Raw genomic sequence first — 229073 nt, 5'->3', positions numbered from 1 at the left:
CTTTGCCTCGCCGACGCCGCTCGCCGACGATGCTGCGGGTCTCGGTCAGATCGTGGAGCAGGTCGAGATCGGCGTGAAATACCAGGGCTATATCGATCGCCAGGCAGCCGAGGTCGAGCGTCTGGAGGCCAATGAGAACTTGCGGTTGCCCGAGGCATTCGACTACGAAGCCGTGCGCGGCCTGTCATTCGAAGTGCGCCAGCGCCTGATGCAGCATCGGCCAGAAACGTTGGGCCAGGCTTCGCGCCTGTCGGGGGTGACGCCGGCAGCGATTTCGCTCTTGCTGGTCCATCTCAAGAAAGGGGCGGGGCGTCGTCGCGGCACCGGCCAGGAAGCGGCCTGAATGCCAGCTATTCTTGAACCGACAGAGCGCCTGCAGGCGGGCGCCGCAGCACTCGGCCTGTCCCTTGATGACTCGCAGCTCGCCAGCCTGCTCGCCTACCAGGCATTGTTGGCCAAGTGGAATCGTGTCTACAACCTGACGGCGATCCGCAAGGCCGACGATATGCTGACGCACCATCTGCTTGACTCGCTGGCCGCAGTCCCGCATCTGGTGCGCTGGGCAACGCTTGCCGACACCCCGCCACGCGTGCTGGATGTAGGCTCGGGCGGCGGGTTGCCAGGCATACCGTTGGCCATCGCCGCTCCCGCGCTCGACGTGACGATGGTCGACATCGTGCAGAAAAAGACGGCCTTCCTGACGCAATGCAAGGCTGAGCTCGCGCTGCGCAACGTCCATGTGCACTGGGGTCGGGTCGAGCAATTGCAGGATGCGCAGGGCTTTGGGGTGATCACCTCGCGAGCCTTCGCCGACCTGGCCGATTTCGTGACCTGGGCGGGCCACCTGCTTGCGCCAGGCGGGCATTTTGTGGCCATGAAGGGGGTGCACCCCGGAGCCGAAGCGGCCGCGCTGCCGGCCGGCTGGGTGGTGACAGCGATCGAACGGCTGGAAGTGCCGGAGCTGGATGCCGAACGGCACCTGATCGTGATCGGCCGGGCGGGCTGAAATGGCGGTGGGCGGCTGCGGCCGCGGACCGGGATGGGGCAGGGGCTTGTGCGCCTGTTCGTTTGTCGAACAAATCGGGATGATATGACCAAGATTTTCGTAGTGGCAAACCAGAAGGGCGGCGTCGGCAAAACCACCACCACGGTGAACCTCGCAGCCAGCCTCGCGGCGCAGGGGCAGCGCGTGCTGCTGGTTGATCTGGATCCCCAGGGCAATGCCTCGATGGGCTCTGGCATCGACAAGCAGCACCTCGAGCGCAGCGTGTATCAGGTGCTGGTTGGCCTCGCAACGATTCCCGAGGCCCGTCAGCACTCCGAATCCGGCAAGTACGATGTCCTGCCGGCCAACCGCGAGCTGGCGGGCGCGGAAGTCGAGCTGGTCGACCTCGAACGGCGCGAGATGCGCCTCCGGGAGGCGCTCGCCGAGGTGCGTGACAGCTACGATCTCGTGTTGATCGACTGCCCGCCGTCGCTGTCGTTGCTGACGCTGAACGGCTTGTGTGCCGCCCATGGCGTGATCGTGCCGATGCAGTGTGAGTACTTTGCGCTGGAGGGGCTCTCTGACTTGGTCAACACCATCAAACAGGTGCATGCCAACCTGAACCGCGAGCTCAAGGTCATCGGCCTGCTGCGCGTCATGTTCGACCCGCGCGTGACACTGCAGCAGCAGGTGTCCGCACAGCTCGAGGCGCATTTTGGCGACAAGGTGTTCCAGACGGTGATCCCGCGTAATGTGCGGCTCGCCGAAGCGCCGTCCTACGGCATGCCGGGATTGGCTTTCGATGGCGCATCCAAGGGTGCCAAGGCGTATCTCGCCTTCGGCGCCGAGCTGATCGCGCGTGTCCAGAATATGAATTGAAGCAGGTGAAGAAATGAGTGCAGCCAAGAAAAAAGGATTGGGACGCGGACTGGAGGCGCTGCTCGGCGGTTCGGCCGAGATCGTCGAGGCCGTGAAGCAGGAGGGGGCGCCGACCGTGCTGCAGCTGGACCAGATGCAGCCGGGCAAATACCAGCCCCGCACTCGCATGGATGAGGGCGCATTGCAGGAACTGGCGGCCAGCATCCGCGCGCAGGGACTGATGCAGCCGATCCTGGTGCGTCCGGTGGACGGGCATCAGCGCTTCGAGATCATCGCCGGTGAGCGTCGCTTCCGCGCCGCGCGGCTGGCTGGCCTGCAGGCCGTGCCGGTGCTGATCAAGGACGTCGCGGACGAAGCCGCCGCAGCCATGGCGCTGATCGAGAACATCCAGCGCGAAGACCTGAACCCGCTGGAAGAGGCGCAGGGCATCGCCCGCCTGATCCGCGAGTTCCATTTCACACACGAGCAGGCGGCTGAGTCCGTCGGCCGCTCGCGCAGCGCGGTCTCGAATCTGTTGCGCCTGCTCAACCTCGCCCCGCCGGTGCAGACCATGCTGATGGCCGGCGATCTCGACATGGGCCATGCACGTGCACTGCTGGCTGTCGATGGCGCCAACCAGATCACACTGGCCAACCAGATCGTCAACAAGCGCCTCTCCGTACGCGAGACCGAGAAGCTTGTGGCATCCACGCTCAAGCCGTTCGATCTCAAGGCGGTGCGCCAGTCAGGCAAGGGCGGCCGCGATATCGCGCGGCTCGAAGAAGAACTGTCCGATATCCTGGGTCTCAATGTGCAGATCAAGGTCGGGGTGAAGGGCAAAGGCCAGCTGACCGTGCAGTTCAGTGGCAACGACGAGCTGGATGGCGTGCTGCTGCGCCTGCGCGCGCCGCTGGACGGCGCGGATGCTGCCAGTGCCTGAGCGGCCTGCCGGGGGTCCGGGGGCGGGATCCAGCCCCCGCCCCGTTCCACATTGACTCCCCACCCCTTGTCCCGTAAAATCGTGCGGTTTCAATTCCGGTGCGGCCTGGTGGCCCGGCGATGAAACCAGCAGATGCCCACGCTCACGCCGCTTCCGGCAAGCAGCCGGATACAGTCCGGCGAAGCGATGATCCGGAGCAGGATGAACGTCCGCCCCTGACGCATCAGGAAGCCGTCGCCCTGTTTGGCGAGACGGCCCTGCGGCCGGCGCGCATGACGCCGTTCCGTGTCGTTGCGTTGCAGCTCGGCGTGACGGTGCTGGCCATGCTGGTCTGGTATGCCGTGCGTCATATGACCGGGGGCGCGGCGGAAGCCGCGGCGGTGTCGGCCCTGATCGGTGGTGCCTGTGTGGTGATCCCGAATGCAGTGTTCGCGCTGCGGCTGGCGCTGACGCAGCACAGGCCGACGGTGGGTGGGCTGATTCTGGGCGAGATGCTCAAGATCGTCATCACGCTGGGCATGCTGATCGCGGCGAGCATGTTGTATGGCTCGATGGATTGGCCGGCGATGCTGGTGACCTTCCTGCTGGCATTGAAAATGCTGTGGATCGCCCTGGTGTTGCGCTGAGCACGCCCGTAATGGCCCGCAGCGGCCGCCGGCAGGCCTGTTTGCCGGGGCCTGCAGTTGAAACACATGCCGCACAGGTGTGTCATGGACATGACACTCCGTTGCGCTAGATTACCGCACGCCTTGTTCCGTCCACGTAACGTGGCCGCCAAAGTGGCCCGTTCGCAGCCTGAGGCTGCGCCGAACGAACGCCGGAACGCGGAGTGCACAGGGTCGAACCAAGGTTCGACTTGCAGATTTCGTCATTTTTGGGTTGTTTGATATGGCAAACGCAGCGCACGGAGCGGTTCACGCGCCGACACCGTCCGAATACATTTCGGAGCACTTGCAGAACCTGAATTCCGTCGGCGGCAAGCAGCTGTCCGTGGTGGATTTCTCGGTACTCAACTACGACACCATTGTCTGGTCCATCATCTGCGGCGTAATCACGCTGCTGTTCCTCGGCATGGCCGCCCGCCGCGCCACTTCCGGCGTTCCGGGCCGCTTCCAGGCGTTCGTCGAGATGATCGTCGAGATGGTCGACGACCAAGCCAAGGCCATCGTGCATGGCGACCGTTCCTACATTGCTCCGCTTGCCCTGATGGTCTTTATCTGGATCATCCTGATGAACACCATGGACCTCGTGCCGGTGGACTGGGTATATGGCGCCAACCTGCTGCTCGAGCTGTTCGGCGTGCACCTCCCGCACCACAAGGCGGTGGCGACTACCGACCTGAACGCCACATTCGGCATGTCGTTCGCCGTGCTGGTCCTGATGATCTACTACAGCTTCAAGGCCAAGGGCGCCGGCGGTTTTGCGCATGAACTGCTGTCCGCCCCGTTCGGCGCGAAGTGGTACCTGGCGCCGTTCAACCTGATCCTGAACATCATTGAATTCCTGGCCAAGGCCGTCTCGCTCGGTATGCGGCTGTTCGGCAACATGTACGCCGGCGAACTGGTGTTCCTGCTGATCGCACTGCTGGGCGGCATCTGGACCATGGGCCTCGACCTGAGCGTGCTGGGCTTCGTTGGCCACGTCATCGCCGGCGCTGCCTGGGCCATTTTCCACATCCTGGTGATTCTGCTGCAAGCCTTCATTTTCATGATGCTGACGCTGGTGTACCTGGGTCAGGCACACGATCATCACTGATCCGGTTTCGTTGAATTCGCAAGTTTGATTTTTGGTTTTTCTGGTTCTTAGTCTTTTAAATTAAGGAGTTATCATGCAAGAGTTTCTCGCCGCCATCCAAGGTTCGACCGCCATCGCCATCGGTATCATCATCGGTCTGGGTGCTATCGGTGCCTGTCTGGGTATCGCACTGATGGGCGGCAAGTACATCGAAGCGTGCGCACGTCAGCCTGAACTGATGAACCCGCTGCAAACCAAGATGTTCCTGCTGGCCGGCCTGATCGACGCTGCGTTCCTGATCGGTGTTGGTGTGGCCATGCTGTTCGCCTTCGCCAACCCGCTGCTGTCGGTCATCAAGTAAATCTTTTCGGTCTGTCCGGTGCGTCCAGGCGGCCAGGCAAAATGCCTCGCCGCCTTGCGCATTGATCTGTCATACATTACCGAAAGGAACACACCATGAATCTGAACGCAACGCTATTTGCGCAGATGGTCGTGTTCTTCATCCTGTGGTGGGTTGTTGCCAAGTTCATCTGGCCGCCGCTGGTGAAGGCGCTCGACGAACGCGCGAAAAAGATCGCTGATGGTCTGGCTGCTGCCGAAAAGGGCAAGGCCGATCTGGAAAGCGCCAACAAACGTGCTGAACAGGCACTGACCGAAGCCCGCACCGAAGGCGCCCAGCGTATCGCTGATGCCGAAAAGCGCGCGCAGCTGTCGGCCGATGAGATCAAGCACAACGCCCAGGCCGAAGCCGCCCGCATCATCGCGCAGGCCAAGGCAGAAGCCGAGCAGCAAGTCACCCGCGCGCGCGAAACCCTGCGCGACGAAGTGGCGGCGCTGGCTGTCAAGGGTGCAGAGCAGATCCTCAAGCGTGAAGTCAACGCACAGGCGCATGCCGACCTGTTGAATCAACTCAAGGCTGAGCTCTAATCATGGCAGAACTCGCAACCATTGCCCGTCCATATGCAGAGGCGCTGTTCCGCGTCGCCAAGGCAGGGAATCTCGGGGCATGGGCCGAGCTGGTGTCCGAGATGTCGCAGCTTGCTGCGCATCCGGACATGAAGGCAATTGCCGACAATCCGAACGTGCCGGGTGCCGAGGTGGCCGCGCTGTTCCTGTCGGCGCTCAAGTCTCCGGTGACGGACGAAGCGAAGAACTTCGTCAACATGCTGGTCGAAAACGACCGCCTGACGGTTCTGCCGGAAATTGCCGAACAGTTCCATGACCTGAAGAATGCCAGCGAGGGCGCGGACGACGCCGAGATCACGAGCGCATTCCCGCTCGAAGGACAGCAGCTGGCCGAACTCGTGGCCGCGCTCGAACGCAAATTCGGCAAGAAGCTGCAGCCATCCGTGGCGGTTGATCCGTCGCTGATCGGCGGCGTGCGTGTCCGGGTCGGCGACGAGGTCCTCGATAGCTCGGTGCGGGCGCGTCTTGCCCAGATGCAGGTTTCGCTCACGGCGTGACCTGACCATACAGAATTAGGAGCATCCAGATGCAACTGAACCCCTCTGAAATCAGCGAACTGCTCAAGAGCCGCATCTCCGGCCTTGGCGCAGACGCTGAAGTGCGTAACCAGGGCACGGTGATTTCCGTGACCGACGGTATTTGCCGCGTGCACGGCCTGTCTGGCGTGATGCAGGGCGAAATGCTGGAATTCCCGGGCAACACGTTCGGCCTCGCGCTGAACCTTGAGCGCGACTCTGTCGGCGCCGTGGTGCTGGGTGACTACGAACACATCTCCGAAGGCGACGCCGTGAAGTGCACGGGCCGCATTCTCGAAGTGCCCGTGGGCAAGGAACTGCTGGGCCGCGTGGTGAACGCGCTGGGTCAGCCGATCGACGGCAAGGGCCCGATCAACGCCAAGGAAAGCGACGTGATCGAAAAGGTCGCGCCGGGCGTGATCGCACGTCAGTCCGTGAGCCAGCCGGTGCAGACCGGCCTGAAGTCGGTCGACTCGATGGTGCCGATCGGCCGTGGCCAGCGTGAGCTGATCATTGGCGACCGCCAGACCGGCAAGACCGCCGTGGCTGTCGACGCGATCATCAACCAGAAAGGCAAGGGCATGTATTGCGTGTATGTCGCAATCGGCCAGAAAGCCTCGACGATCGCCAACGTGGTGCGCAAGCTCGAAGAGAACGGCGCGCTCGAATACACCATCGTGGTGGCTGCCTCGGCATCGGACTCCGCCGCCATGCAGTACCTGTCGGCCTACGCCGGCTGCACGATGGGTGAATACTTCCGCGATCGCGGCGAAGACGCCCTGATCGTGTACGACGACCTGACCAAGCAAGCGTGGGCCTATCGTCAGGTCTCGCTGCTGCTGCGCCGCCCGCCGGGCCGCGAAGCCTACCCGGGTGACGTGTTCTACCTGCACTCGCGCCTGCTCGAACGCGCGGCTCGCGTGAACGCTGATTACGTCGAGAAGTTCACCAACGGCGCCGTGAAGGGCAAGACCGGTTCGCTGACGGCACTGCCGATCATCGAAACCCAGGCTGGTGACGTGTCCGCCTTCGTGCCGACCAACGTGATCTCGATTACCGACGGCCAGATCTTCCTGGAAACCGACCTGTTCAACGCCGGTATCCGTCCCGCTATCAACGCCGGTATCTCGGTGTCGCGCGTCGGTGGTGCCGCCCAGACCAAGGTCATCAAGAAGCTGTCGGGCGGTATCCGTACCGACCTCGCGCAGTATCGTGAACTGGCTGCGTTCGCGCAGTTTGCTTCCGACCTCGACGATGCCACCCGCAAGCAGCTCGAACGCGGCCGCCGCGTGACCGAACTGCTCAAGCAGCCGCAGTACCAGCCGCTGCAGGTGTGGCAGCTGGCCGCGACGCTGTACGCCGCCAACAACGGCTACCTGGACGATCTGGATGTCAAGAACGTCCTGGCTTTCGAAAAGGGCCTGCACGACGAGCTGAAGACCCGCCACGCCGACCTCATCAACCGCATCGAGGACACCAAGGACCTCAGCAAGGAAGATGAAGCCGCCCTGCGTGCCGCGATCGAGGCATACAAGAAGTCTGCATCGTTCTAACCGGAGGAATTCCAAGGGCCGCATGATGCATTGATGCGGCCCCCACGGAGAGAAAGAGATGGCCGGAACGAAAGAAATTCGAACCAAGATCAAGAGCGTGCAAAACACGCGCAAGATCACCAAGGCGATGGAGATGGTCGCCGCATCCAAGATGCGCAAGGCGCAGGAACGGATGCGTCACGCCCGTCCCTATGCGGAAAAGGTGCGCAATATTGCTGCGCACATGGCGCAGGCCAACCCCGAGTACCGTCATCCGTTCATGGAGTCGCGCGAAGTCAAGCGCGCCGGCCTGATCGTCGTGACGACCGACAAGGGGCTATGCGGCGGCATGAACACCAACGTGCTGCGTACGGTGACCAACACCCTGCGCGAACTTCAGGCCAAAGGCGTCGATGCACAGTCGACGGCCATCGGCACGAAGGGCATGCAGTTCCTGGGCCGCATCAACGCCAAGGTGGTTTCGCACGCGGTGCACCTCGGTGACACGCCGCATCTGGAAAAACTGATCGGTGCGATCAAGGTGCAGCTCGACGCGTTCGCCGCTGGCGAGATCGACGTCGTCTACCTCGCTTACACCCGCTTCATCAACACGATGAAGCAGGAACCGATGGTCGAACAGCTGCTGCCGCTGACCGCCGACAAGTTCAACCAGACCGAAGCCGAAAAGCAGGCCTACTCGTGGGATTACATCTACGAGCCGGATGCCCAGACGGTGGTCGATGAATTGCTGGTGCGCTACGTCGAAGCGCTGGTGTACCAGGCCGTGGCCGAGAACATGGCTTCGGAACAGTCGGCCCGGATGGTTGCAATGAAGGCGGCTTCGGACAACGCGAAGAACGTGATTGGCGAACTGCAACTGGTCTACAACAAGACCCGTCAGGCAGCGATTACGAAGGAACTGTCCGAAATCGTCAGCGGCGCAGCCGCGGTCTGACGGCGCGGTGTCAAGAATTTAAGCTATTGGAGATACAAATGAGTATCGGAAATATTGTTCAGTGCATCGGCGCCGTCGTGGACATCCAGTTCCCGCGCGACGCGATGCCCAACGTGTACGACGCACTCGTGCTGGAAGACAGCAACGAGCAGTCGTTCGCGGAAAAAGGCCTGACCTTCGAAGTCCAGCAGCAGCTGGGTGACGGTATCGTGCGCACCATTGCGCTCGGTTCTTCCGACGGCCTGCGCCGCGGCATGGCCGTCAAGGGTACCGGCGCACCGATCTCGGTGCCGGTCGGTGAAGGCACCCTGGGCCGCATCATGGACGTGCTCGGCCGCCCGATCGACGAAGCCGGTCCGATCGCCAGCGACGAGCGTCGCGGCATCCACCAGAAGGCGCCGAAGTTCGACGAACTGTCGCCTTCCGTCGACCTGCTCGAAACCGGCATCAAGGTGATCGACCTGGTCTGCCCGTTCGCCAAGGGCGGTAAGGTGGGCCTGTTCGGTGGCGCCGGCGTCGGCAAGACCGTGAACATGATGGAGCTGATCAACAACATCGCCAAGCAGCACTCGGGCCTGTCGGTGTTTGCAGGCGTGGGCGAGCGTACCCGTGAGGGCAACGACTTCTACCACGAAATGAAGGACTCGAACGTGCTCGACAAGGTGGCCATGGTATTCGGCCAGATGAACGAGCCGCCGGGCAACCGTCTGCGCGTGGCGCTGACCGGCCTGACCATGGCCGAGCGCTTCCGTGACGATGGCCGCGACATCCTGTTCTTCGTCGACAACATCTACCGTTACACCCTGGCCGGTACCGAAGTGTCGGCACTGCTGGGTCGTATGCCTTCTGCCGTGGGCTACCAGCCGACGCTGGCGGAAGAAATGGGTAAGCTGCAAGAGCGTATTACGTCGACCAAGACCGGCTCGATCACCTCGATCCAGGCCGTGTACGTCCCTGCGGACGACTTGACCGACCCGTCGCCTGCCACCACCTTCCTGCACCTCGACTCGACCGTCGTGCTGTCGCGTGACATCGCTGCGCTGGGTATCTACCCCGCCGTCGACCCGCTCGACTCCACCTCGCGCCAGCTCGACCCGCAGATCGTCGGCCAGGAGCACTACGAAGTGGCTCGCGGTGTGCAGCAGACCCTGCAGCGCTACAAGGAACTGCGCGACATTATCGCGATTCTGGGCATGGACGAACTGTCGCCGGAAGACAAGCTCGCCGTGTCCCGCGCGCGTAAGATCCAGCGTTTCCTGTCGCAGCCGTTCCACGTGGCCGAAGTGTTCACGGGTTCGCCGGGCAAGTACGTGCCGCTGAAGGAAACCATCCGCGGCTTCAAGATGCTGGTCGATGGCGAGTGCGATCACCTGCCCGAGCAGGCGTTCTACATGGTCGGCTCGATCGACGAAGCCTTCGAGAAGGCCAAGAAGCTGTAATCAGTCTGTCGTGTGCCATGCCCGTGCTCCGTGCGCGGGCGTGGTGGCGGTCCGCGTCGCGGGCTGCCGCGAACAGGGTGAATACAGAGAGGAACCGAAATGGCAACCATTCACGTAGATGTCGTCAGCGCCGAAGCGTCGATCTTCTCCGGCGAGGCCAAGTTTGTGGCCCTGCCTGGCGAGGCCGGCGAGCTGGGTATCCTGCCCGGCCACACGCCGCTGATCACTCGCATCAAGCCGGGTGCGGTGCGCATCGAAAGTGCTGAAGGCAGCGAAGAGTTCGTCTTTGTCGCCGGTGGCATTCTGGAAGTGCAACCCAACCTCGTGACCGTGCTGGCCGACACCGCCATCCGCGGCAAGGACCTGGACGAGGCGAAGGCCAGCGAAGCCAAGCGCGCTGCTGAAGAGGCGCTGCAGAACCAGAGCAGCGAACTCGACCTGGCACGCGCCCAGTCGGAGCTGGCAGTGGCTGCCGCGCAACTGGCGGCGATTGCCCGCCTGCGCCGCAAGCGCTGAGCACGTCGCATCCGCTTCAAGAAGAAGGCAGCCTGCGGGCTGCTTTTTTCATGGCGCAGCACGAAACCCTGCGAATTCCTGGATGGCATCATGCCGTCATCGGCCCGCGCACATGTTGCCGGGCAGTCGTCTGGAGAACCCCATGCCCCGTTTTGCCGCCAATCTCTCGTTGATGTACACCGAGGCACCGTTCCTCGAACGCTTCGCGCTCGCCGCAGCGGATGGCTTCGAAGGTGTCGAGTACCTGTTCCCGTACGAATACGATCCCGGCGTGCTGGCGCGCCACCTCGAAGAGCATGCGCTGGAGCAGGTACTGTTCAATGCGCCGCCGGGCGACTGGGCTGCTGGCGAGCGTGGACTCGCGGCATTGCCGGGGCGCGCCGAGGAATTTCGGGCGGGGATCCGCTTGGCGCTCGACTATGCCGCCGTCCTCCAGGCGCCACGGATCCACGTGATGGCCGGTATTCCGCAGGACAGCGACGACCTCGATCATTGCCGCGATGTCTATCTCGACAATCTGGCGTGGGCGGCCAGCGAGGCGGCCCAGCAGGATGTCGACATCATGATCGAGCCGATCAACCAGCACGACATGCCAGGCTATTTTCTGAGCCTCCAGGACGAGGCGCTGTCGGTCTGCGAGGCGCTCAATCTGCCGAACCTCAAGGTTCAGTTCGACGCCTATCATTGCCAGATGAGCGAGGGCAACGTCGCCACGCGCCTGCAGGCCGGCCTGCCGCGCATCGGCCATATCCAGATCGCGGGCGTACCCGGTCGGCATGAACCGGACATTGGCGAACTGAACTATCCGTTCTTGTTCGCGGCGATGGATGCACTGGGCTACATCGGCTGGGTCGGGTGCGAATATCGGCCGCGCGCCGAAACGCGTGCTGGCTTGGGCTGGCTGCGCCAGGAAGAGGCTCGCGCCAGCCGCACGTCAGGCAGTGCGGCATAAGCTTGAGCGGACCGCTGCGGGCTGGCGCAGACGTGCCATCACAGCAGCAGAAGGATTCGAGGCGTGGTGGAGGGGCCGAGAGGGCAGGGGAGTTTGAAACGTTGCCGGGCCGCGCAGCCGGGGGCGGGCGGTCCAAGCACTCACGAGCGCGGCCACGAACCCAGCCAGCCGCGCGATCCACGGACGATGCACAAAAAAAAGCGCGCGGGCCTGACGGCACCGCGCGGACGGGAATTCCCTTCGAGGGGTCAAGTTCGGAGGGAGGGGGTAAATCACGAAGCGTGCGCCGAAGATGCCGTTTTCCGACAAAGCCAGCACGATCGCTTGCATTGAAAGCATTGTGCGGGAAGAAAGCAGCGGATAAAGTAACAAAGTGTGACTTTATGCAAGTCTTTGCAAGGTGAGCAGTCCTGTCCACACGAGGGGCAAGTCGAGCCTGCTGCAAGCCATTCCGCTGCACGGTTCGCATTGCACCGTGTGCTCGGTAGAATAGGGGCATGTTCTCCTCGTCCGCCGCACGTTCCGCGCGCATTTCCCCGATTTTTTCCGCTTCGTTTGATGCCTGGCCACAGCGCCTGCGTGCTGCCTGGCTGCTGCCGCTGTTTCTGGTCAGTGGTGTCGACGCCGTGGCACAACCAGTGGCCAGCGCCCCCGCCGTGCCACCGAATCGCCCCGCCAGCGCGCCTTCGCAACCGGTCGGCGCACTGTGGCAGGGCATGCTCGACGAAAAAACCAGCATCGCCCTGACCATCTTTCGCGAGCCCGCCGAGGGCGCGCCCCTGCCGGCAGAAGCCGTGGGGGAGCGTACCAGCGACCGACGCGAACGCGTCGCTGGCACAGTGCGCTATGGACCGGTGCCTGCTGCGGGGCGTCTGCTGCTGGAAGGCGCTGCGCCGCAACAGGGGCGGATCGACTGGCGCGTCTGGGAAGTCGGTCTCGACGAGCAGGGCCATGCGTTCCGGCGCGAGGCCGGGCGCCTAGTCGGCCGGCTGGAGCGCGATGGCCGGTCCATTGCTGGCGAATGGACGGGGGCGGGTGGCGCGCAACCGCTGCCAGTGAGCCTGCGTCAGGCGGCGCAATACCGCGAACAGGTATTCCAGCGCGACAACGTAACACTGACCGAGCGTTATCCGGTCACCGGAGACGCAGCGATCGACAAGCTAATCCAGACGATGCGCATGACAGCCTGCCGGGCCGGCATGGTGGAGTGCCGCAATGGCATCGAGATCGCCTGGCTGGACCGCGAGCGTGTCAGCCTACTGCGCACGTTCTGGTTCTTCAGCGGCGGCGCGCACGGCAACTCCACCTACGCCGCCGGCAACTGGCGTAAGACGTCCCAGGGCTATGAGTCGGTTACGCTCGGTGACATTCTCGACACGACGCCGGCTTGCCGCGACACCTTGAACCGGCGGCTGGTCGATGTCCTGCGCCGGCAGGGGGCAAGCCAGGCGCCGGCCGGGGCGCTTGACGACAAGGCATGGCGCAACGCGGGTCTGCCGTTCGTCTGGTATGGCAAAGGGGTGGTGATGTATTACGCGCCATATGCGGTGGGTCCGTACGTGCAGGGCAGCTTTCGTGCACCGGTCGGATTCGCGCAGCTTGGCGCATGCGTGCGGGGTGAGCCGGCACGCCAGGACGAGGAGAAAGGATGAACGAACGCATGCATCTCGAACAACAGGCGGTGCGCACCATGCTGGGTTGGCGTACGGTGGCGGTGGTGGGGCTGTCCGGCAAGCCCGGACGTCCCAGCCTGGATGTCGCCGCTTATCTGCAGCGCCATGGCTATCGCATCGTGCCGGTGAATCCGGCCTTCGCCGGCCAGGCGATTCTCGGCGAACCCTGCCACGCCACCCTGGCTGAGGCCGCGCAGGCGCTGGCCGCCGAGGGCGGCCGCATCGACTGGGTGGATATTTTCCGCAAGGCCGAGGATGTGCCGCCGGTCGTGGCCGAGGCCATCGCCAGCGGCGCGCGCGGCGTCTGGCTGCAACTCGGCATTGTCAACGACGATGCGGTCGAGGCGGCGCGGGCTGCGGGGCTTCTGGCCGTGCAGGATCACTGCAGCAAGATCGAGCATATGCGACTGAGCGCGGTTGGCGCACTGGCATGAGGCCTGTGATGACCATGACGCCGCCTACCGCGCGGTTTTGTGCGAGCGCCTGACCATGGCAGTCGATCCCCAACTGCTGGCCTATTACGCTGCGGTGGCACAGCGTTTTGCAGCGCTGCCCGAGCCCGCCGACATGGCGGCGCAGCGCCAACGCATGCGCGACGTGGTGGCCATGAGCCCGGCCGACTGGACTAGTCTTGCCGATGTCAGCGAGCTCTTACTTCCGCTGTCAGATGCGAAGCTTGGTGCGTTGATGTTCCGGTCACGGCAGCCGTGCACCGCTCCACCGCCACTTCTCGTGTATTTCCATGGCGGAGGCTGGGCCGTCGGATCGCCGCAGACCCATGCCGCGATCTGCGCCATGCTTGCCCACGATACCGGTTGCACGGTGGTCAGCGTGGACTACCGGCTGGCGCCCGAGCATCCGTTCCCCGTACCGTGCGAGGATGCGCTGGCAGCCCTCGAATACCTCGCCGGCCAGCGTGCGGCGCTGGGCTGCCGCACCGACCGGCTGGCTGTCGGCGGCGACAGCGCGGGCGCGCATCTGGCCGCACAGGCCGGGCTGCGCGCCAACCTGCGGGCAAGCCAGAGTACCGGCCGGCTGGTCGATGCACAGTTGCTGATCTATCCAGCCGTCACCCCTGCGTTCGGCAGTGACAGCTATGCAGCCTTTGCCGATGGACCCGGCCTGACGCGCGAGGAGATGCGTGCGTACTGGGCGCTATTCATCGGTGCCGAGGCGCTCGCACAGGGCGGCGCTCATCCCGATTCCCGCCTGAACCTGCTGGCCGCTGCCCCGCAAGGTATTCCGCCGGATACCGTGATGGTGGTCGCCGGCCATGATGTGCTGCGCGACGACGGCCTGCAGTATGCCGATTTTCTCGTCGAGCATGGCGCACAGGTCGTGTGCCTCGAGGCCAGCGGCATGACGCACAGCTTTGCCCGCCTGCAGGTTCACAGCGCCCGCGCGCGGCAATGGATGGAGCGGACCGCCGCGGCATTCCGGACGCTGCTGCCGGATACCTGAGCGCAGGGGGGCCGGATCGTGCCGTCCGGGCCCCGCATACCGTAGAATGGCGGGCAACTGAAGGATGCCCATGACTGTTTTGCGTAACGATACGTTCCTGCGCGCCCTGCGCCGCGAACCCACCGAATATACCCCCGTCTGGCTGATGCGCCAGGCCGGCCGTTATCTCCCGGAGTACAACGCCACGCGCGCGCGCGCCGGCAGCTTCCTGGGCCTGGCCAAGAATCCGGCCTACGCCACGGAAGTGACGCTCCAGCCGCTCGATCGTTTTCCGCTCGACGCCGCCATTCTGTTTTCCGACATCCTGACCGTGCCGGACGCCATGGGTCTTGGCCTATCGTTCGAGCAAGGCGAGGGACCGCGTTTCGCGCATCCACTGCGGACCGAGGACGATGTGGCCCGCCTGGCCGTGCCCGACATGCACGAACTGCAGTATGTATTCGATGCCGTCTCCGAAATCCGCCGCGCCCTCGTGCAGGATGGCCAGCAGCGTGTGCCGCTGATCGGCTTTTCCGGTAGTCCGTGGACGCTGGCCTGCTACATGGTCGAAGGCCGTGGCTCGGACGACTACCGCACCGTCAAGTCGATGCTCTACAGCCGGCCCGATTTGATGCACCGCATCCTGGAGATCAACGCCACCGCCGTGGCGCAATACCTGAACGCGCAGATCGAAGCCGGGGCGCAGGCCGTCATGGTGTTCGACTCCTGGGGGGGCGCGCTGGCCGACGGCATCTACCAGACCTTCTCGCTGGCCTACATGCAGCGCGTGGTCGACCAGCTCAAGCGCAGCCACAACGGCCAGCAGATCCCGGTGATCCTGTTTACCAAGGGCGGCGGGCTGTGGCTCGAGGACCTGGCTGCCACCGGCGCGGACGCGCTGGGCGTGGACTGGACCGTCAACCTGGCCCGCGCGCACGCACGCACGGGCGGCCGCTGCGCCCTGCAGGGCAATCTCGACCCGATCGTGCTGTTCGCACCGCCCGAGGCCGTACGCGCCGAAGCGCGCCGCGTACTGGACGATTACGCCGCCAGCGGCAGCTCTGACGGACACGTGTTCAACCTGGGGCATGGCATTTCGCAATTCACCTCGCCGGATCATGTGACGCACCTGATCGATGAGGTGCACGGGTATAGCCGGCAACTGCGCCAGCGCGCCTGATCCGGAATGGTGCAACGCGTGGTGAGCGTGCGCTAACCGGCACACGTAACCACGCTGGTGTCATGCTCATCCATGCACTGTCAAGCGGAAAATTTTGCACATCCGGGTGCATATCAGGGATGTCAAGACTTGACTTATGCACACAAATGAATTGCTGCGCTCGCACGTGAACGGCGCTTTCGACATTCGCGCGCGAATCGCATAAGTCTATGATTTTATTGGTAATGTCGACCCTGCGCAGAAACGCGGCAGGTTAAAGGAAGCCTTGATTTATCGGCCTTCGCGGGTGGTTCCGCAAAGTTTTCAACAAAGTTATCCACAGAAGATGTGGACAGTTGAAAAACTTGCCGCCAATCATCGACTTAGCGCGCTACTTGAAGTGTTACATTAAGTTTGCAATGCATCGCAGAACCTTTTGCTCCGCTTCGGTCACTCACGCCTTCTTCAACGGAAGATACGATGACTGATCGCGCCACCCGATCCACTCCGCGTCGCGTGCTCGTCGTCTGCACGCGCCTGATCGGCGACGTGCTGCTCTCCACGCCACTCGTGCGCTCCCTCAAGCAGGCGTGGCCCAATGCGGAAGTCGACGTGCTGGTGTTCGAGGGGACCGACGGCGTACTGGCCGGCAATCCCGACATCCACCGCATCCTGACCACGCCGCGCCGGGAACCGCTGCGCAGCAAAATCGCTTACCTGCGGCCGCTGTGGCGCACCTATGATCTCGCCGTGGCGGTCACGCCTTCGGACCGCGCCCGGCTGTATGGCTGGGCGGCGGCGCGCCGCCGCGTCGGACTTGTCACGCCGGGCGCCAAGGACTGGGCCAAGCGCTGGCTGCTGCATGTGCGCGAACCGTTCGACAACGTCCATACCCATACCGTCACCATGGGCCTGCAACTGGCGCGCGCGCTCGATCTTGCGCCGGCGCATGCCGTGGTGCCGCCCACCGCCGGCGGAGCTGGCTGGGCGCGCCTGACCGCACGGCTCGCGGCAGAAGGGCGGCCGCTGCCCGAGGGCCGTTTCGCCGTGGTGCACGTGGCGCCGCGCTTTACCTACAAGCGCTGGCATGTGGCCGGCTGGCGTACGCTGATCGCCTGGCTGCGGCAGCAGGGTCTTGCCATCGTGCTGACCGGCGGGCCGGACGCCGAGGAACGCGCCTATGTCGACGAGATCATGGCGGGCGTCGAAGGTCCGGTCACCGATCTGGTGGGCACCCTGAAGATTCCCGAAACCGCCGATGTGATCAGCCACGCGGCGCTGTTTGTCGGACCCGACACCATGGCCACGCATATGGCCGCTGCTACTGGCGTGCCGGTCGTGGCCCTGTTCGGGCCATCCAATCCTGTCAAGTGGGCGCCATGGCCGGCCGCGTGGACGCAGCTCGACAGTCCGTGGCGCATGCAGGGCAGCCAGCGCCAGGGCAACGTCTTCCTGGTGCAGGGCGCCGGCCCGTGCGTGCCGTGCGCGCAGGAAGGCTGCGACCGCCACCGCCGCTCCGCCAGCCGGTGCCTCGACGAACTGCCGGCTGCCACGGTGATCGATGCCGCTGCCCGCATGCTCGGGCAGGTCCCGGCCGCACCGCTGCGCATGGTCACCAGCGCTGCCAGCGCCACATGAACGCCGCCGGTGCCGTGATCGCGCGCGTGGCGCTCGACACGCCGGCGGGCGAACTGTTTGACTATTCTATTCCCGCTTCTCTTGCTGGTACGGTGCAGCCTGGCCAGCTGGTGACCGTGCCATTCGGTCGCCGGCTGGTGCCGGGTCTCGTCACCGCGCTGGCGGAGAGCACCGACGTGCCGGCGGACAAGTTGCGCGATCTGGCGGCCGTGTGCGACAGCATCCCGCCGCTCGACCGCGCCTGGCTCGCGCTCGGACGCTTTGCCGCCCGCTATTACCACCGACCGCTGGGCGAGGTGCTGCTGCCGGCACTGCCGCCGATGCTGCGCGATCCGGCCAGCTGGCCGCGTCTGGCCCAGCGCAGCCACGTTCTTGCCTATCGCCTGCAAGAAGGGGCAGCCGCCGACCTGCTGGCCGCACTGCCGCCGCGCGCGCCGGGGGTGCGTCGTCTTGCTGAAGCGCTGATTGCGCATGGCAGCCTGGACGAGCGCGCTGCGGTCGCGCTCTATGCGCAGGCCCGGACTCGCCTGGAGGCCTGGTGTACCGCAGGCTGGCTCGTGCGCGAACAGCGCGCCGCCGCCTTGCTCGACGTGCGTGCGGCATCCGCCACGCCGCCGCCGGCGCTGCATGCGGAGCAATGCGCCGCCGTGGAGGCCATCACGTCTGCCACCGGTTTTGCGCCGATGCTGCTGCATGGCGTCACCGGCAGCGGCAAGACCGAGGTCTACCTGCATGCCATGGCCGAGGCGCTCGCGCGCGATCCGGCCGCGCAGGTGCTCATGCTGGTCCCGGAAATCAATCTCACGCCCCAGCTCGAGGCGCGCATCGCCGCGCGCTTTCCGCACATGCCGCTGGCCACGCTCCACAGCGGGCTGGCCGAGCAGGTACGCGCCATGCAATGGCTGGCCGCGCATCGCGGCGAAGCGCGTATCGTCCTCGGCACGCGGCTGGCGATCCTCGCCTCCTTGCCGAACCTGGCCCTGATCCTCGTCGACGAGGAACACGATACCTCCTACAAGCAGCAGGAAGGTCTGCGCTATTCTGCCCGCGACCTGGCGGTGTGGCGCGCCAAGCAACGCGGCATTCCGGTCGTGCTCGGTTCCGCCACACCCTCGCTTGAAACCTGGTGGCGCGCACGCCAGGGCGCTTATCGCACGCTCACGCTGCGCGAGCGCGCCCAGGCCGACGCCGTGCTGCCGCGCATCGGCCTGATCGATCTCAATCTTGAACGGCAGCGCCAGCGGCCGTTGCAGGATGGGCTGTCGGTGCCGCTGATCGAGGCCATGCGGCAGCGCCTCGCGCGCGGCGAGCAGACGCTGCTCTTCCTCAACCGGCGCGGCTACGCTCCGGTGCTGTCGTGCGCGTCGTGCGGCTGGCTGTCGGGCTGCCCACGCTGCTCCGCCTACCTCGTGCTGCACAAGCCCGAACGCCGCCTGCGCTGCCATCACTGCGGCTGGGAAGAGCGCATTCCGCATCATTGCCCGGACTGCGGCAATGTCGATATCGCCGCGCTCGGACATGGCACCCAGCGGCTCGAGGAACGTCTGGTCGCGCTGTTCCCCGAGGCGCGCATCGCCCGTATCGATGCCGACTCCACGCGCCGCAAGGGCACGGCTGAGGCCTTGTTCGAAGAAGTGCACGCGGGGCAGGTCGATATCCTCATCGGCACGCAGATGATCGCCAAGGGGCATGACTTCCAGCGCGTCACCCTGGTTGGCGTGGTCAATCCGGACCAGGCGATGTTCAGCCACGACTTTCGCGCTGCCGAACACCTGTTTGCCGCGCTCATGCAGGTGGCCGGCCGTGCCGGCCGCGCCGGCCTGCCCGGCGAAGTGCTGATCCAGACGCGCTATGGCGAGGCCTCGGCGCTGCAGGCCCTGCTGCGTCACGACTATGACGGGTTTGCCGATGCGCAACTGACCGAGCGCCAGCAGGCCGGCCTGCCGCCGTTCAGCTACCAGGCACTGCTCACGGCCGAGCATCGCGAGCTCACCGGCGCACAGGCCTTCCTGCGCGCGGCGCGCGAGGAGGCGCTGGCGCTCGCCGGCGATACCGTGCACATACTCGACCCCGTGCCCATGTCGATGGTGCGCATCGCCAACCGCGAGCGTGCCCAGATGCTGGTCGAAAGCGATTCGCGCATGGCGCTGCAGCACCTGCTGGCGGCGTGGATGCCGGCGTGCGACAGACTGCCCCAACGGCAGGGCGTGCGCTGGCAGCTCGAGATCGATCCGCTGCGGATCTGAGCGCACCTCGGCGCATGTGAACAGAGTGCGCTGGCAGAAAGCGCGAGCGTCATGCACCGCTAGTTTTTCCGCCGCCGCTCAGACCCGCTTCTCTGATAGTCCTTGACTCCCAGGCCCATCTGCACACCGGGTAGCAGCCCGATGCGTGCGGGAGTACGATACCAACACTAGAGTATGTGAGGCCACTTGCGTACCCGCGAGTACCGGGGATAGATCCGGTCATCAGGCACAGGATGCGCCACAGTTGGACACTACAAGCGCGTTGCTCTAGGCACGGCGGGTGACACGACGCATCCGCCTTCCACTCGACCCGGATCCGGGAGAACGTAGATGGCGACCACCCACTTGGGCACGGCACACGACGACGCGCCCGATCCCGTGTTCGACCCCATGCCGGGCAGCCTGTCCGGGGGCGCATCCAGCGAGGAATCCCATCTCGCCCCCGAGCCGCCTTTCCTCGCCTTTGCCCAAGGCATCCAGCCGCAAGGCGCATTACGTGCCGCCATTACTGACGCCACCCGCCGTCCCGAGCCGGAGTGCCTGCCGTGGCTGCTCGAACAGGCGCGTCTGCCGCCACCGCTCGCCACTCGGGCGATCACCCTCGCTACACAACTCGCCGCCCGCCTGCGCGAGGCACCCGCCGGCTCCGGGCGCGAAACCCTGGTGCAGGGCCTGATCCAGGAGTTCTCGCTGTCGAGCCAGGAAGGCATCGCGTTGATGTGCCTTGCCGAGGCACTGCTGCGCATTCCCGATGCCGCCACGCGAGACGCCCTGATCCGCGACAAGATCAGCCATGGCAACTGGCAGTCGCATCTCGGGCACAGCCGCTCGCTGTTCGTCAACGCCGCGGCCTGGGGCCTTCTGCTGACCGGCAAGCTGGTAGCGACACATACCGAGACCGGCCTGTCGAATGCGCTGGCGCGTTTGATCGGCAAGAGCGGCGAGCCGGTGATCCGCAAGGGCGTCGACATGGCCATGCGGCTGATGGGCGAACAGTTCGTCACTGGCGAAACCATCGACGAAGCCCTGGCGCATGCACAGACGCGCGAGGCGCAGGGCTTCCGCTACTCCTTCGACATGCTGGGCGAAGCCGCCATGACGGCGGCCGATGCCCAACGCTACTGCGACGCCTATGCGCAAGCCATTCATGCCATCGGCCGCGCCTCCGCCGGGCGTGGTGTGTTGGCCGGGCCGGGCATCTCGATCAAGCTCTCGGCCCTGCATCCGCGTTACAGCAGGGCACAGGCTACGCGGGTGATGGCGGAGCTCTATCCGCGCTTGCGCGACCTGGCCGAACTCGCGTGCCGCTATGACATCGGCCTGAACATCGATGCCGAAGAGGCCGAGCGCCTGGAGCTGTCGCTCGATCTGCTCGAGCGCCTGTGCTTCGAACCGGCGTTGGCCCGCTGGCAAGGGATCGGCTTTGTCGTGCAGGCCTACCAGAAGCGCTGCCCCTTCGTGATCGATTACCTGATCGACCTTGCCCGCCGCAGCGGCCATCGCCTGATGGTGCGCCTCGTCAAGGGTGCCTACTGGGACAGCGAGATCAAGCGCGCCCAGGTCGATGGGCTGGAAGGCTATCCCGTCTATACGCGCAAGGTCTACACCGATATCTCGTACCTCGCATGCGCCCGCAAGCTGCTTGCCGCGCCCGATGCGGTTTATCCGCAGTTCGCCACGCACAATGCGCATACGGTCGCCGCAGTGTGCCAGATGGCTGGTCCCGACTACACGCCGGGGCAGTATGAATTCCAGTGCCTCCACGGCATGGGCGAGCCGCTGTACGAGCAGATCGTTTCGTCCGCCGCCGATGACGCCGGGGGACGAGCATCGATCATGCCGCGCCGGCCATGCCGCATCTATGCACCGGTCGGCACGCACGAGACCCTGCTCGCCTACCTGGTACGCCGCTTGCTCGAGAATGGCGCTAACACGTCCTTCGTCAACCGCGTCGCCGATACCCGCGTGCCGCTGGCCGAACTGGTGGCCGATCCGGTCGCCAGTGTCGAACGACTCCAACAGGAAGAAGGACAGCCGGGATTGCCGCATCCGCGCATTCCCTTGCCGCGCGATCTGTTTGGCTGTGCGCGCCGCAACTCGGCCGGTCTCGATCTCGCCAGCGAACAGCGTCTTGCTTCTCTCGCATCGTCCCTGTTTGCCAGCGTCGCCACACCATGGCTCGCCATGCCCCTGCTGGCCGATGACGAACCGCCCGCCGGCATGCCAGTGGACGTACGCAATCCTGCCGATCATCGCGACCGTGTTGGCACCGTGATCGACGCCACACCGCAGGAAACGGCGCGCGCCCTCGCGCATGCCGAGGCAGCGGGTACTGTCTGGCAAACCACGCTGCCTGCCGCGCGCGCTGCGGTTCTCGAACACGCCGCCGATCTGTTCGAAAGCCAGATGCCGGTGCTGATGGGGCTGATCGTGCGCGAGGCCGGCAAGAGCTTGGCCAACGCCATCGCCGAAGTGCGCGAGGCGGTCGACTTCCTGCGCTATTACGCCGCACAGGTACGCGCCACCTTCAGTAACGACACGCATCGTCCGCTCGGCCCAGTGGTGTGCATCAGCCCATGGAATTTTCCGTTGGCGATCTTCACGGGCCAGATCAGCGCGGCGCTGGCGGCCGGCAACACCGTGCTTGCCAAGCCTGCTGAACAGACGCCGCTGATCGCCGCGCAGGCCGTGCGCATCCTGCATGCCGCCGGGGTGCCACGTGGCGCCTTGCAACTGGTGCCGGGGCCTGGCGAAACCATCGGTGCGGCGCTCGTCGCGGATGCGCGCATCCGTGGCGTGATGTTCACCGGTTCGACAACCGTGGCGCGGCTGCTGCAGCGCAGCCTTGCCGGACGGCTCGATGCGCATGGCCGGCCGCTGCCGCTGATCGCGGAAACGGGTGGGCAGAATGCCCTGATCGTCGATTCCTCGGCGCTCGCGGAGCAGGTCGTGGCCGACGTACTGGCCTCGGCGTTCGACAGCGCCGGCCAGCGCTGCTCGGCCTTGCGCGTGCTGTGCCTGCAGCAGGACATCGCCGCGCCATTGCTTGCCATGCTCAAGGGCGCGATGGCGGAGCTGCGCGTGGGTAATCCCGACCGGCTCGAGGTGGATGTCGGCCCGGTGATCGATGCCGAGGCGCGCGATGCCATCCAGCAGCATATCGACACCATGCGCGTCAACGGCCGGGCCGTGTATCAGGCAGCGACGCCGGATACCACCGTGCATGGCACCTTCATTCCGCCGACCTTGATCGAAATCGACCGCATCGACGAACTGCAGCGCGAAGTGTTCGGGCCGGTGCTGCATGTCCTGCGGTATCCGCGCACCGGCCTCGATCTGCTCATCGGCCAGATCAACGCCACGGGCTACGGCCTCACATTGGGACTGCATACCCGCATCGACGAAACCATCACCCAGGTCACCACACGGGCCAGCGTTGGCAACCAGTACGTCAACCGCAACATCATCGGCGCGGTGGTCGGCGTGCAGCCGTTCGGCGGCGAGGGACTATCGGGTACCGGCCCGAAGGCCGGCGGCCCGCTGTATCTACTGCGCCTGCTCTCCGCCTGCCCGCTGGACGCCGCCGTGCAGGCCGTCACCGCAGCCGGCGTATGGCAGCGGGCGACCCAGGCTGCGTCAGGCGCGGGACGCTGGTCGCGGTGGCGCGCGTGGTTGCAACAGGAAATGCCCATGCTCGCCGGCACATGCGAGCGCTTCGCAGACCATGCGCTCGCGAACAGCAGCACCATGCTGACCGGGCCGACGGGTGAACGTAACGTCTACACGCTGTTGCCACGCCAAGCCGTACTTTGCCTGGCAGAAGAAATGAACGACCGCCTGCTGCAGCTGAGCGCCGTCCTCGCCATCGGCAGCCGCGCCGTCTGGCCCGACACACCCGACACCCGCGCGCTGCATGCGCGCCTCCCGCCGGAGATCGGCGCACAGGTGCAACGGGTACCCGACTGGACCACAGCGGCGTACGATGTCGCTTTGTATCATGGCGATGCTGACCGGTTGCGCGCCGTCTGCGAGCAATTGGCACAGCGTTCCGGGCCGATCGTCACGGTGCACGGCTACGCACGGGGCGATACCGGAATTGCGCTTGAGCGCCTGCTGCGCGAGCATGCGCTGAGCATCAACACGGCGGCGGCGGGCGGCAATGCGAGCTTGATGACCATCGGCTAGTCACCAGCCGCCATGCCGTGCCGGATGCACGACGGCGTGCGGCAGACGCTATGACAGAAGTTTTTGCGGGAGACGCATCCTCCCGCACCATCGGACCTGCGCCAGCACGGCGCGGAACACACGCCGGCAGACCGAAGCGGTCCGCCAGCTTGATCACCTACGGGAGACTTGTATGAAAACAGCGTTTCACAAGACCGTGTTGCAACTGGCGCTCTTGAGCACGGCGCTCGCCTTCGGGACGACCGGTGCGCAGGCCGAAGACATCAAGCTCGGGTTTGCCGCGCCCATGACCGGCGCGCAGGCGCAGTACGGCAAGGACATGCAGAACGGCGTCGTGCTGGCCATCGAGGAATTCAATGCAACGCATCCCAAGATCGGCGGCAAGGAAGTGAAGTTCGTGCTGCTCTCAGAAGACGACCAGGCCGATCCCAAGACCGGCTCCGTGGTCGCGCAGAAACTCGTCGACAAGGGCATCCAGGGCATGCTCGGCCATTTCAACTCGGGCACCAGCATTCCCGCCTCGACGGTCTATAACCGCGCCGGCATCCCGCAGATCGCCATGGCGACCGCGCCGGAATATACCAGGCAGGGCTTCAAGAACACCTTCCGCATGATGACCTCCGACACCCAGCAGGGCTCGGTCATCGGCGCCTTCGCCGTCAGGAAACTTGGCGCCAAGACCATCGCCATCGTCGACGACCGCACCGCCTACGGCCAGGGTCTTGCGGACGAATTCGAAAAAGCCGCCAAGGCTGCCGGCGGCAAGATTGTGCGGCGCGAATTCACCAACGACAAGGCCGTCGACTTCAAGGCCGTGCTCACCAACATCAAGCGTAGCAATCCGGACATCATCTTCTTCGGTGGTGCCGAAGCGCAATCCGCGCCGATGGCGAAGCAGATGAAAGAACTCGGCCTGAAGGCCCCGCTCGTCAGCGGTGAAATGTCCAAGACCGACAACTTCATCAAGCTTGCTGGCCCCGCCGCCAACGGCACCGTCGTCTCGCTCGCCGGTCTACCGCTCGATCAGATGCCAGGCGGCCCCGGCTACAAGCAACGCTACGAAAAACGTTTCGGTAGCAAGGTCGAAACCTATTCCCCCTATGCGTACGACGGCGCCATGGCGATGATGAAAGCCATGGTCAAGGCCAACTCCGCCGAACCCGCCAAGTACCTGCCGGTGCTTGCCAAGACCAGCATGATCGGCGTGACCACCCGCAACCTCGCCTACGATGCGCGTGGCGATCTGAAGGATGGGGGCATCACCGTGTACAAGGTGGTGGATGGGCAGTGGACGGTGCTGGAGTCGGTGGGGGGGAAATAAGCGTCACCATGGTGCTGTCATGCGGCGTGTTCTGGCGCCCGCATGACAGCGGAAGAGGGATACATATCAAGGATGGACGGCGTGAGTTGGCTTAGTCCAGCCCCTCTTCGCGTATGGCGTCGATATGGTCGGATAGTGCTGTAATGACTTTTAAGAATTCCTCATCGCGCTTGGCGCCTTTAGGTAGCTTGGGACGCGTGGCCTGCAGTCTTGTCACGTATATCTCCTGGCGCTCCTCTTTAGAAAGCGGCTTCTTGGCCATATCATCACTCAAATGCGTAGCAAGTTGATGCAACGATTGTGTGAGCATACTTAGGTGGGCACAGCTATCCTGACATGCTTTGGAGAGCGCTCCCAGAACCTCGCTTGGGGGAACTTTCCCCATCGGCTTGGCGAGAATCTCCAGTTTTGAACCAATCGATTGATCGACGACTTCCACCAATTGCGCCGCTTCTCGATAGAGCGGGTGCTGTTGTAACGACGCCTGGAGTGCTGCATTTTTTTTGGCAAGGCTGTCCAATGCAGTACGCGCCTCTCCCAGGCGGATCGTCGCATTGGCAACGATCGCGATATTCTTCTCACATATCGAGATATGCTGAAGACGCTTTCGCAACTCCGCATTTTCTTGTAGCTTGCCGCTGTGCCCAGTCGTTGACAGACGGATGTCGCGAGGTGTGATGGAGCGGTGTGTTGTCTTGGCGGCACTGCCGCTTGTGCCACGCAGGGCCTGGTACCCCTGCAGAATCTTCAGGATTTCGGTTCTGTTTTTTCCCTGTGGCCGCTCCATGGCCCAGTCTAGAACCGTCCGACCGAGACGATCCGTTTGGTTGAGCGCAGACTGCGCTGCAGGGTTGTCCCAAAGCATGTGGCGAAGCACGTCCGGATGACGGTAATTGGCGGCAATGTGTAACGGCGTCGATCCTTCCCAGCCGACCCTGGCGGATTTCGTGACCCGCTTGAGGTCTTCTTCGGAAAGTTGTTTGCCGAATTGCCCGCGCAGGTGTCCACAGAAAAACATGAACTCATCTTCACGTCGCTGGAGATATTCAGGGCTTTTGCGGTTGACTCCGTGGGCCAGGTCACCGGGATTGGCCAGAAACGAAACAAAATCCCTCATCGTGACAACAGGCTGCCCAGAGGCGGCCGGCGTGGCTACTGCGGCGCGGTATATGGTGTTGGTGTTGGGTGTTCGCATGACGATCGAATAATGGGCAGTTGGCTTTTTTTGTTGGCAACCCGGTCACGCCAGGTGCTCGGCCGAAAGTGTCCGCCTAAATCCGACTTGAAACTGTGAACAAACGCCACACACGGCGGCCTCGTTCACAGTTTTTTGCGACCTCCGATCAAGCCCGGGACGGGAGATCGTTCCCGGGCCGATACATCACCTGCGTGACCTCACTTCTGCAGCGCCGATTCCGCCTGTGCGTCCGCTGCCTTGCGGGCGGCCTTGCGCTCGGCCTTGGCGGCTTTCTTGGTTTGACGATACTCCTGGCGGGCCTCGCGCCGCTGCTCGCGGCGTTCCACCAGCGGATCCTTGGGCGGCTCGACCTGGGTCGGGGCTGGCGCGACCGCTGGTGTTGCCGGTATCGCCGGTGTTGCGGGCATTGTCGGGGCGGGGACGGTGCGCGGACTGTCTTCGGGTGGCGTGGGTTGCATCTGACTGGAGGAGGGCATTGCGTTCGGGCGCGTGCCAGCGGGGTCGGTTGCCATGCCCGGGGTAGCCTGGGCCCAGACCATCGGGGTGGTGGCCAGTAGCGCTGCCATCAAGCTGAGCCGTCGAGTGTGTGTCATGGGTAACTCCTGCGATGGTTGTAAAAACTTCTGGCGCGGTCGTGGAGCGTCCGTGGAAAGACAGTGCTGCCGGCCGCATACCTGGTAGGGAGGCAAGGAGCGGGCCAGCAGTCGACAGACAAGCGCGACAGTGGATCAAGGAGGCCATGCAGACGAGCGATCTCGTCTACAGGCATGCGGATCAAGACGAAGTGTCTCGCCACACGTGAGCTTTCTCGCGGGCATGCGGTGACGCATGCGTTACCATAGGGCGCATGGAAACCATGTCCGCATTCTTTCCTTCCCTGCCCTTGCAGCCGGGCGGCCTCTTCTGGATGGGGCTTGCGCTGATCGGAGCCGGGCTATGCGGTGAGATCTGCCGCAGCCGCCTCGGCCTGCCACGCATCGTCGGATATGCGCTCGCCGGTTTGCTGGGCGGGCTCTTCGGCCGCGACGTGATCGCGCCGCCCTTGCTTGAGCAGACGCGCTGGCTGATCGAGATGGCGCTGGCGCTGGCGCTGTTCGAGCTGGGGCACCGCGTGACGCTTGGCTGGTTGCGTGCGAACCCTGGGCTGGTGATCACCAGCGCGGTGGAAAGCCTGCTCACCGGTGGCATCGTCGCGTGGTCGCTGCAGCTGATGGGCGTGGCGCCGGCGGTGGCGATGATCGCCGGCGGGATTGCCATCAGTACCTCGCCCACCATCGTGCTGCAACTGAAGAACGAATTGCGGGCCGACGGGCAGGTCACGCAGCGCCTGCTGGCAATGAGCGCGCTCAACAGCATTCTGGCCGCCGCCGTTGTGCAGATTGCCGTGGGCGGATTGCATAGCGTGTACGGCAACGTGTGGGCGGCGTTGCTGCATCCGGTCTACCTGTTGTGCGGTTCGCTGGCGCTGGCCTGGGTCATGGGCGTGGGCGGGCACTGGCTGTATCGCCGCATGTCCGGAGATGATCACTACGCTTTCCTGCTGCTGGTCGGGCTCGTGCTGTTTACCCTGGCGCTCACCAAGCTGTTCCGGCTGTCGATTCCGCTGACCTTGCTGCTGGCGGGCGTGGTGTTCAAGAATCGCGACGTGCAGGCGCGCGTGTGGCCGGCGCACTATGGCAGCGCGGGCAGCCTGCTGATCGTGGTGATGATCGTGTCACTGGGCCTGCCGTTGAAACTCGAGCACTGGCTGCTTGGCGGCTTCGCGGCAGTGATGCTTGTCGCGGTGCGCTTCGCGGTGAAGTTCGGCAGCGTGATGGCCTTCGGGACCTTCAGCGGCCTGAGCCTGCGCCAGTGCATGGCACTCGGCCTGTCGCTCGCGCCGATGTCGGGTCTTGCCTTCCTGTTGATGACTGATGCGGCGCAACTCTATCCGGCCGCGCGCGAACCGTTGCAGGCGATTCTGCTGTGTGCCATCGCCATCCTGCAACTGGTGGGGCCGGTGCTCACGGCATGGGGCCTGCGCCTCGCGGGCGAGGTGCGGATCCAGGACGGGAGAAGCTGATGTCGCTGGAAGCTTTCAGCCAGTCGGAGGCGCTGACCTTCGGCGTGGAACTCGAGATGCAGCTGGTCAACTGCTACGACTACGACCTTGCGCCATTCTCGGCCGACCTCCTGCGCGCGCTCAAGGGCGCGCAGCACGCGGGTGACATCAAGCCCGAGATCACCGATTCGATGATCGAGATCAGCACCGGGATCTGCCATTCGCATGACCAGGCGCTGGCCGAACTCACCGAGATGCGCGACCTGATGGTGCGCGCCGCGCAGACGCTCAACGTTGGCATCAGCGGCGGCGGTACGCATCCGTTCCAGCAGTGGAGCGATCGCAATATCTCCGATTCGCCGCGTTACCAGTACATCTCCGGTCTGTATGGCTACCTTGCCAAGCAGTTCACCGTGTTCGGGCAGCATGTGCATATCGGTTGTCCCAATGCGGACGATGCGCTGTACCTGCTGCATTGCATGTCGCGCTACATTCCGCATTGCATCGCGCTGGCTGCCTCGTCGCCGTTCGTGCAGGGCGTGGACACTGGCTTCTTCTCGGCACGGCTCAATTCCGTGGCGGCGTTTCCGATGAGCGGGCGGGCGCCGTTCCTGTTGCGGTGGGACGATTTCATCGCCTACTTCAACAAGATGCACGGCACCGGCGTGATCGACAGCATGAAGGATTTCTACTGGGATATCCGGCCCAAGCCGGAGTTCGGCACGATTGAAATTCGCGTCATGGATACGCCGCTGACCATCGAGCGTGCAGCCGCCATCGCGGCCTTCCTGCAGGCACTGGCCCGCTACCTGTTGCAGGACCGGCCATTCGTGCCGAAGGAGGACGATTACCTCGTCTATACCTTCAACCGTTTCGAGGCCTGCCGTTTCGGGATGGATGGCGAGTATGTCGATCCGGCCACGGGCATGCGCCTCGCGCTGTCAGAGCACCTGCTGCACACGCTCGACGTGCTCGCGCCGCATGCCGCGGCGCTTGGTTCGGGTGTCGCGCTGGGCGACCTCAGCGCCCTCGTGCGCAACCGTGGCGAAGATGCGGCATGGATCCGCGCCGTGGAGGAGAGCTCGCGCAGCCTGCCAGAAGTCGTGCGCCAGATGTGTGGCCGCTGGGCTGGCACGCCGGACGCATAGGACGTTGCTTTAGCGTCGTGCGGCCGCACGGCGCGGCCTCGAACACGAGACGTGCCGGCATGCACCCTGCGTGTGCCATGATCGGCTGGCACCTGCGACCACGCCTGCACTCAACACTCGACGATATTCACCGCCAGCCCGCCGCGCGCGGTTTCCTTGTACTTGGTCTTCATGTCCGCGCCGGTCTCGCGCATGGTCTTGATGACCGAGTCGAGCGACACATAGTGCGTGCCGTCACCGCGCAGCGCCATGCGCGCCGCGTTCACGGCCTTCACTGCAGCCATGGCGTTGCGCTCGATGCAGGGAATCTGCACTAGCCCGCCGACCGGATCGCAGGTCAGGCCGAGGTTGTGTTCCATGCCGATCTCGGCGGCGTTCTCGACCTGCTCCACGGTGCCGCCCAGCACCGCGCACAGCGCGCCGGCGGCCATCGAGCAGGCCACGCCGACCTCGCCCTGGCAGCCGACCTCGGCCCCCGAGATCGAGGCATTGCGTTTGTACAGCATGCCGATCGCGCCAGCCGTCAGCAGGAAATCGATGATGCCCTGGTCGTTGGCGCCCGGGATGAAGCGGTCGTAGTAATGCATCACGGATGGAATGATGCCGGCCGCCCCGTTGGTCGGCGCGGTCACCACGCGGCCGCCCGCGGCGTTTTCTTCGTTGACGGCAATCGCGTACAGGTTGACCCAGTCCATCACCGAGAGCGGATCGGAAAGCGTGCGCTCGGCCTTCTCGGTGAGATTGCGGTACAGGTCGGGCGCGCGGCGCTTGACGCGGAATGCACCCGGCAATTCTCCTTCGCTCACGCAGCCGCGCTTCACACAGCGCTGCATCACATGCCAAATGTTCAGCAAGCCGTCGCGGATCTCGGCTTCAGTGCGCCACACCTGCTCGTTGGCCAGCATGAGCTGGGCAATGCTCTTGCCGTTGGCGCGGCACATTTCCAACAGCTCGCGCCCGCTGGTGAAGTCAAACGGCAGTTGCGTATGCGCTTCCAGGACCTGCGTGTTCGGTGCGCCGGCGGTCACCACGAAGCCGCCGCCGACCGACAGGTAGCGGCCTTCGCGCAGGCTGTTGCCGGCGGCATCGAAGGCATGGAATTTCATGCCGTTGGGATGCTCGGCCATGGCCTCGCGGCGGTAGAAGGCCACATGTTCCTTTTCGATGAAACGCACGGCGTGGGTGCCCAGCAGCCGCAGCGTCTGCGACTGGCGCAGTTCGGCGAGGCGCGGTTCGATGGTTTCCGGATCAATGGTGTCCGGCGCATCGCCCATCAGGCCGAAGATCACGCCCTTGTCGGTGCCGTGGCCCTTCCCGGTGGCGCCGAGCGAGCCGTACAGCTCGGCACGTACCGCATGGACTTGCGGCAGCAGGCCGTCGCGCTCCAGTCCCTGCACAAACATGAGGGCGGCGCGCATGGGGCCGACGGTGTGCGAACTGGACGGGCCGATGCCGATCTTGAAGAGGTCGAAAACGCTGACTGCCATGGGTGTCTCCGGGTGTCGTGGCGTAGGGCGAGAAGCGCCGGTGGCGGGGCATCTGCCCGGCGCGCCCCATCTGCGCGTCAAGGCGCGGATGGGGCTGCATGGTAAATGTGCTTCTTATTCTAATGATAGTACGACTTGGCCTGTGCACGCAGGTTCCGGCCATAAAAAACCGCCGCGGACGGCTGTCGACGACGGCTAAAGGGAACACCGGCATGCCACAGCGGCCCGTCCAGTTGTCCGGGCCGCTGCCGCCGCGCCTTAGGCGTAGTCAGACATCGGCACGCAGGCGCAGAACAGGTTGCGGTCGCCGTACACGTTATCGGCGCGTCCGACCGGCGCCCAGTACTTGCGTGCCCGTAGGCTGGCCAGCGGATAGGCGGCTTCTTCACGCGAATACTTGTGCGTCCAGTCGTCGGCGCAGATCATCTGTGCCGTGTGCGGCGCGTTCTTCAGCGGGTTGTCCTCGCGGTCGAAGGTCCCGTTCTCGACCTTGGCGATCTCGCCGCGGATGGCGATCATCGCGTCGATGAAACGGTCCAGCTCGGCCAGCGATTCGCTCTCGGTCGGTTCGATCATCAGCGTGCCCGGCACCGGGAAGCTCATGGTCGGGGCGTGGAAGCCGTAGTCGATCAGGCGCTTGGCGACGTCCTCGTTGCTGATGCCGGTAGCATCCTTGAGCGGCCGCAGGTCGAGAATGCACTCGTGCGCCACCAGGCCCTTGTTGCCCGTGTACAGCACCGGGTAGTGCGGTGCGAGACGCTTGGCCACATAGTTGGCAGCGAGGATGGCGGTTTCCGTCGCAGCGGTCAGGCCGTCGGCGCCCATCATGGCGATGTACATCCACGAGATCGGCAAGATGCTGGCCGAACCGTACGGCGCGGCCGACACGCCGCTGATGCCGTCTGCGCTGCGGGCATAGCCGACGCTGCGCTGGTTCGGCAGGAACTTGGCGAGATGCGCGCCGACTGCCACCGGACCCACGCCAGGGCCGCCGCCGCCGTGCGGGATGCAGAAGGTCTTGTGCAGGTTCAGGTGCGACACGTCGCCGCCGAACTGGCCCGGCGCGGCGGTGCCGACCATGGCGTTCATGTTCGCGCCGTCCACGTATACCTGGCCACCGTGCTGGTGCACGATGTCGCAGATCTGCTGGACTTCCGATTCGAACACGCCATGCGTCGACGGGTAGGTGATCATCACTGCGGCCAGGTTGGCGCTGTGCTGCTCGGCCTTCTTGCGCAGGTCGTCGAGATCGACGTTGCCGTTGTCGTCGCAGGCCGTGACCACTACCTGCATGCCGGCCATCTGCGCCGAGGCCGGGTTGGTACCGTGCGCCGACGACGGAATCAGGCAGATGTTGCGATGGCCTTCGCCACGGCTCTGGTGGTACTTGCTGATGATCAGCAGGCCCGCGTACTCGCCCTGCGAGCCGGCGTTCGGCTGCAGGCTTACAGCGGCGTAGCCGGTGGCAGCGCACAGCATGGCTTCGAGCTGGTCGATCATTTCGCGGTAGCCCACGGTCTGGTCTGCTGGCGCGAACGGATGGATGTTGGAGAACTCGGGCCAGGTCACCGGAATCATCTCGCTCGTGGCATTCAGCTTCATGGTGCACGAGCCGAGCGGGATCATGGTGCGGTCAAGCGCCAGGTCCTTGTCGGCGAGTGCGCGCAGGTAGCGCAGCATCTCATGTTCGGCGTGGTAGCGGTTGAACACCGGGTGCGTGAGGTAGGCCGACTGGCGGGCCAGTACGGCCGGGAAGGCGTCCTGGGCAGCCGCTTCCTGCGCATCGAACGCCGGCACGGCTTTGCCTTGCGCGAAGAGGGTCCACAGCGCGACGACATCGTCACGCGAGGTGGTTTCGTCGAGCGATACGCCGATCTGGGTGGCACTGACGCGGCGCAGGTTGATCGACGCCGCGGCTGCGGCAGCATGGATTGCTTCCGTGGCCGCGCCCGTGTCCAGCGTCAGGGTGTCGAAGAACGTTGCGTTCACGCGCTTGATGCCGAGCGCCTCGAGGCCGCCCGCGAGCGTCGCGGTCAGGCGGTGCACGCGCTGCGCAATGCGCTTCAGGCCGGCCGGGCCGTGGTACACGGCGTACATCGAGGCCATCACGGCCAGCAGCACCTGGGCGGTACAGATGTTCGAGGTGGCTTTCTCGCGGCGGATATGCTGCTCGCGCGTCTGCAGGGCGAGGCGCAGCGCGCTGTTGCCTTGCGAGTCGACCGACACGCCGACCAGGCGGCCGGGCATCGAGCGCTTGTAGGCATCCTTCACCGCCATGTAGCCGGCGTGCGGGCCGCCAAAGCCGAGCGGCACGCCGAAGCGCTGCGAATTGCCGATGGCCACGTCCGCACCCCATTCGCCGGGCGGCGTGAGCAGCGTCAGCGCCAGCAGGTCGGCAGCGGCAATCACCAGCCCGCCCTTGGCATGCACGGCTTCGGTGATGGCACGGTAGTCGGCCACCGTGCCGTCCACGCCCGGATATTGGAGCAGCACGCCGAAGGCATCCGCCTCGGCTGCGGCCGCAGCGGGGCCGACGCGCACGTCGATGCCGAGCGGCTCGGCACGCGTACGCACCACTTCGAGCGTCTGCGGCAGCACGTCGTCGGCCACGAAGAAGGTATTTGACTTGCTCTTGCCCACGCGCTGCAGCAGCGTCATGGCTTCGGCCGCGGCCGTGCCTTCGTCGAGCATCGAGGCGTTGGCGATGTCGAGACCGGTCAGGTCCATCAGCATCTGCTGGAAGTTCAGGATGGCTTCCAGGCGGCCTTGCGAGATTTCCGGCTGGTACGGGGTGTAGGCGGTATACCAGGCCGGGTTTTCGAAAATGTTGCGCAGGATTACGCCGGGCGTCAGCGTGCCGTAGTAACCCTGGCCGATGAAGCTCTTGAACACCTTGTTCTTTTGCGCGATGCCTTTCAGGCGTGCCAGCGCGAGATGTTCCGGCAGCGGTTGCGCGAATTCGCCGAGCGGCATCGGGCCACGGCGGATGGCGGGCGGTACCACGTCGTCGATCAGCGCGGTGCGGCTGCTGTAGCCGAGCGTCTCGAGCATGGCCTGCTGCTCGGCGCTATCGGGGCCGATATGGCGTGCCGTGAAGGCATCGCGCGCCTCCAGTTCGGCAAGGGTGGGGCGTGCGGCGTTCGCGCCGGTGGCGGAAGCAGGCAAGGGAGCGTTCATGGCAAAACCTCGGTCAGCAGCAGTGGTGCGGTCGTTCGTGCGGTGGTTCGTTCAGTGGCGCCTTCAGGCGGGGCGCGGGCCCCGCCGGAGGGGTCAGCCGCCGATGGCGGCCTTGTAGGCGTCAGCCGACATCAGGCCGTTCACATCGTCGGCATTGGCCGGCTTGAGCTTGAAGAGCCAGGCGTCGAAAGCGTTGGCGTTGACACTTTCCGGCGAACCGGCGGCGTCTTCGTTGACCGCCACGACTTCTCCGGCCACCGGCGCGTAGATGTCCGAGGCTGCCTTCACCGACTCGACCACAGCGCAGGCGTCGCCGGCATTGAGGGCGCGGCCCACTTCCGGCAGTTCCAGAAACACGATGTCACCGAGCGCTTCCTGCGCGTGGTCCGTAATGCCGATGGTCAGCGTGCCGTCGGCTTCGGTGCGGATCCACTCGTGCGACTCGGTGTACTTGAGGTTGGCGGGGAGGGTCATGATGCGTGCTCCAAAGAGGAATGTTCGTTTAAATGATTCGGTTCGAAAAATCGTTCAGCTGACGAGCGCCTTGCCATTGCGCACAAATGGCAGTTTAACCACTGTGGCCGCCAGTTTTTTGTCGCGGATGACAACCTGCACGTCGCTGCCGACGGCGATGCCGGTCGGGATGCGGGCAAAGGCGATCGACTGCTGCATCGACGGGCTGAACGTGCCGCTGGTGATCTCGCCATCGCCGGCGGGCGTCGCCACTACCTGATGGGCGCGCAGCACGCCGCCTTTCTCGCGCAGGATCAGGCCGACGAACTGCTGCGTCTGGCCCTGGGCCTGCAGGGCGGCTTTGCCGATGAAGTCGCGGTCGCTCTGCAGGTCCACCGTCCAGCTGAGACCGGCGTTGAGCGGCGACACGTGGATATCCATGTCCTGGCCGTACAGATTCATGCCCGCTTCGAGGCGCAGCGTGTCGCGTGCGCCCAGGCCGGCCGGGCGCACGCCCTGGTCCTTGAGCGCGGTCCAGGCCTGTTCGGCCGCATTGGCAGGGAGTACCAGTTCGAAACCGTCTTCGCCGGTATAGCCGGTGCGGGCCACCATGATCTCGCCGATGCCCGGCTCGGTCGCGAAGACTGCGTTGAACGGCTTGAGCGCCTCGCTCGGCGCCCGCGTGGCAGGGAAGGCCGCCCAGACTTTCTCGCGGGCGTTCGGGCCCTGGATCGCGATGATGGCGAACGGCGCGATGCCGTCGGGCACGTTGTCGTCGCGGCGCGGCGTGATGGTCACGCCGGTACCCAGGGCGGCATTCTGCTCGCGCATCCAGGCGAGGTCGCCCTCGGCGGTGCCGGCATTGACCACCACGCGGAACCAGTCTTCGCGGAAGAAATAAATGATCAGGTCGTCGATCACGCCGCCCTGCGGATTCAGCATGCAGGAATAGAGCGCCTTGCCCGGGGTCTGCAGCTTGTCGATATTGTTGGCCACCAGCTGGCGCAGGAAAGCGCGCGTATTCGCGCCTTCAAGATCGACCACGCACATGTGCGAAACGTCGAACATGCCGGCGTCCTGGCGCACGGCGTGGTGCTCTTCGATTTGGGAGCCATAGTTGACCGGCATGTCCCACCCGCCGAAATCGACCATGCGGGCGCCGAGGGCGCGATGGGTGGCGTTGAGCGGTGTGTGCTTGAGCGGGGCGGAAGAAGTCATCTCAGGAGTCCGATAGCCAAAAGGGAATTCCTGCATGCGCCGCGCACTTTGCGGGCGAAGTCATGCAAGGCTACCCCTCTGTCCTCGGTACCTGAGAGATTGCAGGCCGGCGCGTGGTGGACACGCTGCGCGGTCTGGGGCCCCTTCGGTGGGCAGTCGATGCTGCCGCTCTCCAGAGTGCGAACCGGTTAAGGTTCGATCCGATCAGTCCTTGATGCCTGAGAGTTTATGGGTGATCCCCTTCGGCGGCGTCCGTTGTGCGTTGGACGCGCTCTCCTGGCCGGATGGGCGAAATGTACGGGAGTGGCTGGGGTTTGTCAAACGGCGTGCAGTCTGGCTCAGACCGCTGGTACGGCAGGCCCTACGCGACGGCATTCCAGTGTGAGAGACGGTGATGCAGAAGACATCACACGCAGCATGCGCAGACGGGTCAACAGCGACCGCGGAGCGCGCGACGGCTGCGAAAATGACAACGCCGCCGGCAGCGTCCACTGCCAGCGGAGTCAGGTTTGCGGGGACTTACTTCTTGTCAGTCGCCACATTCCCCACAACACCGCCAAGGGCGGCGCCGCCCAGGGTACCGGCTGCGCTACCCGTCACGAGGGCGCCGCCGACTGCACCGATACCGGCGCCAACAGCGGTATTGCGTTGCTTTTCGGTCATGCCGGAACAACCCGCAAAGGTTCCGGCGACCAGGAGGACTGCAGCAGCTTTCGCAAATGTTTTCATGATCGTCTCCATGGGGGGTACCCACATGAGAGCAGCGGAGCTGTCGTGGAGTTCCGACGGTTACCCTCTGTTACCTGCGGCTGGGTTCGCTTGGCACGCATCCTCCAGCCGGCATCGGCTCCATTCGGCTGTTTTTTCGCCAAGCGGCCAGGCCACGCGTGTTAACATCGGCCTCCGCCGACCACGACCGCAGATGTTGCAATGACCGCTGGCCTGAATGCCGCCCAATCCGAAGCTGTTCACTATCTCGATGGCCCGTGCCTCGTTCTGGCCGGGGCCGGTTCCGGCAAGACGCGCGTCATTACGCAGAAGATCGCCCACCTGATCGAGAACAAGGGTTTCGAGCCGCGCCATATTGCCGCCGTCACGTTTACCAACAAGGCGGCCAAGGAGATGCAGGAGCGCATTGCCAAGCTGATGGAGGGCAAGACGCGCGACGGCAAGCGGATTGCGGTCAAGCAGATCACGGTGTGTACCTTCCACTCGCTGGGTGTGCAGATCCTGCGCGCGGAGGCGGAGCACGTGGGCCTCAAGCCGCGCTTCTCGATCATGGATTCGGACGACTGCTTCGGGCTGATCCAGGAGCAGCTGGCGACCACCGACAAGGGGCTGATCCGTGGCGTGCAGACGCGCATCTCGCTGTGGAAGAACGGTCTCGTCACGCCCGATGACGCCATCGCCGAGGCCGTCGCCAACGGCGATGCCGATGCGCACCAGGCGGCGCTCGTCTACCGCAACTATGTGGCCACGCTGCATGCCTACCAGGCTGTCGACTTCGACGACCTCATCCGCTTGCCGGCCGAGCTGTTCGCGCGCGACGAGACTGTGCGCCTGCGCTGGCAGAACCGCCTGCGCTATTTCCTCGTCGACGAGTACCAGGACACCAACGCCTGCCAGTACCAGTTGCTCAAGTTGCTGGCCGGTGGCTCGCACCTGCGCGCGCCTGCCTTTACCGCGGTCGGCGACGACGACCAGGCCATCTACGGCTGGCGCGGTGCCACGCTGGAGAACCTGAGCCTGCTGCAAACCGATTTTCCCAATCTCAAGGTCATCAAGCTGGAGCAGAATTACCGTTCTACGGTGAACATCCTGACGGCTGCCAACCAGGTCATCGCCAACAATCCCAAGCTGTTCGACAAGAAGCTGTGGAGCGAGCACGGCATGGGCGACGCGGTGGCCGTGCACGGCATGAACGACGAAGAGCACGAGGCCGAAGGCGTGGTGTTCCGGCTGTCCGCGCACAAGTTCGAGCGGCGCGCCCAGTTCCGCGACTACGCGATTCTTTATCGCGGCAATTTCCAGGCGCGGCTGTTCGAGCAGATCCTGCGGCGCGAGCGCATTCCCTACGTGCTGTCAGGCGGCCAGAGCTTTTTCGACAAGGCCGAGATCAAGGACCTGTGCGCCTACCTGCGCCTGATCGCCAATGCCGACGACGATCCCGCCTTCATCCGCGCCGTGACCACGCCACGTCGCGGCATCGGCAACAGCACGCTGGAAACGCTCGGCACCTTCGCCGGCCAGGCCAAGGTCTCGCTGTTCGAGGCAGCCATGATGGGCGGCATCGAAGCCCGCCTGCAGCCGCGCCAGCTGGAGCCGCTGCGCGTGTTCTGCGAATCGATCGTGCGGCTGGCCGACCGGGCCGGCAAGGAGCCCGCGACCGTGGTGCTTGACGATCTGATGGAAGGCATCCACTACGAAGCCTACCTGTACGACACTTACGACGAACGCCAGGCCCAGAGCAAGTGGACCAATGTGCTGGAATTCCTCGACTGGCTCAAACGCAAGGGTACCAAGCCCGAGAGCGACGATCCGGACGCCGAGGCAACCGGCTTCGATACCGCCGACGGGCTGGGCGACACGGGCAAGAACCTGCTGGAACTGACGCAGACGGTCGCGCTCATGAGCATGCTCGAAGGCCGCGAGGAAGATCCCGACGCCGTGCGCCTGTCCACCTTGCATGCCTCGAAGGGACTCGAGTATCCGCATGTCTTTCTGGTTGGCGTGGAAGAGGGCATCCTGCCCCACGCCCGCGAAGAGGACGAACTGACGGACGAGAAAATCGAGGAGGAGCGCCGTCTCATGTATGTCGGCATCACGCGCGCGCAGCGCAGCCTGCATGTGAGCTGGTGCAAGAAGCGCAAGCGGGCGCGCGAGACCGTGTCATGCGAACCGTCGCGCTTTATCGCCGAGATGAAACTCGAGCAGGATGTGGCGCCGGTCGATGCTACGCCCGCGATGAGCGCCAAGGACCGGCTGGCCAATCTCAAGGCCCTGCTGGGCGGCGGCGCGCCGCGCGCCAGCGAAGCCTGAGGCTGGAGCCGTCAACAAAAAACCCGCGTGCCTTGCGGTCACGCGGGTTTTTTGTGTGCGACTTGCGCAGGGACTTATTTTGCAGCCTGGATCATGTAGTCCGAAGCCGCCACCACATCGCTGTCCGGGCCGGCGTAGCCACCCTTCGGCGGCATGATGCCCTTGCCCTTCAGCACCGAGGCGTGCAGTGCATCGGCGCCTTGTGCCAGGCGCGGCGCCCAGGCAGCCTTGTCGCCAAACTTCGGTGCGCCTGCAACGCCAGCGGCGTGGCATGCTGCACAGGTCTGCTCGTAGACTTTCTTGCCCAGGTCGGCAGCCGGCGCAGCGGCGGCGGCAGGAGCGGGCGCGGCCGGTGCGGCGGCAGGCGCTGCAGCAGCGGGAGCTGCCGAGCCTTCGGCTGCTGCCTGCGGTGCGGCTTGCGCCGGGGCGGCCGGTTCCGTCAGCTTGCCACCGGCGGAGTTCGCCAGGTGCACCACGGCGCGGGCCAGTTCGTAATCGGAGTAGTCGTCAGGCGACGAACCAGCGCGGGCGGCCATCGCGCCCTTGCCGTGCAGCACCGACTTCAGCAGGCCATCCAGGCCCTGGCCCAGGCGGGCCGACCAGTCGCCGGCGGCGCCAAACTTCGGCGCACCAGCTGCGCCGGTGGCGTGGCAGGCCACGCACAGCTCGGTGTAAACCTGTTCGCCGGTCTTGAACACGCGCGGCGCGCTCGGGTCCTTCAGCGACAGCGTGGCAACCGGGTGGATCCGCTTGGCGACAGCCTCGGCACGCTCCTCATCGGTCGAGCCGCTCGACTGCGTCGGCGTGTTGCCGACATAGTTCACCAACAGGGCGATGATGAAAATCGGCACCAGGAATGCCGCAACCACCGCAACAATCAACTGCTTCGGGGTCTTGATAAGTGACTCGTGCTCGTCGTGGGCGTCGCTCATGCTGAACTCTCAATTTTGGATAAACCGGCGCCGGAGGGGACATTCCGGCCTGACACGCAGGCCCTCCGGGAGCTTGCCAAGCGGCTTTGAATTCTCATGGCCGGCCGGTCTGCGCGCAAATAACTTGCAATTATATCCGCAAAGCCTGCCGATTTGGCGCTCGCGGCAAGGTTTTGCGCCGTGCGGATGGCCCGGGTCGCCGGCCATGCCATCTATCGCCACCCGCCAAAAAGCGAATCCTTGCCGACCAGAATGCCCGAAACGCGCCGCCAAAATGGATGAAGATGGACGAAAACGGCCAAACAGAGTAAGCTGTGCGACTCTTTTCGCGGCGGCATCCGCCCGCCGCACTGCACCTCCCGCGGCGCCCGTAGCTCAATGGATAGAGTACTGCCCTCCGAAGGCAGGGGTTGCTGGTTCGATCCCAGCCGGGCGCGCCAATCATCTGTAGAATCAATGGTTTAGGTACTTCCCCGAAGCGCTGGTAGGCCATCCCCTCGTTCTGCGCTCTCGTTGAGCGGCAACCTCGGGACAAGCGCGCGATCGCCAGACGCAGGTGCCACGGCGTAGCCGTCTCAGCTGTCTATCAGGCCAAGGTCCGGCGGAATGGCCAGCACGACAGGTGCAGCAAAGGTCGCCACGGAGCATTGAGCGCACCGAATCGCGTGCTGCCTTAAAATGAGCGTTTCATCGAAAGAACCGTCATGGCCGTAGCCATGAAGGGCTTTCATCCTTTATTACAACCAAACGTGGTGAAGATGAACAAGCCTTTCATTTCGCTGTGTCCAGAGATTACGCGGGCACACGCACTGACTCTGATGGACTGGTTGAAGGATGAGGAGATCACTTGCTATCTGAGTGATTCGCGTCATGTTTCCAGGTTCATCGAGCAGGTCATCGGCCGGGTGCAGTTGCCGATCCTGACCCATCTGTTCAACCAGGGCGGGCGCTTCTTCATGGCCTACGACCGGCATGACGCGCCGGTAGGTTTCGTCCGTCTCGTCAAGACGGGCCCGGACTGCGAGATTGTTCTGGTGATTGGCGACCGCGACAACTGGGGCCGCAAGCTCGGTGCCAGCACCATCCGCGAAGGCATGAAGCTCGCCTTCCTCGACATGCGGGCCGAGAAGCTCATCGCCAAGATCCATCCGGACAACGTACGCTCGCTGAACACCTTTCGGCGCTGCGGCTTTCTTCCTGAAAGCGACACGCCGACGCTGAAGTCATTTTCCATGACGTCCGGGCGCTATCTCCGGCTCTTGCGCGAAAATGCGATGGGCGACTCGACGGATATCTACATCACTGAAATCGACAAGGCCCGGCTCAAGAGCCTGATCGAGATCGAGCAGGGCCCGGCTGTGGTCGAGCTCGAACACGAGATCGAGCGCGCCATTGTCGTCAAGCCTCAGCAGGTGGTGCGGAATGTCGTCACGATGAACTCCCGGGCCTTGCTGCATCTGGACGACGAAGAAATGGAGGTGGCCCTGGTCTACCCCCAAGACGCGGACGGCAGTGCCGGGAAGCTTTCGGTGTGCTCCGACGTTGGCGCGGCCATCCTGGGCTACCAGGAGGGCGATGCCATCGACTGGCGCATTTCGGGCCGGACGCGCCGGATCGGGATTGAAAAGGTGCTTTACCAGCCGGAAGCCGCAGGGGACTTCCACCTGTAGCCTGCGCTCAGCGCAAGGTCGTGCCGCGGCAGCGGTTCGGGCTCGGTCCGCTGCCGTTTCAATGCAGGGATTGCTGGTTCGATCCCGACCGGACCCGCCGATTCGCGCCAGCATGTCCCGGTGTCGCCCGGATTGAAGGTTCTATTTCGAGCGCCACTTGGCGAGGAGCCTCGCCTTCAGTGCCTTGCGCTCCGGCGGCGATTCGCCGCGGCGGTCGGCAAAGCGTTCCGCTGCGGCGCGCTGGCGGCGCGGGGCGAACCAGGATTTGCCGTCCTTGGCCATATCCCAGGTGTCCGAGACGGCCCGGTGCTGGACCGGGATGGGATCATCGTCGGGGCGCAAGGTCGCCAGCTGATCGCGCTGCCGTGAGCGCCAGCGCTTGTGCCACAGCCGCTTGTCACCGGCTTCCGAGCGGGCGGTGGTAAAGCCGAAAATCGGCAGTTTGCGGCGACTGCGGCTCATGCAATGTTCTCCGTGTCAGGCCTGGCGGCTGCGGAGCAGGATGACACAGATCGGCTCGGTGCGCTGGCATGAAAACCCGCCAATGCACCCCGTCGTGAGCGCAGCGCCTCGTCGCGTCATGGCCCGGCGGCTGCGTGGATCCGCGGGTTGCATGACGCGCCCCTCGACCCGTGGCGCTAGTCGCTCGCCACCAGCACCTCGCTCCGTTTCCTGCGCACGGCCGGCAGCACCACGAGCACCAGGGCGGCCGCCGAGATGGCCAGCATGCTGGCGCTGATCGGGCGCTGGATCAGCACGCTGGGATCACCCTCCGAAATGAACAGCGCGCGGCGCAGGTTCTCTTCCATCATCGGCCCCAGCACGAAGCCGAGCAGCAGCGGCGCGAGTTCGCAGCCGAACTTGATGAACAGGTAGCCCATCAGGCCGAACAGCGCACACAGGTAGATATCGACCGCGCTGTTGTTGGCCGAGTACGAGCCGATGCAGGCAAACAGCAGGATGGCCGGGAACAGCAGGCGGTACGGAATCGTCAGCAGCTTGACCCAGATGCCGACGAGCGGCAGGTTCAGGACGACCAGCATCGCGTTGCCGATCCACATCGACACGATCAGGCCCCAGAACAGTTCCGGCTTCTGGCTCATGACCTGCGGCCCGGGGACGATGCCCTGCATGGTCATGGCGCCGAGCATCAGCGCCATGACCGCACCCGTGGGAATGCCCAGCGTCAGCATCGGAATGAAGTAGGTCTGCGCCGCCGCATTGTTGGCGGCCTCGGGCCCGGCCACGCCTTCGATCATGCCGGTGCCGAATTTCTCGGGATGCTTCGACAGCCGCTTTTCCACCGTGTACGAGGCAAAGGAGGAAATGATGGCGTGCGAGCCGGGCAGGATGCCGAACACCGAGCCGATCGCGGTGCCGCGCAGCACCGGTTTCCAGGAGCGGCGCATGTCTTCCCGGGTGGGCATGAAGTGCGTGATCTTGCGGTCGAGGGCCTCGCGCTGTTCCTTGATATGGAGGTTGTTGATGATCTCCGAGATGCCGAACAGGCCGAGGGCCACGCCGACCATTTCGATGCCGTCGACGAGTTGCGGCACGCCCAGCGTAAAGCGTTCCGCGCCGGAGTTGACGTCGGTGCCCACCAGGCCGAACAGCAGGCCGATCAGCACCATGGCGATGGTCTTGAGCAGGTCGCCATGCGCCAGGACCACGGCCATGACCAGCCCCATCACCATCAGCGAGAAGTTCTCGGGGGCCTGGAACTTCAGGGCGATCTCGGCGAGCGGCGGACCGAACAGGGCGATGATGAGCGTGCCCACGCAGCCGGCAAAAAAGGAGCCCAGCGCGGCGATGGCCAAGGCCGGACCGGCGCGGCCCTGGCGGGCCATCTGGTAGCCGTCCAGGCAGGTCACGACCGACGACGACTCGCCCGGCAGGTTCATCAGGATCGACGTGGTCGAGCCGCCGTACTGCGCGCCGTAGTAGATCCCGGCCAGCATGATCAGGGCCGAGGTCGGATCGAGGTTGAAGGTGATCGGCAGCAGGATCGCGATCGTCGCCAGCGGCCCGAGGCCCGGCAGCACGCCGATCAGGGTGCCCAGCAGGCAACCGGCGAACGCGTAGAACAGGTTCGACAGGCTGACGGCGGTGCTCAGTCCGAGCAGCAGGTTATCGAGAAGCGTGGCATCCATCATGACCAGGGCCCCAGTTTGAACGGCAGTCCCAGCGCGTAATAGAAAATCAGGATGGCCGCGGTGGTCAGCGCGACGATGAAGACGGCCACCTCGCGCCAGCGGAACTCGCCGCTGGCCAGCGAGCCGATGACCAGCAGTGCCGCACAGGAGGCGATCAGCCCGGCGGTGTTGATCAGTGCGCCGAAGACGACAAGCGCGCCGAGGATCAGGACCATCTCGCGTTTGGCCAGTGCGCCGACGCGTTCGCCTGCGATGACGAGGGAGCGCAGCAGCACGGCACAGCCGATCAGGAACAGCAGGCCGGCGAGGGCCGTGGGGAAGTAGGCCGGGCCCATCTGCAGGGCGCTGCCGCGCGGGTAGTCCTGCGCCACGTACAGAAACACGCCGCTGATGAGAATGAAAGACAACCCGGCGCAGAAGTCTTTTGGAGCCTTGATGGTAATCATGGGGATCCCTTTCTAAGAAGGCTGAATGCGCGGCGCACCGCCGGTGCGAGGCCCGCTGCGGGCGGCCTCGCACGGCGGCCTGCCGCGCACGCTCACCCGGTTATGCCGCCAGGACGAGATGCTTCATCAGCCCGCGGATCGACTCCTCCCGTTCCAGGCTGAGCAGGATGTTCTGGGCCTGCAGGATCTGCGCCTTGCCGATGCCGCCCCAGGCGAGGCACTCGCCGAACTTGCGCGTCAGCTCCTCCAGGTTCATCGGATTGTCCGCGGCGCCCTTGGCGGGGTAGTAGGTCTTCTGCAGGCTGCGTCCGTCCTTGAGCTGCACGGAAATATTGACGCGCGCCTTCGAGACATCGATCGACTCGTCCGGATCGACCTGGACCTTCTTGATCAGCGCCTGCACTGCCGGGTTCTGCACAGCCTCGTCGGTGATCTGTTCCAGCCCCAGCTTGCCGTACACCAGCGTGGCTGCCATCCAGTACTCCACGCTGAACTTGGCCTGCAGGCCGGTCTGCGGCTGGTGATGCGCCAGGATGTTGAGCGAACCGGGACGCACGCCGCAGCGGATGCTTTCCACGTCGGCGGCCGAGAAGCCGTGTTCCGCGATCAGCTCCTGCATGCCCTCGATGCCGCCGACGCCCGAGGCGCACACCGGATGGGCCTTCAGGTTGATGCCGCGTGCGAAGGTCGATTCGAGGATGCCCCACGGCTTCCCGAAGTTGCCGATCTTGTCAGCGCTGTAGCGATTGCTGATCAGGCCGAAGTAACCCACCTTGCCGTCGAGCGCGGTCCGCGCGCTGGTGAGCCCGGCCTTGGCGAGCAGCGCGGCGCGCACGCCCACCTCGTTCGACCGGCCTGCGTGGAACGGCTTGGCATGCGTGCCGAACTGCTCCTGGAAGCCGCCGGCTTCCGAGGCGACGAGGCCGAAGGCCATGGTGGTCTGGCGGTGATCGAGCTTGAGCAACCATGCCGCCGCCGCTGCCGCGCCGAATGCGCCGACGGTGCCCGTGGAATGCCAGCCCAGTGCGTAGTGGTCGCCCGCATTCACGAGCGCCTCGCCGAGCTTCCACTGCACTTCGGAGCCGACCATGTAGGCCGCGATGATGTCCTTGCCGGTGGCATGGGTCATCTCGGCAAGCGCAAAGATTGCCGGCACGATGACGGCTGACGCATGCCCGATGAAGATCTGGTTGGTATCGTCGAAATCCAGCAGGTGGCCGACCGTGCCGTTGTAGAGCGCCGCGTTCGTCACCGAGGTCCTGGTGCCGACGCCGAGCAGCGTGGCATCCGGTGCGCCGCCAACGGCGTCGACATAGGCGCGCAGTGGCCGCGTCACGTCGTCCCGACTGGCCGCCATGGCCACGCCGACCCAGTCGAGGATGCAGGTCTTGGCCTTGGCGACGGCGTAATCGGGCAGGTCCGCATAGCGCACGCCTTGGACAAAGGTGGCGAGGCGCTCACTGAGGGTTTGGGAATTCTGGGTCATGGTCATTTGGCGTTCGCATCCAGGACGATGTGCGATTTCTGGGCGATGTCCTTGTAGGCTGCAATCTGCTGGTCGCCAAACTTCTTCACTTCCTCGGGCGTCATCAGCTTGGTCGTGATGTGGTGCTTGCGGAGGTTCTCCTTCACATCCGGCAGTTCCAGCACCGCGTTGATCTCCTTGTTCAGCCGCTGGACGATCTGCGGGCTCAACCCTGCCGGGGCATAGAACGCATACCACGGACCGACATCGAAGCCGCTCATGCCAAGTTCGTTCAGGCTCGGGACGTCCGGCATGGTCGGCAGGCGGTTCAGCGAGGTGACCGCGAGGGCGCGCAAGCGCCCATTCTCGATATGCGGCGCAATCGAGCTGGCGTTGCCGAACACGGTCGACACTTCGTTGCTGATCGTCGCGGTGTAGGCCGGGACGCCCCCCTTGTAGGCCACGTGCTGCATATTGACCTGGGCGGCGTCCTTGAACTTCTCGCCCGCGATATGCGTCGACGTGCCGGTCCCTGCCGTCGCGTACGGCAGGCGGCCGCGCGCCTTGGCGGCGGCGATCAGTTCATCCACCGTCTTGGCCGGAAAGGTCGGGTTGACGGCCAGCACATTGGCGCTGTAACCCACGAAGGCGATGGGCACGAAATCCTTCTGGATATCGTATGGCAGCGACTTGAACACCGCCGCGTGAATCGCATTGGTCGAGCTTCCGCCCACGCACAAGGTATAGCCGTCGTTCTTCGCATCGGCGCAGGCACGCGAGCCGATGCGTCCATCCGCGCCCGGCCGGGAATCGATCAGGAAACGCCAGCCCAGGCGTTCCTGGAGCTTGTTGCCGACCAGGCGGCTCACCATGTCGAAGGTGGCGCCGGGGGCAAAGCCGTTGATGATGGTGATCGACTTGGTCGGGTAGTTCTGCTGCGCATGCAGCGTACCGGCCATGGCCAGACACACTGCACCGGTGACGAGACTCAGCTTTTTCATACCAGCTCCTTGATGTGGAAATGACGTCCCTGCCGGGATCTTTTCTATGTCATGCACGCTGCTGTGAATGACGATTCCGATGTCGTCGGGTTGTGCATGGCGGGGGTGGGTTCGGCAGTGCCTCGAGGCACTCGGGGAGCCTGCCGGGAACGAACGGCAACGTTCGCGTGGATACGGGCAGCGTCTTCATGCGCTTTGAAACACCGTCTCGGCCTGCATCGACACCGTGCCGTCCGGCTGCGCAGTCCACAGCGTCATGCCGTCGCCGCTGGGCGCTGCATTGATGGTCAGCGGCGTGCCGAGGAGATTGGGCTGCACGCCACGGTAACGGAACTGGCGTAGCGGCCGCGTGCCCAGCCGCGTGGCCAGGTCGGCCAGCAGCGTGGCCTGCAGCGGACCGTGCACGACCAGGTTCGAATAGCCTTCGACATTGCGGCAATAATCCACGTCGTAATGGATGCGGTGGCCGTTGAAAGTCAGCGCCGAGTAGCGGAACAGCATTGTCGAGGTGGCCTCGAAGCGCTCGCTGTGGCTCGGTGTCGGCATCTCGGCCACCGTCGCGCGCGCCGTGCCGGGCGGCGCCGGCTGGCGGTAGACGATGTCGTGATCTTCGGTGATGGCCACCGTGTCGCCATCGAGAATGTCGTGGCGCACGGTGACGAAGACCAGATTGCCGCTACGGCCGCGCTTGTGCTCCACGGAGGTCACGGTGGAGCGCTTGCGCACCGTTCTCCCGAGCGCCACCGGGGCATGGAATTCGAGCCGGCCACCGGCCCACATGCGGTTTTCCAGCGGCACCGGCGGCAGGAAGCCGCCGCGCGCAGGATGGCCGTCGCGACCGAGTTCGGCGGGCGGCAGGCCCTCCAGAAAATAGAGCCAGTGCCACAGCGGTGGCAGCGGCGTGCCTACCGTGAATTGCGTCTGCGGCAGGCCGAGCGTGGCCGCCATCAACCGTGCATGGCGGACCGAGAGCGTGTCTTCGCTCACCGATTCGCGGCCGATCCAGGTGCGCAGGTAGTCCAGGTCGATGGCGTGGCCCTCTGCGGGTTGCGCGCGGCTCACGGCGACACCTCGTGGCCTGCGGGCAGGAATTCGGCACGCACGGCCGCGCCATGCTCGTTCAGGGCCGGCGCGGCAGCGAACCGTCCGCTATCCCAAGGCGCACGCACCGGCGGCGCAATCAGGTCGAGCGTCCGGTCGCCCACCGTCATGGGCCATTTGCGCAGCGCCGGATGCTCCCCCAGTTCGGCCACCGAGCGCACCTGCCCGTAGGCCGTGTTCGCGGCCTCCAGGCGCTCCAGCGCCTCGGCCAGATCCAGTTCGCCGAACCGTCCGGCAAGGAGCGCATCCAGTGCAGGCCGATGCTGCACGCGCTGGTAATTGCTGGAGAAGCGTTCGTCGTGTGCCGCCGCTTCCTGTTGCAGAAAGGTCGTGCAGAAATTGCGCCATTCGCGCTCGTTCTGGATGCTGATCACCACGCTGCTGCCGTCGCGCGTGGTGTATGCGCCATAGGGCGCGATCGAGGGATGTTGCAGTCCCTGGCGCGTCGGTGCGCCGCTGCCGTAGCGTTCGTGGACGTAGGGTACCGTCATCCAGTCGGCGGCTCCGTCGAACAGGGAAACGGAAACGCCGCAACCGGCGCCGGTACGCTCGCGTGATGCGAGGGCAGAGAGGATGCCGATGGCCGCGTTGAGGCCCGCGCCGATATCGCAGATCGACACGCCGATGCGTCCGCACGCCTCCGGTGTGCCGGTGATGCCCGCCAGGCCGCTTTCGCACTGCACCAGCAGGTCGTAGGCCTTGAGCGTGCTGGCCGGGCCGCTGGTGCCGTAACCGGTGATGTCGCAGGTGATGAGACGCGGATGACGGGTGCGCAGCGTTTCACTGTCCAGGCCGACGCGCGCCAGCGCGCCGGGCGCAAGGTTCTGCACGAAGACATCGGCTTGCGCCAGCAGGGCCTCGAGCACGGCGCGGTCGGCAGGCTGCTTGAAATCCAGCGTGACCGACTCCTTGCCGCGGTTGGTCCAGACGAAATACGAGGCCTCGCCGTTGGCGGCCCGGTCATAGCCGCGTGCAAAATCGCCTTCGGCGCGCTCGATCTTGATGACCCGTGCGCCCATGTCGGCCAGCCGGCACGTGGCAAGCGGCGCCGCCAGCGCCTGCTCGAGCGTGACGACCAGCACGCCGGCCAGCGGCTTGGGCGTCGGGTCTGCGGGTGAATTGGGGTTTGACAAAGTATCGTGGTCCATGGGGCGAGTGTCTGTCTGATGCCGGTACGGAACAAGCGATATCTGGCAAACTGTGATTTTGTTAAATACAAAATCAGTGGCCCACACGGACTGTGCGATGGTCCGGCCCGGGACGGAGTCCGACCCATGCACTACGACCTGACCGATCTGAAGGTTTTCCTGGCGGTGGCGGAAGCGCGGAGCCTGTCGCGCGGAGCGGCCCGCTGTTATCTGTCGCCGTCCTCGGTGAGCCTGCGCATCAAGGGACTCGAGGAAACGATCGGCGCGCCCTTGCTGCGGCGGCGCGCGCACGGCGTCGAACTGACGCATGCCGGCGCGGTGATGGTCGAGCATGTGCGCCGCTGCCTCGCGCAGCTCGAGCAGATGCACGCTGACCTGCTGCCCTTCGCGCGCGGCATCAAGGGCCACATCACGCTGTTCGCCAACAACAATGCCATCAGCAGCCACCTCCCGGCCGACCTGGCGCGGTTCTTTGCACGCCATGCGGCGGTACGCATCACGCTCGAGGAACGGCCCAGCCTGGATATCGTGGCGGCCGTCGTCGCGGGACGGGCCGATCTCGGCGTGATCGCCGTGGAGCAGCCGCATCCGGAACTGCGCTATCTGCCCTACCGGGAGGACGAGCTGGTGCTGCTGGTGCCACTGTCCAATCCGCTCGCGGCGCTCCGCCACTGCAACTTCAGTGTCTGCCTGAGCGAGCCGTTCGTCAGCCTGCAATCGGGCATGGCGCTGCACACCTTCCTGGCCAATCACGCGGCCGCGCTCGGCGGCAAGCTCGATGTGCGCGTGCAGGTGTCGGGCTACCGCGCCATTGCGCAACTGGTCGCTTCCGGCGCCGGCATCGGCGTGGTGCCGCGTTCCGCGCTCGAGCAGGCCGACCGGCAGCATCTGGCCGTGCTCGATCTCGACGAACCCTGGGCCATGCGCCACCTGCAGATCTGCCTGCGCGAGCAGTCCCTGGGCAGCCCGTTCGTCGCCCAACTGATCGACACGCTGTGCGAGAACGCGCCGGGCGCGTAACGGCCGCCCGGGCAGGGGCGCATTACTTCTGCGCGTCCGGCGCAATCACCGTCATCAGCATTTCCACGAACTCCTGCGCCAGCCGCGACAGCGCCTCCGTCTGCAGGTGAAAGATCTGCACCGAGGCATTGACCTTGGTGCGCACGGGCACCGCCACGCAGCCGTCGCGCGGCTCGCCGAACACCGTCATCGCATCGACCAGCGCGATGCCCGCGCCCACCTGGGCCATGGCACGGGCGATCTGCGCCTGGTCCACTTCCATCTGCATCTCGGGCGGTTCGTCGAGGCTCGCGAAGATCTCGTGGATCAGCAGGCCGAAGGGCACGTTCTGCCGGTAGCCGATCAGCACCTCGCTCGCCAGCTCGGCCGGCCGTACCCACGCCCGCGTGCTGAGCCGGTGGCCTTCCGGAATGAGCGCGACGATCGGATTTTTCACCAGCAGCTGCGAGGTCAGGTTGGGATGCACGATAGGCATATTGGACACGGCCAGATCGACCTGCCCGGACAGCAGTGCTTGCAGCATATTGGTGGGGATCTGCGAGCGCACCACCACGCGTACCGCCGGATGCGCCGCTCGGAACTGGGCGATGGCGCGCGGCAGCGCCGTCTGTCCGAGATTCGGGCTGCACGAGATGCGCAGGCTGCCGGTGCGGTTGGCGGCCAGATCGTCGGCGACCTCGTTCACGCGTTCGACGCCTTCGTACACCACATTCACTTCACTCAGCAGGCGGCGCGCCTCGGGCGTGGGATAGAGGCGGCCCTTGGTGCGCAGGAACAGCTCGAAGCCGAGACGCTGTTCGGTGTGCGCGATCAGGCGGCTGATGGCAGGCTGCGAGACATACAGCAGCTTGGAGGCGCCGACCACCGAACCGGTCAGCATCACCGCGCGGAACACCTCGATCTGGCGGAGATTCAGTTTCACGGGATTAACACCATGTTAAGACATGCATACATATAAGCATATGACAGTTAATCCGACAATATCTACACTGCTTTCATCGATGGCATGACGGATGCCCGTCGCAGCTGCCGCGCCCCGCGGTACATACGCTGCGGCACAGCGGATCCGCCATGCAGGCTGCAGCAACGGGACGGCGCAAGCCGGTCAGGCTGATGCCGCAAGCGCGGCATGCGGCACTTCTCTCAGTGTGGAACGCGACAATGAACGACCTCAACCTCAATCTCACCTACATCAACGGCAAGGACATCGCCAAGCTGGCCATGACCGATGCGGAAATCCTCGACGCCGTGGAGCAGGGCCTGCTGGCGCAAGGCAATGGCCAGACCACCATCGAGCCGCGTGTCCACCTGTGCCCGGATCCGGCGTTCAACGGTCACTTCAACGTGCTGCGCGGCTATGTCGCACCGCTGAATCTCGCTGGCGTGAAGATCGTGGGTGACTTTGTGGACAACTACAAGGTCGGCCTGCCGTCCGAGCTGGCCATGCTGAATCTCTTTAATCCGCGTACCGGCGTACCGATCGCCATGATCGACGCCACCTTCATCACCGACGCCCGTACTGGCGCGGTGACCGCACTCGGCGCCAAGCATCTGGCGCGCCGCAACAGCAAGGTGCTGGGCCACATCGGTGCACGTGGCACGTCGTACTGGAACGTGCGCCTGCTCAACAGCATCTACGACTTCGACGAGATCCGCGTGCACTCGCGCCGTCCGGAAAGCCGCAATGCCTTTGCCGAGCGCCTGGAGCGCGACCTGGGCAAGAAAATCGTGGTGACGGAAGATTGGGAATCGTGCGTGCGCGATGCCGATATCGTGGTCGAAGCTTCGCGTCTCGAGCGCCCGACCCCGCTGCTCAAGACCGAATGGATCAAGCCGGGCGCCTTCGTCGTGCCGTACGGCACCATGAGCGCGGTCGAGCTGTCGCTCACCGACATCATGACCAAGCTGGTGGTCGACGACTGGGGCCAGTGCAAGGGCGGCATCCTCGGTTCGCTGCGAGCGCACGTCGAGGCCGGCAAGCTGTCGGAGCAGACCCTGCACGCCGAACTCGGCGAAATCATCGCTGGCAAGAAGCCGGGCCGTGAAAGCGACGACGAGACCAACCTGTTCTGGCACCGCGGCCTGTCGCTGAGCGATATCGCCCTCGGCCACGCCATCCTGAAGAAGGCCGAGCGCATGGGTCTCGGTCAGCAACTGGTCTACGCATGATCTCCAACGCCCGCATGTACGCCGTCACGCCGCCGCTCGCGGCGGCCTGGCGCGCGTTGTTCGAACGCGTGGCACAGCGCGCCGGCGTTGCGCTCGAGTATGTCGAGCACACCGCGCCGGCGCCGATCAGCGCGCTGTGGGCACGGCCCGACTGCGGCTGCGTGTTCATGTGCGGCTATCCCTACGCCTGCGATCCGGCAGGCCGGCAACTGCTGGCCGCGCCGGTACCCGCCGGGGCGCGCTACGGCAACCGCCCGGTGTACCACTCGGAATTCATCGTGCGTGCCGATGCGTCCGCACAAGCCCTGGCCGACACGTTCGGCGGGCGGCTGGCCTGCATGCTGCCCGAGTCGAACTCGGGCTACAACGCGCCGCGCCACTATCTGATGAGCAGCGCACCGGCGGGTGCGCACGCGGTCTACCGGCCAACCGCGCAGCCGACCCCAACCCCGCGCGAAACCATCGATGCCGTGCTGAATGGCCAGGCAGAAGTCGGCGTGGTCGATAGCTACGTACTGGACCTGTTCCGCCAGCATGCGCCTGAACTGATGACCCAGGTAAAGACGCTGGCCGTGACGCCCGCCGCGCCGATTCCGCCGGTCTTGGCATCGCGGGATGCCGATCCGGCGCAGTGCGAGCGTATCCGTGCCGCACTGTTGACGATCCATGAAGATGCCGAGGGCGCAGCCCTGCTGGCGACGCTCGGCCTCGCGCGTTTCGCCGCCGTGCAATCCGACGATTACGTGTCGCTGGTCCGGCTCGCGCAAGCTGCGGATGCCGCCGGCTTTGCGCTGACCGACGCCACGCTGTCCACGCAGGTGCCGGCATGACGATATCGACGACATCGACGATCGCAGCGGACGCCGCCGATGCCATGCCGCCGCTGCATGGCCTGAAGGTGCTCGATTTCACGCGCGTGCTGGCCGGACCGTTCTGCACGGCCATGCTGGCGGACGCCGGCGCGGAGGTGATCAAGGTCGAACCGTTCGAAGGCGACGACTACCGGCAGATGGGTTTGCAGGTGGAGGGGCACAGTGCCAACTTTGCCTTCGTCAATCGCGGCAAGCGCAGCGTGCGGCTCAACCTCAAGCAGGCCGGCGCGCGCGACGTGATCGCGCGCCTCGCCGGCTGGGCCGACGTGGTCATCGAGAACTTCAAGCCGGGCGTGGCCGACCGGCTCGGCATCGGCTACGGCGCGCTGTCGGCGCTCAATCCCGGCCTCGTGTATTGCAGCATCTCCGGTTTCGGCCAGAGTGGCCCGTGGGCCGAACAGCCGGCCTACGACACGGTGATCCAGGCGCTGTCCGGCCTGATGGACGTGACCGGCGACCCGGAGGGCGCGCCGACCCTCGTCGGCGAATCGGTGGCCGATGTGGCCGCCGGCATGTTCGCCTCGTGGGGCGTGATGGCGGCCCTGTGGCAGCGCGAGCGCACCGGGCGCGGACGCTATCTCGACGTGGCGATGTACGACTGCCTGCTGAGCATGATGCCGACGCTGGTGTCGCGGGTCATGGCCGGTGCCACCGCCGTGCGGCAGGGTAATCGCCATGCCAATTCCGCACCGTTCGGCGCGTTCCGCGCAGCCGATGGATTGTTCGTGCTCGCGGTCGCCAACAACCGGTTGTTCGCCAAGCTCGCCGAGGCGCTCGGCCAGCCGGCGCTGGCAAGCGCCCCGGAATTCGCCACCAACCAGGACCGCAAGCGCCAGGAAGCTGCGCTCGCCCGCCTGATCGAAGACTGGGCAGCGGCCCTGCCGGTTCAGGAAGCCGTGCGACGCCTGACCGAGGCCGGCGTGCCGGCCGCACCCGTGCTGTCGGTGGCGGCCACGGTTGCCAGCGACAACGCGCAGGCACGCGGCCTCGTGGTGCGCCAGCAGCCGGCCAGCGGCCCGGCCATGTGCCATGTGGAGCAGCCCGTCCGCTTCGACGCCATGCCGCGCGGGCAGACAGCTGCCGCCCCGGCGCTCGGCGCCGATACGCTGGCGGTCCTGGAGGCGCTCGGCTTCGATGCCGGGGCCATCAACACAATGCAGCAACAAGGAGTGATCTGATGCACGCAGATTCGCAAGCGAGCGTGTCGCATGTCGATGAAGAAAGCTTCGCGCAGATGATGGACGCCATCGAGCGTTTCGTGCGTGAAGACCTGATCCCGCGCGAACAGGAGGTGGAGGACACCGACCGCGTGCCGGACGAAATCATCGAGGCGATGAAGGCGCAGGGTTTCTTCGGCCTGTCGATCGCGCCGGAATTCGGCGGCAGCGGCTTGAGCGCCGAACAGCAGGCGCGTTTCCAGATGGCCATCAGCCTCAGTTCGCCGGCTTTCCGCTATGTCTACAGCTCGAACCTGGGCATCGGTTCTCGCGCCATCTCGCTGGATGGCACGCCGGAACAGAAGGCCGAGTTCCTGCCGCGCCTCGCCAGCGGCGAGTTGATCGGCGCGTTCGCGCTCACTGAGCCGAGCGCCGGCTCGGATGCCGGCAGCCTGAAGACGCGCGCGGACCGCGATGGCGATCATTACGTGCTGAACGGCACCAAGCGTTTCATCACGAATGCACCGCGGGCGGACGTCTTCACCGTGATGGCGCGTACCGACCAGTCCAAACCTGGTGCATCGGGCGTCAGCGCCTTCATCGTCGACCGCAATACGCCAGGCCTGACGGTGGGCAAGCCGGAAAAGAAGATGGGTCATCGCGGCTCGCAGATCGCCGACGTGATCTTCGAGAACGTGCGTGTGCCGGCCGAGCGCCTGATCGGCGGCGAGGAAGGGCGTGGTTTCCGCACCGCCATGAAGACGCTCGATCACGGCCGCATCAATATCGCGGCGATGGGCGTCGGCATGGCCCAGCGCTTGCTTGATGAAGCCGTGGCGTATGCCGGCGAACGCCAGCAGTTTGGCAAGGCGATCATCGACTTTCAGTTGATCCAGGGGATGCTCGCGGATTCGGAAACCGAGATCCAGGCAGCACGCGCCATGACCCTGGCGGCCGCGCGCCAGCTCGACCTGACGCGCACGGCGGTGAAAGAAGCTGCCGCGGCGAAATACTTCGCCTCAGAAATGCTGTGCCGGGTGGCGGACCGGGTAGTGCAGGTGTTCGGCGGCGCTGGCTACGTCGCGGATTATCCAATCGAACGCATGTACCGCGATGCCCGCCTGCTGCGCCTTTACGAAGGCACCAGCCAGATCCTGCAGATCGTGATCGCGCGTGCGATCGGCAGCGAACGGGGTATCCGCGTCGCGTGAACTTGCTGCGGCACGGACCTCGCCGGTCCGCGTCGTGCACCAACCAGAGGAAATTACAATGAAGCTTGCTGCCCAATCACTTCTTCAGCGCCTCGTTCGAGGCAGTCGCACCAGCTGGCTGGCTGCCGGCCTCGCGTGCATGCTGGCCGCGCCTGCCTTTGCGCAGACCTTCCCGAACAAGCCGATCCGCCTGGTGGTGCCGTTCGCCGCCGGCGGTCCGGCCGACGTGCTCGGCCGCGTGGTCGGCGAAAGCATGGGCCGCTCGCTCGGCCAGAGCATCCTGGTCGACAACAAGGCGGGTGCTGCAGGTACCATCGGTGTCGATTCGGTGGCCAAGTCCGCGCCCGATGGCTACACCATTGCGCTGGTGCCGGTCGGCAACATCGCGGTGAACCCGTCGCTGATGCCCAGCCTGCCGTACAAGCAGTCGGACCTCGCGCCGATCGCCATGCTTGCGACCGCGGAAAACGTGCTGGTGGTCAACGCCAGCGTGCCGGCGAAGAATCTCGCCGACCTGCTCAAGCTCGCCAACCAGAAGGCCGGCCAACTGACGTTTGCCTCGCCGGGTGCCGGCAGCCAGGCGCACCTCGCGGGCGAACTGCTGCAGCTCGAAGCCAACGTCAAGATGATCCACGTGCCGTACCGCGGCGTGAGCCCCGCCATGACCGACCTCGTGGGCGGCCAGGTCACCATGATGATCGCGCAGGTGCAGTCCGCGTTGCCGTACATCAAGTCCGGCAAGCTGCACGCCATCGGCGTCGCCAGCCCGAAGCGCTCGCCGCTGCTGCCGGACGTGCCGACCATCGCCGAACAGGGCTTCCCGAAGTTCGAGGCAATTTCCTGGTATGCCCTGATGGCCCCCGCCAACACGCCGCGCGATGTGGTGCGCAAGCTCAACCAGCATGCCAATACCGCGCTGTCTGAAACCACTGTCAACGAGAAGCTGTCAGGGCTGGGCATGAAAGCCACGGGCGGCACGCCGGAACAGCTGGCCAGCGCCATCCAGAGTGAAAGCGTCCGCTGGAGCGATGTGATCCGCAAGCGCAACATCACTGTCGACTGAGCGCAGCCTTTCGGGGCTGCCTCGCTTGGGCCTGGCAGGGAGGCCGCCGCCATGGACGGTCGGCGTTCGATATTCACATGCTGTACGTGGGCGATTGTCGAATGGACGCAACTGGACTCCCTGCGCGTGCCCGTGGCGGCACTCCCCTGATGCGTCTCAACGACCTGATGTGGGAGGTCCGCAGCGTGACACACGCGGCCGAACAGGCCGCGCGGACCGCCTGCGCACGCGGCGAGGCGCGCTATGACACGGCGCTGGCAGCGACCTTTGATGCGTGGCTCGGCAGCTGGGTGTCGCGCGACCTGCTGGTGTGCTTTTGCGCGGCGCTCGAGCTCGGCATTCATCCCGGTCGGCATCTCGATCGTTGCCTGGAGACTGCCAACGCGCGGCTGACGGCCGACGAGCGCGCGCTTTTCTGGGCCGGCATGCGCCGTCTGCGCGCGCATGGCCTGCACGCCGGTGGTGCGCCCCGACGCGGCCTTGCGCCGGCAGGTGCCGGTTCCGGATATCGTTATTGAAAATCGGCTGTGTGTGCCGGCGTCATGCCGGTGCGCAGGCTTTCAGCGGGTGGCTGGCGCATGTCCTGCGGCCAGCCAATCCCTGTCCCTCTCTATCGTTGCTTTGCTGTCAGGCCTGCCGCGCTGCGCCGACATGTGCCAGCACCGCAGCGAGCATCGCCTTGAGATGCGGCTTGACCTGTGCCGCCAGATCTTCGCGGTAGGCAAACGGATGGGTTTCGTTCATGTACACGCGTTGCGACAGTTCGAGCTGGATGGCATGCACGCCGTCGGATGGCTTGCCGTACTGGCGCGTGATGTAGCCGCCCTTGAAGCGCCCGTTCAGCACTGCCGTGAATGGCGTCGCGGCTTGCGCGATGGCGAGTACCGCATCCGCCAGCGCGGGATCGCAGCTCGTACCGTTGGCTGTGCCGAGGTTGAAGTCCGGCAGCCGGCCCTCGAAGAAGCGTGGCAATTCAGAACGGATTGAGTGCGCATCCCACAGCGCTACGCTCGGGTGCAGCGTGCGCAGGCGCGCCAGTTCCTGCTGCAGCGCGTGGTGATAGGGCGTCCATATGCTGTCGCGTCGCACGGCGATCTCGGCGTCGTCGGGGCCGATGCCGTTCTGGTACAGCGGCGTCTTGTCGAAGGTATCGACGGGGCACAGGCCGGTGGTGTCCTGCCCCGGATACAGGTTGGCGTTGTCGGACGGTCGGTTCAGGTCGATCGCGTAACGCGAGTGCGTCGCCATCAGGATCGATGCGCCCAGCGATTCGGCGAAGTCGTAGAGCAGCGGCAGGTGCCAGTCGGTATCCGGCACGCGCCGCCCTTCGTCGGTCAGCCGCGCTGCCAGGGCATCGGGCACGTGGGTGCCGATGTGCGGCATGGACACCAGCAGCGGTGCGGTGCCCTGTTTCAGGATGAAGGGAGGATGCGCCATGGTTATTGGTCCGTATCGAATGCCGCGGAGACCTCTGCAAAGGGTCGCCACGGCATGGTTTTCATCAGGGCGATGATTCGCTTACCTACGCCTCGTTCAGCAGGGAGGCGCGCGCCGCGATGTAGTCGCGCGCCGCCGTGGCATCGAGCACATGCCGGCCGTGTTGCACCATACGCTTGCCGCCTTGCCAGACCTCGGCGATGGCAGCCGTGCCGCGATGCGAGAACACGTGTGCCGACAGCGCGGCGTCCGGTGCGAGTCCCGCGACATCGGCATTGCTGGCATCGAGGATCATGAAGTCGGCCTGCTGCCCGGTGGCGAGTCCGGCCACGGCCCGCGCGCTGGCCTGCGCGCCGCCGCTCACCGCGGCCTGGTACAGGCGCGTGGCGACCTGCGGAGCACGCTCGCTGGCCAGCACATTGCGTCGCAGGGTCGTGAGCCGTTGTGCATACTCGAGCCAGCGCAACTCTTCACTGACGCTGACGCTGATGTGGCTGTCCGAACCGATGCCCCATGCGCCGCCCGCCGCCAGATAACGCTCGGTCGGGAAGATACCATCGCCCAGATTGGCTTCGGTCGTCGGGCAGATGCCGACGATGGCGCCAGAGGCGGCGGTGCGCGCCAGTTCATCGTCGTCGAGATGCGTGGCATGCACCAGGCACCAGCGCTTGTCGAGCGCGACGTGATCGAGCAGCCACGCAACCGGACGCTGGCCGCTCCATTGCATGCAATCCTGCACTTCCTGCACCTGCTCGGCGATATGGATGTGCACCGGTGCAGCGGCATCGAGCGCGTGGAGCGCCTCGACCGCCAGGCGCAGGCTATCGGGTGGCACGGCGCGCAGCGAATGCGGCGCCAGCCCCAGTTTGCGGCCGGGTACCGTGCATTCCGGTTGCAGGCGTTCCAACAGGGCCACCATGCGGTCCGTCGAATGGATGAAGCGGCGCTGATGCGCGAGCGGCGGCGTGCCGCCGAAGCCGGCGGTCTGGTACAGCACCGGCAGCAGGGTGATGCCGATGCCCGCCGCCTGTGCGGCGGCGAGCAGGCGTAGCGACAGCTCCGCGGCATCGGCATACGGCTTGCCATCGGTGTCGTGATGCACGTAGTGGAATTCGCAGACCGAGGTGTAGCCGGCCTTGAGCATGTCGATATACAACTGCGTGGCGATGGCCTGCAGCGCTTCCGGCGAGATGCGCAGCGCAAAGCGGTACATCTCCGCGCGCCAGCTCCAGAAGCTGTCCTGCGGATTGCCGCGGAATTCCGTCAGGCCGGCAAAGGCACGCTGGAACGCGTGCGAGTGGAGGTTCGGCATGCCTGGCAGCAGCGGACCCGGCGCGCGCGGGACGGCCGCATCAGCCTGCGCGTCGGCCTCGATGCTGCACAAGGTGCCGGCGGCATCCCAGCGCAGCAGCACATCGCGTGCCCAGCCGTCTGGCAGCAGGGCGTCGCTGGCGAACAGTTCACCCGTCGTCATACGTGTGTCTCCCGAGGAAAGATGCACCCCTGCCGCACCACGCAGGCGGCGGGATTGCGGCCGAACCAGTAGGCCAGTTCGGCGGGGCTGGCGACATCCCACAGGACGAAGTCGGCGGCGCGGCCGGCCTCCAGGCGGCCGGCGCGGTCGGCCAGGCCGAGTGCGGTCGCCGCATGGCGTGTCACGCCGGCCAGCACTTCCGGCACGGTCAGGCGGAACAGGGTACAGGCCATGTTCATCATCAACAGCAGCGACGTCGTGGGCGATGTGCCGGGATTGTGGTCGGTCGAGACCGCCATCGGCACCCCGTGGCGGCGCAGCAGGTCGATGGGCGGCACCTTGGTGTCGCGCAGGAAATAGAATGCGCCCGGCAGCAGCACGGCTACGGTGCCCGCAGCCGCCATCGCCACGACGCTGGATTCGTCCAGATGCTCGAGATGGTCGGCGGACAATGCGGTGTAACGCGCGGCCAATGCCGCGCCCTGCAGGTTCGATAGCTGTTCGGCATGCAGCTTCACCGGCAGGCCCAGCGCCTGGGCGGCGCGGAACACGCGTTCGGTCTGCGCGGGCGAAAAGCCGATGGTTTCGCAGAATGCATCCACGGCGTCGACGAGGCCTTCTTCGGCCAGGGCCGGCATCATCGTGTCACACACCAGGTCGATGTATTCATCGGCGCGTCCGGCATACTCGGGCGGCAAGGCATGCGCGCCGAGGAAGGTGGTCGATACGGTCACACCGAATGCCTGGCCCAGCTGCCGCGCCACGCGCAACTGCCGCCGCTCGGCCTCCAGCGACAGGCCATAGCCGGACTTGATCTCGATGGTGGTGACGCCTTCCGCCAGCAGCGGTCGCAGGCGTGCAGCAGCCGTATCGAACAGTTCCTGTTCGCTGGCCGCGCGCGTGAGGCGTACGGTGGAAGCAATGCCGCCGCCGGCGCGCGCGATGTCTTCGTAGTTCGCGCCGGCCAGCCGCATGGCGAATTCATCGGCGCGCTGACCGCCATAGACGAGGTGCGTGTGGCAGTCGATCAGCCCGGGCGTGACCCATGCGCCTGCACCGTCGTGACGTGGCAACGCAGCGTAGTGTGCGGGCAGTGCGGCATGCGCGCCGATCCAGAGGATTCGTCCATCTTCCACCACCAGCGCGGCGTCGCGCACGGCGTGGTCGGGGTCGGCGTCGGGCAGGACATGAAGGTTGTGCCACAGGCCATCGGCACTGGGGGAAGCGGAGCGTCCATGCATATGCAGTCCTCGTTGGTCGTGACTAAGGTGTCGCCATGCGCGACAGGCAGATCGCCACGAGCGCGGCATCCGCCGACGTATCCGGCACCAGTTCGTGCGCGCCGCAGACGTGGGTCCACAGTGCACCTTCACCCGCCTGCAAGCCATGTGGCGCCCAGCGGCCGCGAAGCGCCAGCAGCATCAGAGCATCGCACGCGGGCAGGCGCCCTGCACGCCGGAGTACATGTATGTCGGCGCGCATCCGGCCCCGTCGCGTCATCACGTTCAGGTCATGCGTCACGCCGCCCAGCAGGGTGGCCGCGAGCGCTGCGCCGCCATCGAAGGCGAACGGCGCGAGCGGCACATCGAGGCGATGATCGATTCCCTGTCCATGCAGGTGTACGCCATCGCCTTCGAGCAGCATGATCTGCCGGTCGATACCGGCGAAGCACGAGAAGGGGCCGGACGAGGCAATCTCCGCCACGCTGATGCGCCAGAGGAAATCGTCCATGCCGGCGCCGGCCGGCATCGCGGCAATCTCGCGTGTCACACCGCCGCCGTTTTTCCACGGCTGCGGTGTCAGGCTGGCGAGTGTGAAGCGTCGGTCAGGCAGGGTCACCGGCCCACCATCGGGAGGTTCAGGCCCTTTTCCTTGGCGCATGCGATGGCGATATCGTAGCCTGCGTCGGCATGGCGCATCACGCCCGTGCCCGGATCGTTCCACAGCACGCGCTCGAGGCGCTTGGCGGCTTCATCGGTACCGTCCGCGACGATGACCACGCCCGAGTGCTGCGAGAAGCCCATGCCCACGCCGCCACCGTGGTGCAGGCTGACCCAGGTCGCGCCGCCGGCGGTGTTCAGCATGGCGTTGAGCAGCGGCCAGTCGGACACGGCGTCCGAGCCATCGCGCATGGCTTCGGTCTCGCGGTTCGGCGAGGCCACCGAGCCGCAGTCGAGGTGGTCGCGGCCGATCACCACCGGCGCTTTCAGCTCGCCCTTGCGGACCATTTCGTTGAAGGCCAGGCCGGCGCGGTGGCGCTCATCGAGGCCCACCCAGCAGATGCGCGCCGGCAGGCCCTGGAAGGCGATGCGCTCGCGCGCCATGTCGAGCCAGCGGTGCAGCGGCTTGTCCTCGGGGAACAGCTCCTTCATCTTCTGGTCGGTCTTGTAGATGTCTTCCGGATCGCCCGACAGCGCGACCCAGCGGAACGGACCCTTGCCACGGCAGAACAGCGGGCGGATATAGGCCGGCACGAAACCGGGGAAATCAAAGGCGTTCTGCACGCCTTCCTCGAGCGCGACCTGGCGGATGTTGTTGCCATAGTCGAGCGTCGGGATGCCCATCTGCTGGAAGGCCAGCATGGCGTTCACATGATCGACCACCGACTTGCGTGCAGCCAGTTCGACCGACTTGGGATCGGCCGTGCGCTGCGCTTCCCACTGTTCGACGGTCCAGCCCTTGGGCAGGTAGCCATTGACGAGGTCGTGGGCCGAGGTCTGGTCGGTGACCATGTCCGGACGCATGCCGCCGGCCTGTGCGCGCTTCACCAGTTGCGGTAGCACTTCGGCGGCGTTGCCGAGCAGGCCGACCGAGATGGCTTCGCCCTTGGACGTGGCATCGGCAATCATGGCCAGCGCTTCGTCGATGGTGGTGGCCTTCTTGTCGAGATAGCGCGTGCGGATGCGGAAGTCGATGCGCGATTCCTGGCACTCCACGGCCAGTACGCATGCGCCGGCCAGCACGCCGGCCAGCGGCTGCGCGCCGCCCATGCCGCCGAGGCCGGCGGTCAGGATCCATTTGCCGGTGAGGTCGCCGTTGTAGTGCTGGCGGCCAGCTTCGACAAAGGTTTCGTAGGTGCCCTGCACGATGCCCTGGGTACCGATGTAGATCCACGAGCCGGCCGTCATCTGGCCGTACATCATCAGGCCGGCACGGTCGAGTTCGTTGAACTTGTCCCAGTTGGCCCAGTGCGGCACGAGGTTGGAGTTGGCGATCAGCACGCGCGGGGCGTTCTCGTGCGTCGGGAATACGCCCACCGGCTTGCCCGATTGCACCAGCAGCGATTCGGTCGGCGCGAGGTTGCGCAGTGCGGCGAGGATGGCGTCGAAACATTCCCAGTTACGCGCGGCCTTGCCGATGCCACCGTACACCACCAGGTCTTCCGGGCGCTCGGCCACGTCGGGGTCGAGGTTGTTCTGGATCATACGGTAGGCGGCTTCGATCAGCCAGTTCTTGCAATGCAGCTCGGTGCCTTGCGGGGCGCGGATGACGCGCTTGCCGGTGGCGCTCAGGAATTGTTCATTGGCGTTCATCGGTCAATCTCCTTGGATCGCATGTCGGGCCGGGTGCACGCGCACCCGGCAGAAAAGGTGTCGGAACAAGGGGATGGGCCCGGAAGCCGGAAGGGGAAAACCGGGCGCAAATGATGCTGTATGTTCCTGTATATACAAGTATAGGAGATCAATCCGAAACGCACCAGTGTTTTTGCGCGGAAAGCGTTGTGACCATGCCATAGCCGGCATGGGACGTTCGTCTGCACCGGGCTTGGGGTGAAATGTGCGACCTGTATCCCAGACCGGACGGAAGGCTGCGACGCTGTCGTGCGATCAGGGCGAAGGGGGCTGGCGGAAGGCTAGGCGGTGTTTCGAATAGACGTCATCACGCGTCCAGGGCCGGGGGCGATATGTTGTCGGACCGGAATCCCGCGTGCTCCATCGGCCTGGGCATGTGGCGTGGGTGCGGGCGGGCACCGTTGCCGCGCTGACGGCCACCGGCAGGCCGTTCAGCCAATGGCCGGGTTGCCCTCGACGTGAAAGCGCCCGCCCAGCCGGTAGCGGTTGCCTGGGTGGATGCAGCGCACGAAGGTGACCGGTGTCCCGCTGGTCCAGGTGCGGCGCGTCAGGACGAGGCACGGCTGGGCGGCCGGCATCTCCAGCAGTTGCGCCTGCTCGGGCGTGGCGGCGATGGCATCCACCACGTGCTCCACGAGGTCGTACGGCACGGTGCGCAGCAGGTACTCGCCCGGCTTGGTTTCGTCGAAATGCTGGGCCAGGAAATCGGGCGCGACGCGCGGATTGACGTAGCGGTCCTCGAGCTGCACCGGTAAACCGTTTTCGCGGTGCACGCACACCGAGTGGAAGACCGATTCGCCCGTGCGCAGGTCGAGCGCCGCCGCTACCTCGAGCGGTGCGGCGATGCGTTCGACCGTGACCACGTCGCAGCTGTAGTCGTGGCCGCGCTGGCGGATTTCATCTGGCAGGTTCACCACCGTTAGCAGTGGCGACTGCACTTTTTCCTCGGCCACGAAGGTACCCACGCCCGCCACGCGCACCACGCGGCCCTGCTCGGCAAGCTCGCGCAGCGCGCGGTTGACGGTCATGCGGGAGATGCCGAACAGCGTAACCAGCTCCTGCTCCGAGGGTACCCGGTCGCCGGGTTTCCACTCGCCTTCCTGGATCTTGCGGGCGATATAGTCCTTGACCTGCTGGTACAGGGCGGAGGCGGGTTCCGAGGCAGTCGGGCGCGGCGATACGGGCATGGGCGATGGTCGTGAAGAGTCGGGGCCGGCAGTCCTGCGGCGGGCGCCCGGTCCAGCATGCCAAGGTGCGGAGCGCGCGTCGGGCATACGCGGTGGAGCGGCAATCCGGGCCGGCGGCAGGGCGTCTAGTGCGGGAGTGTACCGCGAAGTGATCGACGTTCAGCAGGCGATCTATACAGCAATGGACAGGGGCGCCAACATCCACGGTGACAGGCCCGTTTGCGAAGTGGCAGGCGTGGCGGCTTCTGGCCGTGGCCACCCAAGCGTGTTGCCATCGCCAGTGGGTGGCTTGCACGCAGCGGCCTAGGCGCTATCGCAGGTACGTGGATGTCGGTCCACACCGACAGTGCGGCCGGCATCGCATCGCAATGCCATGCGGAATTTGAAACACGGGTGCGCTTGTCATTCATCAAATTTAACCTTTACCATTGGGCATCCGAGACGCGCCCGCAGAGGTGCGCCATCACGTCGCCCCAACCAGCCCAGGTCACGGTGCGACGCAGCGGAGACACATCATGGACCCGGTAATCCAACTGCGCATGGCCCAGCCAAGTGACGCAGCCGATATCGCAGCGCTGTTGACGCGTTGCGACCTACCACCCGGCGAAGCATTTTCGCCGGCCAACAGCTTCAAGGTTGCCTTGGTCGATGGCCGGATCGTGGCCTGCGGCGCGGCCGAAACGCTGGGCGAGTCGGTGCTGATTCGCTGCGTGGCGGTCGAGCCGGCCTATCGCAACCGCGGGATCGCCAGCCGCCTGGTGGAATGCTTGCTGATGCGCGCGCGCAGTGCCGGCGCCCGCTCCGTCTATTTGGTGACCGCCACCGCGCCTACCTATTTCTCGCGTTGGGGATTTCTCCTGATTGCCGCCGAACGCGCGCCCGAGGATATTCGGGTGTCTTCGGCTTTCATGCGCGGCGGACAGGCGGCATCCCACTGCATGCGCTGCGAGCTTAACTGAGCCCAGTAGCGTGCGCGTTTAGCTGCGTCGCGGCGACCGGTGTGCGTGGAACCGTCCTGAGGGGCGAGGCACCCATGCAGACGGCGATTTGCCGAGCCGGAATTTTCACACACTGTTTATGAAACTGATCCGTACGGCGGCCTGGACCGCTGCAGGCGTGGCGCTCATGCTCCTGGCGGGCGCGGCGTGGATCGCCGTGACTTTCGATCCGAACGACTACAAAGCCGACCTGGTCGCGCTGGTGGAGGCGCGTACACAGCGTACCCTGCGTATCGACGGCGATCTCAAGCTGTTCTTCTGGCCCAGGCTCGGGGCAGACCTCGGCCGCACTGCGCTGTCCGAGCGGCGGTCCGCTACCCCTTTCCTGTCGGTCGAGCAGGCGCGCGTGTCGCTGGCCATCTGGCCGCTGCTACGGGGGCGCATGGTGGTCGACGAGGTATCACTCGCGGGCGCCAGTGTCACCCTGGCCCGGGACAAGAACGGCCGTTTCAACTTCGACGATCTGCTGTCGCAGTCGTCAGGCGGCGGTAGCGAGTCGGCGCGCGTTGACCTCGATATCGCCGGCATCCGGCTGAAGAATGGCGCGCTGGTATTCAAGGATGCGCTGAGTGGCAACACCGTACAGCTTGGCCAGCTCGATCTCGACACCGGCCGCCTGACCGACGGCGTGCGCACGCCCATCGCCTTGCGCACCCGCGTGAGCAGCGTGCTGCCGGCTGCGGCGCTCGATCTCAACCTCAAGACACAGCTGACATTCGACCGGCAGGCGCAACGCATTGCCCTGCACGGGCTGCATGCGACGGCGGCCGGGAATGCGCTCGATATCCGTGGTGTGGACGCGGCGGTTTCCGGCGACATTGCCCTGTCGTGGGCCGATGGCGCACTGCAGGTGGCCGATCTGGTCGCCAGCGTGAAAGGACAGCAGGGCACGCGGCACTTCGAAGGCAAGCTGTCGGCACCGAAGATCGCGCTCACCGGCGATCTGCTCGAAGGCGATGCGGCGACGTTCACGGCCAAAGTTAACGAAGCCCAGCGCACGCTGGCTGCGGACCTCAAACTGCCGGCCTTTGCACGCGAGGGGCGGCGCTTCCGCTCGGGCGTGGCCGAGCTGGCGCTCGATTTCACTCAGAACAACGGGACCGGCAAGGACACCCTGAAGGCGACCGTGTCAGCGCCGCTCAACGGACAACTGACAGCGGATGGGCGCGGACTGCAGAGTCTTGACATCACCCTGCTGACGCTCAAGGGCAGCGGGACCCTGCAAGGGCAGAACATCGACATGCAGCTGACGTCGCCGCTCGCCGTTGATATGGCGACCCGCGCGCTTTCCATGCCGGCGCTCAAGATGGGCGCGCAGGGCCGTGGCGAGCGCCTGCCTGGCGGCAAGCTGGCTGTCGATCTGGTGGGTGCGCTGCAGGCCGGCCTGCGCACGGAGCAGGTGTCGCTCGACCTGAAAGGGAAGGTCGACACGAGCCAGCTGGCGGCACATGTATCGGTCAAGGACTTCAATGCGCCGCGGTTCAAGTTCGACGCCACAGTGGATACCCTCAACATCGACCAGTACCGTCATGCCAGTACGCCCGCGCTGGGCGACAAGAGCGGGCGGCCGGGCGGCGGCGTGCCGGGGACGCTCGACTTCTCGGCATTGCGAGACCTGCACGGCGAGGGCTCGGTAAAGATTGGCCGCCTGGTGGCCGACGGCTTGACGCTGGCCGCGGTCAGCGCCGATCTGCGCGCAGCGGGCGGCAAGCTCGAGGTTGCGCCATTTTCCGCCGCCGCGTTCGAAGGCAATGTACGCGGGGCGCTGACACTCGACGGGTCGGCCAGCACGCCGGCCATCGCGCTCAAGACGCAGGCCAGCAGCATTGCCATTGCGCCGTTGCTCAAGCATTTTGCGCAATCCGATACGCTGGAAGGGCGCGGCAGCCTCAACCTCGACGTTACGGCGCGCGGTAATACCACGGCGGCGTTGCGCGCCGCTCTCAATGGCGGTGGCGACATCCTGCTGGTGGACGGGGCGATTCGCGGCTTCAACCTGGCAGGCACCCTGCGCGAGGCGCGCGGCATGCTGCAGCAGTTGCGCGGGGAAAAGAGCTATCGCGGCAGCGCGACCGAAAAGACCGACTTCTCGGAGCTGAAGGGGACGTTCACGATCCGCGACGGTGTCCTGCAAAACCGCGATCTCGCGCTCAAGGCGCCCCTGTTGCGCGCCGCCGGTGCCGGCAATGTGGATCTCGCGCACGGCACGCTGGACTACACCACGCGGGCGACGCTGGCGGCGACGTCCAAGGGGCAGGGCGGCAAGGAGGCCAGCGAGCTGCGCGGCTTCACCGTGCCCGTGCGCTTCACCGGGCCACTGTCCGCGCCGCAGTACACCATCGATTTCGCGGGTATGGCCATGGATGCGGCGCGCACCGAGGTTGAAAGCCGCGTGCGCGAGGCGCTGGAGAAGCGGCTCGGCGGGGGTGCGACGGGCGATGCCACGCAGGGCACCCAGCCGAGCAAGCCGGCCGATGTTCTGCGCGAGGGACTGCGTGGCCTGTTCGGTCGTTGAGTTCGGCGCCGGATTCAGGTGCTGAAGTGCGTTGCCGGCGGTTCTGACTTGTGAGCGCCTCAGGGGCGCGGCGCGCTAGTCAGACGCGAGCTCGCGCCACAGCGGCACGATATCGTGCATGCCGATGCGCTCGGGCTCCTCGCATGCCACGATGCGCTCCTGGGCATGCAGCAGGTTCAGGCGGCGGGGCGTCACGCGTTCTTCGGTGGCGGTATCGTAGATGACGCTCACGATGGGCCGGAGCAGGGCATGCTCGTTCTGGTCCAGGACGATCGCCAGATAGCCGGAGTCCAGGCGCACCAGGGTGCCGGCCGGATAGATCCCCACCATGTCGATGAACACGCGCAGCAGCTTGGGATCGAAATGACCGTCCCATTCCGACATGCGGCCCAGCGCCACGGGCGGCGGCCAAGGCTTCTTGTAGGGCCGCTCGGCGGTCAGGGCGTCGTACACGTCGCAGATCGCGGCCATGCGCGCCAGCAAGGGGATCTCGTCACCCTTCAGGCCCAGCGGATAGCCGAGGCCATTCATCTTCTCGTGATGGTGGTGGGCGATGTCCAGGGCGGCCTCCGTCAGCCCGTGCTGCCGCAACATCGTATAACCCCTGTCCGGATGGATTTGCGCCACGGCATATTCTTCGGGCGTCAGCGCGCCGGGCTTGTTCAGGATCTCCAGCGGCACGGCCATCTTGCCGATGTCATGCAGCATGCCGCCCACGCCGGCATCGCGCACCTCCACGGGAGACAGGCCCAGGCGCTGGGCAAAACTGGTCATCAGCGTGCCCACGGCCACGGAGTGCAGATAGGTGTACTCATCTTTCGAACGCAGGCGCACCAGCGTTAGCATTGCCGTGCTGTTGCGCGCCAGCGATTGCGCCACGTTGTCCATGACGGCCGGCAGTTCTTCGTCGAGCTGAAGGTGGCCGACACGCGCGCCGTCGTAGAAGGAACGGACCGCACGCACGGTATGCGTGCGCATGCGGTCGGCGTAGCTGATTTCTTCGCCGAGACTGCGCTGCACTGGCGACGCGGACGGCGGCGGGGATTCTTCCGTGTCCGCGATCCATACCATCCGCACGCCGCTGTTGCGCAGATTGATGGCGTCCTGCGGCGATTCGACAGTGAACCGGGCATGGACGAATGGATGGCGCGACCACGGTACATCCAGTTTTTCCACCCGCATGCCGGGGGCGAGTTGTTCAACGGGGAGACGTCGGAGACCGGGCATGAGGCAGAGCGATCGGACTTGGTATGGGGCAGAGCAGCAATGGTATGCACGGCGGGTGTGTCGCTATCATAGCACCGCACGCGCGCCGGGCTGGCGTGCGTTCCGCTCCTGCTAAGGTGGGGGTAAGCGCGAGCATGGCGTGGCGATGCTGTACATGTCACTTGAAAAGTACGTGCAAACAGTTACGATACGCGGGGTCGGGCCGGACCAATCGTGGGCCCGCTTCTCTGCCATGTATCCTCCTCCCCTGATTTCCAACCGCGAAGCCGCACACCTGCGCGCCACTGCCGACACGCTACGCGGGGAGCGGCGCGGCCGGCTGCTGCGTTTTCTCGACAGTGCGGATATCGTCGATGCGGCAGCAGTACCGCCGGAGGTGATTGCCACGGGGGTGAGTTTTCTGTGCCTCGACACTTCCTGCAATGCACTCGTCCGGCTGATGCTGGTGCCGGAGGGGCAAGCTGATCTGGCTACCGGCCACATTTGCGTGACATCACCGATGGGCCTGCCCTTTCTTGGACGCAGACGAGGCGAAATCGTCACGTGCCCCACGCTGGTCGGCGTAGAAATGGCTTTTGAAATCGTCGAGGTGCCCGCACCGCTCGCCGTCGACAGCGGCAGCTGAGCGCTCGTTCCAGTCCGGCTTGCGTGCATGCGGCCATCACCCTCGCCGGTGCGGTCCAGTTGCGGTCGGGCAGGAGCGGCGCCGGCGCGTATCCTCGAACATCGTCGGGTCACGCGGCAGCCCAGCCCGGTGATGTGCGCAGGCGGCATTGGGTATGGCAGGAGTGAAGCGGTCGGGGAGGGCAGCGCACCACTGGCCAGTTTCACATCGTCGACCGGCAGGTGTGCGGGTGCTGGCGATCCTCCGGGCAGCGTTCAGTGCGCCGTCGCCCCTAGGTCCACCAGCGCATCGGCCCCGTTTTCCCGGCCCACGCTAACGGCGTTGCGTCCCGCGGCCTTGGCGGAATAGAGTGCGGCATCGGCACGCTGCAACAAGGCGGGCAGCGACTCGCCCGGGTGGCGTTCCACCAGGCCGATGCTGACGGTGTACATGATCCAGTGATCGTCGGATGGGCATCCGTGCCGCTCGATGTCGGTGCGCAGCCGATAGGAATGCAGGCGCGCATCTTCCAGCGCCATGTTGTGGTACAGCAGTCCAAACTCCTCACCGCCCAGGCGGCCGAAAGCATGCTCGTTACCAATGCTACGGGTCGTGCTGGCGGCAAAGTGCTCCAGCACACGGTCCCCACCGAAGTGACCATACACATCGTTGATGGTCTTGAAGTGATCGAGATCGATGAATGCCAGGCACACCGGACGGCCAAGACGGTCGGCGCGCTTCAGGATGGCATCGCAAGCGTCCATGAAGCCTGTGCGCGAGAGTGCGCCGGTCAGGGCGTCGTGCGTGATTTGCCGTTCCAGTGAGGCACGCAGGCGGACGTGCGCGAGCATCAAAAACCCAACCGCGAGCGCCGTCATGGCGAAGGCGTTATACAGCCGCACCACGTGCATCAGCAAGACGGGGTCGAATACGGGCGTACCGCCGGCGAACATCCAGCCAGCCTGTGTCGCACGCAGCGCATGCAAGGCAGCTCCCGCCAGCGCCACCGCACCCAGCACCAGTGCGGGAAACCGCATGATGCGCTCGCGTGCGCCCGGCAGGCACAGGCGGGCAACGTCGAGCAGCACGATAGTCGCGAACCCGCCAACCAGCGTGATCCGCATCAGCGACTGGTTGTCCACGAAGGTGAAATACAGCAGGCCGAGCGTGGCCAGCAGGGCCGTCAGGCCGACCAGGCGGGTGTAACGCGGCAGTCCGAAAAATTCGCGGCAGCCAATGACCAGCGCAGCCATGCCGGCGATGAACAGGGTGCTGCTCAGGCCGATCCCGAGCGCCAGGCCGAGCGCACCCTGGCTGACTAGCAGGGCGGACGCTACAGCGAACTGGGCATTCGATAGCCCCCACCAGTACAGCCCGCCTGGCGCCATGCCGGGAATGCGCCGCATGGCGAAAAAAACCATCGCCATCAGGGCGGCACACATGCCGGATGTGAGGATCATGGAGTCGGTATGGAGCATGTGCGGCGGCGGTGTAGAAGCTGCGGACAAGGGAAGCCCGGCTGAACATAAGCGAGGTCGTGCGCGAGCATACGATGACGCCGTGCAATTTGTCACGGCCCCAACCATGATCGGCACCCCCTCTTCGGGAGGGTTATTAGGCGGCTGCCAGATACCGGCCTCAGCGGATCGGAGGCGAGTGGGCACCGGGTTTCTGTCGGAATACATCACATTTCGTAACAAAATCAATGCTTAAGCGTGCATCCTGCCCGTGCTAGACTGCGCCGATGTCAGCCCAGCCACCCTTCACGCCCCCGCGTGCGGTTGCTTCGACCGTGCTCGCCACGCCAAACGCGTCGGCCGGCGGAGCCATGCGCGACGGGGCTGAATACCGGCGGCGCCTGCGTCAGATCCTCACCATGGCGGTTGCCACCGGGCTGCTGGCTGGGTGCCAGACCTTGTCCTCCGGTCCCGAGTCGCCGCAGGCAGGTACCGCCCCGGGCGTGGGCGCCCTCGGTGCCAAGCCGGGCAAATCGGGCGGGCTGGCCCGGCCCGATGCCGCGGCACCCGTGGCCGCTACGCCGCCGATGCCGTTCCAGCGCCCGCTGACGCGCGCCACTGCAACGCGCGGGCTCAATGAGGGCCTGCTGCTTCCCGATGATGAAGACAAGAGCTTCGGCAGCCTGCGCGCCGACATGGGCCTGTTCGTCCAGCGCGGAACGGCGTCCTGGTACGGCCCTGGCTTCCATGGCCGCAAGACGGCGAGCGGAGAGCGTTTCGACATGGACGGCATGACGGCGGCGCACCCCTCGTTGCCGCTTGGCAGCTGGGTCCTGGTGCGCAATCTGCGCAACGACCGCGCTGTGGTCGTACGGGTCACAGATCGTGGTCCGTTCGCCAAGAAGCGCGTGCTCGACCTGTCCAGGGCTGCTGCCAGCAAGCTCGGATTCTTGCGCCAAGGGGCGACTCAGGTCGAGATCCGCAAACTGTCGCGCACCGAAGTCGCCGCGATCCAGCAAGCCGACGGCGAGATGCCCTCCGAGCCGGTGCACACCGTCGACATCCTGGCTGATGGTCATACCGGCGGCTGACAAGCGGTTTCACCACGCGGTCTTGCGGACCTCGCCCGAGTGGACTGGACCTTTTGGCGCATCATCAATCCATCTGCCGGTAGTCGGTGTGTACGCGCGCAGGCGTGTCCTGCGAAGGGGTCGTTGCGGACCGCACATGCCGGTGGCAGCGCCGTGGCGCGCCATCGAAAGCCCGTCGAACCTACCAAGACAAGTTTTAAGGTGTTGCACCCTTGGCGGCCAGTGCCGCCGCGTAGAGGGTGTCGGTGGGTACGCCCGTGATCGCCGAGGTCAGCTTGGCCGCGCGCTTGGCCGGCAGTTCGGCCAGCAGCAGGGCAAGGACATGTTGCGCGTTCACCGCCGCCCCGGCCTCGCCCGCCGTGCTCTCGCCGGCGCCTTCCACCACCAGGACGAACTCGCCCTTGGCATGCGCGGCATCTGCGGCCAGCCAGCCGGACGCCGCATCGGCGCGGACCACCACCAGTTGCTCGAACAGCTTGGTCAGCTCGCGGCCGATCAGGATGCGGCGTTCGCCGGGAAGGACCGCCGCCAGGGCCGCGAGCGTGGCGGCGATACGATGCGGCGCTTCATACAGGATCCACGCTTCCGGCCGGGCCGCCAGCGCACGCAGCTGCGCCTCCCGTGCCTTGGCCTTGGGCGAAAGGAAACCCACGAAGGTAAAGCGGCCGTCGCCTGCCTCCAGCAGGTCGCCAGCCGCGCTCAGCGCAGTGATGGCGGCATTCGCGCCCGGCAACGGCATGACGCGGGCGCCTGCGGCGCGCGCGGCGGCGACGATTTTGGCGCCCGGGTCGGAGATGCCGGGGGTGCCGGCATCGGAGACATAGGCGATGCGTTCGCCAGCAGCCAGCCGTGCGGCGATGTGCTGCGCGGCTTCCATCTCGTTGTGCTGGTGCGCGGCCAGCAGGGGCTTGTGCAGACCCAGGCGATTCAGCAGATGGGCGGTGTTGCGCGTGTCCTCGCAGGCGATCGCGTCGGCCTGTGCCAGCACATGCAGGGCGCGCGCCGACAGGTCGGCCACGTTGCCGATCGGCGTTGCCACGACATAGAGCGTGCCGGGCGGGTAAGACTGGCCTTCGGCCAGCGTGTTCCAGTCATTCATGGGAAGGCGATGACACTGTTCGAACGTTTACGGGCCCGCGCCGCGGGCAGCGATGGCGAAAACCGGGCGCTGGCGCATCTGCGCGCGCAGGGTTTGCGGCTGATTACCCGCAATTATCGCTGCAAAGGCGGCGAGATTGACCTGATCATGGCAACACCGCGCGGCGAGACCGTATTCGTCGAGGTACGTGTGCGCAACCGCACCGATTTCGGCGGTGCGGCGGCCAGTGTGGGCGTCCGCAAGCAGCAGCGCCTGATCCGCGCCGCCCACCACTATCTGGCCCGCCTGCAGAGCCTGCCGCCATGCCGTTTCGATGTGGTGGCAATCGACGCCGGCCAGATCGAATGGTTGCCTGATGCCTTCGGGCTGGCTTGAGCGATAATGGCGCTGCCATCTCTGCATGCAAGACGATCGGAGCGCGATCCGGGCGATGCGCCCACCTCGCACGTTCCGGAGCCGATGGGCAGGAACACTGCCCGCCTGCCGATGTCCATGCGAAAGAGCTGGGCCGATTTCAAGATGATTCACCTGGGCTGATCTGTTTCATGTCGACAACCGCACGTATCGAGCAACATTTCCGCGACAGCGCGGAGACCAAACTGCGCGCCGCAGAAACCCTCGCGCCGGCCATCGCCGAAGCCATCGACCTGCTGGTGGCCGCGCTCACCAGCGGCGGCAAGGCGCTGGCCTGCGGCAATGGCGGTTCGGCCGCCGACGCGCAGCACTTCGCGGCGGAACTGGTGGGACGTTTCGAACGCGAGCGTCCCGGTTTGCCGGCCGTCGCCCTGACGACGGACAGCTCGATCCTCACGGCCATCGGCAACGACTACGATTTCAATGTCGTGTTCGCCAAACAGGTCCATGCACTCGGCCAGCCTGGCGATGTGCTGCTGGCCATCTCCACCTCGGGCAACTCGGCCAACGTGATTGCCGCGATCGAAGCCGCGCATGAGCGCGAGATGCGCGTGATCGCCATGACCGGCCGCGATGGCGGCAAGATCGCCGGCCTGCTGCGCGAAGGCGATATCAACCTGTGCGTGCCGAGCCAGCGCACGGCCCGCATCCAGGAAGTCCACCTGCTGACGCTGCATTGTTTGTGCGACGGCATCGATGTCGCGCTGCTCGGCGAATGACCGGCTGCCCGACACGCCCTAGATCCACTTTTCAGAAGGACGCCATGAAGAAATCCCTGCGCATGTCTCTCGGGCCAGTGATGACGGCCACCGCCATGTTGCTGGCCACCACCCAGCTCACCGCCTGTTTCCCGATCATGGCAGGTGCCGTGGCGGGCGGCGTCCTGTCGGCCACCGACCGGCGCAGCACGGCCACGCAGGCCATCGATCGTGGTTTGCAGATGGAGCTGGAAGCCACGTTCGCGTCGCAGTACAACGGTCAGGCCCGCGTGGCGGCCACCGTTTACAACCGCAAGGTCCTGCTGACGGGCGAGGCACGCAACGAAGCGCTACGCCAGCAGATCGAGACGTATGCGAAGGGCCGCGAGAACGTGCGTGAAGTGATCAATGACATCCGAGTCGCCTCGTCGCCATCGCTGGCGGCGCGCAGCGAGGATGCATTCATTACCACCAAGGTCAAGTCGTCGCTGATCGCCGAGACCGGTGTGCCGTCGAACTCCATCAAGGTCACCACGGAAGGCAATACTGTGTACCTGCTCGGCGTGGTCACCGAACCTGAAGGCGAGCGCGCCACCAATGTGGCCCGCACCGTCAGTGGCGTGAGCAAGGTCGTGAAGGCATTCGACTACGTGAGCGAGGCCGAAAAGGAGCAGCTCGACCGCATGAGCAGCGCCCAGCAATCGGGCCAGCCGGCGGCAGCTCCCGTCGCGCCGGCGACCACCGCACCGTCGTCAGCCACGCCTGCCGCGCCCGCCGATACCGGCGTGCAGGTCACGCCGGTCGCCTTGCCCTGATCCTCCGCACTACTTATGCTTGACCTGTTCGTTCGTGCGTCATAGACGCCGGACGAATAAGGTCATGCGCAGAACGCTCCACAAGATATCGTTCTCCGTGTTACCTTGCGCCTGCGGAAACGCGATCCGTCGCACTAGAAGTGCGCGATCGAAATGATCCTGGCGTCGTTGCATGGCCTGCGCGGTATCTTGGCGCGCCATGTCGTGTCGGCACGGTGCACCGGGCCGGAACCGCTTCGCTTCATTTTGATCGCGCCATAATATGGAGAACGAAGTGACGAAACCTGGTCCCCTCTTGCGCCGCGCCTGTGTGCCGGTCGCCCTGGCGCTGGCCTCTTTCACCGGCCTCGCCCACGCTCAATCCACGTCCGGTACCGTCAGCCCGCAGCAGGTGCGCTCCTGGGCGGCTGCCTGCGCCAGCTGCCATGGTACTGAAGGCCGTGCGCTGCCCGGTTCGCCGGTGCCCGGTCTGGCTGGCCGTCCGGCGGCTGATCTCACGGCACGCATGAAGGCCTTCAAAGTGGCTGGTGCGCAGAACGTGACGATCATGCACCAGATCGCCAAGGGCTATACCGACGAACAGATTGCACACCTGTCCGCGTACTTCGCGGCAGTCAAATAAGGGGGCTGCCATGCAACGACGTGAATTCATCGGCGCGCTGGGCGCCTCCGCCGTGGCCGGCTCGCTGGCCGGATGCGCCACCGCAGGCGGCAGCGCTTCGGGCGCCAAGGTCGTCGTCATCGGCGGCGGCTTCGGGGGCGCGACGGCTGCCAAGTACGTGCGCACCTGGAGCAACAACACCATCGACGTCACGCTGGTCGAGCCGAACGCCAATTTCATTTCCTGCCCGCTGTCCAATCTCGTCCTCGGCGGCAGCCGGCGTATCGAAGACCTGACGGTGCCATACGACAACCTCGTCAAGCGCCACGGCGTGAAGCTGGTGCGCGATATCGCCACCGCCATCGATCCGCAGAAACGCACGGTGACATTGGGCAACGGCACCGTGCTGCCATACGACCGCCTGATCCTGTCGCCGGGCGTCGACTTCCTGCTCGACGAAATCCCGGGACTCAAGCAGCCGGGCGCGGGTGACCGCATCCTGCACGCCTGGAAAGCCGGCCCGCAGACCGTGGCCCTGCGCCGCCAGCTCGAAGCCATGCGCGATGGCGGTACCGTCGCGATCAGCATCCCGGTTGCACCGTATCGCTGCCCGCCCGGACCGTACGAACGCGCTTGCCAGATCGCCTTCTACCTCAAGCAGGCCAAGCCGAAGAGCAAGGTACTGATCCTCGACGGCAATCCGGATGTCACTTCCAAGGGCGCGCTGTTCAAGAAGGTATGGGCCGAACAGTACGGCGGCATGGTCGAATACCGCAACCAGCACAAGGCGGTGGACGTCGATGTCGCCACGCAGACGCTGAAGTTCGAAGTGCAGGACGATGTGAAAGCCGACGTGCTCAACCTCATTCCGCCGCAGAGCGCCGGCAGCATCGCCGTCAAGACCGGCCTGGCCACCGCCAACAAGCGCTGGTGCGAGGTCGACTTCCTGACATTCGAATCGAAGGCCGTGCCGAACATCCATGTGCTGGGCGATGCCATCCAGATCGCACCGGGCATGCCCAAGTCGGGTCACATGGCCAACCAGCACGGCAAGGTGGCGGCAGCGGCGGTCGTCTCGCTGCTGTCCGGCCGTCCGGTCGATGCGCATCCGCTCTACAACAACACCTGCTACAGCTTCACTTCCGACAAGGAGGTGGTGCACGTCGCCAGCGTGCATCGCTACGACGCGGAGAAGAAGACCATGGTGACCGTGGATGGCTCCGGCGGCCTGTCGCCCGCGCCGAACACGCTCGAAGGCACCTACGCGCAGAGCTGGGCCAATACCATCTGGGCCGACGCGCTGGCCTAAGCGACTCGCAACGGCACGGCGTGCAGGACCTGCACCGCGCCCGTTGGCAGTCTTTGCGCCACAGCGGTCCGCCCGCTGTGGCGTTTTTCGTTGGCACCTATTCGTGACGGCAAGCGGTGCACCGGCCCCGGTGCTACCGCCGGTTGCGGAATGGCTTGCACAAGGGTAAACACTATATGCGCATAGACGCATATAGATATAGAGTTATGACCATGGAAGAACTTGATCGGGTATTCGAAAAGGTATCGGGCTATTTCAGCCTGCTGGCCGAGCCTACGCGCCTGAAGATTCTGCACACCCTGTGCGATGGCGAGAAGCCGGTGAATGCCATTGTCGAAACCGTGCAGACCTCGCAGGCCAACGTGTCGCGCCACCTGAACGCCATGTACCGCAATGGCGTGCTGTCGCGCCGCAAGGACGGCAACCTGGTGATCTACGCGATCGCCGATGCCAGCGTGGTGGAACTGTGCCGCACGGTGTGCGTGCAGGTGGCCGGGCAGATGGAAGAGACCACCTTGCCGACTCACGCCGTCGATCATTTCATGCCCCGCAGCAGCCCGTCACAGACATAAGCAGATGTCGCTGACATAACAAGATTCAGGCAGGAGACCAGCGTGTCCGATCGCGATCATTCGAAGCGCGAGGGTTCCGGCCGCATATTGCGCGCCCCGGAGAACTTCGTCGACCTCACCTTGCAGCAGGATATCGAGCGGCACGGCCTCGATGCCAAGCGCCGCAGCTTTCTGCGCCGCAGCTTTGCCGGCGCGGTTGCAACGACAGCCGCTGCCGCTACCGCGCCCCTGGCTTTCGCGCAGTCCGAGGGTGATGAGATGATCCTCAAGCCGCGCCCCTGGGCCACCTCGCTGGGCCAGCCCGTGGCAGCGCGCCCGTACGGCTTGCCGTCCGAGCACGAAAAGAATCTGCAGCGCCGCCAGTCGCCGGGCCTGACCCGCGTCGCTGCGTCGTCGGTCGCCTTCACGCCGTTGCAAGGTCTGTTCGGCATCATCACGCCGAACGGCCTGCACTTCGAACGCCATCACCAGGGCTGGCACGATATCGATCCCGCCCAGCATCGCCTCATGCTCAATGGCCTGATGCGCGCGCCGCGCGTCTACACCATGGACGACCTGATGCGCCTGCCGTCGGTGTCACGCATGCACTTCATCGAGTGCGGCGCCAACACCGGCATGGAATGGGGCAACGTCGCCGTGCCAACGGTGCAGTACACGCACGGCATGCTGTCGTGCTGCGAATTCACGGGTGTGCCGCTGTCGGTGCTGCTCGAAGATTGCGGCGCCGATCTCAAGCGCGGCAAGTACCTGCTCGCCGAGGGTGGCGACGGTTCGTCGATGACGCGCACCATTCCGCTCGAGATGGCCGACGAGATCATCGTCGCCTGGGCCATGAACGGTGAAATGCTGCGTCCCGAGAACGGCTATCCGCTGCGCCTCGTGGTACCCGGCGTGCAGGGCGTGTCGTGGGTCAAGTGGCTGCGCCGCCTCGAAGTCGGCGACCAGCCGTGGAACACCAAGGACGAAACGGTGCACTACGTGGACATGATGCCCGACGGCATGCATCGCCAGTACACCTCGATCCAGGAATGCAAGTCGGTGATCACCACCCCGTCCGGCGGCCAGACGTTGATCGGCAAGGGCTTCTACAACATCAGCGGGCTCGCCTGGTCGGGTCGTGGCAAGGTCAAGCGCGTCGACGTCAGCGTCGACGGTGGCCGCAGCTGGCGCACCGCACGGCTCGAAGGGCCGGTGCTGTCGAAATGCCTGACGCGCTTCAATCTCGACTGGGTCTGGGACGGCAGTCCGGCCATCCTGCAAAGCCGCGCCATCGACGAAACCGGTTATGTGCAGCCGCGTACCAACGAACTGCGTGCGATACGCGGCACGCGTTCGATCTATCACAACAATGCTATCCAATCGTGGCGCGTAGCACCCAGCGGGGAGGTGGACAATGTTCAACTGGGTTAATGCCGTGATGCGCAGCACAACGTCTCTCGCCGCGTGCGGGTTGGCCGCCAGCCTCCTGGCTGTGCCTGCCGCCGCCGAGCCAGCCAAGAACGCGCGCGCCCAGCTGGGCCGCACCGCCACGGCCGCGGAAGTGAAGGCATGGGATATCGACGTGCGTCCCGATTTCAAAGGTCTGCCCAAGGGATCGGGCACGGTCGCGGCCGGCCGCAAGATTTGGGATGCGCAGTGCGCGTCTTGCCACGGCGATTTCGGCGAGTCGAACGAAGTGTTCACGCCGCTGGTCGGCGGCACCACCAAGGCTGACATGCAGAGCGGCCATGTCGCCGCGCTGCGCGGCCACGATCAGCCATACCGCACCACGCTGATGAAGGTCAGCACGATTTCCACGCTATGGGATTACATCCACCGTGCCATGCCGTGGACGGCGCCCAAGTCGCTGTCCGCCGACGACGTCTATGCTGTGACGGCCTATCTGCTGAACCTTGGCGATATCGTTCCGGCCGACTTCACGCTGTCGGATGCCAACATCGCCCAGGTCCAGGCGCAGATGCCCAACCGCAATGGCATGACCACCAAGCACGGCATGTGGCGCGTTGGGGAAAAACCGGACGTGCGCGCCACGGCCTGCATGCGCGACTGCCCGAGCGGCAAGATCACCTCCGAACTGCCGGATCATGCCGATGGCTCGCATGGCGTGCTGGCCGAGCAGATGCGTACCTTCGGGCCGGTACGCGGCGGCGTGCCCGGCGAACTGCAGCGCTTGGCCGCAGCTGCGCCGGCGCCCAAGCAGGACCCGATGCTGACCGTACTCAACAATAACAACTGCATGGCCTGCCACGGCGTGGACAAACCCGGTGTCGGCCCGGCCTTCCGCGAGGTCGGCAAGCGCTACCACGGGCAGGCCGATGCTGCCGCCAAGCTGGCCGATAAAATCCGCAGTGGCGGGCAGGGCACCTGGGGCAGCATCCCCATGCCGCCACAGGCCCAGCTGAGCGCCGCCGAGGCGACGAATATAGCGAAATGGATTATTCAGGCAAAATAACGTTCTGGCCGCATAAAAAACGCATCGCACAAGGCCGACACGTAACCTCACAAATGGAGTGAAAGAATGAAACGCTTGATGATTGCCCTGCTGATGACTGCAGCCAGTGTGTCGGCACACGCCGTGGACGTGGCCAAGGCCCAGCAGATCGCCCAGAAGAACGCCTGCATGGGCTGCCACGCCGTTGACAAGAAGCTCGTGGGTCCGTCGTACCAGGACGTCGCGGCCAAGTACAAGGGCAACAAGGGTGCGGCCGCCACGCTGGTCGCCAAGGTCAAGGCCGGTGGCTCGGGTGTCTGGGGTCCGGTGCCGATGCCCGCCAACCCGGGTCTGAGCGATGCCGATGCCAAGGTCGTGATCGACTGGGTGCTCGCAGGCGCCCCGGCCAAGTAATACGCAGAAGCACGACCGCGCAGCGACGGGCTGCGCGGCGGTATGACCCTTCAGTACAGAGGAATCGACATGAATCAGCATCGACGCGAAGTGTTGCGCGCAACCGCACTGTTCTCGCTGCTGGCCGCTACCGGCCTGGTCAGTGAAGCGCAAGCCGCTGAATGGAACAAGGCAGCTTTCGAAGGCAAGAGCTATAACGATACGCTCAAGGCGCTAGGCGCCGGCTCGCCGGAAAAGAGCGGCAGTGTTTCCTTTACCGCGCCCGACATCGCCGAAAACGGCGCTGTGGTGCCGGTGGCGGTCACCAGCACGCTGCCCAACACCGAGCAGATCGCCATTCTGGTCGACAAGAATCCCAATGCGCTGGCTGCCAGCTTCAATATCCCTGCCGGTACCGAGGCCTTTGTCTCCACGCGCGTGAAGATGGGTCAGACGTCGAACGTGCACGCCGTCGTCAAGGCGGGCGGCAAGTGGTACGTCGCCACCAAGGAAATCAAGGTCACGCTGGGCGGCTGCGGCGGCTAAGTCGTCGCCAAGGGGCAGTCAAGGGGACAGCCGGACGGGCTGTAGCCGTCAGGTAGACGCAGTAGATTCACAGAACACAGGAGTTTGAAATGGCAGATCCGATGCGCGTACGCGCAACCGAAAGCGGTGGCGTGGTGGACGTCAAGATTCTTATGAAGCACGACATGGAAACCGGCCAGCGCAAGGACGCCTCCGGCAAGACCATTCCCGCCTGGCACATCCAGACGGTCACGGCGCAGGTCGGCGGCAAGACTGTGTTCGATGCACAGTTCGGCCCGGCCGTGTCGAAGGATCCGTTCCTGAACTTCAAGTTCAAGGGCGCCGCCAAGGGCGACAAGCTGTCGGTCACGTGGGTCGACAATCGCGGCGACAAGCGTACCGACGAAGCCACCATCTCCTGATGACGGCCTTCGGGTCCTGCCGGTGCCGGCAGGGCCGATTCACGCGAGCTCACTCGCAAAAGGACACCGCATGCGACGCGCATTCTTCAGGCTCGCGGCCGCGCTGACCGCAGCCGGGGTGGCCGGCAAGGCCGCCGCGCAAGGCAGTGGGGCGGCCCGTTCGGGCGGCGCCAAAGTTGTCTACCAGCTCAGCGAAGGCAATGCGCAAGCGATGCGCGCCATCGGCAATCTGCGCAATCACCTCGCGGGCGCGCCCGGCACCAAGCTGGTCGTCGTGGCCCTGGGCGACGGTGCGGAGTTTCTCGTGGAAGGTGCGCGCGACCCGCGCGGCCGGCTGTTTGACGCGCCCGTCGCGGCGCTCGCCGGACTGGGGGTGGAGTTCCGCGTGTGCCACAACACGCTCGCCGCACGCAAGATTCCCGAGGACAAGCTGCTGCTCGAAGCCAAGGTTGTCCCGGCCGGTGTGGTCGAGATCGCGCGGCTGCAGTTCGAAGAAGGATATGCATATATCAAGCCATGAGGGGTAACATGGCAAGCGTTGATGCTTTCGCCGCGTCTTTCTGCGCGTGATGGCGCCAGCGACAATAACACCGAGGAGAAACCTATGTCCCTACTGCAAACCGTCCTGAGCCGGGCGGTGCCGCTGACATTGGCGTTTACGGCGGCCTTCGCCGTCCCGGCCGCGCATGCCCAGGGCAGCACCGCCGATGAAATCGCCAAGTATCGCCAGATGCTGGCCGATGGCAATCCCGCCGACCTGTGGGAAGCCGCCGGCGAAGAAATGTGGAAAAAGCCTGCCGGTCCCAAGAAAGCCTCGCTCGAACAATGCGATCTCGGCAAAGGCCCCGGCGTCGTCAAGGGTGCCTACGTCGAACTGCCGCGCTACTTTGCCGACACCGGCAAGGTCATGGACCTCGAGCAGCGCCTGATCCACTGCCGCATGACCCTGCAGGGCCTGACCCAGGCCGAAGCCACTGCCACGCCGTTCTCCGGCGGCAAGCGTTCCGACATCGAGCGCCTGGTGGCCTATGTGACCGGCGCCTCGCGCGGCCTGCCGGTGAACGTGCAACTCAAGCATCCCGCCGAGAAGGAAAGCTACGCCCTCGGCAAGCAGATGTTCTTCTACCGTGGTGGCGCGTACGACTTCGCTTGCGCCACCTGCCACGCCACCGATGGCCAGCGCATTCGCCTGCAGGATCTGCCGAATCTGCTCGAAGAGAAGGGCGCACGCTTTGCCTACACCACGTGGCCGGCCTATCGCGTTTCGCAGGGCGAGGTGCGCACCATGCAGCACCGTCTCTACGACTGCCTGCGCCAACAGCGTTTCCCTGAAGCCGTCTATGGTTCGGAACTGATCACCGCGCTGACCATGTTCCTCGCCAAGAACGCCAACGGTGGCACGTACGACGCCCCCGCGCTGAAACGATAAGGAGCCGGCGATGCAAATGACTCAACTGATTCGCGCTTTCACGGGCGCAGCGGTGCTGGTCGCCAGCGCCGCGGCAGGCGTGGTCCACGCTGCCGACAAGAAGGATGCCGCGCTGCATTTCGACGGCAAGGCCGATCTCATGCATGCCATGGCTGTGTCGCTCAAGTCCAAGGGACCGGCGACACTTGAAGGCGTGCTCCAGCAGGACAGCGTGCAGGCCCTGTGCAGCAACTATCCCGATGCCGCGCACGTGCCCAAGGCTGCTGCCAAGCAGATCGAAGCCGAGCAGCTCAAGCTGGTGAAGTACCCGTCCGACAACAAGTACCTCGGTGACTGGAAGGAAGGCGAGAAGGTCGCTCAGCTCGGTCGCGGCATGCAGTTCAGCGACAAGGTCGGCAGCACCAACGGCGGCAACTGCTATGCCTGCCACCAGATGACCAAGGAGGAAATCTCCTTCGGCAACATCGGCCCGACCCTGTACAACTACGGCAAGATCCGCGGCAACAGCGAGGCAATCCTCAAGTACACCTGGAGCAAAATCTACAACTCCAACGCGTACAACGCCTGTTCCAACATGCCGCGCTTCGGTCACAAGAACATCCTGACCGAACAGCAGATGCGCGACGTGATGGCGCTGCTGCTGGATCCCGCATCGCCGGTCAACAAGTAACGGAGATACGGAGACGGGCATGGCGCACGCGATGATGCTTTCCCCTGCGACATTCCGCCCATGGCGCGCGCTGCGCCATGGCGGCATCGCGTGCCTCATGGCGGTTCTCATGGCGCTGGCACTTCTGCCCGCGCCGGCCCGCGCCGTCGCGGTGGGCGATACCGTGCAACTGCCGGCGGTCACGCTCATCGACGGCCGCACGCTCGGCCCCGAAACGTGGCGCGGCAAGCCGGTCGTCATCCAGATCTGGGCGACATGGTGCCCGTTCTGCGCCATGCAGAACCCGCGCCTGCAAAAAATGTACGCCGCCACCCGCCACACCCCGCTGCAAGTGCTGACTGTCTCCATCGATCCGAAGCCGGAAACGGTGCGCGAGTATGTCGCCCAGCGCAAATACACCTTCCCCGTGACGATGTCGAACCCCGCCCTCAAGCAGGCCATCGGCGCGCATCGCGGGATTCCCGAAGTGATCGTGCTCGATCGCAACGGCCGCGTCGTCTTGCACGAGATTGGCGAAATGCTCGAAGAAGACGTCGCCGAACTGGCGAAATACGCTACGCAATAACACGCAACAACACACGCAATCACGTGGACACCACGTAACGACCAGTCATCACGCACCACCGGCGGGCAGGCGACCGAGCCACGCCGCATCACAACGACAATGGAGACCCGGGCATGAACCGACGCGAGTTCCTGCAAGTGCTGGCTGTTGCCAGCGCGGGCGGCATGACGCTCTCGCATCATGACGCCATCGCTGCACAATCGGCTGAAGCGATGTATCAACTGCCACGTTTTGGCAACGTGCACCTGCTGCATTTCACCGACTGCCACGCACAGCTCAAGCCGATCTACTTCCGCGAACCGAGCGTCAATATTGGCGTTGGTGCCGCCGCCGGCCAGCCGCCGCACCTCGTCGGCGAAGACCTGCTGAAACGCTTCCGCATCGCCCCGGGCAGCGCCGAAGCGCATGCCTTCACCTACCTCGACTTCACCGAAGCCGCGCGCAAGTACGGCAAGGTTGGCGGCTTCGCCCACCTCGCCACGCTCGTCAAGCGCATGAAGGCCAGCCGCCCCGGCGCACTGCTGCTCGACGGCGGCGATACCTGGCAAGGCTCCGGTACCGCGCTGTGGACCAAGGGGCAGGACATGGTCGATGCCGCCCTCGCGCTGGGCGTCGACGTCATGACCCCGCACTGGGAAATGACCCTGGGCGCCGAACGCGTCAAGCAGATCGTCGATGGCGACTTCAAGGGCAAGGTGGCCTTTCTCGCGCAGAACATCAAGACCAATGATTTTGGCGACCCGGTCTTCGACCCGTACGTCATCAAGCAGATGAACGGCGTCAACGTCGCCATCATCGGCCAGGCCTTCCCCTACACGCCGATTGCCAACCCTCGCTACTTCACGCCCGACTGGACCTTCGGCATCCAGGAAGACAACCTGCAGGCCATGATCGACGAAGCGCGCGGCAAGGGCGCACAGGTCGTCGTGCTGCTCTCGCACAACGGCATGGACGTCGACCTCAAGCTCGCCTCGCGCGTGCGCGGCCTCGATGCTATTCTCGGCGGCCACACGCACGACGGTGTGCCGCAGCCCATCGTCGTCAAGAACGCCGGCGGCACCACGCTCGTTACCAACGCCGGCTCCAACAGCAAGTTCCTCGGCGTGCTCGACTTCGACGTCCGCAACGGCAAGATCGCCGACTTCCGCTACAAGCTGCTGCCGGTGTTCTCCAACTACCTGCCGGCCGATCCCGCCATGGACGCGCTCATCACGCGCATCCGTGCCCCGTACCAAAAACAGCTCGGCGAAACCCTCGCCACCACGCAGGGCCTGCTGTACCGCCGCGGTAACTTCAACGGCACCTTCGACCAGCTCATCCTCGACGGCCTGATGCAGACCCAGGGCGCCGAAATCGCCTTCTCGCCCGGCTTCCGCTGGGGTACCTCGCTGCTCCCCGGCCAGGCCATCCGCATGGAAGAACTGCTCGACCAGACCGCCATCACCTATCCCAAGGTCACCGTCACACCGATGACCGGCGCCACCATCAAGACCGTGCTTGAAGACGTGGCCGACAACCTCTTCAACCCCGACCCCTACTACCAGCAGGGCGGCGACATGGTGCGCGTGGGCGGCCTGCAGTACAGCATCGCCCCCGCCGCCGCCATGGGCCAGCGCATCGGCGACCTCACCCTCAACGGCAAACCGCTCGACGCCGACAAAACCTATAAAGTCGCCGGCTGGGCCGGCGTCTCCGAAGCCGCCCGCGACGCCGCCGGCCCGCCCGTGTGGGAAGTCATGGCCAGCTGGCTGCGCCAGCAGAAGGAAATCGCCCCGCGCAAGCTCAACGAACCCAAGCTGCGCAGCTGATTCGAGGCGTCGATTTGATGTCTCCGACGGGGACCGGCAGACCATCGCCGCCCCCGTTGAAGCGCCCGCCCGAGTCGGATAGAATCGACGACACGGGCCGATAGCTCAGCTGGGAGAGCGCTGCGTTCGCAATGCAGAGGTCGGGAGTTCGATCCTCCTTCGGTCCACCACTATTCAGCGCCCAACCGTTCTCGGTTGGGCGTTTCCATTTCCGGGGTCCGCAGACGACGCGGGGTTCCGGGCCATTCTGCGTGTGCCGACGGTTGGCGGACAAGGGGCCATGACGCGGCCGGTTCGCCCCTGTTCCGCCCTATCTTCTCTCGAAACCTGCGCCAACCTCTTCGTCGTGGCACACGCACGCGGCCTTGTGTGCCCGCAACTTGCGCGCGTGCCATTGCCATTGGTTGTCCAGCGAACTTGGAGCAGCAATCCATCACGCCAACGCACCCGCCGCGCAGGGCATCGAGTACAACCCTGCGCGTTGCTGCGTGACCACGAGGGCAACGTAGGCCGCGTGCTGCGTCGCAGGTTCCGGCTTGCCCTTGTCCTTCGACTTGATCTTGAACAGGTCGCTCGGTTTCGCGCTGTCCAGGCCTGCGCGTTGCATGATCCGTTCCGCCGTCGTGGCTTCGCCTTTGAACGACCACAGCGCCTCGAGCACCTTGGCCTGACCGTCGGTGAATCGGATCGGCGTGCTGCTGATATCAGGCAGCGTCGCCCATTTGAAGTCCGCCGAGAACGGCCCGTTCACCGGCGTGGCCGGATCGGCGGCCGCCGATTGCGCGGACGGTGATGGTGCGCCGATGAGCGCGATCCCGCCGCCGTAGAAGGTGAAGCGCTCCTCCAGCGCCAACCACCCCACACCCGCGCCGAAGGGCGATCCGCGCGTCGTGCGCGGCCTTGGCGTGATCACGCGGATGTCGCCGCCGGCGACGCGCACCCGATCCAGCAACGCTGGTTCTTGCAGCACGCGCGTCAGATCGCGGGCCAGCAGCACGGGCGAGCGGCGGGCCTCGCCCAGCCGCCACACGCCGTCGCCCAGATCATCGATGCCGTCGCGGCTTTCGATGCCGAGCGCGAGGCGCAGCTTCTGGCGCAACCATTCCTCGTCCAAGGCCAACGCCGCACCATCGTTCGCTTCGACGGCCACGGGCCCGCAGTCCGGGCAACGGCACATACGTCCACCTCGACCATCGCCCCAAACCTGCGCCCGATGCTGCTGGCAGTGTGGGCAGAGCACGAACGACCGATCAACGACCGTCGGCTTGACCGCCTTGCCGAGGACGGACAGTGCAGCCACCTCGCGGGGCGACAGCGTGGTTCGCAGCACGGGCGTGCCGTCCGCGAACAGGCGGCAGACCAAGGCCCAGGCATCGTGCGCCGCCATCGATCAGTCCTCGAACGCCGAGGAGGAACTGATCGCGTCCGCTTCCGGCGGAAGCTCCTGCGCGCTCAGGGTCTGGCCCTTCTGCAAGATGCCCACCGAGACCAGATAGCCTTCCAGCTGCGCCTGCATCTTCGCGTCGAACTTGTGCAGGTTCAGACGCCCCTTGCTGGTCACTTCGATGGTGACCACCTTGGCACGCGTGCGGCCCGGCTCGGGCGGATAGTAGAGATTGACCTGCGCCGCCGTCACCGCCCAGTTGCCTTCCAGCGGGCCGGGCAGTTTCTCCTTCAGCAGCTCATGCACCGAGCGTTGCTGGCTGGACTGCATCGCAGTGCATTCGATCTTCAGCGCGGCGTCCGGGCTGAGGAGCGTGAGCGCCTTCAGTTGCACCGTCGAGAAGCCGTCCTCGAACGCTTCTGGCACGTCGAAGCCGGTGCGCAACATCGACAAATTCAGCGTTGGCGACTTGATCCGGTGCGCGTTCGCCTTGACGCCCAACACATGCTCGGCAAAGGCCTCGACCAGCATCTGCTGGTACTTCTGGCCGCCGCGTACCAGCGTGCGCACCACGCCGGTGGACTTGGCGTATTCCAGCACCATGTGGATGTTGGGATTGCCGACGCGACGCTTCAGGGTCGAACCCTCGAACTCCAGCCGCAGCATGGCCATGTCCTTGACGTGGACGGTCAGCAGGAACACGCCGGGGCTGCGCTCGACCAAGTGCGCCACGCTGCTGTCGCCGCACTGCATTTCGCGCTTGTAGAACGCCGAGATGGCGTGGCGCAGTGCGGCCAGGTTGGTGTCCGAACCGTTCGGCTGGCGCTTCAGGCCCAGATCGTATTGCTGGGTTTGCGGCCCGTGATGCTCCCAGAAGCTGAAGTCGTAGGCGCGCTCGAACAGCGCCGGGTGGTTGACGTACAGCCAGAACGAGCGATGGACGTCGCTGCTGCACAGCGTCAGGCCTGCCAGTGCGGCACCGTCCGCCACTGCGGCCTCGAACATCGCCTGCTTGCCCGCCGCATCACCCAGTTGGACGGCGGCCATGAGGTTGGCGATCATCTGGTCACGGGCGGCAGTGTCCGGCCAGACCTTGACCGCCTCCACCAAGAACTGGCTGGTCTCCGGTGCATCGTCCCACGCGAACCCGTCCGGCACCGGCAGGCCATGTGAGGTCAGGAAGTCGCGCAGCGTGGCGTCCACCGGCAGCTCGAGCATCACGTCGACAAAGGTCTTCTTCATCTTGTTTGTCCTTTCTGGATCGGCGTCGGAGGTCTGCGACCGATGTACGGGCTGCACGGGCGAGCGACAGGGTTACTGAACACGCATCTCGCGCAAGTAAAGTAACGAGATACAAGCGCGATTCTGAACCGCGGATTTCCGCTTGTCAATCAACGGGGCACATCTAGACCTTTTGTGTATCTCGCGGCTATACTGACAGTCTTGATTCATTCACCGGCTGTTTAGCCGCGACAGGAGCATCGCCATGGCTTCGGCGTTTGGAGCACGCCTGCGGCGCTTGCGCGAGGCGAAGAAGTTGACCCTGCAACAAGTCGCCGACGCGGTCGGCTGCACCAAGGCCTACATCTGGGAACTGGAAATGAAGGAGGGGCAGCGCCCCACCGCCGAGCGGATTCAGAAGATCGCTCAGGTGCTCGGCGTGACGATGGAGGACGTGATGGGTACGCCCATGCAGCAGGCACCCGAAGCCAGTCCCGAGGACGTGGCTTTCTTCCGCGAGTACGCCGGGATGACGGACGAGGAGAAGGATCGCTACCGGCAGGCCCTCAAGATCATGTTCCCCGACAAGGGCCAAGGCGGGGACTGAGGATTGAGCGCAGCGCAGACCCTCACTGGCTCCATTGCCGCCAACACCGTCCAGAAGTGGTTGCGGGCGTGGTACAGCACGGGCATGCCCGACGCCATCGATTTGGAGATCGTCCGGCAGATGCTGCCGAGCACGCCCTACGGCACGGGCGTGCGGGAGATCAAGGCGCCGATGGTGCTCGATGTCGACAGCTGCGAAGGCATGCTGGTGCGCAACCCGAAGGACGCGGCCGAGTGGGGCATCTTCTACAACGGCAAGGCCAGCTCTGAACGCCGACGCTTCACCATCGCCCATGAGTTGGGCCACTTCATCCTCCATCGCGGTCAGCAGCAGAGCTTCAATTGCGACAAGGAAAGCGTCTACTCTGGCGTCGACACCATCCGCGCCATCGAACGCGAAGCCGACGACTTTGCCAGCAACCTGCTGATGCCCGGCGATCTGCTGCGCGACTGGATTTCGAGCCAGCGCATCGACCTGCACGTCCTCAGCGCCATCGCCAAGCGGTTTCAGGTTTCGTTCGAGGCGCTGTGCATCCGCTTCATCAAGTTCACCACGCAGCGCGCGATCCTCGTCTATTGGGACAACGGCTAATTTCGTTGTTCACCCACTGCGAGTACGACGAGCTGGTATTCAGGTTTTCGATGATCGTAAGAAAATAGTCCTTCTGGTTTGAGAGGAACCAGAAGCTCAGGCCGCAGACCCATTTCTCCATTTCAAAGGATTGGAACGGAAACCCGGCGGTTGCATTCCAGTATTTGAACAGCCGAATGGAGGGCTTGATCAGCGATTTATGCTCTTTGTTCTTGGCTTCGAGCGTGGAGTTGAAGTCATTCGGGTTGGTTGTCATCCAACCGCCGGAGCCATTCGGGATTTGCAGTTCGCCGAGCCATGTCGTCGTTGCAGGCACGAGGTCGAACCTGATGTGGTTCAGTTCGAGCACGATGGTCGGGCTGGACTGCCGGATTTCCGATGAGCTGTAGTACTTCTCGACGAAAGTCTTCAGACGATTCAAGTACGTCTGCGGCGTGGCATTGGTCTCGCTGAATACGATCATGTAATCGATATCCGAGTGCTCATCCATCGAGCGCGGCAAGATCGTGCCCCGCGTTGAGGAGCCGAAGCGGAAGTGCTGCTTGATTACACCGCTGGCGAAATGCAGCCCGATCCGGGTTTGCAGCGTCGAAATCGAGGTTGTGATTGACGACTGCTCAGTCGAAGAAAGCACGGCGTTGCTGGCCGTATCCGTGAGAAAACTCAATACCGACATCCCGTCACTCCTCCCTGTCCACCTTGTGCGTTGATTCGCCTTCCTCGATACCCCTGCGTGCGGCGACGAACGCCCTACGAGGAATGCTTGGACTTTTCTGGTTCAACTCGTTACGCGCGGTCGCCAGAGCCTTCAACTTCTCGGGCATCTCGTCCAGCCGACCCACCTGCAGCAGTTCGATCTCTCGGAAGAAGCGCGCTTCATTTCTGAGGGCCAGGAATTGCCCTGCGGCAGCCCTATGCATTGCCGCACGCTCATTGGGCTTGAGAAACGTCATCAACCCCGTCAGCAACGATGCCAGCAATGCGAATGCGCTTGCTAATTCCGGCTGGCTCTTGACCAGCGTGGCCCCAGCGATCGCCGCGAGAGCCGTCGCGGGAATCCCCAGCCAGTAGTTACGCCGCACCCAAGTATCCTCAGCGTTGAAGTGCCCTTTGCTGGAATACGTCGCATCCTCCTCAAGGCGCTCGGCTTCGCGGCGTAATGCGGCAATCCTGCTCTGATCGGTTTCGGACGATTCGCTCATGGTGTGTCGTGCCTCCTCGCATCGGCTTATTGCGCCTGCTGGATCGCCCGACGCAGCGATGCAGAGACTTCCCAGACGTTGGACTGGCCGCCCATGTATCTAGAAACCTTGATGTGATTGTTGCCTTCGAGCAGGTTCAGCACGAAGTCGACGAAGGCGCGGGGCTTGTCGACGCGCGTCGCCAGTTCCTCGTTGATGCGGACGTTCTCGTTGATCAGCAGCGCGGCGATCCGGGCGACCACGTCCTGATAGCCCTCGACATATGCCTGCGCAAACTGCTGAAAGCCGTAGTCCGTCAGCACGACATGCGACAGCGGCGCGCCGAGAACGCGCCCGATCTTGATGTAGTAGTGCTGCTCGAGAATGTCCAGCGAGTCGAGCAGTTCCTGCTGCGGCACATCTTTGAGCGCCGTTTCCGCGCGCAGCCGATCCCAATCCACAAGACCGGCGTCCTCGTCGATCTGCACTCTCGCAATGACGCGCAAGGCCAAGTCATCAACCCGCGTCAGACCTGAGATCAAGGGCGCTGGCCCAGAGAACCGGGCGGGCGGCTGGCCGATGGTCGGCTTGTCGTCCACGTCGAAGATGGCCGACAGGATGCGCTGCAAGCTCTGGTCGTAGTCGGCGAGGTCATCGACCTTCTGCCATAGGGTGGATCGCAGGCTTTCGGGTACTTCGCAATCGTCGATGACGACGGGGATCAACCGCGTTCCACGACTGATCCTGTTGACCACCGAGGTGTTCAGTTCTTCCCGAACCCAAGGCTTCTGGACGCTGACCTTGGACAGGACGACGATGACAGCCCGCGCCTCTTTCAGCCCTTCCTCGAAGATCTTGTCCACCAGACTGTCGCCCGGTTTCATCTCCCACTGGTCGAGCCACGCATCGACGCCATTCTCGCGCAAGCGCCGCGCGAAATCGATGACGAAACGATCCTTGTCCTCGCTGGCTTGGCTGACGAAGACCTTGGGCGCGCTCATTCGCCCGCCTCGAATTCCGCGCTCTTGAACTTCAGCACGTTGCAGTTCTCCTTCACCGCGCGCTGAAGGCCATCATCGAAGCCGGTCGGCGATTCCGCCTGAATCTCAATGGCGATCCGCACCTTCACGCCGGGGCGCAGGGTGAACTGCTGCACGACCTCGTCCACCACATCGGCGAACTGCCGCTTGGCCTGAATCGGATCGAGGTCGATGCTGGCGTAGAACTGCTTCTTGGCGCTTGCCGCGCCGCCAGTTGCAGCGCCACCCTTGCCGGAATCCTCGACGTGTGGAGGGATGCGACCGTCGCCCGTCACCACGACTGTCGTCGCAGCGCCGCCCGAATCGGCGGCCTTGGCGCGGGACGCTTCCTCGGCTGCGCGCAGGCTTTCCATATAGGCCGCTGCGGTGAGCGGTTCGATCAGCAACAGCGACGAATCCATGATCAGCGACGTGCGCTTGCCGTAGCTGAAGCCCACATAGCGCACCTTGTCGCCATCCGGTTCCTTGCCCTGCGCGAAGCCGAAGAACTCGCGGCTGTCCGCACCTGCGCCCATCGTGGTCTGGAACACCGCGTCGTCCTTCAGACGCGGCAGGTAGAGCTGCTGGCAACTCTGCTGCCACACGTTGAGGGCGCTGGTGTCCTTTGCATCGTCCTTCCAGAACCAGTCTTTCAGCACCTTGGCCAGATGGATCGGTGCCCATTCGCTGATGAGCAGTTCATTCTCCTTGAGCACGCGCTCGATTTCCTGCGACCAATTCTGCGCGCCGGGGTTGAGCGGGAAGTGCTCCCACTTCACTTCGGACAATCCCTTGCCGGGCCGGGCTTCCTGCACCGGCGCGACCAACCATTTGTAGGTTTCGCGGATCATGCGCCGCGCCGTTTCCTCTGCCTGATCCAAGCTGGCTTGCGCCTGCTTGGCCATCAGGTTGTCGAGGACGATGCGGTTGTCCTTGTAGTCACTGACGATGCTGCGCCACGCGAGGTGCGAGCGAACATGATCCTTCAGGCGGCTCACGCTGTCGTAGTCCGCCGCCACGAAGATCAGGCGGTTCTGCTTGAAGCGTGGCTGGTCGCCGCGCTTCTTCAGAATCTCGGTGGCGCGGTCAATCGCAAGGCTCTGGCCGCTCTTGCTGAAGGCCGCATCCGGCGGCAACACCACCAGCCGCAGCGCCCAGTCATCGGGCACATCGCCGCTGCCGGTGAAGATGTGGATGCCGCCGAACACCCCGCTGGCAAAGCTGCGCTGCACGCGCTCGCGGATCGCGGGGAACACATCTTCCTTGTCCTGAAAGCGGCGCTTGCGCTCTTCCATCTCGCGCCGCAGGTTCGGGCGCGTGTCCAGCCAGAAACGATTGTTGGCGGCGTTCAGGTAGTGCAGCCGGTCGCCCAAACGCCGCAGCGCGTCCTTGAACAGGTTGGGCTGCTGGCCGGGCTGGGCCACGCCCAAGATCACGCGCTCCAGTTCCAGACCGCGCACGCCCTGGTTGGATGTGCTGGGCGCGCTGCCTAGAAAGATGGCGCGCGCGGCGCGTCGGCAGGCTTGCACACTGCCGAAGCGGGTGTCCTTGTTCTCGATCTCCCAGGTCTCCGAGCGCTCGCCATCCACGTCGCGCTCGATCACCGGCGTCCAGCCCTGCGGCAGGTAGTAGAGCACCTCGTTCAGTGTGTCGGCATCCATCAGCGGAAAGCTGCCGGGCATGATCAGCGGGTCGTTGTTGCCGTCCTTCCACAGGCGGTGGATCACCTTCGCCATCAACTTCAGCACGCCGCGCGTGCGCTGGAAGTTGTCCAGCGTTGACCAGTCCTCGTACAGACGGTCGAACACCTCGGGGTGGATCGGGTAGGCATGCGTCAGCCGCTCCAGATACTTGCTGTCCTGCGTCTCCTGCGGGAAGTCGTCGCGGTTCTCGATGTAGTAGTCCGCGAACGAGCGGCAGACCGACTCCATCGCCAGTTTGTCGTTGATGTTGCTGAAGAGCCGCCGACGCACGATCTCGAACGCCTCCTCGGTCGCCACCGGCTTCCACAGCGCCTGGATGCGCCCGAAGTAGTGCGAAAGAGAAGCCAGTGCCTTCTCGCCGCGCTGGCTGCCTGCTTCCTTGGCGGATTCCGGCAGCGAGGCCAGCAACACGGCGGTCGGCACGGCCTTCAAGGCTTCCGTCAGCGCCTGCACGAAGCTGAGGTTGGAATCGAAAGTGCCGCCTGTTAGTGCCTTGCCTTCCTCGAACTGGCGTACATAGGCCACCAGCTCGTCGATCAGGATGACGCAGGGCGCGTAGCGGGCCAGCAGATCGGCCAGCACGTCCTTGCCCGGCGACGTGCCCGAGGCGTCGGCCTCAGCCACCAGCGCGTAGCCCTCGGCCCCGCCCAACTGCCATGCCAAGTCGCCCCACAGGGTGCGGATGCTCTGCCCATCCTTCACCACCGGCTGGTTGGGTGAGGACTTGATGCCATCCAGCACGGCGATGCGCGCCTTGGGCAGTTCCGTCACGCCCGCCGCGTCGAGGATAGCGGGCACGCCCTGCAAGTCGCTGGCGGGCGCTTCGCCCTTGGCGAGGTGATAGACCGCCAGCATGGTGTGTGTCTTGCCGCCACCGAACGCGGTTTGAAGCTGGATCACCGGGTCGCCGCCCTGGCCTGCAAGGCGCTTGACCACCGAGTCCAGCAACAGCCGCATACCTTCGGTGATGAAGGTGCGCTGGAAGAACAGCGCCGGGTTCTGGTATTCCGCGTTGGCCGTGCCCGCATGCACGCGCGACAGATCCGCGGCGAATTCAGCCTGCTGGAACTTGCCTTCCCGCACATCGGAGTGCGGTTCCGCGATTTCGCGCCAAGGTTTCAATGCCATGTTCTTCCCCTCAGATGTCCAGTTGAGCTTGCGAGCCGAGCACGCCCGCCTCGCCAGCGGCCTGTTCGATGGCGCTCCACGCGGTGACGAGTTCGTTGTAGGCACGGGCTTCCTCGGCCCAGCCTTTGCGTTCGCACAGGGTGTAGAGGCGGTAAGCCAGAGCACGGATGGGTTCGGCGCGGGCGGGCATACGGGCGAGCAGCGCACCAGCACCGAATTCGCCGTCTTGATTCAGTGCTCGGATCAGTTGGTGCAGCGCCTCCCACACCGGGAGGCGCACGTCCTTCTCCGGCTGCCAGTCACGCGGCATTTCCGCCCACTTGAGCAGGCGAAGTTCGCCCTTGCTCGAATCCACCACGCCGCTGGCTTGCAGGCCACCGACGCTGGTGCCCTTGGCGCGGGCCAGCACATCGGCATCGCCATACTTGCCGGTGGCCCAGCCTTGCTGCTCGAACCAGTGCAGGCAGAACTGCGTGTCGTGGTCGAAGTCGTCCTCGGCAAGGAAGCGGTTGATCAGTTGAAGCGCGGTGCGCACGTTCATAGGCGTGCCGTCGGCTTCCAGCACTGTGGCGTACTGGCTGAAGATCGCCATGCCGGGCCCGATGATGGCTTGCGACAAGTCCACCGGCGCAACGGGCGAATTGACGCCGCCGCGCGTCATTTCGTCCAGCGCCTCGGGCAGCGTGGCATTGAGTTCGCGGATGAACTCGCGGCGCGAAACCGTGGGTGCATCGGTGGGGCGCTGGCGGCAGACGAGGATGATGCTGGAAGCCAGCGCGTTGGTCCCGGAACCGATCATGCGGTTGCCCAGTTCGGTGCGCATGGGCCAAGTGCCAGTCAGCGCGAAACCGGCCTTGAGCACGGCTTCGAGGAAAGTTTCCCACCCCGTACTGGAAGTGCCAGCTAGGTCCTTGGTCTCGGACTGTTTGAAGGCGTAGTAGATGGTGACGGGAAAAGCCGGATGCGCCTGCCGTGCCAAGTTGTGCAGTGCCTCAGTCATACCATCAAGGAAGAAGCTTTCCGCTTGCTCCTTGCTCCCGTGACGATAGGACGCGGCAACCAGTTCTTCGGCCTTGGGCACAGCCAGCGTGGCGAACAGACTCGGGTAAATAGGTTTCAGCGAGCGGCGCAGCCAGACATAAAAGAAGTCCGATAGATCGGCGTAGCCAATGTTGTCGTAGTAGGGGGGATCTGTAGAAACAAGCTTGTTCTTGCTGGTCGTTTGTGTCTGCGCGTCCTGTTGAACAACACTTCCCCCTGCTCTGGCAGGGAACAGTTGAACTGCTTTCACGCCCCACTCAATATTGAACATCCAGTTTCCGCTGGATTCCGAGAAGGGGTTTCCTTCCGCAAAGTCCCACGTCATCGGGATGGCCTGCCGTCCAAACGTGTTGCGTAGCGCCTCCATCTTCGGGCTACTGTCCCACGAGCAAATGGTCGAGCCACGATCTGCGGTTCGGCTAATCGCAAACGCCACATACACCCCAATTGCCTGTGCATACGCCGTCGCGCCAGAACCTCCCTCATCGAGGCTACGGCCGTCGTCAGCCATTCCAGCCGCCAACGCGTCGGCCTTGACCTTGGAAATCGTTTCGCCTACCAGATCGGAGAAGGTGGTCAGCGCCACCAGTTGGCGCGGGGTGAAGAGGTCACCCCATTCGGACAGGCCATAGGGCACGCACGTACCGCCTGTGAGTCGAGCAGGAACATCTCCGGAGGGCTTCCAGCTTGGCTGCGCTTGCAGGGCCGCATCTTCATGCTCTTGGGTCGGAGCCAAATAGATCCGGCCTCGCGCGCCTTCGGCGGCGATGGCCATCAATCTCTCGCCCATGCGTCCCGCCTGCCCCTCGGCCTTGATGTAGTCGCCGCCAATCGGTGTGTCCGAGAGCACGCAGCGGAAGTTCGCGCCACGGCCGGCAGCCTTGGTTCCTTCCTTCGCTTCTTCCGGAGGCTCGCCTACCTTCACCGTGAAGCGGTACTTGCCACCCTCAACCACAGGCTGCACATAGCTTTCCTTGCCCGCCTTGCTGGAGAGGATGAAGGTCGAAGCCAGCGGCACATCCACATGACTGAACGCCGGGTTGGGGCTCTTTACCGTGCGCGCCCACAGCCATGCGATGACGGTAAGTTTCTCGCCCAGCAGCGGCTTGAGGTCGGGCCGCTCCTTCACGATCTCGGCGGTGATTTCCACCTGCGGGTATAGATGGCCGATGCGCTTCTCGGCCTCAGTCCGCATCCATGCGCCGTAGCGGCGCACGTCTTCAGCCAGCCCTTTGGGGCCCGACCAATCTTCTGTCAGCTTGCCCTGCTTGTCGTCCGGCACGCGAGGCCCCACCGGCGCGCGGCCCGCGAAGCGCGGCGGGATTTCGATCATGGCCTTGTTGATGGTGACGGCCACGGGGTTGAGGTCGGAGGCGTAGCTCTCCAAGCCCAGACGCTGCGCCTCAAGCGGCAGCGCGCCGCCGCCCGCGAAGGGGTCGTGAAAGGCAGGAAGCTTGTCGGGGTTGAACAGTTCGGCGGCCTGGGGGTGGCCCTTGTTCAGTTCGCAGACCTCACGCCACGAGCGGCGGATTTCGGCGCGGGCGCGCTCCAGCACTTCCTCGTTGTTGGTGTTCTCCCACTGCACCAGGTCTTCGATGATTTTGAACAACCGCTCGCGCTCGGCCTGCGCCTTTTCCTTGTTGACGCCGTAGCGGAACCCGCCGCCTTGCTGGTAGCCGGGGTCGTTGACCATCTGCGCGAAGATGACTGCCCGCGCCGCCGCCAGCGGACGCCGCGCCCACCACAGGTGCAGCGTGCTGGGGTGGCCGTGGCGGATGCTTTTCTCGCGGGCAGCGGCGACATTGATGGCATCGAGCGGCAGGGCGACTTCGATTAGCTTCTTGGGTGTTTTGATGTTGTTGTTCATTTAGTCGTCCTTCTCCCAGCCGACCTTGCCATCGCATTGGCTACAGCCGACTGAGTAACTGTGTTCCATATCGCCGGTGTTGTATTCGTTGCACCACTGGCACTGCTCGATGTCATCGAAGATGTCGAAGCAGTTCGTGCAGAAGTAGTGGCCGCCACGCTCGACGACGGTGTGGTAGCCCTCGCAATTACCGCAGTTGGCAGGCAACCCGGTCTCGAAGTAGTCCTTCGTGCCGACCACGTCTTTGGTCAAGGCATCCACCAGATGCTCAGGCTCGATGCGTTCCTCGCAGTGCTCGCACGTCGCGTAGCCCTCGGTCGCAATGACGATGGGTTCGCCGCAATGCGGGCATTCGAGTTCGACCTGCGTTTCGGTGTGATCGCACACCAGACAGCGCAGCGACGCGATCTGATCGTCAAGGGCGTCCGGTATGGCGGCCTTGAAGCCGCAGGCGCTGCATGCTTTCGGTTTGCCACCCGCATTGCGAACGGCGTCCAATTCCGGGGCAAGCGCCTTGAACTTAGCGGCCAAGTATTGCCGGTGGCCCTTCATCGCCCGATCCGCGTGAGCGATTTCGCCGCTGAAGTCGTGGAAGTAGCTGTTCCACCGGTTCAACAGGCGGTGCAGATGAAACCACGAGCGGCAATGCTCGGCGACGATCTGCGCCTTGGCCTTTTCGTCGTTTTCCAGCCCGTTGTGGAAGAAGTGAACCATCTTGTTGCGATGGTTCGCCAGCGCGCGGAAGCTGCCGTAGGCTTCGTCGCCGATGTCCTCGCCCGCGACATCACGAATCCGCGCCCTGCAATCCTCCAGCGTGACCGAGATGAAGTCCCCGGCCATGAACTTGGCGAGGTTGGCCTGCTCGGGCTTGGAGACGATCAGCGACCAGTGCTCCTTCATCAGTCGCGCCTTGAGCAGCATCTCCACCGCCGCGCAGAAGTGGATGACGGAATACTTGGGCGTCTTGTCGAACTCCGCGATACCGCGCTCCAGGAAATCGAAGGCGTTGCGGGTCAGCGAGTCGAAGATGTCGTGGTGCTGATCGACCATCACAACGAGGCTCCCGGCGCGACGGCCTTGGCCAGCAACTGGCCCAGATCGAGGTTCTTGCTGGTTTCCGCCCAGTCCGGCTCCTGCGTGAAGGGCTGGCGCACGTAGAACGGACCTTCGTGCTTGTTCCCGTCCACCAGCACGATGGCGAGGATGAACTTGTCCGCTTGGTTCAGGCCGTAGAGGATTTCGTTGCGGGTGACTGTGATCGTGGACTGGCCCTTGGCGCGGCCCTTCACCTCGATGTGGCGCGTGGTCGTCAGGCGGCCATCCACAGGCTTGGGCTGGCTGGTCACGTCCCAGCCGCATTTCTGCGCCGACACGTCGATGACGTCGTGGCCGAGTGCGCGCTCGGCCTCCATGACCGCGCGCATGGCTATCTGTTCGACACGGGCGCGCGCATCGGCGTCCGCCGTCCAGCCGGTCTGCCCCTTGCGCTGCATCAGCAACCCGGCCGGGACTACGAGCGCGCCGCCGAGCACGACCGGCGTGGCCGAGACCACATGGCGCATGGCCAGCAGTTCTTTCTCGCGCGACTGGCGGCGTACCGTCAGGTCGTCGATGGTGCGCCGCACGTTCTCCAGCGTCAGGCGCACGTCCTTGCCTGCGGCCAGATCGTCTTGCAGCTTGATGTAGCGGTCTGACCAGAAGTTGATCTCCTTGACCAGCCGTTCGTGGACGGCGGCCAAGGTCTTGTCCACGGACTTCTCGCGCCGCGACCGCACTTCGTCGAAGTGCTCGGGCACGAGGTGGCTGCCCGCATGGGCGAGCGCCGCGTGCTCCAGATCCTTGGCGATCCACGGTGAGGCCAGGACGTCTTGGATCAGCGCCATGTCGCCAGCGGCGAGCGGCTCCAAGTCCAGGTGCGGTGCCCAGCCGGCATTGACGGTCTGGCCCGAAGCGTCGATCTCGACGAACTGCATGCGCCGCGAGGCGACGCGGCTGGGGTCAGCGCCTTCCTTGACCGAGTGGTCGATGATGAACATCACCTTCGGCGCCAGCCCCAAGTCGCTCGGATCGACCAGCACCGCGCCCTGCTTTAGCTTGTTGCGATGCTGCTCCAGCACGATGTCGGTGACCGACTGCATCAAGGGATGACCCGGATGCAGGAGGCTGGCCATCGGCGCGCCCACGCGGTCGGTGAGGCGCACGTACTGCTTCTCGAAGCAGACGCGCTCGTAGCGGCGCAGCACCGGGTCAGCGTTGCGGCGATCCCGGCCCGTGATCTGGCGGTCGCGCTCGCGGATGATGGCGGGGACGTTGGTGATCTCATAGCGCCCCTGCTCGCGGGGCCGCAGTTCGCCGCCCAAGGCCGCGAAGGCTTGGTTGAAGAAGGCGCGGATGAAGAAGGGCTGGAGCTTGCGGGCCTCGGCCTTCTCCATTTCCTCCTTGACGGCGAACAGGCGCTTCTCGTCCATTACCTCTTCGCACAGGGCATTGCGCTTGATGATGTTTTCGAGGTGATTGGTGTCGAGCGCGCCTTCGACCTTCTTGAGCAGGCGGGCGCGCACCTCGGGGTCGGCACCGTAGCGAATGGCCTCGATCAGCAAGTCCTTGAGGCTCTTCTCCTCGAACACCTCGCCGAGGATGTCGAACACGCGCCCGCCGAGCGCCGCGCGCTCGACTTCGAGCTTCTCGAACAGGCGCTGGAAGACGTCGCCTTCGCGGGTTTCGGAAGCGACCATGTTCCAGAGGTGGCAGACCTCGGTCTGGCCGATGCGGTGGATGCGGCCGAAGCGTTGCTCCAGCCGGTTGGGGTTCCACGGCAGGTCGTAGTTGACCATCAGGTTGGCGTTTTGCAGGTTCACGCCTTCGCCCGCCGCGTCGGTGGCGATCAGCACGCGCGCGGCCGGGTCGTTGCGGAACAGCTCCTGCACCTTGCGCCGTTCCTCGCGCTTGACGCCGCCGTGGATCATCACCACGGCTTCCTCGCTGCCGATCAAGCCGCGAATCTTGACCGCGAGGTAGTTCAGCGTGTCGCGGTGCTCGGTGAAGATGATGAGCTTGCGCTGACGCCCGGCGTCGTCGTGCATCTCCGGGGTGTCTTGCAGCAGGCGGGAGAGTTCGTCCCACTTGCGGTCTTGGCCGGAATGCACGACCTGCCGGGCCTGCTCTTCCAGTCCTTCGAGGATGATGATTTCGGCTTCGAGTTCTTGGATGGTCTGCGCCGCCGTGGCCTGATCGACAATAGCTTCCTCGAAGTCCTCGTAGGCTTCGGGCGAGAGATCGTCGGCGGAATCCCAGATGTCCTCGGGCGAGCCGTTGCCTGCGCTATTCGCGCCGGCGTTCAAAGGGGCAACGGTCTCGGCCAGCGACTGGCCGCGCTGGCGCAGTTTTTCGTCTTCGACACGACGCTTGAGCTTGTTGCGGCGGCGCTTGAGCGATTGGTAGATGGCCTCGGGGCTGGAGGCGAGCCGCCGTTGCAGCGCGGTCAGGGCGAAGCCGACCGTGCCCTTGCGGCCACCGTCGGCCAACTGGTCAGCTTTGGCAAACTCGGTCTTCACGTACTCCGTGACCGCCGCATACAGGGCGGCTTCCGGATCGGAGAGCTTGTAGTTGACGGTGTAGGCGCGGCGCTCAGGGAACAGTGGCGTGCCGTCGAACTTGAGCAGGTCTTCCTTGACCATGCGGCGCATCAGGTCGGCCACATCCACCTTGTGCGCGCCGTCGCGGAACTTGCCGTAGAAGCGGTCGGCGTCCAGCAGCGACATGAAAAGCTGGAAGTCCTCTTCCTTGCCGTTGTGCGGCGTGGCCGTCATCAGCAGGAAGTGGCGGGTGATCGAACCCAGCGTTTCGCCGAGCAGGAACCGCTTGGTCTTGTTGACCTTGTTGCCGAAGTAGCTGGCCGAGAGCTTGTGGGCTTCGTCGACCACGACCAAGTCCCACTGCGTGAGCATGAGCTTTTCTTGCAGGTCTTCAGCGCGGGCCAGCTGGTCGACACGAGCGACCAACAGGTCAATATCGTCGAAGGGGTTGCCGCTGCGGGACTGCTCGACCTGCTCGCGCGAGAACAGCGTGAACGAGAGGCCAAACTTCTCGAACATTTCGTCCTGCCACTGCTCTACCAGCGAACCGGGCGCGACGATAAGCACACGCTTGGCATCGGCGCGCATCAGCAGTTCGCGGATGAACAGGCCCGCCATGATGGTCTTGCCCGCGCCGGGGTCGTCCGCCAGCACGTAGCGCAACGGCTGGCGCGGCAGCATGGATTCATAGACCGCCGTGATCTGGTGCGGCAACGGCTCCACGTTCGACGTGTGCACCGCCATCATCGGATCGAACAGGTGGGCCAGGTTGATCCGGTAGGCTTCAGCGGCGAGCTTGAACTCCTCGCCAGGCGCGTCGAACGCCCAAGGGCGGCCGGCCTCAGCCAAAGACAGGTTGGCTTCATCGGTGCGGAAGAGCATTCGCTCGCGCAGCGTGCCATCGGCAGTCTTGTAGTAAACGGTGAGGGCGTTGTCGCCGACCGGCTCGGTCGTGACGATGCGGACCACCTGCCCGGGCTCCAATCCCGAGATGGCCGCGTTCTTCTGGATCTGTTCGAGCTTCAGCACGGTGCGCCCCTTATTCTTCTTGCTTGCCCGCCCTCAGGGCTTGCGCCGGTTGTAGGGCGACTGGTTCGTGGGCTTGAGGGAGACGTCGTTCTCGCTCGCCTTGTTGCGCACAGCGTCCTCAGTGCGGCCCATCTTGAGGCCGATGACGCGCGTGGGCGTGTTCTGCTTGGCGAGCTGCTTGAGCTGCGAAACGTCGGCAGGCGTCCATTGCTTGCCGTGGTTGGCCGGGGGGTTAGCCATGGTGTGACTCCTTTCGGTCGTTGCGGTCGGCGGGATTGCAGGCGTTGGCGATCATCGTGGTCACCACTCCTTGCTCGGTTCGCCGTAGCCCGGTGCGAGCACCAGGTTGGTGACGCCGTAAAGCGCTTGGCGATTTCGGAGCCACAGGTGGTACTCGCCACCCTTGAGGCTGTGGTCATCGGTGCAGTCCACGTTCCAGCGGCGCAGCAGGTAACCCGCCATCGCCGCACGCGCGCGGAACTTGAGCACGCCGCCCTCCATGCCGTACTCGGCCTCGATGGTGTCGGGGTGCTGCACGTTGGCCGGATGCGGCACAAGCTCGAGCTCAGTGATCCGGTTCCACTGGATGTCCTGATCGGACTTCTCGTGGTCAGCCACCGGCCCGGAAAGGAGTTGCGCGTCATCGAGGCGGCCCAGCACGAAATCCCGGAACTCGCCGCTGCGCCGGTCAAAGGCACGGACGTGCCAACGCAGTCCGCTGTCAGCCAGCGCGAAGGGCACGATTTCGCGGGTGGTCAGTCCGCTCGACAGGGCGCGGTAGGCAATCTCAACGGCTGCGCCTTGATGGATGGCGCGCGTCAGAACGGACAGCAGCTCCAGATCGATCTTGCCCGGCAGGCTGGTGCCTTCCTGCGCCACAACACCCTTCCAGCGGATCGGTTCTCCGTCGCCATAGCCCTGGGACAACCACGTGAGCACGCGCTCGGCCGGGAAGTCGAACAAGGCCCGAAACCAGGATGCGCGGACATAGACCTTGCCCTTGGGGTCGTACTCCATGTTGCCGGGCGCCATCTCCTTGTATTGGGCGATGTCCCGCGTCGCCGCCGCCGCCTGGATGTCGAAGCGCGTGACCAAGTCCTGTCGGCGGATTTCGCCCACGAAGCGCAGACGCAACTCGACGAACGCGAGTCGGTCGCGTTGCGCTTGGGTCATTCCTGAGAGTCGGTCGCTGGACATGGATTGCGGGAGTTTTCCTATCGTTTGGCGTAGCATACGCATATCAAAACAATCCGTCAAGCAGTTGCATAAATAGCTTCAGTGCATCGCAAAATGATGATGATTTTAAAGGGGCAGCTACCAGCCCGCCGCAGAGCGACTGATTGTTCGACTTAATAGGGGCTGGCGAAAAGAGCGAAATCAGCGAAATGAGAAGCCCGACAAGCACTTGCGGGCGGTTCGGCGCAGCGAAACGAGCGAAATGAGCTTCGCGCCACTACGCGAGTCGGTACACCCGCGTTGGCGTACCCGGCGTGTCGGCAGGCCGCTCGACCCACTGCACGCTGATCCTGGGCGGCGTGCTGGCCAACAGGTGCTCCAGGCTGGCGTCGATCCGCGCCTTGGTCACCTTGCCCCGGAAGCACTCCGCGCTGATCTGGCTGCGCGTGGCCTGGCCACGCTCGTGGAGGAAAGCCAGCACGCGGTTCGACATTTCCAGCACCTGCGCCAGCTTCGCCTCCTCGGCGGCGCTGACGAACACGAAGCGCACGGACGCCGTGGCGTGGCGAATCCATGCCGTCGCCGCGTCGATGTGCTGGGCATCGATGCGGGTTTGCAGATCGGTCAGCGCCATCAGCATCGCCAGCCGTAGCAGCATCGGGGCACGGCGCTCCAACAACGCGCCGACGACGCCGTCGCCGAGATCGTCGTTCAGTTCGCCCCGGTAGAGCTGGGCATAGCGCCATTGCGCCTGCGGCGATAGCTCCATCCGCAGGTGGTCGCGACGGTCGTGCCGATTGGCATGAACGAAGGCCAACACCTCGAGCGTCCTGCACGCCAGATGCTCCACCACCGCCTGCGGCGTCTCCTTCGGGAAGGGCAGCATCCGCGTGCGCTCGGCCCAGATCAACAGGAAGCGATTGGCGAAGCCGTTGGTGAGATCGCGGGCGCTCATCAGGCCCGTCAGTTCGCTGGGCGAGATCGCGCCGCTCAGGCAGACGTGTGGTTGGCTGGCGTAAAGCCGGTTCGACTTGGTGGCGGGCTTCAGATCGACGCCATCCCAACAATCGCGCAGCGCCGCCGACAGCGTGTTGCCGTCGCGCCGTCCCTGATGCAGCACGTTGGCGAATTCGGATTCGACCACCCACAGCCGCTTGTCCTCGATGGCGGGCACCTCTAGTCGGCCTTGCCGATAACCATCGTGCATCAGCGCCACCAACCCTTCGCGGCTGGACAGGCCGCCGCGATGAATCTGCGGCGCGAAGCCTTCGTTCATCGCGCGTAGCGCCTGATCGATGCGCAGCACCAGCGACACCGCGTCACCCTTGCGGCCACGGTCCGAGCGCCCGACATGCAAGCAGAACAGCCGCGCGTGGTGGCGGGTGTTGCCGACAGGCAGGTACACGCCGCGCCCGACCGCGCAGGACAGATAGGCCATGAAGTTGGCGGCGATGGCGACTGCATTGGTTTCCGTGCCTTCGCTGCCGGCATGGGCCACGTCGCCGATCAGGCCATACAGGCACGCCGGATCGGCCACGGGCGCATTGCGATGCGCGACCATCGCCGCCTCTCCGCCGTCATCGGCATCGTCCGGCGGTGATGTGGCGTGCGGTCGGTGAATAGCATCGCCGATCCGTCGCATTCACTTTCCGTCCAGCGCCACGGTCTGGATGATGTTCTCGAACTCGGCCAGCACGTCAGGCTGGCGCTGCGACAGAAAACGGAACACCGCCTTGTTGTCGATCAGCTTGCCGAGGTAGCCGCGTGCCAGGACCAGGAGTAGCACGTCCTGACCGTAGGACTTTTCGACCAGCTTCAGTTGCCCTTGGATGTTTCCCATCTCGCGCTCCATCTTCACCATCTGTTCCGCCGTGACGCCGGGCAGCTTCCGAGGCCGCTTCTCGCTGACCAGCAGGTGCGGCGGCGTGGCCGCAAGCAGGGCTTCGGCGTAGGCGACCGTCATGTTGTTGGCAGTGAGCATCAGCTCCACGCACTCGACCTGCCGGGTGGGTTTGAGTTTGCGCAGCACCGAACCGAGGTTGGCAGAGAAGTGCTGATCCTTCAGCATCTCGACCACCTCCGGGCAGATGCCTTCGAGCAGGCTCACCTTCTTGTGGATCTGGCTGATGTCCACGTTCAGCGCCTTGGCCAGCCGCTCGGGCGAAACGCCACGCTCGACTGCTCGCCGAAGCATGTGGTGCTCCTGAATGGACGAGATGCGGTTGATCCGGTTGTTGTAGGTGTAGCTTTCGTCGTCGGTAGCGACCAGGCACGGTGCGTCGACGTAGCCGAGCTGCCGCAGCGCCAGCAGGCGCATGTGCCCGTCGAGCAGGATGTGCTGGCCGGTGGCCTTATCGGCCTTGCCCACGCTCAAGGGTTCGATCAGTCCGACTGCTTCCATCGAGGCCATGATCTGCTTGAACTTTCGCGACGTATTCAAGCCCTCCGGCGTCTTGCGCGACGGCAGAATCCGATCCAGCGCAAGCGTGATCGGTTCTGGGATGAACCCCAGCGGTGGGCGGCTCATGCCGCGTGACCTCCAGCCCAGACGCGCTCGGCCAGTTGCTTGGGCAAGGTGTCCAGTCCTTCGGCGCGCAGCAGGTTGGAGAAATGCTCGTCGGCCAGCAACTGGCGCAGCGCCTCGATCACGAACAGCAGGCGCTGCTGGGTGAATTCGGCCTTCTTGACCATCAGCTTCTGCCGCTCGACCTCGTGCTGGTAGTTGCGCACCAGGCTGGAGGTGGTGACGGACGCTCCCTTGCGCGTGGGCCGGTGGGCCAGCGTTTTGCCCAAGCTGCTGCGCCGCTGAAGCACGCGACGCGCCTGCATCAGTTGCCCGCCGCGCAGTTGGCCGCTTTCGTAGGCGTCCTGCAACGCGGCCTGCACCGCTTCTTCGTCGCTTGCGCCCGCGATGGTGATGGCGACGTTGAGCGGAACCCTTCCGGCCTCGACGGCGGCCAGCAGGCGTTCCTCGCTCTTTTCGAAGAGGAGCAGGATACCTTTGATGTAGTCGAGACTCAGGCCGGTCTTCTGGGCGATGACGCGCTTGTCGTAGCCCTGTTGGCTCAACTGCTCGATGCTCATCAGCAGTTCCAGCGCACTGTATTTCCTGCGGGCGATGTTCTCGGTCAGGCTCATGATGAAGGCGTCTTCGTCATTGACCCGCACCACCAGTGCCGGAATCTCTCTCTCGCCGAGCGACTTGAAAGCCTTGAGCCGTCCCTCACCGCAGATCAGCAGGTAGCGTTTGCCGTCTTCGAGATCGTCGCGCGGCGTGACCGTGACCGGCTTCTTCAGACCGACGTTCTTGATGTTGCCGACGATCTCCTCGAACACGCGGCCGTTGCGGTCGCGTGGGTTGAGCACCGCGATCTGATCGACCGGGATCATCTGCAGCTCGGTGGCGTGGTGCATTTTGCTCATGCGACTCTCCTCAGACGGCTGCGCTCGGCCATGCCGTAGAGGTAGTCCAGGCTGTCGAAGCGGTAGCTCTCGAATTCGAGGCCGTTGTGATCGGCCAGGTGAATGCGCGGCTGGCCGAAGTCCAAACGCGGCAGCAAGTAGTAGTCCAACGCAGCCTGATTGCTGTCATCCAGACGCACGGCGACCGTGATGTCGGGCGTCAGGCTGGTATCGAAGCGCACCTTCCAGCGGCGGCGGTCGTTGTCCAGCAACTGGCAGCGCGAGAGCACCAGCGAGACGGTGAACTCGCGGTTGACCGTGAGCAGGTCGGTCGCCGGATCGCGCGCGACCGCGCCGCCGACATCGGCGATCATCCGCTCGGTTTGGCCAACGATCTCCGGGTGGAGGCGGCGCAGGAACTGGTTGACCTCCAGATACTGGTAGTCCCGATCCGGCGTGAAGCCCACCGTCTGGTAGGCGCGGATCAGGCTGCCGAAGCGGTGCGCGTAGGCCGCCGCCGACGGCATCCCCTCGGACTCGTCGATGATCAGGCCGGACAGGTAGCCGTGCTGCTGGAAGAGCCGCCGCAGCTTCTCGATCAGTTCCTCGTTGCTGAAGCGGTGGGCGCGTTCGCGCAGGATGCCTTGCGCCGTGTAGAACAGCTCGGGCGGCACGATGCCCTCGAACGCGCCTTCCTTCTTGATCCACATCTCCGGGCGGTTCACCACGCGCACCTTCTTGAGCTTGAAGGAGCGCCTGTTGTAGACGTTGTTGCCGATGTATTTCTCGTTGGACAACACCTCGCGCACCGTGGCCCGCGTCCAGTCGCGCCCGAGGTCGGTCCGAATGCCGCGGGTGTTGAGCCGGTCGGAGATCTCGGATTCGAACAGGCCGTCCTCGACGAACCAGCGGTAGATCTGGTTCACGACCGCCACTTCCTCGTCCGGGCCGGGCTGCAGGATCACGCGGTCGGTTTGCAGGCTCTTGTGCTCACCACGCGAAAGCTGCCCCTTCACCGCACCGGACTGGTCGATCAGCACGCGTCGCAGACCGTAGCCCGCTGGCCCGCCTTGGCGGAATCCGAGTTCGATCAGGCGGCACTGTCCGGCGAACACCTTGGCCGAAAGCTCGCGGCTGTATTCGCCCGCCATTGCACGTTTGACGCCTTTGACGATGGTGGACACCGGCGAGCCGTCGTTCTCGAACTGCTCGGCGCAGTAGGCGACCTGAATTCCGGCGCGGCGGCAGATGTATTCGTAGTAGGCGCTTTCGTCGGCGTCCTGGAACCGGCCCCAGCGGCTCACGTCGTAGACGAGGATGATCTGGAAGTCGGCCTTGCCTGCCTGGACGTCGCCGATCAGTTGCTGGAGCGCCTGCCGACCGTCGATGCGCAGACCGCTCTTGCCCTCGTCGGCGTAGGTGCGGACGATCTCGATGTTGCGCCGGGCGGCGTACTCGCGAATTTTGTCGGCCTGGTTCTCCGTCGAGTATTGCTGGTGCTCGGTGGACATGCGCACGTACTGCGCGGCGCGGAACACCGGCCCCGGCGGACTTATAGGCGATTCGTTCGATTGCATAGACCCGGTCACTCCGTGATTGGCGATCTCGGGTCTGCCGCCCCTTCAATGGACACGCCGCCGCCGCACGGCGGCAACGCACACGGTTGGAATCGTTGCCATGCAGGATGTTCGAGAGAACCCGTTTTGGAAGCAAAGTTACGGGCGAATCGACGAGGCGTCGATCACGTCCTCTCTTGACACGTCCATCTTGCACGGACACGTCACGCAGACCGGCGTGATCTCGACGACCCACGAGTCGCCGTTTTCCCTCGGCAATGCCGGATGCAGCGTGATGCGGTACAGGCCGCTCGGCAGGTCGCACGCGTCCATCTTTGCAAGATCCCCGTTTCGGCCCCGGTCCCGCGACCGCTGCTGCTCGCGGTTGCGTTGTGCGTATTCGGGCCGGGAATCGCGGTAGTTGCGCCAGTAGTCCTGATGGCGCTGCGACCACGCCTGCTGCGCGGCGCGCTGGTTGATCCGGTAGTCGGGATCGGACTGGAGCTTGGCCCGCTGCCACCGGCGCTTACGGGCGCGTTGGCAGTCGGGTGCGGAACAGAAGGCTTGGTCGGGAACTTGCGGGCGGGGTTCGAAGGGGTGGCCGCAGTGCGCGCAAAGTCGGGTGGTCATCGTGGTCTCCATGGAAGGTCCGTATGGAGACCGCCACTGACCGTGGCGAAGGGGACGAAGCGGCTGCCTTATGAAGGGGTGGTCAACGCAACGCGTTCAGCATCTTTTCGGCTTCTGGCCAGGGCAATCGACGCTTGCCCAACTTCATTCTGTCGAGCGCCTTGAAGGCGTCGTCGACCGTCAGCAATTGGTTTTCAATCATGGCGCACAGCAGCCCGATGGTGCCCATGACGTTGACCTGCTCCTTGCTGGCGACAACCCGCAAATTGGTGTCGCCCGTCAGCAGGGTGCAGGCCTCCTGCTTCGCAAGCGCCAGTGCCAAGTAGTCGTTGTGACTGGGCTTGGGGCCGTTTTTCGCCGGAAGCAGATGGTTGTGCTGGCCTGGCAATTGCTGGGCATACGCTACGAAGTCGCCGCTGACCTCCATGATCTGCAAGCCCAGGTCTTCAAGGCCCGGGCTGCCTGGCTCAATTTCTTCGTAGTACAGCAGGTCGGGGATGCCGAACTGCATCGGAAGCTGAAAGAGCGTATCCATCAACGCTCCTGCTTCCATGTCGATCAAGATGTTGGCATCACTGATGAGCAACCGCATCCGATGACTCCAACTGGCGTTCTTTGTGGAAGCGCATCATCGGGATGCCCAGCAGTTCCGCCGCCTTGCCCTCCGAAATGTATTGTTCGGCCAAGGCGCGGTACACCAACTGATCAAACAGTCGTGGATGCTCTTGCGGCAGCGGATCGCCCGGCTCGTTCTTGCGCCAGCCCTTTGCCGAAAACCGCTTGACCATCGAAAGGTGGGCGGCCTCGGTGATCACGCCACACTGTTTGGCGCGCTGCAGCCATCCGGACATCGATAGGCCAAATTCATGTTTGAGCACATAGAGCTCTTGCCATTCCAGCGCATGGCGTTGCTCCCCGAGCAACTGAAGTACTGCGACACGCGGGGCCAAGAATGCACCAGCGAAACGGTCGCAGGCTTTCTCTTCGTCGATGCCGTCAGCCAGTCGTCCTTCGAGCAGCAGGTGCCCCAGTTCATGCGCAAGGGTGAACCGTTGGCGATCACCGGGCCAGCGCTTGGAGACAGCCACGACCGGATACTCCCGGCCATCTTCGGTTCGCGCCTTGGCCGTCAAGCCAGAGAACCCAGGATTCCCTTCATCGACCACGATGACCAGCAGGCCAAGCCCTTCGAGGGTGTCGGTGAGGTCAGCAATCGGGTTCATGCCCAACAGCCAAGCGTTGCGAACCGTATCCGAGAACCCGTCGATCTCATCCAACGAAGCGACGTGTTCAGGCAGGTTAGCGGGAGGTGCAAACGCCGGGAACGGTAGTTCGGGAAAGGCACCGAGCAACTCCACGCGTTTTTCCACCAACTCGACGACCTTAATCTTCAGCGCATCCTGCGCCGTCTTGCCAAAGGTCGAGAGCTTGCGGAACTCGGGCTGCAGCAGTTCGACTGTATGCGTGCGGAAGAAGTACTCGGTCCGGATGCCGCAGGCACGGGCCAGCTTGAGCAGCTGAGACGATGAGGGGGTCAGAAGACCCTTCTCGTACTTCTGGATGGCGGTGTGAGAAACACCCACCTGTTCACCCAAGGCACCCAGGGTCAGACCTGCCGCCAATCGTGCTTGACGAATGCGATCTGCAATCATGACGCCTCCTTGGGTTTAGTTTAAAACGACCAATATTCTACCAAATTTTTAAACCAAAGAGAATCCCACGCCTCCAAGGCGGCAGCGACGTCACCCGTGGGCGACCACTTCCATGCTGGGACGCATCACGTTGAGAATCAGGAACATCTGGCACGACGCGCTCGACCGATGCGGCGATTGGCATCTTCATTCTCCGCACTTTGTGCGGTTAATCTCTTGCCTTTGCGGCGAATAAGGTGTTTAATCTCCGCATGGACAGCGGAGAAAAACTCTACATCTGGCAGGCCGAAGACTGGCCCAACTGGCGCTACGACCTGTCGGTGCTCACTGGGCCGTTGACCGAGGTCAGCCGCGCCCAGGGCGTGCTGCTGGGCCGTCTGGCCGACGTGGGCATGACGCTGCGCGATCAGGCCAGCCTCGCCGCGCTGACCGAGGACGTGGTCAAGACCAGCGAAATCGAAGGGGAAGTGCTGAACGTCGAATCGGTGCGTTCCTCGATTGCTCGCCGTCTGGGCGTGGACATTGGCGCGGTCGCCCCGGTGGATCGGCACATCGAAGGCGTCGTGGAGATGGTGCTCGACGCTACTTCGCGCGCCGCCTTCCCACTGACCGCCGAGCGCCTGTTCGGCTGGCACGCGGCCCTGTTCCCAACCGGGTACTCGGGCATGAACAGGCTCACCGTGGGGCATTGGCGCGACGATGCGGCCGGGCCGATGCAGGTGGTTTCCGGTCCGGTGGGGCGGCGCAAGGTTCACTTCCAGGCACCGCCCGCCGACGTGCTGCCCACCGAGACGGCGCGGTTTTTGGCATGGGCCAACGAGGAAACGGGCGAGCCCGCACTCATCAAGGCCGGGCTGGCGCATCTGTGGTTCGTGACGCTGCACCCCTTCGACGACGGCAACGGCCGCATCGCCCGCGCCGTGGGCGACCTGTTCCTGGCGCGCGCCGATGGCAGCCCGCAACGCTTCTACAGCCTGTCGGCCCAGATCCAGCGCGAGCGCCGCGACTACTATGACGTGCTGGAGCGCACGCAGAAGGGCACGCTCGACGCCACCGGCTGGCTGTCGTGGTTTCTCGGCACACTCGGGCGCGCGGTCGCCAGCGCGCAGTCCACGCTGGACGCCGTGCTAGTCAAAGCACGCTTCTGGCAACGCTGGGCGGGCCTGTCGTTGAACGAGCGGCAAGTGAAACTGCTCAACCGCCTGCTCGACGGCTTCGAGGGCAAGCTCACGAGCAGCAAGTGGGCCGCCATCGCCAAGTGCTCGCCAGACACCGCGCTGCGCGACATCACGCAGTTGCTGGACCAAGGCGTGTTGAAAAAATCACCGGGCGGCGGGCGCAGCACCGGCTACGAGCTGGCGGACTGAAGTGCATCGACGGACGTGCCCGCATCGCTGCGGCACGGACGCAGGTGGTGCACCTCCCAGCAGAAGACTTCTTCGATACTGAAACGGATGACGCCACCGCTGGTTAGGATGTAGCAAGGAATGCCACGTCGCTGGCGTTCCTGATCCTGTTGAAACCAGTAGACAGGTAGTCCAGTGATGTCGGCCACGGCCTTGCACGAGTAGAAAATCTGGTCACGCCGAGCGGGCCGCTGCTGCATCATCTGCTCGATGGCGTCTTCACGCGCTGTGGGCGAAGATTCGGACAGGGCGCGTCCCGCACTGGATTTCCATGTCACCCGCGCCTTGCGCTCGAAGGCCTCGACTTCCATCAGGAGGTAGCGGACAGACCTGTTGATGTGCCATGCGGGCGGGCCGATGCCTTCCGAGCGCCAGCGTTGCAGCGTCTTGGGCGAGAGGTTCCACCTCGAGCACAGCTGCGTTTCGTTAAGCACAGGATACTTGATGGGCGGTTCATCAGGGCCGGCGGAGCCGGCGCGACGGGCAGTGGCGTCAGCCTTGGGTTTCATCGTGCGCCTCCGTCAGGGCGGCCTCAGCCGCTGCAAGGCTGCCGTACTGCGCGATGAGCGCGAAGGCCTCGTTCAGGTAGTACCGCTTTGACTCCGATGCAGCGGGCGCGGGAGGTTCGACGACCGGCGGGTCGGCGATCAATGGCGGCAGGGCTGCGTCGGCGGGCATTCCCTGACGGCTCGCCTGTTCATAGGCGACAATTTCATCCACCGGATAGCGGATGGCCTTGGAGAGCTTGATGTATGGTGGGCCGACGCCATCGCTGCGCCAGCGTTGAAGGGTCGCGGCGCTGACGTTCCAGCGTAGTGCCAGCTCGGTTTCGGTGAAAGCGGGTTCGGTCAACATGGGCTCCTTTCGTCGTTCGTGCTGGGCATTACGGCGACGAATGCGAAGGAAGCCAAGTTGCAGGCTCGGAAGTGTCCGGCATTGGCGGCGACTGCGAGTGCCAATCGGCCTCTCGAAACTTCCGGCCGTGGGCATACGCGGGGGCGCGAAATCCTTCCCCGGAATCGCGCGAAGGTCGCGCGGTTTCCGACCGGGGACGAAGCCCGCAGAGACCGCGGGTTTCGTTTCTTGTTGAACTACGCCACCACAATCTGTTCTGACATGTTCCGTTGGAATCCTGGAATCCCTAGACGCCGCGTGCTCGGGGGTCTTGGATTTCCTTAGAGTCCGGCGCATCCATGGCAGTGCGCATCGGTGCGGTTGTCTGCCGACGCGCGGCGCCGAATGCGAGGCAGCTTTGTCGCCTGGCGACCCTCTCTACTACGGCACTGTGCCGTGCGGCTACCTCTAGTGACCTCTTCCGTTTTGCCTGTCCCCGCCCATGCACCCGATCAGCTAGGCTTGCTGGAGGCTGCGGTGACGCAGGCGTTCAATGCTGTGGTCATCACGAGTGCTGTGCTCGAGGGCGATGGTCCTCTCATCGTGTACTGCAATCCGGCGTTCTGTGTCATGACCGGTTATACAGCTGCGGAGTTACTCGGCAAATCTCCACGTATGTTGCAGGGACCGCTGACAGATCGAGACGTACTGGCGACCCTGCGTGACTGTCTGTATAGCGGCCAGTATTTTCAGGGTTCGACATTCAATTACCGAAAGGACGGCAGTACCTACCTGGTGGAGTGGAACATCTCTCCTGTGCTCGATGCGCAGGGGAAGATTCAGGCCTTTGTTTCGGTACAACGGGACATCACCGCAAAGGTGCGGGCGGAGCAGCGCCAAGCGTTGCTGGCCCGGGCACTGGACGCTACCCCGGATGCCGTATTGATTGCAGACCAGCAGGCCAATATCCTCTTCGTCAATCAGGCCTTTGAACATCTGACCGGCTACAGCAGTGCCGAAGTGCTGGGGTGTGCCCCACGCTTTCTGCAGTCTGGACAGCATCCACCGGCCTTCTATCAGCAGCTGCGCGACGCGTTGGGACACGGGGAGAGTTTCCAGGCTACCTTTGCCAGCCGCCACAAGGATGGGCGGCTTTACCATATCGCGCAGACCATCACGCCGCTGAAAGACCAGACGGGCGTCGTCCAGCACTACGTCAGCGTTGGCAGGGATGTGACAGAGCTGATCGCGCGGACTAGAGAGTTGCGTCAACAGGCCCACCACGATGCCTTGACCGGCCTTCTTAATCGCCGCGCGGGGGAAAAGCAGCTACAACTGTGTCAGCAGGCGGCCCAGGCTGAACATCGAGTTTATTCTCTGATCATGGGAGACATCGATGAGTTCAAGCAGATTAATGATCGTTTTGGTCATGAGGTAGGCGACCGGATACTGCAACATTGCGCAAAGTTGCTAAGCGCATCGGTGCGCAGTGACGATGCCATCGCACGCTGGGGTGGAGAAGAGTTCCTGATCGTGCTACCGGGTTGTCCGCGAGATGCCGCGCAGGAGCTGGCCGAACATATTCGCACAGCCTTGGCGGCGCATGAAGACGCCATCGTGGGGCGCGTCACCATGTCGCTTGGCGTCGCTACATGGCGGCAGCCTGAAGACAGCACTGAACTATTGCGCCGCACGGACCAGGCGCTCTACCTGGCAAAGCAGAGCGGTCGTAACCAGGTGGCTGTGGCGCCCTGAGGCCTTTCAGTCTGCTGGCCAGCTCACCGTGGGAAGCTGCTCGAAGGCGGGTCGTGCGAACAAATAACCCTGGAAATAGTGCACCCCTAACGCACGCAGCGAACGGTATTCGGCGTGCGTCTCGACGCCCTCGGCGATTACGTCGATCGACAGCGCCTGGCACACCCCCAGGATGCCTTGTACGATGGCATGGCGTACGGGACTGGTATCAATCTGGCGCACCAATGCCATATCCAGCTTGATGATGTCCGGCTGGAAGTCGGCTAGCAGGTTAAGCCCGGAATAGCCGGCGCCAAAATCGTCGATGGCTGTCTTGAAGCCACGCCGCCGATATTCCTGCATGATGCGTTTGAGGTGGTCCTTGTCGACCACGCGCTCATTCTCCGTGATCTCAAAAATCAGCTGGCTCGTTGGGAACCTGTGCTGCTGCGCAGCTTCGAGCGTCGTTCGGATGCAGGCGGCAGGCTCGTAGACGGCATTCGGCAGAAAATTAATGCTGACGTAGCTGTCAATGCCCAGTTGAGCGGCCAGACTGACAGCCTTGACCCGGCAAGTCTGATCAAACTGGTAACGGTTGTCGTCATTGATCTGGCTGAGAATCTCCGCAGCACCAGAGCCATCGATGCCACGCACCAAGGCCTCGTAGGCAAAAATCTCGCGGTTGCGGACATCCACGATCGGCTGAAAAGCCATGCTAAATGCCAGTTGAAACGGCGGACGATCCTGGCAGCCTTTGCACGGTGCGGACGAGGATGGAGTTTGAGGGAGCATTTCGCATATTACCGTACATCCATTGCTTGGCGCGAAGAGCCCAGAGTGTGGCGCGCCTCGAGCGATCTGCGGGGATGCAGTCATGATTCCCGGATCTCCGCGCTCTGGCGGATTCCGTCGCTTCAAGCGACTTATAGGTGTAATTCCCGCCCCTGCAACGGCACCGACGCTTCCCACCCCAACTCCCGCAAAATCCGCTCGCGCAGCGCCTCCGACGCCTCCGGTTCGCCATGCACGATGAACACGCGTTGCGGTGCTTTGGTAAAGCCGGCGAGCCAGCGCATCAGCTCGTCGCTGTCGGCATGGGCGGAGAGCATGGGGAGCTCTGCGACTTCGGCGTTGACACGAATCCACTGGCCAAACATTTTCACCTCGCGCGCACCGTCCAGCAACTTGCGGCCGCGCGTGCCGGCGGCCTGAAAGCCGGAGAACAGCAGCGTATTGCGGTGATCCGAGGCGTACGCGGCAATGTGGTGCAGGACGCGTCCGCCGGTGGCCATGCCGCTGGCCGAGATGATGACCTTAGGGTAACGGTTGGCCGACAGCGCTTTCGATTCCTCGACGTCCCGCACATAGGTCACGGCATCGCAGGCGGCTTCGTAGTCGTGGGCGGCGAGCTTGTGGTCGTGCTGGTGCGTTTGCAGGAGTTCTGTGGCACTGGTGGCCATCGGGCTGTCGAGGTAGATCGGAACGTTGCGCAGCCTGCCGCGCTGGCGCAGCAGCCACAGGCTATGGATCAGCAACTGGGCACGGCCGACGGCGAAGGCCGGGATGACGATGGTGCCGCCACGTTGTACGGTGCGTTCGATGATGCCGCCCAGTGCCTCGACGGGGTCCGCGCGATCATGTTGGCGATTGCCGTAGGTGGATTCGATAACCACGTAGTCGGCATCGGGCACGGCTTCCGGGTCGTGCATTACCTGATCGTCATAGCGCCCGAGATCGCCGGAAAATACGATACGCTTGCCGCCGATGTCGATCTGCGCGGTAGCGGCTCCCAGAATATGGCCGGCACGCCGCAGCAGGAGGGTCGCGCCGCCCGGCAGTTCGATCTCCTGATGGAACGGGGCGGGCCGGAATTGCTTCAGCGCGCGTTCGGCGTCCGGCACTGTATATAGCGGAAGGGCGGGCTTGTGCTTGGAGAAGCCTTTGCGATTGGCAAATTCGGCGTCCTTTTCCTGCAGCCAGGCGCTGTCGAGCAGAATCAGCTCGGCGACATCGCGCGTGGCCGGGGTGGCAAAGATCTTGCCACGAAAGCCATCGAGCACCAGGCGCGGGAGGTAACCGCAGTGATCGAGGTGGGCGTGGGTCAGCACCACCGCATCGATGTCGCGCGGTGGAATGGCGAGTGGCTGCCAGTTGAGCTCGCGCAGGTTCTTCAATCCCTGGAAGAGGCCGCAGTCGACGAGGATGCGGGTGTCACCGCAGGTCAGGAGATGCTTGGAGCCGGTGACAGTGCCGGCGCCGCCGAGGCAGGTCAAGGAGAGCATGGTGTCGTGATCCCGAGTAGAGGGCAGGACACTGTCCGCGCTGTGCATCCGGGGGGACGTGTACCCGCTGGGAAACATGATACGGCGGTTGTCTCCGATCCGGTAGCATGCCGCGCGTCGCAAGGGCTGTCTGGAAAAAACTCGGGGCGTCAATAAGGGCGAAGATGAAGGAACGGGCGTGCCTGCGTGGCAGTCGGCCCTCGCGTGCGTGCCGCTGGCGGCCGTGCTATGTTGCGCCATCTGTGCGCAAGAGGGGCCGTATCGGGTCTCGTCTTGCGACGCTTTGACATCCAGGTGAAGCATGAGCAATCAACCCTATTCCCGCGCGCCATCCGATTTCCTCGATGCTGGCGGCACCCGTCCGCGGGTCATCGTCGTCGGTGGCGGGGTAAGCGGCGTGTCCTGCGCGGTGCAGCTGAGCCGCCGCAGCGACCTGCCGCTCGACATCGTCATTGTCGAGCCTAGCGCTGCGCTGGGGCGTGGCCTGGCCTATGCGGCCATCGACGACGATCATCGGCTGAACGGCCCGCTGCCGGCGCATGCGGTGGATCCGTGTTGTCCGGATGAACTGCTCGACTGGTGCCGCAGCACGGGTGTGCTGGCGGCCGATCCGGATGCGACGCTGCCGAGCGGCCATGTGTTCCTGAGGCGTCGCGACTTTGGCAAGTATGTCGGCGAGCTGGCGGCGCGCGAGGCGTGCAATGCCGTTACCGGCTCAACCATCGCGCATCGGCGCGACCATGCGCTCGGCGCCACGCCGCGTGACGACGGTTCGGTCGACGTGGCGCTGGCCGACGGGGCGACGCTGCGCGCGGACATGCTGATCATCGCCACCGGCAATGCACCGCCGCGATTGTTGCCGCCGTTTCGCCCCGAACACGCGGCGCATCCCCGCATCATCGCCAATCCGCTCAACACGCCGCGGCTGGCTGAGGTGCCGCGCGATGCGCGCGTGCTGGTGGTGGGCACCGGCCTGACGGCGCTTGATGTGCTGTCGACGCTGGTTCGGCAGGGCCATACGGGCGCGATCATGGCGGTATCGCGGCGCGGGTTGCGGCCCCAGCCGCAACCGCCGGCGATCTGCGGTGAGACACCCGTGGAGTCCGATGGCCTGCGGCCACTCGACCGCGTGATGGCTGAGTTGCCGCCGTTCATCCAGGCGCTCGGGCCGGCTTACCGGTTGGCCGATGTGTCGCGTGCCCTGCGTGCGGAAATCCGCAAGGCCAAGGCGACGGGTGGTGATTGGTATGCGCCGTTCGATCTGGTGCGCGATGCAGTCTGGCGTATCTGGCCGACGATCCCGCTCGCGGACAAGCAGCGCTTCCTGCGCCGCATGCGCGCCTGGTACGACGTGCATCGCTTCCGTTCGCCGCCGCCCAATGACCGGATGGTGCGTCAGGCGGAAGCCACGGGCCTGGTAACGTTTGCCCGGGCGCGCCTCGACCGGGTCGATGCACCGAGCGGTGCGGGGCCGATCATGGTGCAACTGACATCGGATGCGGGTGTGACAACCCGGCCTTTCGACATGGTCATCAACTGCACGGGCCTGGATGCCACGAGCGGTTACCAGCGCAATCCGTTCCTTGCTTCCCTGGTGGCGCAGGAGACGCTGGTGCCCGACGGCTCGGGAATGGGCTTCGCGGTGACGGCGACTTGCCGGGCGGTGACGCCCACCGGCGCGAGCCCGAACATCCGCGTGGTCGGTCCGCCGTCGGCGGGCAGCCATGGCGATCCGCTGGGCGTGATCTACATCGTCGCGCAGATCCACCGCATCGTGCCGGATATCCTGCAGACCCTGAAGACTGGTCATGCTGCTGGCGTCCGTGCTGCGGATGCCATGACGGCATCCTGACTACCTTATCGTCCGGGTAGGACGCCCGGTGCAGCGCACGCACCGGGATAGGCGCGAGACACCAGTCGGCCGAATGTTGCACGCAGCGAGTCGCTTCACCGTCCTGCCAGCCGGGGCTTTGGTACCGGCACACTGCGCCGCCGGCCGCCCATGTCTTCGATCAGGAATTCCGCAAAGGCCCGTACGGCCGGCGATAGCTTGCGTCCGGCCATTGCCTGCAATTGCAGCGCGCGCTGCTGCATGGCCGAGGTGGCGATCGGCACCAGTACGCGGCGTTCGGCGCGCTGGTTGTTGCGTACCGCCAGTGAGCCGGTCAGGTACACCACATCCGCGTAGGCCTGGTATCCCACCAGCGCGCTCAGCGAGTTGCTGGTGAGCAGGATGCGCGGCTGCAGGCCTTCCACGCCACAGGCCAGATCGAACAGCCGGCGCACGAAATTGTCGGGCGTGGGCGCCACCAGCGGATAGGCGGCGACTTCACGCAGCGTGGCGCGCTTGAGTGCGGCGAGCGGATGCTTGCGGTCCACATAGGCGTAGATCGGCGCGATCTCGGAGTAGAGCACCTCGATGCCGTCCTGTGGTGCGACCACGAATGCCAGAGCGATATCGACCGCGCCGTCGCGCACCATCTGCGTGGCATGGTCCGGGGCGCAGACCTCCAGCACGAAATCGACACCCGGATGGCGGCGCTGGAACAGCGCCATGGTGTAGGGCATGTAGTCGCGCGCAAAGCCATCGGTGCAGGCGATGCGCACGGTACTGTGGTCGAGATTGCCCGCGCCCTGCAGCTCGGCCTGCAACGTCTGCGCCTCGAGAAAGGCGCGCCGCCCGTACTGCTGCACTACCCGCCCTGCCTCGGTCAGGCGCATGCCGCGTGACTCGCGTTCGAACAGGGTGACACCGAGATCGGCTTCCAGCCGTGCCACCTGCCGGCTGATGGCGGATACGGCGACATGCAGGTTGGCCGAGGCGGCGCTCAGCGATCCGGATTGGGCCACTTCAAGAAAATAAGCCAGTGGAACGGCGTGGATCGTGGTCAGTTTCATGTCGGTGCAAGCGGGTTGGGTTGCGGCATGGCAAGGGGCGCGACCGTACGGCATTCGCACGACGATCACATGACCGGACCGGAGCAGTCGCCACCAACACACGCGGGATGCGGCGCGGCCGGTGTCGCGGTACGCAGGTTCCCAGTCACGCGCGTTGTCCGGTAGGGGCTCGATCGCAGGACTGCAGGCCTGCTCGGCGGCGCACCTCTGCCTGCAGAATATTAAGACAAAGTCAGAGAATCGTTGCTGATTTTAGAAAGCTGCTTTCTCGTGGTGTTGACCATCCATGGTGCACAAATGCGCTGTCCATGCCATTTACCGCATGCAAATCCCGGTTTTGATGCTGTGGCGAGGAAGATCATGCGCACGGCTGCGCGCGTGCCGTGCACAAACGCACCGCAACATGCACCAGAAACTGTTGGGCTTTGCACACGGCGTCTGGCGCACGGGTGCGGCACGCCTGTCCGGGAGCGATATGGTTACGTCCACGATTCAATTTCTTGCAGGACCCGTGCTGTATGGAAGACCTTTGCTATCTCAGCGCCACGGCGATGGTGCAGGCCGTGCGCGACCGCCGCCTCAGCGTGCGCGAGCTGACGGCCGCACATGTGGCGCGTGCCGAACGGATCAATCCGGCGATCAATGCGATCGTCACCGATACCTACGCGCAAGCCCTGGCCGAGGCCGATGCCATGGATGCGGCACTGGCGCGCGGCGCGACACCTGGCGCGTTGTGCGGCGTGCCGGTGGCGCACAAGGATTCCTTTCTGACCGCAGGCGTGCGGACCACATTCGGCTCGGCGGTCTATCGCGACAACGTGCCGACGCAAGACAGCACGGTGGTGGCGCGCCAGAAGGCCGCAGGCGCCATCACGCTCGGCAAGACGAACCTGCCAGAGTTTGGCGCGGGTTCGCATACCTTCAACGCCGTGTTCGGGGTCACGCGCAATCCGTATCGTCGCGATGTTTCGGCCGGTGGCAGTAGCGGCGGCGGCTCGGCGGCGCTCGCGGCTGGCCTGGTCGCGCTGGCGGACGGGACTGACATGGGCGGTTCGCTGCGCAATCCGGCCAGCTTCTGCAATATCGTGGGGCTGCGTCCCTCGCTGGGGCGCGTGCCGATGACGCCCAGTGGATTCGCATTCAACACCATGACGGTCGGCGGCCCGATGGCGCGGACCGTGGCCGATGTGGCGCTCATGCTGTCGGTGCTGGCCGATGCCGCGCCGGGCGATCCGTTTGCCATTCCAGCCGCGCCGGCGGAGTTCTCGCCGCTCGCGCCGGTCGATTGCAAGGGGCTGCGCATCGCCGTCAGCCCGACGCTGGGCGGCCTGCCGTTCGAGCCGGCGGTTCAGCTGGCGCTCCAGGACGCCGTGCGCCATTGCGAGGCGCTCGGCTGTGTCATCGATGAGGCCGAGCCGGATTTCAGCGGTGCGGACCATGCCTTCGAAGTCATGCGTGCACTGGCTTTCGCCACCAACTATGGCAAGGTGCGCAGCGAGCAGGGCGAGCTGATGAAGGACACGGTGCGCTGGAACATCGACCTCGGCCTGAACCAGAGCGGCCTCGCCATCATCGAAGCCGAACGCGCGCGCAACCAGATGTTCCTGCGCATGCAAGCCTTGCTGCGTGACTACGATTTTCTGATTGCGCCAGTCTCGCAGGTCGTGCCCTTCAATGTAGCAATGGAATACCCGGCCAGCATCGCAGGCGTCGACATGCCGCACTACATCGGCTGGATGCGGTCCTGCTACCGCCTCACCGTCACCGGCCATCCGGCCATTTCCGTGCCCTGTTCATTCACTGACGACGGCCTTCCGGTTGGCGTGCAGATCGTCGGCCGCTATCGCGACGAACGCCGCTTGCTCGAGTTCGCGCAGATGTTCGAACAGGCCAATCCGGCCGGGCAGCGACGACCCGTGCTGTAGAGCCGGGTGATCTGCCGGCTCGTTCTATGACATCTCTCAGGGGGAACAACCATATGACTGAAAAACGTTGTGCTGTGGGTTTCAAGTGGCGGTTGGGCATGGTGGCGGGCGCCTTGGCCTCGCTCGCCTGGACCGGTATGTCGTCTGCGCAGGCCCAGCCGTTTCCGGACAAGCCGGTGCGCCTGGTGGTGCCGTTTACCCCGGGAGGCTCGACCGACGTGCTTGGACGACTGGTGGCCCGCAAGCTCAGCGAAGTGCTGGGACAGTCGGTGGTGGTCGAGAACAAGCCTGGTGCCGGCACCATCGTCGGCGCGGACTTTGTCGCCAAGTCGGCGCCAGATGGCTACACGCTGCTGCTGAGCGGCAACAGCACCTTCTCGGTGAATGCCGTCACCTATTCGCGCCTGCCGTATGACCCGATCAAGAGCTTCGATGCCATCGGCTACGTCGGCTCCACGGCCCTGATCCTGCTGGCCAATCCGGCGGTCAAGGCCAGCACGCTGCCGCAGCTCGTGGAAGAGGTGAAGGCCAAGCCGGGCGGCATGTCCTATGGTTCGTTCGGTGCGGGCACCACCTCGCAGTTCGCCGGCGAGATGATCAAGGCCGCCACCGGCATGGACCTGCTGCACGTGCCGTACAAGGGCAGCTCGCCCGCCATGTCGGACCTGATCGGCAACCAGATCCCGCTGACGGTCGATACCGTGGTGGCCGCCGTGCCCCAGGTCAAGGCCGGCAAGGTTAAGGCACTGGCCGTGACCAGCGCGACCCGCTCGCAGCTGCTACCGCAGGTGCCGACCGTGGCGGAAAGCGGCTACCCGAGCGTGGTGTTCTCCACCACCTTCGTGATCGTCGCACCCAAGGGCGTGCCGGTGCCGGTCCGCCAGACGCTCGAAGCCGCCGTCGCCACGGCCATGAAAGATGCCAAGCTGCAGCAGGGCATGATTGCCAACGGCTTCGAGCCGGAGTATGCGCCGGCCTCGGAGTACCGGCCGCGCGTGATGGCGGATATCGACCGGCTGCGGAAGATTGCCCAGGCCGCGAACATCCGCGCCGACTGATCCCGGTATACCGAACCAGGGGGCGGTCGAGGGGCGGTGACGAAGAGGGGAAGACACACAGGCTCACCCTACGGTTCCGTCCCCAAGGCCGCAGCCCGCGTGGCTGCTTGATCTCCGTCAAATCGCCGCCACCCGGCGCTTGATCCCGGTCAATATGCGCGGCAGGTGCGCCCGTTAATATCCCTACAACAATAAGGGAATTAACGGGAGTGCCCAATGCTGATGAAAAACACGATTGCTGTTGCCCTGGCCGCGCTTGGCCTGTTGTCTGCTGCCGGTGCAGCGCATGCGGACGAAAGTCCATGGATGGTGCGGGCCCGCGCCGTCTACCTCGATTTCCATAACGGCCAGGCCGACGGCCTGCCGCTGGGCGGCACCACGCGCGTGGATGCCAAGAGCCGCTGGATTCCGGAAGTCGACATCAGCTACTTCTTTACGCCGAACATTGCCGCGGAACTGGTACTGACCACGCCGCAAAGCATCGATATCCATGTCGGCGGCGCCAAGGAGGGCAAGATCCGCGCGCTGCCGCCGTCGCTGCTGGTGCAGTATCACTTCACGCAGTTCGGGTCCTTCAAGCCGTATCTCGGCGCGGGCGTGAACTACACGCTGTTCTCCAAGCGCAGCAATATCCTGAATGGCGCGGCTTCGGTCGATCGCTCGAGCGTGGGCTTCGTGGCGCAGGCTGGCTTCGACTACATGATTGACAAGCACTGGGGTGTCAACGTCGATGTGAAGTACGTGCAGATGAATACCGATGTGCGGGTTGGCGGCGCCAAGGTCGGCAAGATCGACCTGAATCCGGTGACGGCCGGCATTGGCGTGACGTACCGCTTCTGAGATCTGGCTCCAGGGTGTAGACCCGGGTGCGGCAACCCCGCCCCCAGCTTCGGCTCCGGGGTTGCCCATGCAGTTTGTCATGGCACGGAAGTCGTGCCGGTCACGGCGGTTGAAGGCGGAGGTCCACTGCTGGCAAGATGGACGCGATACCATGCTGGTGTGCCCGCCTACTCCGCCTGACCATGCCAGAAACCGCTCCTTTCGTCGTTCCTTCCCCCGACGCAGTTTTTCCGCCTTTCGCGGGGCTGACGCTGGCGCAGACCCATGTTCCGGCGACGGCCGCCGCCTGCGAGGCTGCGGCCCAGGCGTTGCGCCAGGCCGGCATCGTTGGCTTCGATACCGAGACACGTCCAGTCTTTACCAAGGGCGTCGATGCCGGCGGGCCGCACCTCGTGCAGTTCGCAACCCCCGATGCCGCCTACCTGTTCCAGTTGCATCATCCCGCCGCGCCGCCGGTGGTGCGCGCACTGCTGCAGGATGCCGGCTTGCTCAAGGTCGGCTTCGGCCTGCGGGAAGACCGGCGGCAAATTGCCGCACGCCTGGGGATCGAGGCCGAGTCGCTGGTCGATCTGTCGACCCATTTTCGCCAGCACGGCATGCGCCGCGATGTGGGTGTGGTCACGGCCGTGGCCATGGTGTTGCAGCAGGCTTTCCAGAAATCCAAGCGCATCTCGACGTCGAACTGGGCGGCGGAACGACTGCGCCCGAATCAGCTGCTGTATGCAGCGAATGATGCCTATGCCGCGCTGATGGTGTACCGCGCCCTGCATAAATAACGTCCGGAGGCGGGCGCGGCCCTTGCCAGTCCGATGGGATTCATTAGACTGTCGGATTTGCCCGGCATCCCGGCCATCAGGCCAGGATGCGGAGGGCTCGATAGTCGCGGCAACAGGATCGTGCAATGAAGAATTCTCCCTCGGAACAGATGGTGCGGGACTGGGCCGCCGTGGTGGCACAGTATGCACCCTCGACGCGGGCCCGGGTGCGTGCCCTGGCCCAGCAGCATCAGCATGCGCTCGCAAGCCGTTTTTACGACAGCCTGCTCAGCGACGCCGCTGCTTCGCAACTTGTCTCGCACGAGCAGGTGCAGGTGCGTCTGCATGCCTCCATGATGCGCTGGATCACCGACGTGTTTGCCGATCCGGAAGATATTGCACCCCAGGCATTGGTCGAGCGGCAGATCCGCATCGGCGAGGTTCACGCACGAATCGACGTGCCAGTGCATCTCGTGTTGCGCGGGGCGCGCAGTCTCAAGCAGGGTTTCTATGCCTTGCTTGGCGCCGAGGATGAAAGCCGGAACGATGGCGCAGCCGTGCAACTGGTCACCCAAACCATCGACCTGGCCATGGAAATCATGAGCCAGACCTATGCGCATTCGCATGAGCGCAGCGCGCGTGCCGACGAGGCCTATCGCCTGCTATCGATGGTGCAGAACGCCTCGATGGAGCGCGAGCGCCAGCGCGCTGCGCTGCTCGACTGGGAAAGCGCGGTGATGTACGAGATCGCGGTCGGAGAGGCGGCGCGCCTGCCGCGCATGGCGGCCAGCGAGTTCGGCCTGTGGTTCCGCCACAAAGGCGTCCATGCCTTTCAGGGCACCAGCGAAGCCGAAGCGATTCTCGCGGCCATCGCGCATGTGGACGAGGTGGTCCAGCCGGCGCTCGAAGCCGCGCAGGATGTCGAAGAGCGCCAGCGGCAGGCGCGCGAACTGCGCGATCATGCGCGGCGCATGGCGCTGGATCTCGACACGCTGTTCCAGAAGGCCAACGAGCTCGAAGGCGGGCGCGATGTGCTCACCAGCCTGCTGAACCGCAAGTTCCTGCCCGTGGTGCTGAGCAAAGAGGTGGCTTATGCACGCGAGCGCAACAGCCAGTTCGCCGTCATCGCCATCGACATCGATCATTTCAAGCAGGTCAATGATGTGCACGGGCACGAGGCCGGCGACATGGTGCTGCAGCAGTTCGCGGCGCTCCTCAGCGATAGCGTGCGCGGCGGCGACTACCTGTTCCGCCTGGGCGGCGAGGAATTCCTGATGCTGTCCGTGGATGTCGACGAGGCGCGTGCGGTGGCCGCCGCCGAGCGCCTGCGGGCGCGCATCGCCGCCGAAGTCTTCCGCCTGCCGCGAGATCGCACCATGACGTTGACCATCAGCATCGGTCTCGCCATGCACGACGGCCATCCGGATTACCAGCGCACCCTGCGCCGTGCCGACGTGGCGCTCTACGCCGCCAAGCAGCGCGGCAGGAATTGCCTTGTGGTGGCAGATCAGGTGGCAGACAAGGTAACGGCCGGCTGACCGGGCTCAGGGGGGATTCCGGCATGCAGCGCGGCGGTTTTCGCCCGGCCACGCGGCTGCGGACTGCGCTGGCTTTGCGGTAGGGCCGGCGCTCGTTTTTTTGACGCTACCTCTCAGGCGTCGTGCGCGCGCCGCGAGTCATCCGGCGCCTGTGCGCGCTCGTGCATGCCGTAGTCGCGCACGACCGTGGCAATGCGCAGCCGGTAGCCGGCAAATACCCCGTTGCGTCCCCGCGCCTGCGCCCGCCGGTGCATGTCCAGGTTGCGCCAGGCCTGTACCGCTGCTTCATCGCGGAAGAACGAGAGCGACAGGATCTTGCCCGGCTGGGTCAGGCTCTCGAAGCGTTCGACCGAAATGAAGCCATCGATCTGCTCCAGTTCGGGACGCAGCGTGGCGGCAATATCGAGATAGGTCTGGCGTTGGCCCGGATGGGGTTCGACCTCGAAGATCACGGCGATCATGGCGTCTCCTGTATATCGTTCTCTGTCTGCGGGGCGGGGCTGGCTATCGGCCCACTATAGCCCAACTGGCCGGCGTCCGGCGCATTGGGTGGGCCTCTCTGGCTTTCCACACCTGACTGCTCCACAATGGCGGCTTGCGCGCCTTCCGAGCGTGCGTGACTGGCAATCGCAGACAGAGGAGATGTGTGCCGTGAAATTCGAAACCATTGCCGTGCATGGCGGCTATGCCCCCGACCCGACCACCAAGTCCGTCGCCGTACCGATCTACCAGACCGCGTCGTACGCCTTCGATGACACGCAGCACGGCGCCGACCTGTTCGACCTCAAGGTCGCCGGCAACATCTACACGCGCATCATGAATCCCACCACCGCCGTGCTCGAGCAGCGGCTCGCGCAGCTCGAGGGCGGGGTCGGCGCACTGGCCGTGGCTTCAGGCATGGCGGCGATCAGCTACGCCATCCAGACGATCGCGGAAAGCGGCGACAATATCGTCTCGTCCTCGACCTTGTATGGCGGCACCTACAACCTGCTGGCGCACACGCTGCCACAGCTTGGCATCGAAGCGCGCTTTGCCGATCCGGCCAAGCCGGAAAGCTTCGAGGCGCTGATCGACGACCGCACCAAGGCGGTGTTCTGCGAGTCCATCGGCAACCCGCTTGGCAACGTCACCGACTTCAAGAAGCTCGCGGACATCGCGCATCGCCATGGCGTGCCGCTGATTGTCGACAACACCGTGCCGAGCCCGTACCTGTGCCGTCCGTTCGAACACGGTGCGGACATCGTCGTGCATTCGCTGACCAAATACCTGGGCGGACACGGCAACTCCATCGGCGGGGCCATCGTCGACTCCGGCAAGTTCCCGTGGGCGCAGCACAAGGCGCGCTTCCGCCGCCTCAACGAGCCGGATGTGAGCTACCACGGCGTGGTATACACGGAAGCGCTCGGTGAAGCCGCTTTCATCGGCCGCGCGCGCGTCGTGCCGCTGCGCAATATGGGCGCGGCGCTGAGCCCGTTCAACGCTTTTCTGATCCTGCAGGGCATCGAAACCGTGGCGCTGCGCATGGACCGCATCTGCGACAACACGCTGGCGGTCGCGCGCTATCTGGCAGGCCACGCCAAGGTCAAGTGGGTCAACTACGCCGGCTTGCCGGAGCATGCCGACCACGCGCTGGTGCAGCGCTACATGGGCGGCCGCGCCTCTGGCATCCTCACGTTCGGCGTGCAGGGCGGCCGCGACGGCGGCGCGCGCTTCCAGGACGCGCTGCAACTGATCACGCGCCTCGTGAACATCGGCGATGCCAAGTCGCTGGCCTGCCATCCGGCTTCCACCACGCACCGCCAGCTGTCGCCGGAAGAACTGGTGAAAGCCGGCGTCACCGAGGACACGGTGCGCCTGTCGATCGGCATCGAGCATATCGATGACCTGATCGCCGATCTCGAGCAGGCGCTCGCGGCGGTCTGAAGCCGGGTCAGCGCGGCGTCTGGCTCTCCGGGGCCGCCGCCGCGCCGGCGAACTGCAAGCCGTCCACCGGGTAGCCCAGGGATCGCGCGCGCTCTACCAGTTGTTGCGTGGTGGCTTGGTCGAGCGCGGGATCGCGGGCCAGGATCCACAGGTATTTGCGGTCCCGGGTGCCAACCAGCGACCAGGTGTAATCGTCGGCCAGCGCCAGGATCCAGTAGTCGCCCCAGCCGATGCCCAGCGCCCGCAGCCAGGCAGGCGCGAAGCTCACGCGCAGTTGGCCGGGATGCTCGGCTGACGCCGGCTCGCCGATGCCGTCGGCATCCAGCGCCTCGCCGTTGTCCGTCTGGCAGCGGTTGTGCACCTGCAGGCGGCCATCGTCGCGCAGCGTGTAGGTCGCCTGTGCCGGGCCGGCGCAGCGGCGCTGGAACCACGAGGGCATGCGCGCGATCTCGTGCCACACGCCCGCATAGCGCGTCAGGTCGAGCGCCGGAATGGTGGGTAAGTCAGTTTCGGCCTGCCGGCTGGCGGCGTAGACGTTGCTGGCCATCGCTACGGCAGCGGCGGTCGCTACTATCGTCGTGGCGAGCAGAACGGGGCGTGCAAGGCGTTTGGGGAGCATCCGGATTTCCTCGTGACACGGTGTAAATTGGATGGTGTGTGCGATGCGCCATCAATGCAAGCGGGACATTGCCGGCAGCTTGATCCGCATCAGCATCGTAGCGGCGCCGCTTGAGCGGCTTCGATCTGTTTCGATCTGTTTCGAGCGCCAATGATTTCGACTGCCAATTCGTCAACGAATTCAACCGCAAGCAGCGGAGTGCAGGCCGGCGCCTCGCACGCTAGAGTGTTTCAAAACGGGCCCGTTCGCCTGTGCCGGAAATCTGCCATGAACCCGACTTCCACCCAGCGGCGTCACGCCGCTGCCGCCGCAGCCACTGAAGCCGATCCACGCTGGCCGCGCGTCGTTAACCGCGACGCCAGCGCCGACGGGACCTTCTGGTATGCCGTCAGCACCACCGGCGTATATTGCCGGCCGTCTTGCGGCGCGCGGCTCGCGCGGCCGGAACATGTGCGCTTCTACGCCAGCCGCGAGGCAGCCGAGCAGGACGGTTTCCGCCCGTGCAAGCGGTGCCGTCCGGATGCCCAGGCACGGTCGCAGCAGCAGGCCGAGGCCATCGTGCGGGCCTGCCGGCATATCGAGCAGGCCGAGGCGGTGCCCTCGCTGCAAGCGCTGGCGCACGAGGCTGGCATGAGTCGTTTCCATTTCCACCGCCTGTTCAAGGCCATGGTCGGCCTGACGCCGCGCGCCTATGCGCAGGCGTGGCGTAGCGGCCGCATACGTGCCGCGTTGCAGGACGAGGGCTCGGTGTTGGCCGCGGTGTACGCAGCGGGTTACGCCTCGACCGGGCGCTTCTATGCCGACAGCGATGCCGTGCTGGGCATGACGCCGACGCGCTTTCGGCAGGGCGGGACCGACACGCAGATCCGCTTCGCCATCGCTGCGAGTGCGCTCGGTGCGCTGCTCGTCGCGCAGAGTACGCGCGGCATCTGCGCAATCGCGTTGGGTGACGATGCGGACCAGTTGGCGCGCGATCTGCAGGATCGGTTTCCGCAGGCCATGCTGGTCGGCGACGATCCGGATTTTGCGCGCACTGTGGCGCAGGTCGTGGGTTTCGTCGAGATGCCCGCACTGGGCCTCGACCTGCCGCTCGATATTCGCGGCACAGCCTTCCAGCAGCGTGTGTGGCAAGCCTTGCGCGAAGTGCCGGCCGGTGAGACTGTGAGCTATACCGAACTGGCGCAGCGGCTCGGGGTACCGCGCGCGGTGCGGGCCGTGGCCAGTGCCTGTGCCGCCAATACGCTGGCGGTGGCCGTGCCCTGCCATCGCGTGGTGCGGCAGGATGGCAGCCTGTCCGGCTACCGCTGGGGTGTGGAGCGCAAGCGTGCGTTGATCGACCGGGAGGCACGTGGAGCCGTGGCGAGCGGCGGGGATGATGTTGCCGGTCTCGATGAGATTCGTCAGGCCGTAGCCGTGAAGGCCGGTACATGATCGAAGATCTGTTCGCGGCACAGGATGCGGCGCAGCCGTGGACCGAATCCATTGATCCCGGCGCGGTGGTGCTGCGCGGCTTTGCCTTGGCGCAGGCGCCCGCATTGCTGGCGACGGTCGCGGACATCGCTGCCGTTGCGCCGTTTCGCCACATGCTCACACCTGGCGGGCTCGCCATGTCGGCCGCCATGACCAACTGCGGTCAGCTCGGCTGGGTCAGCGATGCGCACGGCTACCGCTACGCACCGGTCGATCCGCTGAGCGGCGCACCGTGGCCGGCCTTGCCACCGGGCTGGCTGGCGTTGGCCCGCGAGGCCGCGGCAACGGCGGGCTTTGCCGGCTTCGTGCCAGATGCCTGCCTGATCAATCGCTATGCGCCGGGCGCACGCATGTCGCTGCATCAGGACCGCAACGAGCGCGACATGACGCAACCCATCGTCTCCGTGTCGCTTGGCCTTCCGGTGATCTTTCAGTTCGGCGGCATGCAGCGCAGCGAGCGCCCGCGGCGCGTGCCATTGATGCATGGAGATGTGGTGGTGTGGGGCGGTCCTGCGCGGCTGCGTTATCACGGCGTGCTCGCGCTCAAGGACGATGTGCATCCGCTGACCGGAAATTGCCGCATCAACCTGACTTTCCGCAAGGCCGGCTAGCCGCAGTCCCACGTCACATATCCCACGGATTGGGACGAATGCGCCTGCAAGCCGCATGAATGCTGGCTCCGCGCTGCAGCCGCCAGCGAACTGCGCTATGCTGTTTGCTGGAGACAACCAGAGAGAACAAGATCATCATGACACTTCCCTCACGCCTGCAGCAGTTCGTCACCCAGTTCGAGCGCGTCATCGACAGTGCCGGTGGCGATGAAGAAACCATCCTCGCACAGGGCCGCCCGTTGCTCGGCGACCTGATCGGCACCGACGATTGGCTGCCCGAGGAATTCGCCAAGCCGCATCCCCAGTACTACCAGCAGTACCTGCTGTACTGCGATCCGCAGGAGCGTTTCTCGGTCATCAGTTTTGTCTGGGGGCCCGGGCAGAAGACACCGGTGCATGATCACAAGGTGTGGGCCCTGATTGGCATGATGCGCGGCTCGGAGCGCGGTGAACGCTTTGCCGTGCCAACGCCGGGCCAGCCGATGCAATGCATTGGCGACGATCGTCTCGAGCCGGGTGATATCGATTGCGTATCGCCGCGCCTGGGCGACATCCATCGCGTGTCCAACATCTACGACGATCGCGTCTCGATCAGCATCCACGTGTACGGCGGCAACATCGGCCGCATCGAACGGCATGTGTACGACCAGGCGACGGGTACACCCAAGTCCTTCATCTCGGGCTATTCCAACGCCACTGCCTGAACGGCGTGACGCGTCCGCATGGACGCGTCACAGCAGGTAGGGCTGCATCGCCTGCTTGAGCGTGGTCACGAAATTCTGCATCAGCAGCGAACGCGGGCGGTAGGCCGGAAACATCAGGCCCACGTCGAACCGGATGGCGGGCTGGAAGGGGCGCGCGACAATGCCGCGTCCCTCGTAGACCTTGGCGCTGACCGGATCGACGATCGACACGCCGCCGCCTGACGCGACCATCGCGCAGGCCGGTGCGAACAGCTGTACCTCGGCGCGGACATTCAGTTTCGCGCCTGCCTCCTCGAACGCATCGGCAATCCGGAAGTAGGTCATGTGATCGCCGTTGAGCGAGATGAAGGGCACTTCATTGAGATCCTGGGGCGTGATGACTTTCTTGCGCGCCAAGGGATGGCCTTCCGGCATCACGCACACGCAGCGCATCTGCAGCGGTTCCACCTCGATGGCCGGATCGTCCACCGGCAGTTCGGCAATGCCGAGGTCGAAATACTGTGCCGCGATCCACTCGCGCACGCGCATCGAGGAGCGAATCTGCAGCGACACCTTGATATCCGGCTTGTCTGCCTGGAACCGCGCCAGCACGCGCGGCATGAAGTCGAGCGCCAGCCCCGGCATGCAGGCGATGCGCAGCTGCCCTGCGGCGAGCTGACGCAGGTCGCGCGCCATTTCTTCCATGCGCCGGAAGCTGGCGATGGTGCGCTCTGCTTCCTCCGCCATGCGGTCCGCCTCCAGCGTCGGCACAAGCCGTCCCTTCACGCGTTCGAACAGCTTGAAGCCGACCTCTTTCTCCAGCGTGGCAATCAGGCTGCTCACCGCTGGCTGCGTCACGCCGAGAATTTCGGCGGCCTGGGTGGTGGTGCCGGAAGAAATGACGGCGCGCAGGGCCATCAGTTGACGGATATGCATAAGCGTCTCTCGTGTGCATGAAAACGGGACATCAGGCTGCATCGCGGTGCATGAAAATGCACCGGTTCACAGTATAAGTCATGTTTATAGAGTGCACAGTTTTCGTTATTTGCTTTTTTAGATAAGGCCTCGCATACTTTTTCAAACAGTCACATCAAGACAACAAGCTGGTGGCACGGCGCTTGCAGATACACGGTCACGGCACTGCTGCGATCCGGTGCGGCGATGCAGCGGGCCGTGCCACACAACAGCATCGATCAATCCAATGAAGGAGTCAGGTATGCAGGACAAGGACATCAATACCGCCCGTGAGACGCAAGCAGGGCGCCGTGCCTTCGTGAAAGGCGCCGCCGTGGTCGCCGGTGCGGCAGCGCTCGGCGCGCCGGCCATCGTGCTGGGCCAGAACCGCCGCCTCGTTACCCGCGATCCGGGTGGTCCCTTCACCAAGGCCTTCTCCCAGGCGTTCTACGAGCCGTTCAAGAAAGCCACCGGCATCACCGTCGTCGGCGTGGCATCCGAATCCGAGCCGAGCGGCATGGTCAAGGCCATGGTCGAGTCGCGCAACTACCGCTGGGACATGGCGCACCTGAGCAATTCCACGCACATGTCGCTGGCCAAGCTCGGTCATCTCGAGCCGATCGCCGGGCCCAAGGGCCTGGGGCCGAATGTCAGCAAGATTCCCGCGAACATGCGTGGCGAGTTCATCCTGGGCGTCGACGTGTACGCCACGGTGATCGCCTATCGCACCGATACCGTGAAGAAGCCGCCGCAAAGCTGGAAGGACTTTTTCGACACCAAGGGTTTCCCTGGTCTGCGCTCGCTGCGCAAGAATCCGTACGACACCATCGAGGAAGCGCTGCTGGCCGATGGCGTGCCGCCCAGCCAGCTGTATCCGCTCGACCTCGACCGCGCCTTCCGCAAGCTCTCCCAGATCAAGAAGGAAGTCGGCGTGTGGTGGGAAAACGGCGCGCAGACCTCACAGCTGCTCAAGACCGGCGAAGTCGACATGATTCCCGCCTGGAACGGCCGCGCACAGGTTGCCATCGACGATGGCGCGCCCGTCAAGCTGGTGTGGAATCAGGGCATCTGGACCTACGAAGGCTTCACCATCCTCAAGGGCGGCCCGAACGTGGCGCTGTGCCGCGAGTTCCTCGAGTTCTGCGCCCAGCCGCAGCAGCAGGCCATCTTCACCGAGACGCTGACGTACGGCCCGACCGCGCCGGACGCCTTCAAGTACATCAAGCCGGAACGCGCCAAGCTGCTGCCGAACAACCCGGAGTACTTCGCCTCGCTGACGCAGGCCAATGCCGAGTACTGGGGCAAGCACAAGGATGCGATCACGGATCGCTACAACTCCTGGCTGCTGTCCTAAGCTGACTGGGCGGGATCGACCGGTTCCGGTGCCGTGGCGTGCGTGTGCGATGTGATGTTGCGGCATCACGCGCACGACGGGCCGGCGTCGCCGGGCGGCATCTGATCCTGCCCTGGAATTGATATCAGGTTGCCGTGGCCACGCCACGGTATTTCGCTAGCGCAATTTCTTGCCCGCGCGCCGGGCAGGGGCGGCTGCCGCCCGGCGTTCGGAGACGCATATGAAGAATCCATCGATCAAACTCAAGATCCGCGACACGCGCAAGACCTATGGTCCCGTGGTCGCGCTCGAATCCACCAGTCTCGAGATGCGCGAGGGTGAGTTCCTCACGCTGCTCGGCCCGTCGGGATCGGGCAAGTCGACCCTGCTGATGGCCATTGCCGGCCTCAACTCGCCCGACAGCGGCGAGATCTGGATCGACGGCAAGCTGGCGACCTACCTCCCGCCGTTCCAGCGCGACATCGGCATGGTCTTCCAGAACTACGCGCTGTTTCCGCACATGACGATCTTCGACAACATCGCTTTCCCGCTGCGCATGCGCCGCGTGGCCGAGTCGGAGATCCGTACGCGCGTCGAGCGCGTGCTCAACACGGTGCAGCTCGGCCACGTGGCGGGCCGCCTGCCGCGTGAACTGTCGGGCGGGCAGCAGCAGCGCATCGCGCTGGCGCGCTGCTTTGTCTACGAGCCGTCGATTATTCTCATGGACGAGCCGCTCGGGGCGCTCGACAAGAAGCTGCGCGACGCGCTGCAACTCGAGATCAAGGCGCTGCACGAGCAGCTCGGCATTACCGTGCTGTATGTGACGCATGACCAGGAAGAAGCCATGGTCATGTCCGACCGCATCTGCCTGATGAATAATGCCCGCATCGAACAGCTCGGTACGCCGGATGAACTGTACTTCCGCCCGCGTACCGTGTTCGCGGCCGATTTCCTGGGCGAATCCAACCTCGTCGCCGCGACCGTGAAGCAGGTGTCCGATGGCCATGCGACGCTGGCCATGGCCGATGGCGCGATGATCGAAGCGATTGCCGATGTGCCGGTGCGCGGCGGCGAGCAGGTGACGTTCATGGTCCGCCCCGAGAGCGTGCGCGTGCTCGGCGAAGGCGAGCGCGACGACAACATGGTCAGCGGTACGGTGCGCGACACCATCGTTGCCGGCAACGTGACCAAGTCGTACATCGAACTGTCCGACCGCACGACCATGAAAGTCACGCAGCTGACCGGCACCAGCCAGCGCCTGCGCAAGGGCGAGGCCGCGCGCCTCGGCTGGTCGCGCGCGCGGACCGTGACGATCCGCGATGCACAGGGAGCACGCGCATGAGCGGGCCCGCTAGCGCGCCGCTCGCCGCGGCTCCAGCCGGGCAGACTGCGCCGCAGCGCAGCCTGCTGAGCCGGGTATCCAAGCTCTGGCCGCTGCTGCCGGCCATCCTCTTCCTGGGCGTGTTTTTTGCGTTCCCGATCAGTACGCTGCTGTACCTGAGCTTCTTCGATGACAGCGGTGCGGCCTCACTGGTGAACTACCTGCGGCTGATCAGCGACGACGTCTACCTCAAGGTCTTGCTGATCACGCTCAAGACCGCCGGCTGGACCACGGTGTTCGCCCTGATCGGCGCCTATCCCGTGGCCTATCTTCTGGCCACGGTCAAGGGTTCGACACGCAACTCGCTGGCCGTGTGGGTGCTGATGCCGCTGTGGACCAGCTTCCTGGTGCGCGCCTTCGCATGGATGGTGCTGCTCGGCCGCAACGGCGCGATCAACGACCTGTTGATGGCGCTGGGCATCGTCGACATGCCGCTGCGCATGATCTACAACTTCACCGGCGTGATGGTCGGCATGGTGCACTGCATGCTGCCGCTGTGCGTGATGACCATGCTGCCGACCATGGAAAACATCGACAGCAATCTCGTCAAGGCAGCGTCCACGCTCGGCGCGCGCCGGGGCGAAGCGTTCTGGCGCATCTACTTCCCGCTCTCGATGCCGGGTGTGGCGGCAGGTGGCCTGCTGGTGTTCATCACCTCGCTCGGTTTCTTCATCACGCCGGCCCTGTTGGGTGGCGCGGGTGAAACCATGATCGTGCAGCTGATCATCTTCCAGGTGAACCAGATGCTGAACTGGGGTTTTGCGGGCGCCATCGCCGTGCTGTTCCTGGTGACGACGCTGGTGATCTTCTTCTTCTACGATCAGCTGGTGGGTCTCTCGACCCTGTCGGGCAGCGCCCATACAGGCAAGCGTGGGATCATCGGCCGCCTTGGTGCCTGGCTCGGCAACCGTGTCCTCGGCGTGCTCGCCGTGACGTGCGCCACCGTGGGCCGCCTGCTTGATGCCATCTTGCCGCGCCCGAGCCAGCAAAAGGCGCCGCGCGCCGTGAGCCGTGGCGTGCTGTGGTTCACCGCGTTGCTGGTGATCGTCTTCCTGTGCGTGCCGGCATTCTTTGTCGTGCCGGTGTCGTTCACCCAGGAAGCGTTCCTCAACTGGCCGCCCAAGGGCTTCACGCTCAAGTGGTACGACATGGTGTTCGCCTCGCACGAGTGGCTGGCCGCCATCGGCCGCTCGTTCCTGATCGGCATCCTGTCGGCGGTCTGCGGCATGCTGATCGGCGTGCCGGTGTCGTTCTTTATCGCGCGCAACCAGTTCGCGGGCAAGTCGGCGGTCCTGGCGTTCGTGCTGTCGCCGATCATCATTCCGCACATCATCATCGCGGTCTCGCTGTTCTACCTGTTCTCGCAGATTTCGCTGGTCGGTACGCTCACGGGGATGGTTATCGGGCACACGGTGCTGACGATTCCCTACGTGGTGATCACCGTCATGTCGGTGCTGAAGAACTACGACGTGCGGCTCGACCAGGCAGCCTGGACGCTTGGCGCCAACCGGCTCAAGACGCTGCGCTACATCACGCTGCCGATCATCCGCTCCGGCATGATCGCGGCCTTCATGTTCGCCTTCATCATCTCCTTCGACGAGCTGACCATCGCACTGTTCGTGACGGGCGGCGAGGTCACCACGCTGCCGAAGATGATGTGGGACGACGCGCTGCTCAAGGTCAGCCCGGTGCTGGCGGCGGTGGCGTCGTTGCTGCTGCTGTTCATGACGGCCCTGATCCTGTTGTCGGAGTACTTCCAGCGACGCGGCAAGCGACGCGCCCGCTGATGCATCTGTTGTGCCGCTGTTCCGGCAGGTATCCGGGGCAGCGGCCCGTCCTTCCTTTCCTCGAATTCTTGCAATGAACGCTCCCTCTGTGCCGCTGCGCCAGGTCACCATCGTCGGGGCCGGCATCGTCGGCATGTCGACGGCGCTGCAACTGCAGCGCGCCGGCTGCGCGGTCACGGTCATCGACCGTGTCGCGCCTGGCGAAAGCTGCTCACGCGGCAACGCCGGCATTCTCGCCACCTACGGCATGGTGCCGCTGTCCACGCCGGGCTTTATCTGGAAAGTGCCGAGCATGCTGACCGATCCGCTCGGTCCACTCGCCATGCGCTGGCGGCATGTGCCGAAGATGCTGCCGTGGATGATCTCGTTCCTGCGCGCCAGCCGGCCCGTGGAAGTGGAGCGCATCGCCGCGGCGCTCGCACAGCTGACACGCACCACCGTCGAGGCGCATCTCGCACAGGTCGCCGGGACGCGCGCCGCCGCGTTGGCGCGGCCCGCGCCGTTGCTGTGCGTGTATCCGGACGAGGCGACCTACCAGGCCGACCAGTACGTATGGAATCTCCGCCAGCAGCACGGCACGCGCATTCATACCTTGCGCGATGGCGCGGTGCGCGAGATGGAGCCGGCCGTGGCGGAACACTTCCGCTTCGGCGTGGTCATGGAGAACTGCGGCTACTCGCCCGACCCGTTCGCGCTGGTACAGGCGCTGGCCGAGCATTTCGTGGAATTCGGCGGCCGCGTGCTGCGGCACGAGGTACGCGACGTGGTGGTGGGCGCGGAGGGTCCTGTGGCACTGGTGACCGAAGCCGGCCAGCTGCCGGTGTCAGATCTCGTGGTGTGCGGTGGCGTGTGGTCTGGCGAACTGTCGCGCCGGCTCGGCAGCCCGGTGCCGCTCGAAGCCGAGCGCGGTTATCACGTCACGCTGCAACGGCATACGGGTGACGCACCGCGCTATCCGGTGATGTCGCCAGCGCAGAAAATGCTGACGACGCCCATGCGCGGCGGCCTGCGCGCCGCCGGACTGGTGGAGTTCGCCGGCCTGCGCGCACCGCCCGACTACCGCCGCGCGCGGACCCTGCTCAAGCATCTGCGTACCCTGTTCCCGCGCATCGAGGCGCAGGCGCATACCGAATGGATGGGGCACCGTCCCTCGCTTCCGGACAGCATGCCGGTGATCGGCCGTTCGCCGCATTTCCGCAATGTGTTCTATGGCTTTGGGCACCAGCATATCGGTCTGACCTGCGCCCCCGGCACCGCCACCGCGCTGACCGACCTGGTGCTGGGGCGCAGTCCGGCCATCGACCTGACGCCGTTCCGTATCGACCGGTTCTGATACCTCTGCCATGCCGGCCATCCCCGGCTGGCGGAAAAGATTCCGCGCCCTCCGGCGCCACGATGAGACGAGAGAGACCATGGTTTACGATCCGCTGCGCGCCGAACTGCCGCAACGCCCGCAGGCTTATCCCGAAACGTACTGGCTGGCGACCGCCGGTGAGCCGCCGCCGGACGACGGTGCCTTGCAGGGCGACCGGGATGTCGACGTCGCGATCATCGGCGCGGGCTATACCGGCCTCAGCTGTGCCTATTACCTGGCGCGCGATTACGGCATCCATGCCACGGTCCTGGAGGCCAATGGTCCTGGCTGGGGATGCAGCGGACGCAACGGCAGCTTCGCCCGTCCCGCCATCGGCCGGCTCGGCTATGGCCAGTGGATCAAGCGCTGGGGCGTGCCGGGCGCGCGCGCCCTGTTCGCCGAGGCGCATGCCGCGCTGAACACTGTGCGCGACCTGATCGACACCGGCCACATCGCCTGCGACCGCCAGCCGGACGGCTGGCTCAAGGTGGCCCACCGCGCCGACAAGGTCGCCGGCCTGGTGGCCGACCAGGCGCTGCTGCGCAATGTGTTCGGCTACGAAACCGAACTGCTCGATCCCGCTGCGCTGGGGAAGGGCTACTTCCGCGGCGGCGAAGCTCCGGCGGCGCTGCGCTTTGCCGATGCCTTCGCCATGCATCCCCTGAAGTTCAACTATGGCCTGCTGCGCATGGCGCGGGCGGCCGGTGCGCGCGTGCATTGCCAGTCGCCGGTCATGCAGTGGACGCGCGAAGCCGGCCGGCATCTGCTGCAGACGCCGGGTGGCACGGTGCGCGCCCGGCAGGTGGTGATCGCCACCAATGGCTACTCGACCGAGCGCCTGCACCCCAGCCTCAACGGCCGGACGATTCCGGTGCTGTCCAATATCGTGGTGACGCGACCAATGACCTCGACCGAGCAGGCCGAGTCGGGCCTGCTGACGACCGATGTGATTACCGACACGCGCGCGGTGCTGAATTACTATCGCCGCCTGCCGGATGGCCGCGTGCTCCTCGGCAGCCGCGGGCCGATCCACGAGAGCGAGGGCACGCTGCGGCAGGACCGCCTGCTCGACATGATCGGCCGCAAGTTCCCGGCCCTGCGCGGCATCACGGCGGATTACTGCTGGGGCGGCTGGGTGGCCCTGACGATGGACCAGATCCCGCACATCACGCGTACCGAGGACGATCCGACGGTATCCTATGCGCTGGGCTACAACGGCAGCGGCGTGGCTGCGGCCCCGCATGCCGGGCGGCTGCTGGCCGGGCAGATCGGCGCTGACCGCGCGATCCTGCCGGCCATCGCCGGACCGTTGCCGCGTGTGCCGCTGGCGGCCTTCCGGCGTCTCGGCCAGCGCGCGGCCTTCGTCTGGTTCCGCCTGAAGGACGGGCGCTGACGCGCGGCGTGGCGGCCGGTACCCATCATTCTTCGCATCCGCGTGCAGCGGGTGCGCAATCCCTCATCCAATAGACGGAGTTTCCCCATGGCAATCGAAAACCTCAAAGGCGCTGCAGCCATTCCTTCCGACGCGCTCGAAGACCGCGGCACGGTGGACATTCCCCTCAGCGATCCGCCGTGCACGCTGCGCGGCCTCACCAAGGCGATCGTCGGCCGCGACGATGTGCAGACCGGTGTGTGGGAGTGCTCGCCCGGCCGTTTTCGCCGCAACAATCCGCACGGCGAATTCATGCATTTCCTGTCCGGCGAATGCACCTTCACCTCGGACGAAGGCGAAGTGCTGAACATCCAGGGCGGCGATACGCTGTTCTTCTCGCCGAACACCGAAGGCGTGTGGGATGTCCACACGACGGTGCGCAAGGTGTACGTGCTGGTCTGAGTGCCAGCCAGCGGGCACGCGCTGTGCCCGCTATGGACCGGCGTGGGGCGTGCGTGCCCGAGGCATGCCTCAGGCTGCCTGCGGCTCGTCGGCGGGCGCCACGAGGCGGCCACGATACAGCGCGCCGATCAGGTCGGACTGCGTGACGATGCCGCACAGCCGCGCCTTGTCGTCGATCACGTAGGCCGCATGGTGGCCCTCGTCGGCCAGCATCGGCACCAGCGCTTCGACCGGCAGGGTGCGCGGCACGGTCTGCTCGTCGTGGCCGCGCGCCAGCGGGCCGACCGTGTTGGCGGCGCGCAGCGGATGCCGCAGCGACAGGCGGCCGAGCTTGATCATGGTGCTGTGGTGCAGGCGATGGCTGGCGCTGGTGTAGTCCACCACGCCGACCATGCGGCCGCTGTCGGCCTCGATGACCGGCAGCGATTGCAGGCGATGGCGTTCCATCAGCTGCACCGCCTCGGTCAGCGTGGTGTCGCGGTTGACCAGCACGAGGTCGGCCGACATGATGTCTTGCATGGTGAGCCGGCCGAAGCGCCGCTCATGCGCGTGCTGTTCCACCCGGCGCAGCAGCTGGTCCAGTTCTTCCGGGCCAACCGCCAGCATCCCTTCGTGCTCATTCAGGGCCGCTTCCAGGTCTTCCGGCAGGTAGCCGGCGCGATCGGTCGGTACCGGGTCGCGCGTGTCGTGCACATTCACATGCTGCGGCCGCGCGGCGGCCGGGTAACGATGGCCGGTCAGGTTGTTGTAGACCACCGCGGTGATCAGCAGCAGCGCCGAGTTGATCATCAGCGGATTGACGATGAACCAGTAACCGAGCTGGTGGATCTCCGGACCGCCGAGAATTACGCTGACCGCCACCGCGCCCGACGGCGGGTGCACGCAGCGCAGCAGGGTGGTCACGCACAGCGTCGCCATTAGCGCGACCGGTGCGGCCAGCAGCGGATCGGCCGGCCACAGGCTGTGCACGAACACGCCGATCAGGCCGGCGAACAGATTGCCGCCAAGGATCGACCACGGTTGCGCCAGCGGGCTTGCGGGCAGGCCGAACAGCAGCACCGCCGACGCGCCGATCGGCGCCAGCAGCAGCGGCGTATGCGAGGGCCCGAACATCCAGTGCGTGGTCAACCCCGTGATCAGCAGCCCGAGCATTGCCCCCAGCATGATGCGCAGCATCTCGGCATGGCGGCGTGCGGCCAGCGAGGCGACAGGGGCGAAAAGGCGGGTCAGGAGTTTCACGCGAGCGGGCCCGGCGGATGGACGAAAGCCTGACAGTTTACCGAATGTCGGAACAGCGCGCACCGGCTGCGGACGCGGTACCATGCGGCTCGGCGCACCGCATGCGTCAAAATGTCATGGCGTGAGGTTTATCGTGCACATTTGTTGCCGGGAAGGACGGTGGGCAGGATATGCTGATGCCGCTTCACCTATCTTTTTCCCGCGCTTGCCATGTTCGCGTGGCATTGTTCGACCAAAGGATTTTCGTGGTTCAGTTCGCTTCTTCCTCTTCTGCTGCATACCCCGTGGCCCCTGCCGAAACCGGTGACGCGCCTGCGCGCTTTTTCACCAGGCTGTCGGCCAGTGTGGGCGACGGCAGCTTCGTCAAGCTGGTGCTCGGGCGCCATGTCGGAGACGAGGAAGGGCTGGAGCGGGTGCTGGTGCGGGCAGTCATGCTGCGTGGCGCGCCGCACCTGTCGTTCGTGTACCGCTATACGACGCGCGACATCACCAAGAATCTGCCGGTTGCCGAGGCCATCGCGGCGGTGCGGATGCTGGCCGGCGCCACGTTCCGCAATCTCCACTTGCAGACCCGCACGGCCGAGCTGCAGCTGGCCTATGGCAAGAAGGGCAAGAGCACACTGCGCGTGGGCCGCCTGACCGCAACGGCGGCGCTTGCTGCCGATCAGGCTGGTCCGGAGGAAGAGGGTACGCTACTGGTAGCGGATGGCGCGCCGGCCCATGCCGCGCACAACCGCGCCAAGCACCGCATGCTGACGCTCGACCGTCCGTTCCTCGTCGATCTCGGCGTGACCACGGCGGACCATCAGCTGGTGCCGGCGATGTCGCGCAAGTGGAAGCAGATCAACAAGTTCATCGAGATCTTCGACCGGGCGCTGATGGCGTCGCGCCTGCGCGATGCGACCGAGGTGCGCGTCGTGGACTTCGGCTCGGGCAAGGGCTACCTTACATTCGCCGTGCACGACTACCTGAGCGCCGGGCTCGGCCGTTCCGCCCAGGTCATGGGCGTCGAGCTGCGCGAGGCGCTGACCAGCCTGTGCAATGCTGCTGCCGCGCGGCTCGAGCATCCGGGCCTGACGTTCCGCCAGGGGGATGTGCGGCAGTTCGCGCCGCAGCCGATCGACGTCATGATCGCCCTGCATGCCTGCGACGTGGCGACCGATTTTGCGATTCATATGGGGATTCGCGCCGGGGCCGAAATCATCATGTGCGCGCCGTGCTGCCACAAGGAAATTCGCCCGCAGCTGTTGTCACCCCACCCAATTCAGGCTGTGCTGCGGCATGGCGTCCATCTCGGGCAGGAAGCCGAGATGATTACCGACAGTTTGCGTGTATTGCTGCTGGAAGCGCAGGGGTATGATGCCCAGGTGTTCGAGTTCGTGTCGCTCGAGCACACCAGCAAGAACAAGATGATTCTTGCGGTGCGCCGCGCCCGGCCGCACGATGCCGCGCCGGTGCTGGCACAGATCGAGGAAGTGAAAGCGTTCTACGGAATCCGTGAGCATTGCCTGGAGACTCTGCTGCAGGCCGATACCGGGACTTGACTGCCGGTCGCGGCAGTGTGCGCTGGCACACGGCACGGCAGAGCCATGCATGCTGGCGGCCCTTGTTCAAGGAGAGCATGATGCAGGTGAACCCGTATCTGAATTTCAACGGCAATTGCAAAGAGGCGTTTGCGTTCTACGCCAAGGTCCTGAAAACCGATATCGTCATGATGCTGCCGTTCAGCGGCACGCCGATGGCCGATCAAGCTCCGCCCGAGATGCGCGACCTGATCGCGCATGCGCAACTGCGCATCGGCGATTGCGTGCTGATGGCCTCGGACGCGCCCAGCAACTACGAACAGCCGAAGGGCATGAATGTGACGCTGGGCATCGAGGCGCCCGAGGAAGCCGAGCGCGTGTTCAATGCCCTGGCGGAAGGCGGCACGGTACAGATGCCGCTGGCCGAAACCTTCTGGGCGCAGCGCTTCGGCATGGTGGTCGACCGCTTTGGAATTCCATGGATGATCAATTGCGAGAAACCGCGCGAGCAGTGGGCACCTTGATCCTCTGAAGTCGCTTGGGGCCCCCGGCCCCGTCTCATCGTGTTAAGCCGGCATGGGCTGCAGCCGCAACGCTGCAGGCCGTGATCGATGCTCCAGAAAACAATGGGCCGCCTCGCAGGTTTTCCTGCAAGGCGGCCCATGCCATTTTTGACGCAGCAGTCGCTCAGATGCCGAGCAGCTTCTTCGCCTCGCCCAGTGCCTTCATCGAGGCGTCGTGATTGCCGGCCTTGTGCTGGGCTTCGCCATCGGCGCGCAGTTTTTTCACCTTGGCGGCATTGTCAGCCGACAAGGTCGGGTTGGTGGCCAGCTTGGCATCGATGGCCTTCATCTCGTTCGGGCAGTTGTGCGCCAGGGCCAGACCACTGGCTCCCAGCAATACCGCTACGACCGACCAGGACACTGCGCGGGTCATGACATGACGCATGGCGACTCCTTGTGACGGGAAGAGGAATTTCAGCATAGTGCATGGCAGCGCGGCCGCCAACAGGCGGGTGCACCCGCCTGCCTTCTCTCCAGCCGTCAGTCCACCACCTTGCCGCGCAGGGCCTTGATCGAGCCGCGCAGGTTCTTTGCTTCGAGCCGCCGCGTCCGCGACGCCAGCGTCGGGCGCGTGGGCCGGCGCACGCGCGGCGGCCGGGCCACGCTTTCCACCAGCGCGTGCAGGCGCTGCAGCGCTTCTGCCCGGTTCAGCTCCTGGCTGCGGTGCGCCTGCGCCTTGATGACGATCACGCCCTCGCGTGTGATGCGGTGGTCATGCAGCGCCAGCAGCCGCTGCTTGTGATCGTCCGGCAACGACGACGCGCGGATGTCGTAGCGCAGGTGCACGGCGCTCGACACCTTGTTCACGTTCTGCCCGCCCGCCCCCTGCGCCCGGATGGCGGTGATCTCGACTTCGTGGAGGGGAATCTGGAAGGGGGCGTGCATGCGCGCATGATAGCAAGCCGCTGGCCAGTGAGATCCCCCACGAGCACCTGATCGAGGGAAAGTGGCGTATGCATTTCTTTCCGGACCATGGGGGGAGCGTGAGCCTTGCCCTGCTGTTAATCAATGACTAAAATGCAGTCAATGATTAATGGAATGGCGAACGAGGTGAAGATGGCAACAATGACGATCCGCAATATCGATGACCAGATCAAGGCACGTCTGCGTGTCCAGGCAGCCGTGCATGGACGTTCGATGGAAGATGAGGCGCGTGCCATCCTGCGGGCGGCGTTGTCTGCCGAGCCGGTACGCGGTGCGTCGCTGGTGAAGACCATCCGCGCACGAGTCGCGCCGCTGGGAGGCGTCGAGCTGGAATTGCCCGCGCGTGAGGCGATGCGCACGCCGCCGGAGTTTGGCGCGTGATTGTCCTGGATACGAACGTTCTCTCGGAAATCCTGCAGCCGGCACCTGAGGCGCGCGTGATCGCATGGCTGGAGGCCCAGCCGCGGCTGGCACTGTTTACGACAACGGTCACACAAGCAGAAATCCTCTATGGGGTGCGCGTGTTGCCAGCGGGCCAGCGCAGGGCGGCGCTACTGGATGCTGTGGAAGCCGTCTTTGCACTGGACTTCGCCGGGCAGATCCTGAGTTTCGAGGGCGATGCTGCGGCTGCCTATGCCGAAATCGCCGCAGCGCGCCGGTCGGCAGGGCGGCCGATCAGCCAGTTCGATGCCATGATTGCAGCGATCACCCGGTCTCATGGTGCGAGCCTGGCCACACGTAACGTCCGGGATTTCAGCGACTGTGGCATCGAGGTGATTGATCCCTGGGCTGGTTGACCGGCCCAGCTTTCATCGCCTTTACCGACAGTCTCCACTGCCCCCCATGGCTGGCAGTGAGGCCGCGCGCCCGAGCAGTCCGCGCCGCAGGGCAATCCCCCTCGGCCGACAGACCTTTTCAAAGTATGTGAAGATGTCCGCGCTCCCCTCACCGACGTGCAGACGATTCATGATTCCGTTTTCGGTCCTCGACCTTTCCCCCATCACGCAAGGCAGCGACGCCGCCACCGCATTTCGCAACACGCTCGAGCTGGCCCGGCTGGCGGAGCGGCTTGGCTACCGGCGCTACTGGCTGGCCGAGCACCACAACATGCCGGGCATCGCCAGTGCCGCCACGGCCGTGGTGATCGGCCATGTCGCCGGCGGCACGCGCACCATCCGTGTGGGCGCGGGCGGCATCATGCTGCCAAACCATTCGCCGCTCGTCATCGCCGAGCAGTTCGGCACGCTGGCTTCGCTCTACCCGGGGCGCATCGATCTTGGCCTGGGCCGCGCGCCGGGGACCGACCAGACCACGGCACGTGCGCTGCGGCGCGATATTTTGCATGCCAGCGATCGCTTTCCGGAAGATGTGGCGGAGCTGCAGCAGTACTTCCGGCCATCCCGGCCGGGGCAGGCGATTCGCGCGATTCCCGGTGACGGGCTGGAAGTGCCGCTGTGGCTGCTCGGCTCGAGCCTGTTCGGCGCGCAGCTCGCGGCGATGATGGGCTTGCCGTTTGCCTTCGCCTCGCATTTCGCGCCCGATCAGCTGATGACCGCCATCAGCCTGTACCGTGCCAATTTCCGTCCGTCCGAGACGCTCGACAAACCGCACGTGATGGTCGCGGCGAGCGTCTTTGCCGCCGATACGGATGACGAGGGGCGGCGTCTTGCCACGTCGTTGCAGCAGCAGTTCCTCAACCTGCGGCGCGGCACGCCGGGACAGTTGCCGCCGCCGGTCGACGATATGGATGCCATCTGGTCGCCGGCCGAGCGGCTCAATGTCGAGCGCGCGCTGGCCTGCAGCGTGGCCGGCGCCCCGGAGACGGTGCGGCAGGGGTTGGCTGCCTTCATCGCCCAGACGCAGGCGGACGAGCTGATGCTGACGGCGCAGATCTACGACCATGCCGCGCGCATGCGCTCGTTCGAGATCGTGGCCGACGCCTGTGCCGATCTCATGGTGCGCCAGGAGACTGTGTAGGCAACGCGGCCATGCGCGCCAGCATGTACGCCTGAATGCGCACTTGAATTCCTGGTGCGCCGTCAGGCGCGCGGGAGAATCCGCACCCTCATGGCACGGCCAGCCAGAGCATGGCCCAGGACGCCGCCGTCGACAGCACGATGCCAATCGCCACCGGCCACGCGAACCGGCGGCCGCCCGCCATGGCAACCACGATCTTGCTGGCGGCATTGCTGGTCAGGGCGGCCAGCACCGGGATCAGTCCATCCGTTGCCGCCATCTTGCCGGCCGCGGTCATGGAGCCAATGGACACCGCCGTGGCATGCGCGTCCGCAAATCCGCCGAGCAGGGCGGCCGCTGTCACCCCCTGCTGGCCGAACCACTGGTTGACGGCGAGGGTGATCACCTGCAGCACCGAGACGATCAGTGCGAAGGTAAGCCCGATGCGCCAGTCGAACATGCGGCCCGGCGGGTCGTCGGGATGGTCTGCCGCCGCGTGGCGCACCGAGCGCCAGGTGTGGAAGCCGCCGAATAGCGCGATCACCAGCAGCCCCCCGCCCAGCGGCGCGGCGGCGACCTTCAGCAACTGCGGACTGGCAATGCCCAGCAGGAACATCATCTGCAGGTACGTGGCCACGGTCGACAGCAGCGCGCCGGCGATGGCCGCGTGACGCCAGTGTGGCTGCGCGCCTTGGCCGGCAAGGCTGGCAATGGTGCCGGTACTGGTCACGAAGCCGCCGAACAGGCCCGCCACCGGCAGGCCGTAACGCTGGCCCAGCAGGCGGACGGCAAGATGCCCGGCGGCACTCATCGCCATGAACAGCAGCACCACCAGCCACAGCAGGTGTGGATTCCACGCGTCGTATGGCCCCATCTGCCTGTCGGGCAGCAGCGGCCACACAACCAGTGCCGCCGCCGCCAGCAGCAGGCCATCGGTCAGCTCGTTGCGGGTCATGGTGGTGCGGACCGTCTGATGCAGCACCGGCTTGATATGCAGCAGCACCGCGACCACCGTGCCTGTTCCGGCGGCCAGGGCGGGCTTCTCGACCGCCATCGCGCCGCATAGCAAGGTCACCAGCATGGCGATCTCGGTCGTTCCACCGAGATCAGTGGCGCTGGAGCGGTGATACGAGAGCGCCACCAGCGCGGCAACCGCCAGCGCGACGGCGACCAGCAGCGCCGTGCTGCCCAGGCTGAACGCCAGGGCGCCCAGCAGGGCGGTCAGGGCGAACGTGCGGATGCCGGCAAATGCGACGGTGTGCTGCTCCGCATCGCTGCGCTCGCGTTCGACGCCGATCAGCAACCCGATGCCGAGGGCGACTACGATATTCCAGGGAAAGATGTCCATCGACAGAGGCGTGCTTATAGGTTCGGGCTACGGCTTCAAGCGTTTTCGTGCGCGCGCCAGCGCCCGCCGGGCTTGCGCTTCGTAGCGGCTGTTGAGGCATAACAGGCGGCCACGGACCAGCCTGCGCAGATGGCGGCCGCACAGGCGGGGCATCGCCGGATGCAGCACCATAAGGGCGACTGCCGTATCGTTCGCCCGGCCGAGGTGAAGTTGCAGTCGCCTGAGCGACTTTACCCGCCGTGCCGCAGGCCTGGCAAGCGCCGGCGCGAACAGCACGGTAAGGTAGTGCACGCGCTTGATCGCGATGCGCGTCCGGTGCAAGGTGCGAGTCCCGGTATCCGCTTTGGCCGCCGCTTTGGCCACCGCTTCGGCATCCGCGTCGGCAGCGGCTCGAGCGGCGCGCTGGCGCAGGATCCGGTACGCATCGCGCAGGCGCTGCCGGGCGAAGGCGTCGAGTGGCGGCGAGCGATCTTGCACGGCGCTCCAGTCGGCGAGCGTTGCGCGCAGCGATGACAGGACGGCTGCCGGCGCCGCATCACGCATGGCGCGCCGGCACGCAGCGGTCTCCCGCGCCACCTGCTGTTCGAGTGCGCGCAGAAGCGGCTGCGCCCTGGCCGGATCCTCAGGCAAGAAGTGCGGTGCCAGTTCCGTGGCCAGCACCGCCCATTCGCGGGCAGGCCCCGCGAGATCCGCCAGCGTGCCGAGGCGCGTACGCCAGGCATGGGCCATCCCTGCCGGCAGCAATGGCGCATAGGCCCACAACAGGCAGCGCAGTTGCCGCAGGCTGACGCGATAGCGATGGATCAGTTCGGGGTCGCCGTTCGCGTTGCTGTCCGCATGGCTGTCTGCGTTTCCGTCCACGGCGCCATTCGGGCCACCATCCGGCTCGCCAGCGGCAGCGACACGCCCGGCGCAGCATATCGCTTCGTCGAGCAACGGCGCCGCCAGCCTGGGCAGTGCCGCGTGTGCCGGCATGTCGGCCGTGTGCCGGTCGCTGGAAGAGAGGGTCATGTCGTCTGGTTCTCGGGGGCATCCCACCATCTGATCAGCGTAGACCATCCGCATGCACGGCGCGGACGCACGCCGCGCCGGATGAAGCTCGGCACGCGGCACGGCCTTGGCCCTGCGGGCTCAGGCCGGTTACACTCATCCGTATCCATTGTTCTCGTTTCCGTGACTGCTTTTGTGACTGCCCCATGCCGATACCCTATCTGCGGCGCCTGACCGGCCGCGAGCGGACGCGCAAGGCCAATCGCCAACTGGCCTGCTATCTGGCGTTCATTGCCGGCGCGATCAATGCTGGCGGATTCCTCGCGGTCCAGCAATACACCTCCCACATGACGGGCATCGTGTCCTCCATGGCCGATGCGCTGGCGCTCGGGCAGGCGGTGCTGTTTCTCGCGGGCCTGGGGGCGCTGCTGTGCTTCATCTCGGGCGCTGCCACCTGTGCCGTGCTGGTGAACTGGGGGCGGCGGCGTGACCTGCAGAGCGAGTTTGCCTTTCCGTTGATGCTCGAGGCCGGCATGCTGATCCTGTTCGGGCTGCTCGGCGGCAACCTGGGGCGCTATGGCTGGCTGTTCGTGCCGGCGACCGTGATGCTGCTGTGCTTCATCATGGGTCTGCAGAACGCCATCATCACCAAGCTGTCCCACGCGGAGATCCGCACCACGCACGTCACGGGCATGGTCACCGATATCGGCATCGAACTCGGCAAGCTGTTCTACTGGAACCGGCATCGGCACACGACACCGCATGTCAGGGCCGATCGCGAGAAGCTCCGCCTGCTGCTCCTGCTGGTCGGGCTGTTCTTCGGCGGCGGGGTTGCGGGCGCGCTGGGGTTCAAGCACATCGGTTTCATCATGACCCTGCCGCTGGCCGCATTGCTGATCTTCATGGCAGCCGTGCCGGTGTTTGACGACATGCGCACGCGCCTGCGCTAGCGGGGAGGCCGCGCCCGCCGGCTTGCTGGTACAGTGTCGCGCAGATCGTTGCGCACGGACATTTCACCATGACTGACACCCCAGCTTCTTCTTTTGCTTCCACGCCCGGCCCCCAGGCCCTGGCCGGCATCAAGGTCCTCGAACTCGGGCAACTGATCGCCGGACCATTCTGCGGCAAGGTGCTCGGCGATTTTGGCGCCGATGTCATCAAGATCGAGCCGCCGGGCCTGGGCGATCCGCTGCGCAAGTGGCGGCTGCTCAAGGATGGGACCTCGGTGTGGTGGCAAGCCCAGTCGCGCAACAAACGCTCGGTGACGCTCGATCTGCGCCAGCCGGAAGGGCAGGAGGTGCTGCGCCTGCTCGTGGCGGATGCCGATGTGCTGATCGAGAATTTCCGCCCCGGCACGCTCGAGGAGTGGGGGCTGGGTTGGGACACGCTCTCGGCCATCAATCCGGGCCTTGTGATGGTGCGCGTCTCGGGTTTCGGGCAGGACGGACCGTATCGCGACCAGCCCGGGTTTGCCGTGGTTGCGGAAGCCATGGGCGGCCTGCGCTATCTCACCGGCGAACCCGGCCGCGTGCCGGTGCGCACCGGCGTGTCGATCGGCGATACGCTCGCCGCGCTGCATGGCGTGATTGGCGTGATGATGGCGCTCTATCACCGCAAGGTGAACGGCGGGCAGGGCCAGGTCGTGGATGTCGCGCTATACGAGTCGGTGTTCAACTGCATGGAAAGCCTGCTGCCCGAGTACAGTGCGTTCGGTACCGTGCGCGAGCCGTCGGGCGGGGCGTTGCCGGGCATCGCACCGTCCAATGCCTACGCCTGCCGCGATGGCTGGGTGGTGGTCGGCGGCAATGGCGACAGCATCTTCAAGCGCCTGATGACGCTGATCGGCCGCGATGACCTCGGGCAGGACCCGGCGCTGGCGCACAACGACGGCCGCGTCGCGCGCGTGGCCGAGATCGATGCCGCCATCGGCGCATGGACCGCGACGCGTCCGGTGGCCGAGGTGGTGGCCGGCCTGCAGGCCGCACGCGTACCGGGCGGGCGCATCTACACCGCGCGCGACATTGCTGAAGATCCGCAGTACCGGGCGCGCGACATGGTGCAGCGTGTGACCACGCGCGATGGCTGGGAGGTCGATCTGCCGGGTATCGTGCCCAAGCTGTCGGCGACGCCGGGCGCGATCCGCCAGGTCGCGCCGCATCTTGGTGGCGATACGCGCGCCGTGCTGGAGGAAGTTGGTTTGACGCCGGCGCAGATCGAGGCGCTGGCGGCCAAGGGCGTGATCTAGCGCGGTACAGCGCGTTGGCGGCAGCTCAAATCGTCGCGCCGAAGAGCCGCCCGACCAGCGCCGTGAGGCCCATGGCTCCAGCGCCCCACAGCGTGACCCGCACGGCGCCGCTGACGACCGGCGCACCGCCGACCCGGGCAGCCAATGCGCCGAGTCCGGTCAGGGAAAGCAACGCACCAGCGGTGACTGCAGTGCCGGTATAGGTGGGTGGCGCCAGCAAAGCGATCAGCAGCGGCACCAGCGCGCCGGCCGAGAAGGTAGCGGCCGACGCGAACGCAGCCTGCACCGGGCGTGCTGCAAGTTGATCCGTGATGCCCAGCTCGTCGCGCGCATGCGCACCGAGCGCATCGTGCGCCATCAGCTGGCGTGCTACTTCGTGCGCCAGTTCGGGTTGCAGCCCGCGTGCCACGTAGATTTCCGCCAGTTCATCGAGTTCGGCCGGGCGGTTGTGCTTGATGGCCTGCAATTCCAGCAATAGATCCGCGGCCTCGGTGTCGGCCTGGGAACGGACCGAGACATATTCCCCCGCCGCCATTGACATTGCGCCGGCCACCAGCGCGGCCACGCCCGCTACCAGCACCGCGGAACGCGTCGCCCCGGTCGCCGCGATACCCACTACCAGGCTGGCGGTGGAGATGATGCCGTCGTTGGCGCCGAGCACGGCGGCGCGCAGCCAGCCGACATGGTTGATGCGGTGGTGTTCGGGGCGTGGCATAGTGTCGTCGTCCGTAGCGAGATGGCGTGGCGTGCGTGTTCAGAGCCCAAACAGCATGCCGCCCGAGCGCGTGATGATGATCAGGCCGATTTGCGCGAAGATGAATAGCGCTAGCGGCGACAGGTCAAGTCCGCCGACCAGCGGGATGAACTTGCGCAGTGGATTGAGCAGCGGTGCCAGCAAGGCCTGCAGAAAACCCATCACCGGGCTGTGCGGGTTGATCCACGACAGCAGCGCCATCAGCAGCGTCATCCACATCACCAGGCTGACGGCCCACTTCAGGACCACCAGCAGCGCCGTGAGCAGGCCCGTCGGGATCAGCAGCGCCGGGCTGGTGCCTGCCAGCAGTAGCACCATGCCAAGATAGCAGAGCGCCGCCAGCCATGCGCCGACGAGGCTGGCCCAGTCGATGCCGCCCGCGCCCGGGATGATCTTGCGCAGCGGCAGCACCAGCCAGTCGGTGATCTGGAACAGCGCGCGCGACAGCGGATTGCCCGGCGGCAGGCGCACCGCCTGGCTCCAGGCGCGCAGCAGCAGGGCCGCGCCGAACAGCGTGAGCAGCAGATCCACCAGAAACCGGCCAATTTCATTCAGCATGTGTACTCCCGTGGAGCGCAGGCCCCGCAATCAAGGATGCGCGAACAGCCCGTGGCATGTCCGCCTGACGACGCGCATTGTCGCATGTTGCTTTGACAACACGCGCAAAATGATGCGGCGTCGTGTGTATGCCGTACCTGAGTGAACCGCGTTCATGTGCCCCGCTGGAACCACCGCGAACGATGCCGGAGCCATGCCTCACAGGATCGGCGCGAACAGGTGCGCGATATGCATCAGGGCGCGCCGCCAGTAGGGCGTGTTGCGATATTCGTCCAGCCCGACCTCGCGCGCGCACGCGAAATCGGCGACCAGCATCGTCTCGACCTCTGCCGCGAACCCCGCATCGAGCGTCATCACCATCAGTTCGAAGTTGAGCCGGAACGAGCGATTGTCCAGATTGGCGCTACCAATGGCTGCGGCGCGGTCATCGATCAACACCACCTTCTGGTGCATGAAGCCCGGTTCGTACCGGAACATGCGCACGCCGGCCTGCACCGCATCGTGCGCAAACAGGGTCGATGCGTGGAACACTACATGGTGATCGGGCCGCGTGGGAATCAGCACGCGCACATCCACGCCGCGCATCACTGCCAGCTCCAGCGCGCTCATCACCGCCTCGTCCGGCACGAAGTAGGGCGAGGCGAGCCACACGCGGCTGCGCGCCGCATTGATCGCGGTGACAAAAAACAGCGAGCCGGTTTCCCGTGCATCCGCCGGCCCGCTCGGCAGCGCCTGGCACAGCATCGTGCCGTCGCGGGTAGCGGGCGCCAGCATGTGCGGCAACTGGCGCGTGGCCCAGAACCAGTCCTCCGCGAACACCAGCTGCAGGGTGCCGAGCACCGGCCCGCGCAGCTCGATATGCGTGTCGCGCCACGGTGAGAGCGGGGCGCGCTCGCCGAGGTACATCGTGCCGATATTGTGCCCGCCGACGAAGCCAACCTCGCCATCCACCACCAGTAGCTTGCGGTGATTGCGGAAATTGATCTGGAAGCGGTTCGCGAGGCGCCGCGTGGCGAATTTGCGGACCTGTGCCCCGGCCTCGGCGAGTGTGGCGATGTAGGCTTCCGGCAAGGCGTGGCAGCCAATGCCGTCATACAGGAACTGCACCGTCACCCCGGCGCGTGCCCGTTCCGCGAGTGCATCGTGCAGGGCCCGCCCCGCCGCATCGTCGGCAATCGCGAAGAACTGCACGAGGATCGCTTGCCGGGCCTGGCGGATAGCCGCCAGCAACGCCTCGTACGTGACCTCGCCATTGATCAGCAGGCGCACGTGATTGCCGCGCAGCAGAGGCGTGTCGGTCAGGCGCGTCAGCGCTTGCAGGCCGCTGTCTTCGGGATACTCCGCGATGTATTCGGGGTGCCGCTGCGCCCAGACTGGATCGATGCCGCGTGCCTGCAGGCGCGCCACCTCGTTGCGAAAGCGTTGGGGATTGGTGTAGCCGGTGAAGTAAGCGCTGCCCAGCACGGCGTACGGCAGCAGCGTCAGCCATGGCATCATGACCAGCGACAGGGCCCAGGCAATGGCGCCCTGCGAGGTCCGCACCGTCATCACGGCATGCACCGCCGCGAAAATACCGACGATGTGCAGCACGCCGAGAATGGTAGCAATCAGAGGAGTCGAGAACAATTCCACCGGCATGGCGGCAGTGTACCGGTCTCTTGCGGTCTCGGGCGCACTTTGGTTCAGTGCGCCTGTGCTGCGCCGCAGCGCTCAGCGCGTGGCGCGCCGGCCGATCATCCCCATCAGGAACGATGCCACGCTGCAGGTGGCCATGATGCCGACCAGCGGCAGGGCGCTCTTGCCCGACAACAACCCGATGGCGATGCCGGCCAGCGTGCCGAGGCTGAACTGCAGCGTGCCCATCAGTGCCGAGGCCGTGCCGGCCCGGTGACCCTGCCGGCTCAGCGCCAGCGCGGAAGCATTTGGCATGATGCAGCCGAGCGACGCCAGATAGCCGAAAAAGCCCAGCAGCAGCACTGGCAGCGAGAGGTGGCCGGCGGCCGCGATCAGCGCCACGGTGACGCTGAACAGCACCGGCACGCGCGTGACGATGCGCAGCACCGCCTCCGGCGTGTGGCGACGCATCAATACGCTGTTGACCTGCGACATGGCGATCAGGCCGAAGGCATTGAGGCCGAACACCACGCTGAACCAGTGCGGTGGAATGTCATACAGCTTGATGAGCACAAACGGCGAACCGGCAATGTAGGCGAACATGCCGGCCTGCACACAGCCGGCGCACAGCGAATAGCCGACGAACTGCGGCGAGCGCAGCAGTTCGCCATAGCTGCGCAGCACGCGCATCAGATGCAGGCGCGGTGCCTTGGCGGTGTCGACGGTTTCGTCCAGCCCGTAGTGCACGGCCAGCAGCAGCACTATGCTCAGCCCGGTCAGGATGAAGAAAATGGCATGCCAGTCGGCCACCGTGAGGATTGCGCTGCCGAGCAGCGGGGCGAGGATCGGCGCCATGCCCATCACCAGCATCTGCGTGGAAAAGGCGCGGGCCGCGTCGGGGCCGTCGAGCCGATCGCGTACCACCGCGCGCGAGATCACCATGCCCACGCAGCCGCCGAGCGCCTGCAGGGTGCGAAACATCATCAGCCATTCCACCGTCGGCGCCAGCGCGCAGCCAAGCGAGGCCAGGCCATACAGCGTCAACCCGAAATACAGTGGCGGCTTGCGCCCGAAGCGGTCGCTGATCGGCCCGTAGAATGCCTGCCCGGCTGCCAGCCCGATCAGAAAGGCGCCGAGGGTCAGTTCAATCTGGCCGGGCGTGACGCCGAGCGCCGCGCCCATGGCCGGAAAGGCCGGCAGGTACATGTCGATGGACAGGGGACCGATGGCGATCAGTGCGCTGCAGACCAGCAGCCAGGTGGGGAAGCGTTGAGGATTGTGCGAAGCGGGTGTGTGAGGAGCGGGGGACGGCATGCGGACAACAGAGGCAATGGGAGCGGAGTCCGAAGGTTCGATCCGGGATCGGCTTCAGATTTCCGCCTGAGATTGCATGATACAGAACAGTCGCGTTGGCCGCTGAACGCCGGCCGGTGATATCGGGCGCGCAGCATGGGGATGATGTTGTCGCACGTCCTGCACCGCCCGTCATTCCGTGTCGGTTCGCTTACGCTTGCCCGAGTGGGCAGGCGCATCGATGTCCATCTCGATTCCTTCGAGCGCATTTATGAGCGCGTCAATGCGCGCTTCGAGCGGGGCCGGGATGCCCCTCGCGGCGCGGTGCCAGTAGATCTCTCTCACGCGGTCCTGGAACCCGTGTGCGAGGTCGACGGCAGAGGGGCCGTTGCCGTTGCGCCAGTGCGGGTCGGCACCCCAGGCCCGAAACGCCCTGACTGTGGCGATAGTCTCATCCAGCGCCTGCAGGAACGCGCGGCTGTCAGGTCTATTCCACCCGCGTACCGGACTCCGCCGCAGGTAGCTCAGCAGGGGGGCGTCCTTGCCGCCGGGCGGCGGGTTCAGGAGGGTCAGGAAGCGGGCGTGCTGTTCGGGCGTTGTGCAGGTCTCATGTACCGCGGCGACGAGGTCCACACGAGGTCCTTCCGGGTGGTTGATCCACCGGAAAAGCTGATTGGTGCCCGGATCGCAAGCGTCGACATCGGGATTGGCCCAGTCTGCGCCGGCCTCGCACAGCAGGGTCACGCTTTCCGGATGCGTGGTCACCGCCAGCGCCGATTGCTGGTCGAGATCGAGCGCATGGACATCGGCCTTGGCCGCGAGCATCACCCGCACCATATCAGGCGAAGTCATCGCGGCAAGATGGAGTGCCGGGTTGCCGCGGATGTCGCATGCGTTAATGTCTGCGTTATTCTCGACCAGCCATGTGGCCGCACGTGCCTTGCCGTGCCACAAGGCATGGCACAGTGCGGTCTCCGCTTCATCATTCCCGTAATCAATCGACATACCCGCCGAGGTCAGATGCGCCACAAGAAAGGGCAACATGTCCACCTCGTCCTGTGCGGCGGCCAGGTGCAGAAGGCCGATGTGGTCCTCGCCCTTCCCCGGTGGCATCTCTTCAATCAGACACTCGCGGGTTCGGCCACGGAGGCGCGCATAAATGCGGCTCTCATCTATATCGTACCGCTCGCCCAGCTTGTCCGGGCGCAATTTCCCGGCATCGAGCAGCAGCCTGACGCTGCGCCAGGCGCCAAAGTGGGCGGCGAAGAAGGCCAGCTTGGCATACCAGAAGCGACGCCCCCTGCCGGTCTGGCTGGCGCAGTGTCGCGCCAGGGTTTCCAGGCGGCCGAGATCATGCGTGCCGGTGGCAAGATCGCACAGGAAGGTATGCAGGCAGTACCGTAGCGTATCCGCCTGGAGGATGGCCTGGGCCCATGCGGGATCGCCGCTTGTATTCTCCGTCGGGGCCGGAGAGAGCGTGCCATACGCTGCGTCGAGCAGGAGGGTGATACGGAATAAAGGGTCAATATATGGACCGACGCCATTGAAGTACTTGCGCATGCCCTCGGTCATCTGTTGTGTCAACTGGGCGCGTTTGCCTTCACTTTCCGGATACTTGGCGGGTAGCCGTGCGCGGGCCAGCCGCAGCATGAATTCGCTCAGCAACTCTTGTTCAGTGAGCTGGCCGTGCTCCAGCCGTGCGAGCGCCTGATCGGCGTAGGCTGCATGGTGCTTCGTGAAATTCGGGTGGATGCCGCGCCAGATCGCGGCCTTGCGGGCCGTGTCAAGGCACCATCGTGTGCCGACAGGCATGGATCGCGTGCCTGGGCTGGCATAGTCGCTGATCAGCCTGGCGAGATTGCGATCCCTGACCACCAGGGTGGCAGGGCTGACTGTTGGCGTGGCAGGCGGGCCCGGTTGAGAGGTGCCGTGTTCGCGCGCAGCTGAACGCGCTGCGGGAGGGAAGGCTAGGGGAGCGATTTTGTCAGGCATGATCTGGCTCGCGGATGACACACAGTTTGCACAGTACGGCAGGCCGCTTGGGTGGGCCATTAAACAACCGCTAAATGGGCAGCCGGGCGACAGTTGTTGACAGTTGTGACGGCCTACGCCGGACATAACGGACGGTGCGCATGTCCTGGATGCCTGATGCTTCCGTCATTCCCCGGCTATCCGCTTGCGTTTGCCAGTTTGCGTGGCCGGTGCTGTCTCGACGGCAGGCCATCCCAGGAGTTGCCGCAGGGTGTTGATACGGGTGTTGATGGCACGCTGAAACGCTGGCGCATTATTGATCACTACAGATGGTGAGAGGGTTACCAGGGCCATATCTGGCACGTATCCAGATGCGAAGTCGTGGGCCGAGCAGCATTTGGGGGTGCTGTAGTGCAGATCGGCCCCCCAGGCCAGGAACAGCTTGACACCTTCGATAGTCTCATCCATCGCGCGCAGGTAAGCCGCGCCGTCTGAACAGAAGCGCCCCGCATACGGAGGGGAGCGTCGCAGATAGTGCACCAGCGATACTACGTCCCATTCTAATGGGCTGTGCAGTACTCGAAGGAAATGTTGACGCTGATCCGGTTCCGTGCACGCATCATGCAGTGCCTGCAAGAGATGGATGCTTGACGTCCCGAATTTATCGATCCAATGGTACAGCAGCTCGGCGTTGACCCGGGCGAGGTCGATTCCCGCTTGGCACAGCAGGGTGACAGTCTCGGGGTGTGTGGCCAAGTCCAGTGGAGATCTCTCGTTCTTGTTGAGTGCATTGACATACATCGAGACATCGGCCTGGGCACGGGTACAGGCGTCGATCAGCAGCTGCACGAAGGCAGGAGAATTCTCGGCTGCGACATGCAAAGGGGTCATTCCGCTTGGGGAGGACGCATCTATTTTTGCGTGATGCCTGATCAACCATTCACCGGCACGCACATTGCCGTGTCGCGCAGCGTAAAATAGCGCGCTCCACTTGCCATCAGCCGGGTAATCAATCGACACACCCGCCGAGGTCAGATGCGCCACAAGAAAGGGCAACATGTCCACCTTGTCCTGCGCGGCGGCCAGATGCAGAAGGCCGATGTGGTCGTTGCCCGTCCCCGGTGGCATCTCTTCAATCAGACGCTCGCGCCTTCGGTCATGGAGGTGCGCATAAATGCGGCTCTCGTCTATATCGTACCCCTCGCCCAGCTTGTCCGGGCGCAATTTCCCGGCATCGAGCAGCAATCTGACGCTGCGCCAGGCACCAAAGTGGGCGGCAAAGAAGGCCAGCTTGGCATACCAGAAGCGACGCTTCATGCCGGTCTGGCTGGCGCAGTGTCGCGCCAGGGTTTCAAGGCGGCCGAGATCATGCGTGCCGGTGGCAAGATCGCACAGGAAGGTATGCAGGCAGTACCGTAGCGTATCGACCTGGAGGATGGCCTTGGCCCACTTGGAGTCGCCGTTTGTATTCTCCGTCGGGGCCGGAGAGAGCGTGCCATACGCTGCGTCGAGCAGGAGTGTGATACAGGTTGGAACGCGTTGAGTGGGGTTATGGGCTTGCTGACACATGCCTTGCGCCATCTGGTGAGCCAACTGGGTGCGCTTGCCCTCGCTTTCCGGATACTTGGCGGGCAGCCGTGCGCGGGCCAGCCGCAGCATGAATTCGCTCAGCAACTCTTGTTCAGTGAGCTGGCCGTGCTCCAGCCGTGCGAATGCCTCGTCGGCGTAACGGGCATTGTATTGCGCAAAATTGGGATGGATGCCGCGCAAGGCGGCTGCCTTGCGGGCTTCGTCAAGACGCCACCGTGTGCCGACCGGCATGGATCGCGTGCCTGGGCTGGCATAGTCGCTGATCAGCTTGGCGAGATTGCGATCCCTGGCCACCAGGGTGGCCGGACTGACTGCTGGCGTGGCAGGCGCGCCCGGTTGTGTGACGGCGGACGTCGATGAGAAGGAGAGCGAGTTTAGATCAGGCATGGCGTAGTTCGTGAACGATACGGCCTGCACGGTAAGGGAAGCGGCTTGAGCGCGCAATTAAACAAACGCTATATCGGCACGTGGTCACGGTTGTTCACAATCGCGAGGCGACTCTGCCAAGAGGCCTTCCATCGGTCGGGACGCTGGCAAGCGGACCGGTAAGGCCAAATGGCGCGCCTACTCATACAAAGCTTTTGAACGGAGTGTTCGACAAAGCGTGTCCCTGTGAGCCCGTCCATTTGCCACACTGGAGACAAGCGCAAAATCCGCGCATTCACGATGGCACGTTTGCAGGAGGCCCCGATGGCCACGTCGTTGTTACCTACGCTCTACATTTCGCATGGCTCGCCGATGCTGGCGCTCGACCCCGGCGCCACCGGCGCGGCGCTAGATGCACTTGGTGCGCGGCTGCGCCAGATGCCGCCGCGCGCGATTCTCGTGATTTCCGCGCACTGGAGCTACAGCACCCTGGCCGTGACTACGCGCGTCCGGCAGGAGGCGTGGCACGATTTTGGCGGCTTTGCCCCCCAATTGTTCGCCTTGCGCTACGATGCGCCGGGCGCGCCGGTCGTGGCGCAGCGCGTGCGTGCGTTGCTGTCCGAGGCGGCCATCGACGGCGCGTCGTACGTTGCCGAGGATCCAGACCGGCCGCTCGACCATGGCGCGTGGATGCCGCTGCGCTACCTGTTTCCCGATGCCGACGTGCCGGTGCTGCAGCTGGCGCTCAACCCCTGCCTGCCGCCCGCCACGCAGATCGAGATCGGCCGTGCGCTGGCGCCACTGCGGGGCGAGGGCGTGCTGATTATCGGCTCGGGCAGCTTCACGCATAACCTGCACGAAGTGTTTTCGGGCACGCGTGCGCAGCACGGTCCGGCGCCGTTGCCGTATGTGGAAGCGTTCCGTACATGGATGCTGACTGCCATCGACGAGGCGCTGGCCAGTGGCGATTTCAGTACGCTGGCACGCTACCGCACGCTCGCGCCAGAGGCGCAGCGCGCGCATCCGACTGACGAGCACTTGCTGCCACTATATGTGGCGCTGGGGGCGGCTGTCGGTCCGCAGGCGGCCGCAGCGCCGCAAGGCAAAGGGGCAACGTGCGAGCGCATCGTCGATGAAGTCACCTACGGTGTGCTCGCCATGGACACGTTGTTGTTCCACGGCGGTGTCCCCGCGCTGGCGCAGGCCGCCTGAACGCCGGAGCGCGCAACTGTGCTGGCGGCTGCGCCGCGTCTCCGCCCCTGCCCGGATGTACTGGCAGAGCAGAGGGGATCCATGACGCGTGTTTGGAGTTGTGACCCGGATGGGAAGGCGGTTCAGTACTCGGCAGGAGCAGGCCGGATACTGCGTGCGCCACACAGGGCGATGACACCCATGCTGATGGCGATTACGCCAAGCCCCGCGCGCAGGTTGCTGGCGTGCGAGACCGCACCGATGATGACTGGCCCGAGCAGCATGCCGACGTAGGCGAAGCGCGCCACATTGGCGATGGCCTCCGCCGGCGCCACGCCGGGCAGCCGCGCGGCGGTGACCAAGAAGACCGGTACCATATTGGCGGCGCCCACCCCCATCAAACCGAAGCCGAGTAGCGCGCTCCACGGTCGCGGTAACGCCACCGCGAGCAGCATGCCGACGAACGCCAGCCACGCGCTCCAGGTCAGCAGGCGCGGCGCGCCGAGCCGCTTGCGCATGGCGTCGCCACCGAAGCGCGCCAGCGCCATCCCGCCCGAAAACACCGCATAGCCCGCGCTCGCCGAGGCTGCCGCCGCGCCGGCGATGTCGCGCATATAGATCGTGCTCCAGTCGTACATCGCGCCTTCGCCGAGCAGGCCGAGAAAGGCCAGGGTGCCGAGCACCAGCAGCATGCGGCGGTGCTGTCCGTCGGTGGTGGAGGCGGTGTCGGTGGGGATGGCATCCGGCAGCAGCAGCGGGCGCGTGAGCAGCGCCGTGGCGGCGGTGAGCAGGGCGACCGCGGTCACGTGCATTTCCGGCGTGACGCCGAGCGACAGTACCCAGCCTCCGAGCGCGGCTCCCGCCATGCCGCCAAGGCTGAACATGCCGTGCAGCATCGACATGATCGGGTGCGCATGCGCAGCCTCGACCGTGGCGGCCTGCGCATTCATGGCGACATCGAAGCCTGCATTGGCGATGCCGAACAGTACCAGCAGCCCGAGCAGCGCCGTAAAGCTCGGCATTAGCAGGATGATGCCGGTGGCAAGCGCGAACAGCACGCCGCTCAGCATCGATACCCGCGCGCTGCCAAGCCGCGCCACCTGCCGCCCGAGCCGGCCCATCACGAGAATCGCCCCGCCGGCGACGGCGAACATCGCCAGCGACAGTGCTGCATCGCTCAGTCCAAAGCGTTCGCGGATGGTCGGGATATGGATGCCCCACGTCGCGAAGGTGGCGCCATTGGCGAAGAACAGCGCCATGGCGGCCCAGGTGGCACGGCGGAGGGCAGGTGGTGTGGCGGCGGAGAATGTGGACAGCATGCAGGCGGTGTGAATCGGACAGGAAGCGAGGCGGAGAGGAAACGAGCGCCTATTGTACGGGGGGCTGTGCCATGGATATGTCGGTGTGTGCATGCGGCCGGCATGACGATGCGGGTTGGGTGCGGTCGCCCGCCAGCTTGAACGGAGCGATGCTCCGCGGGGCAAACGTCATGCTGTGTGTGGTGCCGGTCTGGAGGATGCTGGGGATGCGACTGGCTGCGATGAGGCTTGCCCGATGGCAGGTAGCCGATCGGGCAAGCTTTTCTATGCCGGCTCAGGCCGCACGCGTCTGCGCCGGCGCGCGGAACTGCGCGAGCAGCGTCGCCCAGCGCGTACGCACGGCGGCGAGATTACGCGTCTTGACGTGTCCGAAGCCACGGATCTCGTCAGGCAGGCTGGCCAGCTCGATCGCCACGCCGTGGTTGTGCGGCGCGAGCCCCTGCAGCAGTTCATCGATCAGTGCTTCATACTCGGCAACCAGTGCACGCTCGGTGCGGCGTTCCGCGGTGTAGCCGAACGGATCAAAGGGCGTGCCGCGCAGGCCCTTGCCGCGCGCCAGCAGCCGGAAGGCCGGCAGCATCCACGGGCCGAAGCGGCGCTTCTTCGGGTGTCCGTCGGCATCCAGCCCCGGCAACAGTGGAGGGGCCAGATGGAAGCGCAGCTGGTAGTCGCGTCCCGGTTCACCTTCGAACTGGCTGCGCAGCTGGTCGAGGAAGGCCGGGTCGGCATACAGCCTTGCTACCTCGTACTCGTCCTTGTAGGCCATCAGCTTGGCCAGGTTGCGCGCCACCGCTTCGGTGAGCGGCAGCGTGCGCACGCCAATGCGATGCTGCTCGGCACCGCGCGCGCGTTCGACCATGGCGCGGTAGCGGGCGGCGTAGGCCCTGTCCTGATAGTCGGAGAGCAGTTGCTCGCGGCGGGCAATCAGCTTGTCGAGCAAGGCCCCGCTATCGCCGTGCAGGTGTACTACCTGTTCTGTCGTCTCAGCCGGCAGGTCGCCGGTCAGCCGGTGCACGCCGGCATAGTCGTGTGCCAGATGGCGGCCCCATTCGAACGCAGCCTTGTTCTTGTCGACCGCCACGCCATTCAGTTCGATGGCACGCATCAGCGCATCGTGGGTCAGCGGTAGCCAGCCTTTCTGCCAGGCATAGCCGAGCATCAGCGGGTTGGTGAAGATGGCGTCGCCCATCAGCTTGACCGCGAACGCGCTGGCATTGATGAAGTCGCAGTGCGCGCCGACCGCCTGCCGCAGATCGGCTTCCGCCGACAGGCCGGGAAAGCGCCAGCGCGGATCGCGGATGAATGCGGCAGTCGGTGTGGCGGCGCTGTTGACGACGGCGCATGTCACGTCCGTATGGGTCTTGCCGAGGACTTCGTCGGTGGCCGAGACAATGGCATCGCAGCCGATGATCAGGTTGGCTTCGCCCATGGCGATGCGTGTCGCGTGGATATCATCCGGCTGCCGCGCGATCTGCACATGCGACAGCACCGCGCCGCCCTTCTGCGCGAGGCCGGCCATGTCGAGCACGGTCACGCCCTTGCCTTCCATGTGCGCGGCCATGCCGAGCAGGCCGCCGATGGTCACCACGCCGGTGCCGCCGATGCCGGTCACCAGCACGCCGTAGGGATGATCGATGGCGGGCAGGTCCGGATGCGGTAGCACTGGCAGGCTATCGGCTTGAAGGTCGCGCTGCACGGGTTTCTTCAGCTGCGGCGCACCGTCCGGAAATTCGGCGGTGACAAAGCTCGGGCAGAAGCCGTTGAGGCACGAGTAATCCTTGTTGCATGACGACTGGTTGATCTGCCGCTTGGTGCCGAGGTCCGTTTCGAGCGGCTCGACCGACAGGCAGTTCGATTTCACCGAGCAGTCGCCGCAGCCTTCGCACACGGCGGCATTGATGAATACCCGTTTGGGAATGTCGGCCAGCGTGCCGCGCTTGCGGCGGCGGCGTTTTTCGGTGGCGCAGGTCTGGTCGTAGAGCATCAGCGTCGTGCCGGGAATCTCGCGCAGCATCTTCTGCACGGCATCGAGCTCGCTGCGGTGATGGATCGTCACGCCGTCCGGCAGCGCGCGGCGCAGGGCGCTGCCATGCCGGTACTTCTCCGGCTCGTCGGTGACGATGACGATACGTGCCGCCCCTTCGGCTTCGACCTGGCGCGCGATCTGCGGCACGCTCAGCGTGCCGTCCACGGGTTGGCCGCCGGTCATGGCGACGGCGTCGTTGTACAACAGCTTGTAGGTGATATTGACCCTGGCGGCAATCGCCGCACGGATCGCCAGCAGGCCCGAATGGAAATAGGTGCCGTCGCCGAGATTGGCGAACACATGCCGGTCGCCGGAAAATGGCGCCTGCCCGACCCATGCCACGCCTTCGCCGCCCATCTGGCTGAAGGTGAAGGTGTCGCGGTCCATCCAGGTGGTCATGTAGTGGCAGCCGATGCCAGCCATGGCGCGCGAGCCTTCGGGCACGACCGTGGAGGTATTGTGGGGGCAGCCGGAGCAGAACCAGGGCTTGCGCTCGAGTGCCACGCGCGGCGTGGCCATGGTACGTTCCTTGGCATCGATCACCGCGATGCGCGCGGCGATGCGGGCGCGCACGTCCTGCGGCAGGTCGAATTGCTCAAGCCGCGTGGCGATGGCGCGCGCGATGATGGCTGGCGAGAGCTCGTAATGCGCCGGCAGCAGCCAGTTGCCCTGCGGGATCGACCACTCGCCGCCGGCATTGTCCTTGGCATCGAACTTGCCATACACCTTGGGCCGCACGTCGTCGCGCCAGTTGTACAGCTCCTCCTTGAGTGCGTACTCCATGATCTGGCGCTTTTCCTCGACGACCAGGATTTCCTGCAGACCGGCGGCAAACTCGCGCGCGCCGTGCGCCTCGAGCGGCCACACGCAGCCCACCTTGTAGAGGCGGATGCCGATCTGCGCGCAGGTCGCGTCGTCCAGCCCCAGGTCGGTGAGCGCCTGGCGCACGTCGAGATAGGCCTTGCCGGCCGTCATGATGCCAAAGCGGGCGTGCGGCGAATCGATGATGATGCGGTCGAGATGGTTGCTGCGCACATACGCTAGCGCGGCGTACCACTTGTAATCGAGCAGCCGTGCTTCCTGCACCAGCGGCGGGTCGGGCCAGCGGATGTTGAGCCCGCCCTCGGGCATGATGAAATCGGCCGGCAGGTGAATGTCGATGCGGTGCGGATCGAGCTCGACCGAGGCGGACGATTCGACCACGTCGGTCACGCACTTCATCGCCACCCACAACCCCGAGTAGCGGCTCATGGCCCAGCCGTGCAGGCCGTAGTCGAGATATTCCTGTACGTTCGACGGATACAGCACGGGCAGGCCGCAGGCCTTGAAGATGTGTTCGGACTGGTGCGCCAGCGTCGAGGACTTGGCAGCATGGTCATCACCCGCCAGCACCAACACGCCGCCATGCCGCGACGAGCCGGCCGAGTTGGCGTGCTTGAACACGTCGCCGCAGCGGTCCACGCCCGGTCCCTTGCCGTACCACATGCCGAACACGCCATCGAACTTCGCGCCGGGATACAGATTGACCTGTTGCGAGCCCCATACGGCCGTGGCGCCGAGGTCTTCATTGACGCCGGGCTGGAACACGATGTTGTGCGCCTTGAGGTGCGCGTCGGCTTTCCACAGCGCGATGTCGAGCGCGCCAAGCGGCGAGCCCCGGTAGCCGGAGATGAAGCCGGCCGTGTTCAGCCCGGCGGCGCGGTCGCGCTCCTGCTGCAGCATCGGCAGGCGCACCAGTGCCTGGGTGCCGCTGATGTAGATGCGGCCGTGCTCCAGCGTGTACTTGTCGTCGAGGGAAACGTGTTCGAGCGCGCGTCGCAGCGCGTCACCGGCGGGGGTGTCAAGCGGGGCGTTCATGCCAGCTCCTCCAGAAGCGGATCGGGATCGCCGAACCATCGGACGAAGCAGCCAGGCGCATCGCGCTCTTGTGGAGCGTGCCGCGCGGCTGCGGCGTTGCCTATCTCTGTCGCATGTGTCGCTTCGATCCTACACCAGCTGGGCGGACGCGGCATCTTGCAATGCAATAGAGCGCTTCGCCCGCCGGCCCGGACGCCGGAAAAAGTACCGCATGATCGACATCCTGGCGGCGGTCCGTGCGTGCATCGCGCGACAGGGATGCCGTGGCGCATTGCGCTTCCGGGTTTCGTTTCGAGGGTCGCGCGGGGAGGGGCACGGGGCGTTACCGCACCATCTGGTTGATTTCGATGATGGGCATCAGCACCGCCAGCACGATCAGCAGCACCACGAGACCCATGGTGAGGATCAGCGCGGGTTCGAGCAGCCCGGTCAGGAACAGCGTGCGTCGCTCGAGCTCAGCTGCTTCGCCTTGCGCCGCGCGGTCGAGCATATCGGGCAGGTTGCCGGTGGCTTCGCCGGAGCGGATCAAATGCACGAGGACGGGCGGAAACTGGTTCTGCGCGGCAAGCGCGCGCGCCAGCGAGGTGCCTTCGCGCACGCGCGCGGTGGCATCCTCGACGTTCTCGCGCAGGACGGTATTGCTGAGTGTTTCGCCGGCGGCCTGCAGGCCGCGCAGGATCGGCACGCCGGCGCTGGTGAGGATCGCCAGCGTGCTGGCGAAACGTGCGGTGTTGTAGCCACGGATCAACCGGCCGGCCAGTGGCACGGTCAGCAGCCAGCCGTCCCAGGCGCGTCGAGCGGCCGGCTGGCGCAACATGCGGCGTGCCAGCCAAGTACCGGCGATCAGCAGCGCCGCCACCAGCCAGCCCCAGCCGCGCACGAAATCGGACAGGGCCAGCATGACCACGGTCAGCGTCGGCAGTTGCTGCTTGGTGTTGGCGAACACGCTCACGACTTGCGGCACCACATAGCTGAGCAGGAAGATGACGATGGCGCAGGCGACGACCGTGACGATGGCCGGATAGGTGAAGGCCAGCATGATCTTGCCGGTGAGCGCGTTGCGCGATTCGATGTAGTCGGCGAGGCGCGTCAGCACGAGGCCGAGATGTCCGGAGTGCTCTCCGGCCGACACCAGGGCCCGGTAGATGTCGGGGAAATCGCGCGGATGCTGGGCGAGGGCGGCGGACAGCGCATTGCCGCCGACCACCTCGGCGCGGATCGCGGCCAGCAGTTCATGCACATAGGGGCGTTCCGCCTGGTCAGCCAGCGCCGCGAGCGCTTCGTCGAGCGGCAGGCCGGCGGTGATGAGGCTGGCGAGCTGGCGCGTCAGCAGCGCCTGCTCGCGCGTCGACAGGCGCTGCCCGAAATGGCGGCGGGTGCGCGTGGCCTGTGCCTGCCCGGTCAGCGGCTCGACGCTGATGGGCGTCAGCCCGCGCTGGCGCAGCAGGCTGCGCGCGGCCTTGGCGCTGTCAGCGTCAAGTACGCCCTTGTCGGATTTGCCGGCGGCGTCGGCGGCTTCGTAGCGGAAGGCGGGCATGGCAGCTTGTCTCCGTGACCGCTCAGGCGCCTGTCACGCGCAGCACTTCTTCGAGCGACGTCACGCCCTCGTCGACCCAGCGCTGGCCGTCGTCGCGCATGGTCTGCATGCCGGCGGCGAGGGCGGCGGCCTTGAGTTCGGCCTCCGGCGCCTGCTTGTGGATCAATGCGCGCAGCGTGTCGTCGACGGTCAGCAGTTCGTACACGCCGCTGCGGCCGTGGTAGCCGGAGTGGCCGCATTCTGCGCAGCCGACCGGGTGCCAGAGATGGCGCTGATTGTCGCCCGACACCACGCCCGCATCGACTGCCGTCTCCATGCGGCAGTGCGGACAGAGGCGCCGTACCAGCCGCTGCGCCAGCACGCCGAGCAGCGACGATGACAGCAGGAACGGCTCGATGCCCATGTCGGTCAGCCGCGTGACGGCCGAGGCAGCATCGTTGGTGTGCAGCGTGGCCAGCACGAGATGGCCGGTGAGCGAAGCCTGTACCGCGATCTGCGCGGTCTCGAGGTCGCGGATCTCGCCGATCATGATGATGTCCGGGTCCTGCCGCAGGATGGCGCGCAGGGCCTTGGCGAAGGTCATGTCGATGCGCGGGTTGACCTGCGTCTGGCCGATGCCGTCGAGGTCGTATTCGATCGGATCCTCGACCGTCATGATGTTCGCGCTTTGGCCATCGAGGCGCGTCATGGCGGCATACAGCGTGGTGGTCTTGCCCGAGCCTGTGGGGCCGGTGACCAGCACGATGCCGTGCGGCTGGCGGATCAGGTGATCGAAGCGCGCCAGCGTTTCCGCGCTCATGCCGAGGCGCGCCAGGTCGAGCCGGCCGGCTTCCTTGTCGAGCAGGCGCAGCACGGCGCGTTCGCCGTGGCCGGTCGGTAGCGTTGAGACGCGCACATCGACTGGCCGGCCGCCGACGCGCAGCGTGATGCGGCCATCTTGCGGCAGGCGCTTTTCGGCGATGTCGAGCTGCGCCATGATCTTGATGCGCGAGATCAGCGCGCCGTGGAGCGCCTTCTTGGGGCGCACCACGTCGCGCAACGTGCCATCGACGCGGAAGCGCACCACCGAGCCGCTCTCGAACGGCTCGATATGGATGTCGGAGGCGCCTTCACGCGCGGCCTGCGTCAGCAGCGCGTTAATCATGCGGATGATCGGTGCGTCATCCTCGCTCTCGAGCAGGTCCTCGATGGCGGGGATGTCCTGCATCAGGCGCGACAGATCGACTTCGCCTTCGACCTCGTCCACTACCTGCGCGGCGCCGCCAGCCTGGGTGTTGTACGCCTGCGCGGCCGCCTGTTCGAGCTGCTCGGCGGTCACCATGTGCAGCCGCACCGTGCCGTACACGCGCGACAGTTCGGCCAGCGCGGCCTGTACGGTCTGTGGGCAGATCCACACGTCCACGCCATCATCGGCTTGCTGGGCAATCAGCAGGCGGGCGTCGCGGGCGAAGGCGTATGGCACAAGGCGGGCGGCCAGCGGCGACGGCGTGACGGGTTCGCGGCTCGGGGCTTCAACGGCTGCGGATGTCGACCGAGCCGGTACCACTGGTGCCACCGCTGAGCCGGATGGCGCATGCGACACGGCGGGCCCCACCGGTTGCGGCGGGACTGCCATCGCCTCGGGCGTCGCGTCGTTCACTGCGTCATCCCCTTGCGGTTGCGCAGGAATTCGTCATCGATCGGTCCGGTCGGGGCGCGGCCGTTGACGATGTTGCCCTCCGGTACCGCGCCCGGGCGGCCCGCCGTGCCGACGGCGGCCGTCTGTTCCACGCCGGGGCGGACCGGCACCGTGCCGAGCCGACCGGCCTGCGGGCGCGGATCGACGAGCGGGTTACGCGGCGCGTCGATGGGCGGCAGCAACGGTGTGTCCTTGTCGCGCATGATCCAGTTGGGCGACTCGTAGCTCTGCTGGCCGCTGCGCATGTAGTCGTAGCGGTCGAGCGTCACGCTGTCGGTAGCGGCGGCGGTGCGCAGCACATAGGGGCGCAGGAAGACGAGGAGGTTGGTCTTCTGGCGCGTCTTGGCCTCGTAGCGGAACAGCGCGCCGAGCACTGGAATGTCGCCGAGGCCGGGCACTTTCTCGAGACCGTTACCGTAGGTGTCTTCGAGCAGGCCTCCGAGCACCACGACCTGGCCGTCGTCAACGAGGACATTGGTCTCGATCGAGCGCACGTTGGTGGTCGGGCCCTGCTGCGCATTCAGCGTGCCGGGCACGACGGACGACGATTCCTGGTAGATCTGCAGTTTGACCGTGCCACCCTCCGAGATTTGCGGCCGTACGCGCAGCGTGATGCCGACGTCCTTGCGGTCGAAGGTGTTGAACGGCGTAACGGTGGCGCTGCTGCCGGTCTGCGCGTACGAGCCGGTGGTCACCGGAATGTTCTGGCCGATGAGGATCTTGGCTTCTTCGTTGTCGAGCGTGATCAGGTTTGGCGTGGACAGGATGTTGACGCTGTCGTCGTTGGCAAAGGCGCGCAGCAGCGCGCCGAGGCCGAGTGCGCGGTCCAGCACGCCGATGTTGAGGCCGGGGATGTCCGGGATCATGCCGGCGGCTGCGGAGGAAATATTGCTGCCGTTGCGGTTGGTGAGCGCGTTGGCGGCGCCCGACAAATTAAGGATGTTGCTGCCGCCGCTGGTGAAGTTGGTGCCGCCGAACAGGCGTCCCGAAATGCCCTGCCACTGGATGCCGAGCTCCGAGGCGCGCGTCGAGGAGATCTCGACGATCATCGATTCGACATAGACCTGCGCACGCCGTGCGTCGAGCTGCTCGATCACGCCGCGCAGATTGCGGTAGACCGGATCGGAAGCGGTGATGATCAGCGAGTTGGTGGCGGTGTCGGCCTGGACGATACCGCCCGTGGTCGGGCGCGTGTCGGCTGCGAAGCTGGCAGCGATAGCGCCCCCGCCCAGGCCGCTGCCGGTATTGCCGGCGGGCATAGCCGCCGTGCTGACCGGCGTGGCGACCGCGCCTGCGCCAGCTTGCATCGGGGCGGGTGCGGCGGGCGCGCCGCCCTGGCCGCCTTCGCCGCGGAAGCTGGCATCGGCGGCGATCACGGCGCGCAGGGTTTGCGCGAGCGCCACGGCGTTGGCGTTCTTGAGCGGTACCACGTGGATGTTGCCGCGTTCCGCGCCCGGCCGGTCGAGCTTGGCCAGCAGCGCCTTGGCCTGCTGCAGGCGGGCGCCGCTCGCGCCGCGCAGCACCACGGAATTGCTGCGCGCGTCGGCGACGGCGCTGACTTTCAGCGACGGATCGTTGACGCCGCTCGCGCCCGGATCGAAGATCTTCTGCACCAGTGCGGCAGCGTCGACCGCCAGCGCGTGTTCGAGCGACACGGTATCGACCCCGCCGCCGCCGCCCGGATTGTCGATGGCGGCAATCACGCGGGCAATGCGCCGCAGGTTGTCGGCGTAGTCGGTGATGACCAGCGTGTTGTTGCCGGGGTAGGCGGTCACCGTGTTGTTGGGCGCGATCATCGGGCGCAGCACTGGCACGAGATTGGTGGCTGACTCGTAGTTCAACGTGAAGATCTGCGTGACTACCTGGTCGCCGCGCAGCGCCTTGCCGCCGACCGTGGTCGGCGCGCCCTGCAGCTTGGCGTCCGCTTCCGGCACGACCTTGGTGAAGCCGTTGCTGTCGACCATCGCATAGCCCTGCATGCGCAGCACCGAGCCGAGCGTCTCGAGCGCCTGGGCCTGCGACACCGGCTGTTCTGTCACCAGGTTGACGGTGCCCTTGACGCGCGGGTCGATGACGAAGTTGCGGCCGGTGGCCTGCCCGACGGCGCGCACCACGGTATCGAGTTCGGCATTGACGAAGTTCAACGATACCTGGTTCGAGCGTGCTGTGGGGCTATCGCCGACACTGGTGCTGGCGCGGTTCTGGGCCATGGCGGCCGGCGGCAGTGCCAACGCAAGGCTGCAGGCCAGGGCGAGGCAGCGGGTGGGCAGGGTCATGGTTCGGTTGGGCGTCATAGAAAGTGTCAGGTGCGGCTCAAAAGCGTAGCCGGGTCAGTGTGCCTTCGCGGCGGCCCATCAGGCTCAACAATGCGTTCAGGGCGGTGGCGGCTTCGGGCGTGGCGCGCGCCGTGCCTTCGAAACGGGCGTTGCGGCCCAGCGTGCCTGCGCCATCGAGCAGCAGCGGTCCGTCTAGCGTGGCCAGCGTCAGGCTGCCGTTGCCATCCTGCCAGCGCAGGCGGGCGAGATAGCTGCCGAGCGGCCGGATCGGACTCAGGTTGGAGGCCAGCTGATCGAGGCGCACCGTCGCATCGCCATCGCGAATGCCCTGCCCGAGCGTGCCGGACAGTGGGTTCCAGCTGATCTGCATGCGGCCTTCCGGCTGCAGTGTATTGAAGGGGGCGCCAATACCTTGCAGCAGGGCCGCAGGCAAGGTCAGCACGCCCGCGCCGCTTTGCCAGCCAGCGGGTGTGACGGTGAAGCGTACGGCGGCGGGCAAGGCGGTATCGTGGTTCAGGTCGATCACGGCGCGGCCGCGCAGCAGGGCCAGGGCGGACAGTTGCCAGTGCAGCCGGCCCGGCAGCACGGTGGCCTGATGGCTTTCCGGTCCGGCGCCCAGGGCGAGCGTGGCGGCGCCGCGCCACAGTGTGCCGCTGGCATCCGCGAGGATGACGCGCTGGCCGGTGCGTTCGGCAATCGCCGTGGCGACCCATGTCGCGGGCCAGGTGGCGGCCAGGGTCAGGAGCAGCGCTACGCCGCCGAGCGTGCTCCAGCCGAGCAGGCTGCGCCAGCGCGGGTGCGTGCGTTCGCGTGCACGGGGGCGCGGGACGCGCAGCGATTCGAGCTGGGCGGCCATGCTCAGCGCCCCGCCGGCGAGGGTGCCTGCAGCACCGCGCGCACATTGACGATGGCCGGTGCGCCAACGTAGCGCACCTGCGCCTCGGTAACCTTGAGCCGCTGCGCATCACGAACGCTGGCAAGCCAGTCGGTCCACGCGCCGAAGGCGATGCCGTCGAGCTGCAGCTGGACCGTTTCACCCTGGATCGACAGTTGTACGGGCTTTAGGCCATGGCTGGCGAGACTGCTTTCCAGGGCGGCGCGCTGTGCCTCGCCTTGCTGCGGCGGCGGCATGTGGCTCGCCAGTGTGCGGGCCTCACGCGCCAGCGTGGTCATCTGCGCCGCCTGTTCGCGCAGGGCCGGCAATTCCTTCGCGAGCCGGGCGCGACCCGTCGTCGCCGGTTCCCACAGCAGCAGGTAGGCGCAGGCCAGGACCACGACGGCAATCGCGCCCGCGACCAGCCGTCGCTCGCGTGGCGCGAGGTTGGTCCAGAACGCCTCCCAGCGTGTCCGCAGGGCCTCCGGCATGGCGGGGCGTCGCGGCAAGCGGCGGGAAAGGGAGCTGGCCAGGGTGCGGAAATCAGGTGTGGACATGATGGTTTCAGCTTGCCAGGGCGACGGTCCAATGGCTGCCCTGGCGTGGCACCGCACCAGCCGGCGCGGGACGGTCTGCCGGGGGGGAAGCCTGCGGAGCGTCGGCGGGCGACATGCTCAGTCCGGCAGTGCGTAGCGCCGTGCGCAGGGCGGCGGTGTCGAGGCCGTCCTTGAGCGTGACACGCAGGGTCTTGCCGCGATAGTCGAGCGCCAGCAGGCCATCGGGCGGCAAGGTTGCCGCGGCTTGCGCGAAGCGGTCGGCCAGCGGGAGGAAATCGTCGGGTCCGCTCTTGCCGCTGGCGAGGCGCAATTGTTCCACCTCGCGGCGCATCTGCAGCGGCGCGTCGACAATCACAGGCGTGCGCGGGAAGGCATCGCGCAGCGTCTGCTCCATGCCGGCGACGAGCTGATTTTTCTGCTGGCGCAGCATCAGCCAGTGCGTGTTCATGCCGATCACCTGGACCAGCAGCAGGCCGGCCGCGAGTGCGACCGGCACGCGCCAGGCCTGCCACAGGCGTGCGCCCCCAGCTTCACCGGCAAATTCGAACTGGCACAGGTCGACAGCCGACGCGGAGGCCAGCGCCGCCCGCGTGCCGGCGATCCAGACGGGCCAGTCGAGTGGCTCGACGCGGTGCCCGGTCGCGGCCGCCAGCGTTGCGGCTTCCGTGGCGGGCGCGAGCAGCCGCACCTCGCTGCCCGCCATGGCCAGCCAGAGCGGCAGGCTCTCCGGGGCGAGCTGCAGGCCATAGCCGGACCCGGTTGCCGGACGGACCGTGATGTCGCAGGTGTTGCCGGCAATCGCCGCGAGCGTCGCATCCGCAGGGCGCGTGGTCTCGATGGCGACGGTGGTGACGTTGGACAGCACGGGGTCACCGCTTGGCTGAGTTGGCCCCTCTGAGTCACCTGGGCCGGTCGGCAGGCAATGCTGCGCGGCCAGGGCGAGCAGGCGCCGGTGTGACTGTACGCTGAACGCGCCCAGCACGTGGCGGAACCAGGCGCGGTCGATGGCGGCGACCGGCTGCGGCTGCGGCGCGCCGCGCGCCGCAGCGGTCCGGGTGGCGATATGGCATTGCAGCGGGTCGCCAGCCAGACGGTCTTCGACGAGATGTGGCAGCGCCTGGCGCAACTTCGTTTTGGCAAGAGGCGGTACGGGGATTTCTGCCGTCCAGACATCGCTGGCGGCAAAGATCAGGATCAGCCGGTCGGCGGCGGGTAAATCGTCGGGCAAGGCCTGTCCTTGCCGCAGGATGGTCTGAGCAGCGTCTTCCCGCACCAGGGCGAAGCGGACCGGACCGAGCTGCCAGGTTTCGGCAGTCGGGGCGCCGCCGCCAGGGCGGTGGGGCAGACGGACATAGACAGACGTGACGGACGTGACCAAACGACCTCGCTGGAGTCGGTAAATGGAGTCGGTAAAAGGGCAGAGGCTGGTGCCTCCAGCCCGCAGCGTACCTTGCCAGCATGACAGTCGTGCGTCAATGGTCCAGTCTGCATGGCGCGCGCGTTGCGTCGCGGCTGATCGACGGTTTGCCCGAGCCAGACGGTCAGGGATTGGCCGGCAGGCTCGGTACCGGACGGATCCAGAGCACGCGGGTGACCTCCGGCACGTTGGCCGCGTGGCGGTAGACCAGGGCCTCGCGTACACGCTCGGCGCGTTCGTGCCGGACCTGTCCGTAAACCAGGAAATGGCTGCTGCGCACATCGAACGCCGCAAGGCTGCGTGCTGGCAACTCGGGTGCTGCGGCGCGCAACTGGTTTTGCAGATCGGCCAGACTGTTGTAGTGCGCCCGCGCGCGTTGGGCGACGAGCGTGCGTGCGGCCGGCAGGGTCAGGCCATCGAGCAGGGCGCTCATGACTTCAGCCGAGGCGGTGTTGGCGTTGTGGGTCGAGCGTTGCGGCAGCACGATGGCGAAAGGCGCGAGCCGCGCCACACTGGCCGGATCGTAGCCGGGAATCGCCAGCAGGTCGTCGAGGTCGCGCAGCGGATGGGCGCGCGGCGCCGGCGCGGCGGCCGGGGTCGGTCCGGCAGGACTGGCGCCGAGCGTGGCCTGCAGATGCTGCGCCGTGACTTCGGCCAGGTCGGGGTTGAGATTCAGCAACGTGAGCAGGCGACGATAGGCGGCGATAGCGTCCACGTTCGGCCCCGCGCTGCGCGTCACGCCGTTCACGGTGATCAGGTTGACCAGGTTGGTCAGGTTGAAGCGCGCTTCGGCATCGACGATGCGCCCGGCGAGGAAGGAGGTTTCGCCGGCTGTGTCGGTGCGCAGGCTGGCGCCGAGAAAATCGGACAGGCGGGTTTCGGCGATGGGCACCGCCCAGACTTCACCGAGGTGGTCGACGGCGGTGCGGCGCAGATCGTCGCGTAGCACCAGTCGGGCATAGTCGAGCGCGGCGGTGAAGATCCAGTCGGCCTGCGCGCGCAGGCGCTGGTTCTCGATCGAGCGGATCTGCACCTGCTGGCGCCACAGCAGGCCCGATACCAGTACCACGGCGAGCGTGACCACCAGCAGCGCTGTGACGATGGCCGCGCCGCGTTGGGCGGCGTGGCTGCACCGAGGGTGGAAGAGGCGGGGGCGGGCAGGCCGGGGCATGGGTCAGCGTCCCGTCAGGCAAGTCTTGGCATAACGCTGTGGCGTGCTGCCGCCGGTAGCGACGTCGAGGCTCAGTTCCACGGCGCGGATCACTGGCGTAGCCGGGGTTTGTCCGGCAACGGCGGGGGGCGGCTGCAGTGCCGCGTCGACGGCGGTGCTGCGCGCAACCCAGCCACCTGGTTCGATCCAGGCGCGTGCGCTCAGTTGCGTGGCATCCTCGACGAGGGCGACCGAGGTGGCTGCGGTCGGACCGGTCACCGTCGCGCCAGCCTGCAGTGCCGCTGCCAGTTGCGTGGTGTCGGGGAGCGGCGCACTGGCCGTGCGGATCACCCGGCCCGTATCGAGCGCGTAGGTCACGACCTGCCATTGCGTAGGCTGTTGCGGCTCGCGACGGTCGCGGATCAGCACAAGCCGGTTGGGTTCAAGCAGGACCGGACTGCGCTGCAATGCCTGCGCGTCGGCGAGGGCCGCGCAATCGCTGTCGAGTTGGCTGAAGGTGCGGTTCAGGGCGCGCAGGCGCGCCTCCTCGCTGACGATGGCGTCGCGGCCGCGCATCAGACTGTTCAGACCGCGCCAGGACAGTACGGCAATCACCGCCAGCAGGGTAATGGCGACAAGCAGTTCGATGAGCGTGAAGCCCGTATTGAGACCTGTATTGAGGCCTGTATGGCGTGCGCGCATGTCAGAACAGGTTCCGGCCCGGATCGGGCTGCAGTGTGACCAGCCAGGCCAGTCGCGCGCTTGGGTCGCCGGCCGCGTACACGGCCACCTCGACGCGCCGGAAGGCGGGATTGGGCGTGGCGCTGGCGGTTTCCACGCAGACCAGTGCCACCGTGCCCTGCGGGCAGCTGACCGTGCGCGTACCGGGCGTCGGCCAGCGTTTGTCGAGGCGCAGCCCGGCCAGGTGGTTCTCGGCGCTCCAGTTGGCCAGCATGCGCAGGCGCAGGTCATGGCTCGCCTGCGTCATGCTGCCCATGGCGCGCATCGCGGCGCCGAGGGCAACGCCGACGATGGTCAGGGCGACCAACACCTCGATCAGGGTGAAGCCGAGTATGTGGCGCACGTGGACGCTGCGGCCGGCATGGTACGGGCTGGCGGATGCGGCACGGGATCTCATGGCGTTTCCGTCCGGTATGTGCCAGCGCCGTCGCCGACGACCGTGGTGCTGAGGCCGTCGCGGACGAGTGTCAGGCGGAATGGCTGGCTGATGGTTTCCTCGCCGAACAGCAGGCGCGGCGGCACAGCGGTGGTGCCGCGTGTCAGGCGTACGGCATCAAGCGGCCGTGCCCATGCACCGGGCGCCAGCACGTCCTGCTGAAGGACTGGCGGCTCGTTGCCACGTTGTGTCTGGAAGCGCCAGCCGCGCACATCGCCTTCCCATGCCAGTGGCTGGGCGCGCAATTGTGCCTCCTCGTCGGCCAGCGCGAACAGGTGAGCGATCTTGTCGGCATCGTCGCGCAGACGCGATTGTTCGTTGGGGGTGGCTTGCACCACCACCAGCGCCAGCGCGGCGCCGGCGATGACCAGCACTACCAGGAGTTCGATCAGGGTGAAGCCGGTACTGGCGCGGGTGCCGCGGCGGGTACTGATGCCGATACCTCGTGGGCGGAACCAGTGGATGCCACGACAGTGCGGAAGAACGTGACGAGGGGATGAGGTCCAGCCGCTTGCCCACGGCCGGCGCGAGCCGGCGGGCCGCCCGTCAGTTTGCGGGACTGTACCGCACGACAGGAGCGCAGGCATGGGCGCAGGCCGGCTTATTCCCAGTTGCCGATGTCGGCGTCGTTGCCGCTGCCGCCGGCTTGGCCATCCGCGCCGAAACTGAAGACATCGAGCTCGCCGCGCACGCCCGGATTCAGGTACTGGTACGGCTGGCCCCAGGGATCCTTGGGCAGCTTTTCCAGGTAGCCGCCGCCTTTCCAGTTATTGGGCACCGGTTCGGCACTGGGTTTGCTGACCAGCGCCTGCAAGCCTTGTTCGCTGGTCGGGTAGCGGCCATTGTCGAGTCGGTAGAGCTTCAGGCCCTGCATGATGGCGGCGATATCTTGTTTCGCGGCGATGATGCGCGCTTCGTCCGGCCGGCTCATGACCTTGGGGACGACCAGGGCCGCCAGGACGCCGAGAATGACGATCACCACCATGATTTCGATCAGCGTGAAACCGCGCGACGGACGGCGGGTACCCCGGGAAGGCGTGGACTGGCAAAGGGTTCGGCGGAGCAGCGTGCACATGGCGATGCGTAACCTCGAGAGCGGATGGCAGCGGATTGCACAGTATAACGTCCGAATATGCACATTCTGTGGCGACCGGACTGGACGGTGGTGGCGGTAGCAGGCGTCACCGGCATGCGGTATTGTGTGGGCTCCCGATCCTTCGCGGCCGCGCCGCACCCCAAGCATGCCATTGTCCCTGTTCTCCGCCCGAATGCCGCGCCTGGTCAGCCTGCTGCTGTTCCTGGCCATCTGCGCATTGCTGGCTTACTGGATCACGACGTGGATGTCCTTGCGCACGCTGCCGCTCCCGGCGCAGGGCCAGGTCGTGCAGCCGCAGGCCCTGGAAACCGGCGCGGTGCGCACCCTGTTTGGCGGCGCGCGCGGCAGCGCGAACCGCGACATTCGCCTGCTTGGCGTCGTGGCGGACGGGCCGCGCGGCGCGGCCATTCTGGCAATGGACGGCGGCGAACCGAAGGTGGTGCGCACGGGCGGGTCGCTCGCACCGGAGGTCGTGCTGGTCGAAGTCCAGCCGCGGCGCGTGGTGCTCGAGCGCAACGGCGTGCGGCAAGAACTGCCGCTGCCGGCAGTCGGCGCACGCTGAGCACCGGCAGCGGTTTCTTGATCGGCGCTGTCAGGCGCCGGCCGGTCAGGTGGCGGGCGCTTCCAGCACGCCGCGTCGCATCTGGTCGAGTTCGATGGATTCGAACAGCGCCTTGAAATTGCCTTCCCCGAAGCCCTCGTTGCCCTTGCGCTGGATGAACTCGTAGAAGATCGGTCCAAGCTGGTTTTCCGAGAAGATCTGCAGCAGCAGGTCGCCCGGCGCGCCGTCGATCAGGATCTTGCGCTTGCGCAAGGCCTCCACCGATTCTCCATGGCCCGGAATGCGCTTGTCGATCAGTTCGTAGTATGTGTCGATCGTATCGAGCAGCTTCACGCCGTTGGCGCGCAGGGCATCGACCGAGGCGTACAGGTCATTCGAGGCCAGGGCGATGTGCTGGATGCCTTCGCCGTGGTACATGTCCAGATACTCCTGGATCTGTCCGGCTTTCTCGGTGCCTTCTTCGTTGATCGGAATGCGGATCTGGCCGCAGGGGCTGGTCATGGCCTTCGACTTCACGCCTGTCACCTGGCCTTCGATGTCGAAATAGCGGACCTCGCGGAAATTGAAGAAGCGCTCATAGAAATCGGCCCATTCCTTCATGCGGCCGCGGTGCACATTGTGCGTGAGGTGGTCGATATGGCACAGGCCCACCCCCAAAGGGCTGGATGGCGCGCCCGGGATAGGTTCGAAATCCACGTCGTAGATGCTGATGTTGCCGATATCGCCTTCCTGCGCACCATTCTTGCCGCGCCAGCGGTCCACCAGGTAGATCAGCGAGTCGCCGATGCCCTTGATGGCGGGAATGTTCAGCTCCATCGGCCCACTGGCGGTATCGACGCCCCAAGCCCCCAGTTCCAGCGCGCGGCGATAAGCGTCCGCCGCATTCTGCACGCGAAAGGCGATGGCGCAGATGGAAGGGCCATGCAAGCGCGCAAAACGCTGGGCAAAGGAGTCGACCTCGGCATTGATCAGGAAGTTGATCCCACCCTGGCGATAAAGCGTCACGTCCTTGTGGCGGTGGCGCGCGATGGCGGTGAAGCCCATGCGTTCGAACAGCTTGCCCATGGCGGTGGGATCCGGTGCGGCGTATTCGATGAACTCGAAACCGGCGGTGCCCATGGGGTTGTCCCAGGGCTTAAATGCGGAGTGCGGTGCGTTGGTGGAAGCGGTCGGCGGGGCGGCGGCGGGGGAGGCGGAGGAGCGGGGCTTCGTCATGGTGGTCTCCAGGCGACGGACGCGAGGCGTGGCTGATGCCTGCAGTGTAGGACGGGTCTAAGCGCCGAAAATTGCTAAATAGTTCAAGTCTTGATAGATTTTGGCAACAAGATTGCTGAAAAATATATTGCGGAGCAACATTCATGATTGATGCGGCGCTGGACAAAATCGATCGCAAGATCCTGGAGGTGTTGCAGGGCAACGGCCGTCTGACCAACCTGGAGGTGGCCGAGCGCGTCAACCTGTCCCCCAGCCCGTGCCTGCGGCGCATCCGCCGGCTCGAGGAAAGCGGGGTGATCCGGCAATACGCCGCCTTGCTCGAGCCGCGCAAGATCGGGCTCGGATTGCTGGCTTATGTCAACGTGCGTCTGGAAAAGCAGGGGGGCGCACCCAAGGGCAAGACGCCGGCCGACCTGTTTCGCGCCGCCATCGAGATCTGGCCGGAGGTGGTCGCGTGCTATGCCATGACTGGCGAAATGGATTTTTTGCTGAAGGTGTACGTGGAAGACATGGAGCACTTCTCGCGCTTCATGAAAGACCAGCTGCTCTCGCATCCGTCGGTCATCGACGTGCGCAGCAGCTTTGCACTGGAAAGCATCAAGGAAACGACGGCCTTGCCGCTGCCGGCGTCACTGCCGGGCGGCTAGTGCACCAGATGGGGGGCGGCCAGGCCCCACCAGCCGTCGAGGCGAATCAGGCCGTACCCTTGGCCGGCGAGAACGAGCGCCAGAAGCGCTGCCCGAAGCGGCGGGCGTTGCGCAGGTTGCGCTTGAGCATGTAGTCAAGGTCGGCGACCTGCTCTTCCAGGGCCTCGGCGAGGTGGCTGGCCGTATTGGCCGGCGGCAGTTCCAGATAGGCGTCAGCCTCGCCATATTCGAGGTGCACCTTCATGCCGGCCTTGCGGGCAATATGCATCATCGCCCGGTTGCGCGACAGGCAGTGCATGTACAGCGTGTGTACGCCATTGTTGCGGCCGTGCGTGGCTGCCCGCTCGAACATCGCGCTGCCAATGCCGCGGCCGCGTGCTTCGGCGGCGACCGACACGCCGAATTCGGCAATCTTGCCTTGCGCGTTGTCCCGCAAGTACGCCAGGTGCGCGGCGCCGATCAGTTCGAGGTGGTCGTTGAACACCCCGAAAACCTTGTCGTGATCGAAATCGATATTGTCGACATAGGCTTCGATGACCGGATCGGCCACGACTTGGCCGAAGCGCAGCAGCCGGTCTTCTTCCCCGAGGCTCAGCAGGTGCGCCCGCAGCCGTGCGCGATGGTGGGCGGCAAGCTCGCGCACCATGACGGCAGGACGGTTGGCGTCACCGCTCGAACGCCGCACATCCTCTTCGGAGAGCGCGCCGACGGCCTGGCTGAGTTCAAGTGGGTTCAATCTCTTTCCTTTTCAGTCGCACATGGAATCTTATCCAGCTATTGCTTGGATGAGAGGTGTGACGAGGAGTTTCTCCGGGTCACCGCACCGAGGGTGCAATTGTGCGATGCACAATGCCATTCTAGCGGAATTGTCAGAAAGATGTAAGGGTTTTCCCTTATATGTCCCCTGGGGGCTGAACGGCGGCCTAGATGTCGCCATGGCACCACATGTCGCCTGCTGGGGATTACTCGGCGTCGGGCAGCAGATTGCGCCGCAACTCGCAGGTCTGCAGCGAATCCGCGTCGCCGCGCAGGACCAGCTGGCCGTTGCCGATCAGCTCCCGGCAGCGCCAGAATACAAACCAATCAGTGGCCAGCAGGCCTTCGATCTTGCCCATGATGCTGGTCACGACCTCAATGGCAGGCGCCCATTCGCGCGGGGTGTACTCCAGAATCACTTCGTCGACGTTGTAGTACGCCGCCGGCACGAGGGTGTTGCCTTTCCACAGCCGGACGTCCGCGTTTTCGCGCACGCACTGCTGCCACTCGTAACCCAGCCGGCCAAGACGCAGGACCGAAACGGGCGCGATGGTGGAAAACCGGCGGGCCAGGCGCGCCGGCGGGTACATGCCGATGCTGGTCAGATTACGCTGCAATGGCACCTCGAGTTCGCGCGCATCAAGCGCAACCTCGTTGATCCGCTGCGGAAACTGGTGCATGTGAAACACCACGCGGCGCAGCATCAGCTGGTCCGAGGCACTCTGGCCGTGCCAGATGGCAATCTCGGTATCCCCGGTTTTCAATTCCTGCAGTTGTCCCAGCGCCGCCCGCATCTCCAACGCAAAGTCGATGCCGCTATTCGGTGCCACGCGCTGCCAGAACTGGGCGCGCTGCACGCCTGCGCCGTCGACATCCGTCAGCGGGCCCACCGCCAGGTCGTCACGCAGCACGATGACCGTGTCGGGGCGGGCTGCCTGGGCGAGTGCCTGGCGCAGGACATTGCCGGCGATATCGCCGTTAACGACGTGGATATATTGCATGGCGTGATTGTACCCAGAGCGCTTGCAAAAAGAAGGTGTCGCCACCCGTTCAGCCTGCCGCGGCTACGGCTTCCATAGGTCTTTCCAGCCTGCGTGGCCCAGCGCGCGCATGGTCGCTTCATTGCGCTCATAGATGTCGGCGGCGTCCGGCACGGCGGCCACGGCGCGGTCGATGCTCGCCTCGCGCAGCAGATGAAGTATCGGATATGGAGCGCGGTTCGTGTAGTTTTCGATGGCCTCCGGCTCGTTCCCGTCAAACCGGTAATTCGGGTGGAAACTAGCAATCTGCAGCCTGCCCCGCAGCCCCAGCGACGCAAGCGTCAGGTCGGCCAATGTCAACAGATCATTGAACGCGGTGAAATCCTGGGGGGCATGTGGACAGATCATCACGGTCGTATCGACGACTTCCGCATCTGTTTCGGCAAGGGCCTTGAGTTCGACTTCGAGTTGCTCCAGCAGGCCCTCTGTCGATGCGTGGCGCGAAACGACATAACGAATCTGCCCTTTCACATGGACGCTCTTCGCGAATGGACACAGATTCAGCCCGATGACCGCGCGTTCCAGCCAGCGGACGGTCTCCGCCCGGATAGCCTCGTCGGTCTGGTCGGGGGCTGCGGCAGAAGGTGGGGTGGAAAGTGGCATGAGCGGCGTACGCGAGTGTGGTTGGGCTTGCTCCGGAATCCGGGCGAGCCATACAGGCTGGCTGAGGATTTGATGCGGGGGAGCCGAGGGCTCCATCGCCGGAATCGCAGGCCGGTTATCCGGCCTCTTTAACAGCCTCAAATAACAATTATAAGAAAACACTTGCCAAGCCTCCAAAAGTTGCCTAAGATTCGGCCCTCGCTACAGAACAGCGACGCAGCGCAAGCGGCGGCGGGGTTTGGGTGGTGACGGTGAGTGGGGTGGATGAGAAATCTGCCGAAGCTTGCTGGGTGGTGCTCTCCGGGGAATTTGGATGAGTGCTGCGAGTTGACTGCGCTGGGGTCTGGATAAAAAAGATTTCAGAAAGTAGTTGACGAAGAGGTAAAAGCTCTTCATAATCTCGTTTCTCTGCTGCAACGAACGCAGCGCAGAACGAAGCAGTAAGAGGTGAGCAGTACAAAGTCAGTTGGACAAAGTTCAGTGACTGAAGATCTTTAACAAACAAACAGCCGATAAGTGTGGGCGCTTGGTTGCGGATGCGGAGGTTTCGGCCTCTAGCTAAAGTAATATGAAGTGCTCACACAGAAGTATGAGGTAGATGGAAACATCTATCGTCAGATTCTGATGAGAGCGACCGCTCGAGTAAGAGCGAAAACTTGGATTTAAACTATAGAGTTTGATCCTGGCTCAGATTGAACGCTGGCGGCATGCCTTACACATGCAAGTCGAACGGCAGCACGGGTGCTTGCACCTGGTGGCGAGTGGCGAACGGGTGAGTAATATATCGGAACGTGCCCTGTAGTGGGGGATAACTAGTCGAAAGATTAGCTAATACCGCATACGACCTGAGGGTGAAAGTGGGGGACCGCAAGGCCTCACGCTATAGGAGCGGCCGATATCTGATTAGCTAGTTGGTGGGGTAAAGGCCTACCAAGGCGACGATCAGTAGCTGGTCTGAGAGGACGATCAGCCACACTGGGACTGAGACACGGCCCAGACTCCTACGGGAGGCAGCAGTGGGGAATTTTGGACAATGGGCGAAAGCCTGATCCAGCAATGCCGCGTGTGTGAAGAAGGCCTTCGGGTTGTAAAGCACTTTTGTCCGGAAAGAAATCCCTTGGGATAATACCTCGGGGGGATGACGGTACCGGAAGAATAAGGACCGGCTAACTACGTGCCAGCAGCCGCGGTAATACGTAGGGTCCGAGCGTTAATCGGAATTACTGGGCGTAAAGCGTGCGCAGGCGGTTTTGTAAGACAGATGTGAAATCCCCGGGCTTAACCTGGGAATTGCATTTGTGACTGCAAGGCTAGAGTGTGTCAGAGGGGGGTAGAATTCCACGTGTAGCAGTGAAATGCGTAGAGATGTGGAGGAATACCGATGGCGAAGGCAGCCCCCTGGGATAACACTGACGCTCATGCACGAAAGCGTGGGGAGCAAACAGGATTAGATACCCTGGTAGTCCACGCCCTAAACGATGTCAACTAGTTGTTGGGGATTCATTTCCTTAGTAACGAAGCTAACGCATGAAGTTGACCGCCTGGGGAGTACGGTCGCAAGATTAAAACTCAAAGGAATTGACGGGGACCCGCACAAGCGGTGGATGATGTGGATTAATTCGATGCAACGCGAAAAACCTTACCTACCCTTGACATGCCACTAACGAAGCAGAGATGCATTAGGTGCCCGAAAGGGAAAGTGGACACAGGTGCTGCATGGCTGTCGTCAGCTCGTGTCGTGAGATGTTGGGTTAAGTCCCGCAACGAGCGCAACCCTTGTCTTTAGTTGCTACGCAAGAGCACTCTAGAGAGACTGCCGGTGACAAACCGGAGGAAGGTGGGGATGACGTCAAGTCCTCATGGCCCTTATGGGTAGGGCTTCACACGTCATACAATGGTGCATACAGAGGGTTGCCAAGCCGCGAGGTGGAGCTAATCCCAGAAAATGCATCGTAGTCCGGATCGTAGTCTGCAACTCGACTACGTGAAGCTGGAATCGCTAGTAATCGCGGATCAGCATGCCGCGGTGAATACGTTCCCGGGTCTTGTACACACCGCCCGTCACACCATGGGAGTGGGCTTTACCAGAAGTAGTTAGCCTAACCGCAAGGAGGGCGATTACCACGGTAGGGTTCATGACTGGGGTGAAGTCGTAACAAGGTAGCCGTATCGGAAGGTGCGGCTGGATCACCTCCTTTCAAAGCGTGCATTCAAAAGCAGGCGTCCACACTTATCGGTTTGTTTGATGTTACAGCCAAGGGTCTGTAGCTCAGGTGGTTAGAGCACCGTCTTGATAAGGCGGGGGTCGTAGGTTCAAGTCCTACCAGACCCACCATTCAAGGCGTGTTGCAGGATGGGTTCGCAAGGATCCGAGCTTCACAGATGGGGGATTAGCTCAGCTGGGAGAGCACCTGCTTTGCAAGCAGGGGGTCGTCGGTTCGATCCCGTCATCCTCCACCACACCTTTGGAATTGGAATGCTAAACGCAAGCACATGCGAGTGTGCTTGCGTTTGGCATAGCCAAGACGAGCGCTTGAAAAAGCAAACTCGGCTGTTCTTTAACAATTAGGGATGTAGTAAAGATATCGCGGTGCGTTGATGAGGCGCACATACAAACGCGATATCGGGTTGTGATTGTATCAAAAGTATTTAAGTGATCGAAAGATGACTTGGAATACGGCACAACGCTAAAACTCAACCTGTAATGAGCAAAGTCTTTCGAGACATACTCGTTATAGGGTCAAGCGAACAAGTGCATGTGGTGGATGCCTTGGCGATTACAGGCGAAGAAGGACGTGGTAGCCTGCGAAAAGCTTCGGGGAGCTGGCAAACAAGCTTTGATCCGGAGATGTCCGAATGGGGAAACCCGGCCCGAATGGGTCATCCGTAACTGAATCCATAGGTTACGGAAGCGAACGCGGTGAACTGAAACATCTAAGTAGCCGCAGGAAAAGAAATCAACCGAGATTCCCAAAGTAGCGGCGAGCGAAATGGGAACAGCCTTGTACTCTTTAGCAGAACAGTTAGCAAAACGGGATGGAAAGTCCGGCCATAGCAGGTGATAGCCCTGTATGCGAAAACTGATTTGTGGAACTAGGTGTACGACAAGTAGGGCGGGACACGTGAAATCCTGTCTGAAGATGGGGGGACCATCCTCCAAGGCTAAATACTCGTAATCGACCGATAGTGAACCAGTACCGTGAGGGAAAGGCGAAAAGAACCCCGGGAGGGGAGTGAAATAGATCCTGAAACCGCATGCATACAAACAGTCGGAGCCTCTTCGGGGGTGACGGCGTACCTTTTGTATAATGGGTCAGCGACTTACATTCAGTGGCAAGCTTAACCGACTAGGGAAGGCGTAGCGAAAGCGAGTCCGAATAGGGCGTTCAGTCGCTGGGTGTAGACCCGAAACCAGACGATCTATCCATGGCCAGGTTGAAGGTGCGGTAACACGTACTGGAGGACCGAACCCACTAATGTTGAAAAATTAGGGGATGAGCTGTGGATAGGGGTGAAAGGCTAAACAAGTCTGGAAATAGCTGGTTCTCTCCGAAAACTATTTAGGTAGTGCCTCGTGTCTAACCTTCGGGGGTAGAGCACTGTCATGGTTGTGGGGTCCATTGCGGATTACTTCGCCATAGCAAACTCCGAATACCGAAGAGTTCAATCACGGGAGACAGACATCGGGTGCTAACGTCCGGTGTCAAGAGGGAAACAACCCAGACCGCCAGCTAAGGTCCCTAAGTATTGCTAAGTGGGAAACGAAGTGGGAAGGCTAAAACAGTCAGGAGGTTGGCTTAGAAGCAGCCACCCTTTAAAGAAAGCGTAATAGCTCACTGATCGAGTCGTCCTGCGCGGAAGATGTAACGGGGCTAAGCAATACACCGAAGCTGCGGATGCGTGCTTGCACGCATGGTAGGAGAGCGTTCTGTAAGCCTGTGAAGGTGTCTTGTAAAGGATGCTGGAGGTATCAGAAGTGCGAATGCTGACATGAGTAGCGATAAAGGGGGTGAAAAGCCCCCTCGCCGTAAGCCCAAGGTTTCCTACGCAACGTTCATCGGCGTAGGGTTAGTCGGCCCCTAAGGCGAGGCAGAGATGCGTAGCTGATGGGAAGCAGGTTAATATTCCTGCACCATTGTTAAATGCGATGGGGGGACGGATCGCGGAAGGTTGTCCGGGTGTTGGATGTCCCGGTTTCTGACTCAGAGAAGGCGCTTAGGCAAATCCGGGCGCGTAATTCAAGGGGTTGGGACGAGTGGCCTTGTGCCGCGAAGCAATCGGAAGTGGTTCCAAGAAAAGCCTCTAAGCTTCAGTTTAACAAGACCGTACCGCAAACCGACACAGGTGGGCGAGATGAGTATTCTAAGGCGCTTGAGAGAACTCGGGAGAAGGAACTCGGCAAATTGGTACCGTAACTTCGGGATAAGGTACGCCCTTGTAGCTTGACTGGCCTGCGCCAGGAGGGTGAAGGGGTTGCAAAAAATTGGTGGCTGCGACTGTTTAATAAAAACACAGCACTCTGCAAACACGAAAGTGGACGTATAGGGTGTGACGCCTGCCCGGTGCCGGAAGATTAAATGATGGGGTGCAAGCTCTTGATTGAAGTCCCGGTAAACGGCGGCCGTAACTATAACGGTCCTAAGGTAGCGAAATTCCTTGTCGGGTAAGTTCCGACCTGCACGAATGGCGTAACGATGGCCACACTGTCTCCTCCCGAGACTCAGCGAAGTTGAAGTGTTTGTGATGATGCAATCTCCCCGCGGCTAGACGGAAAGACCCCATGAACCTTTACTGCAGCTTTACATTGGACTTTGAACCGATCTGTGTAGGATAGGTGGGAGGCTTTGAAGCGTGGACGCCAGTCTGCGTGGAGCCATCCTTGAAATACCACCCTGGTTTGTTTGAGGTTCTAACCTTGGCCCGTGAATCCGGGTCGGGGACAGTGTATGGTGGGCAGTTTGACTGGGGCGGTCTCCTCCCAAACTGTAACGGAGGAGTTCGAAGGTACGCTTGGTACGGTCGGACATCGTGCCTAAAGTGCAATGGCAAAAGCGTGCTTAACTGCGAGACCGACAAGTCGAGCAGGTGCGAAAGCAGGACATAGTGATCCGGTGGTTCTGTATGGAAGGGCCATCGCTCAACGGATAAAAGGTACTCTGGGGATAACAGGCTGATACCGCCCAAGAGTTCATATCGACGGCGGTGTTTGGCACCTCGATGTCGGCTCATCTCATCCTGGGGCTGTAGCCGGTCCCAAGGGTATGGCTGTTCGCCATTTAAAGAGGTACGTGAGCTGGGTTTAAAACGTCGTGAGACAGTTTGGTCCCTATCTGCCGTGGGCGTTGGATATTTGACGGGGGCTGCTCCTAGTACGAGAGGACCGGAGTGGACGTACCGCTGGTGTACCTGTTGTCTCGCCAGAGGCATCGCAGGGTAGCTATGTACGGAAGAGATAACCGCTGAAAGCATCTAAGCGGGAAACTTGCCTGAAGATGAGATATCCCTGGGAACTTGATTCCCCTGTAGGGTCGTTCGAGACCAGGACGTTGATAGGCTGGGTGTGGAAGCGCAGTAATGCGTTAAGCTAACCAGTACTAATTGCCCGTGAGGCTTGATCCTATAACAAGTATGTTTCGCAGGTTGAAACCAGCTTGTGCCTGATTCAGTTACAACCCATTCCACGTGCAGCAACGCTGCACGACTACATCCCCGATTGGTTTCGTTGACCTCTGCAGCGAAACAACAAGTCATGCCTGGTGATCATAGCGAGTTGGTACCACCCCTTCCCATCCCGAACAGGACCGTGAAACGACTCCACGCCGATGATAGTGCGGATTCCCGTGTGAAAGTAGGTAATCGCCAGGCTCTCCTTTAAAACCCCCGCAAGCTCACGCTTGTGGGGGTTTTGCTTTTACAGCGACAGAATCACCATAGCGCCCGCCCGCGCAATATCGGCTTCCAGGCTCCATTCCACCTAACCCTTCATTCGTCCCCCTTCTGCAGCGATTCACTCCGGCCAGTGCTCACATCCTTGATCCGGTTGCATTGCCCTCTCGCCTGCCTTCCCGGAACATTCCAGCAGCATCCACATGAATGCTGGTTCAGTCATCAGCTGGATTGCTTGCGTTTATGTCCAGGCACTCTCCCCGTGTCTGGCGCTCGGGCGGCAAGGAGGCGGCATAGGGCCCGCGCTCCCGCGGGCCCTAGCGTCCTTGGCACTACCAGTTCTCAGCAGCAGCGCGTTTGCGCTATTGTTTGCCCGCTTTGTGTGATGATATCCATCGCAGCGGCATGCTGCGTCGCGGTATGAGTCATGCATCTCACATCATGCCGCCTCTCCCACTCTTGACGGTCCCGGGCAGGTTCCCCCGGTGATCGTATGACGCGCAGGGCGATTGCTGGGCTCCAAGTGGGGCGTCATGCGCAGTAAGGTGGCTGCAAGCCCCTTCGGAGGTGCTCGAGATGCCTTTCGACTGGCTCATGCGAGGTGCTAGTGCGCATACAGCCACTCTCCAGTGAGCGCCTCGTCTGCGACTGTCTGGAAGACCGGCGGGCGGCCTGCCACGCGCAGTGGCAATGGAATGGAAGCCGGTCGCATATCTTGAAAATTCTCGGGAAGTGATTGACATGCGCTATGAGTATGCGCATAATTGCAAGTTCTCTGCGGAGAGGTGCCCGAGTGGCTAAAGGGGGCAGACTGTAAATCTGTTGGCTTACGCCTACGCTGGTTCGAATCCAGCCCTCTCCACCAAATTTACTGGCAGTAAACCTGGCAAGACAGGTGAAGAAGTCGCCCATGCGGGTGTAGCTCAATGGTAGAGCAGAAGCCTTCCAAGCTTATGACGAGGGTTCGATTCCCTTCACCCGCTCCAGAGTTTGCGTGCCAAAGTTGGTTTCGTAGCAAGATTCGCCCATGTGGCTCAGTGGTAGAGCACTCCCTTGGTAAGGGAGAGGTCGGCAGTTCGATCCTGCCCATGGGCACCACTTAAATCGTAACAGCAGCACCGCACAATCACGGTCGCAACCAGGAGTCGCGAGATGGCAAAGGAAAAGTTTGAGCGGACAAAGCCGCACGTGAACGTAGGCACGATTGGTCACGTTGACCATGGCAAGACGACGCTGACGGCAGCGATCGCGACGGTGCTGTCGGCGAAATTTGGCGGCGAAGCCAAGAAGTACGACGAAATCGACGCAGCGCCGGAAGAAAAGGCCCGCGGTATTACCATCAACACTGCACACGTCGAATACGAAACGCAGAACCGTCACTACGCCCACGTTGACTGCCCGGGCCACGCTGACTACGTGAAGAACATGATTACCGGTGCCGCCCAGATGGACGGCGCGATCCTGGTGTGCTCGGCCGCTGACGGCCCGATGCCGCAAACGCGTGAGCACATCCTGCTGGCCCGTCAGGTTGGCGTGCCGTACATCATCGTGTTCCTGAACAAGTGCGACATGGTCGACGACGCCGAGCTGCTCGAGCTGGTCGAAATGGAAGTGCGCGAACTGCTCTCGAAGTACGACTTCCCGGGTGACGACACCCCGATCATCAAGGGTTCGGCCAAGCTGGCGCTGGAAGGCGACAAGGGCGAACTGGGCGAACAGGCCATCCTGGCGCTGGCCGAAGCGCTGGACACGTACATCCCGACGCCGGAACGTGCCATCGACGGTACCTTCCTGATGCCGGTGGAAGACGTGTTCTCGATCTCGGGTCGCGGCACCGTGGTGACCGGCCGTGTCGAGCGCGGCATCATCAAGGTCGGCGAAGAAATCGAAATCGTGGGTATCCGCGACACCGTCAAGACGACCTGCACCGGCGTGGAAATGTTCCGCAAGCTGCTGGACCAGGGTCAGGCAGGCGACAACGTCGGTATCCTGCTGCGCGGCACGAAGCGTGAAGAAGTGGAGCGTGGTCAAGTGCTGTGCAAGCCGGGCTCGATCAAGCCGCATACGCACTTCACGGCCGAGGTGTACATTCTGGGCAAGGACGAAGGTGGCCGTCACACGCCGTTCTTCAACAACTATCGCCCGCAGTTCTACTTCCGTACGACGGACGTGACCGGCTCGATCGAACTGCCGGCCGACAAGGAAATGGTGATGCCGGGTGACAACGTGACGATCACCGTCAAGCTGATCGCTCCGATCGCCATGGAAGAAGGCCTGCGCTTCGCCATCCGCGAAGGCGGCCGTACCGTCGGCGCCGGCGTCGTCGCCAAGATCATCGCCTGATCATGAAGTAACATTCCGGGTGCGGCCCTCAACCTGCCGTGCTCGGAAACATTGGGGTTGGTCGAAATCGGCTAACCCCAAAGCTGTTTTAGGGGCATAGCTCAATTGGCAGAGCGTCGGTCTCCAAAACCGAAGGTTGGGGGTTCGATTCCCTCTGCCCCTGCCATTCAATCAGCCGCGTTGCGCAGTGTAGCGTGACGCGGCTTAGTCTCGTTTGCGAAACATGGCCAATCCGAACGTCGAAACAGTCAATGCCTCGAGCGGCAAGTGGATGCTGTTTCTCGCATTCCTGCTGGTGCTGGCAGGTATCGTGGGCTTCTATGTCCTCGCGCAGCAACCTGCCTATGTCCGCGCCGGCGCGCTGATCGGCGGGATCGTGCTGGGCCTGGTCGTCGTGTTTGTTTCGACGCCCGGCAAGGAATTCATCGGTTTCGCACGCGAATCGTATCGGGAAGTCCGCAAGGTTGTCTGGCCGACGCGCAAGGAAAGCTTGCAGATGACCGGCATTGTGTTTGCCTTCGTCCTGGTCATGTCGCTGTTCCTGTGGGGTGCCGACAAGCTGATCGAATGGGTGGTGTTTTCGCTCATTCTGGGCTGGAAATAAAAGGTGGGCCTATGACCGATAACGTCACGAACGATACGCCGCAGACTCCTGAGGCGCCCTCCAACAAGCGTTGGTATGTGGTGCATGCCTATTCCGGCATGGAGAAGAGCGTGCAGCGTGCCCTGCAGGAGCGCATCGAGCGCGAGGGCATGCAGACCAAGTTCGGCCGCATCCTGGTGCCGTCGGAAGAAGTCGTGGAAATGAAAGGTGGCCAGAAGTCAGTGACCGAGCGTCGCTTCTTCCCGGGCTACGTGCTGGTCGAGATGGAAATGACCGATGAGACCTGGCACCTGGTGAAGAACACCAGCAAGGTGACTGGTTTCGTGGGCGGCGCGCGTAACCGTCCGACGCCGATTTCCCAGAAGGAAGTCGACAAGATCATGACCCAGATGCAGGAAGGCGTCGAGAAGCCACGGCCGAAGACCCTGTTCGAAGTGGGCGAGATGGTCCGCGTCAAGGAAGGTCCGTTTACCGACTTCAATGGCAACGTCGAGGAAGTGAATTACGAGAAGTCGCGCCTGCGCGTCTCGGTCACGATTTTTGGCCGCGCCACTCCGGTCGAACTGGAGTTCGGCCAGGTCGAGAAGGTTTAGGAATTTGACACCCTGGCGATATGCCGGGGCGTCAGCATCTTCCGCGGTTTGGGAAGACAAAGAGGAGCATGTGCCGGATGTATCCGTGCCATGCGCTATCACTCAACGGATCCGCTTCGGTGGGTTCTGATTGGAGTTTTAAATGGCCAAGAAAATCGTTGGCTTTATCAAGCTGCAAATTCCGGCTGGTAAAGCAAATCCGTCGCCGCCCGTCGGCCCCGCACTGGGTCAGCGCGGTCTGAACATCATGGAATTCTGCAAGGCATTCAATGCCTCCACGCAGGCCATGGAACCGGGTCTGCCGATTCCGGTGGTGATTACCGCCTTCGCGGACAAGAGCTTCACCTTCGTGATGAAGTCACCGCCCGCAACGGTGCTGATCAAGAAGGCAGCCAACGTGACGAAGGGCTCGTCCAAGCCGCATACCGACAAGGTCGGTTCGATCACGCGCGCGCAAGCTGAAGAAATCGCCAAGACGAAGAACGCCGATCTGACCGCAGCCGACATGGATGCAGCAGTTCGCACGATCGCTGGCAGCGCCCGCTCGATGGGTATCACGGTGGAGGGTCTGTAAATGGCTAAGCTTTCCAAGCGCGTTGCGGCCAACAAGGCCAAGGTCGAGCGCACCAAGTTCTATCCGGTTGACGAAGCCCTGTCGCTCGTCAAGGAATGCGCCCGCGCCAAGTTCGACGAGTCGATCGACGTGGCCGTGCAGCTCGGCATCGATGCCAAGAAGTCGGACCAGGTTGTCCGTGGTTCCGTCGTGCTGCCTGCCGGTACCGGCAAGTCGGTGCGCGTCGCCGTGTTCGCCCAGGGTGACAAGGCCGAGCAAGCCAAGGCCGCTGGCGCCGAAATCGTTGGCATGGAAGATCTGGCAGAACAGATCAAGGCTGGCCAGATGGACTTTGACATCGTGATCGCTTCGCCGGACACGATGCGTATCGTCGGTACGCTGGGCCAGATCCTCGGTCCGCGTGGCTTGATGCCGAACCCGAAGGTCGGCACCGTGACGCCGGACGTGGCCACGGCCGTGAAGAACGCCAAGGCCGGTCAGGTGCAGTTCCGTGTCGACAAGGCCGGTATCATCCACGCCACCATCGGCCGCCGTTCGTTCGAGGACGCAGCGCTCAAGCGCAACCTCGCCGCACTGCTCGAGGCGCTGAACAAGGCCAAGCCGGCCACCAGCAAGGGGGTGTACCTGCGCAAGATCGCTGTCTCGTCCACCATGGGCGTGGGCGTGCGGATCGACCAGGCCTCGCTGGCTGCTTGAGATTGAACCGCGGGCGCCTGGCGCCCGCGGCTGTGCGGTCCTGATAACACTGCACAGTGGCAACAGAATACGTCGGAGTGCCTCCGGGCAGTTCGACAGGACTTTGGGCAGTCGCCCTGGCAGCAACAGCGCCGGAGCGGCTGGTTATCAAAGACCGTTGGCGGTGTCGATGCAGGAGGTCCCGTGCCTCGAACATCACGCCTTAATTGCTGGGGTAGCGATACCGTGGCGGCCAACGCAGATGGCGACCCCGAAGGGATGCAGTGACTTTGGAATTCCAGAGTGATGTGTGCCAGTCGGACGCCGTTCTTTTGGACTGACAGTCTGTCCCCTGTGGAAAGCTGTCAATTTGGAGCAAAACCGTGCCACTCAATATTGAAGATAAGAAGGCCGTCGTTGCTGAGGTATCGGCGCAGGTCGCCAATGCCCAGACCATCGTCGTTGCTGAATATCGCGGTATCACGGTTGGCGATCTGACCCAGCTGCGCGTGAAAGCGCGTGAGCAGGGCGTCTATCTGCGTGTTCTCAAGAACACGCTGGCCCGTCGTGCCGTCGAAGGTACGCCGTTCGCAGAGCTGTCGCAGCACATGACCGGTCCGCTGATCTACGGTTTTTCCGCAGATGCAGTGGCCTCGGCCAAGGTGCTCAACGACTTCGCGAAGACCAACGACAAGCTGGTCATTCGCGCAGGTTCGTATGACGGCCAGGTGCTCGACAGCAACGCCGTGAAGGCGCTGGCGTCGATCCCGAGCCGCGAAGAGCTGCTGGCCAAGCTGCTGGGCGTCATGCAGGCACCGGTTTCGGGCTTTGCCCGTGGCCTGGCCGCGCTGGCTGCCAAGAAGCAAAGCGAAGAGGGCGCGGCAGCCTAAGGGCCGCGGCATCTTCTCGACGCAAGATCGCACTACGATACCGAATCACATCTAGGAGTTATTCCAAATGGCTATTACGAAAGAAGACATCCTCGAGCACGTTGCCTCGATGTCCGTCATGGAACTGAACGACCTCGTCAAGGCGTTCGAAGAGAAGTTTGGCGTGTCGGCTGCCGCCCTGGCAGTGGCTGGCCCGGCTGCTGGCGGCGCTGCCGCCGCCGCTGAAGAGCAGACCGAGTTCAACGTGATCCTGGTTGACGCCGGCGCGAACAAGGTCAGCACCATCAAGGCCGTGCGCGAACTGACGGGCCTGGGTCTGAAGGAAGCCAAGGACCTGGTCGACGGCGCTCCGAAGACCATCAAGGAAGCCGTGCCCAAGGTCGCCGCCGAAGAAGCCAAGAAGAAGCTTGAAGAAGCTGGCGCCAAGGTTGAAATCAAGTAAGGTGCTTCGCGCGATGCTTACGCATCGCGCGCATGAGGCTGGCAACGGGGATTCCCGTGCCAGCTTTTTGCGCTTTGCGGGACCTGTTTTACGGATGTGATGTCAAACCTGCCCTAAAGTAAAGGGTCTGGGTGCATGACAGAGGCCAAATACCAGCCGCTCCTGAGGCCGCTGATATTTGTCTTCTGAACCGACTGCAGAAGACAAGTTTGGTCGGGTGTTCCCGGCGGTGTCTGCCAGGCATCGCTGCGCGCGGCACCGTCAGCCAGAGGTTGGTAGCGGCCAACCGCCAAATCCCCGTCACCAGTCGCTGAACACCTCAAGCACGCACGGGCTCCACGGAGTGGTTCGGGCTTGCGATGATTCGGAGATCCCATGGCGTACAGCTTCACCGAAAAGAAGCGTATTCGCAAGAGCTTTGCGAAACGCGCGACCGTCCACCAGGTTCCTTTCCTGCTTGCCACCCAGATCGAATCCTATGCGCAGTTTCTGCAGGCTGACACGCCGCCGACCAAGCGCAAGAGCGAAGGGCTGCAGGCAGCGTTCAATGCCATTTTTCCGATTGTTTCCCACAACGGACTGGCGCGCATGGAGTTCGTCTCCTTCCACCTGTCCAACCCGCCGTTTGACGTCAAGGAGTGTCAGCAGCGCGGCCTGACGTTCCATTCGGCCCTGCGTGCCAAGGTGCGCCTGGTTATCAACGACCGCGAGAATCCGACCAAGGTCAAGGAAATCAAGGAGCAGGAGGTCTACATGGGCGAGATTCCGCTCATGACCTCCACCGGCTCGTTCGTCATCAACGGCACCGAGCGTGTCATCGTCTCGCAGCTGCACCGCTCGCCGGGCGTGTTCTTCGAGCACGACAAGGGTAAGACCCACAGCTCGGGCAAGCTGCTGTTCTCGGCCCGTATCATTCCTTACCGCGGCTCGTGGCTCGACTTCGAGTTCGATCCGAAGGACGTCCTGTACTTCCGCGTCGACCGCCGCCGTAAGATGCCGGTCACGATTCTGCTGAAATCGATCGGCCTCACGCCGGAACAGATCCTGGCCCACTTCTTCGTGTTCGACAACTTCACCCTGCAAGCTGAAGGCGCGCAGATGGAGTTCGTGCCCGAACGCCTTCGCGGCGAAGTGGCGCGCTTCGACATCGCCGACAAGAACGGCAAGGTCGTGGTCGAGAAGGACAAGCGGATCAATGCCAAGCACATCCGCGATCTCGACAGCGCCGGTACCAAGCTGATCAGCGTGCCGGAAGACTATCTGCTGGGCCGTGTGCTGGCCAAGAACATCATCGACGGCGACACCGGCGAAGTGATCGCCAACGCCAACGACGAGCTGACGGAAACCCTGCTGGCGCAGCTGCGCGAAGCGGGCGTCACGTCCATCCAGACGCTGTACACCAACGATCTGGATCAAGGTCCGTACATCTCGCAGACCCTGCGTACCGACGAGACCGCCGACCAGACGGCTGCGCGGATCGCCATTTACCGCATGATGCGCCCGGGCGAGCCGCCGACCGAAGATGCGGTCGAAGCGCTGTTCCAGCGCCTGTTCTACAGCGAAGACGCGTACGACCTGTCGCGTGTGGGCCGCATGAAGGTTAACAGCCGCCTCGGCCGCCCGACTGGCGAAGGCAAGATGGTGCTGGAGGATGAAGACATCCTCGATACCATCAAGATCCTTGTGAACCTGCGCAACGGCAAGGGCGAGGTCGACGACATCGACCACCTCGGCAATCGTCGCGTGCGTTGCGTCGGCGAACTGGCGGAAAACCAGTTCCGTGCCGGCCTGTCGCGTGTCGAGCGCGCCGTCAAGGAACGCCTCGGCCAGGCCGAAACCGAAAACCTGATGCCGCACGACCTGATCAACAGCAAGCCGATCTCGTCCGCCATCCGCGAATTCTTCGGTTCGTCGCAGCTGTCGCAGTTCATGGACCAGACCAACCCGCTGTCGGAAATCACCCACAAGCGCCGCGTTTCCGCACTCGGCCCGGGCGGCCTGACGCGTGAACGCGCTGGCTTCGAGGTGCGCGACGTGCACCCGACGCACTATGGTCGTGTGTGCCCGATCGAAACGCCAGAAGGTCCGAACATCGGTCTGATCAACTCGCTGGCACTGTATGCTCGCCTGAACGAGTTTGGCTTCCTCGAAACCCCGTATCGCAAGATCGAGGACGGCAAGCTGACCGACCAGATCGACTACCTGTCCGCCATCGAGGAAGGCAAGTACGTGATCGCCCAGGCCAACGCCACGGTGGACGAAAACAACCGTCTGGTCGACGAACTGGTGTCGGCGCGCGAAGCCGGTGAAACGCTGATGGTCACGCCGGACCGCGTGCAGTACATCGACGTGGCACCGTCGCAGATCGTCTCGGCCGCAGCCTCGCTGGTGCCGTTCCTCGAGCACGACGATGCAAACCGCGCACTGATGGGCGCCAACATGCAGCGTCAGGCCGTGCCGTGCCTGCGTCCGGACAAGCCGCTCGTCGGTACCGGCATCGAGCGTACGGTGGCCGTCGACTCGGGTACCGCGGTGCAGGCCATGCGTGGTGGCGTCGTGGACTACGTCGATGCCAACCGTATCGTGATCCGCGTGAACGATGACGAGGCGGTGGCCGGTGAAGTCGGCGTCGATATCTACAATCTGATCAAGTACACGCGTTCCAACCAGAACACCAACATCAACCAGCGTCCGATGGTGCGCATGGGCGACAACGTGGCCCGTGGCGACGTCATCGCCGACGGCGCCTCGACCGACCTGGGCGAACTGGCACTGGGCCAGAACATGCTGGTGGCGTTCATGCCGTGGAACGGCTACAACTTCGAAGACTCGATCCTGATCTCCGAACGTGTCGTCGCAGAAGACCGCTACACCTCGATCCACATCGAGGAGTTGAGCGTGGTCGCGCGCGATACCAAGCTCGGGCCGGAAGAAATCACGCGCGATATCTCAAACCTCGCAGAGTCGCAGCTGAGCCGTCTTGACGAGTCGGGCATCACCTACATCGGCGCCGAAGTCGAGGCTGGCGACGTGCTGGTCGGCAAGGTCACGCCGAAGGGCGAAACCCAGCTGACGCCGGAAGAGAAGCTGCTGCGCGCCATCTTCGGCGAGAAGGCATCGGACGTGAAGGACACCTCGCTGCGCGTTCCTTCGGGGATGAACGGTACGGTGATCGACGTGCAGGTCTTCACGCGTGAAGGCGTGACGCGCGACAAGCGCGCCCAGTCGATCATCGACGAGGAACTGAAGCGTTACCGTCTCGACCTGAATGACCAGCTGCGTATCGTCGAGGGCGATGCCTTCATGCGTCTCGAGAAGCTGCTGATCGGCAAGACAGTCAACGGCGGCCCGCGCAAGCTGGCCAAGGGTGCCAAGCTGACCAAGGAATACCTGGCCGATCTGGACAAGTATCACTGGTTCGACATCCGTCCGGCCGACGAAGATGTCGCCGCACAGGTGGAGGCCGTCAAGGAAGCCATCGAGCAGAAGCGCCACGAGTTCGACCTGGCTTTTGAAGAAAAGCGCAAGAAGCTCACGCAAGGCGATGAACTGCCGCCGGGCGTGATCAAGATGGTCAAGGTCTACCTGGCCGTCAAGCGCCGCCTGCAGCCAGGCGACAAGATGGCCGGCCGTCACGGTAACAAGGGTGTGGTGTCGAAGATCGTGCCGATCGAAGACATGCCGTACATGGCCGACGGTACGCCGGCCGACGTGGTGCTCAACCCGCTGGGCGTGCCGTCGCGGATGAACGTGGGCCAGATTCTCGAAACCCACCTCGGCTGGGCATCGCTGGGCCTCGGCCATCGCATTGGCGCGATGCTCAAGGCGCAGACCAAGGCGACCGAACTGCGTGGTTTCCTGAGCCAGATCTACAACGAGAGTGGCAAGCAGGAAGAAATCGCCAGCCTATCGGACGCCGAAGTGCTCGAGCTGGCCGGCAACCTCAAGAAGGGTGTGCCGTTCGCCACGCCGGTGTTCGATGGTGCGCACGAGGAAGAAATCGCCCGCATGCTTGAACTGGCCTACCCGGACGAGACTGCGCGCGAGATGGGCCTCACCGCGTCGCGCCAGCAGGTCACGCTGTACGATGGCCGCACTGGCGAAGCTTTCGAGCGTCCGGTCACGCTTGGCGTGATGCACATGCTGAAGCTGCACCACCTCGTCGACGACAAGATGCACGCTCGTTCGACCGGTCCGTACTCGCTCGTGACCCAGCAGCCGCTGGGCGGCAAGGCGCAGTTCGGCGGCCAGCGTTTCGGTGAGATGGAAGTGTGGGCGCTGGAAGCATACGGCGCCTCCTACGTCCTGCAGGAAATGCTGACCGTGAAGTCGGACGACGTGAATGGCCGGACCAAGGTGTACGAGAACATCGTCAAGGGCGAGCATTCGATCGATGCCGGCATGCCGGAATCGTTCAACGTCCTGGTCAAGGAAATCCGTTCTCTGGGCATCGATATCGATCTGGAGCGCAACTGATTGCGCCAAGCCCGGTCGGCCGGAAAGGTTGGCCGGGCCGATTGAGGTTTTTGCCAATGGTTCACGGCTGACGCGCCCGATGCGCGGCAGCCACACAAGGAGTTGCAATGAAAGCATTGCTCGATCTCTTTAAGCAGGTACAGCAGGAAGAGCAGTTCGACGCGATCAAGATCGGCCTCGCGTCGCCTGAAAAAATCCGTTCGTGGTCGTACGGCGAAGTGAAGAAGCCGGAAACCATCAACTACCGTACCTTCAAGCCGGAACGGGATGGCCTGTTCTGTGCCAAGATCTTTGGTCCGATCAAGGACTACGAGTGCCTGTGCGGCAAGTACAAGCGCCTCAAGCACCGTGGCGTGATCTGCGAAAAGTGCGGCGTCGAAGTGACGCTCGCCAAGGTGCGTCGCGAGCGCATGGGCCATATCGAACTGGCCGCGCCGACCGCGCATATCTGGTTCCTGAAGTCGCTGCCGTCGCGTCTGGGCATGGTGCTCGATATGACGCTGCGCGACATCGAGCGCGTGCTGTACTTCGAAGCATTCGTGGTGATCGAGCCCGGCATGACCCCGCTCAAGAAGAGCCAGATCATGACCGAGGACGACTACCTCGCGAAGTGCGACGAGTATGGCGAGGGCGAGTTCGTCGCCATGATGGGCGCCGAGGGCATTCGTGAACTGCTGCGCGGCATCGACATCGAGAAGCAGATCGAACAGATCCGCGCCGAACTGCAGGCGACCGGCTCCGAAGCCAAGATCAAGAAGTTCGCCAAGCGCCTGAAGGTGCTCGAGGCATTCCAGCGCTCCGGCATCAAGCCGGACTGGATGATCCTCGAAGTGCTGCCGGTGCTGCCGCCCGAGCTGCGTCCGCTGGTGCCGCTGGATGGCGGCCGTTTCGCCACCTCGGACCTGAACGACCTGTATCGCCGCGTCATCAATCGTAACAACCGCCTGAAGCGCCTGCTCGAACTGAAGGCGCCGGAAATCATCGTGCGCAACGAAAAGCGCATGCTGCAGGAAGCCGTCGACTCGCTGCTCGACAACGGCCGCCGCGGCAAGGCCATGACTGGCGCCAACAAGCGCCCGCTCAAGTCGCTGGCCGAGATGATCAAGGGCAAGGGCGGTCGTTTCCGTCAGAACTTGCTGGGCAAGCGTGTCGACTACTCGGGTCGTTCGGTTATCGTGGTGGGCCCGACCCTCAAGCTGCACCAGTGCGGCCTGCCTAAGCTGATGGCGCTCGAGCTGTTCAAGCCGTTCATCTTCCACAAGCTCGAAACCATGGGCATCGCCACCACCATCAAGGCGGCGAAGAAGGAAGTGGAAAGCCAGACGCCGGTGGTGTGGGACATTCTCGAGGAAGTGATCCGCGAGCATCCGGTCATGCTGAACCGTGCGCCGACGCTGCACCGCCTCGGTATCCAGGCGTTCGAGCCGGTACTGATCGAAGGCAAGGCTATCCAGCTGCACCCGCTCGTCTGCGCGGCGTTCAACGCCGACTTCGACGGTGACCAGATGGCCGTGCACGTGCCGCTGTCGCTCGAAGCCCAGATCGAAGCCCGTACCCTGATGCTGGCCTCGAACAACATCCTGTTCCCGGCCAACGGCGATCCCTCGATCGTGCCGTCGCAGGACGTGGTGCTGGGCCTGTACTACACGACCCGCGACAAGATCAACGGCAAGGGCGAGGGCCTGACTTTCGCTGATGTCGGTGAAGCGATCCGCGCCTACGAGAACAAGGAAGTCGAACTGGCGACGCGCGTCAACGTGCGTATCACCGAGTACGAGCTGGTCGACAAGGATGCCGAAGGCGACGCGCGCTTCCGTGCCAAGACGTCCCTGCAGGCGACCACCGTCGGCCGCGCCATCCTCTCGGAAATCCTGCCGAAGGGCTTGCCGTTCTCGGTGCTGAACAAGCCGCTGAAGAAGAAGGAAATCTCGCGCCTGATCAACACCTCGTTCCGCAAGTGCGGCCTGCGCGAGACCGTGATCTTCGCCGACAAGCTGTTGCAGTCCGGTTTCCGCTTGGCAACGCGCGCCGGTATCTCGATCGCCATCGACGATATGCTGATCCCGCCGCAGAAGGAAAAGATCATTTCCGAAGCAGCTGCCAAGGTGAAGGAATACGACAAGCAGTACATGTCGGGTCTGGTGACCAACCAGGAGCGCTACAACAACGTCGTGGACATTTGGGGCGCCGCCGGCGACCAGGTTGGCAAGGCGATGATGGAGCAGCTCCAGCACGAAGATGTGGTGGACCGCGAAGGCAAGACCGTGAAGCAGGAGTCGTTCAATGCCATCTACATGATGGCTGACTCCGGTGCGCGCGGTTCGGCGGCACAGATCCGCCAGCTCGCCGGTATGCGTGGCCTGATGGCCAAACCGGATGGCTCGATTATCGAGACGCCGATTACCGCGAACTTCCGCGAAGGTCTGAACGTACTGCAGTACTTCATCTCGACGCACGGCGCACGTAAGGGTCTGGCCGATACGGCACTGAAGACCGCCAACTCCGGTTACCTGACGCGTCGTCTGGTCGATGTGACGCAGGATCTGGTGGTGGTCGAAGACGATTGCGGCACTGCCAATGGCGTGGCCATGAAGGCGTTGGTCGAAGGCGGTGAAGTCATCGAAGCCCTGCGCGACCGGATTCTCGGCCGTGTGACGGCAAACGACGTGGTCAATCCGGAAACCCAGGAAACCGTGATCGAAGCCGGCACCCTGCTCGACGAAGATCTGGTCGACCAGATCGATTCGCTGGGCGTGGACGAGGTCAAGGTCCGCACACCGCTGACCTGCGACACGCGCTACGGTCTGTGCGCGCAGTGCTACGGCCGCGACCTGGGCCGCGGTTCGCGTGTCAACTCGGGTGAAGCCGTGGGCGTGATCGCGGCGCAGTCGATCGGTGAGCCGGGCACGCAGCTGACCATGCGGACCTTCCACATCGGTGGCGCAGCCTCGCGTTCCGCCGTGGCCTCGAGCGTCGAAGCCAAGTCGAACGGTACCATCCGCTTCACGGCGACGATGCGCTACGTGACCAACACGAAGGGCGAGCAGGTCGTCATCTCGCGTTCGGGCGAAGCGCTGATCACCGACGACCACGGTCGCGAGCGCGAACGTCACAAAATCCCGTACGGTGCAACGCTGCTGGTGCAGGATGGCCAGGTCATCAAGGCTGGTATCCAGCTGGCGACGTGGGATGCGCTGACGCGTCCGATCGTGTCGGAGTACACCGGTACCGTCAAGTTCGAGAACGTCGAGGAAGGCGTGACCGTTGCCAAGCAGATGGACGAGGTGACGGGCCTGTCGACGCTGGTGGTGATCGACGCCAAGCGCCGCACCGCTGCGACCAAGGGCCTGCGTCCGCAAGTCAAGCTGCTCGACGCCAACGGCGCCGAAGTGAAGATCCCGGGTACGGACCACTCCGTGACCATCGGCTTCCAGGTCGGTGCGCTGATTACCGTAAAAGATGGTCAGCAGGTGCACGTCGGTGAAGTGCTGGCACGTATCCCGACCGAATCGCAGAAGACCCGCGACATTACCGGCGGTCTGCCGCGTGTGGCCGAGCTGTTCGAAGCACGTTCGCCGAAGGACGCTGCGGTGCTGGCGGAAGTCACTGGTACCGTATCGTTCGGCAAGGACACCAAGGGCAAGCAACGCCTGGTCATCACGGATCTCGACGGCAATGCCCACGAGTTCCTGATCGCCAAGGAAAAGCAGGTGCTGGTGCACGATGGCCAGGTCGTCAACAAGGGCGAGATGATCGTGGAAGGCCCGGCCGATCCGCACGACATCCTGCGCCTGAAGGGCGTGGAAGAACTGGCGACCTACATCGTCGACGAAGTGCAGGACGTGTACCGTCTGCAGGGCGTGAAGATCAACGACAAGCACATCGAAGTGATCGTGCGTCAGATGCTGCGCCGCGTGCAGGTGGCCGACGTGGGCGATACCAAGTTCATCCCGGGTGAGCAGGTGGAACGCTCCGAGCTCCTCGACGAAAACGATCGCGTGATCGCCGAAGGCAAGCGTCCGGCGACCTACGAGAATATGCTGCTCGGTATTACCAAGGCGTCGCTGTCGACCGACAGCTTCATCTCGGCGGCATCGTTCCAGGAAACCACGCGCGTCCTGACCGAAGCCGCCATCATGGGCAAGGTCGACGATCTGCGCGGTCTCAAGGAAAACGTCATCGTGGGTCGTCTCATCCCAGCCGGTACCGGTCTGGCCTACCACCGTGCGCGCAAGACGCGCGAAGCGGCGGAGCGCGAACGCGCCCAGGCGATTGCCGACGAAGAGCAGCACCTCATTTTCGAGGCACCTGCCGAGACCCAGCCGCAGGACGATGCCTGAGCACCGCCTGCTGTGCGATTCACGGCCCGGTTTCAAGGGCCGGATCGCCGGGTAATCTGATGAACCCGGCCGTTATCTGACGGCCGGGTTTTTTTATGGAATTGTTTGAATCGATGGACGGATACTGCGCGTCATGTCAGATGCTCTGGCCCTGCTAAAGGAAGTCTTCGGCTATTTCGCATTTCGCGATCGGCAGCGCGACATCATTGAGCATGTCGCGGGCGGCGGGGATTGCCTGGTGCTGATGCCGACTGGTGGCGGCAAGTCGCTGTGCTACCAGCTACCGGCGCTGTTGCGCAAGCGTGCGGGGCACGGTGTCGGCATCGTCGTATCGCCGTTGATCGCGCTGATGCAAGACCAGGTCGCGGCGTTGTCGGAACTGGGTGTCAATGCCGCTTATCTGAACTCCACCTTGTCGAGCGCAGAGGCGGCAGAAATCGAACGCGCATTGCTGCGCGGCGAGCTGGATCTGCTCTATGTCGCCCCCGAGCGCCTGCTGACCCCCCGGTTTCTTGGCTTGCTGGAACGTGCCCGCATCGGGCTCTTCGCCATCGACGAAGCCCATTGCGTGTCGCAGTGGGGACATGATTTTCGGCCCGAATACATCCAGCTGTCGGTTCTGCACGAGCAGTTTCCCGACGTGCCGCGCATCGCGCTGACAGCGACGGCGGATGCTGTTACGCGCGACGAGATCATCCATCGGCTGGCGCTGGACGACGCGCAGGTATTCGTCTCCAGTTTCGATCGCCCGAACATCCGCTACCGTATTGTCGAAAAAGACAACGCGCGTACCCAATTGCTCGCGTTCATCCGTGCTGAACATGGACGTCCGGATGGCAAGGGTGGCATCGAGCACGACGCCGGGGTGGTCTATTGCCTGTCGCGCCGGAAGGTGGAAGAAACTGCCGAGTGGCTGGCGAGCCAGGGTATCAACGCCTTGCCTTACCACGCCGGCCTAGATGCCGGTGTGCGACAGATGAACCAGCAGCGGTTCCTGCGGGAAGAGGGCATCGTCATCGTCGCCACCATCGCCTTTGGGATGGGGATCGATAAGCCAGATGTCCGCTTCGTGGCACACCTCGATCTGCCCAAGAGCGTCGAAGGGTATTACCAGGAGACTGGCCGGGCCGGCCGCGACGGTCTGCCGGCCAACGCCTGGATGGCCTATGGCCTTGGCGATGTGGTGCAGCAAAAACGCATGATCGACGACTCGGATGCCGATGCCGTGCACAAGCGCGTCTCCTCGGCCAAGCTCGATGCATTGCTCGGCTTGTGCGAGACCGCGGGATGCCGGCGCGAGCGCCTGCTTAGTTATTTCGGCGAGGCCAGCCATCCCTGCGGCAACTGCGATACCTGCCTCGAGCCGCCCGCGACATGCGATGGCACGCGCGAGGCGCAGATGGCGCTGTCCTGCGTATACCGTGCCGCACAGGCGAGTGGCGTGCATTTTGGTGCAACGCACCTGACCGACATCCTGCGCGGCCAGCTCACCGAACGTGTGCGGCAATGGCAGCATGACAAGCTCTCGACCTTCGGTGTCGGCGGGCAGTTCTCCGCCAGCCAGTGGATGGGTATTTTCCGCCAACTGGTCGCGCATGGTCTGCTGGAGGTTGACCATGGCGGGCATGGCGCGCTGCTGCTCGCGCCGGCAGCCAGGGCCGTTCTCAAAGGTGAAGTTAGCGTTACCCTGCGGCAGCCGCCGCCAACGGCGCGGCGCGGCCGAAGCAAGACGACTGCCAGTGCGCGCGTGGACCATGCGGCCGAGATGGATTCCGCTACGCTGGCGCGCTGGAATGCCCTGCGCGGCTGGCGGGGCGACGCTGCCCGCGAGCACGGCGTGCCCGCGTACGTGATCTTCCATGACGCCACCCTGGCCGAGCTGGCGCGCCGCGCCCCGGCCTCGCTGACGGATCTGCAGGGTATTCCGGGTATCGGCGCCGCCAAGCTTGAGCGCTATGGGGCCGCCTTGTTGCAAACGCTCGCGCTGGCCTAGTTGACCAATGGAAAATCTCCGGATATAGTGTCAGGCTCGAGTTTTTGGCTTTGGGGAACGTGCGTCCACGCACATCGCAATTTCCCCGGTCGAGCTTGCGCTCTTTGATATTCGCCTGATGTTCCGGCACGTTTCACGAGAGCGTTCGCTCACTTCCTAGTGCCAGATACCCGATTGTATTTGCTTGCCGCGCCGTTTTCACGGTGCGGTGTTTTGTCATTACCACGCTGGATTGAAACAATGCCAACTATCAACCAACTGGTTCGCAAGCGTCGCCGCTCTGCCGTCATCAAGAGCAAGAGCCCTGCGCTGGAGAACTGTCCGCAACGCCGTGGCGTGTGCACCCGTGTGTACACCACCACGCCGAAGAAGCCGAACTCGGCACTGCGTAAGGTCGCCAAGGTGCGTCTGACCAATGGTTTCGAGGTCATCTCGTACATCGGCGGCGAAGGCCACAACCTGCAGGAGCACTCGGTGATCCTGCTGCGCGGCGGCCGTGTGAAGGACTTGCCGGGTGTGCGCTACCACATGGTGCGCGGCTCGCTCGACCTGCAAGGCGTGAAAGACCGTAAGCAAGCGCGTTCGAAGTACGGCGCGAAGCGTCCGAAGGCCGCCAAGTAATCACTGCGTCCATTCGCGGACACAGCGTTGTCATCAGCAGGCGGTACAACGGAACGTTTCCGTTGCCGTCCAGTAAGTGGCCATCCGCGGCAAAGTGTGCCAGTCGATGGCTGGAGAGCCGGGCTCTCAACTGAATTGAAAAGGAAGAAACATGCCACGTCGTCGTGAAGTCCCCAAGCGGGAAGTATTGCCGGATCCGAAGTTCGGTAACGTTGAAGTCGCCAAGTTCATGAACATGATCATGCTTGACGGCAAGAAGTCGGTTGCCGAGCGGATTGTCTACGGTGCTTTCGAACAGATCGAAAAGAAAGCCGGCAAGTCGCCGATCGAGGTGTTCCTGGCTGCGCTGAACAACGTCAAGCCGGTTGTGGAAGTGAAGAGCCGCCGCGTGGGCGGTGCCAACTATCAGGTGCCTGTGGAAGTGCGCCCGTCGCGTCGTTCGGCATTGTCGATGCGCTGGTTGCGTGAAGCTGCGAAGAAGCGCAGCGAAAAGTCCATGGACCTGCGTCTGGCCGGTGAACTGCTGGAAGCCGCGGAAGGCCGTGGCGGTGCAATGAAAAAGCGTGACGAAGTGCACCGCATGGCCGAAGCCAACAAGGCGTTCTCGCACTTCCGTTTCTAAGCGGACGCGAAACATCGCTGTTGGTGACTGGGCGGGCTGTGTACCACACACCTCGCCCATTTATGTTAGAGGCGCCGTCGACAGACTCCGGCGCCTCGAAGACGAAAGAGGATTAAAGTGGCTCGTAAGACTCCCATTGAGCGCTACCGTAACATTGGTATTTCCGCGCACATCGACGCGGGTAAAACCACGACGAGTGAACGTATTCTGTTCTACACCGGTGTGAACCACAAGCTGGGTGAGGTGCATGACGGCGCCGCCACCATGGACTGGATGGAGCAGGAGCAGGAGCGTGGTATTACCATCACCTCCGCTGCCACCACGGCCTTCTGGAAAGGCATGGCCGGCAACTTCCCCGAGCACCGCATCAACGTGATCGACACCCCGGGCCACGTGGACTTCACCATCGAGGTGGAGCGTTCCATGCGCGTGCTGGATGGCGCATGCATGGTCTACTGCGCCGTGGGTGGCGTGCAGCCGCAGTCGGAAACCGTGTGGCGTCAGGCCAACAAGTACGGCGTTCCGCGTCTGGCCTTCGTGAACAAGATGGACCGTACCGGCGCCAACTTCTTCAAGGTCTATGATCAGCTGCGCCTGCGCCTCAAAGCCAACCCGGTGCCCATCGTCGTGCCCATCGGCGCTGAAGATGGTTTCCAGGGTGTGGTCGACCTGATCAAGATGAAAGCGATCATCTGGGATGAGGCCAGCCAGGGCACCAAGTTCGACTACAAGGACATTCCGGCAGAACTGACCGACGTCGCTGCGGAATGGCGCGAGAAAATGGTCGAGGCCGCTGCTGAGTCGAGCGAAGACCTGATGAACAAATACCTCGAGGAAGGTGCGCTTTCCGAAGAGGAAATCGTCAAGGGTCTGCGCGCGCGTACCATCGCCTGCGAAATCCAGCCGATGCTGTGCGGTACCGCGTTCAAGAACAAGGGCGTGCAGCGCATGCTGGATGCCGTGATCGAGTTCCTGCCGTCGCCGGTCGATATTCCGCCGGTCAAGGGCGAGGACGAAGATGGCAAGGAAGTCGAGCGCAAGGCAGACGATGCCGAGAAGTTCTCGGCGCTCGCGTTCAAGATCATGACCGACCCGTTCGTCGGCCAGCTGATCTTCTTCCGCGTCTACTCGGGCAAGATCAACTCGGGCGATACCGTGCTCAATGCCGTGAAGGGCAAGAAAGAGCGTCTGGGCCGTATCGTGCAGATGCACGCCAACCAGCGTGAAGAAATCAAGGAAGTGCTGGCCGGCGACATCGCCGCCGCCGTGGGCCTGAAGGAAGCGACCACCGGTGACACGTTGTGCGATCCGGACAGCCCGATCATCCTCGAGCGCATGGAATTCCCGGAGCCGGTGATCTCGCAGGCTGTCGAGCCGAAGACGAAGGCCGACCAGGAAAAGATGGGTATCGCCCTGAACCGCCTGGCGCAGGAAGATCCGTCGTTCCGCGTGAAGACCGACGAAGAGTCGGGCCAGACCATTATCTCCGGCATGGGTGAGCTGCACCTGGAAATCCTGGTCGACCGCATGAAGCGCGAATTCGGCGTGGAAGCGACCGTCGGCAAGCCGCAGGTGGCCTATCGCGAAACGATCCGCAAGATCGCCGCCGATGTCGATGGCAAGTTCGTCAAGCAGTCGGGTGGTCGCGGTCAGTACGGTCATGCCGTGATCACGCTGGAACCGCAGGAGCCGGGCAAGGGCTTCGAGTTCCTCGACGAGATCAAGGGTGGTGTGATTCCGCGCGAATTCATCCCGGCAGTCCAGAAGGGTATCGAGGACACGCTCAACACCGGCGTGCTGGCAGGTTATCCGGTGGTGGACGTGAAGGTGCGTCTGACCTTCGGTTCGTACCACGACGTGGACTCGAACGAAAACGCGTTCAAGATGGCTGGCTCGATGGCATTCAAGGAGGCCATGCGCCGTGCCAACCCGGTCCTGCTCGAGCCGATGATGGCCGTGGAAGTGGAAACGCCGGAAGACTACACCGGTACCGTGATGGGCGACCTGTCGTCCCGCCGCGGCATCGTGCAGGGCATGGACGACATGGTCGGCGGTGGCAAGATCATCAAGGCCGAAGTGCCGCTGTCGGAAATGTTCGGTTACTCGACTGCGTTGCGTTCGGCTACGCAAGGTCGTGCCACGTACACCATGGAATTCAAGCACTACGCCGAGGCGCCGAAGAATATCGCCGAAGCCGTGATGGCCGCCAAGGGTGGTAAGTAATCAATAAGTTCGGGCGATCGCGCGTGCGGTCGCCCGTCCCGATATCCAAGTGATTTAGCAAGTTCGAATTGAGGAGCTGACATGGCAAAGGAAAAGTTTGAGCGGACAAAGCCGCACGTGAACGTAGGCACGATTGGTCACGTTGACCATGGCAAGACGACGCTGACGGCAGCGATCGCGACGGTGCTGTCGGCGAAATTTGGCGGCGAAGCCAAGAAGTACGACGAAATCGACGCAGCGCCGGAAGAAAAGGCCCGCGGTATTACCATCAACACTGCACACGTCGAATACGAAACGCAGAACCGTCACTACGCCCACGTTGACTGCCCGGGCCACGCTGACTACGTGAAGAACATGATTACCGGTGCCGCCCAGATGGACGGCGCGATCCTGGTGTGCTCGGCCGCTGACGGCCCGATGCCGCAAACGCGTGAGCACATCCTGCTGGCCCGTCAGGTTGGCGTGCCGTACATCATCGTGTTCCTGAACAAGTGCGACATGGTCGACGACGCCGAGCTGCTCGAGCTGGTCGAAATGGAAGTGCGCGAACTGCTCTCGAAGTACGACTTCCCGGGTGACGACACCCCGATCATCAAGGGTTCGGCCAAGCTGGCGCTGGAAGGCGACAAGGGCGAACTGGGCGAACAGGCCATCCTGGCGCTGGCCGAAGCGCTGGACACGTACATCCCGACGCCGGAACGTGCCATCGACGGTACCTTCCTGATGCCGGTGGAAGACGTGTTCTCGATCTCGGGTCGCGGCACCGTGGTGACCGGCCGTGTCGAGCGCGGCATCATCAAGGTCGGCGAAGAAATCGAAATCGTGGGTATCCGCGACACCGTCAAGACGACCTGCACCGGCGTGGAAATGTTCCGCAAGCTGCTGGACCAGGGTCAGGCAGGCGACAACGTCGGTATCCTGCTGCGCGGCACGAAGCGTGAAGAAGTGGAGCGTGGTCAAGTGCTGTGCAAGCCGGGCTCGATCAAGCCGCATACGCACTTCACGGCCGAGGTGTACATTCTGGGCAAGGACGAAGGTGGCCGTCACACGCCGTTCTTCAACAACTATCGCCCGCAGTTCTACTTCCGTACGACGGACGTGACCGGCTCGATCGAACTGCCGGCCGACAAGGAAATGGTGATGCCGGGTGACAACGTGACGATCACCGTCAAGCTGATCGCTCCGATCGCCATGGAAGAAGGCCTGCGCTTCGCCATCCGCGAAGGCGGCCGTACCGTCGGCGCCGGCGTCGTCGCCAAGATCATCGCCTGATCGTCATCGGCCCTTCAGTGATGAGGGGCCGATGGATTGCTCTTTTTATCGAATGGCGGCTCGTCCGCCTCGCTCTTTAAGGAATGACCGTGCAAGACAAGAAACCGGCCGCACCGGCACAGAAAATGGGTAACCAGAAGATCCGTATCCGCCTGAAGGCATTCGACTATCGCCTGATCGATCAGTCCGCTGCCGAAATCGTCGATACGGCCAAGCGCACCGGCGCCATCGTCAAGGGTCCGGTTCCCCTGCCGACGCGCATTCAGCGTTTTGACATCCTGCGTTCGCCGCACGTCAACAAGACCTCGCGCGATCAGTTCGAAATCCGCACGCACCAGCGCCTGATGGATATCGTCGATCCGACCGACAAGACGGTTGACGCCCTGATGAAGCTCGACCTGCCGGCAGGCGTCGATGTGGAAATCAAGCTGCAGTAATATCCCGGTGGGGCCATCCGGCCTCCTCAGGTAAGAAAGCGGCCTCCGGGCCGCTTTTTTGTTGGGCAAAAACCAACAATCTCGATGGAAGCGCAAATCTGGCTCGCGAATCCCACAATCCACTTGCGTATTCCAATCCCAGGCGATATAGTGTAAGGCTACCCGTGTAATCGGGTTAGTGGGGTGACCTTTGGTCTTTCGCCGTCGCTTGTGGCGAGCCTCATTTCTGTGGCGCAGTTTAATCAGCCCCGGCCAATCGTAGCCGGGAACGGAGCAAACCATGACCCTTGGCCTTGTAGGTCGCAAGGTTGGCATGACCCGTGTTTTCACGGACGACGGCGATTCGATTCCCGTCACCGTGATCGAGGTCGGCGATAACCGCGTGACGCAAATCAAGACGGACGAAACCGACGGTTATACCGCGGTTCAAGTCACTTTCGGCTCCCGTCGTGCGAGCCGTATCACCAAGCCTCTGGCAGGTCACCTGGCGAAAGCCGGTGTTGAGCCGGGCGAAATCATTGTCGAATTCCGCGTCGATGCTGCCAAGGCCGCCGAGCTGTCGCTGGGCGCCGCGATCAGTGTCGACCTGTTCGAGGTTGGCCAGATGATCGACGTGCAGGGCACGACGATCGGTAAAGGCTATGCCGGTACCATCAAGCGCTACCACTTCGCTTCCGGCCGTGCCACGCACGGTAACTCGCGTTCGCACAACGTTCCGGGTTCGATTGGTATGGCGCAGGATCCGGGTCGCGTGTTCCCTGGCAAGCGCATGACCGGTCACCTCGGTGACGTCACGCGTACCGTCCAGAATCTCGTCGTCACGCGCATCGACGCAGAGCGCAAGCTGCTGCTCGTGAAGGGCGCCGTGCCGGGTTCGAAGGGCGGCAAGGTCATTGTCACTCCGGCCGTCAAGGCCAAGCGCGGCGCAGTCGCCGCCGCAGCATAAGGAGCGTGCATATGGAACTCAAGCTCCTGAACGAAAACGGTCAGCTCGGCGCCGGCGTTTCCGCCTCGCCCGAAGTGTTCGGTCGTGACTATAACGAAGCGCTGGTGCATCAGATCGTCGTGGCCTATCAGGCGAATGCCCGCAGCGGCAATCGCGCCCAGAAGGACCGCGAGCAGGTCAAGCACACCACGAAGAAGCCGTGGCGCCAGAAAGGTACGGGCCGTGCCCGTGCTGGTATGTCGTCCTCCCCGCTGTGGCGTGGGGGTGGTCGCACTTTCCCGAATTCTCCTGAAGAGAATTTCACCCAGAAGGTCAACAAGAAGATGTTCCGCGCCGGCATGCGCTCGATCTATTCGCAGCTCGCCCGCGAAGATCGCATCAATGTCGTCGAGACCTTCACGGTTGACGCGCCCAAGACCAAGCTGCTGGCTGACAAGTTCAAGTCGATGGGTCTGGACTCGGTGCTGATCATCACTGACAGCGTGGACGAAAATCTGTATCTCGCTTCGCGCAACCTGTCGCACGTCGCCGTGCTTGAGCCGCGCCATGTCGATCCGCTGTCGCTGGTGCACTACAAGAAAGTGCTGGTGACCAAGGGTGCAGTTGCGCAGATCGAGGAGTTGCTGAAATGACGCAAAAATCCAAGAACGATCATCGCCTGATGCAAGTGCTGCTGGCTCCGGTTGTGTCGGAAAAATCGACCTTCGTGGCAGACAAGTACGAGCAGGTCGTATTCGAAGTCGCGCGCGACGCCAACAAGCTAGAAGTGAAGGCCGCTGTCGAGCTGCTGTTCAAGGTTGAAGTCGAGTCCGTGCAAATTCTGAACCGCAAGGGCAAGCAAAAGCGCTTCGGCCGTTTCATGGGCCGCCGCAATCATGCCAAGAAGGCATACGTCTCGCTCAAGCCGGGTCAGGAAATCAATTTTGAAGCGGAGGCCGCGTAATCATGGCACTCGTCAAAACCAAACCGACGTCGCCGGGCCGCCGCTCGATGCTCAAGGTCGTGAATCGCGACCTGCACAAGGGCGCCCCGCACGCACCGCTGCTGGAAAAGCAAATCCAGAAGTCGGGCCGTAACAACAACGGTCACATCACGACACGTCACAAGGGCGGTGGTCACAAGCACCACTACCGTGTCGTCGACTTCAAGCGTAACGACAAGGACGGCGTGCCGGCCAAGATCGAACGCCTGGAATACGATCCGAACCGCAGCGCGAACATCGCTCTGATCCTGTTCGCCGACGGCGAGCGCCGTTACATCATTGCACCGAAGGGTGCGGTGGTCGGCCAGCAGATCGTCAATGGCGCAGAAGCACCGATCAAGTCGGGCAACAACCTGCCGATCCGCAACATTCCGGTCGGTACGACGATCCACTGCGTGGAAATGCTGCCGGGCAAGGGTGCGCAGATGGCGCGCGCTGCAGGCGGCTCCGCCGTGCTGCTGGCGCGTGAAGGCATCTACGCCCAGGTCCGTCTGCGCTCCGGCGAAGTGCGTCGCGTGCACATCGAGTGCCGCGCCACCATCGGTGAAGTCGGTAACGAAGAACACAGCCTGCGCGTGATCGGCAAGGCCGGTGCGAACCGCTGGCGCGGTATCCGCCCGACCGTCCGTGGCGTGGTCATGAACCCGATCGATCACCCGCACGGTGGTGGTGAAGGCAAGACCGCAGCTGGTCGCGATCCGGTGTCGCCGTGGGGTACCCCGACCAAGGGTTACCGCACCCGCCGCAACAAGCGTACGTCGAGCATGATTGTTCAACGTCGTCACAAGCGCTAATAGGCAGGAGTAGAACATGTCCCGTTCTGTCAAAAAAGGCCCGTTTTGCGACGCGCACCTGCTGAAGAAGGTGGAAGCGGCGCAGGCTGGCAAGGATAAGAAGCCCATCAAGACCTGGTCGCGTCGCTCGACCATTCTGCCGGACTTCATCAATCTGACGATCGCTGTACACAATGGCCGTCAACACGTGCCCGTGTACATCACTGAAAACATGGTTGGTCACAAGCTCGGTGAATTTGCGCTGACGCGCACGTTCAAGGGCCACGCGGCTGACAAGAAGGCAAAGAGGTAAGCACCATGGAAGTCAAAGCGATTCATCGCGGTGCCCGCATCTCCGCGCAAAAAGCCCGCCTCGTCGCGGACCAGATCCGCGGCCTGTCGATCGACCGCGCACTCAACCTGCTGACGTTCAGCCCGAAGAAGGCTGCAGTGATCGTCAAGAAGGTACTCGAGTCCGCGATCGCCAACGCCGAGCACAACGTCGGTGCCGATATCGACGAGCTGAAGGTCCAGACGATTTTTGTTGACAAGGCTGCTTCGCTCAAGCGTTTCACCGCGCGTGCGAAGGGTCGTGGCAACAAGATTGAGAAACAAACCAGTCACATCACTGTGATTCTGGGCAACTAAGGAGTCACGATGGGACAGAAGATTCATCCGACTGGCTTCCGTCTGGCCGTTCGCCGTAACTGGTCGTCGCGTTGGTACGCCAACAACACGAACTTTGCCGGCATGCTCAAGGAAGACATCGCGGTTCGCGCGTTCCTGAAGAAGAAGCTGAAGAACGCTTCGGTTGGCCGCGTCGTCATCGAGCGCCCCGCCAAGAACGCACGCATCACCATTTACAGCTCGCGTCCGGGCGTGGTGATCGGCAAGAAGGGCGAGGATATCGAATCCTTGAAGGTCGAGCTGCAGAAGCTGATGGGCGTGCCCGTGCACGTCAACATCGAGGAAATCCGCAAGCCGGAAACCGACGCGCAGCTGATCGCCGATTCGATCACGCAGCAGCTCGAGCGCCGTATCATGTTCCGCCGCGCCATGAAGCGCGCCATGCAGAACGCCATGCGCCTCGGTGCGCAAGGTATCAAGATCATGAGCGCCGGCCGTCTGAATGGTATCGAAATCGCCCGTACCGAATGGTATCGCGAAGGCCGCGTGCCTCTGCATACCCTGCGTGCGGATATCGACTACGGTACGTCGGAAGCTGAAACCACGTACGGCATCATCGGCGTGAAGGTGTGGGTCTACAAGGGTGATGCCCTGGGCCGCAACGAAGCGCCTGTGGTAGAAGAGCCGACCGAAGACCGCCGTGGCCGTCGCCCGGGTCGTCCGGGTGCGCCTCGCCGTGACGGTGATCGCCAGCCTGCCGGTGCCAAGCGTGTTCGCCGGGCGCCTGCCGCTGAAGCGAATACTGGAGAATAAACATGCTGCAACCTAAGCGCAGAAAGTATCGCAAGGAACAAAAAGGCCGTAACACCGGCGTGGCGACGCGCGGCAATGCGGTTTCGTTTGGCCTGTTCGGTCTGAAGGCAGTCGCTCGTGGCCGCCTGACCGCACGCCAGATCGAATCGGCACGTCGTGCCATGACCCGTCACATCAAGCGTGGCGGCCGTATCTGGATCCGTATCTTCCCGGACAAGCCGATTTCGACCAAGCCGGCAGAAGTGCGTATGGGTAACGGTAAGGGTAACCCTGAGTACTACGTGGCTGAGATTCAGCCGGGCAAGATGCTGTACGAAATGGATGGCGTGAGCGAAGAGCTGGCGCGCGAGGCATTCCGCCTGGCCGCTGCCAAGCTGCCGATCGCCACCAATTTCGTGGTGCGTCAGGTCGGAACGTAAGGAGATCATGATGAAAGCATCCGAACTTCGTGAAAAAGACGAAAAGGCGCTGCAGGAAGAGCGTTCGTCGCTCCTGAAGGCGCAGTTTGGCCTGCGTATGCAGAAGGCCACGCAGCAGTTGACCAACCATAGCCAGCTCAAGAAAGTGCGCCGCGACGTGGCGCGCGTCATGACTGTGCTGACTGAAAAAGCGAGCTCCAAATGACTGATACGACTGAAAAGCAAGCGTCGTTGAAGCGCACGCTGGTCGGCCGCGTCGTCAGCGACAAGATGGACAAGACGGTTACCGTCCTGATCGAAAAGCGCGTCAAGCACCCGCTGTACGGCAAGTACGTGCTGAGCAGCAAGAAGTACAAGGCACACGACGAAGCCAACCAGTACAAGGAAGGCGATAAGGTTGAGATCCAGGAAAGCCGTCCGATCTCGCGTTCCAAGTCGTGGGTCGTGTCGCGTCTGCTGGAAGCCGCACGCGTCATCTGATGTTGCGTTGCCACAGTGATGTGGCGCGGTACTTGCAGGACCAGGATTAGATGCTATAATCCTGGTCTTTCCGCTTCTCAGCGTCTGCCGTTCAGTAGGGCGGGCATGGGTGGCGCGGGTTGCCGGGCGCGTGTCCGGTGGCTACCGACTTTAAGTTAATCAACCCAATCGGTTGTCGGCGCAATGCCGGTGGCTGGCGGGACCAAGACTGGCCGGTGCGCATGTCGTGCACTGGGTTAAGTTGGGAAGAGGTCATCATGATTCAGACAGAAAGCCGGCTCGACGTAGCCGACAATACTGGTGCGCGCGAAGTGCTGTGCATCAAGGTCCTGGGCGGTTCCAAGCGCCGGACGGCCGGCATTGGCGACATCATCGTCGTGACGGTGAAGGACGCGGCTCCGCGTGGTCGTGTCAAGAAGGGTGATATTTACAAGGCAGTCATCGTGCGTACCGCCAGTGGCGTGCGCCGCGCTGATGGCTCCCTGGTCAAGTTCGACGGTAACGCCGTCGTGCTGCTGAACTCGAAACTTGAGCCGATCGGCACCCGTATCTTCGGGCCGGTGACTCGTGAACTCCGTACCGAGCGCTTCATGAAGATTGTGTCGCTCGCACCGGAAGTGCTGTAAACGGAGGCCGCATGAACAAGATTCGTAAGGGCGATGAAGTCATCGTCCGCACCGGCAAGGACAAGGGCAAGCGCGGCACTGTGCTCGGCGTGCTCGCCGACAAGGTGCTCGTCGAAGGCGTGAACGTTTCGAAGAAGCATGTTCGCCCGAATCCGATGCTCGGTACGACGGGTGGCGTGGTTGACAAGGTCATGCCCCTGCATATTTCCAATGTTGCACTCGTGGATGCCAATGGCAAGCCGTCGCGTGTGGCGATCAAGGTCGAGGACGGCAAGAAGGTGCGTGTCCTGAAGACGACCGGCGCCACGCTGGCTGCTTGATTCTGGGCGCGTAAGAGGAGTTGAGCATGACTGTGCGTCTGCAAGAGTTTTACAAAGAAAAAGTCGTAGCGGAACTGATGAAGCAGTTCGGCTACAAGTCCGTGATGGAAGTGCCACGCCTCACCAAGATCACCCTGAACATGGGTCTTGGTGAAGCCGTGAATGACAAGAAGGTCATCGAGCACGCCACGGGCGACCTGGCCAAGATCTCGGGCCAGAAGCCGGTTGTGACGAAGGCCCGCAAGGCCATCGCCGGTTTCAAGATTCGCCAGGGCTATCCGATCGGTACCATGGTGACCCTGCGCGGCGAGCGCATGTACGAATTCCTCGATCGTCTCGTGACCGTGGCCCTGCCGCGCGTGCGCGACTTTCGTGGCATGTCCGGCCGTGCGTTCGACGGCCGCGGCAACTACAACATCGGTGTGAAAGAGCAGATCATTTTCCCCGAGATCGAGTACGACAAGATCGACGCACTGCGTGGTCTGAACATCAGCATCACGACGACCGCGAAGACCGACGAGGAAGCCAAGGCGCTCCTCTCTGCCTTCAAGTTCCCGTTCCGCAATTAAGAGGTTTCCGTGGCTAAACTGGCAACGATTGAACGCGAAAAGAAGCGCGCCAAGCTCGTCGAGAAGTACAGCGAGAAGCGTGCGGCCCTCAAAGCCATTATCGACGACCAAAGCAAGTCGGAAGAAGAGCGTTACGAAGCGCGTCTGAAGCTGCAACAGCTTCCGCGCAACGCTAACCCGACGCGCCAACGCAACCGCTGCGCGCTGACCGGTCGTCCCCGCGGAACCTTCCGCAAGTTTGGCCTGGCGCGCACCAAGATCCGCGAGATCGCCTTCAAGGGCGAAATCCCGGGGCTGACCAAAGCCAGCTGGTAATCACGCACAGGCTTAAGGAGAAACAGAATGAGCATGAGCGATCCGATCGCCGATCTGCTGACCCGTATCCGCAACGCGCAAGCGGTGGATAAGGAGTCTGTGGTCATGCCCTCGTCGAAACTGAAGGTGGCCATCGCCAAGGTTCTAAAAGACGAAGGTTACGTTGAAGACTACGCTGTCACCGAAGCTGGTGGCAAGGCTGAGCTGAAGATCGTCCTGAAGTACTACTCGGGCCGTCCGGTCATCGAGCGCCTCGAGCGCGTATCGAAGCCGGGCCTGCGTGTGTACAAGGGCCGCAATGAAATCCCGCAGGTGATGAACGGCCTGGGCGTGGCGATCATCTCGACCCCGAAGGGTCTGATGACCGACCGCAAGGCGCGCGCGACCGGTCTCGGTGGCGAAGTCATCTGCTACGTCGCTTAAGGAGGGGAACCATGTCTCGCGTAGGTAAGGCTCCCATTGCTCTGCCCAAGGGCGTCGAAGTCAAGTTTGAAAACGGTGTGCTGACCGTCAAGGGTCCCCTGTCGACCCTGACCCTGCCGATTCATTCGCAGGTCAAGGTCAACGTGTCGGCTGAAGCCATCACGTTCGAGCCCGCCGACGAATCGCGTGAAGCGGGTGCCTTCCAGGGCACGATGCGCGCGCTCGTGGCCAACATGGTCAAGGGCGTGTCCGCCGGTTTCGAGCGCAAGCTCAACCTGGTGGGCGTGGGCTACCGCGTGTCCGCTGGCGGCAAGGATGCCGACGGCAAGGACACCATCAAGCTCCAGCTCGGTTTCTCGCACGACGTGATCTACTCCCTGCCAGCCGGTATCAAGGCCGAAACGCCTTCGCAGACCGAACTGCTGATCAAGGGGTCGGACAAACAAACGGTTGGTCAGGTGGCTGCTGAAATCCGCGGTTTCCGTCCGCCCGAGCCTTACAAGGGCAAGGGTGTGCGTTACTCGGACGAGAAGGTCATCCTGAAAGAAACCAAGAAGAAGTAAGGTGCAATGATGAACAAGCAAGAATCTCGTTTGCGCCGCGCACGTCAGGCCCGGCTGAAGATTGCGGAGCTCAAGACGCATCGCCTGACGGTGTTCCGCACCAACTCGCATATCTACGCACAGGTGTATTCGCCGTGCGGCACGCAAGTGCTGGCCTCCGCTTCGACGCTGGAAGCCGATCTGCGCAAGGAATTGAACGGCGCCGGCAGCAATGTCGCCGCGGCCACGCTCGTGGGCAAGCGCATCGCCGAGAAGGCGAAGGCTGCCGGCGTGGAAACAGTAGCATTCGACCGTGCGGGCTTCCGCTACCACGGCCGGGTTAAGGCGTTGGCTGACGCGGCTCGCGAAGCCGGTCTCAAGTTCTAACGCAGAGGATATTGTCATGGCAAAAATGCAAGCAAGAGTCCAGCAGGAAGAGCGCGACGACGGCCTCCGCGAAAAGATGATCGCGGTCAACCGCGTGACCAAGGTTGTGAAGGGCGGTCGTATCCTGGGCTTCGCTGCGCTGGTCGTGGTGGGTGATGGTGACGGCCGTATCGGCATGGGCAAGGGCAAAGCGAAGGAAGTTCCGGTCGCGGTCCAGAAGGCCATGGACGAAGCTCGTCGCAAGATGGAAAAAGTTTCGCTCCGCAACGGTACGCTGCAACACGAAGTCGTCGGTGTGCACGGCGCCTCCAAGGTGCTGATGATGCCGGCCAAGGAAGGTACCGGCGTGATCGCTGGTGGCCCGATGCGCGCCATCTTCGAAGTGATGGGCGTGACCAACGTGGTGACCAAGTCGCACGGCTCGACCAATCCGTACAACCTGGTGCGTGCCACCATCGACGGCCTGCGTAAGATGAGCACTCCGGCTGAGATCGCTGCGAAGCGTGGCAAGTCGGTCGAAGAAATTCTCGGCTAAAGCCGGACATCGAGGAAAACGAAATGTCCAAGAAAACCATCAAAGTGCAACTGGTTCGTGGCTTGATCGGCACGCGCCAGGACCACCGCGCGACCGTGCGTGGTCTGGGTCTGCGCCGGGTCAACTCGGTGTCCGAACTTGAAGATACGCCCGCAGTGCGCGGCATGATCAACAAGGTTTCGTACCTGGTCGCCGTCGTCGGCTAAGGAACGCGGAGAACAACATGCAATTGAACAATCTCAAGCCGGCAGAAGGCTCGAAGCACGCGAAGCGCCGCGTTGGCCGCGGTATCGGCTCCGGCCTGGGCAAGACTGCTGGTCGCGGCCACAAGGGTCAGAAGTCCCGTGCAGGCGGTTTCCACAAAGTTGGCTTCGAAGGCGGCCAGATGCCTCTGCATCGTCGTCTGCCCAAGCGTGGCTTCACCTCGCTGTCGAAGGAATTCACGGCTGAAGTGCGCCTGAGCGAACTGGAAAAGCTGGAAGCCACCGAAATCGATCTGCTGACGCTGAAGCAGGCCGGTATCGTGGGCGACTTGGTGCGTAGCGCCAAGGTCATCCTGTCTGGCGCGCTGACCCGCAAGGTGACCCTGAAGGGTCTGGGCGCGACGGCTGGTGCGAAAGCTGCGATCGAAGCCGCTGGCGGCTCGCTGGCTGCTTAATCCCGCTTAACGGCGCAAGTTCGGAGTCAAGTTTGGCCACGGCGAAACCCAACGCACTCGCGCAAGCCAAGAACACGGCCAAGTACGGCGATCTCCGCCGCCGGCTCGTGTTCCTGGTGCTGGCGCTTATCGTCTATCGCATCGGGGCGCATATTCCCGTGCCGGGCATCGATCCGGATCAGCTGGCACAGCTGTTCCAGTCGCAGTCTGGCGGCATCCTGGGGATGTTCAACCTGTTTTCGGGCGGCGCACTGTCGCGCTTCACGATCTTCGCGCTGGGGATCATGCCGTATATTTCGGCGTCGATCATCATGCAGTTGCTGGCCATCGTCGTGCCGCAACTGGAAGCGTTGAAGAAGGAAGGGCAGGCAGGGCAACGCAAGATCACGCAATACACGCGTTACGGCACCCTGGTGCTGGCGCTGTTCCAGGCGTTCGGTATTGCTGTCGCGCTCGAGTCGCAACCGGGACTGGTGCTCGATCCGGGCCTGATGTTCCGGATGACGGCGGTAGTGACGCTGGTGACCGGCACGATGTTCCTGATGTGGCTGGGTGAGCAGATCACCGAGCGTGGTCTGGGCAACGGCATCTCGCTGATCATCTTCGCCGGTATTGCCGCGGGCCTGCCCAACGCAATCGGTGGCCTGTTCGAGCTGGTGCGCACTGGCGCCATGAGCATCATCAGCGCGATCATCATCGTCGCAATCGTGATCGCCGTGACGTATCTGGTGGTGTTCATCGAGCGCGGCCAACGCCGCATTCTGGTGAACTACGCCAAGCGCCAGGTCGGTAACAAGGTATATGGTGGGCAGTCGTCGCACTTGCCGCTGAAGCTGAACATGGCCGGGGTGATTCCGCCGATCTTCGCATCGTCGATCATCCTGTTCCCGGCCACGATCGCGGGCTGGTTTGCCTCTGGCGATCAGGCATCGGGCGTGGGACGTTTCATTCGGGATCTGGCGGCAACGCTGGCTCCGGGGCAGCCGGTGTACATCATGCTGTATGCGGCCGCGATCATCTTCTTCTGTTTCTTCTATACCGCGCTGGTCTACAACAGCCGGGAAGTGGCAGATAACCTGAAGAAGAGCGGTGCATTTATCCCGGGTATCCGGCCGGGTGAGCAGACGACGCGGTATATCGACAAGATTCTGGTGCGCTTGACGCTGGCTGGTGCGATCTACATCACGCTCGTGTGTCTGCTGCCTGAGTTCCTGGTGCTGCGCTGGAATGTGCCGTTCTATTTTGGTGGTACGTCGCTACTGATCATTGTGGTCGTAACGATGGACTTCATGGCGCAGGTGCAGTCGTACGTGATGTCCCAGCAGTATGAGTCGCTGATGAAGAAGGCGAACTTCAAGGGTAATTTGACGGCCCGCTGAAAAGCGGAGCAGATGAGACCTGCGGAACAACAGAATGGCAAAAGACGACGTCATCCAGATGCAGGGTGAGGTACTGGAAAACCTCCCGAATGCGACGTTTCGAGTCAAGCTGGAAAACGGCCATGTTGTACTGGGCCACATCTCCGGCAAGATGCGGATGCACTATATTCGTATCTTGCCTGGCGACAAGGTGACAGTCGAACTGACACCGTACGATCTTTCGCGGGCGCGGATTGTTTTCCGCTCCAAGTAAGCGAAGGCGCGCGGAGTGGATTAGAGGAAGAGGAAAATCATGAAAGTGCTGGCTTCTGTTAAGCGCATTTGCCGCAATTGCAAAATTATCAAGCGTAACGGCGTTGTTCGCGTGATCTGCTCGTCGGATCCGCGTCACAAGCAGCGCCAAGGCTAATTCAGGCCATGACATACGGCATCAAAGAGGATTGACGAATGGCACGTATCGCAGGGGTCAACATCCCGAACCATCAGCACACCGAAATCGGCCTGACGGCGATTTACGGTCTCGGCCGCTCGCGCGCTCGCAAGATCTGCGCAGAGACCGGTGTTCCGTTCAACAAGAAGGTCAAGGACCTGACGGACGCGGATCTCGAGAAGCTGCGTGATGAAGTGGGCAAGTACGTCGTTGAGGGCGATCTGCGCCGTCAGACGACGATGGACATCAAGCGCCTGATGGATCTGGGCTGCTACCGTGGCGTCCGTCACCGCAAGGGTCTGCCGATGCGCGGTCAGCGCACCAAGACCAATGCACGCACCCGCAAGGGTCCGCGCAAGGCCGCTCAATCGCTGAAGAAGTAATCGTCCGGCCGGGCACAGCATAGACGCATAGGAACTGGAATGGCAAAAGCTCCAAACAATGCGGCGCAGCGCGCGCGCAAGAAGGTTAAGAAGAACATCGCGGACGGTATCGCTCACGTCCACGCATCGTTCAACAACACGATCGTGACCATCACCGACCGTCAGGGCAACGCCCTGTCGTGGGCGACGGCTGGCGGCCAAGGCTTCAAGGGCTCGCGGAAGTCGACGCCGTTCGCTGCTCAGGTCGCTGCCGAGCAGGCTGGTCGTGCCGCGATCGAACAAGGCATCAAGAACCTGGAAGTCCGTATCACGGGCCCGGGTCCGGGCCGTGAATCGACCGTTCGTGCACTGAACAACCTCGGCATCAAGATTGGTGTGATCGAGGACGTGACGCCGGTGCCGCACAACGGCTGCCGCCCGCCGAAGCGCCGTCGCATCTAAGCACTGCTTTGCGCAACCCTGGCTTGCTCCGGGTTGCATGAGTGCTATAATGAAACGTTAGCCTGCTGAATTTCGTTCAGCAGGTTTTCGTTTTCCATAAGCCCACCGTCTGGCGAACTGCTTTTCTGTAAAGCGCTTGCCGGACTCATGGCGCGTTGCCGCCATGATTGAACAGTAAGGACACAAAGTGGCACGTTATATCGGCCCGAAGGCCAAACTCTCCCGCCGTGAAGGCACAGACCTGTTCCTGAAGAGCGCCCGTCGCTCGCTCGCCGACAAGTGCAAGCTCGACAGCAAGCCGGGTCAGCATGGCCGCACCTCGGGTGCCCGTACCTCCGACTATGGCAACCAGCTGCGTGAAAAGCAGAAGGTCAAGCGTATCTACGGCGTGCTGGAGCGTCAGTTCCGCCGCTACTTTGCCGAGGCAGACCGCCGCAAGGGCAACACCGGCGAAAAGCTGCTGCAGCTGCTCGAATCGCGTCTCGACAACGTTGTGTATCGCATGGGCTTCGGCTCGACCCGTGCTGAAGCGCGTCAGCTCGTGTCGCACAAGGCCGTGACCGTCAATGGCATCGTGCTGAACATCCCGTCGGCTCAGATCAAGGCGGGCGATGTGGTCGCCGTGCGTGAAAAGTCGAAGGGCCAGGCCCGTATCGTCGATTCGCTGCAGCTGGCCGAGCAGAACGGCATGCCGAGCTGGGTAACCGTTGATTCCAAGAAAATGGAAGGCGTGTTCAAGCAAGCTCCGGATCGTGCCGATATTGCTGGCGACATCAACGAAAGCCTGATCGTCGAACTGTATTCGCGTTGATGCCATCGAGCCGCAAGAGGTCGCAGTCATGCGCCTCGCCCGGCTCCTGTCCATCTCGCTTCCTCCTTCCAGCCCGATGTGCCTGGTCACGTCGGGCTTATTTCCCGTCGCAGGACGGGAATTTCAGGTTCCAACCGTCAGCCTTATCGGTGTAACGAGCCGAGGGTATTGAAAAGGACTACCGATGACAGCACTCCTGAAGCCCAAAATTATTGCCGTCGAGTCGCTCGGCGAGCATCACGCCAAAGTCGTGATGGAGCCGTTCGAGCGCGGTTACGGCCACACGCTCGGCAATGCGCTGCGGCGTGTTCTGCTTTCCTCCATGAACGGCTTCGCTCCGACGGAAGTGACCATCGCTGGCGTCGTGCATGAGTATTCGACCATCGACGGCGTGCAGGAAGACGTCGTCAACCTGCTGCTGAACCTCAAGGGCGTGGTGTTCAAGCTCCACAACCGCGAAGAAGTCACCGTCTCGCTGCGCAAGGATGGCGAAGGCGTGGTGACGGCTGCCGATATCGAGCTGCCGCACGACGTCGAGATCATCAACCCGGATCACGTCATTGCCCACCTGTCCGCTGGCGGCAAGCTGGATATGCAGCTGAAGGTCGAGCAGGGCCGCGGCTACGTGCCGGGCAACGTGCGCAAGTTCGGCGACGAATCGGGCAAGGTGATTGGCCGTATCGTGCTGGACGCCTCGTTCTCGCCGGTGCGTCGCGTGTCGTACGCGGTGGAGTCGGCGCGTGTCGAACAGCGTACCGACCTCGACAAGCTGGTCATGAACATCGAAACCAACGGTGTGATTTCCCCGGAAGAAGCGATCCGCCAGTCGGCCCGCATCCTGGTTGATCAGCTGTCGGTGTTCGCTGCGCTCGAGGGCACCGAAACCGCTGGCGAAGCCGCGGCCAGCCGCGCGCCGCAGATTGATCCGATCCTGCTGCGTCCGGTTGATGATCTGGAGCTCACGGTCCGTTCGGCGAACTGCCTGAAGGCCGAGAACATCTACTACATCGGCGATCTGATCCAGCGCACCGAGAACGAGCTGCTGAAGACCCCGAACCTGGGTCGCAAGTCGCTCAACGAGATCAAGGAAGTCCTGGCTTCGCGCGGTCTCACACTCGGCATGAAGCTGGAAAACTGGCCGCCGGCAGGCCTGGAGAAGTAATTCGTCGCCGGGGAGTCCCCGAGACGATGCGTGGCCGGCCAGCGATGGCCGGCCGGTCAAGATACCGGCCCGCGTCATGTCCCTGTATGCCAGGGCATGTCGATAGAAGAGCTGGTCAAACACTTAATGTAAAGGAACTATCATGCGTCACCGTCATGGTTTGCGGAAACTGAACCGCACCTCGTCGCACCGCCTTGCGATGCTGCGCAACATGTCCAACTCGCTGCTGCGCCACGAGCTGATCAAGACCACCCTGCCGAAGGCCAAGGAGCTGCGCAAGGTTGTCGAGCCGCTCATCACGCTGAGCAAGAACGACACCGTTGCCAACCGGCGCCTCGCATTCAACCGCCTGCGCGACCGCGAAATGGTCACCAAGCTGTTCACCGAACTCGGCCCGCGCTTTGCGACCCGTCCGGGCGGCTACACCCGTATCCTGAAGTTTGGTTTCCGTGTGGGTGACAATGCGCCGATGGCGCTGGTCGAGCTGCTGGACCGTCCGGAAGTGGCGGATGAGCCGGCAGAAGTTGTCGAAGCATAATTCACGTATTCCTCGGGAAACCTCTCCGGAAGTTTCTCGGGAATATGGACCAGTGTGACGGGTGGGATGTCGCACTGGCGGGCACGCCGGTCACGGTTGCCCTACAATCAGGCCAAGCGATTCGCTTGGCCTTTTTTATTTGAGGGATTGCGCGATGGGTCGTCAGCATGAGGCACGGTCACCAGTGGGGCGCGCCACAGATGCCGATGCGGTCTGGGTTGTCTGCACGACCTTGCCCAGCGAGGCAGAAGCGCAGCGTCTGGCCCGCCTCATCCTGGAGGCTCGTGTCGCGGCATGCGTGAACTGCGGTGCGCCGAGCCGGTCCGAGTACTGGTGGGAAGATCGGCTGGAAACCGCGCAGGAGTGGCCGTTGATGATCAAGACCACGGCGGGCCGCTACGCCGCGCTCGAGACGCTGATCATGGCGCATCATCCCTACGATGTGCCGGAGATCCTGGCATTGCCAGTCGCTGCCGGCGCCGCCGCGTATCTGGACTGGGTGCGGGTCACCTGCGACCCGCATTCGGCTGGCGAGTGAGCCGGCCGGTTGATGCGCAATACGATGACGATAAGACGGGGGTGGGTGTGGTAGTCAAGATTCGGGCTTTTCTGGCGTGGTGCCTGCTGATGCTGGCATGTGCAGGGGGCGCGCAAGCCGCACAGGAGTTTCTGCCGCCGGAACAGGCCTTCAAGGCTTCGGTCAGCGTGCCGGATGCAAAGACTGTGGAAGTTTCCTTCGCGATCGCCCGCGGCTACTACATGTACCGCGAGCAGTTTGCGTTCACCGCGACCCCTGAGACCGTACGGCTCGGTACGCCGGTCTATCCGCCGGGCATCGTCAAGTATGACGAAACCTTCGCAAAGGATCTCGAGACGTACCACGACCAGGTTGCGATCCGTGTCCCTGTCGAGACGCCGGGCCAGCCTTTCACCTTGACGATCCGCTCGCAGGGGTGCGCCGACAAGGGCATCTGCTACCCACCGATGGATACATCCTATGCCATCCAGGATGGCAAGGCGACGCTCCTGGCCGAGCCGGCTATCTCCGGTACGACGGAGCCCCCGGGCGCGGCTCCAACCGCGTCTGTGGCCGGTGAAGACGAGACCAGCCGCATCGCCAGTGCGCTGGCAAGCCGCAATCTGCTGACCATCGCCGCGCTGTTCTTCGGCCTGGGCTTGCTGCTGACCTTTACGCCGTGTGTGCTGCCGATGGTGCCGATCCTGTCGTCCATCGTCGTTGGCGAGCACGTCTCGCGTGCGCGTGCGTTATGGGTGTCGCTGGCTTATGTGGCTGGCATGGCGGTGGTCTACACCGCGATCGGCGTCGCTGCCGGGCTGCTCGGCGAGGGCTTGTCGGCCACATTGCAGAAGCCATGGGTCATTGGTCTGTTCGCTGCGCTGATGGTGGCGCTGGCGCTGTCCATGTTTGGCCTCTATGAGCTGCAGCTGCCGGCACGCTGGCAGGCGGCATTGACGGCGGCATCGCAGCGCCAGTCCGGTGGACAATTGCTCGGCGCAGCGGGCATGGGGGCGTTGTCCGCGCTGATCGTCGGTCCGTGCGTCACCGCGCCGCTGGCCGGCGTGCTGGCGTATATCGCGCAGACCGGCGATGCAATCATCGGCGGAAGCGCACTGTTTGCCATGGCCCTCGGCATGGGCGTGCCGCTGGTCCTGGTCGGTGTTGGCGCGGGCAACCTGTTGCCGCGCGCCGGCCGCTGGATGGAGAACACCAAGCGCTTCTTTGGCTTTCTGCTGCTGGCCGTGGCCATCTGGATGGTGGCGCTGGTGGCGCCCGCCTGGGTCGGCATGATCGCCTGGGCGGCCTGGCTGCTGCTGGGTGCGACCTTCCTCGGCGCCTTCGATGCACTCGGCGAAGGCGCTGGCGGCATCCATCGGCTGGGCAAGGGGCTGGGCATCATCGCGGCTGTCTGCGGTGTATTGCTGCTTCTCGGATTGGCCTCGGGCGGACGCGACCCTTTGCAGCCGCTGGCGCATATCGGTGTGTCGCGGGCAGGAACACCAGTTCCGCATGGCGTGGTGTTCGAGCGTGTGCGGACGGTGGCTGAGCTGGAGGCGCGCGTTGCCGCCGCGAGCCGTGAAGGCCGCAGTGTGATGCTCGATTTCTATGCAGACTGGTGCATTAGCTGCAAGGAGATGGAGCGCTTTACCTTCGTCGATCCGCGCGTCCAGCAGGCGTTGTCCAATGTCGTGTTGCTGCAGGCTGATGTGACGAAGAATAATGCGGATGACAAAGCGCTGCTCAAGCGCTTCGAGCTGTTCGGCCCGCCAGGGATACTGTTCTTCGGCAAGGATGGCAAGGAGTTGCCGGTGCGCGTCATCGGCTTCCAGTCGGCCGACAAATTCGTGGAGAGCCTGACCCGTGCCGGGCTGATGCCAGGCGCCTGACCGGCGCGTTTGAGGGACGTCTGAGGGGCGACGGCGCGTATGCTAGTCGCGTGACAGGCGAGCGATGCTGAAGATGGCGCCGAGGACCACGATGACCGCGGCCATCAGACCCATGGCCCACCAGAATCCGTCGCCTTCTCCGATCCACGGCATGCGCACGAAATTCATGCCGAAGATGCCCGTGATCAGCGTCAATGGCATGAACAGTGCAGTGATCAGCGTCAGCAGCCGCATGGTCCGGTTGGTGCGGTGCGCCACCGCGGAAAAATGGATTTGCACCGCCGATTCGATGGAATCCTCGAGACGGCGCGCATGCGTCAGCACGCGCGACACGTGCTCCATGACGTCGTTGATGCGGACCAGCAGCGCGTCATCCGTGGCGTGCGGTGAAGGCGCTTCGTTGGTACGGCTGTAGGTGTTGTCGAGCAACGTGTCGCGGAACTCCTGCAACGCGTCGCGCTGTTCCTCGCAGAGGTGCTCAAGCTTGCGCAGCTGGATGCGCGCATCCAGCAACCCTTCCCATCCCGAAAAACCATAACGCGGATTCAGCAGCGCGCGCTGCCAGCGATCCAGCTGGCGCGTCAGCGGTGCGCGCAGTTCGAGATAGCGATCGACCATCGCATTCAGCAGTCGCAGCATCAGGTCTTCCGGCCGCGTTGGTGGGCGGATGCCGTGCACCACCGTGTGCGAGGCGGTCCGGCCATTGGGCGTGAATTCCAGCAGCCGGCGGCGGACCTGTTCCAGCGTGCGCGACTGGCCAGGGCGCACTGTGACGAGAACATGATCGAACACAAAGAACGCCACGGGCTGCGTATCGATTTTGGCGAGGGCCGGTACGAACCCGGCGCTCCGCCGCTGGCGTGGCGCCTGTAGGGCAGCGGCGTGCTCGGTCTCCGCCTGTACGATCTGGTCGGTCGTCTGCATGGTGAGCTTGCGGAAGATCACCATGTCGTAGACATTGGTCGTATCGAAATACGAGGGGTGCGCTGGATTGGTTGCATCCTGCAGGTGCAGGTCGAGAATGGTCGCGCCGGTCAGCGTCTGTATCGTCTTGCGCCAGCCGTCCGGGTCGCTCACCACTTCATCGAACTGGCTGTCGATCCAGACGAAATGTTCGCTGTCGGCAGGTGGGCCGTCCAGGAATGCGTGCGCTGCCTCGAGCGACTCGAGGGGCAGGGCACGGTCCGTGGCGAAGCCCGTCAGCAGCATGGCCCTTACTTGCGCAGCAGGCGCGCGGCATCGCGCGCGAAGTAGGTGAGAATGCCATCGGCGCCGGCGCGCTTGAATGCCAGCAGCGATTCCATCATCACTTTGTCGTGGTCGAGCCAGCCATTCTGCGCAGCGGCCTTGAGCATCGCGTACTCGCCGCTCACCTGGTAGGCGTAGGTGGGGAAGCGGAATTCATCCTTGACCCGGCGCACCACGTCGAGATACGGCATGCCCGGTTTCACCATCACCATGTCCGCGCCCTCGGCGATGTCGAGGCCCACTTCGCGCAGGGCCTCGTCGGTGTTGGACGGGTCCATCTGGTAGGTCATCTTGTTGCCCTTGCCGAGATTGGCGGCAGAGCCGACCGCGTCGCGGAACGGACCGTAGAAGGCCGACGCATACTTGGCGGAGTAGGCCATGATGCGTGTGTAGATATGGCCATGCGTCTCGAGCGCATGGCGTACCGCGCCGATGCGGCCATCCATCATGTCCGAGGGGGCGACGATGTCGACGCCGGCGGCGGCCTGTGTCAGCGCCTGCTGCACGAGAATGGCGACCGTTTCGTCGTTCAGCACGTAGCCGTCATCATCGAGTACGCCGTCCTGGCCATGGCTGGTATACGGGTCGAGCGCCACGTCGGTCATGATGCCGAGTTCGGGGAAGCGCGCCTTCAGTGCACGCACGACGCGCGGGATCAGGCCGTCAGGGTTGGCGGCTTCGATGCCGTCAGGGGTTTTCAGTGCCGGGTCGATGACCGGGAAAAGCGCCATCACCGGAATGCCGAGATTCACGCAGTCCTGCGCAACCTCCAGCAGCAGATCGAGAGAGACGCGCTCCACACCAGGCATCGAGCCCACGGCCTCGCGCTGCTGCTCGCCCTCGGTGACGAACACCGGGTAGATCAGGTCGTCGGTCGTCAGTTGGTGTTCACGCATCAGGCGGCGCGAAAAATCGTCGCGGCGCATGCGGCGGGGACGGGTTTCCGGGTACATCGACATCTCAGGTTCTCTCGTGTGACGGGTTGGGCGAAGCAGGGGGCGTCGTCGTGGCAGCATCCCCTTCCTTGCGAGCTTCTGGCAGGCCGAGCCAGCCGGCCAGCACCTGTTGCGCGGGCTCGATGCCCTTGCGCTTGAGGCTGGAAAAAAGCTGGGCGGTGAGCGGTGCGCCGTCCGGCGCCTGCTGCCGGTAGGCATCCAGGATCCGGCGCGCTTCGCGCAGCGCCTGCGCTGATTCGTTGCTGCTCAGTTTATCGGCTTTTGTCAGCAGCACGTGGATCGGTTTGCCCGTAGGCAGAAACCACTCCACCATCTGACAATCCAGGTCGGTGAACGGGCGGCGGGCGTCCATCATAATCACCAGGCCGGCGAGCTGGGCGCGTGTCGCGATGTAGTCGCCGAGCAGGCGTTCCCAGTGCGCCTTGGCCGCGCCGGGTACCTCGGCGTAGCCGTATCCTGGCAGGTCGACCAGGTAGCCGTAGGT

The 229073-nt window shown here is 64.2% G+C and carries 209 protein-coding genes, 8 tRNA genes, 3 rRNA genes, 1 pseudogene and 2 riboswitches (2 of these 223 only partly in view); of the genes and pseudogenes, 139 read left to right on the top strand and 82 right to left on the bottom strand.

Annotated features, from left to right (window positions below):
- The 22 genes from mnmG to ACQ3C8_RS14565 form a co-directional block, all read left to right on the top strand.
- Positions 1-343 carry the final stretch of a tRNA uridine-5-carboxymethylaminomethyl(34) synthesis enzyme MnmG gene (gene mnmG, locus ACQ3C8_RS14670; RefSeq protein ID WP_428851961.1) on the top strand. Its footprint begins 1592 nt before the window's first position, so the window shows 343 of its 1935 coding nt (coding positions 1593-1935); its start codon lies off the left edge, out of view; it ends in the stop codon at positions 341-343.
- Positions 344-1006 (top strand): 16S rRNA (guanine(527)-N(7))-methyltransferase RsmG, encoded by a 663-nt coding sequence (gene rsmG / locus ACQ3C8_RS14665; RefSeq protein WP_428851960.1) that lies wholly within the window; start codon positions 344-346, stop codon positions 1004-1006.
- An 84-nt stretch (positions 1007-1090) separates the two neighbouring features.
- Entirely contained in the window at positions 1091-1864 is a 774-nt protein-coding gene (locus ACQ3C8_RS14660; protein WP_009522794.1) for a ParA family protein, read from the top strand.
- Between the two features lie 13 nt (positions 1865-1877).
- Positions 1878-2783 (top strand): ParB/RepB/Spo0J family partition protein, encoded by a 906-nt coding sequence (locus ACQ3C8_RS14655; RefSeq protein ID WP_428851959.1) that lies wholly within the window; start codon positions 1878-1880, stop codon positions 2781-2783.
- 119 nt (positions 2784-2902) lie between these two features.
- A complete protein-coding gene (locus tag ACQ3C8_RS14650) occupies positions 2903-3409 on the top strand; it encodes an ATP synthase subunit I (RefSeq protein ID WP_009522796.1) in 507 nt (168 codons plus the stop codon).
- 262 nt (positions 3410-3671) lie between these two features.
- Positions 3672-4538, top strand: coding sequence for a F0F1 ATP synthase subunit A (gene atpB / locus ACQ3C8_RS14645; RefSeq protein WP_009522797.1), 867 nt, complete (start codon positions 3672-3674; stop codon positions 4536-4538).
- A gap of 73 nt (positions 4539-4611) precedes the next feature.
- Positions 4612-4878 carry a F0F1 ATP synthase subunit C gene (gene atpE, locus ACQ3C8_RS14640; RefSeq protein ID WP_009522798.1) on the top strand — a complete coding sequence of 89 codons (267 nt, stop codon included), beginning with the start codon at positions 4612-4614 and terminating at the stop codon, positions 4876-4878.
- Between the two features lie 95 nt (positions 4879-4973).
- Complete coding sequence (locus ACQ3C8_RS14635) at positions 4974-5444, top strand: F0F1 ATP synthase subunit B (protein WP_009522799.1); 471 nt, start codon at positions 4974-4976, stop codon at positions 5442-5444.
- Between the two features lie 2 nt (positions 5445-5446).
- Positions 5447-5980, top strand: a complete 534-nt coding sequence (locus ACQ3C8_RS14630) for a F0F1 ATP synthase subunit delta (protein ID WP_009522800.1) — start codon at positions 5447-5449, stop codon at positions 5978-5980.
- Between the two features lie 29 nt (positions 5981-6009).
- Entirely contained in the window at positions 6010-7551 is a 1542-nt protein-coding gene (gene atpA / locus ACQ3C8_RS14625) for a F0F1 ATP synthase subunit alpha (protein ID WP_009522801.1), read from the top strand.
- Between the two features lie 58 nt (positions 7552-7609).
- Entirely contained in the window at positions 7610-8485 is an 876-nt protein-coding gene (gene atpG, locus ACQ3C8_RS14620; protein ID WP_009522802.1) for a F0F1 ATP synthase subunit gamma, read from the top strand.
- A gap of 38 nt (positions 8486-8523) precedes the next feature.
- Positions 8524-9924, top strand: coding sequence for a F0F1 ATP synthase subunit beta (gene atpD, locus ACQ3C8_RS14615; protein ID WP_009522803.1), 1401 nt, complete (start codon positions 8524-8526; stop codon positions 9922-9924).
- Between the two features lie 99 nt (positions 9925-10023).
- Positions 10024-10440, top strand: coding sequence for a F0F1 ATP synthase subunit epsilon (locus ACQ3C8_RS14610; RefSeq protein WP_009522804.1), 417 nt, complete (start codon positions 10024-10026; stop codon positions 10438-10440).
- A 142-nt stretch (positions 10441-10582) separates the two neighbouring features.
- Complete coding sequence (otnI, locus tag ACQ3C8_RS14605) at positions 10583-11392, top strand: 2-oxo-tetronate isomerase (RefSeq protein WP_428851958.1); 810 nt, start codon at positions 10583-10585, stop codon at positions 11390-11392.
- Between the two features lie 497 nt (positions 11393-11889).
- Entirely contained in the window at positions 11890-13044 is a 1155-nt protein-coding gene (locus ACQ3C8_RS14600; protein WP_428851957.1) for an RsiV family protein, read from the top strand.
- Positions 13041-13499, top strand: a complete 459-nt coding sequence (locus ACQ3C8_RS14595; RefSeq protein ID WP_428851956.1) for a CoA-binding protein — start codon at positions 13041-13043, stop codon at positions 13497-13499. The genes ACQ3C8_RS14600 and ACQ3C8_RS14595 overlap by 4 nt, the downstream gene beginning before the upstream one ends.
- A 55-nt stretch (positions 13500-13554) precedes the next feature.
- Complete coding sequence (locus ACQ3C8_RS14590; RefSeq protein WP_428851955.1) at positions 13555-14526, top strand: alpha/beta hydrolase; 972 nt, start codon at positions 13555-13557, stop codon at positions 14524-14526.
- A gap of 70 nt (positions 14527-14596) precedes the next feature.
- On the top strand, positions 14597-15685 hold the full coding sequence (gene hemE, locus ACQ3C8_RS14585) for a uroporphyrinogen decarboxylase (RefSeq protein WP_428851954.1): 1089 nt from the start codon (positions 14597-14599) through the stop codon (positions 15683-15685).
- Positions 15686-16144: 459 nt separating this feature from the next.
- Entirely contained in the window at positions 16145-17302 is a 1158-nt protein-coding gene (locus ACQ3C8_RS14580) for a glycosyltransferase family 9 protein (RefSeq protein WP_428851953.1), read from the top strand.
- Positions 17299-19548, top strand: coding sequence for a primosomal protein N' (locus ACQ3C8_RS14575; protein ID WP_428851952.1), 2250 nt, complete (start codon positions 17299-17301; stop codon positions 19546-19548). The genes ACQ3C8_RS14580 and ACQ3C8_RS14575 overlap by 4 nt, the downstream gene beginning before the upstream one ends.
- 330 nt (positions 19549-19878) lie before the next feature.
- The gene (gene putA / locus ACQ3C8_RS14570) at positions 19879-23733 is read left to right on the top strand and encodes a trifunctional transcriptional regulator/proline dehydrogenase/L-glutamate gamma-semialdehyde dehydrogenase (protein WP_428851951.1); all 3855 of its coding nucleotides are present in this window, start codon (positions 19879-19881) and stop codon (positions 23731-23733) included.
- Between the two features lie 172 nt (positions 23734-23905).
- Entirely contained in the window at positions 23906-25054 is a 1149-nt protein-coding gene (locus ACQ3C8_RS14565; RefSeq protein WP_428851950.1) for a branched-chain amino acid ABC transporter substrate-binding protein, read from the top strand.
- 91 nt (positions 25055-25145) lie between these two features.
- Here the strand turns inward: ACQ3C8_RS14565 and ACQ3C8_RS14560 are convergent, their stop codons facing one another.
- Positions 25146-26249: an ankyrin repeat domain-containing protein gene (locus tag ACQ3C8_RS14560; protein ID WP_428851949.1), complete on the bottom strand. Its 1104-nt coding sequence runs from the start codon at positions 26247-26249 to the stop codon at positions 25146-25148.
- 200 nt (positions 26250-26449) lie between these two features.
- Positions 26450-26845, bottom strand: coding sequence for a hypothetical protein (locus tag ACQ3C8_RS14555; protein ID WP_428851948.1), 396 nt, complete (start codon positions 26843-26845; stop codon positions 26450-26452).
- A 254-nt stretch (positions 26846-27099) separates the two neighbouring features.
- On the opposite strand from ACQ3C8_RS14555, the gene ACQ3C8_RS14550 reads away from it, so the two are divergent.
- Together ACQ3C8_RS14550 and ACQ3C8_RS14545 are read left to right on the top strand one after the other, a co-directional pair.
- A complete protein-coding gene (locus ACQ3C8_RS14550; RefSeq protein ID WP_428851947.1) occupies positions 27100-28314 on the top strand; it encodes a cation:proton antiporter in 1215 nt (404 codons plus the stop codon).
- Complete coding sequence (locus ACQ3C8_RS14545) at positions 28314-29441, top strand: YbdK family carboxylate-amine ligase (protein WP_428851946.1); 1128 nt, start codon at positions 28314-28316, stop codon at positions 29439-29441. The genes ACQ3C8_RS14550 and ACQ3C8_RS14545 overlap by 1 nt, the downstream gene beginning before the upstream one ends.
- Before the next feature lie 110 nt (positions 29442-29551).
- On the opposite strand, the gene ACQ3C8_RS14540 is transcribed toward ACQ3C8_RS14545, so the two are convergent.
- The 5 genes from ACQ3C8_RS14540 to ACQ3C8_RS14520 form a co-directional block, all read right to left on the bottom strand.
- A complete protein-coding gene (locus tag ACQ3C8_RS14540) occupies positions 29552-30928 on the bottom strand; it encodes an L-serine ammonia-lyase (RefSeq protein ID WP_009522818.1) in 1377 nt (458 codons plus the stop codon).
- 258 nt (positions 30929-31186) lie between these two features.
- Positions 31187-34105 (bottom strand): aminomethyl-transferring glycine dehydrogenase, encoded by a 2919-nt coding sequence (gene gcvP, locus ACQ3C8_RS14535; protein WP_428851945.1) that lies wholly within the window; start codon positions 34103-34105, stop codon positions 31187-31189.
- Between the two features lie 93 nt (positions 34106-34198).
- A complete protein-coding gene (gcvH, locus tag ACQ3C8_RS14530) occupies positions 34199-34579 on the bottom strand; it encodes a glycine cleavage system protein GcvH (protein WP_009522820.1) in 381 nt (126 codons plus the stop codon).
- Positions 34580-34633: 54 nt separating this feature from the next.
- Complete coding sequence (gene gcvT, locus ACQ3C8_RS14525) at positions 34634-35776, bottom strand: glycine cleavage system aminomethyltransferase GcvT (protein ID WP_428851944.1); 1143 nt, start codon at positions 35774-35776, stop codon at positions 34634-34636.
- 68 nt (positions 35777-35844) lie between these two features.
- Positions 35845-35962, bottom strand: a riboswitch (glycine riboswitch).
- A 9-nt stretch (positions 35963-35971) separates the two neighbouring features.
- A riboswitch (glycine riboswitch) is annotated at positions 35972-36065 on the bottom strand.
- 230 nt (positions 36066-36295) lie between these two features.
- A complete protein-coding gene (locus tag ACQ3C8_RS14520; protein ID WP_428849618.1) occupies positions 36296-36505 on the bottom strand; it encodes a glycine zipper 2TM domain-containing protein in 210 nt (69 codons plus the stop codon).
- Positions 36506-36706: 201 nt separating this feature from the next.
- Between ACQ3C8_RS14520 and ACQ3C8_RS14515 the strand changes: the two genes are divergently transcribed.
- Positions 36707-38815 carry a UvrD-helicase domain-containing protein gene (locus tag ACQ3C8_RS14515; protein ID WP_428851943.1) on the top strand — a complete coding sequence of 703 codons (2109 nt, stop codon included), beginning with the start codon at positions 36707-36709 and terminating at the stop codon, positions 38813-38815.
- A gap of 74 nt (positions 38816-38889) precedes the next feature.
- Here the strand turns inward: ACQ3C8_RS14515 and ACQ3C8_RS14510 are convergent, their stop codons facing one another.
- Complete coding sequence (locus ACQ3C8_RS14510) at positions 38890-39747, bottom strand: c-type cytochrome (protein ID WP_428851942.1); 858 nt, start codon at positions 39745-39747, stop codon at positions 38890-38892.
- Between the two features lie 364 nt (positions 39748-40111).
- On the opposite strand from ACQ3C8_RS14510, the gene ACQ3C8_RS14505 reads away from it, so the two are divergent.
- Positions 40112-40187, top strand: a tRNA-Arg gene (locus tag ACQ3C8_RS14505).
- A 264-nt stretch (positions 40188-40451) separates the two neighbouring features.
- Positions 40452-41417 (top strand): GNAT family N-acetyltransferase, encoded by a 966-nt coding sequence (locus tag ACQ3C8_RS14500; protein WP_428851941.1) that lies wholly within the window; start codon positions 40452-40454, stop codon positions 41415-41417.
- Between the two features lie 141 nt (positions 41418-41558).
- Here the strand turns inward: ACQ3C8_RS14500 and ACQ3C8_RS14495 are convergent, their stop codons facing one another.
- The 7 genes from ACQ3C8_RS14495 to ACQ3C8_RS14465 all read right to left on the bottom strand — a co-directional run bounded on the left by ACQ3C8_RS14495 (position 41559) and on the right by ACQ3C8_RS14465 (position 48731).
- Positions 41559-41879 carry a hypothetical protein gene (locus ACQ3C8_RS14495; protein ID WP_428851940.1) on the bottom strand — a complete coding sequence of 107 codons (321 nt, stop codon included), beginning with the start codon at positions 41877-41879 and terminating at the stop codon, positions 41559-41561.
- Positions 41880-42055: 176 nt separating this feature from the next.
- Positions 42056-43570, bottom strand: a complete 1515-nt coding sequence (locus ACQ3C8_RS14490) for a tripartite tricarboxylate transporter permease (RefSeq protein ID WP_428851939.1) — start codon at positions 43568-43570, stop codon at positions 42056-42058.
- Positions 43567-44016 (bottom strand): tripartite tricarboxylate transporter TctB family protein, encoded by a 450-nt coding sequence (locus ACQ3C8_RS14485; RefSeq protein ID WP_428851938.1) that lies wholly within the window; start codon positions 44014-44016, stop codon positions 43567-43569. The genes ACQ3C8_RS14490 and ACQ3C8_RS14485 overlap by 4 nt, the downstream gene beginning before the upstream one ends.
- A gap of 100 nt (positions 44017-44116) precedes the next feature.
- Positions 44117-45502, bottom strand: a complete 1386-nt coding sequence (locus ACQ3C8_RS14480) for an MmgE/PrpD family protein (protein WP_428851937.1) — start codon at positions 45500-45502, stop codon at positions 44117-44119.
- A gap of 2 nt (positions 45503-45504) precedes the next feature.
- Entirely contained in the window at positions 45505-46482 is a 978-nt protein-coding gene (locus tag ACQ3C8_RS14475) for a Bug family tripartite tricarboxylate transporter substrate binding protein (RefSeq protein ID WP_428851936.1), read from the bottom strand.
- A 186-nt stretch (positions 46483-46668) separates the two neighbouring features.
- Entirely contained in the window at positions 46669-47544 is an 876-nt protein-coding gene (locus tag ACQ3C8_RS14470; protein WP_428851935.1) for an FAS1-like dehydratase domain-containing protein, read from the bottom strand.
- Positions 47541-48731 (bottom strand): CaiB/BaiF CoA transferase family protein, encoded by a 1191-nt coding sequence (locus tag ACQ3C8_RS14465; protein WP_428851934.1) that lies wholly within the window; start codon positions 48729-48731, stop codon positions 47541-47543. The genes ACQ3C8_RS14470 and ACQ3C8_RS14465 overlap by 4 nt, the downstream gene beginning before the upstream one ends.
- A 126-nt stretch (positions 48732-48857) precedes the next feature.
- Between ACQ3C8_RS14465 and ACQ3C8_RS14460 the strand changes: the two genes are divergently transcribed.
- Entirely contained in the window at positions 48858-49751 is an 894-nt protein-coding gene (locus ACQ3C8_RS14460; RefSeq protein WP_428851933.1) for a LysR family transcriptional regulator, read from the top strand.
- Positions 49752-49773: 22 nt separating this feature from the next.
- Here the strand turns inward: ACQ3C8_RS14460 and ACQ3C8_RS14455 are convergent, their stop codons facing one another.
- Complete coding sequence (locus tag ACQ3C8_RS14455; protein ID WP_428851932.1) at positions 49774-50673, bottom strand: LysR substrate-binding domain-containing protein; 900 nt, start codon at positions 50671-50673, stop codon at positions 49774-49776.
- A gap of 239 nt (positions 50674-50912) precedes the next feature.
- Here ACQ3C8_RS14455 and ACQ3C8_RS14450 point away from each other — a divergent pair, with 239 nt between their 5' ends.
- From ACQ3C8_RS14450 to ACQ3C8_RS14425, 6 genes are all read left to right on the top strand, one after another.
- Complete coding sequence (locus ACQ3C8_RS14450) at positions 50913-51920, top strand: ornithine cyclodeaminase family protein (RefSeq protein WP_428851931.1); 1008 nt, start codon at positions 50913-50915, stop codon at positions 51918-51920.
- Positions 51917-52750, top strand: coding sequence for a phosphate/phosphite/phosphonate ABC transporter substrate-binding protein (locus tag ACQ3C8_RS14445; RefSeq protein ID WP_428851930.1), 834 nt, complete (start codon positions 51917-51919; stop codon positions 52748-52750). Before ACQ3C8_RS14450 ends, ACQ3C8_RS14445 begins: the two co-directional genes overlap by 4 nt.
- Positions 52747-53970: a CaiB/BaiF CoA transferase family protein gene (locus ACQ3C8_RS14440; RefSeq protein WP_428851929.1), complete on the top strand. Its 1224-nt coding sequence runs from the start codon at positions 52747-52749 to the stop codon at positions 53968-53970. The genes ACQ3C8_RS14445 and ACQ3C8_RS14440 overlap by 4 nt, the downstream gene beginning before the upstream one ends.
- Positions 53970-55160 carry an acyl-CoA dehydrogenase family protein gene (locus ACQ3C8_RS14435; protein WP_428851928.1) on the top strand — a complete coding sequence of 397 codons (1191 nt, stop codon included), beginning with the start codon at positions 53970-53972 and terminating at the stop codon, positions 55158-55160. The genes ACQ3C8_RS14440 and ACQ3C8_RS14435 overlap by 1 nt, the downstream gene beginning before the upstream one ends.
- 58 nt (positions 55161-55218) lie before the next feature.
- Positions 55219-56223, top strand: a complete 1005-nt coding sequence (locus tag ACQ3C8_RS14430; protein WP_428851927.1) for a Bug family tripartite tricarboxylate transporter substrate binding protein — start codon at positions 55219-55221, stop codon at positions 56221-56223.
- 101 nt (positions 56224-56324) lie between these two features.
- On the top strand, positions 56325-56741 hold the full coding sequence (locus ACQ3C8_RS14425) for a hypothetical protein (protein WP_428851926.1): 417 nt from the start codon (positions 56325-56327) through the stop codon (positions 56739-56741).
- A 109-nt stretch (positions 56742-56850) separates the two neighbouring features.
- Here the strand turns inward: ACQ3C8_RS14425 and hutG are convergent, their stop codons facing one another.
- The 6 genes from hutG to hutC all read right to left on the bottom strand — a co-directional run bounded on the left by hutG (position 56851) and on the right by hutC (position 63893).
- Positions 56851-57660 carry an N-formylglutamate deformylase gene (hutG, locus tag ACQ3C8_RS14420; RefSeq protein WP_428851925.1) on the bottom strand — a complete coding sequence of 270 codons (810 nt, stop codon included), beginning with the start codon at positions 57658-57660 and terminating at the stop codon, positions 56851-56853.
- An 85-nt stretch (positions 57661-57745) separates the two neighbouring features.
- Positions 57746-59134 (bottom strand): formimidoylglutamate deiminase, encoded by a 1389-nt coding sequence (locus ACQ3C8_RS14415; RefSeq protein ID WP_428851924.1) that lies wholly within the window; start codon positions 59132-59134, stop codon positions 57746-57748.
- A complete protein-coding gene (gene hutI, locus ACQ3C8_RS14410) occupies positions 59131-60375 on the bottom strand; it encodes an imidazolonepropionase (RefSeq protein WP_428851923.1) in 1245 nt (414 codons plus the stop codon). Before hutI ends, ACQ3C8_RS14415 begins: the two co-directional genes overlap by 4 nt.
- Positions 60376-60397: 22 nt before the next feature.
- Positions 60398-61015, bottom strand: coding sequence for a HutD/Ves family protein (locus ACQ3C8_RS14405; RefSeq protein ID WP_428851922.1), 618 nt, complete (start codon positions 61013-61015; stop codon positions 60398-60400).
- Complete coding sequence (gene hutU, locus ACQ3C8_RS14400; protein WP_428851921.1) at positions 60970-62667, bottom strand: urocanate hydratase; 1698 nt, start codon at positions 62665-62667, stop codon at positions 60970-60972. Before hutU ends, ACQ3C8_RS14405 begins: the two co-directional genes overlap by 46 nt.
- Before the next feature lie 470 nt (positions 62668-63137).
- Positions 63138-63893, bottom strand: a complete 756-nt coding sequence (gene hutC / locus ACQ3C8_RS14395) for a histidine utilization repressor (RefSeq protein WP_428851920.1) — start codon at positions 63891-63893, stop codon at positions 63138-63140.
- 515 nt (positions 63894-64408) lie between these two features.
- Here hutC and ACQ3C8_RS14390 point away from each other — a divergent pair.
- Together ACQ3C8_RS14390 and ACQ3C8_RS14385 are read left to right on the top strand one after the other, a co-directional pair.
- Positions 64409-64852, top strand: a complete 444-nt coding sequence (locus tag ACQ3C8_RS14390) for a GNAT family N-acetyltransferase (protein WP_009522840.1) — start codon at positions 64409-64411, stop codon at positions 64850-64852.
- Between the two features lie 118 nt (positions 64853-64970).
- Positions 64971-67406, top strand: a complete 2436-nt coding sequence (locus ACQ3C8_RS14385) for an AsmA family protein (RefSeq protein ID WP_428851919.1) — start codon at positions 64971-64973, stop codon at positions 67404-67406.
- 75 nt (positions 67407-67481) lie between these two features.
- Here ACQ3C8_RS14385 and ACQ3C8_RS14380 read toward each other — a convergent pair whose 3' ends face one another.
- Complete coding sequence (locus ACQ3C8_RS14380) at positions 67482-68633, bottom strand: HD-GYP domain-containing protein (protein WP_428851918.1); 1152 nt, start codon at positions 68631-68633, stop codon at positions 67482-67484.
- Positions 68634-68778: 145 nt separating this feature from the next.
- On the opposite strand from ACQ3C8_RS14380, the gene ACQ3C8_RS14375 reads away from it, so the two are divergent.
- Complete coding sequence (locus ACQ3C8_RS14375) at positions 68779-69258, top strand: GreA/GreB family elongation factor (protein ID WP_428853095.1); 480 nt, start codon at positions 68779-68781, stop codon at positions 69256-69258.
- Positions 69259-69512: 254 nt separating this feature from the next.
- Here the strand turns inward: ACQ3C8_RS14375 and ACQ3C8_RS14370 are convergent, their stop codons facing one another.
- Entirely contained in the window at positions 69513-70715 is a 1203-nt protein-coding gene (locus tag ACQ3C8_RS14370; protein ID WP_428851917.1) for a GGDEF domain-containing protein, read from the bottom strand.
- A gap of 266 nt (positions 70716-70981) precedes the next feature.
- On the opposite strand from ACQ3C8_RS14370, the gene ACQ3C8_RS14365 reads away from it, so the two are divergent.
- A complete protein-coding gene (locus ACQ3C8_RS14365; RefSeq protein ID WP_428851916.1) occupies positions 70982-71785 on the top strand; it encodes a septal ring lytic transglycosylase RlpA family protein in 804 nt (267 codons plus the stop codon).
- Positions 71786-71981: 196 nt separating this feature from the next.
- Here ACQ3C8_RS14365 and rsmI read toward each other — a convergent pair whose 3' ends face one another.
- Positions 71982-72884: a 16S rRNA (cytidine(1402)-2'-O)-methyltransferase gene (gene rsmI / locus ACQ3C8_RS14360; protein WP_428851915.1), complete on the bottom strand. Its 903-nt coding sequence runs from the start codon at positions 72882-72884 to the stop codon at positions 71982-71984.
- 9 nt (positions 72885-72893) lie between these two features.
- On the opposite strand from rsmI, the gene ACQ3C8_RS14355 reads away from it, so the two are divergent.
- The 17 genes from ACQ3C8_RS14355 to ACQ3C8_RS14275 all read left to right on the top strand — a co-directional run bounded on the left by ACQ3C8_RS14355 (position 72894) and on the right by ACQ3C8_RS14275 (position 85706).
- Complete coding sequence (locus ACQ3C8_RS14355; protein ID WP_428851914.1) at positions 72894-73259, top strand: YraN family protein; 366 nt, start codon at positions 72894-72896, stop codon at positions 73257-73259.
- Positions 73260-73429: 170 nt separating this feature from the next.
- Positions 73430-74017, top strand: a complete 588-nt coding sequence (locus ACQ3C8_RS14350; RefSeq protein ID WP_009522848.1) for a phosphoheptose isomerase — start codon at positions 73430-73432, stop codon at positions 74015-74017.
- 44 nt (positions 74018-74061) lie between these two features.
- Positions 74062-74811, top strand: coding sequence for a BON domain-containing protein (locus tag ACQ3C8_RS14345; protein ID WP_428851913.1), 750 nt, complete (start codon positions 74062-74064; stop codon positions 74809-74811).
- Positions 74812-75085: 274 nt separating this feature from the next.
- Positions 75086-75433, top strand: a complete 348-nt coding sequence (locus tag ACQ3C8_RS14340) for a c-type cytochrome (protein WP_428849616.1) — start codon at positions 75086-75088, stop codon at positions 75431-75433.
- Positions 75434-75443: 10 nt separating this feature from the next.
- A complete protein-coding gene (locus ACQ3C8_RS14335; RefSeq protein WP_428851912.1) occupies positions 75444-76721 on the top strand; it encodes an FCSD flavin-binding domain-containing protein in 1278 nt (425 codons plus the stop codon).
- Between the two features lie 212 nt (positions 76722-76933).
- Positions 76934-77293 (top strand): winged helix-turn-helix domain-containing protein, encoded by a 360-nt coding sequence (locus tag ACQ3C8_RS14330; protein WP_009522852.1) that lies wholly within the window; start codon positions 76934-76936, stop codon positions 77291-77293.
- Between the two features lie 42 nt (positions 77294-77335).
- The gene (soxC, locus tag ACQ3C8_RS14325; RefSeq protein WP_009522853.1) at positions 77336-78703 is read left to right on the top strand and encodes a sulfite dehydrogenase; all 1368 of its coding nucleotides are present in this window, start codon (positions 77336-77338) and stop codon (positions 78701-78703) included.
- Positions 78687-79745, top strand: a complete 1059-nt coding sequence (locus ACQ3C8_RS14320) for a c-type cytochrome (protein WP_428851911.1) — start codon at positions 78687-78689, stop codon at positions 79743-79745. Before soxC ends, ACQ3C8_RS14320 begins: the two co-directional genes overlap by 17 nt.
- Before the next feature lie 66 nt (positions 79746-79811).
- Positions 79812-80138 carry a c-type cytochrome gene (locus ACQ3C8_RS14315; protein ID WP_009522855.1) on the top strand — a complete coding sequence of 109 codons (327 nt, stop codon included), beginning with the start codon at positions 79812-79814 and terminating at the stop codon, positions 80136-80138.
- Between the two features lie 69 nt (positions 80139-80207).
- A complete protein-coding gene (gene soxY, locus ACQ3C8_RS14310; protein WP_009522856.1) occupies positions 80208-80663 on the top strand; it encodes a thiosulfate oxidation carrier protein SoxY in 456 nt (151 codons plus the stop codon).
- An 89-nt stretch (positions 80664-80752) separates the two neighbouring features.
- Positions 80753-81064 (top strand): thiosulfate oxidation carrier complex protein SoxZ, encoded by a 312-nt coding sequence (gene soxZ / locus ACQ3C8_RS14305; protein ID WP_009522857.1) that lies wholly within the window; start codon positions 80753-80755, stop codon positions 81062-81064.
- 70 nt (positions 81065-81134) lie between these two features.
- Positions 81135-81584, top strand: a complete 450-nt coding sequence (locus ACQ3C8_RS14300) for a DsrE family protein (protein ID WP_009522858.1) — start codon at positions 81135-81137, stop codon at positions 81582-81584.
- Positions 81585-81668: 84 nt separating this feature from the next.
- A complete protein-coding gene (gene soxA / locus ACQ3C8_RS14295) occupies positions 81669-82493 on the top strand; it encodes a sulfur oxidation c-type cytochrome SoxA (protein WP_009522859.1) in 825 nt (274 codons plus the stop codon).
- A 10-nt stretch (positions 82494-82503) separates the two neighbouring features.
- Positions 82504-83163 (top strand): sulfur oxidation c-type cytochrome SoxX, encoded by a 660-nt coding sequence (gene soxX / locus ACQ3C8_RS14290; RefSeq protein ID WP_009522860.1) that lies wholly within the window; start codon positions 82504-82506, stop codon positions 83161-83163.
- Positions 83164-83182: 19 nt separating this feature from the next.
- A complete protein-coding gene (locus ACQ3C8_RS14285) occupies positions 83183-83728 on the top strand; it encodes a TlpA family protein disulfide reductase (RefSeq protein WP_428851910.1) in 546 nt (181 codons plus the stop codon).
- 113 nt (positions 83729-83841) lie between these two features.
- On the top strand, positions 83842-85536 hold the full coding sequence (soxB, locus tag ACQ3C8_RS14280; protein WP_428851909.1) for a thiosulfohydrolase SoxB: 1695 nt from the start codon (positions 83842-83844) through the stop codon (positions 85534-85536).
- 94 nt (positions 85537-85630) lie between these two features.
- Positions 85631-85706, top strand: a tRNA-Ala gene (locus ACQ3C8_RS14275).
- A gap of 263 nt (positions 85707-85969) precedes the next feature.
- Here ACQ3C8_RS14275 and ACQ3C8_RS14270 read toward each other — a convergent pair.
- Positions 85970-86923, bottom strand: coding sequence for a hypothetical protein (locus ACQ3C8_RS14270; RefSeq protein WP_206110981.1), 954 nt, complete (start codon positions 86921-86923; stop codon positions 85970-85972).
- A gap of 3 nt (positions 86924-86926) precedes the next feature.
- The gene (locus tag ACQ3C8_RS14265) at positions 86927-88162 is read right to left on the bottom strand and encodes a hypothetical protein (RefSeq protein ID WP_428851908.1); all 1236 of its coding nucleotides are present in this window, start codon (positions 88160-88162) and stop codon (positions 86927-86929) included.
- A 244-nt stretch (positions 88163-88406) separates the two neighbouring features.
- Between ACQ3C8_RS14265 and ACQ3C8_RS14260 the strand changes: the two genes are divergently transcribed.
- Together ACQ3C8_RS14260 and ACQ3C8_RS14255 are read left to right on the top strand one after the other, a co-directional pair.
- Positions 88407-88748, top strand: coding sequence for a helix-turn-helix domain-containing protein (locus ACQ3C8_RS14260; protein WP_060121794.1), 342 nt, complete (start codon positions 88407-88409; stop codon positions 88746-88748).
- Positions 88749-88751: 3 nt separating this feature from the next.
- Positions 88752-89339, top strand: a complete 588-nt coding sequence (locus ACQ3C8_RS14255) for an ImmA/IrrE family metallo-endopeptidase (protein WP_428851907.1) — start codon at positions 88752-88754, stop codon at positions 89337-89339.
- Here the strand turns inward: ACQ3C8_RS14255 and ACQ3C8_RS14250 are convergent.
- The 16 genes from ACQ3C8_RS14250 to ACQ3C8_RS14175 all read right to left on the bottom strand — a co-directional run bounded on the left by ACQ3C8_RS14250 (position 89296) and on the right by ACQ3C8_RS14175 (position 110298).
- Positions 89296-90015 carry an SMODS domain-containing nucleotidyltransferase gene (locus ACQ3C8_RS14250; protein ID WP_428851906.1) on the bottom strand — a complete coding sequence of 240 codons (720 nt, stop codon included), beginning with the start codon at positions 90013-90015 and terminating at the stop codon, positions 89296-89298. The two genes, ACQ3C8_RS14255 and ACQ3C8_RS14250, sit on opposite strands and share 44 nt — an antisense overlap.
- 4 nt (positions 90016-90019) lie before the next feature.
- Positions 90020-90541 (bottom strand): SLATT domain-containing protein, encoded by a 522-nt coding sequence (locus tag ACQ3C8_RS14245; RefSeq protein ID WP_144832723.1) that lies wholly within the window; start codon positions 90539-90541, stop codon positions 90020-90022.
- 26 nt (positions 90542-90567) lie between these two features.
- A complete protein-coding gene (locus tag ACQ3C8_RS14240; RefSeq protein WP_144832725.1) occupies positions 90568-91521 on the bottom strand; it encodes a toll/interleukin-1 receptor domain-containing protein in 954 nt (317 codons plus the stop codon).
- Positions 91518-94370 (bottom strand): ATP-binding protein, encoded by a 2853-nt coding sequence (locus ACQ3C8_RS14235; protein ID WP_144832727.1) that lies wholly within the window; start codon positions 94368-94370, stop codon positions 91518-91520. Before ACQ3C8_RS14235 ends, ACQ3C8_RS14240 begins: the two co-directional genes overlap by 4 nt.
- Before the next feature lie 10 nt (positions 94371-94380).
- The gene (locus ACQ3C8_RS14230) at positions 94381-97278 is read right to left on the bottom strand and encodes a DUF1156 domain-containing protein (RefSeq protein WP_428851905.1); all 2898 of its coding nucleotides are present in this window, start codon (positions 97276-97278) and stop codon (positions 94381-94383) included.
- Positions 97279-98331 (bottom strand): hypothetical protein, encoded by a 1053-nt coding sequence (locus ACQ3C8_RS14225; RefSeq protein ID WP_428851904.1) that lies wholly within the window; start codon positions 98329-98331, stop codon positions 97279-97281.
- On the bottom strand, positions 98328-101882 hold the full coding sequence (locus ACQ3C8_RS14220; RefSeq protein WP_144832566.1) for a helicase-related protein: 3555 nt from the start codon (positions 101880-101882) through the stop codon (positions 98328-98330). The genes ACQ3C8_RS14225 and ACQ3C8_RS14220 overlap by 4 nt, the downstream gene beginning before the upstream one ends.
- A gap of 33 nt (positions 101883-101915) precedes the next feature.
- Positions 101916-102122, bottom strand: a complete 207-nt coding sequence (locus tag ACQ3C8_RS14215; protein ID WP_144832564.1) for a hypothetical protein — start codon at positions 102120-102122, stop codon at positions 101916-101918.
- A gap of 60 nt (positions 102123-102182) precedes the next feature.
- A complete protein-coding gene (locus ACQ3C8_RS14210) occupies positions 102183-103079 on the bottom strand; it encodes a WYL domain-containing protein (RefSeq protein ID WP_144832561.1) in 897 nt (298 codons plus the stop codon).
- A 256-nt stretch (positions 103080-103335) separates the two neighbouring features.
- On the bottom strand, positions 103336-104700 hold the full coding sequence (locus ACQ3C8_RS14205; protein WP_428851903.1) for a hypothetical protein: 1365 nt from the start codon (positions 104698-104700) through the stop codon (positions 103336-103338).
- Positions 104701-105585 carry a plasmid partitioning protein RepB C-terminal domain-containing protein gene (locus ACQ3C8_RS14200; protein WP_428851902.1) on the bottom strand — a complete coding sequence of 295 codons (885 nt, stop codon included), beginning with the start codon at positions 105583-105585 and terminating at the stop codon, positions 104701-104703. It abuts the gene before it with no gap.
- Positions 105582-106481, bottom strand: a complete 900-nt coding sequence (locus tag ACQ3C8_RS14195) for a plasmid partitioning protein RepB C-terminal domain-containing protein (protein WP_428851901.1) — start codon at positions 106479-106481, stop codon at positions 105582-105584. Before ACQ3C8_RS14195 ends, ACQ3C8_RS14200 begins: the two co-directional genes overlap by 4 nt.
- Positions 106478-108037: a recombinase family protein gene (locus ACQ3C8_RS14190; RefSeq protein WP_428851900.1), complete on the bottom strand. Its 1560-nt coding sequence runs from the start codon at positions 108035-108037 to the stop codon at positions 106478-106480. The genes ACQ3C8_RS14195 and ACQ3C8_RS14190 overlap by 4 nt, the downstream gene beginning before the upstream one ends.
- Before the next feature lie 138 nt (positions 108038-108175).
- Positions 108176-108646 carry a hypothetical protein gene (locus ACQ3C8_RS14185; RefSeq protein WP_428851899.1) on the bottom strand — a complete coding sequence of 157 codons (471 nt, stop codon included), beginning with the start codon at positions 108644-108646 and terminating at the stop codon, positions 108176-108178.
- An 82-nt stretch (positions 108647-108728) separates the two neighbouring features.
- Entirely contained in the window at positions 108729-109238 is a 510-nt protein-coding gene (locus ACQ3C8_RS14180) for a PIN domain-containing protein (protein ID WP_261660797.1), read from the bottom strand.
- Positions 109219-110298 (bottom strand): helix-turn-helix domain-containing protein, encoded by a 1080-nt coding sequence (locus tag ACQ3C8_RS14175; protein ID WP_087778994.1) that lies wholly within the window; start codon positions 110296-110298, stop codon positions 109219-109221. Before ACQ3C8_RS14175 ends, ACQ3C8_RS14180 begins: the two co-directional genes overlap by 20 nt.
- Positions 110299-110549: 251 nt before the next feature.
- Here ACQ3C8_RS14175 and ACQ3C8_RS14170 point away from each other — a divergent pair, with 251 nt between their 5' ends.
- Entirely contained in the window at positions 110550-111665 is a 1116-nt protein-coding gene (locus ACQ3C8_RS14170; protein ID WP_174782225.1) for a Fic family protein, read from the top strand.
- On the opposite strand, the gene ACQ3C8_RS14165 is transcribed toward ACQ3C8_RS14170, so the two are convergent.
- Both ACQ3C8_RS14165 and ACQ3C8_RS14160 read right to left on the bottom strand, forming a co-directional pair.
- A complete protein-coding gene (locus tag ACQ3C8_RS14165) occupies positions 111647-112213 on the bottom strand; it encodes a helix-turn-helix domain-containing protein (protein WP_198951288.1) in 567 nt (188 codons plus the stop codon). The two genes, ACQ3C8_RS14170 and ACQ3C8_RS14165, sit on opposite strands and share 19 nt — an antisense overlap.
- Positions 112197-112559 (bottom strand): helix-turn-helix transcriptional regulator, encoded by a 363-nt coding sequence (locus ACQ3C8_RS14160; RefSeq protein WP_087778990.1) that lies wholly within the window; start codon positions 112557-112559, stop codon positions 112197-112199. Before ACQ3C8_RS14160 ends, ACQ3C8_RS14165 begins: the two co-directional genes overlap by 17 nt.
- Positions 112560-113009: 450 nt before the next feature.
- Between ACQ3C8_RS14160 and ACQ3C8_RS14155 the strand changes: the two genes are divergently transcribed.
- Positions 113010-114293, top strand: coding sequence for a sensor domain-containing diguanylate cyclase (locus tag ACQ3C8_RS14155; protein WP_428851898.1), 1284 nt, complete (start codon positions 113010-113012; stop codon positions 114291-114293).
- A 6-nt stretch (positions 114294-114299) separates the two neighbouring features.
- On the opposite strand, the gene ACQ3C8_RS14150 is transcribed toward ACQ3C8_RS14155, so the two are convergent.
- Together ACQ3C8_RS14150 and ACQ3C8_RS14145 are read right to left on the bottom strand one after the other, a co-directional pair.
- Positions 114300-114986, bottom strand: a complete 687-nt coding sequence (locus ACQ3C8_RS14150) for an EAL domain-containing protein (RefSeq protein ID WP_428851897.1) — start codon at positions 114984-114986, stop codon at positions 114300-114302.
- A gap of 209 nt (positions 114987-115195) precedes the next feature.
- Positions 115196-116554 (bottom strand): MBL fold metallo-hydrolase RNA specificity domain-containing protein, encoded by a 1359-nt coding sequence (locus ACQ3C8_RS14145; RefSeq protein ID WP_428853094.1) that lies wholly within the window; start codon positions 116552-116554, stop codon positions 115196-115198.
- A 301-nt stretch (positions 116555-116855) separates the two neighbouring features.
- Here ACQ3C8_RS14145 and ACQ3C8_RS14140 point away from each other — a divergent pair, with 301 nt between their 5' ends.
- Entirely contained in the window at positions 116856-118406 is a 1551-nt protein-coding gene (locus ACQ3C8_RS14140; RefSeq protein ID WP_428851896.1) for an FAD/NAD(P)-binding protein, read from the top strand.
- Positions 118407-118501: 95 nt separating this feature from the next.
- Here the strand turns inward: ACQ3C8_RS14140 and ACQ3C8_RS14135 are convergent, their stop codons facing one another.
- Positions 118502-119452 (bottom strand): LysR substrate-binding domain-containing protein, encoded by a 951-nt coding sequence (locus ACQ3C8_RS14135; protein ID WP_428851895.1) that lies wholly within the window; start codon positions 119450-119452, stop codon positions 118502-118504.
- Positions 119453-119970: 518 nt separating this feature from the next.
- Here ACQ3C8_RS14135 and ACQ3C8_RS14130 point away from each other — a divergent pair.
- The 5 genes from ACQ3C8_RS14130 (at position 119971) to ACQ3C8_RS14110 (ending at position 125568) form a co-directional block, all read left to right on the top strand.
- Complete coding sequence (locus tag ACQ3C8_RS14130; protein ID WP_428851894.1) at positions 119971-121377, top strand: amidase; 1407 nt, start codon at positions 119971-119973, stop codon at positions 121375-121377.
- Positions 121378-121430: 53 nt separating this feature from the next.
- A complete protein-coding gene (locus ACQ3C8_RS14125; protein ID WP_428851893.1) occupies positions 121431-122435 on the top strand; it encodes a Bug family tripartite tricarboxylate transporter substrate binding protein in 1005 nt (334 codons plus the stop codon).
- Between the two features lie 222 nt (positions 122436-122657).
- Positions 122658-123275 carry an OmpW/AlkL family protein gene (locus ACQ3C8_RS14120; protein WP_428853093.1) on the top strand — a complete coding sequence of 206 codons (618 nt, stop codon included), beginning with the start codon at positions 122658-122660 and terminating at the stop codon, positions 123273-123275.
- Between the two features lie 182 nt (positions 123276-123457).
- Positions 123458-124051: a 3'-5' exonuclease gene (locus ACQ3C8_RS14115; RefSeq protein WP_428851892.1), complete on the top strand. Its 594-nt coding sequence runs from the start codon at positions 123458-123460 to the stop codon at positions 124049-124051.
- Between the two features lie 125 nt (positions 124052-124176).
- Positions 124177-125568: a diguanylate cyclase gene (locus tag ACQ3C8_RS14110; protein WP_009522878.1), complete on the top strand. Its 1392-nt coding sequence runs from the start codon at positions 124177-124179 to the stop codon at positions 125566-125568.
- 113 nt (positions 125569-125681) lie between these two features.
- On the opposite strand, the gene ACQ3C8_RS14105 is transcribed toward ACQ3C8_RS14110, so the two are convergent.
- A complete protein-coding gene (locus ACQ3C8_RS14105) occupies positions 125682-126029 on the bottom strand; it encodes an antibiotic biosynthesis monooxygenase family protein (RefSeq protein ID WP_009522879.1) in 348 nt (115 codons plus the stop codon).
- Positions 126030-126219: 190 nt separating this feature from the next.
- Between ACQ3C8_RS14105 and ACQ3C8_RS14100 the strand changes: the two genes are divergently transcribed.
- Entirely contained in the window at positions 126220-127491 is a 1272-nt protein-coding gene (locus ACQ3C8_RS14100) for an O-acetylhomoserine aminocarboxypropyltransferase/cysteine synthase family protein (RefSeq protein ID WP_009522880.1), read from the top strand.
- 7 nt (positions 127492-127498) lie between these two features.
- On the opposite strand, the gene ACQ3C8_RS14095 is transcribed toward ACQ3C8_RS14100, so the two are convergent.
- Positions 127499-128110 carry a lipocalin family protein gene (locus tag ACQ3C8_RS14095; RefSeq protein WP_428851891.1) on the bottom strand — a complete coding sequence of 204 codons (612 nt, stop codon included), beginning with the start codon at positions 128108-128110 and terminating at the stop codon, positions 127499-127501.
- A gap of 267 nt (positions 128111-128377) precedes the next feature.
- On the opposite strand from ACQ3C8_RS14095, the gene ada reads away from it, so the two are divergent.
- From ada to ACQ3C8_RS14080, 3 genes are all read left to right on the top strand, one after another.
- Positions 128378-129541, top strand: a complete 1164-nt coding sequence (gene ada, locus ACQ3C8_RS14090; protein ID WP_428851890.1) for a bifunctional DNA-binding transcriptional regulator/O6-methylguanine-DNA methyltransferase Ada — start codon at positions 128378-128380, stop codon at positions 129539-129541.
- Positions 129538-130191, top strand: a complete 654-nt coding sequence (alkB, locus tag ACQ3C8_RS14085) for a DNA oxidative demethylase AlkB (protein WP_428851889.1) — start codon at positions 129538-129540, stop codon at positions 130189-130191. Before ada ends, alkB begins: the two co-directional genes overlap by 4 nt.
- 137 nt (positions 130192-130328) lie before the next feature.
- Entirely contained in the window at positions 130329-130895 is a 567-nt protein-coding gene (locus ACQ3C8_RS14080; RefSeq protein WP_428851888.1) for a cysteine dioxygenase, read from the top strand.
- Positions 130896-130922: 27 nt separating this feature from the next.
- Here ACQ3C8_RS14080 and ACQ3C8_RS14075 read toward each other — a convergent pair whose 3' ends face one another.
- Complete coding sequence (locus ACQ3C8_RS14075; protein ID WP_428851887.1) at positions 130923-131810, bottom strand: LysR family transcriptional regulator; 888 nt, start codon at positions 131808-131810, stop codon at positions 130923-130925.
- A 280-nt stretch (positions 131811-132090) separates the two neighbouring features.
- On the opposite strand from ACQ3C8_RS14075, the gene ACQ3C8_RS14070 reads away from it, so the two are divergent.
- From ACQ3C8_RS14070 to ACQ3C8_RS14045, 6 genes are all read left to right on the top strand, one after another.
- Positions 132091-133182: an ABC transporter substrate-binding protein gene (locus ACQ3C8_RS14070; RefSeq protein WP_428851886.1), complete on the top strand. Its 1092-nt coding sequence runs from the start codon at positions 132091-132093 to the stop codon at positions 133180-133182.
- A gap of 220 nt (positions 133183-133402) precedes the next feature.
- Positions 133403-134503, top strand: coding sequence for an ABC transporter ATP-binding protein (locus ACQ3C8_RS14065; protein ID WP_428851885.1), 1101 nt, complete (start codon positions 133403-133405; stop codon positions 134501-134503).
- Entirely contained in the window at positions 134500-136329 is a 1830-nt protein-coding gene (locus tag ACQ3C8_RS14060) for an ABC transporter permease subunit (protein WP_428851884.1), read from the top strand. Before ACQ3C8_RS14065 ends, ACQ3C8_RS14060 begins: the two co-directional genes overlap by 4 nt.
- Before the next feature lie 73 nt (positions 136330-136402).
- Positions 136403-137662 carry an NAD(P)/FAD-dependent oxidoreductase gene (locus tag ACQ3C8_RS14055; RefSeq protein ID WP_428851883.1) on the top strand — a complete coding sequence of 420 codons (1260 nt, stop codon included), beginning with the start codon at positions 136403-136405 and terminating at the stop codon, positions 137660-137662.
- A gap of 79 nt (positions 137663-137741) precedes the next feature.
- Positions 137742-139076 (top strand): NAD(P)/FAD-dependent oxidoreductase, encoded by a 1335-nt coding sequence (locus ACQ3C8_RS14050; RefSeq protein ID WP_428851882.1) that lies wholly within the window; start codon positions 137742-137744, stop codon positions 139074-139076.
- A gap of 87 nt (positions 139077-139163) precedes the next feature.
- Positions 139164-139517, top strand: a complete 354-nt coding sequence (locus ACQ3C8_RS14045; RefSeq protein ID WP_009522891.1) for a cupin domain-containing protein — start codon at positions 139164-139166, stop codon at positions 139515-139517.
- A 69-nt stretch (positions 139518-139586) separates the two neighbouring features.
- Here the strand turns inward: ACQ3C8_RS14045 and ACQ3C8_RS14040 are convergent, their stop codons facing one another.
- Positions 139587-140756 carry an HPP family protein gene (locus ACQ3C8_RS14040; RefSeq protein WP_428851881.1) on the bottom strand — a complete coding sequence of 390 codons (1170 nt, stop codon included), beginning with the start codon at positions 140754-140756 and terminating at the stop codon, positions 139587-139589.
- Between the two features lie 284 nt (positions 140757-141040).
- On the opposite strand from ACQ3C8_RS14040, the gene ACQ3C8_RS14035 reads away from it, so the two are divergent.
- Positions 141041-142300: a class I SAM-dependent methyltransferase gene (locus ACQ3C8_RS14035; RefSeq protein ID WP_428851880.1), complete on the top strand. Its 1260-nt coding sequence runs from the start codon at positions 141041-141043 to the stop codon at positions 142298-142300.
- Positions 142301-142377: 77 nt separating this feature from the next.
- Complete coding sequence (locus ACQ3C8_RS14030; RefSeq protein WP_428851879.1) at positions 142378-142803, top strand: VOC family protein; 426 nt, start codon at positions 142378-142380, stop codon at positions 142801-142803.
- A gap of 163 nt (positions 142804-142966) precedes the next feature.
- Here the strand turns inward: ACQ3C8_RS14030 and ACQ3C8_RS14025 are convergent, their stop codons facing one another.
- Both ACQ3C8_RS14025 and arfB read right to left on the bottom strand, forming a co-directional pair.
- Complete coding sequence (locus ACQ3C8_RS14025; protein ID WP_009522895.1) at positions 142967-143227, bottom strand: hypothetical protein; 261 nt, start codon at positions 143225-143227, stop codon at positions 142967-142969.
- Between the two features lie 95 nt (positions 143228-143322).
- Positions 143323-143727 (bottom strand): alternative ribosome rescue aminoacyl-tRNA hydrolase ArfB, encoded by a 405-nt coding sequence (gene arfB, locus ACQ3C8_RS14020; protein ID WP_009522896.1) that lies wholly within the window; start codon positions 143725-143727, stop codon positions 143323-143325.
- A 171-nt stretch (positions 143728-143898) separates the two neighbouring features.
- Between arfB and ACQ3C8_RS14015 the strand changes: the two genes are divergently transcribed.
- The 3 genes from ACQ3C8_RS14015 to ACQ3C8_RS14005 all read left to right on the top strand — a co-directional run bounded on the left by ACQ3C8_RS14015 (position 143899) and on the right by ACQ3C8_RS14005 (position 145743).
- A complete protein-coding gene (locus tag ACQ3C8_RS14015) occupies positions 143899-144147 on the top strand; it encodes a FitA-like ribbon-helix-helix domain-containing protein (protein WP_428851878.1) in 249 nt (82 codons plus the stop codon).
- Entirely contained in the window at positions 144144-144563 is a 420-nt protein-coding gene (locus ACQ3C8_RS14010) for a type II toxin-antitoxin system VapC family toxin (protein WP_428851877.1), read from the top strand. Before ACQ3C8_RS14015 ends, ACQ3C8_RS14010 begins: the two co-directional genes overlap by 4 nt.
- A gap of 169 nt (positions 144564-144732) precedes the next feature.
- Positions 144733-145743: an LLM class flavin-dependent oxidoreductase gene (locus ACQ3C8_RS14005; protein WP_428851876.1), complete on the top strand. Its 1011-nt coding sequence runs from the start codon at positions 144733-144735 to the stop codon at positions 145741-145743.
- Between the two features lie 88 nt (positions 145744-145831).
- Here ACQ3C8_RS14005 and ACQ3C8_RS14000 read toward each other — a convergent pair whose 3' ends face one another.
- Both ACQ3C8_RS14000 and ACQ3C8_RS13995 read right to left on the bottom strand, forming a co-directional pair.
- Positions 145832-147070, bottom strand: a complete 1239-nt coding sequence (locus ACQ3C8_RS14000) for an MgtC/SapB family protein (protein WP_428851875.1) — start codon at positions 147068-147070, stop codon at positions 145832-145834.
- Between the two features lie 27 nt (positions 147071-147097).
- Positions 147098-148129, bottom strand: a complete 1032-nt coding sequence (locus ACQ3C8_RS13995) for a CHAD domain-containing protein (RefSeq protein WP_428851874.1) — start codon at positions 148127-148129, stop codon at positions 147098-147100.
- Between the two features lie 137 nt (positions 148130-148266).
- Here ACQ3C8_RS13995 and ACQ3C8_RS13990 point away from each other — a divergent pair.
- Both ACQ3C8_RS13990 and ACQ3C8_RS13985 read left to right on the top strand, forming a co-directional pair.
- Positions 148267-149004, top strand: a pseudogene (locus ACQ3C8_RS13990) (YoaK family protein); the annotation flags it as partial.
- Positions 149005-149078: 74 nt separating this feature from the next.
- On the top strand, positions 149079-150305 hold the full coding sequence (locus ACQ3C8_RS13985; RefSeq protein WP_428851873.1) for a CaiB/BaiF CoA transferase family protein: 1227 nt from the start codon (positions 149079-149081) through the stop codon (positions 150303-150305).
- Between the two features lie 25 nt (positions 150306-150330).
- Here ACQ3C8_RS13985 and ACQ3C8_RS13980 read toward each other — a convergent pair whose 3' ends face one another.
- The 6 genes from ACQ3C8_RS13980 to ACQ3C8_RS13955 all read right to left on the bottom strand — a co-directional run bounded on the left by ACQ3C8_RS13980 (position 150331) and on the right by ACQ3C8_RS13955 (position 158472).
- Positions 150331-151020 carry a VIT1/CCC1 transporter family protein gene (locus ACQ3C8_RS13980; protein WP_428851872.1) on the bottom strand — a complete coding sequence of 230 codons (690 nt, stop codon included), beginning with the start codon at positions 151018-151020 and terminating at the stop codon, positions 150331-150333.
- A 39-nt stretch (positions 151021-151059) separates the two neighbouring features.
- Positions 151060-151617: a YggT family protein gene (locus ACQ3C8_RS13975; RefSeq protein ID WP_428851871.1), complete on the bottom strand. Its 558-nt coding sequence runs from the start codon at positions 151615-151617 to the stop codon at positions 151060-151062.
- A 198-nt stretch (positions 151618-151815) separates the two neighbouring features.
- Positions 151816-153255 (bottom strand): cardiolipin synthase, encoded by a 1440-nt coding sequence (gene cls, locus ACQ3C8_RS13970; protein ID WP_009522906.1) that lies wholly within the window; start codon positions 153253-153255, stop codon positions 151816-151818.
- Between the two features lie 72 nt (positions 153256-153327).
- The gene (locus tag ACQ3C8_RS13965) at positions 153328-154545 is read right to left on the bottom strand and encodes a multidrug effflux MFS transporter (protein WP_428851870.1); all 1218 of its coding nucleotides are present in this window, start codon (positions 154543-154545) and stop codon (positions 153328-153330) included.
- Between the two features lie 171 nt (positions 154546-154716).
- Positions 154717-156516 (bottom strand): ankyrin repeat domain-containing protein, encoded by a 1800-nt coding sequence (locus ACQ3C8_RS13960; protein ID WP_428851869.1) that lies wholly within the window; start codon positions 156514-156516, stop codon positions 154717-154719.
- 165 nt (positions 156517-156681) lie between these two features.
- Positions 156682-158472 carry an ankyrin repeat domain-containing protein gene (locus tag ACQ3C8_RS13955; RefSeq protein ID WP_428851868.1) on the bottom strand — a complete coding sequence of 597 codons (1791 nt, stop codon included), beginning with the start codon at positions 158470-158472 and terminating at the stop codon, positions 156682-156684.
- 303 nt (positions 158473-158775) lie between these two features.
- Here ACQ3C8_RS13955 and ACQ3C8_RS13950 point away from each other — a divergent pair, with 303 nt between their 5' ends.
- Positions 158776-159663: a dioxygenase family protein gene (locus tag ACQ3C8_RS13950; RefSeq protein WP_428851867.1), complete on the top strand. Its 888-nt coding sequence runs from the start codon at positions 158776-158778 to the stop codon at positions 159661-159663.
- 122 nt (positions 159664-159785) lie between these two features.
- Here the strand turns inward: ACQ3C8_RS13950 and ACQ3C8_RS13945 are convergent, their stop codons facing one another.
- The 13 genes from ACQ3C8_RS13945 to gspG form a co-directional block, all read right to left on the bottom strand.
- Complete coding sequence (locus tag ACQ3C8_RS13945) at positions 159786-160961, bottom strand: MFS transporter (protein ID WP_428851866.1); 1176 nt, start codon at positions 160959-160961, stop codon at positions 159786-159788.
- A 274-nt stretch (positions 160962-161235) separates the two neighbouring features.
- Complete coding sequence (locus ACQ3C8_RS13940; protein ID WP_428851865.1) at positions 161236-164844, bottom strand: indolepyruvate ferredoxin oxidoreductase family protein; 3609 nt, start codon at positions 164842-164844, stop codon at positions 161236-161238.
- Positions 164845-165166: 322 nt separating this feature from the next.
- A complete protein-coding gene (gspF, locus tag ACQ3C8_RS13935) occupies positions 165167-166381 on the bottom strand; it encodes a type II secretion system inner membrane protein GspF (protein ID WP_009522912.1) in 1215 nt (404 codons plus the stop codon).
- 22 nt (positions 166382-166403) lie between these two features.
- Positions 166404-167996: a type II secretion system ATPase GspE gene (gene gspE, locus ACQ3C8_RS13930; RefSeq protein WP_428853092.1), complete on the bottom strand. Its 1593-nt coding sequence runs from the start codon at positions 167994-167996 to the stop codon at positions 166404-166406.
- 20 nt (positions 167997-168016) lie between these two features.
- Positions 168017-170353 carry a type II secretion system secretin GspD gene (gene gspD / locus ACQ3C8_RS13925; RefSeq protein ID WP_428851864.1) on the bottom strand — a complete coding sequence of 779 codons (2337 nt, stop codon included), beginning with the start codon at positions 170351-170353 and terminating at the stop codon, positions 168017-168019.
- Positions 170354-170372: 19 nt separating this feature from the next.
- On the bottom strand, positions 170373-171191 hold the full coding sequence (locus ACQ3C8_RS13920; RefSeq protein WP_428851863.1) for a type II secretion system protein N: 819 nt from the start codon (positions 171189-171191) through the stop codon (positions 170373-170375).
- Positions 171192-171193: 2 nt separating this feature from the next.
- Positions 171194-171766, bottom strand: coding sequence for a type II secretion system protein GspM (gspM, locus tag ACQ3C8_RS13915; protein ID WP_428851862.1), 573 nt, complete (start codon positions 171764-171766; stop codon positions 171194-171196).
- A 7-nt stretch (positions 171767-171773) separates the two neighbouring features.
- Positions 171774-173144: a type II secretion system protein GspL gene (gene gspL, locus ACQ3C8_RS13910; RefSeq protein ID WP_428851861.1), complete on the bottom strand. Its 1371-nt coding sequence runs from the start codon at positions 173142-173144 to the stop codon at positions 171774-171776.
- 163 nt (positions 173145-173307) lie between these two features.
- A complete protein-coding gene (gene gspK, locus ACQ3C8_RS13905; protein ID WP_428851860.1) occupies positions 173308-174354 on the bottom strand; it encodes a type II secretion system minor pseudopilin GspK in 1047 nt (348 codons plus the stop codon).
- A gap of 3 nt (positions 174355-174357) precedes the next feature.
- Complete coding sequence (locus ACQ3C8_RS13900; protein ID WP_428851859.1) at positions 174358-175035, bottom strand: PulJ/GspJ family protein; 678 nt, start codon at positions 175033-175035, stop codon at positions 174358-174360.
- Position 175036: 1 nt separating this feature from the next.
- A complete protein-coding gene (gene gspI / locus ACQ3C8_RS13895) occupies positions 175037-175471 on the bottom strand; it encodes a type II secretion system minor pseudopilin GspI (protein ID WP_428851858.1) in 435 nt (144 codons plus the stop codon).
- Positions 175468-176097, bottom strand: coding sequence for a GspH/FimT family pseudopilin (locus ACQ3C8_RS13890; RefSeq protein ID WP_428851857.1), 630 nt, complete (start codon positions 176095-176097; stop codon positions 175468-175470). The genes gspI and ACQ3C8_RS13890 overlap by 4 nt, the downstream gene beginning before the upstream one ends.
- 14 nt (positions 176098-176111) lie before the next feature.
- On the bottom strand, positions 176112-176585 hold the full coding sequence (gspG, locus tag ACQ3C8_RS13885; RefSeq protein ID WP_009522922.1) for a type II secretion system major pseudopilin GspG: 474 nt from the start codon (positions 176583-176585) through the stop codon (positions 176112-176114).
- 166 nt (positions 176586-176751) lie between these two features.
- On the opposite strand from gspG, the gene ACQ3C8_RS13880 reads away from it, so the two are divergent.
- Positions 176752-177168, top strand: a complete 417-nt coding sequence (locus tag ACQ3C8_RS13880) for a type II secretion system protein N (protein ID WP_428851856.1) — start codon at positions 176752-176754, stop codon at positions 177166-177168.
- Positions 177169-177213: 45 nt separating this feature from the next.
- On the opposite strand, the gene hppD is transcribed toward ACQ3C8_RS13880, so the two are convergent.
- Positions 177214-178287, bottom strand: a complete 1074-nt coding sequence (gene hppD / locus ACQ3C8_RS13875) for a 4-hydroxyphenylpyruvate dioxygenase (protein ID WP_428853091.1) — start codon at positions 178285-178287, stop codon at positions 177214-177216.
- Positions 178288-178526: 239 nt separating this feature from the next.
- Here hppD and ACQ3C8_RS13870 point away from each other — a divergent pair, with 239 nt between their 5' ends.
- Complete coding sequence (locus ACQ3C8_RS13870) at positions 178527-179030, top strand: Lrp/AsnC family transcriptional regulator (RefSeq protein ID WP_428851855.1); 504 nt, start codon at positions 178527-178529, stop codon at positions 179028-179030.
- Positions 179031-179076: 46 nt separating this feature from the next.
- On the opposite strand, the gene ACQ3C8_RS13865 is transcribed toward ACQ3C8_RS13870, so the two are convergent.
- The 3 genes from ACQ3C8_RS13865 to ACQ3C8_RS13855 all read right to left on the bottom strand — a co-directional run bounded on the left by ACQ3C8_RS13865 (position 179077) and on the right by ACQ3C8_RS13855 (position 181429).
- Positions 179077-179766 (bottom strand): GNAT family N-acetyltransferase, encoded by a 690-nt coding sequence (locus ACQ3C8_RS13865; RefSeq protein WP_009522926.1) that lies wholly within the window; start codon positions 179764-179766, stop codon positions 179077-179079.
- A gap of 226 nt (positions 179767-179992) precedes the next feature.
- Positions 179993-180787 (bottom strand): DUF1835 domain-containing protein, encoded by a 795-nt coding sequence (locus ACQ3C8_RS13860; protein ID WP_009522927.1) that lies wholly within the window; start codon positions 180785-180787, stop codon positions 179993-179995.
- 63 nt (positions 180788-180850) lie between these two features.
- Positions 180851-181429, bottom strand: coding sequence for a DUF1415 domain-containing protein (locus tag ACQ3C8_RS13855; protein WP_428851854.1), 579 nt, complete (start codon positions 181427-181429; stop codon positions 180851-180853).
- A 664-nt stretch (positions 181430-182093) separates the two neighbouring features.
- Between ACQ3C8_RS13855 and ACQ3C8_RS13850 the strand changes: the two genes are divergently transcribed.
- From ACQ3C8_RS13850 to dsbD, 54 genes are all read left to right on the top strand, one after another.
- Positions 182094-183627 (top strand): 16S ribosomal RNA (locus ACQ3C8_RS13850).
- A 60-nt stretch (positions 183628-183687) separates the two neighbouring features.
- A tRNA-Ile gene (locus ACQ3C8_RS13845) sits at positions 183688-183764 on the top strand.
- Positions 183765-183813: 49 nt separating this feature from the next.
- Positions 183814-183889, top strand: a tRNA-Ala gene (locus ACQ3C8_RS13840).
- Positions 183890-184167: 278 nt separating this feature from the next.
- Positions 184168-187048, top strand: a 23S ribosomal RNA gene (locus tag ACQ3C8_RS13835).
- A 133-nt stretch (positions 187049-187181) separates the two neighbouring features.
- Positions 187182-187294 (top strand): 5S ribosomal RNA (gene rrf / locus ACQ3C8_RS13830).
- The 16S, 23S and 5S rRNA genes sit together here with 2 tRNA genes alongside, the layout of an rRNA operon.
- 800 nt (positions 187295-188094) lie before the next feature.
- Positions 188095-188180, top strand: a tRNA-Tyr gene (locus ACQ3C8_RS13825).
- Positions 188181-188227: 47 nt separating this feature from the next.
- Positions 188228-188301: transfer RNA gene (locus tag ACQ3C8_RS13820), tRNA-Gly, on the top strand.
- 37 nt (positions 188302-188338) lie between these two features.
- Positions 188339-188413: transfer RNA gene (locus ACQ3C8_RS13815), tRNA-Thr, on the top strand.
- 54 nt (positions 188414-188467) lie between these two features.
- Positions 188468-189658, top strand: a complete 1191-nt coding sequence (gene tuf / locus ACQ3C8_RS13810; protein ID WP_009523912.1) for an elongation factor Tu — start codon at positions 188468-188470, stop codon at positions 189656-189658.
- Positions 189659-189748: 90 nt separating this feature from the next.
- Positions 189749-189824: transfer RNA gene (locus tag ACQ3C8_RS13805), tRNA-Trp, on the top strand.
- 57 nt (positions 189825-189881) lie between these two features.
- Positions 189882-190262, top strand: a complete 381-nt coding sequence (gene secE / locus ACQ3C8_RS13800) for a preprotein translocase subunit SecE (RefSeq protein WP_009521476.1) — start codon at positions 189882-189884, stop codon at positions 190260-190262.
- Between the two features lie 11 nt (positions 190263-190273).
- Positions 190274-190855, top strand: a complete 582-nt coding sequence (nusG, locus tag ACQ3C8_RS13795) for a transcription termination/antitermination protein NusG (protein WP_009521475.1) — start codon at positions 190274-190276, stop codon at positions 190853-190855.
- A gap of 142 nt (positions 190856-190997) precedes the next feature.
- The gene (rplK, locus tag ACQ3C8_RS13790) at positions 190998-191429 is read left to right on the top strand and encodes a 50S ribosomal protein L11 (protein WP_009521474.1); all 432 of its coding nucleotides are present in this window, start codon (positions 190998-191000) and stop codon (positions 191427-191429) included.
- Positions 191430-192125, top strand: a complete 696-nt coding sequence (gene rplA, locus ACQ3C8_RS13785) for a 50S ribosomal protein L1 (RefSeq protein ID WP_009521473.1) — start codon at positions 191430-191432, stop codon at positions 192123-192125.
- A 362-nt stretch (positions 192126-192487) separates the two neighbouring features.
- Complete coding sequence (rplJ, locus tag ACQ3C8_RS13780) at positions 192488-192994, top strand: 50S ribosomal protein L10 (protein WP_009521472.1); 507 nt, start codon at positions 192488-192490, stop codon at positions 192992-192994.
- 67 nt (positions 192995-193061) lie between these two features.
- The gene (rplL, locus tag ACQ3C8_RS13775; protein WP_009521471.1) at positions 193062-193436 is read left to right on the top strand and encodes a 50S ribosomal protein L7/L12; all 375 of its coding nucleotides are present in this window, start codon (positions 193062-193064) and stop codon (positions 193434-193436) included.
- A gap of 375 nt (positions 193437-193811) precedes the next feature.
- Positions 193812-197912, top strand: a complete 4101-nt coding sequence (gene rpoB, locus ACQ3C8_RS13770) for a DNA-directed RNA polymerase subunit beta (RefSeq protein WP_009521470.1) — start codon at positions 193812-193814, stop codon at positions 197910-197912.
- Between the two features lie 107 nt (positions 197913-198019).
- A complete protein-coding gene (gene rpoC, locus ACQ3C8_RS13765) occupies positions 198020-202252 on the top strand; it encodes a DNA-directed RNA polymerase subunit beta' (protein ID WP_009521469.1) in 4233 nt (1410 codons plus the stop codon).
- 133 nt (positions 202253-202385) lie between these two features.
- Positions 202386-204245, top strand: coding sequence for a DNA helicase RecQ (gene recQ / locus ACQ3C8_RS13760; protein WP_428851853.1), 1860 nt, complete (start codon positions 202386-202388; stop codon positions 204243-204245).
- A gap of 240 nt (positions 204246-204485) precedes the next feature.
- Positions 204486-204866, top strand: a complete 381-nt coding sequence (rpsL, locus tag ACQ3C8_RS13755; protein ID WP_009521467.1) for a 30S ribosomal protein S12 — start codon at positions 204486-204488, stop codon at positions 204864-204866.
- Positions 204867-205017: 151 nt separating this feature from the next.
- On the top strand, positions 205018-205488 hold the full coding sequence (gene rpsG / locus ACQ3C8_RS13750) for a 30S ribosomal protein S7 (protein ID WP_009521466.1): 471 nt from the start codon (positions 205018-205020) through the stop codon (positions 205486-205488).
- A 117-nt stretch (positions 205489-205605) separates the two neighbouring features.
- A complete protein-coding gene (gene fusA / locus ACQ3C8_RS13745; protein ID WP_009521465.1) occupies positions 205606-207711 on the top strand; it encodes an elongation factor G in 2106 nt (701 codons plus the stop codon).
- 81 nt (positions 207712-207792) lie between these two features.
- Positions 207793-208983 carry an elongation factor Tu gene (gene tuf / locus ACQ3C8_RS13740; protein ID WP_009523912.1) on the top strand — a complete coding sequence of 397 codons (1191 nt, stop codon included), beginning with the start codon at positions 207793-207795 and terminating at the stop codon, positions 208981-208983.
- A 125-nt stretch (positions 208984-209108) separates the two neighbouring features.
- Complete coding sequence (gene rpsJ, locus ACQ3C8_RS13735; RefSeq protein ID WP_037030888.1) at positions 209109-209420, top strand: 30S ribosomal protein S10; 312 nt, start codon at positions 209109-209111, stop codon at positions 209418-209420.
- Positions 209421-209700: 280 nt separating this feature from the next.
- The gene (gene rplC, locus ACQ3C8_RS13730; RefSeq protein ID WP_009523910.1) at positions 209701-210366 is read left to right on the top strand and encodes a 50S ribosomal protein L3; all 666 of its coding nucleotides are present in this window, start codon (positions 209701-209703) and stop codon (positions 210364-210366) included.
- An 11-nt stretch (positions 210367-210377) separates the two neighbouring features.
- Positions 210378-210998 carry a 50S ribosomal protein L4 gene (gene rplD / locus ACQ3C8_RS13725; RefSeq protein WP_009523909.1) on the top strand — a complete coding sequence of 207 codons (621 nt, stop codon included), beginning with the start codon at positions 210378-210380 and terminating at the stop codon, positions 210996-210998.
- Positions 210995-211309, top strand: coding sequence for a 50S ribosomal protein L23 (gene rplW, locus ACQ3C8_RS13720; RefSeq protein ID WP_009523908.1), 315 nt, complete (start codon positions 210995-210997; stop codon positions 211307-211309). The genes rplD and rplW overlap by 4 nt, the downstream gene beginning before the upstream one ends.
- 2 nt (positions 211310-211311) lie before the next feature.
- Complete coding sequence (gene rplB / locus ACQ3C8_RS13715; RefSeq protein ID WP_009523907.1) at positions 211312-212142, top strand: 50S ribosomal protein L2; 831 nt, start codon at positions 211312-211314, stop codon at positions 212140-212142.
- A gap of 16 nt (positions 212143-212158) precedes the next feature.
- Positions 212159-212434, top strand: coding sequence for a 30S ribosomal protein S19 (gene rpsS / locus ACQ3C8_RS13710; RefSeq protein WP_009523906.1), 276 nt, complete (start codon positions 212159-212161; stop codon positions 212432-212434).
- A 5-nt stretch (positions 212435-212439) separates the two neighbouring features.
- Positions 212440-212769: a 50S ribosomal protein L22 gene (rplV, locus tag ACQ3C8_RS13705; RefSeq protein ID WP_009523905.1), complete on the top strand. Its 330-nt coding sequence runs from the start codon at positions 212440-212442 to the stop codon at positions 212767-212769.
- Between the two features lie 9 nt (positions 212770-212778).
- Complete coding sequence (gene rpsC / locus ACQ3C8_RS13700) at positions 212779-213561, top strand: 30S ribosomal protein S3 (protein WP_009523904.1); 783 nt, start codon at positions 212779-212781, stop codon at positions 213559-213561.
- A gap of 2 nt (positions 213562-213563) precedes the next feature.
- The gene (rplP, locus tag ACQ3C8_RS13695) at positions 213564-213980 is read left to right on the top strand and encodes a 50S ribosomal protein L16 (protein WP_009523903.1); all 417 of its coding nucleotides are present in this window, start codon (positions 213564-213566) and stop codon (positions 213978-213980) included.
- Between the two features lie 10 nt (positions 213981-213990).
- Entirely contained in the window at positions 213991-214185 is a 195-nt protein-coding gene (gene rpmC, locus ACQ3C8_RS13690) for a 50S ribosomal protein L29 (RefSeq protein WP_009523902.1), read from the top strand.
- A complete protein-coding gene (rpsQ, locus tag ACQ3C8_RS13685; RefSeq protein WP_009523901.1) occupies positions 214182-214460 on the top strand; it encodes a 30S ribosomal protein S17 in 279 nt (92 codons plus the stop codon). The genes rpmC and rpsQ overlap by 4 nt, the downstream gene beginning before the upstream one ends.
- Positions 214461-214717: 257 nt before the next feature.
- Entirely contained in the window at positions 214718-215086 is a 369-nt protein-coding gene (gene rplN / locus ACQ3C8_RS13680) for a 50S ribosomal protein L14 (RefSeq protein ID WP_009523900.1), read from the top strand.
- Positions 215087-215097: 11 nt separating this feature from the next.
- Positions 215098-215406 carry a 50S ribosomal protein L24 gene (gene rplX / locus ACQ3C8_RS13675; protein WP_009523899.1) on the top strand — a complete coding sequence of 103 codons (309 nt, stop codon included), beginning with the start codon at positions 215098-215100 and terminating at the stop codon, positions 215404-215406.
- A 26-nt stretch (positions 215407-215432) separates the two neighbouring features.
- A complete protein-coding gene (rplE, locus tag ACQ3C8_RS13670; RefSeq protein ID WP_009523898.1) occupies positions 215433-215975 on the top strand; it encodes a 50S ribosomal protein L5 in 543 nt (180 codons plus the stop codon).
- Positions 215976-215984: 9 nt separating this feature from the next.
- Positions 215985-216290 (top strand): 30S ribosomal protein S14, encoded by a 306-nt coding sequence (gene rpsN / locus ACQ3C8_RS13665; protein WP_009523897.1) that lies wholly within the window; start codon positions 215985-215987, stop codon positions 216288-216290.
- A 27-nt stretch (positions 216291-216317) separates the two neighbouring features.
- A complete protein-coding gene (gene rpsH / locus ACQ3C8_RS13660; RefSeq protein ID WP_009523896.1) occupies positions 216318-216713 on the top strand; it encodes a 30S ribosomal protein S8 in 396 nt (131 codons plus the stop codon).
- Between the two features lie 11 nt (positions 216714-216724).
- Positions 216725-217276 (top strand): 50S ribosomal protein L6, encoded by a 552-nt coding sequence (gene rplF, locus ACQ3C8_RS13655; RefSeq protein WP_009523895.1) that lies wholly within the window; start codon positions 216725-216727, stop codon positions 217274-217276.
- 9 nt (positions 217277-217285) lie between these two features.
- A complete protein-coding gene (gene rplR / locus ACQ3C8_RS13650) occupies positions 217286-217642 on the top strand; it encodes a 50S ribosomal protein L18 (protein ID WP_009523894.1) in 357 nt (118 codons plus the stop codon).
- 16 nt (positions 217643-217658) lie between these two features.
- Positions 217659-218177, top strand: coding sequence for a 30S ribosomal protein S5 (gene rpsE / locus ACQ3C8_RS13645; protein ID WP_009523893.1), 519 nt, complete (start codon positions 217659-217661; stop codon positions 218175-218177).
- A gap of 23 nt (positions 218178-218200) precedes the next feature.
- Positions 218201-218383 carry a 50S ribosomal protein L30 gene (gene rpmD, locus ACQ3C8_RS13640; RefSeq protein ID WP_009523892.1) on the top strand — a complete coding sequence of 61 codons (183 nt, stop codon included), beginning with the start codon at positions 218201-218203 and terminating at the stop codon, positions 218381-218383.
- A 17-nt stretch (positions 218384-218400) separates the two neighbouring features.
- Entirely contained in the window at positions 218401-218835 is a 435-nt protein-coding gene (gene rplO / locus ACQ3C8_RS13635; RefSeq protein WP_009523891.1) for a 50S ribosomal protein L15, read from the top strand.
- A gap of 32 nt (positions 218836-218867) precedes the next feature.
- Positions 218868-220214: a preprotein translocase subunit SecY gene (gene secY, locus ACQ3C8_RS13630; protein WP_009523890.1), complete on the top strand. Its 1347-nt coding sequence runs from the start codon at positions 218868-218870 to the stop codon at positions 220212-220214.
- Positions 220215-220248: 34 nt separating this feature from the next.
- On the top strand, positions 220249-220467 hold the full coding sequence (infA, locus tag ACQ3C8_RS13625) for a translation initiation factor IF-1 (protein ID WP_009523889.1): 219 nt from the start codon (positions 220249-220251) through the stop codon (positions 220465-220467).
- Between the two features lie 39 nt (positions 220468-220506).
- Positions 220507-220623 (top strand): 50S ribosomal protein L36, encoded by a 117-nt coding sequence (gene rpmJ, locus ACQ3C8_RS13620; RefSeq protein WP_008642959.1) that lies wholly within the window; start codon positions 220507-220509, stop codon positions 220621-220623.
- A 38-nt stretch (positions 220624-220661) separates the two neighbouring features.
- The gene (gene rpsM / locus ACQ3C8_RS13615) at positions 220662-221027 is read left to right on the top strand and encodes a 30S ribosomal protein S13 (RefSeq protein WP_009523888.1); all 366 of its coding nucleotides are present in this window, start codon (positions 220662-220664) and stop codon (positions 221025-221027) included.
- A 39-nt stretch (positions 221028-221066) separates the two neighbouring features.
- A complete protein-coding gene (rpsK, locus tag ACQ3C8_RS13610; protein WP_009523887.1) occupies positions 221067-221468 on the top strand; it encodes a 30S ribosomal protein S11 in 402 nt (133 codons plus the stop codon).
- Positions 221469-221655: 187 nt separating this feature from the next.
- On the top strand, positions 221656-222279 hold the full coding sequence (gene rpsD / locus ACQ3C8_RS13605; RefSeq protein WP_009523886.1) for a 30S ribosomal protein S4: 624 nt from the start codon (positions 221656-221658) through the stop codon (positions 222277-222279).
- 184 nt (positions 222280-222463) lie between these two features.
- Complete coding sequence (locus ACQ3C8_RS13600; protein WP_009523885.1) at positions 222464-223441, top strand: DNA-directed RNA polymerase subunit alpha; 978 nt, start codon at positions 222464-222466, stop codon at positions 223439-223441.
- Positions 223442-223583: 142 nt separating this feature from the next.
- Positions 223584-223979, top strand: coding sequence for a 50S ribosomal protein L17 (gene rplQ / locus ACQ3C8_RS13595; RefSeq protein ID WP_009523884.1), 396 nt, complete (start codon positions 223584-223586; stop codon positions 223977-223979).
- A gap of 154 nt (positions 223980-224133) precedes the next feature.
- A complete protein-coding gene (cutA, locus tag ACQ3C8_RS13590) occupies positions 224134-224517 on the top strand; it encodes a divalent-cation tolerance protein CutA (protein ID WP_428851852.1) in 384 nt (127 codons plus the stop codon).
- A gap of 89 nt (positions 224518-224606) precedes the next feature.
- Positions 224607-226385, top strand: coding sequence for a protein-disulfide reductase DsbD (gene dsbD, locus ACQ3C8_RS13585; RefSeq protein WP_428853090.1), 1779 nt, complete (start codon positions 224607-224609; stop codon positions 226383-226385).
- A gap of 42 nt (positions 226386-226427) precedes the next feature.
- Here the strand turns inward: dsbD and ACQ3C8_RS13580 are convergent, their stop codons facing one another.
- The 3 genes in view from ACQ3C8_RS13580 to yihA are tightly spaced (at most 5 nt apart) and all read right to left on the bottom strand, a layout consistent with a single transcriptional unit that may run on beyond the window.
- On the bottom strand, positions 226428-227594 hold the full coding sequence (locus ACQ3C8_RS13580) for a magnesium transporter CorA family protein (protein WP_428851851.1): 1167 nt from the start codon (positions 227592-227594) through the stop codon (positions 226428-226430).
- A gap of 5 nt (positions 227595-227599) precedes the next feature.
- Positions 227600-228592: a porphobilinogen synthase gene (hemB, locus tag ACQ3C8_RS13575; RefSeq protein ID WP_009523880.1), complete on the bottom strand. Its 993-nt coding sequence runs from the start codon at positions 228590-228592 to the stop codon at positions 227600-227602.
- A 1-nt stretch (position 228593) separates the two neighbouring features.
- A protein-coding gene (yihA, locus tag ACQ3C8_RS13570; protein ID WP_428853089.1) for a ribosome biogenesis GTP-binding protein YihA/YsxC crosses the window boundary here: on the bottom strand, positions 228594-229073 show its 3' portion. The gene runs 225 nt beyond the window's last position; the window shows 480 of its 705 coding nt (coding positions 226-705); its start codon lies off the right edge, out of view — the gene reads right to left on this strand; its stop codon occupies positions 228594-228596.

This window comes from Imbroritus primus (assembly GCF_964332355.1).
Taxonomy (GTDB): Bacteria; Pseudomonadota; Gammaproteobacteria; order Burkholderiales; family Burkholderiaceae; genus Imbroritus; species Imbroritus primus.
This window is presented reverse-complemented; position numbering and strand designations above follow the sequence as displayed.

Coding starts and splice junctions, on each gene's coding strand:
- rsmG (WP_428851960.1), top strand. CDS start 344: ATGCCAGCTATTCTTGAACCGACAGAGCGCCTGCAGGCGGGCGCCGCA.
- ACQ3C8_RS14660 (WP_009522794.1), top strand. CDS start 1,091: ATGACCAAGATTTTCGTAGTGGCAAACCAGAAGGGCGGCGTCGGCAAA.
- ACQ3C8_RS14655 (WP_428851959.1), top strand. CDS start 1,878: ATGAGTGCAGCCAAGAAAAAAGGATTGGGACGCGGACTGGAGGCGCTG.
- ACQ3C8_RS14650 (WP_009522796.1), top strand. CDS start 2,903: ATGAAACCAGCAGATGCCCACGCTCACGCCGCTTCCGGCAAGCAGCCG.
- atpB (WP_009522797.1), top strand. CDS start 3,672: ATGGCAAACGCAGCGCACGGAGCGGTTCACGCGCCGACACCGTCCGAA.
- atpE (WP_009522798.1), top strand. CDS start 4,612: ATGCAAGAGTTTCTCGCCGCCATCCAAGGTTCGACCGCCATCGCCATC.
- ACQ3C8_RS14635 (WP_009522799.1), top strand. CDS start 4,974: ATGAATCTGAACGCAACGCTATTTGCGCAGATGGTCGTGTTCTTCATC.
- ACQ3C8_RS14630 (WP_009522800.1), top strand. CDS start 5,447: ATGGCAGAACTCGCAACCATTGCCCGTCCATATGCAGAGGCGCTGTTC.
- atpA (WP_009522801.1), top strand. CDS start 6,010: ATGCAACTGAACCCCTCTGAAATCAGCGAACTGCTCAAGAGCCGCATC.
- atpG (WP_009522802.1), top strand. CDS start 7,610: ATGGCCGGAACGAAAGAAATTCGAACCAAGATCAAGAGCGTGCAAAAC.
- atpD (WP_009522803.1), top strand. CDS start 8,524: ATGAGTATCGGAAATATTGTTCAGTGCATCGGCGCCGTCGTGGACATC.
- ACQ3C8_RS14610 (WP_009522804.1), top strand. CDS start 10,024: ATGGCAACCATTCACGTAGATGTCGTCAGCGCCGAAGCGTCGATCTTC.
- otnI (WP_428851958.1), top strand. CDS start 10,583: ATGCCCCGTTTTGCCGCCAATCTCTCGTTGATGTACACCGAGGCACCG.
- ACQ3C8_RS14600 (WP_428851957.1), top strand. CDS start 11,890: ATGTTCTCCTCGTCCGCCGCACGTTCCGCGCGCATTTCCCCGATTTTT.
- ACQ3C8_RS14595 (WP_428851956.1), top strand. CDS start 13,041: ATGAACGAACGCATGCATCTCGAACAACAGGCGGTGCGCACCATGCTG.
- ACQ3C8_RS14590 (WP_428851955.1), top strand. CDS start 13,555: ATGGCAGTCGATCCCCAACTGCTGGCCTATTACGCTGCGGTGGCACAG.
- hemE (WP_428851954.1), top strand. CDS start 14,597: ATGACTGTTTTGCGTAACGATACGTTCCTGCGCGCCCTGCGCCGCGAA.
- ACQ3C8_RS14580 (WP_428851953.1), top strand. CDS start 16,145: ATGACTGATCGCGCCACCCGATCCACTCCGCGTCGCGTGCTCGTCGTC.
- ACQ3C8_RS14575 (WP_428851952.1), top strand. CDS start 17,299: ATGAACGCCGCCGGTGCCGTGATCGCGCGCGTGGCGCTCGACACGCCG.
- putA (WP_428851951.1), top strand. CDS start 19,879: ATGGCGACCACCCACTTGGGCACGGCACACGACGACGCGCCCGATCCC.
- ACQ3C8_RS14565 (WP_428851950.1), top strand. CDS start 23,906: ATGAAAACAGCGTTTCACAAGACCGTGTTGCAACTGGCGCTCTTGAGC.
- ACQ3C8_RS14560 (WP_428851949.1), bottom strand. CDS start 26,249: ATGCGAACACCCAACACCAACACCATATACCGCGCCGCAGTAGCCACG.
- ACQ3C8_RS14555 (WP_428851948.1), bottom strand. CDS start 26,845: ATGACACACACTCGACGGCTCAGCTTGATGGCAGCGCTACTGGCCACC.
- ACQ3C8_RS14550 (WP_428851947.1), top strand. CDS start 27,100: ATGGAAACCATGTCCGCATTCTTTCCTTCCCTGCCCTTGCAGCCGGGC.
- ACQ3C8_RS14545 (WP_428851946.1), top strand. CDS start 28,314: ATGTCGCTGGAAGCTTTCAGCCAGTCGGAGGCGCTGACCTTCGGCGTG.
- ACQ3C8_RS14540 (WP_009522818.1), bottom strand. CDS start 30,928: ATGGCAGTCAGCGTTTTCGACCTCTTCAAGATCGGCATCGGCCCGTCC.
- gcvP (WP_428851945.1), bottom strand. CDS start 34,105: ATGAACGCTCCCTTGCCTGCTTCCGCCACCGGCGCGAACGCCGCACGC.
- gcvH (WP_009522820.1), bottom strand. CDS start 34,579: ATGACCCTCCCCGCCAACCTCAAGTACACCGAGTCGCACGAGTGGATC.
- gcvT (WP_428851944.1), bottom strand. CDS start 35,776: ATGACTTCTTCCGCCCCGCTCAAGCACACACCGCTCAACGCCACCCAT.
- ACQ3C8_RS14520 (WP_428849618.1), bottom strand. CDS start 36,505: ATGAAAACATTTGCGAAAGCTGCTGCAGTCCTCCTGGTCGCCGGAACC.
- ACQ3C8_RS14515 (WP_428851943.1), top strand. CDS start 36,707: ATGACCGCTGGCCTGAATGCCGCCCAATCCGAAGCTGTTCACTATCTC.
- ACQ3C8_RS14510 (WP_428851942.1), bottom strand. CDS start 39,747: ATGAGCGACGCCCACGACGAGCACGAGTCACTTATCAAGACCCCGAAG.
- ACQ3C8_RS14500 (WP_428851941.1), top strand. CDS start 40,452: ATGGCCGTAGCCATGAAGGGCTTTCATCCTTTATTACAACCAAACGTG.
- ACQ3C8_RS14495 (WP_428851940.1), bottom strand. CDS start 41,879: ATGAGCCGCAGTCGCCGCAAACTGCCGATTTTCGGCTTTACCACCGCC.
- ACQ3C8_RS14490 (WP_428851939.1), bottom strand. CDS start 43,570: ATGATGGATGCCACGCTTCTCGATAACCTGCTGCTCGGACTGAGCACC.
- ACQ3C8_RS14485 (WP_428851938.1), bottom strand. CDS start 44,016: ATGATTACCATCAAGGCTCCAAAAGACTTCTGCGCCGGGTTGTCTTTC.
- ACQ3C8_RS14480 (WP_428851937.1), bottom strand. CDS start 45,502: ATGACCCAGAATTCCCAAACCCTCAGTGAGCGCCTCGCCACCTTTGTC.
- ACQ3C8_RS14475 (WP_428851936.1), bottom strand. CDS start 46,482: ATGAAAAAGCTGAGTCTCGTCACCGGTGCAGTGTGTCTGGCCATGGCC.
- ACQ3C8_RS14465 (WP_428851934.1), bottom strand. CDS start 48,731: ATGGACCACGATACTTTGTCAAACCCCAATTCACCCGCAGACCCGACG.
- ACQ3C8_RS14460 (WP_428851933.1), top strand. CDS start 48,858: ATGCACTACGACCTGACCGATCTGAAGGTTTTCCTGGCGGTGGCGGAA.
- ACQ3C8_RS14450 (WP_428851931.1), top strand. CDS start 50,913: ATGAACGACCTCAACCTCAATCTCACCTACATCAACGGCAAGGACATC.
- ACQ3C8_RS14445 (WP_428851930.1), top strand. CDS start 51,917: ATGATCTCCAACGCCCGCATGTACGCCGTCACGCCGCCGCTCGCGGCG.
- ACQ3C8_RS14440 (WP_428851929.1), top strand. CDS start 52,747: ATGACGATATCGACGACATCGACGATCGCAGCGGACGCCGCCGATGCC.
- ACQ3C8_RS14435 (WP_428851928.1), top strand. CDS start 53,970: ATGCACGCAGATTCGCAAGCGAGCGTGTCGCATGTCGATGAAGAAAGC.
- ACQ3C8_RS14430 (WP_428851927.1), top strand. CDS start 55,219: ATGAAGCTTGCTGCCCAATCACTTCTTCAGCGCCTCGTTCGAGGCAGT.
- ACQ3C8_RS14425 (WP_428851926.1), top strand. CDS start 56,325: ATGGACGCAACTGGACTCCCTGCGCGTGCCCGTGGCGGCACTCCCCTG.
- hutG (WP_428851925.1), bottom strand. CDS start 57,660: ATGGCGCATCCTCCCTTCATCCTGAAACAGGGCACCGCACCGCTGCTG.
- ACQ3C8_RS14415 (WP_428851924.1), bottom strand. CDS start 59,134: ATGACGACGGGTGAACTGTTCGCCAGCGACGCCCTGCTGCCAGACGGC.
- hutI (WP_428851923.1), bottom strand. CDS start 60,375: ATGCATGGACGCTCCGCTTCCCCCAGTGCCGATGGCCTGTGGCACAAC.
- ACQ3C8_RS14405 (WP_428851922.1), bottom strand. CDS start 61,015: ATGCGCCAAGGAAAAGGGCCTGAACCTCCCGATGGTGGGCCGGTGACC.
- hutU (WP_428851921.1), bottom strand. CDS start 62,667: ATGAACGCCAATGAACAATTCCTGAGCGCCACCGGCAAGCGCGTCATC.
- hutC (WP_428851920.1), bottom strand. CDS start 63,893: ATGCCCGTATCGCCGCGCCCGACTGCCTCGGAACCCGCCTCCGCCCTG.
- ACQ3C8_RS14390 (WP_009522840.1), top strand. CDS start 64,409: ATGGACCCGGTAATCCAACTGCGCATGGCCCAGCCAAGTGACGCAGCC.
- ACQ3C8_RS14385 (WP_428851919.1), top strand. CDS start 64,971: ATGAAACTGATCCGTACGGCGGCCTGGACCGCTGCAGGCGTGGCGCTC.
- ACQ3C8_RS14380 (WP_428851918.1), bottom strand. CDS start 68,633: ATGCCCGGTCTCCGACGTCTCCCCGTTGAACAACTCGCCCCCGGCATG.
- ACQ3C8_RS14375 (WP_428853095.1), top strand. CDS start 68,779: ATGCTGTACATGTCACTTGAAAAGTACGTGCAAACAGTTACGATACGC.
- ACQ3C8_RS14370 (WP_428851917.1), bottom strand. CDS start 70,715: ATGCTCCATACCGACTCCATGATCCTCACATCCGGCATGTGTGCCGCC.
- ACQ3C8_RS14365 (WP_428851916.1), top strand. CDS start 70,982: ATGTCAGCCCAGCCACCCTTCACGCCCCCGCGTGCGGTTGCTTCGACC.
- rsmI (WP_428851915.1), bottom strand. CDS start 72,884: ATGAATGACTGGAACACGCTGGCCGAAGGCCAGTCTTACCCGCCCGGC.
- ACQ3C8_RS14355 (WP_428851914.1), top strand. CDS start 72,894: ATGACACTGTTCGAACGTTTACGGGCCCGCGCCGCGGGCAGCGATGGC.
- ACQ3C8_RS14350 (WP_009522848.1), top strand. CDS start 73,430: ATGTCGACAACCGCACGTATCGAGCAACATTTCCGCGACAGCGCGGAG.
- ACQ3C8_RS14345 (WP_428851913.1), top strand. CDS start 74,062: ATGAAGAAATCCCTGCGCATGTCTCTCGGGCCAGTGATGACGGCCACC.
- ACQ3C8_RS14335 (WP_428851912.1), top strand. CDS start 75,444: ATGCAACGACGTGAATTCATCGGCGCGCTGGGCGCCTCCGCCGTGGCC.
- ACQ3C8_RS14330 (WP_009522852.1), top strand. CDS start 76,934: ATGGAAGAACTTGATCGGGTATTCGAAAAGGTATCGGGCTATTTCAGC.
- ACQ3C8_RS14320 (WP_428851911.1), top strand. CDS start 78,687: ATGTTCAACTGGGTTAATGCCGTGATGCGCAGCACAACGTCTCTCGCC.
- ACQ3C8_RS14315 (WP_009522855.1), top strand. CDS start 79,812: ATGAAACGCTTGATGATTGCCCTGCTGATGACTGCAGCCAGTGTGTCG.
- soxY (WP_009522856.1), top strand. CDS start 80,208: ATGAATCAGCATCGACGCGAAGTGTTGCGCGCAACCGCACTGTTCTCG.
- soxZ (WP_009522857.1), top strand. CDS start 80,753: ATGGCAGATCCGATGCGCGTACGCGCAACCGAAAGCGGTGGCGTGGTG.
- ACQ3C8_RS14300 (WP_009522858.1), top strand. CDS start 81,135: ATGCGACGCGCATTCTTCAGGCTCGCGGCCGCGCTGACCGCAGCCGGG.
- soxA (WP_009522859.1), top strand. CDS start 81,669: ATGTCCCTACTGCAAACCGTCCTGAGCCGGGCGGTGCCGCTGACATTG.
- soxX (WP_009522860.1), top strand. CDS start 82,504: ATGCAAATGACTCAACTGATTCGCGCTTTCACGGGCGCAGCGGTGCTG.
- ACQ3C8_RS14285 (WP_428851910.1), top strand. CDS start 83,183: ATGGCGCACGCGATGATGCTTTCCCCTGCGACATTCCGCCCATGGCGC.
- soxB (WP_428851909.1), top strand. CDS start 83,842: ATGAACCGACGCGAGTTCCTGCAAGTGCTGGCTGTTGCCAGCGCGGGC.
- ACQ3C8_RS14270 (WP_206110981.1), bottom strand. CDS start 86,923: ATGGCGGCGCACGATGCCTGGGCCTTGGTCTGCCGCCTGTTCGCGGAC.
- ACQ3C8_RS14265 (WP_428851908.1), bottom strand. CDS start 88,162: ATGAAGAAGACCTTTGTCGACGTGATGCTCGAGCTGCCGGTGGACGCC.
- ACQ3C8_RS14260 (WP_060121794.1), top strand. CDS start 88,407: ATGGCTTCGGCGTTTGGAGCACGCCTGCGGCGCTTGCGCGAGGCGAAG.
- ACQ3C8_RS14250 (WP_428851906.1), bottom strand. CDS start 90,015: ATGTCGGTATTGAGTTTTCTCACGGATACGGCCAGCAACGCCGTGCTT.
- ACQ3C8_RS14245 (WP_144832723.1), bottom strand. CDS start 90,541: ATGAGCGAATCGTCCGAAACCGATCAGAGCAGGATTGCCGCATTACGC.
- ACQ3C8_RS14240 (WP_144832725.1), bottom strand. CDS start 91,521: ATGAGCGCGCCCAAGGTCTTCGTCAGCCAAGCCAGCGAGGACAAGGAT.
- ACQ3C8_RS14235 (WP_144832727.1), bottom strand. CDS start 94,370: ATGGCATTGAAACCTTGGCGCGAAATCGCGGAACCGCACTCCGATGTG.
- ACQ3C8_RS14230 (WP_428851905.1), bottom strand. CDS start 97,278: ATGAACAACAACATCAAAACACCCAAGAAGCTAATCGAAGTCGCCCTG.
- ACQ3C8_RS14215 (WP_144832564.1), bottom strand. CDS start 102,122: ATGGCTAACCCCCCGGCCAACCACGGCAAGCAATGGACGCCTGCCGAC.
- ACQ3C8_RS14210 (WP_144832561.1), bottom strand. CDS start 103,079: ATGTCCAGCGACCGACTCTCAGGAATGACCCAAGCGCAACGCGACCGA.
- ACQ3C8_RS14205 (WP_428851903.1), bottom strand. CDS start 104,700: ATGCGACGGATCGGCGATGCTATTCACCGACCGCACGCCACATCACCG.
- ACQ3C8_RS14200 (WP_428851902.1), bottom strand. CDS start 105,585: ATGAGCCGCCCACCGCTGGGGTTCATCCCAGAACCGATCACGCTTGCG.
- ACQ3C8_RS14195 (WP_428851901.1), bottom strand. CDS start 106,481: ATGAGCAAAATGCACCACGCCACCGAGCTGCAGATGATCCCGGTCGAT.
- ACQ3C8_RS14190 (WP_428851900.1), bottom strand. CDS start 108,037: ATGCAATCGAACGAATCGCCTATAAGTCCGCCGGGGCCGGTGTTCCGC.
- ACQ3C8_RS14185 (WP_428851899.1), bottom strand. CDS start 108,646: ATGACCACCCGACTTTGCGCGCACTGCGGCCACCCCTTCGAACCCCGC.
- ACQ3C8_RS14180 (WP_261660797.1), bottom strand. CDS start 109,238: ATGCGGTTGCTCATCAGTGATGCCAACATCTTGATCGACATGGAAGCA.
- ACQ3C8_RS14175 (WP_087778994.1), bottom strand. CDS start 110,298: ATGATTGCAGATCGCATTCGTCAAGCACGATTGGCGGCAGGTCTGACC.
- ACQ3C8_RS14170 (WP_174782225.1), top strand. CDS start 110,550: ATGGACAGCGGAGAAAAACTCTACATCTGGCAGGCCGAAGACTGGCCC.
- ACQ3C8_RS14165 (WP_198951288.1), bottom strand. CDS start 112,213: ATGAAACCCAAGGCTGACGCCACTGCCCGTCGCGCCGGCTCCGCCGGC.
- ACQ3C8_RS14160 (WP_087778990.1), bottom strand. CDS start 112,559: ATGTTGACCGAACCCGCTTTCACCGAAACCGAGCTGGCACTACGCTGG.
- ACQ3C8_RS14150 (WP_428851897.1), bottom strand. CDS start 114,986: ATGGCTTTTCAGCCGATCGTGGATGTCCGCAACCGCGAGATTTTTGCC.
- ACQ3C8_RS14145 (WP_428853094.1), bottom strand. CDS start 116,554: ATGCTCTCCTTGACCTGCCTCGGCGGCGCCGGCACTGTCACCGGCTCC.
- ACQ3C8_RS14140 (WP_428851896.1), top strand. CDS start 116,856: ATGAGCAATCAACCCTATTCCCGCGCGCCATCCGATTTCCTCGATGCT.
- ACQ3C8_RS14135 (WP_428851895.1), bottom strand. CDS start 119,452: ATGAAACTGACCACGATCCACGCCGTTCCACTGGCTTATTTTCTTGAA.
- ACQ3C8_RS14130 (WP_428851894.1), top strand. CDS start 119,971: ATGGAAGACCTTTGCTATCTCAGCGCCACGGCGATGGTGCAGGCCGTG.
- ACQ3C8_RS14125 (WP_428851893.1), top strand. CDS start 121,431: ATGACTGAAAAACGTTGTGCTGTGGGTTTCAAGTGGCGGTTGGGCATG.
- ACQ3C8_RS14120 (WP_428853093.1), top strand. CDS start 122,658: ATGAAAAACACGATTGCTGTTGCCCTGGCCGCGCTTGGCCTGTTGTCT.
- ACQ3C8_RS14115 (WP_428851892.1), top strand. CDS start 123,458: ATGCCAGAAACCGCTCCTTTCGTCGTTCCTTCCCCCGACGCAGTTTTT.
- ACQ3C8_RS14110 (WP_009522878.1), top strand. CDS start 124,177: ATGAAGAATTCTCCCTCGGAACAGATGGTGCGGGACTGGGCCGCCGTG.
- ACQ3C8_RS14105 (WP_009522879.1), bottom strand. CDS start 126,029: ATGATCGCCGTGATCTTCGAGGTCGAACCCCATCCGGGCCAACGCCAG.
- ACQ3C8_RS14095 (WP_428851891.1), bottom strand. CDS start 128,110: ATGCTCCCCAAACGCCTTGCACGCCCCGTTCTGCTCGCCACGACGATA.
- ada (WP_428851890.1), top strand. CDS start 128,378: ATGAACCCGACTTCCACCCAGCGGCGTCACGCCGCTGCCGCCGCAGCC.
- alkB (WP_428851889.1), top strand. CDS start 129,538: ATGATCGAAGATCTGTTCGCGGCACAGGATGCGGCGCAGCCGTGGACC.
- ACQ3C8_RS14080 (WP_428851888.1), top strand. CDS start 130,329: ATGACACTTCCCTCACGCCTGCAGCAGTTCGTCACCCAGTTCGAGCGC.
- ACQ3C8_RS14075 (WP_428851887.1), bottom strand. CDS start 131,810: ATGCATATCCGTCAACTGATGGCCCTGCGCGCCGTCATTTCTTCCGGC.
- ACQ3C8_RS14070 (WP_428851886.1), top strand. CDS start 132,091: ATGCAGGACAAGGACATCAATACCGCCCGTGAGACGCAAGCAGGGCGC.
- ACQ3C8_RS14065 (WP_428851885.1), top strand. CDS start 133,403: ATGAAGAATCCATCGATCAAACTCAAGATCCGCGACACGCGCAAGACC.
- ACQ3C8_RS14060 (WP_428851884.1), top strand. CDS start 134,500: ATGAGCGGGCCCGCTAGCGCGCCGCTCGCCGCGGCTCCAGCCGGGCAG.
- ACQ3C8_RS14055 (WP_428851883.1), top strand. CDS start 136,403: ATGAACGCTCCCTCTGTGCCGCTGCGCCAGGTCACCATCGTCGGGGCC.
- ACQ3C8_RS14050 (WP_428851882.1), top strand. CDS start 137,742: ATGGTTTACGATCCGCTGCGCGCCGAACTGCCGCAACGCCCGCAGGCT.
- ACQ3C8_RS14045 (WP_009522891.1), top strand. CDS start 139,164: ATGGCAATCGAAAACCTCAAAGGCGCTGCAGCCATTCCTTCCGACGCG.
- ACQ3C8_RS14030 (WP_428851879.1), top strand. CDS start 142,378: ATGATGCAGGTGAACCCGTATCTGAATTTCAACGGCAATTGCAAAGAG.
- ACQ3C8_RS14025 (WP_009522895.1), bottom strand. CDS start 143,227: ATGCGTCATGTCATGACCCGCGCAGTGTCCTGGTCGGTCGTAGCGGTA.
- arfB (WP_009522896.1), bottom strand. CDS start 143,727: ATGCACGCCCCCTTCCAGATTCCCCTCCACGAAGTCGAGATCACCGCC.
- ACQ3C8_RS14015 (WP_428851878.1), top strand. CDS start 143,899: ATGGCAACAATGACGATCCGCAATATCGATGACCAGATCAAGGCACGT.
- ACQ3C8_RS14005 (WP_428851876.1), top strand. CDS start 144,733: ATGATTCCGTTTTCGGTCCTCGACCTTTCCCCCATCACGCAAGGCAGC.
- ACQ3C8_RS14000 (WP_428851875.1), bottom strand. CDS start 147,070: ATGGACATCTTTCCCTGGAATATCGTAGTCGCCCTCGGCATCGGGTTG.
- ACQ3C8_RS13995 (WP_428851874.1), bottom strand. CDS start 148,129: ATGGTCTACGCTGATCAGATGGTGGGATGCCCCCGAGAACCAGACGAC.
- ACQ3C8_RS13985 (WP_428851873.1), top strand. CDS start 149,079: ATGACTGACACCCCAGCTTCTTCTTTTGCTTCCACGCCCGGCCCCCAG.
- ACQ3C8_RS13980 (WP_428851872.1), bottom strand. CDS start 151,020: ATGCCACGCCCCGAACACCACCGCATCAACCATGTCGGCTGGCTGCGC.
- ACQ3C8_RS13975 (WP_428851871.1), bottom strand. CDS start 151,617: ATGCTGAATGAAATTGGCCGGTTTCTGGTGGATCTGCTGCTCACGCTG.
- cls (WP_009522906.1), bottom strand. CDS start 153,255: ATGCCGGTGGAATTGTTCTCGACTCCTCTGATTGCTACCATTCTCGGC.
- ACQ3C8_RS13965 (WP_428851870.1), bottom strand. CDS start 154,545: ATGCCGTCCCCCGCTCCTCACACACCCGCTTCGCACAATCCTCAACGC.
- ACQ3C8_RS13960 (WP_428851869.1), bottom strand. CDS start 156,516: ATGCCTGACAAAATCGCTCCCCTAGCCTTCCCTCCCGCAGCGCGTTCA.
- ACQ3C8_RS13955 (WP_428851868.1), bottom strand. CDS start 158,472: ATGCCTGATCTAAACTCGCTCTCCTTCTCATCGACGTCCGCCGTCACA.
- ACQ3C8_RS13950 (WP_428851867.1), top strand. CDS start 158,776: ATGGCCACGTCGTTGTTACCTACGCTCTACATTTCGCATGGCTCGCCG.
- ACQ3C8_RS13945 (WP_428851866.1), bottom strand. CDS start 160,961: ATGCTGTCCACATTCTCCGCCGCCACACCACCTGCCCTCCGCCGTGCC.
- ACQ3C8_RS13940 (WP_428851865.1), bottom strand. CDS start 164,844: ATGAACGCCCCGCTTGACACCCCCGCCGGTGACGCGCTGCGACGCGCG.
- gspF (WP_009522912.1), bottom strand. CDS start 166,381: ATGCCCGCCTTCCGCTACGAAGCCGCCGACGCCGCCGGCAAATCCGAC.
- gspE (WP_428853092.1), bottom strand. CDS start 167,996: ATGGCAGTCCCGCCGCAACCGGTGGGGCCCGCCGTGTCGCATGCGCCA.
- gspD (WP_428851864.1), bottom strand. CDS start 170,353: ATGACGCCCAACCGAACCATGACCCTGCCCACCCGCTGCCTCGCCCTG.
- ACQ3C8_RS13920 (WP_428851863.1), bottom strand. CDS start 171,191: ATGGCCGCCCAGCTCGAATCGCTGCGCGTCCCGCGCCCCCGTGCACGC.
- gspM (WP_428851862.1), bottom strand. CDS start 171,766: ATGTCCACACCTGATTTCCGCACCCTGGCCAGCTCCCTTTCCCGCCGC.
- gspK (WP_428851860.1), bottom strand. CDS start 174,354: ATGCCCCGGCCTGCCCGCCCCCGCCTCTTCCACCCTCGGTGCAGCCAC.
- ACQ3C8_RS13900 (WP_428851859.1), bottom strand. CDS start 175,035: ATGCGCGCACGCCATACAGGCCTCAATACAGGTCTCAATACGGGCTTC.
- gspI (WP_428851858.1), bottom strand. CDS start 175,471: ATGAGATCCCGTGCCGCATCCGCCAGCCCGTACCATGCCGGCCGCAGC.
- ACQ3C8_RS13890 (WP_428851857.1), bottom strand. CDS start 176,097: ATGCCTGCGCTCCTGTCGTGCGGTACAGTCCCGCAAACTGACGGGCGG.
- gspG (WP_009522922.1), bottom strand. CDS start 176,585: ATGTGCACGCTGCTCCGCCGAACCCTTTGCCAGTCCACGCCTTCCCGG.
- ACQ3C8_RS13880 (WP_428851856.1), top strand. CDS start 176,752: ATGCCATTGTCCCTGTTCTCCGCCCGAATGCCGCGCCTGGTCAGCCTG.
- hppD (WP_428853091.1), bottom strand. CDS start 178,287: ATGGGCACCGCCGGTTTCGAGTTCATCGAATACGCCGCACCGGATCCC.
- ACQ3C8_RS13870 (WP_428851855.1), top strand. CDS start 178,527: ATGATTGATGCGGCGCTGGACAAAATCGATCGCAAGATCCTGGAGGTG.
- ACQ3C8_RS13860 (WP_009522927.1), bottom strand. CDS start 180,787: ATGCAATATATCCACGTCGTTAACGGCGATATCGCCGGCAATGTCCTG.
- ACQ3C8_RS13855 (WP_428851854.1), bottom strand. CDS start 181,429: ATGCCACTTTCCACCCCACCTTCTGCCGCAGCCCCCGACCAGACCGAC.
- tuf (WP_009523912.1), top strand. CDS start 188,468: ATGGCAAAGGAAAAGTTTGAGCGGACAAAGCCGCACGTGAACGTAGGC.
- secE (WP_009521476.1), top strand. CDS start 189,882: ATGGCCAATCCGAACGTCGAAACAGTCAATGCCTCGAGCGGCAAGTGG.
- nusG (WP_009521475.1), top strand. CDS start 190,274: ATGACCGATAACGTCACGAACGATACGCCGCAGACTCCTGAGGCGCCC.
- rplK (WP_009521474.1), top strand. CDS start 190,998: ATGGCCAAGAAAATCGTTGGCTTTATCAAGCTGCAAATTCCGGCTGGT.
- rplA (WP_009521473.1), top strand. CDS start 191,430: ATGGCTAAGCTTTCCAAGCGCGTTGCGGCCAACAAGGCCAAGGTCGAG.
- rplL (WP_009521471.1), top strand. CDS start 193,062: ATGGCTATTACGAAAGAAGACATCCTCGAGCACGTTGCCTCGATGTCC.
- rpoB (WP_009521470.1), top strand. CDS start 193,812: ATGGCGTACAGCTTCACCGAAAAGAAGCGTATTCGCAAGAGCTTTGCG.
- rpoC (WP_009521469.1), top strand. CDS start 198,020: ATGAAAGCATTGCTCGATCTCTTTAAGCAGGTACAGCAGGAAGAGCAG.
- recQ (WP_428851853.1), top strand. CDS start 202,386: ATGTCAGATGCTCTGGCCCTGCTAAAGGAAGTCTTCGGCTATTTCGCA.
- rpsL (WP_009521467.1), top strand. CDS start 204,486: ATGCCAACTATCAACCAACTGGTTCGCAAGCGTCGCCGCTCTGCCGTC.
- rpsG (WP_009521466.1), top strand. CDS start 205,018: ATGCCACGTCGTCGTGAAGTCCCCAAGCGGGAAGTATTGCCGGATCCG.
- tuf (WP_009523912.1), top strand. CDS start 207,793: ATGGCAAAGGAAAAGTTTGAGCGGACAAAGCCGCACGTGAACGTAGGC.
- rpsJ (WP_037030888.1), top strand. CDS start 209,109: ATGGGTAACCAGAAGATCCGTATCCGCCTGAAGGCATTCGACTATCGC.
- rplC (WP_009523910.1), top strand. CDS start 209,701: ATGACCCTTGGCCTTGTAGGTCGCAAGGTTGGCATGACCCGTGTTTTC.
- rplD (WP_009523909.1), top strand. CDS start 210,378: ATGGAACTCAAGCTCCTGAACGAAAACGGTCAGCTCGGCGCCGGCGTT.
- rplW (WP_009523908.1), top strand. CDS start 210,995: ATGACGCAAAAATCCAAGAACGATCATCGCCTGATGCAAGTGCTGCTG.
- rplB (WP_009523907.1), top strand. CDS start 211,312: ATGGCACTCGTCAAAACCAAACCGACGTCGCCGGGCCGCCGCTCGATG.
- rpsS (WP_009523906.1), top strand. CDS start 212,159: ATGTCCCGTTCTGTCAAAAAAGGCCCGTTTTGCGACGCGCACCTGCTG.
- rplV (WP_009523905.1), top strand. CDS start 212,440: ATGGAAGTCAAAGCGATTCATCGCGGTGCCCGCATCTCCGCGCAAAAA.
- rpsC (WP_009523904.1), top strand. CDS start 212,779: ATGGGACAGAAGATTCATCCGACTGGCTTCCGTCTGGCCGTTCGCCGT.
- rplP (WP_009523903.1), top strand. CDS start 213,564: ATGCTGCAACCTAAGCGCAGAAAGTATCGCAAGGAACAAAAAGGCCGT.
- rpmC (WP_009523902.1), top strand. CDS start 213,991: ATGAAAGCATCCGAACTTCGTGAAAAAGACGAAAAGGCGCTGCAGGAA.
- rpsQ (WP_009523901.1), top strand. CDS start 214,182: ATGACTGATACGACTGAAAAGCAAGCGTCGTTGAAGCGCACGCTGGTC.
- rplN (WP_009523900.1), top strand. CDS start 214,718: ATGATTCAGACAGAAAGCCGGCTCGACGTAGCCGACAATACTGGTGCG.
- rplX (WP_009523899.1), top strand. CDS start 215,098: ATGAACAAGATTCGTAAGGGCGATGAAGTCATCGTCCGCACCGGCAAG.
- rplE (WP_009523898.1), top strand. CDS start 215,433: ATGACTGTGCGTCTGCAAGAGTTTTACAAAGAAAAAGTCGTAGCGGAA.
- rpsH (WP_009523896.1), top strand. CDS start 216,318: ATGAGCATGAGCGATCCGATCGCCGATCTGCTGACCCGTATCCGCAAC.
- rplF (WP_009523895.1), top strand. CDS start 216,725: ATGTCTCGCGTAGGTAAGGCTCCCATTGCTCTGCCCAAGGGCGTCGAA.
- rplR (WP_009523894.1), top strand. CDS start 217,286: ATGAACAAGCAAGAATCTCGTTTGCGCCGCGCACGTCAGGCCCGGCTG.
- rpsE (WP_009523893.1), top strand. CDS start 217,659: ATGGCAAAAATGCAAGCAAGAGTCCAGCAGGAAGAGCGCGACGACGGC.
- rpmD (WP_009523892.1), top strand. CDS start 218,201: ATGTCCAAGAAAACCATCAAAGTGCAACTGGTTCGTGGCTTGATCGGC.
- rplO (WP_009523891.1), top strand. CDS start 218,401: ATGCAATTGAACAATCTCAAGCCGGCAGAAGGCTCGAAGCACGCGAAG.
- infA (WP_009523889.1), top strand. CDS start 220,249: ATGGCAAAAGACGACGTCATCCAGATGCAGGGTGAGGTACTGGAAAAC.
- rpmJ (WP_008642959.1), top strand. CDS start 220,507: ATGAAAGTGCTGGCTTCTGTTAAGCGCATTTGCCGCAATTGCAAAATT.
- rpsM (WP_009523888.1), top strand. CDS start 220,662: ATGGCACGTATCGCAGGGGTCAACATCCCGAACCATCAGCACACCGAA.
- rpsK (WP_009523887.1), top strand. CDS start 221,067: ATGGCAAAAGCTCCAAACAATGCGGCGCAGCGCGCGCGCAAGAAGGTT.
- ACQ3C8_RS13600 (WP_009523885.1), top strand. CDS start 222,464: ATGACAGCACTCCTGAAGCCCAAAATTATTGCCGTCGAGTCGCTCGGC.
- rplQ (WP_009523884.1), top strand. CDS start 223,584: ATGCGTCACCGTCATGGTTTGCGGAAACTGAACCGCACCTCGTCGCAC.
- cutA (WP_428851852.1), top strand. CDS start 224,134: ATGGGTCGTCAGCATGAGGCACGGTCACCAGTGGGGCGCGCCACAGAT.
- dsbD (WP_428853090.1), top strand. CDS start 224,607: ATGCTGGCATGTGCAGGGGGCGCGCAAGCCGCACAGGAGTTTCTGCCG.
- ACQ3C8_RS13580 (WP_428851851.1), bottom strand. CDS start 227,594: ATGCTGCTGACGGGCTTCGCCACGGACCGTGCCCTGCCCCTCGAGTCG.
- hemB (WP_009523880.1), bottom strand. CDS start 228,592: ATGTCGATGTACCCGGAAACCCGTCCCCGCCGCATGCGCCGCGACGAT.